At 27.5% G+C, this 230686-nt stretch carries 225 protein-coding genes, 7 tRNA genes, 1 pseudogene and 1 riboswitch (2 of these 234 running past the window's edge); of the genes and pseudogenes, 120 read left to right on the top strand and 113 right to left on the bottom strand.

Annotated features, from left to right (window positions below):
- Positions 1-653 carry the 5' portion of a tryptophan synthase subunit beta gene (trpB, locus tag AFAEC_RS11505; RefSeq protein ID WP_026806580.1) on the bottom strand. The gene continues 550 nt to the left of window position 1, outside the view, so 653 of the gene's 1203 nt are visible here — the first part of the coding sequence; its start codon is at positions 651-653; its stop codon lies beyond the left edge, outside the window.
- A 65-nt stretch (positions 654-718) separates the two neighbouring features.
- Between trpB and AFAEC_RS11500 the strand changes: the two genes are divergently transcribed.
- The 3 genes from AFAEC_RS11500 (at position 719) to AFAEC_RS11490 (ending at position 4555) form a co-directional block, all read left to right on the top strand.
- Positions 719-2011: a saccharopine dehydrogenase C-terminal domain-containing protein gene (locus AFAEC_RS11500; protein WP_026806581.1), complete on the top strand. Its 1293-nt coding sequence runs from the start codon at positions 719-721 to the stop codon at positions 2009-2011.
- Positions 2012-2076: 65 nt separating this feature from the next.
- Positions 2077-3378, top strand: coding sequence for an aminotransferase class V-fold PLP-dependent enzyme (locus AFAEC_RS11495; RefSeq protein ID WP_026806582.1), 1302 nt, complete (start codon positions 2077-2079; stop codon positions 3376-3378).
- Positions 3379-3661: 283 nt separating this feature from the next.
- Positions 3662-4555, top strand: a complete 894-nt coding sequence (locus AFAEC_RS11490) for a metallophosphoesterase (protein ID WP_225442378.1) — start codon at positions 3662-3664, stop codon at positions 4553-4555.
- Between the two features lie 25 nt (positions 4556-4580).
- Here AFAEC_RS11490 and AFAEC_RS11485 read toward each other — a convergent pair whose 3' ends face one another.
- From AFAEC_RS11485 to typA, 31 genes are all read right to left on the bottom strand, one after another.
- Complete coding sequence (locus tag AFAEC_RS11485; protein ID WP_026806584.1) at positions 4581-5021, bottom strand: hemerythrin family protein; 441 nt, start codon at positions 5019-5021, stop codon at positions 4581-4583.
- A gap of 66 nt (positions 5022-5087) precedes the next feature.
- Positions 5088-6113, bottom strand: a complete 1026-nt coding sequence (locus tag AFAEC_RS11480) for a sulfate/molybdate ABC transporter ATP-binding protein (RefSeq protein WP_026806585.1) — start codon at positions 6111-6113, stop codon at positions 5088-5090.
- Positions 6114-6116: 3 nt separating this feature from the next.
- The gene (cysW, locus tag AFAEC_RS11475; RefSeq protein ID WP_026806586.1) at positions 6117-6977 is read right to left on the bottom strand and encodes a sulfate ABC transporter permease subunit CysW; all 861 of its coding nucleotides are present in this window, start codon (positions 6975-6977) and stop codon (positions 6117-6119) included.
- Complete coding sequence (cysT, locus tag AFAEC_RS11470) at positions 6974-7828, bottom strand: sulfate ABC transporter permease subunit CysT (protein WP_026806587.1); 855 nt, start codon at positions 7826-7828, stop codon at positions 6974-6976. Before cysT ends, cysW begins: the two co-directional genes overlap by 4 nt.
- Positions 7829-8009: 181 nt before the next feature.
- Positions 8010-9170: an OmpP1/FadL family transporter gene (locus tag AFAEC_RS11465; protein ID WP_026806588.1), complete on the bottom strand. Its 1161-nt coding sequence runs from the start codon at positions 9168-9170 to the stop codon at positions 8010-8012.
- Positions 9171-9182: 12 nt separating this feature from the next.
- Entirely contained in the window at positions 9183-9611 is a 429-nt protein-coding gene (locus tag AFAEC_RS11460) for a DUF4395 domain-containing protein (RefSeq protein WP_026806589.1), read from the bottom strand.
- 30 nt (positions 9612-9641) lie between these two features.
- Positions 9642-10574, bottom strand: a complete 933-nt coding sequence (gene cysK, locus AFAEC_RS11455) for a cysteine synthase A (protein WP_026806590.1) — start codon at positions 10572-10574, stop codon at positions 9642-9644.
- Between the two features lie 32 nt (positions 10575-10606).
- Positions 10607-11365, bottom strand: a complete 759-nt coding sequence (gene cysE / locus AFAEC_RS11450; protein WP_051487651.1) for a serine O-acetyltransferase — start codon at positions 11363-11365, stop codon at positions 10607-10609.
- Positions 11366-11380: 15 nt separating this feature from the next.
- Complete coding sequence (locus tag AFAEC_RS11445; RefSeq protein ID WP_026806812.1) at positions 11381-12601, bottom strand: EAL domain-containing protein; 1221 nt, start codon at positions 12599-12601, stop codon at positions 11381-11383.
- Between the two features lie 35 nt (positions 12602-12636).
- Positions 12637-13971, bottom strand: a complete 1335-nt coding sequence (locus tag AFAEC_RS11440) for an FAD-dependent oxidoreductase (protein WP_051487652.1) — start codon at positions 13969-13971, stop codon at positions 12637-12639.
- A gap of 2 nt (positions 13972-13973) precedes the next feature.
- Positions 13974-15446 (bottom strand): family 2A encapsulin nanocompartment cargo protein cysteine desulfurase, encoded by a 1473-nt coding sequence (locus AFAEC_RS11435; protein WP_051487655.1) that lies wholly within the window; start codon positions 15444-15446, stop codon positions 13974-13976.
- On the bottom strand, positions 15430-16374 hold the full coding sequence (locus AFAEC_RS11430; RefSeq protein WP_026806813.1) for a family 2A encapsulin nanocompartment shell protein: 945 nt from the start codon (positions 16372-16374) through the stop codon (positions 15430-15432). The genes AFAEC_RS11435 and AFAEC_RS11430 overlap by 17 nt, the downstream gene beginning before the upstream one ends.
- A 32-nt stretch (positions 16375-16406) precedes the next feature.
- The gene (moeB, locus tag AFAEC_RS11425) at positions 16407-17576 is read right to left on the bottom strand and encodes a molybdopterin-synthase adenylyltransferase MoeB (RefSeq protein WP_026806814.1); all 1170 of its coding nucleotides are present in this window, start codon (positions 17574-17576) and stop codon (positions 16407-16409) included.
- Between the two features lie 2 nt (positions 17577-17578).
- Positions 17579-17854, bottom strand: a complete 276-nt coding sequence (locus AFAEC_RS11420; protein ID WP_026806815.1) for a MoaD/ThiS family protein — start codon at positions 17852-17854, stop codon at positions 17579-17581.
- A gap of 1 nt (position 17855) precedes the next feature.
- Positions 17856-18278: a Mov34/MPN/PAD-1 family protein gene (locus tag AFAEC_RS11415; protein ID WP_026806816.1), complete on the bottom strand. Its 423-nt coding sequence runs from the start codon at positions 18276-18278 to the stop codon at positions 17856-17858.
- A complete protein-coding gene (locus tag AFAEC_RS11410; RefSeq protein WP_026806817.1) occupies positions 18275-19186 on the bottom strand; it encodes a PLP-dependent cysteine synthase family protein in 912 nt (303 codons plus the stop codon). Before AFAEC_RS11410 ends, AFAEC_RS11415 begins: the two co-directional genes overlap by 4 nt.
- A gap of 21 nt (positions 19187-19207) precedes the next feature.
- Positions 19208-20281, bottom strand: coding sequence for a sulfate ABC transporter substrate-binding protein (locus AFAEC_RS11405; RefSeq protein WP_026806818.1), 1074 nt, complete (start codon positions 20279-20281; stop codon positions 19208-19210).
- A 311-nt stretch (positions 20282-20592) separates the two neighbouring features.
- Positions 20593-21657, bottom strand: coding sequence for an acyl-CoA dehydrogenase family protein (locus AFAEC_RS11400; RefSeq protein WP_026806819.1), 1065 nt, complete (start codon positions 21655-21657; stop codon positions 20593-20595).
- The gene (locus tag AFAEC_RS11395) at positions 21644-22153 is read right to left on the bottom strand and encodes an OsmC family protein (RefSeq protein ID WP_026806820.1); all 510 of its coding nucleotides are present in this window, start codon (positions 22151-22153) and stop codon (positions 21644-21646) included. The genes AFAEC_RS11400 and AFAEC_RS11395 overlap by 14 nt, the downstream gene beginning before the upstream one ends.
- A gap of 21 nt (positions 22154-22174) precedes the next feature.
- Positions 22175-22846, bottom strand: coding sequence for an ABC transporter ATP-binding protein (locus AFAEC_RS11390; protein WP_051487657.1), 672 nt, complete (start codon positions 22844-22846; stop codon positions 22175-22177).
- A 17-nt stretch (positions 22847-22863) separates the two neighbouring features.
- Entirely contained in the window at positions 22864-23616 is a 753-nt protein-coding gene (locus AFAEC_RS11385; RefSeq protein ID WP_026806821.1) for an ABC transporter permease, read from the bottom strand.
- A gap of 1 nt (position 23617) precedes the next feature.
- Positions 23618-24778, bottom strand: coding sequence for an ABC transporter substrate-binding protein (locus tag AFAEC_RS11380; RefSeq protein ID WP_026806822.1), 1161 nt, complete (start codon positions 24776-24778; stop codon positions 23618-23620).
- Positions 24778-25935 carry an FMNH2-dependent alkanesulfonate monooxygenase gene (gene ssuD / locus AFAEC_RS11375; protein ID WP_026806823.1) on the bottom strand — a complete coding sequence of 386 codons (1158 nt, stop codon included), beginning with the start codon at positions 25933-25935 and terminating at the stop codon, positions 24778-24780. The genes AFAEC_RS11380 and ssuD (AFAEC_RS11375) overlap by 1 nt, the downstream gene beginning before the upstream one ends.
- Positions 25936-26889, bottom strand: coding sequence for a sulfonate ABC transporter substrate-binding protein (locus AFAEC_RS11370; RefSeq protein WP_026806824.1), 954 nt, complete (start codon positions 26887-26889; stop codon positions 25936-25938).
- Positions 26890-26932: 43 nt separating this feature from the next.
- A complete protein-coding gene (locus tag AFAEC_RS11365) occupies positions 26933-27787 on the bottom strand; it encodes an amidohydrolase family protein (RefSeq protein ID WP_026806825.1) in 855 nt (284 codons plus the stop codon).
- A 13-nt stretch (positions 27788-27800) separates the two neighbouring features.
- Positions 27801-28538 (bottom strand): ATP-binding cassette domain-containing protein, encoded by a 738-nt coding sequence (locus AFAEC_RS11360; protein ID WP_026806826.1) that lies wholly within the window; start codon positions 28536-28538, stop codon positions 27801-27803.
- Positions 28535-29320 carry an ABC transporter permease subunit gene (locus AFAEC_RS11355; RefSeq protein ID WP_026806827.1) on the bottom strand — a complete coding sequence of 262 codons (786 nt, stop codon included), beginning with the start codon at positions 29318-29320 and terminating at the stop codon, positions 28535-28537. The genes AFAEC_RS11360 and AFAEC_RS11355 overlap by 4 nt, the downstream gene beginning before the upstream one ends.
- Positions 29304-30449, bottom strand: a complete 1146-nt coding sequence (gene ssuD / locus AFAEC_RS11350; protein ID WP_026806828.1) for an FMNH2-dependent alkanesulfonate monooxygenase — start codon at positions 30447-30449, stop codon at positions 29304-29306. The genes AFAEC_RS11355 and ssuD (AFAEC_RS11350) overlap by 17 nt, the downstream gene beginning before the upstream one ends.
- Positions 30450-31400 carry a sulfonate ABC transporter substrate-binding protein gene (locus AFAEC_RS11345; RefSeq protein WP_051487660.1) on the bottom strand — a complete coding sequence of 317 codons (951 nt, stop codon included), beginning with the start codon at positions 31398-31400 and terminating at the stop codon, positions 30450-30452. It lies immediately after the preceding gene.
- A gap of 263 nt (positions 31401-31663) precedes the next feature.
- Positions 31664-32122, bottom strand: a complete 459-nt coding sequence (locus tag AFAEC_RS11340) for an RrF2 family transcriptional regulator (protein ID WP_026806830.1) — start codon at positions 32120-32122, stop codon at positions 31664-31666.
- A 107-nt stretch (positions 32123-32229) separates the two neighbouring features.
- On the bottom strand, positions 32230-34044 hold the full coding sequence (gene typA / locus AFAEC_RS11335) for a translational GTPase TypA (RefSeq protein ID WP_026806831.1): 1815 nt from the start codon (positions 34042-34044) through the stop codon (positions 32230-32232).
- Positions 34045-34249: 205 nt separating this feature from the next.
- On the opposite strand from typA, the gene AFAEC_RS11330 reads away from it, so the two are divergent.
- Both AFAEC_RS11330 and AFAEC_RS11325 read left to right on the top strand, forming a co-directional pair.
- Positions 34250-34732, top strand: coding sequence for an RNA polymerase sigma factor (locus tag AFAEC_RS11330; RefSeq protein ID WP_026806832.1), 483 nt, complete (start codon positions 34250-34252; stop codon positions 34730-34732).
- The gene (locus AFAEC_RS11325) at positions 34722-35669 is read left to right on the top strand and encodes a FecR family protein (protein ID WP_026806833.1); all 948 of its coding nucleotides are present in this window, start codon (positions 34722-34724) and stop codon (positions 35667-35669) included. Before AFAEC_RS11330 ends, AFAEC_RS11325 begins: the two co-directional genes overlap by 11 nt.
- A gap of 7 nt (positions 35670-35676) precedes the next feature.
- On the opposite strand, the gene AFAEC_RS11320 is transcribed toward AFAEC_RS11325, so the two are convergent.
- Together AFAEC_RS11320 and AFAEC_RS11315 are read right to left on the bottom strand one after the other, a co-directional pair.
- Entirely contained in the window at positions 35677-35967 is a 291-nt protein-coding gene (locus AFAEC_RS11320) for a type II toxin-antitoxin system RelE/ParE family toxin (RefSeq protein WP_026806834.1), read from the bottom strand.
- Entirely contained in the window at positions 35964-36197 is a 234-nt protein-coding gene (locus AFAEC_RS11315) for an addiction module protein (RefSeq protein ID WP_034216764.1), read from the bottom strand. Before AFAEC_RS11315 ends, AFAEC_RS11320 begins: the two co-directional genes overlap by 4 nt.
- Positions 36198-36408: 211 nt before the next feature.
- On the opposite strand from AFAEC_RS11315, the gene AFAEC_RS11310 reads away from it, so the two are divergent.
- From AFAEC_RS11310 to rhuM, 8 genes are all read left to right on the top strand, one after another.
- The gene (locus AFAEC_RS11310; RefSeq protein ID WP_026806836.1) at positions 36409-38769 is read left to right on the top strand and encodes a TonB-dependent receptor; all 2361 of its coding nucleotides are present in this window, start codon (positions 36409-36411) and stop codon (positions 38767-38769) included.
- Between the two features lie 64 nt (positions 38770-38833).
- The gene (locus AFAEC_RS11305; protein ID WP_034216765.1) at positions 38834-39061 is read left to right on the top strand and encodes a hypothetical protein; all 228 of its coding nucleotides are present in this window, start codon (positions 38834-38836) and stop codon (positions 39059-39061) included.
- Entirely contained in the window at positions 39061-39321 is a 261-nt protein-coding gene (locus AFAEC_RS11300) for a type II toxin-antitoxin system RelE family toxin (protein ID WP_026806837.1), read from the top strand. Before AFAEC_RS11305 ends, AFAEC_RS11300 begins: the two co-directional genes overlap by 1 nt.
- A gap of 76 nt (positions 39322-39397) precedes the next feature.
- The gene (locus AFAEC_RS11295) at positions 39398-41005 is read left to right on the top strand and encodes a PepSY-associated TM helix domain-containing protein (RefSeq protein ID WP_026806838.1); all 1608 of its coding nucleotides are present in this window, start codon (positions 39398-39400) and stop codon (positions 41003-41005) included.
- Positions 41002-41280 carry a hypothetical protein gene (locus AFAEC_RS11290; RefSeq protein ID WP_026804831.1) on the top strand — a complete coding sequence of 93 codons (279 nt, stop codon included), beginning with the start codon at positions 41002-41004 and terminating at the stop codon, positions 41278-41280. The genes AFAEC_RS11295 and AFAEC_RS11290 overlap by 4 nt, the downstream gene beginning before the upstream one ends.
- Positions 41277-42116 carry a DUF3325 family protein gene (locus tag AFAEC_RS11285; RefSeq protein WP_026804832.1) on the top strand — a complete coding sequence of 280 codons (840 nt, stop codon included), beginning with the start codon at positions 41277-41279 and terminating at the stop codon, positions 42114-42116. Before AFAEC_RS11290 ends, AFAEC_RS11285 begins: the two co-directional genes overlap by 4 nt.
- On the top strand, positions 42110-42451 hold the full coding sequence (locus tag AFAEC_RS11280; protein WP_026804833.1) for a hypothetical protein: 342 nt from the start codon (positions 42110-42112) through the stop codon (positions 42449-42451). Before AFAEC_RS11285 ends, AFAEC_RS11280 begins: the two co-directional genes overlap by 7 nt.
- Positions 42452-42729: 278 nt before the next feature.
- Positions 42730-43584, top strand: a complete 855-nt coding sequence (gene rhuM, locus AFAEC_RS11275; protein WP_026804834.1) for a RhuM family protein — start codon at positions 42730-42732, stop codon at positions 43582-43584.
- Between the two features lie 81 nt (positions 43585-43665).
- Here rhuM and yedF read toward each other — a convergent pair whose 3' ends face one another.
- The 4 genes and pseudogenes from yedF to AFAEC_RS11255 all read right to left on the bottom strand — a co-directional run bounded on the left by yedF (position 43666) and on the right by AFAEC_RS11255 (position 47374).
- Positions 43666-43905: a sulfurtransferase-like selenium metabolism protein YedF gene (gene yedF / locus AFAEC_RS11270; protein WP_026804835.1), complete on the bottom strand. Its 240-nt coding sequence runs from the start codon at positions 43903-43905 to the stop codon at positions 43666-43668.
- A gap of 10 nt (positions 43906-43915) precedes the next feature.
- Positions 43916-45109 (bottom strand): selenium metabolism membrane protein YedE/FdhT, encoded by a 1194-nt coding sequence (gene yedE, locus AFAEC_RS11265; RefSeq protein WP_026804836.1) that lies wholly within the window; start codon positions 45107-45109, stop codon positions 43916-43918.
- A gap of 179 nt (positions 45110-45288) precedes the next feature.
- Positions 45289-45696, bottom strand: coding sequence for a heme utilization cystosolic carrier protein HutX (gene hutX, locus AFAEC_RS11260; protein WP_051487413.1), 408 nt, complete (start codon positions 45694-45696; stop codon positions 45289-45291).
- 25 nt (positions 45697-45721) lie between these two features.
- Positions 45722-47374, bottom strand: a pseudogene (locus AFAEC_RS11255) (ABC transporter ATP-binding protein).
- Positions 47375-47718: 344 nt separating this feature from the next.
- Here AFAEC_RS11255 and AFAEC_RS11250 point away from each other — a divergent pair.
- The 13 genes from AFAEC_RS11250 (at position 47719) to AFAEC_RS11190 (ending at position 61773) form a co-directional block, all read left to right on the top strand.
- The gene (locus AFAEC_RS11250) at positions 47719-48660 is read left to right on the top strand and encodes a helix-turn-helix domain-containing protein (protein ID WP_026804837.1); all 942 of its coding nucleotides are present in this window, start codon (positions 47719-47721) and stop codon (positions 48658-48660) included.
- Between the two features lie 116 nt (positions 48661-48776).
- The gene (locus AFAEC_RS11245; RefSeq protein WP_051487415.1) at positions 48777-49334 is read left to right on the top strand and encodes a HugZ family pyridoxamine 5'-phosphate oxidase; all 558 of its coding nucleotides are present in this window, start codon (positions 48777-48779) and stop codon (positions 49332-49334) included.
- Positions 49327-50154 (top strand): heme/hemin ABC transporter substrate-binding protein, encoded by an 828-nt coding sequence (locus tag AFAEC_RS11240; protein ID WP_026804838.1) that lies wholly within the window; start codon positions 49327-49329, stop codon positions 50152-50154. The genes AFAEC_RS11245 and AFAEC_RS11240 overlap by 8 nt, the downstream gene beginning before the upstream one ends.
- A gap of 8 nt (positions 50155-50162) precedes the next feature.
- Complete coding sequence (locus AFAEC_RS11235; protein ID WP_152332566.1) at positions 50163-51191, top strand: FecCD family ABC transporter permease; 1029 nt, start codon at positions 50163-50165, stop codon at positions 51189-51191.
- Positions 51192-51203: 12 nt separating this feature from the next.
- Positions 51204-51980, top strand: a complete 777-nt coding sequence (locus tag AFAEC_RS11230) for an ABC transporter ATP-binding protein (RefSeq protein WP_051487420.1) — start codon at positions 51204-51206, stop codon at positions 51978-51980.
- Between the two features lie 114 nt (positions 51981-52094).
- Positions 52095-53975: a TonB-dependent receptor plug domain-containing protein gene (locus tag AFAEC_RS11225; RefSeq protein WP_026804840.1), complete on the top strand. Its 1881-nt coding sequence runs from the start codon at positions 52095-52097 to the stop codon at positions 53973-53975.
- 80 nt (positions 53976-54055) lie between these two features.
- Positions 54056-54973, top strand: a complete 918-nt coding sequence (locus AFAEC_RS11220) for a ChaN family lipoprotein (protein ID WP_026804841.1) — start codon at positions 54056-54058, stop codon at positions 54971-54973.
- 316 nt (positions 54974-55289) lie between these two features.
- Positions 55290-57515 (top strand): sensor domain-containing diguanylate cyclase, encoded by a 2226-nt coding sequence (locus AFAEC_RS11215; protein ID WP_026804842.1) that lies wholly within the window; start codon positions 55290-55292, stop codon positions 57513-57515.
- Between the two features lie 47 nt (positions 57516-57562).
- Positions 57563-58384, top strand: coding sequence for an FAD-dependent thymidylate synthase (locus AFAEC_RS11210; protein WP_026804843.1), 822 nt, complete (start codon positions 57563-57565; stop codon positions 58382-58384).
- Positions 58381-58995, top strand: a complete 615-nt coding sequence (locus tag AFAEC_RS11205; RefSeq protein WP_026804844.1) for a trimeric intracellular cation channel family protein — start codon at positions 58381-58383, stop codon at positions 58993-58995. The genes AFAEC_RS11210 and AFAEC_RS11205 overlap by 4 nt, the downstream gene beginning before the upstream one ends.
- 63 nt (positions 58996-59058) lie before the next feature.
- The gene (locus AFAEC_RS11200; RefSeq protein ID WP_026804845.1) at positions 59059-60099 is read left to right on the top strand and encodes a hypothetical protein; all 1041 of its coding nucleotides are present in this window, start codon (positions 59059-59061) and stop codon (positions 60097-60099) included.
- Between the two features lie 4 nt (positions 60100-60103).
- Positions 60104-61243: a hypothetical protein gene (locus AFAEC_RS11195; RefSeq protein WP_026804846.1), complete on the top strand. Its 1140-nt coding sequence runs from the start codon at positions 60104-60106 to the stop codon at positions 61241-61243.
- Between the two features lie 68 nt (positions 61244-61311).
- Positions 61312-61773: a hypothetical protein gene (locus AFAEC_RS11190; RefSeq protein WP_026804847.1), complete on the top strand. Its 462-nt coding sequence runs from the start codon at positions 61312-61314 to the stop codon at positions 61771-61773.
- Positions 61774-61799: 26 nt separating this feature from the next.
- On the opposite strand, the gene AFAEC_RS11185 is transcribed toward AFAEC_RS11190, so the two are convergent.
- Positions 61800-62708: an RluA family pseudouridine synthase gene (locus tag AFAEC_RS11185; RefSeq protein WP_026804848.1), complete on the bottom strand. Its 909-nt coding sequence runs from the start codon at positions 62706-62708 to the stop codon at positions 61800-61802.
- 110 nt (positions 62709-62818) lie between these two features.
- Between AFAEC_RS11185 and purB the strand changes: the two genes are divergently transcribed.
- The 5 genes from purB to AFAEC_RS11160 are packed head-to-tail and all read left to right on the top strand — an operon-like array spanning position 62819 to position 68992.
- Entirely contained in the window at positions 62819-64147 is a 1329-nt protein-coding gene (gene purB / locus AFAEC_RS11180) for an adenylosuccinate lyase (protein WP_026804849.1), read from the top strand.
- Positions 64148-64168: 21 nt separating this feature from the next.
- Positions 64169-66547, top strand: coding sequence for a ribonucleoside-diphosphate reductase subunit alpha (locus AFAEC_RS11175; protein ID WP_026804850.1), 2379 nt, complete (start codon positions 64169-64171; stop codon positions 66545-66547).
- 30 nt (positions 66548-66577) lie between these two features.
- Positions 66578-67600, top strand: a complete 1023-nt coding sequence (locus AFAEC_RS11170; RefSeq protein WP_026804851.1) for a ribonucleotide-diphosphate reductase subunit beta — start codon at positions 66578-66580, stop codon at positions 67598-67600.
- A 12-nt stretch (positions 67601-67612) separates the two neighbouring features.
- Complete coding sequence (locus AFAEC_RS11165) at positions 67613-68599, top strand: OmpA family protein (RefSeq protein ID WP_051487422.1); 987 nt, start codon at positions 67613-67615, stop codon at positions 68597-68599.
- Positions 68600-68992, top strand: coding sequence for a hypothetical protein (locus AFAEC_RS11160; RefSeq protein ID WP_026804852.1), 393 nt, complete (start codon positions 68600-68602; stop codon positions 68990-68992).
- A gap of 4 nt (positions 68993-68996) precedes the next feature.
- On the opposite strand, the gene AFAEC_RS11155 is transcribed toward AFAEC_RS11160, so the two are convergent.
- The gene (locus AFAEC_RS11155) at positions 68997-69980 is read right to left on the bottom strand and encodes a YhdH/YhfP family quinone oxidoreductase (RefSeq protein ID WP_026804853.1); all 984 of its coding nucleotides are present in this window, start codon (positions 69978-69980) and stop codon (positions 68997-68999) included.
- 110 nt (positions 69981-70090) lie between these two features.
- On the opposite strand from AFAEC_RS11155, the gene AFAEC_RS11150 reads away from it, so the two are divergent.
- The gene (locus AFAEC_RS11150; protein WP_026804854.1) at positions 70091-70429 is read left to right on the top strand and encodes a winged helix-turn-helix transcriptional regulator; all 339 of its coding nucleotides are present in this window, start codon (positions 70091-70093) and stop codon (positions 70427-70429) included.
- 1 nt (position 70430) lies between these two features.
- On the opposite strand, the gene AFAEC_RS11145 is transcribed toward AFAEC_RS11150, so the two are convergent.
- The 11 genes from AFAEC_RS11145 to AFAEC_RS11095 form a co-directional block, all read right to left on the bottom strand.
- On the bottom strand, positions 70431-71327 hold the full coding sequence (locus tag AFAEC_RS11145) for an NAD(P)H-dependent glycerol-3-phosphate dehydrogenase (protein ID WP_026804855.1): 897 nt from the start codon (positions 71325-71327) through the stop codon (positions 70431-70433).
- Positions 71328-72764, bottom strand: coding sequence for an Asp-tRNA(Asn)/Glu-tRNA(Gln) amidotransferase subunit GatB (gatB, locus tag AFAEC_RS11140; protein ID WP_081754484.1), 1437 nt, complete (start codon positions 72762-72764; stop codon positions 71328-71330).
- 11 nt (positions 72765-72775) lie between these two features.
- Positions 72776-73597, bottom strand: a complete 822-nt coding sequence (locus tag AFAEC_RS11135) for a peptidylprolyl isomerase (RefSeq protein WP_026804857.1) — start codon at positions 73595-73597, stop codon at positions 72776-72778.
- A gap of 74 nt (positions 73598-73671) precedes the next feature.
- Entirely contained in the window at positions 73672-76512 is a 2841-nt protein-coding gene (locus AFAEC_RS11130) for an FAD-binding and (Fe-S)-binding domain-containing protein (protein WP_026804858.1), read from the bottom strand.
- A gap of 119 nt (positions 76513-76631) precedes the next feature.
- Complete coding sequence (locus AFAEC_RS11125) at positions 76632-78272, bottom strand: lactate permease LctP family transporter (protein ID WP_026804859.1); 1641 nt, start codon at positions 78270-78272, stop codon at positions 76632-76634.
- A gap of 87 nt (positions 78273-78359) precedes the next feature.
- Positions 78360-79004, bottom strand: coding sequence for a response regulator transcription factor (locus AFAEC_RS11120; protein WP_026804860.1), 645 nt, complete (start codon positions 79002-79004; stop codon positions 78360-78362).
- A gap of 1 nt (position 79005) precedes the next feature.
- Entirely contained in the window at positions 79006-81198 is a 2193-nt protein-coding gene (locus AFAEC_RS11115; protein WP_026804861.1) for a sensor histidine kinase, read from the bottom strand.
- Positions 81199-81222: 24 nt separating this feature from the next.
- Positions 81223-81810 (bottom strand): LutC/YkgG family protein, encoded by a 588-nt coding sequence (locus AFAEC_RS11110; RefSeq protein ID WP_026804862.1) that lies wholly within the window; start codon positions 81808-81810, stop codon positions 81223-81225.
- On the bottom strand, positions 81803-83173 hold the full coding sequence (locus AFAEC_RS11105) for a lactate utilization protein B (RefSeq protein ID WP_026804863.1): 1371 nt from the start codon (positions 83171-83173) through the stop codon (positions 81803-81805). The genes AFAEC_RS11110 and AFAEC_RS11105 overlap by 8 nt, the downstream gene beginning before the upstream one ends.
- Positions 83170-83919: a (Fe-S)-binding protein gene (locus AFAEC_RS11100; protein ID WP_026804864.1), complete on the bottom strand. Its 750-nt coding sequence runs from the start codon at positions 83917-83919 to the stop codon at positions 83170-83172. Before AFAEC_RS11100 ends, AFAEC_RS11105 begins: the two co-directional genes overlap by 4 nt.
- A 64-nt stretch (positions 83920-83983) precedes the next feature.
- Positions 83984-84421, bottom strand: coding sequence for a deoxycytidylate deaminase (locus AFAEC_RS11095; RefSeq protein ID WP_026804865.1), 438 nt, complete (start codon positions 84419-84421; stop codon positions 83984-83986).
- A gap of 150 nt (positions 84422-84571) precedes the next feature.
- On the opposite strand from AFAEC_RS11095, the gene accB reads away from it, so the two are divergent.
- From accB to AFAEC_RS11065, 6 genes are all read left to right on the top strand, one after another.
- A complete protein-coding gene (accB, locus tag AFAEC_RS11090) occupies positions 84572-85051 on the top strand; it encodes an acetyl-CoA carboxylase biotin carboxyl carrier protein (RefSeq protein WP_026804866.1) in 480 nt (159 codons plus the stop codon).
- A gap of 10 nt (positions 85052-85061) precedes the next feature.
- A complete protein-coding gene (locus AFAEC_RS11085; protein ID WP_026804867.1) occupies positions 85062-86414 on the top strand; it encodes an acetyl-CoA carboxylase biotin carboxylase subunit in 1353 nt (450 codons plus the stop codon).
- Positions 86415-86634: 220 nt separating this feature from the next.
- Entirely contained in the window at positions 86635-88167 is a 1533-nt protein-coding gene (locus AFAEC_RS11080; protein WP_026804868.1) for a DEAD/DEAH box helicase, read from the top strand.
- A 357-nt stretch (positions 88168-88524) separates the two neighbouring features.
- Positions 88525-90111 (top strand): inorganic phosphate transporter, encoded by a 1587-nt coding sequence (locus AFAEC_RS11075; RefSeq protein WP_026804869.1) that lies wholly within the window; start codon positions 88525-88527, stop codon positions 90109-90111.
- Between the two features lie 21 nt (positions 90112-90132).
- A complete protein-coding gene (locus AFAEC_RS11070; RefSeq protein WP_081754485.1) occupies positions 90133-91047 on the top strand; it encodes an AEC family transporter in 915 nt (304 codons plus the stop codon).
- Between the two features lie 4 nt (positions 91048-91051).
- Entirely contained in the window at positions 91052-92644 is a 1593-nt protein-coding gene (locus AFAEC_RS11065) for an asparagine synthetase B family protein (RefSeq protein ID WP_051487424.1), read from the top strand.
- A 100-nt stretch (positions 92645-92744) separates the two neighbouring features.
- On the opposite strand, the gene AFAEC_RS11060 is transcribed toward AFAEC_RS11065, so the two are convergent.
- The 8 genes from AFAEC_RS11060 to rsmA all read right to left on the bottom strand — a co-directional run bounded on the left by AFAEC_RS11060 (position 92745) and on the right by rsmA (position 100818).
- A complete protein-coding gene (locus AFAEC_RS11060; protein WP_026804871.1) occupies positions 92745-93125 on the bottom strand; it encodes a hypothetical protein in 381 nt (126 codons plus the stop codon).
- A 90-nt stretch (positions 93126-93215) separates the two neighbouring features.
- Positions 93216-94613, bottom strand: coding sequence for a PhoH family protein (locus AFAEC_RS11055; RefSeq protein ID WP_026804872.1), 1398 nt, complete (start codon positions 94611-94613; stop codon positions 93216-93218).
- A gap of 3 nt (positions 94614-94616) precedes the next feature.
- Positions 94617-95123: a protoporphyrinogen oxidase HemJ gene (gene hemJ / locus AFAEC_RS11050; RefSeq protein ID WP_026804873.1), complete on the bottom strand. Its 507-nt coding sequence runs from the start codon at positions 95121-95123 to the stop codon at positions 94617-94619.
- On the bottom strand, positions 95124-96311 hold the full coding sequence (locus AFAEC_RS11045) for a replication-associated recombination protein A (RefSeq protein WP_026804874.1): 1188 nt from the start codon (positions 96309-96311) through the stop codon (positions 95124-95126).
- Positions 96295-97107 (bottom strand): pseudouridine synthase, encoded by an 813-nt coding sequence (locus AFAEC_RS11040; RefSeq protein ID WP_026804875.1) that lies wholly within the window; start codon positions 97105-97107, stop codon positions 96295-96297. The genes AFAEC_RS11045 and AFAEC_RS11040 overlap by 17 nt, the downstream gene beginning before the upstream one ends.
- The gene (locus tag AFAEC_RS11035) at positions 97104-98066 is read right to left on the bottom strand and encodes a KpsF/GutQ family sugar-phosphate isomerase (protein WP_026804876.1); all 963 of its coding nucleotides are present in this window, start codon (positions 98064-98066) and stop codon (positions 97104-97106) included. The genes AFAEC_RS11040 and AFAEC_RS11035 overlap by 4 nt, the downstream gene beginning before the upstream one ends.
- Positions 98067-98075: 9 nt before the next feature.
- Entirely contained in the window at positions 98076-100037 is a 1962-nt protein-coding gene (locus AFAEC_RS11030) for a ribonuclease J (RefSeq protein ID WP_051487426.1), read from the bottom strand.
- Positions 100021-100818, bottom strand: coding sequence for a 16S rRNA (adenine(1518)-N(6)/adenine(1519)-N(6))-dimethyltransferase RsmA (rsmA, locus tag AFAEC_RS11025; RefSeq protein WP_026804878.1), 798 nt, complete (start codon positions 100816-100818; stop codon positions 100021-100023). The genes AFAEC_RS11030 and rsmA overlap by 17 nt, the downstream gene beginning before the upstream one ends.
- A gap of 70 nt (positions 100819-100888) precedes the next feature.
- Between rsmA and hisF the strand changes: the two genes are divergently transcribed.
- The 13 genes from hisF (at position 100889) to AFAEC_RS10960 (ending at position 113959) form a co-directional block, all read left to right on the top strand.
- Positions 100889-101650, top strand: coding sequence for an imidazole glycerol phosphate synthase subunit HisF (gene hisF / locus AFAEC_RS11020; RefSeq protein WP_026804879.1), 762 nt, complete (start codon positions 100889-100891; stop codon positions 101648-101650).
- A gap of 3 nt (positions 101651-101653) precedes the next feature.
- Positions 101654-102346 carry an SIMPL domain-containing protein gene (locus AFAEC_RS11015; protein WP_026804880.1) on the top strand — a complete coding sequence of 231 codons (693 nt, stop codon included), beginning with the start codon at positions 101654-101656 and terminating at the stop codon, positions 102344-102346.
- On the top strand, positions 102343-102906 hold the full coding sequence (locus AFAEC_RS11010) for a phosphorylase family protein (protein ID WP_026804881.1): 564 nt from the start codon (positions 102343-102345) through the stop codon (positions 102904-102906). The genes AFAEC_RS11015 and AFAEC_RS11010 overlap by 4 nt, the downstream gene beginning before the upstream one ends.
- Entirely contained in the window at positions 102893-103975 is a 1083-nt protein-coding gene (gene rlmN, locus AFAEC_RS11005; RefSeq protein ID WP_081754486.1) for a 23S rRNA (adenine(2503)-C(2))-methyltransferase RlmN, read from the top strand. Before AFAEC_RS11010 ends, rlmN begins: the two co-directional genes overlap by 14 nt.
- Before the next feature lie 90 nt (positions 103976-104065).
- The gene (gene gltX, locus AFAEC_RS11000) at positions 104066-105475 is read left to right on the top strand and encodes a glutamate--tRNA ligase (protein ID WP_026804883.1); all 1410 of its coding nucleotides are present in this window, start codon (positions 104066-104068) and stop codon (positions 105473-105475) included.
- A gap of 52 nt (positions 105476-105527) precedes the next feature.
- On the top strand, positions 105528-105809 hold the full coding sequence (locus AFAEC_RS10995; protein WP_026804884.1) for an RNA recognition motif domain-containing protein: 282 nt from the start codon (positions 105528-105530) through the stop codon (positions 105807-105809).
- A gap of 33 nt (positions 105810-105842) precedes the next feature.
- The gene (locus tag AFAEC_RS10990; RefSeq protein WP_026804885.1) at positions 105843-106502 is read left to right on the top strand and encodes a response regulator transcription factor; all 660 of its coding nucleotides are present in this window, start codon (positions 105843-105845) and stop codon (positions 106500-106502) included.
- Entirely contained in the window at positions 106480-107631 is a 1152-nt protein-coding gene (locus AFAEC_RS10985) for a sensor histidine kinase (protein WP_148294533.1), read from the top strand. Before AFAEC_RS10990 ends, AFAEC_RS10985 begins: the two co-directional genes overlap by 23 nt.
- A 66-nt stretch (positions 107632-107697) precedes the next feature.
- Entirely contained in the window at positions 107698-108081 is a 384-nt protein-coding gene (locus AFAEC_RS10980) for a FixH family protein (RefSeq protein ID WP_026804887.1), read from the top strand.
- Complete coding sequence (locus AFAEC_RS10975; protein WP_026804888.1) at positions 108081-109271, top strand: TolC family protein; 1191 nt, start codon at positions 108081-108083, stop codon at positions 109269-109271. The genes AFAEC_RS10980 and AFAEC_RS10975 overlap by 1 nt, the downstream gene beginning before the upstream one ends.
- The gene (locus AFAEC_RS10970) at positions 109268-110245 is read left to right on the top strand and encodes an efflux RND transporter periplasmic adaptor subunit (protein ID WP_026804889.1); all 978 of its coding nucleotides are present in this window, start codon (positions 109268-109270) and stop codon (positions 110243-110245) included. The genes AFAEC_RS10975 and AFAEC_RS10970 overlap by 4 nt, the downstream gene beginning before the upstream one ends.
- 3 nt (positions 110246-110248) lie before the next feature.
- Positions 110249-113338: an efflux RND transporter permease subunit gene (locus AFAEC_RS10965; RefSeq protein WP_026804890.1), complete on the top strand. Its 3090-nt coding sequence runs from the start codon at positions 110249-110251 to the stop codon at positions 113336-113338.
- 57 nt (positions 113339-113395) lie between these two features.
- Positions 113396-113959 (top strand): YceI family protein, encoded by a 564-nt coding sequence (locus tag AFAEC_RS10960; protein ID WP_026804891.1) that lies wholly within the window; start codon positions 113396-113398, stop codon positions 113957-113959.
- A gap of 86 nt (positions 113960-114045) precedes the next feature.
- Here the strand turns inward: AFAEC_RS10960 and AFAEC_RS10955 are convergent, their stop codons facing one another.
- The 6 genes from AFAEC_RS10955 to AFAEC_RS10930 all read right to left on the bottom strand — a co-directional run bounded on the left by AFAEC_RS10955 (position 114046) and on the right by AFAEC_RS10930 (position 119372).
- Positions 114046-114522, bottom strand: coding sequence for a phosphatidylglycerophosphatase A family protein (locus AFAEC_RS10955; protein WP_026804892.1), 477 nt, complete (start codon positions 114520-114522; stop codon positions 114046-114048).
- On the bottom strand, positions 114522-115412 hold the full coding sequence (locus tag AFAEC_RS10950) for a DNA-binding transcriptional response regulator (RefSeq protein WP_026804893.1): 891 nt from the start codon (positions 115410-115412) through the stop codon (positions 114522-114524). The genes AFAEC_RS10955 and AFAEC_RS10950 overlap by 1 nt, the downstream gene beginning before the upstream one ends.
- Positions 115409-116533 (bottom strand): bifunctional 2-C-methyl-D-erythritol 4-phosphate cytidylyltransferase/2-C-methyl-D-erythritol 2,4-cyclodiphosphate synthase, encoded by a 1125-nt coding sequence (locus AFAEC_RS10945; protein ID WP_026804894.1) that lies wholly within the window; start codon positions 116531-116533, stop codon positions 115409-115411. The genes AFAEC_RS10950 and AFAEC_RS10945 overlap by 4 nt, the downstream gene beginning before the upstream one ends.
- A gap of 57 nt (positions 116534-116590) precedes the next feature.
- A complete protein-coding gene (locus tag AFAEC_RS10940; protein ID WP_026804895.1) occupies positions 116591-117412 on the bottom strand; it encodes an HDOD domain-containing protein in 822 nt (273 codons plus the stop codon).
- Between the two features lie 8 nt (positions 117413-117420).
- Positions 117421-118890 (bottom strand): hypothetical protein, encoded by a 1470-nt coding sequence (locus AFAEC_RS10935; RefSeq protein WP_026804896.1) that lies wholly within the window; start codon positions 118888-118890, stop codon positions 117421-117423.
- Positions 118891-119153: 263 nt separating this feature from the next.
- Positions 119154-119372 carry a hypothetical protein gene (locus tag AFAEC_RS10930; RefSeq protein WP_026804897.1) on the bottom strand — a complete coding sequence of 73 codons (219 nt, stop codon included), beginning with the start codon at positions 119370-119372 and terminating at the stop codon, positions 119154-119156.
- Positions 119373-119549: 177 nt separating this feature from the next.
- Here AFAEC_RS10930 and AFAEC_RS10925 point away from each other — a divergent pair, with 177 nt between their 5' ends.
- The gene (locus tag AFAEC_RS10925; RefSeq protein ID WP_026804898.1) at positions 119550-120725 is read left to right on the top strand and encodes an Mrp/NBP35 family ATP-binding protein; all 1176 of its coding nucleotides are present in this window, start codon (positions 119550-119552) and stop codon (positions 120723-120725) included.
- Between the two features lie 61 nt (positions 120726-120786).
- Here AFAEC_RS10925 and AFAEC_RS10920 read toward each other — a convergent pair whose 3' ends face one another.
- From AFAEC_RS10920 to AFAEC_RS10905, 4 genes are all read right to left on the bottom strand, one after another.
- Positions 120787-121044, bottom strand: a complete 258-nt coding sequence (locus AFAEC_RS10920; RefSeq protein WP_026804899.1) for a hypothetical protein — start codon at positions 121042-121044, stop codon at positions 120787-120789.
- An 89-nt stretch (positions 121045-121133) separates the two neighbouring features.
- Entirely contained in the window at positions 121134-121814 is a 681-nt protein-coding gene (hisIE, locus tag AFAEC_RS10915) for a bifunctional phosphoribosyl-AMP cyclohydrolase/phosphoribosyl-ATP diphosphatase HisIE (RefSeq protein ID WP_026804900.1), read from the bottom strand.
- Positions 121815-121893: 79 nt separating this feature from the next.
- Complete coding sequence (locus tag AFAEC_RS10910) at positions 121894-122976, bottom strand: SPFH domain-containing protein (protein ID WP_026804901.1); 1083 nt, start codon at positions 122974-122976, stop codon at positions 121894-121896.
- 40 nt (positions 122977-123016) lie between these two features.
- Positions 123017-123937 carry a branched-chain amino acid transaminase gene (locus AFAEC_RS10905; RefSeq protein WP_026804902.1) on the bottom strand — a complete coding sequence of 307 codons (921 nt, stop codon included), beginning with the start codon at positions 123935-123937 and terminating at the stop codon, positions 123017-123019.
- Between the two features lie 111 nt (positions 123938-124048).
- Here AFAEC_RS10905 and AFAEC_RS10900 point away from each other — a divergent pair, with 111 nt between their 5' ends.
- The 3 genes from AFAEC_RS10900 to metH are packed head-to-tail and all read left to right on the top strand — an operon-like array spanning position 124049 to position 128775.
- Entirely contained in the window at positions 124049-124642 is a 594-nt protein-coding gene (locus AFAEC_RS10900) for a hypothetical protein (protein WP_026804903.1), read from the top strand.
- 57 nt (positions 124643-124699) lie between these two features.
- Positions 124700-125302: a class I SAM-dependent methyltransferase gene (locus tag AFAEC_RS10895; protein WP_026804904.1), complete on the top strand. Its 603-nt coding sequence runs from the start codon at positions 124700-124702 to the stop codon at positions 125300-125302.
- Positions 125302-128775 carry a methionine synthase gene (gene metH, locus AFAEC_RS10890; RefSeq protein WP_026804905.1) on the top strand — a complete coding sequence of 1158 codons (3474 nt, stop codon included), beginning with the start codon at positions 125302-125304 and terminating at the stop codon, positions 128773-128775. The genes AFAEC_RS10895 and metH overlap by 1 nt, the downstream gene beginning before the upstream one ends.
- A gap of 54 nt (positions 128776-128829) precedes the next feature.
- Here the strand turns inward: metH and purM are convergent, their stop codons facing one another.
- Positions 128830-129825 carry a phosphoribosylformylglycinamidine cyclo-ligase gene (purM, locus tag AFAEC_RS10885; protein ID WP_026804906.1) on the bottom strand — a complete coding sequence of 332 codons (996 nt, stop codon included), beginning with the start codon at positions 129823-129825 and terminating at the stop codon, positions 128830-128832.
- 157 nt (positions 129826-129982) lie between these two features.
- Between purM and coaE the strand changes: the two genes are divergently transcribed.
- Positions 129983-130573, top strand: a complete 591-nt coding sequence (coaE, locus tag AFAEC_RS10880; RefSeq protein WP_026804907.1) for a dephospho-CoA kinase — start codon at positions 129983-129985, stop codon at positions 130571-130573.
- 30 nt (positions 130574-130603) lie between these two features.
- Positions 130604-131401, top strand: a complete 798-nt coding sequence (locus AFAEC_RS10875) for a glucosaminidase domain-containing protein (RefSeq protein ID WP_051487429.1) — start codon at positions 130604-130606, stop codon at positions 131399-131401.
- 33 nt (positions 131402-131434) lie between these two features.
- Here AFAEC_RS10875 and AFAEC_RS10870 read toward each other — a convergent pair whose 3' ends face one another.
- From AFAEC_RS10870 to AFAEC_RS10805, 14 genes are all read right to left on the bottom strand, one after another.
- The gene (locus AFAEC_RS10870; RefSeq protein WP_026804908.1) at positions 131435-132511 is read right to left on the bottom strand and encodes a hypothetical protein; all 1077 of its coding nucleotides are present in this window, start codon (positions 132509-132511) and stop codon (positions 131435-131437) included.
- Between the two features lie 8 nt (positions 132512-132519).
- A complete protein-coding gene (locus AFAEC_RS10865; RefSeq protein ID WP_148294534.1) occupies positions 132520-133584 on the bottom strand; it encodes an SH3 domain-containing protein in 1065 nt (354 codons plus the stop codon).
- Positions 133585-133594: 10 nt separating this feature from the next.
- Complete coding sequence (locus AFAEC_RS10860) at positions 133595-135973, bottom strand: hypothetical protein (protein ID WP_026804910.1); 2379 nt, start codon at positions 135971-135973, stop codon at positions 133595-133597.
- A complete protein-coding gene (locus tag AFAEC_RS10855) occupies positions 135970-136461 on the bottom strand; it encodes a hypothetical protein (protein WP_026804911.1) in 492 nt (163 codons plus the stop codon). The genes AFAEC_RS10860 and AFAEC_RS10855 overlap by 4 nt, the downstream gene beginning before the upstream one ends.
- Positions 136458-137207, bottom strand: a complete 750-nt coding sequence (locus AFAEC_RS10850; RefSeq protein WP_026804912.1) for a hypothetical protein — start codon at positions 137205-137207, stop codon at positions 136458-136460. Before AFAEC_RS10850 ends, AFAEC_RS10855 begins: the two co-directional genes overlap by 4 nt.
- Positions 137195-138892, bottom strand: coding sequence for a GspE/PulE family protein (locus AFAEC_RS10845; RefSeq protein ID WP_026804913.1), 1698 nt, complete (start codon positions 138890-138892; stop codon positions 137195-137197). The genes AFAEC_RS10850 and AFAEC_RS10845 overlap by 13 nt, the downstream gene beginning before the upstream one ends.
- A 10-nt stretch (positions 138893-138902) precedes the next feature.
- Positions 138903-139919: a hypothetical protein gene (locus AFAEC_RS10840; protein WP_026804914.1), complete on the bottom strand. Its 1017-nt coding sequence runs from the start codon at positions 139917-139919 to the stop codon at positions 138903-138905.
- Positions 139920-139922: 3 nt separating this feature from the next.
- Positions 139923-141590 (bottom strand): hypothetical protein, encoded by a 1668-nt coding sequence (locus tag AFAEC_RS10835; protein ID WP_026804915.1) that lies wholly within the window; start codon positions 141588-141590, stop codon positions 139923-139925.
- Positions 141591-141599: 9 nt separating this feature from the next.
- Positions 141600-144392, bottom strand: coding sequence for an RCC1-like domain-containing protein (locus AFAEC_RS10830; RefSeq protein ID WP_027390912.1), 2793 nt, complete (start codon positions 144390-144392; stop codon positions 141600-141602).
- Positions 144393-144506: 114 nt separating this feature from the next.
- Positions 144507-145265, bottom strand: coding sequence for a hypothetical protein (locus tag AFAEC_RS10825; RefSeq protein WP_026804917.1), 759 nt, complete (start codon positions 145263-145265; stop codon positions 144507-144509).
- On the bottom strand, positions 145262-146014 hold the full coding sequence (locus tag AFAEC_RS10820) for a hypothetical protein (RefSeq protein ID WP_026804918.1): 753 nt from the start codon (positions 146012-146014) through the stop codon (positions 145262-145264). Before AFAEC_RS10820 ends, AFAEC_RS10825 begins: the two co-directional genes overlap by 4 nt.
- A complete protein-coding gene (locus tag AFAEC_RS10815; RefSeq protein WP_026804919.1) occupies positions 146011-146739 on the bottom strand; it encodes a hypothetical protein in 729 nt (242 codons plus the stop codon). Before AFAEC_RS10815 ends, AFAEC_RS10820 begins: the two co-directional genes overlap by 4 nt.
- 160 nt (positions 146740-146899) lie before the next feature.
- Positions 146900-147592, bottom strand: a complete 693-nt coding sequence (locus AFAEC_RS10810; protein ID WP_026804920.1) for a hypothetical protein — start codon at positions 147590-147592, stop codon at positions 146900-146902.
- Positions 147593-147816: 224 nt separating this feature from the next.
- A complete protein-coding gene (locus AFAEC_RS10805) occupies positions 147817-148488 on the bottom strand; it encodes a hypothetical protein (RefSeq protein ID WP_026804921.1) in 672 nt (223 codons plus the stop codon).
- Between the two features lie 169 nt (positions 148489-148657).
- Here AFAEC_RS10805 and AFAEC_RS10800 point away from each other — a divergent pair.
- Positions 148658-148734 (top strand) — tRNA-Arg (locus tag AFAEC_RS10800).
- 181 nt (positions 148735-148915) lie between these two features.
- On the opposite strand, the gene mqnP is transcribed toward AFAEC_RS10800, so the two are convergent.
- Positions 148916-149785 carry a menaquinone biosynthesis prenyltransferase MqnP gene (gene mqnP / locus AFAEC_RS10795; protein WP_026804922.1) on the bottom strand — a complete coding sequence of 290 codons (870 nt, stop codon included), beginning with the start codon at positions 149783-149785 and terminating at the stop codon, positions 148916-148918.
- A gap of 77 nt (positions 149786-149862) precedes the next feature.
- Between mqnP and AFAEC_RS10790 the strand changes: the two genes are divergently transcribed.
- The 18 genes from AFAEC_RS10790 to rpsI all read left to right on the top strand — a co-directional run bounded on the left by AFAEC_RS10790 (position 149863) and on the right by rpsI (position 164476).
- The gene (locus tag AFAEC_RS10790) at positions 149863-150054 is read left to right on the top strand and encodes a hypothetical protein (protein WP_026804923.1); all 192 of its coding nucleotides are present in this window, start codon (positions 149863-149865) and stop codon (positions 150052-150054) included.
- Positions 150051-150926, top strand: a complete 876-nt coding sequence (gene miaA / locus AFAEC_RS10785) for a tRNA (adenosine(37)-N6)-dimethylallyltransferase MiaA (protein WP_026804924.1) — start codon at positions 150051-150053, stop codon at positions 150924-150926. Before AFAEC_RS10790 ends, miaA begins: the two co-directional genes overlap by 4 nt.
- Before the next feature lie 79 nt (positions 150927-151005).
- On the top strand, positions 151006-151209 hold the full coding sequence (gene rpmE, locus AFAEC_RS10780) for a 50S ribosomal protein L31 (RefSeq protein ID WP_026804925.1): 204 nt from the start codon (positions 151006-151008) through the stop codon (positions 151207-151209).
- 9 nt (positions 151210-151218) lie between these two features.
- Positions 151219-152040, top strand: coding sequence for a 16S rRNA (cytidine(1402)-2'-O)-methyltransferase (rsmI, locus tag AFAEC_RS10775; protein ID WP_026804926.1), 822 nt, complete (start codon positions 151219-151221; stop codon positions 152038-152040).
- Between the two features lie 14 nt (positions 152041-152054).
- Entirely contained in the window at positions 152055-152744 is a 690-nt protein-coding gene (rlmB, locus tag AFAEC_RS10770; protein ID WP_026804927.1) for a 23S rRNA (guanosine(2251)-2'-O)-methyltransferase RlmB, read from the top strand.
- Between the two features lie 16 nt (positions 152745-152760).
- Complete coding sequence (locus AFAEC_RS10765; RefSeq protein ID WP_172658653.1) at positions 152761-153564, top strand: hypothetical protein; 804 nt, start codon at positions 152761-152763, stop codon at positions 153562-153564.
- 4 nt (positions 153565-153568) lie between these two features.
- Complete coding sequence (locus tag AFAEC_RS10760; protein ID WP_026804929.1) at positions 153569-154777, top strand: LL-diaminopimelate aminotransferase; 1209 nt, start codon at positions 153569-153571, stop codon at positions 154775-154777.
- Positions 154778-154938: 161 nt separating this feature from the next.
- Positions 154939-156201 (top strand): homoserine dehydrogenase, encoded by a 1263-nt coding sequence (locus AFAEC_RS10755; RefSeq protein ID WP_026804930.1) that lies wholly within the window; start codon positions 154939-154941, stop codon positions 156199-156201.
- Positions 156202-156338: 137 nt separating this feature from the next.
- Positions 156339-157394 (top strand): substrate-binding domain-containing protein, encoded by a 1056-nt coding sequence (locus AFAEC_RS10750; protein ID WP_026804931.1) that lies wholly within the window; start codon positions 156339-156341, stop codon positions 157392-157394.
- A 153-nt stretch (positions 157395-157547) separates the two neighbouring features.
- Positions 157548-158477, top strand: coding sequence for a phosphate ABC transporter permease subunit PstC (gene pstC / locus AFAEC_RS10745; protein WP_026804932.1), 930 nt, complete (start codon positions 157548-157550; stop codon positions 158475-158477).
- The gene (gene pstA, locus AFAEC_RS10740) at positions 158474-159661 is read left to right on the top strand and encodes a phosphate ABC transporter permease PstA (RefSeq protein WP_051487431.1); all 1188 of its coding nucleotides are present in this window, start codon (positions 158474-158476) and stop codon (positions 159659-159661) included. Before pstC ends, pstA begins: the two co-directional genes overlap by 4 nt.
- A gap of 10 nt (positions 159662-159671) precedes the next feature.
- Positions 159672-160454 (top strand): phosphate ABC transporter ATP-binding protein PstB, encoded by a 783-nt coding sequence (gene pstB / locus AFAEC_RS10735; RefSeq protein ID WP_026804934.1) that lies wholly within the window; start codon positions 159672-159674, stop codon positions 160452-160454.
- Entirely contained in the window at positions 160454-161122 is a 669-nt protein-coding gene (locus tag AFAEC_RS10730; RefSeq protein ID WP_026804935.1) for a phosphate signaling complex PhoU family protein, read from the top strand. Before pstB ends, AFAEC_RS10730 begins: the two co-directional genes overlap by 1 nt.
- A gap of 25 nt (positions 161123-161147) precedes the next feature.
- Positions 161148-161543 (top strand): phosphate-starvation-inducible PsiE family protein, encoded by a 396-nt coding sequence (locus tag AFAEC_RS10725; RefSeq protein ID WP_026804936.1) that lies wholly within the window; start codon positions 161148-161150, stop codon positions 161541-161543.
- Entirely contained in the window at positions 161533-162207 is a 675-nt protein-coding gene (locus AFAEC_RS10720; RefSeq protein WP_026804937.1) for a response regulator transcription factor, read from the top strand. The genes AFAEC_RS10725 and AFAEC_RS10720 overlap by 11 nt, the downstream gene beginning before the upstream one ends.
- Positions 162201-163586, top strand: a complete 1386-nt coding sequence (locus AFAEC_RS10715) for a sensor histidine kinase (RefSeq protein WP_026804938.1) — start codon at positions 162201-162203, stop codon at positions 163584-163586. The genes AFAEC_RS10720 and AFAEC_RS10715 overlap by 7 nt, the downstream gene beginning before the upstream one ends.
- Before the next feature lie 75 nt (positions 163587-163661).
- Positions 163662-164081 (top strand): 50S ribosomal protein L13, encoded by a 420-nt coding sequence (gene rplM / locus AFAEC_RS10710; protein ID WP_026802970.1) that lies wholly within the window; start codon positions 163662-163664, stop codon positions 164079-164081.
- 5 nt (positions 164082-164086) lie between these two features.
- Positions 164087-164476, top strand: a complete 390-nt coding sequence (gene rpsI, locus AFAEC_RS10705; protein ID WP_026804939.1) for a 30S ribosomal protein S9 — start codon at positions 164087-164089, stop codon at positions 164474-164476.
- 57 nt (positions 164477-164533) lie between these two features.
- Here the strand turns inward: rpsI and tenA are convergent, their stop codons facing one another.
- The 3 genes from tenA to thiD are packed head-to-tail and all read right to left on the bottom strand — an operon-like array spanning position 164534 to position 166865.
- Positions 164534-165208 carry a thiaminase II gene (tenA, locus tag AFAEC_RS10700; protein WP_034215963.1) on the bottom strand — a complete coding sequence of 225 codons (675 nt, stop codon included), beginning with the start codon at positions 165206-165208 and terminating at the stop codon, positions 164534-164536.
- 14 nt (positions 165209-165222) lie between these two features.
- On the bottom strand, positions 165223-166044 hold the full coding sequence (gene thiM / locus AFAEC_RS10695) for a hydroxyethylthiazole kinase (RefSeq protein ID WP_026804941.1): 822 nt from the start codon (positions 166042-166044) through the stop codon (positions 165223-165225).
- Positions 166045-166052: 8 nt separating this feature from the next.
- Positions 166053-166865 (bottom strand): bifunctional hydroxymethylpyrimidine kinase/phosphomethylpyrimidine kinase, encoded by an 813-nt coding sequence (thiD, locus tag AFAEC_RS10690; RefSeq protein WP_034215966.1) that lies wholly within the window; start codon positions 166863-166865, stop codon positions 166053-166055.
- 101 nt (positions 166866-166966) lie between these two features.
- Positions 166967-167064, bottom strand: a riboswitch (TPP riboswitch).
- A 73-nt stretch (positions 167065-167137) separates the two neighbouring features.
- Here thiD and AFAEC_RS10685 point away from each other — a divergent pair.
- From AFAEC_RS10685 to AFAEC_RS10675, 3 genes are read left to right on the top strand one after another with little or no spacing between them, the layout of a single operon-like run.
- Complete coding sequence (locus AFAEC_RS10685; protein WP_026804943.1) at positions 167138-168640, top strand: peptide-binding protein; 1503 nt, start codon at positions 167138-167140, stop codon at positions 168638-168640.
- Between the two features lie 22 nt (positions 168641-168662).
- On the top strand, positions 168663-169304 hold the full coding sequence (locus AFAEC_RS10680; protein ID WP_026804944.1) for an HAD family hydrolase: 642 nt from the start codon (positions 168663-168665) through the stop codon (positions 169302-169304).
- Positions 169301-170335, top strand: coding sequence for an AbrB family transcriptional regulator (locus AFAEC_RS10675; protein WP_051487433.1), 1035 nt, complete (start codon positions 169301-169303; stop codon positions 170333-170335). The genes AFAEC_RS10680 and AFAEC_RS10675 overlap by 4 nt, the downstream gene beginning before the upstream one ends.
- A gap of 35 nt (positions 170336-170370) precedes the next feature.
- On the opposite strand, the gene AFAEC_RS10670 is transcribed toward AFAEC_RS10675, so the two are convergent.
- Genes AFAEC_RS10670 through AFAEC_RS10655 form a run of 4 tightly spaced genes read right to left on the bottom strand, consistent with a single transcriptional unit; the run spans position 170371 to position 173707 of the window.
- Positions 170371-170952, bottom strand: a complete 582-nt coding sequence (locus AFAEC_RS10670; RefSeq protein ID WP_026804946.1) for an ABC-type transport auxiliary lipoprotein family protein — start codon at positions 170950-170952, stop codon at positions 170371-170373.
- Positions 170942-171856: an MlaD family protein gene (locus tag AFAEC_RS10665; RefSeq protein WP_026804947.1), complete on the bottom strand. Its 915-nt coding sequence runs from the start codon at positions 171854-171856 to the stop codon at positions 170942-170944. The genes AFAEC_RS10670 and AFAEC_RS10665 overlap by 11 nt, the downstream gene beginning before the upstream one ends.
- Positions 171856-172593 carry an ABC transporter ATP-binding protein gene (locus tag AFAEC_RS10660; RefSeq protein WP_026804948.1) on the bottom strand — a complete coding sequence of 246 codons (738 nt, stop codon included), beginning with the start codon at positions 172591-172593 and terminating at the stop codon, positions 171856-171858. Before AFAEC_RS10660 ends, AFAEC_RS10665 begins: the two co-directional genes overlap by 1 nt.
- Before the next feature lies 1 nt (position 172594).
- Complete coding sequence (locus AFAEC_RS10655; protein WP_026804949.1) at positions 172595-173707, bottom strand: MlaE family ABC transporter permease; 1113 nt, start codon at positions 173705-173707, stop codon at positions 172595-172597.
- Positions 173708-173839: 132 nt separating this feature from the next.
- Between AFAEC_RS10655 and luxS the strand changes: the two genes are divergently transcribed.
- The 4 genes from luxS to AFAEC_RS10635 are packed head-to-tail and all read left to right on the top strand — an operon-like array spanning position 173840 to position 176401.
- Positions 173840-174355, top strand: a complete 516-nt coding sequence (gene luxS / locus AFAEC_RS10650; protein WP_026804950.1) for an S-ribosylhomocysteine lyase — start codon at positions 173840-173842, stop codon at positions 174353-174355.
- 2 nt (positions 174356-174357) lie between these two features.
- Positions 174358-174798, top strand: coding sequence for a hypothetical protein (locus tag AFAEC_RS10645; RefSeq protein WP_026804951.1), 441 nt, complete (start codon positions 174358-174360; stop codon positions 174796-174798).
- The gene (locus AFAEC_RS10640; protein WP_026804952.1) at positions 174799-175542 is read left to right on the top strand and encodes a tRNA (5-methylaminomethyl-2-thiouridine)(34)-methyltransferase MnmD; all 744 of its coding nucleotides are present in this window, start codon (positions 174799-174801) and stop codon (positions 175540-175542) included.
- A 46-nt stretch (positions 175543-175588) separates the two neighbouring features.
- Positions 175589-176401 (top strand): D-alanyl-D-alanine carboxypeptidase family protein, encoded by an 813-nt coding sequence (locus AFAEC_RS10635; RefSeq protein ID WP_026804953.1) that lies wholly within the window; start codon positions 175589-175591, stop codon positions 176399-176401.
- Positions 176402-176408: 7 nt separating this feature from the next.
- Here the strand turns inward: AFAEC_RS10635 and AFAEC_RS10630 are convergent, their stop codons facing one another.
- From AFAEC_RS10630 to AFAEC_RS10605, 6 genes are all read right to left on the bottom strand, one after another.
- Entirely contained in the window at positions 176409-176903 is a 495-nt protein-coding gene (locus tag AFAEC_RS10630) for a hypothetical protein (RefSeq protein ID WP_026804954.1), read from the bottom strand.
- A gap of 117 nt (positions 176904-177020) precedes the next feature.
- The gene (locus AFAEC_RS10625; protein ID WP_026804955.1) at positions 177021-178115 is read right to left on the bottom strand and encodes a carbamoyl phosphate synthase small subunit; all 1095 of its coding nucleotides are present in this window, start codon (positions 178113-178115) and stop codon (positions 177021-177023) included.
- Positions 178115-178666, bottom strand: a complete 552-nt coding sequence (locus tag AFAEC_RS10620) for a DUF507 family protein (RefSeq protein ID WP_026804956.1) — start codon at positions 178664-178666, stop codon at positions 178115-178117. The genes AFAEC_RS10625 and AFAEC_RS10620 overlap by 1 nt, the downstream gene beginning before the upstream one ends.
- A 2-nt stretch (positions 178667-178668) precedes the next feature.
- On the bottom strand, positions 178669-179919 hold the full coding sequence (locus AFAEC_RS10615) for an adenylosuccinate synthase (protein WP_026804957.1): 1251 nt from the start codon (positions 179917-179919) through the stop codon (positions 178669-178671).
- A gap of 2 nt (positions 179920-179921) precedes the next feature.
- Positions 179922-180767, bottom strand: coding sequence for an ATP phosphoribosyltransferase regulatory subunit (locus AFAEC_RS10610; RefSeq protein ID WP_026804958.1), 846 nt, complete (start codon positions 180765-180767; stop codon positions 179922-179924).
- 6 nt (positions 180768-180773) lie between these two features.
- Positions 180774-181880: a pyridoxal-phosphate-dependent aminotransferase family protein gene (locus AFAEC_RS10605; protein ID WP_034215968.1), complete on the bottom strand. Its 1107-nt coding sequence runs from the start codon at positions 181878-181880 to the stop codon at positions 180774-180776.
- A 128-nt stretch (positions 181881-182008) separates the two neighbouring features.
- Here AFAEC_RS10605 and AFAEC_RS10600 point away from each other — a divergent pair, with 128 nt between their 5' ends.
- The 6 genes from AFAEC_RS10600 (at position 182009) to AFAEC_RS10575 (ending at position 186354) form a co-directional block, all read left to right on the top strand.
- On the top strand, positions 182009-182596 hold the full coding sequence (locus tag AFAEC_RS10600; RefSeq protein WP_051487435.1) for a YceI family protein: 588 nt from the start codon (positions 182009-182011) through the stop codon (positions 182594-182596).
- A 171-nt stretch (positions 182597-182767) separates the two neighbouring features.
- A complete protein-coding gene (locus tag AFAEC_RS10595; protein ID WP_026804960.1) occupies positions 182768-183253 on the top strand; it encodes a MarR family winged helix-turn-helix transcriptional regulator in 486 nt (161 codons plus the stop codon).
- The gene (locus AFAEC_RS10590; protein ID WP_026804961.1) at positions 183250-183801 is read left to right on the top strand and encodes a YceI family protein; all 552 of its coding nucleotides are present in this window, start codon (positions 183250-183252) and stop codon (positions 183799-183801) included. Before AFAEC_RS10595 ends, AFAEC_RS10590 begins: the two co-directional genes overlap by 4 nt.
- A gap of 20 nt (positions 183802-183821) precedes the next feature.
- The gene (locus AFAEC_RS10585) at positions 183822-184583 is read left to right on the top strand and encodes a DODA-type extradiol aromatic ring-opening family dioxygenase (RefSeq protein ID WP_026804962.1); all 762 of its coding nucleotides are present in this window, start codon (positions 183822-183824) and stop codon (positions 184581-184583) included.
- A 14-nt stretch (positions 184584-184597) separates the two neighbouring features.
- Positions 184598-185290, top strand: a complete 693-nt coding sequence (locus AFAEC_RS10580) for a pirin family protein (RefSeq protein WP_026804963.1) — start codon at positions 184598-184600, stop codon at positions 185288-185290.
- Positions 185291-185340: 50 nt separating this feature from the next.
- On the top strand, positions 185341-186354 hold the full coding sequence (locus AFAEC_RS10575) for a glyceraldehyde 3-phosphate dehydrogenase NAD-binding domain-containing protein (RefSeq protein ID WP_026804964.1): 1014 nt from the start codon (positions 185341-185343) through the stop codon (positions 186352-186354).
- Positions 186355-186384: 30 nt separating this feature from the next.
- On the opposite strand, the gene prfA is transcribed toward AFAEC_RS10575, so the two are convergent.
- Both prfA and rpsT read right to left on the bottom strand, forming a co-directional pair.
- Positions 186385-187452, bottom strand: coding sequence for a peptide chain release factor 1 (gene prfA / locus AFAEC_RS10570; RefSeq protein ID WP_026804965.1), 1068 nt, complete (start codon positions 187450-187452; stop codon positions 186385-186387).
- Between the two features lie 15 nt (positions 187453-187467).
- Positions 187468-187728 carry a 30S ribosomal protein S20 gene (gene rpsT / locus AFAEC_RS10565; protein WP_026804966.1) on the bottom strand — a complete coding sequence of 87 codons (261 nt, stop codon included), beginning with the start codon at positions 187726-187728 and terminating at the stop codon, positions 187468-187470.
- Between the two features lie 82 nt (positions 187729-187810).
- Here rpsT and glmM point away from each other — a divergent pair, with 82 nt between their 5' ends.
- From glmM to AFAEC_RS10530, 7 genes are all read left to right on the top strand, one after another.
- On the top strand, positions 187811-189145 hold the full coding sequence (glmM, locus tag AFAEC_RS10560; RefSeq protein ID WP_026804967.1) for a phosphoglucosamine mutase: 1335 nt from the start codon (positions 187811-187813) through the stop codon (positions 189143-189145).
- Complete coding sequence (gene lspA, locus AFAEC_RS10555; RefSeq protein WP_026804968.1) at positions 189142-189612, top strand: signal peptidase II; 471 nt, start codon at positions 189142-189144, stop codon at positions 189610-189612. The genes glmM and lspA overlap by 4 nt, the downstream gene beginning before the upstream one ends.
- A 59-nt stretch (positions 189613-189671) precedes the next feature.
- Entirely contained in the window at positions 189672-190952 is a 1281-nt protein-coding gene (locus AFAEC_RS10550) for a 3-isopropylmalate dehydratase large subunit (protein ID WP_026804969.1), read from the top strand.
- Positions 190953-191018: 66 nt separating this feature from the next.
- Complete coding sequence (gene mobA, locus AFAEC_RS10545) at positions 191019-191603, top strand: molybdenum cofactor guanylyltransferase MobA (protein ID WP_026804970.1); 585 nt, start codon at positions 191019-191021, stop codon at positions 191601-191603.
- 95 nt (positions 191604-191698) lie between these two features.
- Positions 191699-193168: an NAD(P)/FAD-dependent oxidoreductase gene (locus AFAEC_RS10540; RefSeq protein ID WP_026804971.1), complete on the top strand. Its 1470-nt coding sequence runs from the start codon at positions 191699-191701 to the stop codon at positions 193166-193168.
- A 1-nt stretch (position 193169) separates the two neighbouring features.
- Positions 193170-193397 (top strand): hypothetical protein, encoded by a 228-nt coding sequence (locus tag AFAEC_RS10535; RefSeq protein ID WP_026804972.1) that lies wholly within the window; start codon positions 193170-193172, stop codon positions 193395-193397.
- Positions 193398-193494: 97 nt separating this feature from the next.
- The gene (locus AFAEC_RS10530; RefSeq protein WP_225442377.1) at positions 193495-194580 is read left to right on the top strand and encodes a rhodanese-like domain-containing protein; all 1086 of its coding nucleotides are present in this window, start codon (positions 193495-193497) and stop codon (positions 194578-194580) included.
- A 72-nt stretch (positions 194581-194652) separates the two neighbouring features.
- On the opposite strand, the gene rplT is transcribed toward AFAEC_RS10530, so the two are convergent.
- From rplT to thrS, 4 genes are all read right to left on the bottom strand, one after another.
- Positions 194653-195009 carry a 50S ribosomal protein L20 gene (gene rplT, locus AFAEC_RS10525; protein WP_026804974.1) on the bottom strand — a complete coding sequence of 119 codons (357 nt, stop codon included), beginning with the start codon at positions 195007-195009 and terminating at the stop codon, positions 194653-194655.
- Positions 195010-195106: 97 nt separating this feature from the next.
- Entirely contained in the window at positions 195107-195304 is a 198-nt protein-coding gene (rpmI, locus tag AFAEC_RS10520; protein WP_026804975.1) for a 50S ribosomal protein L35, read from the bottom strand.
- A gap of 135 nt (positions 195305-195439) precedes the next feature.
- A complete protein-coding gene (gene infC / locus AFAEC_RS10515) occupies positions 195440-195934 on the bottom strand; it encodes a translation initiation factor IF-3 (protein ID WP_034216003.1) in 495 nt (164 codons plus the stop codon).
- A gap of 29 nt (positions 195935-195963) precedes the next feature.
- Positions 195964-197772 (bottom strand): threonine--tRNA ligase, encoded by a 1809-nt coding sequence (gene thrS, locus AFAEC_RS10510; RefSeq protein WP_026804977.1) that lies wholly within the window; start codon positions 197770-197772, stop codon positions 195964-195966.
- Between the two features lie 111 nt (positions 197773-197883).
- Between thrS and AFAEC_RS10505 the strand changes: the two genes are divergently transcribed.
- Positions 197884-198399, top strand: a complete 516-nt coding sequence (locus AFAEC_RS10505) for a hypothetical protein (protein ID WP_026804978.1) — start codon at positions 197884-197886, stop codon at positions 198397-198399.
- 25 nt (positions 198400-198424) lie between these two features.
- Here AFAEC_RS10505 and AFAEC_RS10500 read toward each other — a convergent pair whose 3' ends face one another.
- Both AFAEC_RS10500 and AFAEC_RS10495 read right to left on the bottom strand, forming a co-directional pair.
- Entirely contained in the window at positions 198425-200026 is a 1602-nt protein-coding gene (locus AFAEC_RS10500; RefSeq protein WP_026804979.1) for a DUF3373 domain-containing protein, read from the bottom strand.
- Positions 200027-200102: 76 nt separating this feature from the next.
- Positions 200103-200423 (bottom strand): cytochrome C, encoded by a 321-nt coding sequence (locus AFAEC_RS10495; RefSeq protein ID WP_081754487.1) that lies wholly within the window; start codon positions 200421-200423, stop codon positions 200103-200105.
- 88 nt (positions 200424-200511) lie between these two features.
- Between AFAEC_RS10495 and AFAEC_RS10490 the strand changes: the two genes are divergently transcribed.
- The 17 genes from AFAEC_RS10490 to AFAEC_RS10410 all read left to right on the top strand — a co-directional run bounded on the left by AFAEC_RS10490 (position 200512) and on the right by AFAEC_RS10410 (position 210011).
- Positions 200512-201840, top strand: coding sequence for an NFACT RNA binding domain-containing protein (locus AFAEC_RS10490; protein ID WP_026804981.1), 1329 nt, complete (start codon positions 200512-200514; stop codon positions 201838-201840).
- Positions 201841-201931: 91 nt separating this feature from the next.
- Positions 201932-202708 carry a complement resistance protein TraT gene (locus AFAEC_RS10485; protein WP_026804982.1) on the top strand — a complete coding sequence of 259 codons (777 nt, stop codon included), beginning with the start codon at positions 201932-201934 and terminating at the stop codon, positions 202706-202708.
- Between the two features lie 123 nt (positions 202709-202831).
- Positions 202832-203590, top strand: coding sequence for a phosphatidate cytidylyltransferase (locus AFAEC_RS10480; RefSeq protein WP_026804983.1), 759 nt, complete (start codon positions 202832-202834; stop codon positions 203588-203590).
- Entirely contained in the window at positions 203587-204654 is a 1068-nt protein-coding gene (dxr, locus tag AFAEC_RS10475; protein ID WP_026804984.1) for a 1-deoxy-D-xylulose-5-phosphate reductoisomerase, read from the top strand. The genes AFAEC_RS10480 and dxr overlap by 4 nt, the downstream gene beginning before the upstream one ends.
- Positions 204644-204940, top strand: a complete 297-nt coding sequence (locus tag AFAEC_RS10470) for a hypothetical protein (RefSeq protein ID WP_026804985.1) — start codon at positions 204644-204646, stop codon at positions 204938-204940. The genes dxr and AFAEC_RS10470 overlap by 11 nt, the downstream gene beginning before the upstream one ends.
- Entirely contained in the window at positions 204927-205490 is a 564-nt protein-coding gene (locus AFAEC_RS10465) for an RBBP9/YdeN family alpha/beta hydrolase (protein ID WP_034215973.1), read from the top strand. The genes AFAEC_RS10470 and AFAEC_RS10465 overlap by 14 nt, the downstream gene beginning before the upstream one ends.
- Complete coding sequence (gene tsaD / locus AFAEC_RS10460; RefSeq protein WP_026804987.1) at positions 205487-206482, top strand: tRNA (adenosine(37)-N6)-threonylcarbamoyltransferase complex transferase subunit TsaD; 996 nt, start codon at positions 205487-205489, stop codon at positions 206480-206482. Before AFAEC_RS10465 ends, tsaD begins: the two co-directional genes overlap by 4 nt.
- A gap of 1 nt (position 206483) precedes the next feature.
- Positions 206484-206828: a translation initiation factor gene (locus tag AFAEC_RS10455; protein WP_026804988.1), complete on the top strand. Its 345-nt coding sequence runs from the start codon at positions 206484-206486 to the stop codon at positions 206826-206828.
- 23 nt (positions 206829-206851) lie between these two features.
- Positions 206852-208237: an NAD(P)H-hydrate dehydratase gene (locus tag AFAEC_RS10450; protein WP_026804989.1), complete on the top strand. Its 1386-nt coding sequence runs from the start codon at positions 206852-206854 to the stop codon at positions 208235-208237.
- Positions 208234-208545, top strand: coding sequence for a divalent-cation tolerance protein CutA (gene cutA / locus AFAEC_RS10445; RefSeq protein ID WP_026804990.1), 312 nt, complete (start codon positions 208234-208236; stop codon positions 208543-208545). Before AFAEC_RS10450 ends, cutA begins: the two co-directional genes overlap by 4 nt.
- Complete coding sequence (locus AFAEC_RS10440; protein ID WP_026804991.1) at positions 208542-209321, top strand: thiazole synthase; 780 nt, start codon at positions 208542-208544, stop codon at positions 209319-209321. Before cutA ends, AFAEC_RS10440 begins: the two co-directional genes overlap by 4 nt.
- A gap of 109 nt (positions 209322-209430) precedes the next feature.
- Positions 209431-209508 (top strand) — tRNA-Pro (locus AFAEC_RS10435).
- Between the two features lie 19 nt (positions 209509-209527).
- Positions 209528-209604, top strand: a tRNA-His gene (locus AFAEC_RS10430).
- A 13-nt stretch (positions 209605-209617) separates the two neighbouring features.
- A tRNA-Arg gene (locus tag AFAEC_RS10425) sits at positions 209618-209694 on the top strand.
- Positions 209695-209699: 5 nt separating this feature from the next.
- Positions 209700-209784: transfer RNA gene (locus tag AFAEC_RS10420), tRNA-Leu, on the top strand.
- Positions 209785-209793: 9 nt separating this feature from the next.
- Positions 209794-209870, top strand: a tRNA-Gly gene (locus AFAEC_RS10415).
- Positions 209871-209934: 64 nt separating this feature from the next.
- A tRNA-Arg gene (locus tag AFAEC_RS10410) sits at positions 209935-210011 on the top strand.
- A gap of 17 nt (positions 210012-210028) precedes the next feature.
- On the opposite strand, the gene AFAEC_RS12325 is transcribed toward AFAEC_RS10410, so the two are convergent.
- The 3 genes from AFAEC_RS12325 to AFAEC_RS10400 all read right to left on the bottom strand — a co-directional run bounded on the left by AFAEC_RS12325 (position 210029) and on the right by AFAEC_RS10400 (position 212385).
- Positions 210029-210157, bottom strand: coding sequence for a hypothetical protein (locus AFAEC_RS12325; protein WP_257119350.1), 129 nt, complete (start codon positions 210155-210157; stop codon positions 210029-210031).
- A 119-nt stretch (positions 210158-210276) separates the two neighbouring features.
- Positions 210277-212118 carry a biotin/lipoyl-containing protein gene (locus tag AFAEC_RS10405; RefSeq protein ID WP_026804992.1) on the bottom strand — a complete coding sequence of 614 codons (1842 nt, stop codon included), beginning with the start codon at positions 212116-212118 and terminating at the stop codon, positions 210277-210279.
- Between the two features lie 3 nt (positions 212119-212121).
- Positions 212122-212385, bottom strand: a complete 264-nt coding sequence (locus AFAEC_RS10400; RefSeq protein ID WP_026804993.1) for an OadG family protein — start codon at positions 212383-212385, stop codon at positions 212122-212124.
- A gap of 141 nt (positions 212386-212526) precedes the next feature.
- On the opposite strand from AFAEC_RS10400, the gene AFAEC_RS10395 reads away from it, so the two are divergent.
- A complete protein-coding gene (locus AFAEC_RS10395; protein WP_026804994.1) occupies positions 212527-213402 on the top strand; it encodes an AraC family transcriptional regulator in 876 nt (291 codons plus the stop codon).
- On the opposite strand, the gene AFAEC_RS10390 is transcribed toward AFAEC_RS10395, so the two are convergent.
- Complete coding sequence (locus AFAEC_RS10390; RefSeq protein ID WP_225442376.1) at positions 213399-214097, bottom strand: hypothetical protein; 699 nt, start codon at positions 214095-214097, stop codon at positions 213399-213401. The two genes, AFAEC_RS10395 and AFAEC_RS10390, sit on opposite strands and share 4 nt — an antisense overlap.
- 32 nt (positions 214098-214129) lie before the next feature.
- Positions 214130-216175 carry a HAMP domain-containing methyl-accepting chemotaxis protein gene (locus tag AFAEC_RS10385; RefSeq protein ID WP_026804996.1) on the bottom strand — a complete coding sequence of 682 codons (2046 nt, stop codon included), beginning with the start codon at positions 216173-216175 and terminating at the stop codon, positions 214130-214132.
- Between the two features lie 98 nt (positions 216176-216273).
- On the opposite strand from AFAEC_RS10385, the gene AFAEC_RS10380 reads away from it, so the two are divergent.
- Positions 216274-219054, top strand: coding sequence for a DEAD/DEAH box helicase (locus AFAEC_RS10380; protein WP_026804997.1), 2781 nt, complete (start codon positions 216274-216276; stop codon positions 219052-219054).
- Here the strand turns inward: AFAEC_RS10380 and AFAEC_RS10375 are convergent.
- The gene (locus AFAEC_RS10375) at positions 219051-221432 is read right to left on the bottom strand and encodes a transporter substrate-binding domain-containing protein (protein ID WP_051489018.1); all 2382 of its coding nucleotides are present in this window, start codon (positions 221430-221432) and stop codon (positions 219051-219053) included. The two genes, AFAEC_RS10380 and AFAEC_RS10375, sit on opposite strands and share 4 nt — an antisense overlap.
- A gap of 15 nt (positions 221433-221447) precedes the next feature.
- The gene (locus tag AFAEC_RS10370; protein ID WP_026804998.1) at positions 221448-222149 is read right to left on the bottom strand and encodes a response regulator transcription factor; all 702 of its coding nucleotides are present in this window, start codon (positions 222147-222149) and stop codon (positions 221448-221450) included.
- Positions 222150-222302: 153 nt separating this feature from the next.
- Here AFAEC_RS10370 and AFAEC_RS10365 point away from each other — a divergent pair, with 153 nt between their 5' ends.
- The 4 genes from AFAEC_RS10365 to AFAEC_RS10350 all read left to right on the top strand — a co-directional run.
- Entirely contained in the window at positions 222303-224096 is a 1794-nt protein-coding gene (locus AFAEC_RS10365; RefSeq protein WP_026804999.1) for a TolC family protein, read from the top strand.
- A 13-nt stretch (positions 224097-224109) separates the two neighbouring features.
- Positions 224110-226269, top strand: a complete 2160-nt coding sequence (locus tag AFAEC_RS10360; protein ID WP_026805000.1) for a type I secretion system permease/ATPase — start codon at positions 224110-224112, stop codon at positions 226267-226269.
- Position 226270: 1 nt separating this feature from the next.
- Complete coding sequence (locus AFAEC_RS10355; RefSeq protein WP_026805001.1) at positions 226271-227794, top strand: HlyD family type I secretion periplasmic adaptor subunit; 1524 nt, start codon at positions 226271-226273, stop codon at positions 227792-227794.
- Positions 227795-227903: 109 nt separating this feature from the next.
- A protein-coding gene (locus tag AFAEC_RS10350) for a Calx-beta domain-containing protein (protein WP_172658652.1) crosses the window boundary here: on the top strand, positions 227904-230686 show its 5' end (the start). 10945 nt of this gene lie beyond the right edge of the window; the window shows 2783 of its 13728 coding nt (coding positions 1-2783); its start codon is at positions 227904-227906; its stop codon lies off the right edge, out of view.

Raw genomic sequence — 230686 nt, 5'->3', positions numbered from 1 at the left:
CCAATTACACTTTGAAAATCTCTTATCATTTTTGGAAAAGGATGAGGACCAACAACTGAACCAATAGCAAACATAGAGTTTTTTGTATCACTTAAATAGCTTTCAAAAGCACTATCAACAGCCTCTTTTAGAGTTTTTAAGCCTTTTGTTACAGGTACTACTTTTGCCCCTAGAATTTTCATTTTAACAACATTTGGGTGCTCTTTTTTTATATCAACTTCACCCATATGTATCTCACATTCCAATCCAAAATATGCAGCAGCAGTTGCAAGTGCAACTCCATGTTGTCCAGCACCTGTTTCTGCTATTAACTTCTTTTTACCCAAATATTTTGCTAAAAGAGCTTCAGCCATACAGTGGTTTAGTTTATGAGCACCAGTATGATTTAAATCTTCTCTTTTTAAATAGATATTTCCATCTACTTTAGTAGATAAATTTTTTGCAAAATATAGAGGAGTTGGTCTTCCTTGGTAATATTTTCTAATAGTTTTTAGCTCATTTAAAAAATTAAAATCTTTTGAAAGTTTATTATATGCCTCATTTATTTCATTAAATGGTTCAACTAATGAAGGTGGAATATATGAGCCACCAAACTTCCCAAAATATCCATTATTATCTGGGAAACTTTCTAAATATGGTTTTTGTTTTTGCATATTAAGTACCTTTGAAATAGAATACAAAAATATTATCATATTTTAAATAATTTTTCGGGGGTTATATGAGAGTTGTATTTTTTGGAGTAGGAGCAGTTTGTAGTGTTATTTCAACACTTTTATGTGAACAAGCTAGTAAAAATTTAAAAAATTGTGTAAATTTTTTATTTGTTGTAAGAGATAAAAAAAAGGCAAAATTGCATTTTTATAAAAATAGTGAACTTTTAGAAAACTCAAAGTTTTTGGAAGTAAAAAATTTTGAAGATATTTTTGAAAATTCACATAAATATAAAAAAGAGTTAAAAGATTATGATATTTTTATAAATAGTTCAACACCATCATATAATTTATCTATTATGAGGCTAGCTTTAGAGTTTAACTCAAATTATGCAGATTTAGCAAGTGATATTTATAAAGAGGAAGTTATAAATAGTTTGAAATTTGAACAACAAAATTTACAAAATGAGTTTAAAAAGAGAGAACTTTTTGCTTTAATAAATCTTGGAATCTCTCCAGGAATTACAAATTTTTTAATAGGAGAAAGAATTGAATCACTCAAAAATCTTCCTTATGAGGTAAAAATTACAAAGCTTGAACTCAATTTACTTGAAGAGATACAATCAAAAAAACTGATTTTTTCGTGGTCACCAAAAGTTGCTATTGATGAACTTGCATTTTCTCCAATATTTTTTAAAAAAAATAGAGTAAAAACCATAGAGCCTTTCTCAAAATCAAAACAGTATAAGTTTCCCTATTTTAGAAATATTATAGATATATATCCAGTTTTTCAAGAGGAGTTAATCTCTTTAAAACAGAGTTTTCCAGAGATTGAAAATATTAAATTAAATATTGGTGGAAATGAACTAGAGTTGATGAAAAGTCTTTATCAATTAAATCTATTTTCAGATAAATATTGCTTTGAAAATGAAGATGAAAAGATTTCAATAAATAGCATAATAAAAAATATTGTTCCAAAAATGAAAAGCCCACAGATTATAGAAGATTATATCAAGAAAAAAACTATAAAATATGCAGAATTTAGTGCAATTGCTGATATTTATTTAGAGATTTCATATCCACAAAAAAAGAAAAAGATTAAAAGTTTAGAGTCTATTGGTTTATCATTTAGTAAATATACAGATCTTATAAAAACTCCATATAGTGGAAGTACTTATGTCTCTTATCCAACAGGAATTGGAGCAGGAATTTTGATATTTTATTCACTTTTAAATAAAGAGTTTTTAAGTGGTGTAATTTTGAGTGAAGAGTTACCAAAAATACTTGGAAATAGTACAAATGATATTATAAAAAGGGAACTTAGTAGCTATAAAATAAATATTTATAGTCAAATTAAATAGTTTTAAATACAAATAAGCTAAAATTATAACTTATATAAATAATTATAATTTTAGAAGAGACTTTTATGCAAAAAGATATTTTTAGACCATTTTTAAATGAAAATATAGATATTTTAAATTTTTTAAGATATAACACAATAGGAAAGAATAAAGAGAGGTATTTTGATTTTACGGCTTCGGGCTTGGCATTTAGACAGATTGAAAATCGTATTCATGAAGTACTTGAAACTTATGCCAATACTCATTCAAAAGAGTCATCAAATGCAAAAACTACAACTTTTTATTATGAAAAAGCAAGAGAAAATTTAGCCAAAAATTTTGAGTTAAATGATGATTTTACAACTCTTCCAAGTGGTTGTGGTTCAACGGCTGCTATAAAACATTTTCAAGAACTTATGGGACTTTATATTCCACCTGCAACAAAAAAAAGATTTAATTTTAAAAAAGACAAGAAAAAAGCACCTTTAATTATAGTTGGACCTTATGAACATCACTCAAATGAACTCTCTTTTAGAGAATCTTTAGGAGATATTAAAAGAGTAAAATTAACTTCGGATGGGCTTATAGATTTAAAACATTTAAAAAGAATTTTACAAAAGAGTAAAAATAGAGAGATTTTTGCCTCTTTTTGTATAGCTTCAAATGTAAGTGGAATAATAACTCCATATAAAAAAATATCAAAACTTTTGCGAAAATATAATGCAATAATATGTTTTGATGCAGCAGCTTCAAGTGCTTATATGAATATTCCTTGCAAATATTATGATGTGATGTTTACCTCTTCTCATAAACTTTTAGGTGGACCATCATCTTGTGGATTATTGATTATAAAAAAATCTTTAATTGATACCTCTTTAGCTCCAACATTTAGTGGTGGTGGAACAGTAAAATATGTAAATAAAAAATCCCAAATTTATGAAGATAGTATAGAGTTAAGAGAAGATGCAGGAACACCTGCAATTATTCAGCTAATAAGAGCATCTTTAGCTTATCAACTTAGAAATGAAGTTGGATTTGATTTTATAAAAAAAAGAAAAGATGAACTTTTAAAATATCTTTTAGCTGAGTTAAGAACTATTCCAAATTTAGTAATTTATGGAAATCAAGAAGTAGAAAATATAGGTATTGTATCTTTTAATATAAAAGGGTTTAATCCATATAATTTATGTGAAAAACTATCAAATCATGGTAACTTTCAAACTAGAGCAGGATGTGCTTGTGCAGGACCTTATGGTCATGATTTATTGGGCTTAAAAAAAGTAGATATGAAAAATAGACCAGGTTGGCTTAGAGTTGGAGTTCATTATATGCAGACAAAAGAGGAGATAAAAGCTTTGGTTGATAGTATAAAAAATAGTTTGATTTAAAATAAATTATTAACAATCTATTTAAAAACTATTAACCAAAAACTTCTATACTTTCTTTATGAGTTTTTTGATTTTCTTCTTGGTTTATTTTATAGCCTTCTCCTTTCAGACCTATATAATAAAACAAAGGTTTATAAATAAACTAGATTTTAATCTTAAAATTAGAAAGTATTTTAGCTTTGCATTATATTTAACATTTTTTGGTGCTTTAATGTACCCTCTTGCTAGATACTTTCCTCTAGTGCCAAATTGGCTCTATTTTCTCCTTTCCCTACCAATTGGGGTGATTTTTTTAACATTTATTATTACAATTATTCATGATATCATCTCAATTGGTTTTAAAAAATCAAAACTATCAACAAAAAGAAGAAACTTTTTAAAAAAGACACTTGATATTGGTACAACTTCATTAATCCTTGCAACAAATTTAAAAGCTATGGATAATGCAAGACATATAGAGATAGAAGTTGTAGATGTAAACATAAAAAAGCTTCAAAAACCTTATAAAATAGTTCAGATAAGTGATATTCATATTGGTGGATTAATTGATAAAGATTTTATAAAAAATTTAGTAGTTAAAGTAAATATTTTAAATGCAGATATTGTCGTAATAACTGGAGATTTAGTTGATACAAAATTGGAGTTTGCAAAAAAAGCTTTAGATGAATTAAAAAATTTAAAATCAACTTTTGGAACTTTTTTTATAGTTGGAAATCATGAGTATTTCCATGGAGTAAAACCAATAATTGACTATGTAAACTCTTTGGGAATTAAAGTTTTGGAAAATGAAAATATCTATATAGGAGAAGTAAATAAAGGGTTTTATTTAGCAGGAGTTTATGATAGATTTGGTTTTAGATATGGCTCTTATACACCAGATATTAATAAAGCTTTAGAAAACTGTGAAAAAAGCCCAGTTGTACTTCTTGCTCATCAACCAAAATATTTAAAAGATTTAGAAGATACAAGTAAAATTGATTTGGTTCTTTGTGGACATACTCATGGAGGACAGATTTTCCCTTTTAATTTTTTAGTAAAACTTGAACAGCCTTATGTGAAAGGTCTTCATCAGCACAATGAATTTACACAAGTGTATGTAAATAAAGGAACTGGATTTTGGGGACCACCAATGAGACTTGGTGCTAGTAGTGAAATTACAGTCTTAAATATAAGTTAATGTGAGACTAAAGTCTCACTTTTTCTTACATCATAGAGCAAGGACTCATTCCTGTGTTAAAAAATCTTGCAGTTACAGTATCCATACTTCTAATATGATTTACTAGCCAATTTATTAAATCATATTCAATATAGTTTTTTAAAGCTTCTATATCTCTATTCTCTTCAAAATCAATCCAAACAGCTTTTATATCTTCGATATTTCTGTCATGTTCACCTTTATGAAAAGGATAGGCAAAAAAACCTCTTTTTTGCATCTCCTCTTCTTCTGTTAAAAAGTGTTTAACTGTATGGTTTATCCACTCTTCATATATAGATTTTAGATTCTCAAAATTTTCATTTGAGTTGTTTTTCTCAAATATTTCAATATTTTCATAAATTTTATTTATTAAATCTACATCTTCAAAGTGAGTATTGTTCATAAATTCAGCATCAACCAAAGGTAGATTATTTTTATCTATTAGCATTTTTTATTCCTAAAATTTTTTGCTATTTTACATAAAACCTATATAAGTTTTATTGATAAAAATCAATTAAATTCCTGCTCCATCCTCAAAACTTCTTAATTTTCTTGCTCGAACTCCTACTATATCATCTTTTTTAAGATTTTTATTATTAAATTCATAGTGTGCCATTTCAATTAAAATAGTTCTCTTCTCATCTTTTAAATCTGTTAATTCTAATTTTACAAAAGACCCAGCTAATTGAATATATTTTATTTTTGCTTTTTTTATTGCTTCATTATCATTTTGTGAAACTATTTCAAGTTCGTGAGGACGAATTAGAAATTTATCTTCACTTCCATCATCTTTTCTTTCATGAAATAGATTTACATTTCCTAAAAAGTTTATTACAAACTCATTTTGAGGATTGTGGAAAACCTCTTCAGGAGTTCCTATTTGCTCTATTTTTCCTCTGTTTATAACAACTATTCTATTTGCAACTTCAAGTGCTTCTTCTTGGTCATGAGTTACTAAAACAGTTGTTATTCCTAACTCTTCTTGAAGCTCTTTTAACCATCTTCTTAAATCTTGTCTTACTTTTGCATCTAATGCACCAAAAGGTTCGTCTAAAAGTAGAACTTTTGGTTCAACTGCTAAAGCCCTTGCAAGTGCTACTCTTTGTCTTTGTCCTCCTGAGAGTTGCCATGGGAAACGAGAAGCAAAACCATCAAGTTGGATAAGTTTTAAAAGTTTTGTAACTTTTTCTTCAATCTCTTTATTAGAAAGTCTTTGTTTTTTTGGTTTTACTTTTAAACCAAAAGCTATATTTTCAAAAACTGTCATATGTCTAAAAAGTGCATAATGTTGAAATACAAAACCTATATCTCTATCTCCTATATCTTTTTTTGCAACATCAACTCCATTAAATAGTATCTCCCCTTTATCACTATTTTCAACTGTTTCAAGCCCTGCTATCATTCTTAGAAGTGTTGTTTTCCCACTTCCTGAAGGTCCTAAAAGGGCTAGTAGTTCTCCTTCAACTATCTCTAAATTTATATTTTCAAGAGCAACAAAGTTGCCAAAATATTTTGTTAAATTCTTTACTTCTATTTTCATTTTCTACTCTTTATCTTCTAATTTTTTAATTTTTCTTTGAACTTTCCACTCTAAAATATATTTTAATACTAAAGTTAAAAGTGCTAATATTGCCAAAAGTGTTGAAACGGCAAAAGCTGCAACAAAGTTATATTCGTTATATAAAATCTCAACTTGAAGCGGCATAGTATTTGTTATTCCTTGAATATGTCCAGAAACAACAGATACTGCTCCAAACTCTCCCATAGCTCTTGCATTACATAAAATTACTCCATAAAGTAATCCCCATTTTATATTTGGTAAAGTAACTTTCCAAAATGTCTGAAATCCACTAGCTCCTAAGAGTAAGGCAGCTTGTTCTTCATCATTACCCATCTCTTGCATTAGAGGGATTAATTCTCTTGCAACAAATGGAAATGTTACAAATATTGTTGCTAAGACAATTCCAGGAACGGCAAAGATAATTTGAACATCATTTGCGATTAACCAAGACCCAAACCAACCTTGAGCACCAAAAAGTAAAATATATACAAATCCTGAAATTACAGGAGATACTGCAAATGGTAAATCTATTAAAGTTATTAAAAAACTTTTACCAAAAAATGAGTATTTTGCTATTGCCCATGAAGCACAAATACCAAAAATTACATTTAGAGGAACAGCAATAATTGCAGTGATAAATGTTAATTTTATAGCACTTAATACATAAGGGTCATCAAAACTTAAAAAATATGCTTCATACCCTTTTCTAAAAGCTTCTGCAAATATTGTAATTAAAGGAACAACAAGCATTATGCTTAGAAATGCTAAAGCTGTAAAAATCAATAGATATTTTACTAATCTTGACTCATTTTGTGAACTTTGTGAATTGCTTATAGTTTTCATATTGCTTCCATTCCTTTTCTTCTTGAACTCCATCTTTGAAGTATATTTATGATTAATAACATTACAAAAGAGATTAATAGCATAACAACTGCGATGGCCGTTGCTCCTGCATAATCATATTGCTCTAGTTTTGTAATAATTAAAAGAGTACTAATCTCTGTTTTCATTGGCATATTTCCAGCGATAAATACTACTGAACCGTACTCTCCTAAAGCTCTTGCAAATGAGAGAGCAAATCCAGTTAAAAGTGCAGGAAAAATAGTTGGAAGTATAACTTTATAAAAAGTTTGCCATCTTGATGCTCCCAAACTAGCACTTGCTTCTTCTTGCTCTGTTTGTATCTCTTCTAGTGCAGGTTGTATAGTTCTTACTACAAAAGGTAGTCCTATAAAAATTAAAGCTATTGTTATACCTATTGGAGTAAAAACCACTTTTATTCCAAGTGGCTCTAAATATTGTCCAAACCAACCTTGACTTGAATATAAAGTTGTAAGTGCTATACCTGAAACTGCTGTTGGAAGAGCAAATGGTAAATCTACTATTGCATCAAAAACTCTTTTTCCAAAAAATGTATATCGTACTAAACACCAAGCAACAATTAATCCAAAGAATGTATTTACTAATGCGGCAATTAAAGAAGTTATAAAAGTTAATTTATAACTAGCAATAACTCTAGTATCAGTTGTAGTTTTTATAAAAGCATCAAAACCCATACTAAAAGCTTCAGAAAATAGTGCTATTAGTGGAATGAGTACAATAATACTTAAATAAAAAACGGTATATCCCATAGTTAAACCAAAACCAGGAATTGGTGATTTTTGTCTTTTTAATATTCCAAAATTTAATCTCATTTAAAACCTTTTATTCAATATACATTTTATTGATGAATATTGAAAATCTATAAAAAAATAGATGATTAAATTAATCATCTATAAAATTGGTGAATTATATCTATTTTAATTTGAATTGTCAAGAAGAGTTAAAAGAAGTGAAAAAGTTTTCAAATATTTCTCACTTATTATTTCCTAAAATTTAGAATTTATATTTAAACCCTAAAGTTGCTGAGTTTTCACTATGTGATACTTTTATAGAACTTCCATTAAGCCCAGTTGTTGTTATACTATTTTTTGGAGCATAAATAAATCCAAAGTCAAATGATAAATTCTTAGATAAGGTTGTTCCCGCTCCGAAAGTGAAATGCTTTTCTTGAGTTGCTGGAAAAAAAATGTAATTAAATGTATTAAGAACTTGTTGAGTAGATGTTATTCCAGCATAATTTGTGATTGGATTTTTTGAATAGTTATATCCAATTCCATACCATGTTCCATTCTCTTCATATTTAATTCCTAAAGAATATACATCTTGGTTATTCCAGCCAAAATCTTTATATCCTGTTGCACTTTGCCACTTTATTTTTTTATAATCTGTTGAAAATGTGAAATTATTTATATCATAAGATAGACCAACTCCATACTCTTCAGGTTGTTCTAATTTATTACTAAATGTTGAAGAAATTAAACCAAAATTTACAAATGGAGCAGAAGCAGTTGATAAGGTATTTTTATACTCTAATTTTATTGAAGATTGATAAGTAGCCCCTATTTTTAAATTTGGTGTTATATTATATGCTGTTCCCAATTTATAACCAAATCCTAAATCATCACTTTTCCCTAAACCATTAGGAGTATTTGTTGGGTCAATATAAGAGATATTTAATTCACCATATTGAATAAGTGGAGATATTCCAAAAGAGAAATCTTCATTTTTATACGCAAGTGTTGGTGCAATTTTTAGTAAAAGCAAATTTGTTCTAGCATCCCATAAAGAAGGATTTTGACTATTCCTAAAATCAACTCCCATTCCAGCTGAACCAAATAAACCTAAACCAAAATATAAATTATTATCTAAACTTTTACTATATGCAAAATGAGGGATAAAATTTTTATCTGCTTTACTTTTTGTTTCATTTGTTTTAATTGTTGGAGTAAAATATGTTACTCCTATATCAAGTTCATCATTCTTTGTTTCACTAATTAAAGCAGGATTTGAGAAAATATTTGATGAACCCAAAAAGTTAGCAATTCCTGTTCCTCCTAATGCTCTTGATTTTGAACCATAGCCTATTAAATTATCACCATTTGTTGCAAATAGTGATAAAGAACTAAATAAACTAAGAGTTATTATTTTTTTCATTTTTTTCCTTATTTAAATCAATTTTTTATAAATATAATAAATTTCACAACCCAAACAAAAGCTAAAAAATGCCTCTAAACTACTACAAATTAATAAAAAAATTATACTTATATATAAGGCAATTTTTAAATCTAAACTATACAAAATAATTGTAATAAACATAAAAAATAGACCAAAAAACATAGCCCATCTTTTTGAACCTGAATCTGTCATTTTTGTTTTTAGTTTAAATATCTTTTTAATGGCTTTTGAAAAATTAAAAACTAAACTATATGTATTATATTTTGATACTCGAATTATAAAATCAATAAATATAAAATATAAAATTAATACATTTGAACTTATTAAAAAAGATAGAACTAAAATAGTTATAATAAAAGCATTTATTCTAACTATTGTTCCATCTATTTGTTTTAACGATATAGGACAAGATTTTGACATTAATTTGTACTTTAATATAATAAAGAGAGCTTACTCTTCAATATAGTCGTATAACCCAGAGCTTAAATATCTTTCACCAGTATCACATAAAATAGTAACAATAGTTTTACCTTTGTTTTCAGGTCTTGAAGCCACAATTTTTGCTGCTAAAGCATTTGCTCCTGAAGATACACCTACAAGTAAACCTTCTGTTTTCGCTAAATTTCTTGAACTCTCTATTGCATCATCATTTGCAATTTTAATAACTTCATCATAAATCTTTGTATTTAATACATCAGGTACAAAACCAGCACCAATACCCTGTATTTTATGAGGACCAGGATTTCCACCACTTAAAACAGGAGATGCTTCAGGCTCAACAGCAATAATCTTTATATTAGGATTTTTTGCTTTTAAAACTTCACCAACACCAGTTAATGTTCCACCAGTTCCAACACCAGCAATAAAGATATCAACTTTATCATCTGTATCTTTTAAGATTTCTAAAGCTGTAGTCTCTTTATGAATTGCTGGGTTTGCTTCATTTTGGAACTGTTGTAAAATAATAGAGTTAGGAGTTCCCTCTTTTAACTCATTCGCTTTTTCAATAGCACCTTTCATACCTTTTTCAGCAGGAGTAAGAACTAATTTAGCACCTAAAGCTTGAAGAAGTCTTCTTCTTTCAATACTCATAGAAGCAGGCATTACAAGGATAAGTTTTAATCCTAAAGCAGCACTAACACTAGCTAATGCAATACCAGTATTACCACTAGTAGGCTCTATTAAAGTTGAATCTTTGTTTATAAGACCATTATTTAGAGCAACTTTTATCATATTTGTACCAATTCTATCTTTTACTGAATGGCTTGGATTCATAAATTCACATTTACCTAAAACTGTTGCACCACTTGTGTGACTTGCATCTTGTAGTTTTATTAGTGGAGTATTCCCTATTAATTCTGTTATATTTTTTGCATATTTCATCTTTTCTTCCTTCTTTTTTAAATTAATTTTTACTAAATTCCAGCACCATCAATTAAATAATCATCTAATAAATCAAAATTAACACTCTTTTTATTTTGACTTTTATTTAATTCATTAAGATTATCTCTACTTATAATTTCTTTATCTTCAAGTAGTTTTTCTAATAATTCAATTCTTTTATTTAAATATTTAAATGCTTCTTTATCAATATCAGGTAAATCACTATGAGTGAATTTCCCAAAACGATCATATCGTTTTATAATTCTTGCAGGAATTCCAACAGCAGTTGAATAATCAGGAATATCATTTATTACAACTGAATTTGCACCAATTTTGCTATTAGAACCAACAGTAATATTACCTAAAACTTTTGCACCACTTCCAATAACACTATTTGATTTAATGGTTGGATGTCTTTTGCCTTTATTTAAACTAACACCTCCAAGAGTAACACCTTGATAAATTAAAACATCATCTTCAATAATTGTAGTTTCGCCAATAACAACACCAATTCCATGGTCAATAAAAACTCTTCTTCCAATAGTTGCTGCTGGATGAATATCAGTATTTGTTAGAAATTGACTAATCCCACTATAAACTCTCGCTAATCTTTTAAAGCCTTTTAAATAGAATTTATTTGCCACTCTATAATTTATTATTGCCCAAACACCAGGGTAATTAAAAAAAATTTCTAATCTTGAATTTAATGCAGGATCATTATTTTTTGGAAGATTAAAATCCTCTTTTATCTGTTCAAATAATTTTATTTTTCCATTTTTACTTATTCCCATTTAAGTAATCCTTACCTATTTTAAATCTTTAACATTTTTTGGTTCATCAAACCAATACCCTTGAAAATAGTCGATATTTAACTCTTTACAACTTTCATAAATCTCTTTTGAAGAGACAAATTCAGCGATAGTTTTCATACCTACTTTTTGTGCAAAAAATACTATTGCTTCAATTACAGCCTTTGCTGTTTTTGATCTATTTATATCTTGAATTATAGAGCCATCAATTTTTATAAAATCTGCTTGGAGTTTTACTAAATATGAAAAATTTGAGTAACCTGTACCAAAATCATCTATTGCAATTTTTACTCCTAAGTTTTTAACTATTTTTATAAAAGAGATTACCTCTTCAAGACTTTCTATCCCTTCACTCTCTGTTATTTCAATAGTTAAAAAATCTCCAATATCAAACTCATATATTTTTTGAATTAAAAAATCAATAACATCTTTCTCTAAAATATCACTAATTGATAGATTTATACTAAACTGAATAGATCTATTTTCAAAAAACTCAAAAGATTTTTGAATTACTTTTTTTGTAATTTCGCTATATAAATTTATCTTTTTTGACCTATCTATAAAAAAATAAGGAGAGACAATTTTTCCTTTTGAGTCTTTCATTCTTACTAAAATCTCATATTTTTTTTCATTCTGATTATTAATTGATTGAGCAAAAATCTCAAATTTATCTTTTTTTATAGCTTGAATAATTTGTGTTTCCCAATATAAATCTTGTTCTATAGTTGAAGAGGTTGGATGACAAATATCGTGTTGCTCGCTATCATAAATAACTAAATTATGTTTTACAACTCTTGTTTGTTTTAGTGCAAATTCTGCACTAAAAAGAAGTTCTGTATAATTTATAGCAACTCCAGCTCTTAAAGGTATATATACTTTATAACCATCAAGTTCAATGGGAGAGTATCCAAAATACCAAATAATAGCTTTTACAGTTTGAATAAATCTATCTTTTGAAATATCACTACTTGAAGTAGCAGCAAAAATATCTCCTCCTAAATAGTAAATATTACTATTTAAAAATTTCTCTACCAATCTCAAAGATATTATTTTTAAAACCTTTTCCCCAAACTCATATCCATAATAGTGGTTTATATTTCCAAATCCATTTATATCAAAGATTGCAACTTTATTGAATTTGTTATCTTTGTTGTCTTTAATAAAAACTTTTCTATTTGGAAGATTTATTCTATTCTCTTCATTCTCTTTATCTATCATTTTAACCCTTATTAAAATAAAGGGTTTAAAACCCTTTACTCAAAAATATTTGAAGTAATACCAGCATACCAAGCTTTTGTTGAATCAAATGTCTCTTTTTCTATATCTTCAAAAAGCTCAGTTTTAACTTTTACTTTTCCATCTGTATCTAAATATGCTTTATGAGTTACATAAATTCCACTATTTTGACTTACTAAAGAGTAACATACATTTTGTGGATATACACTACCCTCTTTTGGGTCTTCTTTATTTAATCTTTTTGCTATTTGTTCACCAAGAATAATTCCACAAGAGTGTGCCATTTGAGCACTTTTTGGGAAAGGATACTCTCCTAGAACATCTCCAACTAAATATACACTATCATCATTTAAACTTCTAAATGTTGGTGTTTTTACTCTTCCCCACCCTTCTGGTGTTAATTCTAAACCACTATTTGCTAAAAGTTTAGAAGCTTTATTGCTAGGAATAATATTTGCATCATCAAAAACTAGACTCTCTTTTGTAGTTTCTGCTTCTTTTAGATTTGTTTTATCATAAAAGATAGTTTTTTTATCTACATCGATTTTTGTAATATTTGCATTTGGAATATACTCTAAATAATCTTTATATAAAGTATTAAATGCTTCTAAAAATCCTTTTGCTTTAGCTGCTGGTTTCTCTCTTGGATCTAATACAACAACTTTTGCATTTATCTTTTTAGATTTAAAATAATCAGCAACTAAAGAGGCTCTTTCGTAAGGAGCAGGTGGACATCTATAGATACCTTTTGGTACTGTTATAACAAAAACTCCACCTTTAAAGTTCTCAATATTTTCTTTTAGAGATAATTGCTCAAATCCACCATTATAACTAGCTGGAAATTTTGAGTAAGCTTTTCTTGCCTCTTTTTCATCTAATCCAAAAGTTGAATAATCATACTCTATTCCTGTTGATATAACTAATAAAGAGTATTCATAGCTTCCATTTAAAGTAGTAACTAATTTTTTATCTCTATTTATTGATACAACTTTATCATTTATAATGTCAAAATCATAGTTTGAAGCAGGTTTTAAAGGTGAAAAAACTAAGTTATTATAATCAACATTTTTAACTCCACCAAACCATAAATTGCTATATGGACAAGATGCAAATATATTCTTTGACTCAAAAACTATAACTTCTGCTTTAGCATTATTTAATTTTATATTTTTTGCAACAGTTAAACCTGCAAATCCTCCACCAATGATGATTACTCTATCACCATTATTTAGTGGTTTTATAATTTTTTCCTCTTTTTTTGGCTCCTCTTTTACTTGAGTTGCTCCAAAAACAGATGTTGCAGTTACTGCTGTAACTAATGTTCCTAATTTTAATAAATCTCTTCTATTCATAATTACCTTCCTAAACTACTATTCTTAAACTCTTTTATAGTTTGTACTAAAAAATCTATCTCTTCTTTTGTATTGTAAAAAGCAATAGATGGTCGAACTGTTGCTTCAACTCCAAATCTTCTTAATATAGGTTGTGCACAATGGTGTCCAAATCTCAAAGCTATACCTTTGCTTGTAAGATACTCTCCCACTTTTGTAGTATCATATCCATCAAGAACAAATGATAAAACACTTGTTTTCTCTTTTGCAGTTCCTATAAATCTAAGCCCTGTAATCTCACCCATTTTAGCTATTGCATACTCTAAAAGTTTATGTTCATAATTGTAAATATTTTCTATTCCAATTTTACTAACATAATCAAGAGCAGCACCCAATCCAACTGCATCTGCAATATTTCCTGTACCTGCTTCGAACTTATTTGGGGCTTCTTGATAAACTGTTTTTTCAAAAGTAACATCAGCTATCATATTTCCACCAGCTTGATATGGTTGCATAATATTTAAAAGCTCTTTTTTAGCATAAATTGCACCAATTCCAGTTGGAGCAAATACTTTATGTCCTGAAAAAATATAAAAATCACAATCAAGCTCTTGAACATCAGTTTTTATATGTGATACTCCTTGCGCTCCATCTATTAGAACTTTCACTCCATATCTATGAGCAATTTCAATTACTTGTTTTATTGGAACTATTGTTCCTAAGGCATTTGATACATGAGTAATAGATACTATTTTTGTTTTAGGAGTTATAAGTCTTTCAAACTCATTTAGTAAAATTTGCCCATCATTATCAACTGGAATAACTTTTAATTTAGCCCCAGTTTGGCTACTTAAAATCTGCCAAGGTACGATATTTGCATGATGTTCTAAATTTGAAACTATTATCTCATCATCTTTTTGTATATGGATTTTTCCAAAACTATGAGCTATTAAATTTATAGCTTCTGTTGCACCTCTTACAAAAATAATATTGTTTTGGCTAGGTGCATTTATAAATTTTGCTACTTTTTTTCTAGCCTCTTCATAAGCATCTGTTGCCCTTGCTGCTAAAGTATGAGCCCCTCTATGAATATTTGAATTTTCATACTCATAAAAGTGGATAATTCTATCAATCACACTTTTTGGTTTTTGTGTAGTTGCTGCATTATCCAACCAAATAAGTGGATAATTGCCATTTACTTTTTGATTTAAAACTGGAAAATCTCTTCTTATCGCTTCTACATCAAATATCTCATAAGAGTTACTATTTTGTGGAACTATTTTTATATTTGAAAAAGTTTCAAAATTTGATACTTCTTTAGTTTCATAAAAATTTGTTTGTATAACTTTTTCATAATCAAAATCTTTGGCAAAATCACTAGCAAAGTCATCTAAATTATTTTTATTAAACTCAGGAAATGCTTGATTTGCCAAAATTTCTATCTGATTTTTGTAAAACTCTTCATCAAAGCTTGGTAAATTATTGTGCGTAATCATAGTAGTTTCCTACATCTACATCTTCTAAAACTGCTATTGCATCTTTTGATAAAATAACTGCTGAACAATATAAAGATAGAAGATATGAACCAACACCGTTGTTATCTATTCCTCTAAATTTTACAGATAAACCTCGTGATTGTTCATTTGGTAGATTATTTTGGAATAATCCAACAACACCTTGTTTTTCAAAACCAGTTCTAACAAGCAAAATATTTGTCTTTCCAGCTTTTGATTTTGGCTCTTTTAATCCATCAACAAATAGTTTATTTGTAGGAATAATAGGCACTCCTCTCCAACTTAAAAATGATGTTCCAAATAGATTTATAGTTACTGGTGGAACTCCTCTTCTTGTAGCTTCTCTTCCAAATGCAGCTATTGCTCTTGGATGTGCTAGGAAAAATGATGGCTCTTTCCAAACTTTTGTTAATAACTCATCTAAATCATCAGGTGTTGGACTTCCAGTTCTGCTTTGAACTCTTTGAGAATCATCAATATTATTTAACAATCCATAATCATCATTGTTAAATAGCTCACTCTCTTGTCTCTCTTTTAAACTTTCAATAGCAAGTTTTAATTGCTCTTGAATTTGTTGGGTTGGAGAACTATATAAATCTGATACTTTTGTATTTACATTTATAATTGTCTGAATAGAGTTTAATTGATACTCTCTTGGATTTTCTTCATAATCCACAAACCCTTCTGGAATTTTATTATGAATTTTTTGTGAACATAAAGTATCAAGTGGAGTATCTCCCTCTTTTACTTTGTTTAGTCTAAAAATCCCACTATCTAAAGATTTCCAATCAAGCAGTCTTGTAACCCATCTTGGAGTTAATGAATCAAAGACTGGTGTTGTTTTTGCAACATCTGCCAAATTATAAGCTGCTTTTGCACTTAAACTTACTATTTTATTTTCCTCTGCCATTTTGTATCCCTTTTTTTTAATTTAATATTTTGTTAATATCTTGCCATTGTGTAATCTATATCGTTTGCCCAAGATGTAATACCACCTTTTAAACTATATATCTCACCTGTATAACCAGCTTCTTTTAATTGTCTGATAACTTCAGCACTTAAAAGTCCTATTTTACAAATTACTACTACTTTTCTTGTCGTATCAAGTTCATCTTTTCTTCTTACTAATTGTCCAAAAGGTATCCCTTTTGAGCCTTCGATTTTTCCTATTTGTAACTCATGAGGTTGTCTAATATCTATTAGTTGAAAAGGTCGTTTTTCGTTTATTAAATTTTTTAAATCTATTGCACTTATCTCTTCAACTTCAACTCTTTCATCTGGGCTTTTTAAACCACAAAACTCTTCATAATCAATAAGTTCAGTTATTGTTGGATTTTTTCCACAAACTGGACAACTCTCATCTTTTCTTATTTTTAGCTCTTTGAACTGCATTTTTAGTGCATCAAAGATTAGAAGTCTTCCACTTAAAACCTCTCCTATTCCTAAGATTAATTTGATTGTCTCATTTGCTTGAATTGTTCCTATAACTCCTGGTAAAACACCAATAACACCACCCTCTGCACAAGATGGAACTAGTCCAACTGGTGGTGGTTCGGGATATAAACATCTATAACAAGCTTTACTATTTGCATTAAAAACGCTTACTTGTCCTTCAAATCTAAAAATAGATCCATAAACAAATGGTTTATTTAAAATCACACAAGAGTCATTTATTAAATATCTTGTTTGAAAATTATCTGTTCCATCTACAACAATATCAAAGTTTTTAATAATCTCTAAAGAGTTTTTACTTGTTAATTTATCATTGTATGAAACAACTTTAACATTTGGGTTTATCCCTTTTATTCTGTCATTTGCTGAAGATATTTTAGGTCGCCCTATATCTTTTGTTGTATGAATAATCTGTCTTTGTAGATTTGATTCATCAACAGTATCAAAATCAATCAAACCAATAGTTCCAACTCCAGCAGCAGCTAGGTATAAAATAACAGGAGCACCAAGCCCACCAGTTCCTACAACTAAAACTTTTGCATTTTTTATTTTTAGTTGCCCTTCAAGTCCCACTTCAGGTAAGATAAGATGTCTACTATATCTACTTATCTCTTCTTGTGAGAGCTTTTCATATTTCTCACTCTTATCATCTTTTGCCATAATTACAAACCACCTGCAATAGATGGAACTAAAATAATTTTGTCATCATCATAAACTTTTGTATCAAGATTATCTAAACCTCTAATATCCTCTTCATTTAGATAGATATTTACAAAACTTCTTAATTTTCCTTCATTTGTAAATAGATGAGTTTTCAAATCTTGATGCTCATCTACTAAATTTCCTACAATATCTTTTATATTTTCGCCTTGTAAAGATATTTCAAATTGCCCATTTGTAAATAGTCTTAAGGCTGTTGGTATATAAACTTTTGCCATTTTAAACTCCTTTTATCTCTTCTTTTTCAAATTTTAATCTATCATTTGATAATACTGAAACAGTATAATCAACCACTTCTTTGTCATAAACTGACACTATTAAATATGTGTAAACTGGAAGAGCATGATCTATATCAAATTGTGATGGAGTTGCACTATGATTTGGATGAGAGTGGTAAAAACCTACTATATCTAAACCATTTTTTATAGCATAAAGTTCTGCTTCTAAAACCTTTTTTGAAGGGATTAGGTATCTATTATGCTTGTTTTCGTCTTCTCTTTCATTTGATATCTCAATAACTTCACTAACACTTTTTTGACCATTTTCAAACTTACCTAAAAGAATTCCACAACACTCATATGGATAATCAATTTTGGCATGTTCATTTATTTTATCCATAAGATTTTTACTAATTTCTATCATAAATCTTCTTCCCACAAGCTATCGCTTAAATATTTAAAACCACTATCACATAGAATTGTTACAACTACACTTCCTTTTGGTAGAGTTTTAGCCAATTTTAATGCTGCATAAACATTTGCTCCTGAAGATATTCCTACAAAAAGCCCCTCTTTTCTTATAAGCTCTAAAGCAGTTCTTCTTGCATCTTCTGTATCAATTTCTATTGTTTCATCAATTAGTGAACTATCATAAATTTCTGGAACTATAGTTGTTGCCATATGCTTCATACCTTCAAGTCCATGAAATGGTGAAGATGGTTGCATAGCAATAGTTTTTATTTGGGGGTTTAACTCTTTTAGCCTTTTTGAAGTACCCACAAAAGTTCCAGAAGTTCCCATTCCTGTAATAAAATGTGTAACTTGTTTTTTACTTTGTTCCCAGATTTCTAAAGCAGTTCCATTATAGTGAGCTTTCCAATTCTCTTCATTGTTATACTGATTTGTATAGTAATAGAGTTCTGGATTCTCTTTTGCTAATTTTTTTGCTTCAATTAATGCCCCATCTGAACTTAAAAGAGGGTCAGTCTCTATAATAGTTGCACCAAAAGCTTTTAAAATCTTTTTTCTCTCAAAATTTGCATTTTTAGGTAAAGTTACAGTAACTTTGTATCCCAAATTTGCACCAAACATTGCATAAGCAATCCCTGTATTTCCACTTGTACTATCTAGTAAAATCTTCTCATCTGTAAGCTTTTTTGATTTTATTGCTTCTAAAATTATTCCCTTAGCCGCTCTATCTTTTACAGAGCCACTAGGGTTTAAATATTCAGCCTTAGCATAGATAGTTACGCCATCTAAATCTTTTGTTAAGTTATTTAGTTTTATTAGTGGCGTATTTCCAACTAGATCTAAAATTGTATTATTTGCCACTTTGTTTCCTTTTAATTTATACTATTTATAAATTAAATCAAATGTTCCACCATCATCAAAGTGTGTTTTTTGTGCATTTGCCCAAGATCCAAAAACATCATCAATTTTAAATAACTCAAGTTTTGGGAAAATCTCTAAATATTTTTTATCTACAAGTTCAGGAAGACTTGGTCTATAATAGTTTTTAGCTGCTATTTCTTGCCCATCTTTTGAATATAGATATTTTAAATACTCTGTTGAAACATTTAAAGTTCCTTTTTGTTTAGCATTTTCATCTACAACAGTTACTGGTGGTTCTGCTAAAATTGAAATAGAAGGAATAATGATTTCAAATTGATCTTTACCAAGTTCATTTATTGCTAAAAATGCTTCATTTTCCCATGCTAAAAGTACATCTCCAATTTTTCTTTGTACAAATGTATTAGTTGCTCCTCTAGCACCAGAATCAAGAACAGGAACATGTTTTAAAAGTTTTGTAACAAACTCTTTTGCTTTTTCATCTGCTTTTTTATAAGCACTAGAGTTAAAATCAATTTTGTCTAAACTTCCTAGCTCTTGTTTTAATCCATAAGTATAAGCAGCTAAATAGTTCCATCTAGCACCACCTGAAGTTTTTGGATTTGGAGTAATAACTTCGACACCATCTTTTATTAAATCATTCCAATCTTTAATACCTTTTGGATTTCCTTTTCTAACTAAAAATACAATAGTTGAAGTATATGGCGATGAGTTAAACTCTAATTTTTTTTGCCAATCTTTTGGAAATAGCTTTGCTTTTTCGCTAATAGCATCAATATCATATGCAAGTGCTAAAGTAACAACATCTGCTTTTAATCCATCAATTACAGCACGAGCTTGTTTTCCAGCACCACCATGAGACTGTTTTATTGTTACATCTTGTCCTGTTTTATCTTTCCAATATTTTGAAAAGTTTTTATTGTACTCCTCATAAAGCTCTCTTGTTGGGTCATAAGAGACATTTAAAATCTCTATAGATTTCTTTGCAGCTTCTGCTTTATAATCATAATTGTCCGCAAAACCTAATGTTGATACTAGTAATGTTGCTAATGCTATATTTTTTAAATTTTTTATCATGTTATTTTTCTCTTTCAATATAAAATACACCTAATGTGTAATAATTAAAGATTTTTAAAAAATCTCACCTATTTTCTTTTGTACTTATTTATTTTACACATGTCGCACATCATTTTTTATCCTTTCAAACTTAGGTGATTTTTTGCATATTTCATCTATCACCTACTAAACTGGTGAAATTATAGTAATAAAAAATATTTTTGTCAATAGTTTTATCAAATATTTTTTAATTTCTCTATGAAATAACGATAAATAGGGCTTTGTCTTTATATGGATTTTTAATTTTATTTCCTCTTTTTTGTTATAAAAATCTACTTTAAAGTAGAGAGTAGTATTTTTAGATGTTTAATTGAAGGTGTTACAACAGCAACAAAATAACTCTCTTTTAGTTTACGAAACGCATTTGATTTTTCAAAATACCCACGACTTCCACCACTACATAATAATGCTTCATTACTAACTTCTTGTGATAATAAAGCTCCCTCTAATCTAGCTTTTAGAATCTCTTTTAACTCTTTTACTTGATTTGTATAAGGCTTAGTAAAATATTTGTCTAAACCAAAGTAAAGCTCTTCTTTTTTCTTTTCAAATAAGCTTACTTTATCTCCAAAAATCGCATTATTTAAATACTCTTTTCTTTTTACTTCTTTTTTAATAATATCTATACAAGCATCAATATTTCCCAATGCCATTGCTAATTGTAAAAGAATAAAACCAGGTCTAATTTTTTCTATAAATTGTTGTCCATTATCACTTATTAAAAATTTTTCTTCTAAAAAATAATCTTTGAAAGTTGTTTTAACTGTAGCAGAACCATTAAGTGCAAAGAAATTATCAATATTTTGTATTGACATAGCTTCATTATTTGTATCCATAAATCCAACTATATAACCATTATCTATTTGAATTAATGCTCCAAAATAGTGACCTTTTTGGACATTTGAAACAAATGGTAATGAACCATTAACTATATATCCACCATCAGTTTTAACTGCTTTTAATTTTACTTCTTCAAAATTAGCAAAAGCTTTCATAGCATTGGAAAGTCCTGTTCCAGCAAGGACTTTCCCATCTATTATATCTTTTAAAAAATTCTCTTTTAAATAACTATTTTCACTATTTATTAAATACCAAATACAAGCACTTTGACACCACATACAAAAAGCAGTATTCAAACATACAGAAGCCACATGAGATTGTAGATTAATTACATACTCAAAATTAAATACTCCATTCTCATCAATTAATTTATAAGCATCTAATTTTGCAAATTCTCTAATTATCTCTTCTGGATAAATACCTTTAATATCAATATCGGAAACTTGTTTTTCTAATTTTGCTAATAAATTATCAAGATTTAAATTATTGTAAGACATATTTAACCTCTACAGGATTTCTCATAGTACCAGTAACAGGAGAGTAATTTAAGACATGCTCAATTAATTCATCTCTTTGTTTATCATCTAAATCAGATTCCAAATCAACCTTAACTCTAATATGAGTAAAACCAATTGTTTTATCCAATAATTCACCAGTTCCCCATACCGCACTAATATCAATATCACCTTCTAGTTTTATTTCAATTTTTGTAAAATTAATTCCTCTATTTACTAAATTAGCTTGTATTCCTACAGCGATACAACTACCCAAAGCAGCAAGTACAGCTTCACTTGGATTTGGAGCAGTATCATCACCTAATAATACAGGTGGTTCATCAATTATATGTGCATCTAAATTTCTTATATAGTTTTCATGTCTATATTTTTCAACAGCAACTGTTCTACATTGAAGTGTTTTTATTGGATTTGTAGTATTTCTACTTTTAACTTGTAACTCTTTTAATCCCTCTAAATCTATTTTTTTATATGCCATTTTTTATTCCTTTTTTTTAATTTATATTATATAAGTCAAAGACTCTTTATTTACAGATTCTAAATATGTTACTCCAAAAGGAGTTTTTTCAAATCTATAAATATCATCAGCTAAAATTTTTGCCTCTTCATAATTGTGAGTTACTATTAATAAAGTTGCTTTGTTTTTTGCACAATATTCATTAATATCTTTACACAATATCCTAGTAGTATCAGGGTCTAAGCTAGAAAAAGGCTCATCCAATAATAGTACTTCTGGAGAGATTGCCAATGTTCTAGCTAGTGAAACTCTTTGTCTTTGACCACCAGACAGTTCAATAGTTTTTTTATTTATATGATCTTCTAAACCAAGCCAAGTAAGTAGTTTTATAATCTCTTCTTTAATAATAGGTTTTTTTAATATTTTAAGACCAATCACAACATTTTGATATACATTTAACCAAGGATAAAGATAAGCATCTTGAAACATATACCCTATTGTTTTTGAGTTATTAAACACTTCACCTGAATTTGGTTGAATAAGTGGTGCTATTAGTTTAAGTAATGTAGATTTTCCACAACCACTTTGACCAATTATTGCACTTTTACTTTGTGCATATAATTCAAAGTTAAGATTATTAATAATGGGTTCTTTAGAATTCTTATATTGATAATAAAGCTTTTTTGAACCTAAAATAACTTGTTTTTCTACCATTTATTTATTCCTTTTATTTAATTCCATTTAAATTTATTATTTAAACTTTGTAAGAAAGAATCTATAGCAAATCCTATTAATCCTATTGCAAGTATCAATGCTGCTAATTTAGAATAATCTAAAGTATCTCTTGCATCATTAATTGCATAACCTAAACCAGAAGTTACCCCTAAATATTCAGCTGGTACAATAATAACCCACGATACTCCTAATGCTAATCTTAATCCTGTTATTAAATCTTGGGCAATTGCTGGAATAATTGCATATCTTAATTGATTAAATAAATTGGCTTGAAAGCTTTTAGCAACATATATCCATCCTATGTCAATTTTTGCCATACCTTGTGTTAGATTGAAGATAATTGGCCATATAGCAGCCATAACTATTAAGAAAATAATTGCTCCATCCCAACTATCATATACTAAAACTGCAATAGGCATCCATGATAAGGGAGAAATCATTCTTAATATTTGAAATGGTAGATAAAATACTTTTTTTATCTTTTCATTACTAGAATAAAGCAACCCTAGAGGTATTCCTATTAATAATGCCAAAAATAGTGCATAAAAAATTCTATAAAAACTTGCAAAAATATGTTCATAAAATGATGTCTCAAAAAGCAATTCCCATAGTGCTTTTATTGCCTTTATTGGTGTAATTTGAGTATATACATAATTGTCATTTACGGCAGTTCCTATCATTACTAATACTTGCCAAATAAATATTAGAGTAACAATTCCGAATAAACTATATTCTATATTTTTTCTCATATTAAAAATTTATCTCTTCTTCTCTTGAAAATTTTGGTGTTTTATGAAACTTATTTATTGCATTTGTAACATATCGATAATCTATAATCTCATTAACTGCTACTTTTGGGTCTATATTATCCAGAAATTTCAAATTACCTTCTACTAGAGTATCTTTCATAGCTTCTATTAGATATTCTGTTGCACTTGGATATGGGTATGGGTCAAAATCTATTCTATTGTTATTCCAGCTATCTTTATTTCTATTAGCACCAATTTGAGCATAAATTGGATTATCATAAAAATTCATTGCTCTATCAATAACATTAAACTCAAATGGTAATAGACCTGATTTCTCTTTAGATAATATTTTAGCTGTCTCTACTCTATTTTCAGAAATAAAGATTTCTGCTTTTACAATTGCATTGATAACTTTTTGACTCCATTCTTGTTGTTCATTTAGTATATCTTCATGCATTGTTACAACACAACAAGGATGATTTTTCCAAACATCACCTGTAAATCTAAGAATTGTAGCATTTGCTTTTAATTCTCCAAAAGCATTAAAAGGTTCAGCCACAATATAACCATCAATTTTTTTAGCAACTAAGGCTAAAGGCATCTCTGAAGGCGGTAATATTTGTAGATTTACTTCATTTGGTTTAAGCGGAATTGCTCTATCTTGGATAATAGGAATTAAACCATTCTCTTTCAATAATTTTTGTAAGATTATATTGTGTACGGAATACCAATATGGTACAGCAAAATTAGTACCACCTAAATCTTTTATACTAGTTGCATTTTTATGATTTCCAACTACAAGAGCTGAACCATTTGTATGAGCCCAAGCAGGAATTTTAACTGGTATATTATTAGCAAATTTCATCCAAATTGGTATAGGTTTAAGTAAGTGTACTACATTGAATTTTTTTGCAGTAAAAGATTCAACTAAAGGAGACCAACCTCTTATTAAAGCAGGTTTTTCAGATTTTAACCCCTCTTCTTTAAATAAACCTATCTCATGAGCTATTAGTAGAGAATTTGCATCTGTAATAGGTAAATAACCTATCCTAACAGTTTCATCAAAATATTTACCATCATCTGCTCTTAAATTCAAACCAGAGTGTAATGCTGCTGTGAGTGAAAATAAAGAGGCTTGTTTTATAAAATCTCTTCTGTCCATTATAGTTCCTTTGAATCTTCAGTTGTTACACTACCAAATGGTCCTGATTGTACAAGTCCTGATAGTTTCTCTTTTGTTTTATTTGGTAATAATGGAAACACAAGTTCAGCAAATCTAAAAGACTCTTCAAGGTGTGGATAACCAGAAAATACAAAAGTATCTATTCCTAAATCTACATACTCTTGTATCCTTTGGGCTACAATTTCAGCACTTCCAACTAAGGCAGTTGCACAACCACCACGAACTAAACCAATTCCTGCCCATAAGTTTGGACTAATCTCAAGCTCTTCTCTTGTTCTTGCTTTTCCACCATTTGTTAAAGCAGTCATTAATCTTTGACCTTCAGAGTCTAGTTTTTGTAAAGCATTTTGGGAAGCATTGATTTTTTCATCATCAAGTTTACTTATTAGTTTTTGGGCTGCTTCCCAAGCTTCTTCTTCACTCTCTCTTACAATTACATGAAGTCTAATTCCAAATTTTAGAGTTCTTCCATACTTTAAAGCTTTCTCTTTTACATCATCAATTTTTGCTTTAACTGCTTTTGGAGTTTCACCCCAAGTTATATATAAATCAACTTTTTGTGCAGCTAATTCATGAGCTTTTTGTGAACTTCCACCAAAAAATAGTGGAGGATGTGGTCTTTGAATAGGTGAATATAGAAGTTTTGAATTTCTTGTTTTATAATGTTTTCCATCAAAATTTACAAGCTCTTTTTCGTAACTAGCTTTTAAAATATCTTTCCACAAATCTATAAATTCAGTTGCTACTTCATATCTCTCATCTGAATCTTGAAATAGTCCATCACCTTCTAGTTCATCTTTATCTCCACCAGCAACTAAATTAAAAGCAACTCTTCCATTTGAAAATCTATCTAGTGTTGAAGATATTCTTGCTGCTAATGCAGGTTGTAAAAGACCTGGTCTAAGTGCAACTAAGAATTTTAAGTTTTGTGTAAAACCTATTAAACTTGAAGCTACAACAAAAGGGTCTTCACAAGATCTTCCAGTTGGAATTAAAACTCCATCATATCCCAAAGTATCAACAGCAATTGCCACTTGTTTTACATAATCAAAATCAGATACTCTTAATTGCTCTTTTGAACCTAAATATCTGTTATCTCCAAATGTAGGTATAAACCAAAATATATCTAGTGCCATTTATTTTCCTTTTTTAGTTTCAGGTATCCAAACAACACTTCTAATATCAAGTTTTTTAGGAATTAGTTTTAAATCATAAAATGTATCTGCAATTTTTTGTTGCTCTTTGATAACCTCATCATTTAAGTAATTTATTCCATAACTACCTCTAGCTAGTGCTTTTTCCAAAGTAGCTAAATCTAAACCAGTTAATGGAGATAAAGCAGCTGCAACTTCATTTGGTTTTGAGATTGCCCAATCATTTACTTTTTTTAACTCATCAAAAATAATAGCAATAACATCAGGTCTTCTAGCAGCATAACTCTCTTCTGATAGATAGAATTGATGGTTATTTACTGTATTTGTTCCATCTTTTACAAGTTTTGCATTTAAAGAGGTTTGTGCTGCTGCATAAAATGGATCCCAAATTACCCAAGCATCAAGACTACCTTTTTCAAAAGCTGCTCTTGCATCTGCTGGAGCTAAAAATATTGTTTCTACATCACTATATTTTAGTCCAGCATTTTCTAAAGCTCTAACTAATAAATAGTGAACATTTGAACCTTTATTTAGAACAACTTTTTTACCTTTTAAATCTGTAACTGTATCTATAGTTGAATTCTTTGGAACGATAATAGCTTCACCTTTTGGAGCAGGTGGCTCATATCCAATATATTTGATTTTAGCGTTTGCTGCTTGTGCAAAAATTGGTGGAGTTTCTCCTACTGTTCCAAAATCTATACTTCCTACATTTAATCCTTCAAGTAGTTGAGGACCTGCTGCAAACTCATTCCAAGTTACTTTTACACCAAGTGGAGCTAATCTTTTTTCTAAATTACCACTAGCTTTTAATAAAATCAAAGTTCCATACTTTTGAAAACCAATTCTTAAAACATCATCTTTTTTATCTGAACTAAACCCTAAAATAGGAATAATTGCTAATAATATTAAAACCTTTTTAACTAAATTTCTCATTTTTTTTCCTTGAAAAATAAAATATACACTAAATGTATGAATATTATATATTTAAAACTCTTTTGGCATTTTTATAAAATAAATTATCCAAAATTTCATCTTTAAAACCTAATTCTAAAAAATCTTCTATTGTTTGTTTCATTGGTCTAAATGGATATGAAGTTCCAAACAATAACTGATCTTTAAAAAAACCATTTGCTGCTTCTACAAAAAGTTTACTTCCTGCTTGAAATAGATACATATCAGGAACTACAAAAACATTTTCATATCTAAATGCAATACCTATCATTTCATTTACATAAGGATAACAACCATGGCAAACTACTATTTTCAAATTTGGAAACTCTCTAGCAACTCTTCCAATAGCTGCTGGATTTGTATGCTCTAAATTTGGGGTTGTTGGACCACTCATTATAAATATTGGAATACCTAAACTTTGACACAAATCATATACAGGTAAAAAATCTTTGTCATCAAAATAGACTGCTGGCTTTCCAAAAGTTGGTTCAACATTTATCCCTTTTAAATCTAAAATATTTGTTACTCTATGTATCTCTTCAAAAGTTTGAGCTATACCTTTTGTTTGTGGATCAACAGATGCAATTCCAATAAGCTCTTTATATGGAGCTGTTATATCTTTTATTACATCATTTGGTATTGATAAATCAGGTGTATCTCTACCTATTACAACAGCATTTGTTATTCCACTATCTCTAATCTCTTTTATATAACCATCTAGGGTAAAAGATTTAGTAAAATGCTCATCATCTTTTGACCCAACTCTTCTATTTAACCATTTTGCTGTTTCATAACCTTTTGTATTTGGAGTTGAACCATAAAATTCCCCCAATAATGCAGGTCTGCTCCTAAAGTCTATAATTTCTTTACTATAACTCAATTTTTCTCCTTTTTTAAATATAGTACATATTACCAAGAACTCTTGATAAAATATTTGCTTCTAATTTAGCAAAATCTTGTGTTCCTCGCTCTCGCGGTCTTGGTAAATCTATTTTTAAATCAAGTGTAATTTTTCCATCTTCTATCAATACAACTCTATCACCTAAAATAACTGCTTCACTAACATCATGTGTTACAAGTAAAACAGTAAATTTATGCTCTTGCCAAATTCTTTCTATTAATGTTTGCATCTCAATTCTTGTTAATGCATCTAAAGCTCCTAAAGGCTCATCGAGAAGCAATAATTTTGGTTTATGAACCAAAGCACGTGCCAGTGCCACTCTTTGTTTTTGACCACCAGATAAATTTGATGGCCACTCATTTGCTCTTGTATCAAGTCCTACCTCTTTTAAAGCATTAAATGCTAAAGTATACGACTCTTTTGGTAAACCTAAAGCTACATTTTCTATTACAGTTTTCCAAGGAAGTAACCTTGAATCTTGAAACATTATTCTTGTGTTGCTATTTACACCTACAACATCTTCATCATTTAAAAGAAGTTTTCCTGAACTTAATTTTTCAAGTCCACCAACCAATCTTAAAAATGTACTTTTACCACAGCCACTTCTTCCTACAATTGATACAAATTCACCAGAATTAACTTTTAAATTAAAATTACTTAATACTACTCTATTTCCAAAGCTTTTTATTAAGTTATCAGTTCTTATTTCTATTCCTGTTAAATCACTCATTTTTGATAACCTTTATGCCATTTTAAATACCTTTTTTCTAAGATAGAAGCTAAAACATCTGAAATTTTTCCTAAAACTGCATATAATAAAATTCCTAATACCATAATATCTGTTTGTAAAAACTCCCTTGCATTCATTGTCATATAACCTATTCCTGCACTTGAAGCTATTGTTTCAGCTACAATTAAATAAAGCCACATAAATCCTAAAGACATTCTAAGTCCAACTAAAATATATGGCATTGCTCCTGGTAAAATAACATTCTTAAATAATCCATAAGGAGTTAAACCATAAACTCTTCCCATCTCTATCAAATCTTTATCAACACTTCTAAGTCCATGAAAAGTGTTTAAATATATTGGAAAGAAAACAGCTAAAGATAGTAAAAAAATTTTACTAAACTCTCCAATACCAAACCATAAAATAACCAATGGAACTAAAGCTAAAAGAGGAATTGTTCTAATCATTTGTATAGTTGAATCAAGTAAATTTTCTGCTAACCTTGATAAACCTGTAATAAATCCTAAAATAAAACCAATACTTCCACCAATAAGTAATCCTAATATGGCTCTTTGTAAACTAATCAAAAAGTGATGAATTAACTCCCCATTTGCTGTAAGAGTAAATCCTGCACTTATAACATCAAGTGGTGCAGGCATAACCCTTGAAGATAACCAACCATTTTGTACTACAATTTGCCAAATAACTAAAATTAAAAAAGGAATTAACCAAACTATAAAATTATCAACCAAACTTTTATATATTTTATCTATGAGTTTCATAATTTAAAACTCCTCCAAATTGTGTTGGTTCTGATAACTTCTTTTTAACTTTATCTGGCAACAGAGGGAAAACTAACTCTGCAAATTTATAAGCTTCTTCAAGATGTGGATAACCAGAAAATACAAAAGTATCAACTCCCATATCAACATATTCATTTATTCTTTCAACTATAATTTCGGGGCTTCCAACAAGTGCAGTTGCACAACCTTCTCTAGCAAGTCCAATCCCAGCCCATAAATTTGGGCTTATTTCTAATTCTTCTCTAGTTCTTGCTTTTCCACCATTTGTTAAAGCTGTCATTCTTTTTTGCCCAATAGACTCTCTTTTTTCTAAAACTTTGTGATGTTGCTCTATTGTTTCATCATCTAGTTTACTTATTAGTTTTTGGGCTACTTCCCAAGCCTCTTCTTGCGTTTCTCTTACAATTACATGAAGTCTAACCCCAAACTTTAGAGTTCTTCCATATTTTGAAGCTCTTTTTTTAAGGTCTTCAATTTTCTCCTTTACATCTTGTGGTCTTTCTCCCCAAGTTATATATAAATCAACTTTTTGTGCTGCTAACTCTCTTGCTTCATTTGATGAACCACCAAAAAATAGTGGTGGATGTGGTCTTTGAATAGGAGGATATAAAAGTTTTGCATTTGTTGTTTTATAATGTTTTCCATCAAAATTTACAAGCTCTTTTTCATAACTTGCTTTTAAAATATCTTTCCATACATCTACAAACTCTGATGCTGCTTCATATCTCTCTTTAGGATTTTGATATAAACCATCACCCTCTAATTCTGTTTGGTCACCACCAGCAACCAAATTTATAGCTACTCTTCCATTTGAAAATCTATCAAGAGTTGCTGTCATTCTAGCAGCTAATGATGGTTGCACTAAACCAGGTCTTAGTGCTACTAAAAACTTTAAGTTTTGTGTAGCATCTATTAAACTTGAAGCAACAACCCAAGGGTCTTCGCACAATCTTCCAGTAGGAATTAAAACTCCATCAAATCCTAAATTATCAGCAGCAACTGCTATTTGTTTTGAGTAATTAAAATCTATTGCTCTTGCACCAGTTTTTCCGCCTATATACTGACTATCTCCAAATGTAGGTATAAACCAAAATATATCTAGTGCCATTTATTTTCCTTTTTTAGTTTCAGGTATCCAAACTACACTTTTAATATCTAATTTCTTTGGAATAAGTTTTAAATCATAAAATGTATCAGCTATTTCTTGTTGATCTTTTATAACTTTAGGAGTTAAATATTGTGTTGTAAATACAGCTCTTTTATGTGCAAGTTCAAGTGCTTCAACATCTAAACCATTTATAGCTGAAAGAGTTTTTGCTGTTTTTAAAGGCTCTTTTGTAAGATATTCATCAACTTTTTTTATCTCATCAAAAACTATATCAATAACCTCTTTATTTTTAATATAACTCTCTTCAACTAAGTAAAACTGATAGTTATTTACTATATTCACACCATCTCTTAAGTTCTTAGCACCTATTTTTAACTCTGCTGCTGCAAAAAATGGATCCCAAATTACCCAAGCATCAACACTTCCTTTTTCAAAAGCTGCTCTTGCATCTGCTGGTGGTAAAAATATTGTTTGAATATCACTATATTTTAAACCAGCTTCTTCCAAAGCTTTTACTAATAGATAATGAACATTTGAACCTTTGTTTAAAGCAACTTTTTTACCTTTTAAATCTGCAACTGTTTTAATAGGTGAATCTTTTTGAACTAAAATTGCTTCAGATTTTGGAAAACCTGTTTTGTAAGCTATATATTTGATTTTTGCATTTGCTGCTTGTGCAAAAATTGGTGGTGTTTCTCCAACTGTTCCTAAATCAATACTTCCTACATTTAATCCTTCAAGTAGTTGAGGACCTGCTGGAAACTCTATCCAAGATACTTTTACTCCAAGTGGTTCTAATTTTTTCTCTAATTCACCAGACTCTTTTAATAAAATAAACCCTGGGTCTGATTTTTGATACCCTATTCTTAATTGCTCAGCTTTTGAAGCTCCAAAACTCAATACTGGAATAATTGTAAGTATTCCTAATAAATTTTTAAATATTTTTCTCATAATTTTCACCTAAATATATAATATACACTAAATGTATAATAATTAAAAGATTTTAAAAAATCTCACCAAATCTTATTAAATTAACTCTTCTTTTTCTAAATATTTACACATATCACACATCATTTTTTATCCTTTCTTTTATGATAAATAATCTATCATCTACTAAATTGGTGAAATTATAATAAGTTTTTTTATATTTGTCAATAATAACTTATATAAGATTTTTAATTTATTTGAAAAAGGCTATTTTAGTGGTTTAAAAACTAAATTCCTAAACCACCAACAAATTCCTCTTTTAAAACATCCTCTTTTGTAACAGGGGCTTGTCCTAGACAAGATGCAATAGTAGTTTTATCTAAAATTTGTGCAGTTAGATTTCTAATATTCAAAAACACTCTTCTAAAGTAGCATTTCCCCTCTTGACTACAAGGCTCATAGCTAGAAACTGAAACACAAGAGATCATAGCAATCATACCTTCAAAATATCGAATAACTTCACCCATTGTTATCTCATTTGCACCTTTTGCTAAAACATATCCACCATATCGTCCAGGGATACTTTTTACCCAACCTGCTCTATTCATCTCAAGCATAATATTTTCTAAAAATCTTCTTGGAACATCAACTTGTTCTGATAACTCTCTTATTGATATTAAATTATCCGCTTCTGCTATTGCAAATAGTGCTCTTAAAGCATAATCTGTCTTTTTTGATACTTTCATTTATTACCTACCTAATTGATAAATTATATTTGATTTTTATTTTTGTGTCAAGATAAAAAAAGGGAAGAAGTAAAAACTCCTTCCCTTTTTTAATAAAACTTGAAATATTATGAGTTTTTCTCTTTCTTAGCTGTTCGTTTTCTAACAGTTGGGTCAAGTTCTCTTTTTCTAACTCTAATAGAAATAGGAGTAACTTCAACTGATTCATCTTCTTCTATCCACTCTAAAGCATTTTCTAAAGACATTATTTTTGGTGGAATAAGTTTGATAGCTTCATCAGCACCACTAGATCTTACATTTGATTGTTGTTTCCCTTTAATAGGATTTACATCTAAATCATTATCTTTTGCATGTTGTCCAACTACCATTCCAATATACACTTTATCTTGAGGTTTTACAAACATAACTCCTCTATCTTGTAGATTAAAAATAGAGTATGCAAGAGCTTCTCCATTTTCCATAGAAACTAAAGCTCCATATTTTCTACTTTCAACTGTTCCAGAATATGGTCTAAATTCTAAGAAAGAGTGATTCATAACACCCTCTCCTCTTGTATCTGTTAAAAACTCTGTTCTAATACCAATAAGTCCTCGTGCAGGAATCTCAAACTCTAATCTTGTAGATCCTTCACCCATAGGAACCATATTTGTCATAACAGCTTTTCTTCTACCTAATTTTTCTATAATTGCTCCACTATATTCATCTGGAGTATCAATTACTAAATGTTCAAATGGTTCCATTTTAACCCCATTCTCTTCTCTAATAATAACTTCAGGTCTTCCAATACAAAACTCAAAACCTTCTCTTCTCATATTTTCAGCTAAGATAGTAATTTGAAGCTCACCTCTTCCGTTTACTTTAAATTTACCCTCACCAATTTGCTCATAATTCATAGCAATATTAGTATTCATCTCTGCTTTTAATCTTTCATCTATTTTATTTGAAGTTACATATTTACCTTCAGTTCCTGCTAATGGAGAATCATTTACTGAAAAAGTAACAGATAATGTAGGCTCTTCTATATGCATAGGATCAAGTGGCATTGGGTTTGCAGGATCGCATAAACTATCTCCAACATCAATAGTTTCAAATCCAGCAACGGCAATAATATCACCAGAACCAGCTGTTTTTATATCAATTCTATCAAGCCCTTTAAAACCAATAAGTTTAGTTACTCTTCCTTTTACTTTTTCACCATCTGCTTTACATAAAAGTACTGTTTCTCCATGGCTAATTGTACCATTGAAAATTCTAGCAATACCTATTTTCCCTATGAAGTTATCATAATCCAAAGTAAATACTTGAAGTTGAAGACCATTTTCATCAGCACCTTGAGGTTTTGGAACTTCTTTTAAGATTGTGTCATAAAGTGGTTTGAAATCCATATTTCCATCAGTTGCATCATATCTTGCATAACCATCTCTTGCTGCTGCATAAATAACTGGGAATTCTAGTTGTTCTTCTGTTGCATCCATTTGTGCAAAAAGGTCAAAAACTTCATCTACAACTCTATCTGGCTCTGCTGCTGGTTTGTCTATTTTATTTACAACAACGATTGGTCTATGCCCTAAAGATAGTGCTTTTTTAACAACAAACTTAGTTTGTGGCATAACTCCTTCTTGTGCATCTACAAGAAGTAAAACAGAGTCAACCATTTTTAAAACCCTCTCAACTTCTCCACCAAAATCGGCGTGTCCTGGAGTGTCGATAATGTTAATTCTTACACCTTCATAATCAATAGCTGTGTTTTTTGAAAGAATTGTAATTCCTCTCTCTTTTTCAATAGCATTGCTATCCATAACTCTTTCATCTACATTTTGGTGAGCTGAAAATGTACCACTTTGTTTTAAAAGTTGATCTACTAGTGTTGTTTTTCCGTGGTCTACGTGTGCAATAACTGCAATATTTCTAATGTCTCTCATCTGTCTTCTTTTTCTTAAAATTTTCGCGGATTATAGCTAAAAAAAACTTAAGTTCTTATAATAGCTTAAAATATGGTTAAATAAATGGTAAATTTATATTAAAATTTATCTTTTGTAAAAAATTAGTAGTTAAAGTAAAAAGTATGTTAAAATTCCAAACTGTACAATTATAATAATTGTTATTAATTTAAATAAAAGATAAAAAATGACCATTTACTACAATGAGATTTTTCAGTTTGTTAAGAAAAATGTATTAGATAGAGAAGTAGCACAAGATATTACTCAAGAAACTTTTACAAGAGCTATAAAAAGTGCAGATAGAAATGTAATAGAAAATGAGAGAGCATTACTTTATAGAATTGCCAAAAATGTTATGTTTGATTTATACAAAGAGAAATATAAAGTTGATAAAATAAGTTTTGAAGAAGATTATCATATAGATGAAAGCGATAATATAGAAGTAACAATGATAGAAGATGAGCAAACAGCATTTTTATTAAAAGAGGTAGAAAATCTTCCTACGAAAAGAAGACAAGCTTTTACTTTACATATTATTGATGGTTATTCAAGAGAAGAAGTCGCAAAAATGATGAATATAACTATAAATGCAGTAGAAAAACATATAAGTAGAGCAAGTAATCAAATAAAAGAGAATTTGGGTAAAAAAGAGAGTGATAATGACAAATAAAGAGACTATTGTAGAAAAAGCAAGATATTATTTGAGCTGTGAACAAGAAGGAAAAGATATATATTCTAGTGAGAGTTTTTTAAATTGGATAACTGTAGAAGATAATAAGAAGATATTTGAAGAAGAGAAAGCTTTTAGACAGATGTTTTCTAAAATTCCAAAAAAAGATAGTATAAAATTATCACAACAAGTTCAAAAAGAGTTAAAAAAAGAGAGGTTTTTAAGTAAAATCAAAAAAGTTTCAACTCTTGCAGCCTGTTTTTTAATAGTTGGTTTTGTCTATATCCTCTATTTTAAAGATGACTATTCTCAAAAAATATATTCACAAAATAGCATAATGCAAAATATTTTAATGCCAGATGATTCAAAAATAACTCTTGATGTAAAAACAAATATAGAAGTTGCCTATACAAAAGAGAAGAGAGAAGTTTTTTTAAAATATGGAAAAGCTATCTTTGAAGTAAGTTCAAATAAAGAGAGACCATTTTATGTACAAAGTAATGATATTTTGATAAAAGTTGTAGGTACAAAGTTTGAAGTAAATCAAAAAAATGATAGAGTAAATATTGCTGTTTTAGATGGAATTGTAGATATAAATTATAAAGATTTTAAAATATCAGAATTAAAAAAAGGCGATATTTTAGAAGTTTATAATAATGGTGAAATAAAAAGTTTGAAAAAATTACCAGTTGAATATATGGCTTCATGGGAAAAAGGTAAATTAATCTTTGATAAAACTCCTTTGGTTGATGTTTTAAATGAATTTCAAAGATATATTGATAAAAAAATTGAACTCCTTGTAACAAAAAAAGATGATTTTCCAATTACAGGAGAGTTTGAGATTGATGATTTTGATAAATTCACCAAACTTTTACCTATGATTTATCCTATAAAAGTTCAATATATTGGGAATAAAAAAGTTGTTTTTAGGAATTAAGAATATATTATTTTCTGCTATTCCAGTAATTTGGTTTTCTATTTAGTTGCATTATAGCTAGAATGATGATTTCATCATTTTTTAAATAGTAAATTATCCCAAAAGGAAATCTATTTGTCAAACATCGTCTTATATCATCATTTAAAATTTGCCAAGCCTTTGGAAAGTCTATAATTCTTTGTATAGTTTTATAGATTTCATTTGCAAAATCTAATCCCAAACCTTGCTTACACTCTTCATAATAATCTATATAAGTGTTTAATTCTGTCTCTGCTTCAAGATGAAAAGAGTATTTCATTTTCCAAATCTATTGGCAATTTTCTTAAAAACTTCATCACCTGAAATGAGTTTTTCACTATTCAACTCTAACTCATTTTTTCTTTTTTTTGCCTCATCTATCCATAAATCATCTATTGATTTACTAGATGGATTAAGACTACTTAGAATTTTATCAACTATTTTTGTTTTCATATCTAATGGCAATAAATCTATCTCTTCAAATAATTGTTTTTGATTTAATGTAAGCATATTATTTCCTTTAAAGATATTTTGATGATTATATCAAATGTATAATTTTAAAATTATAAACAATAAATCTTTCTTTATAATCCCTATAAAATAGCTATTTTTAAATAAATTTCAAAATTTATCCAAATATTTTGTCAGTAATTTTCATTTTTTAAGACTTCCCTTATAGAGATTAATTCTCATATTAATGATTAAAAATAAGGGAGAAAATATGAATTTATCAAGAAAAGTTGTATTTGGCACAACTTTATCTATTTTACTAAGTAGTCAGCTATTGGCTCAAAGTTTTTCTGTTGAAAGTAGTTCTCTTGAAAATGCTATAAAAACTATTTCAAAAGAGTCAAATATGACATATATGGTTGATTCAAGAATTTTATCAGGTAAAAAATCACCAAAAATAGAGAATATTGAAGGTATTGAAAATGCTTTAAAGGAAGTTTTAAAAGGAACTAATCTTGAAGCGATAATCCAAGATAACACTATTATTATAAAAGAGGTATCTTCTGTAAAAGTTTTAAGCAATGGAACTTATGTTTTAGATGATGTATCTGTAAGTGGTAAAAGCAGTAAAAATGGAAGTGTTGAAAGTGGATATTTAGTAGAAGATGTAAAAACCTTAGGAGTTTGGGGTAATTTATCTCTTCAAGATACACCATACTCTATGAGTGTTATGACAGATGATTTTTTACAAAATACAATTACAACAAATATGGCTCAAGTTGCAAAGCAAAATCCACTTATGCAAAATACTGGTGGAAATTCTTATAATGGAGATTTAGGTGCAAATATTAGAGGGTTTGGTATTAATCAAGCTTTAATAGATGGAATATATCTTCCTGGTTCTTTTTATGGAAGTTCACTAAAAGAGGTTGATAGAGTAGAAGTTATAAGTGGGCTTAGTGGATTTTTATATGGTGCAGGAAATGTAGGTGGAACTATAAACTATGCTTTAAAATATCCTAAAAATAAACCATTTACAGAAATTTCTCTTGGAAATAATGGTGGAGAAAACTACTTTACAAGTGTAGATACTTCACAAAATATTACAGATAAATTAAGTATTAGAGTAAATGGTAATTATCAAAATGGTGATACAGAAATTGAGAATAATGAAGTAAAAGAGAAGTTACTAGGTGTATCTTTAGCATATAAACCAACAGATAATCTTGATTTAGGACTATATTATTCTCATAGAGAATATAAAGAGAGTGGATTTACTCAGTGGAGTATTACTGGTAAAATGCCAGATGCAAAAGATTTTGATACTTCAAAAGCTTATGCACCAACATGGAGTTCAAATGAGCAAGATTCAAATAAAGTACAGTTAAAAGCAAATTATAATTTTAGTGATAGTTTAAGACTTAGAACAGCATATATCTATAAAGAAGCAAGTAGATATGAACCTTTACAAATCAATAATTACAATTCTAATAATGCAAAACCTTATAGTAGAACTTTAATGGATTTTGGGAAAGAATATACTTATAATCATGGAGCTTATGCCTATTTAGATGGAGATTTTAATACAGGGTTTGTTCATCACTCTTTAACTTTTGGAGGTTCTTTATCAACAGAACAATACAAAAGAAAACTAGGAATTTGGACTGGTGATGGAGTAACATTTACAGATAAAAATGATTTTATGAATTGGAATTTTACTTCTACAAGACCATATGATGGAACAATAAATCAAAGAAAAAACTTTAATACAAATATTGTTTTAGGAGATAATATTACTTTTTCGGAGCAATGGAGTGCTTTAGTAGGAGTAAATTATGCTTCAGTTGAAAACAAAACTTACAATGCAAATAATACACTTACTCCTTATGGAACACAAATTGCAAGTTATGATGAGAGTGCATTAACTCCTACAATATCTCTTATTTATAAACCAATAGAAAATTTAACAACTTATGCTACATATATGGAAGCACTTGAAAATGGTACTGTTGTAGGAAGTACATATATAAACTCTGGGGAAGTTTTTGACCCACTTAAAAGTAAACAGTATGAAATTGGGGCAAAATATTCTGTAAATGAAAAGTTATTACTTAGTTCTGCAATATTTAGAATAGAAAAACCAAATAATATGGACGAAAATACTCCACTTGGAAAAAAACTAACTCAAAATGGAGAGTTAGTAAGAGAAGGAATTGAAATTTTAGCAACAGGAAAAGTAATAGATAGTTTAACACTTATGGGTGGGGTTACTTATGTTTCACCAAAAGTTGAAAAAGCTACAACTAAAGCAACAGAAGGTAAAGAGGCTACAAATGTAGCAAAGTATCAAGCAAAAATGTATGCAGAGTATAGACTTCCTATTGAGCCAAAAATTTTCTTAAATGGAGGAGTTTTTTATACTGGAACTCAATGGCGAGACAATATAAATACTGAAAAATTACCAGCTTATACACTGTTTGATTTAGGAGCTAGATATGAGACAAAACTAGATGGTTTAGATACTACATTTAGAATTTATGCAACAAATCTAACAGATGAGAAGTATTGGGAGAATACAAGTTATTTAGGCGACCCACGAAGTGTTGCATTTAATGTAACGGTTAAGTTTTAAATAGATAAATTGAAAAATTTGAGATATGATATAATAACAGAAACAAAAATACAAAGGAGTTCTTTTGAAAACTATAACATTAAAAGTTGATGATAGTGTATTTGATAAATTTCAATGGTTAATTAGTCATTTCTCAAAAAATGAAATTTCAATGGTAAACGAGATTGATGTTACAAGATTGGATAAACAAGATTTTGATTATATTTCAAAAGAAGATTTAGACAGTTTAACTAAAACATCAACTATGTATAAAAATGGTGATAAAAAAGATTTTGAAGAGTATAAGTTCTAATGGATTATAGATTAATACTTAAAAAAAGTGTTATTAAATTTGTTGAAAAAAGAAATCTAAAAGATAGAGAGAATATAAACTCTAAACTTAAGATACTTAAAAACAATCCCTATCCAAACTCATTGCTAGATATTAAAAAACTAGCAAACTCTTCTTTTTATAGATTAAGAATTAATAATTATAGATTTATCTATGAGATAATTGATGATGAATTGATAGTTTTGATGATTGATGCAAATAATAGAGGCGATATTTATTAAGTTTTAAATATCTCCAAACTTTCCATTTTTATTTTCTTTATTTACTGTTGAGATTTACTAGAAAGGGTAAATTTTAATGAAAAGTGATTTTAATACAAGTATGAGTTTAACTCATACTTGGGTATCTTTGATAGTAGGCTGGGCAATATTTTTTATACTTGTTACTGGAACTCTATCTTATTTTATGTATGACCTTACAAGGTGGTTAGAGCCAGAGCGACCACTTGAGCTGAGTTTAGTACAACAACCACAAGATAAACAACTAAATACAATATTTGATTTTATGCAAAAAGAAGCCCCTGAAGCTAAAAAGTGGGAGATAAAACTTCCACATAGTAAAAATCAACCAGATAATAGTGCTAGTAGAACAGAAATTGTTGCAAGAAGCTCTTTGGATTATAGTAAAAAATACTATTTTAACCCATTAACTTTAGAAGAGATAAAACCAATAGAAGTTAGACAAACAGAGGGTGGAGAACTTTTTAGAAATCTTCATCATAAATTCTATTATATAGATGAAACTTTAGGGATTATTCTTACTGGATTTTTGGCATTTTTTACTTTGGTTGCTGTTGTAAGTGGAGTGATAATCCATAAAAAAGTGTTTAAAGACTTTTTTACTTTTAGAGCAAATAAAAAACAGCGTTCTTGGATAGATATGCATAATATCACAGGGATTATAACTTTGCCTTTTGTGTTGATGATATTTTATACTGGACTTGTTTATTATAGTCCACACTATGTAACTATTCCTTATAAAATGATAGAAGATAAAAAAGAGCAAAGAAAAGATGAGAAACAAGCTTTACTAGATAATAGTTCTCTTCCTATTATGGAGAAACCAACAGCAAATATAGAAAATATGATAAGAGAAGCTGAAAAAAAATATGGTATTGGAAATATAGCTTATATAGAAGTTGGTAAGAATAATACACAAGGTTTATATATAGAGTTAAAACCACCTTTTGGTAGCGAACTTACTCGTAGTGAATCAGATGATACAGTTATGAGATTTAGTGGAGTAAGTGGAGAAAAACTAGAAATTACAAACGAATATAGCACAGGAACAAAACTTTTTAGAAGTTTGGTTTCACTTCATGAAGCTTGGTTTGCTTCTTACCCATTAAGATGGCTATATTTTATCTGCGGAGTATTAGCTTGTATTATGACAGCAACAGGGATGATACTATATACAGTAAAAAGAAAAGAGAAGTTTGAAAGAGAGAGTGATAAAAAAAGTCTAGTTTTAGAAATAGTTGAAAGATTAAATATTGGTATGATAGTAGGACTTTTAGTAGGAATTTCAGCTTTTTTTATAGCAAATAGAACTCTTAGTGTGAATATGGCAGATAGAGCCGAATGGGAAGTAAATATACTATTTCTAACTTGGGCTTTTATGATTGCTTTTGCCTTTTTTAGACCAATTAAAAAAGCTTGGATTGAAAGTTTATATATAGCTAGTATATCTTTAGCTTTTATTCCAATACTAAACTATTTTACAACTAATAAACATTTAGGAGTTACTTTAAAAGAAGGAGATTTTGTATTAGCCTTTGTTGATATAACTATGCTTTTATTTGCTTTAGTTTTTGCTTTTCTTGGATTTAGACTTAAAAAGAAATGGAGTAGAAAAGATAAAGAAGATAATGAAAATAAAGAAGTTTTAATAGGAGAGAAATTATGAAAAATATGGATATGTTTTTTAGAATATTAGCTTCTACTTTTGGAATGTACTTTTTATCTTCTGCAATTACTACTTTTGTATTGGTTCTTTTAGAGATAAATCCTGAAATTCAAGAGATGGTTGAAGCTATAAAAATAGAGTTTATTTTAGGTATCTTTATAGTTCTTTGGGTTTTTTATACAAAAAATATAGCTAGAGCTTGGTTTTATATGATAGCTCTAACAGTAATATTTTTTGCTTTAAGTTTCTATTTACTTAAAGGAGGTGTTTTATGATGCCTAATGTTTCAATCCTTTGGTATGGTTTAGTAACTATTTTAGCCATAATTGGTTTTTTACTCTTAGCAATAACAAGAAAAAGAGAAGGTGTAGTTTTACTAAATAGAGAATTACAAGAGAAAGAGAAAACTATATTTAAAACCTTAGGTTCTCTTTTTTTAATAATCTCTTTTGTATTTTGTATATATCTTTGGAAATTTAGCTTTGGAATAGTTTTGTACTTTGGAATTTTAACTTTTGCTATTTTGTTTGTGATATTTCCAATATCTTATTTAGCTTATAAAAAAGCTAGAGTTAAAAATATAGTTCCTAAAAGTAAAGAAGAGATAAAAGATAAAGTACCATTTAAAAAACTCTATCTTCTTTTTATGATACTTATTCCTCTTTATGCTATTTATAGTTTAAATAATACTCCACCAAAATCAGTTTTAAGAGATGATGTAATCAAAGATAAAATAGGAGAGTTTGAGTTTGTTTTGGCTGAACACGATAGTGGAGAGTTTGAAATGGCAGATAATGGAATAGCTTTTATGACTTTTAATATTAGATTTTGTGAAGAGTGTGATTTAAAAATAGATGATGTTTTTATAACAATAAATAAACCTTTTATCCAAAATAACTTTGGTATGCCTTTTGGTGGAAATTATTGGGAAAGAATTGCTAGTGTTCAAATACCTTTTTCTTTAGATGAAAAGAGTGAACTATACTTAACTGTTGTAAGTAGAGATAAAAAAGTTTATCAAAAAACTTATAATATAAAAGAGAATTTCCAAACTACTTTTGAAGAGTTTGAAAAATACTCTAAAAATGCTAAATTGGAGATACAATGGTAATAAAATTTAAAAGATATTTTACTTTGATTTTAACTTTCTCTCTTTTTCCAATAATGGCTTTTTCTCATGGTACTACACCAACTGCTTTTTTAGTTTGTAAATATAAAAATGAAAGTATAGTTTGTGTTTCTGGATACTCAAATGGATCTCATGCAAAAGGAAATAAGATAAGCTTGGTAAAAGTAGAGAATAATGAAGTTTTAGAGAAAAAAGTGTTTGATAAAAGCTCTAAAGTTGTTTTTGAGAATATTCCTAAAGATGATTTTTATATCTTGATGCAAAGTGCAAATGGTAAAAGTAGTATTGAAGTTGGTAAAACTGAGATTTTAGAATAGGAATGGAATATATTGGAACTGGGACTCTCTTTTAGAGTACTAAAAGCATAAGTCCCAGTTCTAAAATAAGTTTAAGTATGGGTTTCAAGGTATTTTTCTCATTATGATTAAAATTTCGAATAATAACTAGAAAATCTCTCCTTTTTTATACTTTGAAATCCATACTTAAGTTTATAATAAATCAATAATCATTTAATAATCTTTCATTTTGTAATACTTTTTAATCAAATTCTTTTCTTGTGATATAATTTTTAAAATTATGAAGTTGAGGATTTGATATGGATAATCTTTCAAATATGGTTATGTATAGTGATGGAGAGTTGGAACTTAAAGTTTCAGTAGAAAAAGATAGTATTTGGTTAAGTGCTGATGAAATTGCATATATTTTTAGTGTAAATAGACCAGCTATTGTAAAACATATTGGAAATATTTACAAAGATGAAGAGTTGGAAAAAGATTCAACTTGTTCCATTTTGGAACAGGTTGCAAAAGATGGAAGAATAAGAAAAATAAACTTTTATAATCTTGATGTGATAATTTCTGTTGGATATAGAGTTAATTCTAAAAAAGCTACAAAGTTTAGAAAATGGGCAACTACTATACTCAAAGAATATATCAATAATGGCTATGTAATAAATGGTGAAAAAATCACAAATGAAAGATTTGTAAATCTTGAAAATGATGTAAATGTTTTAAAAAATAAAATATTGAGTATAGAAAGTAAAATTGTAGATAATAGTTTAAAAATAACTCAAGGGATATTTTATGATGGGCAAATATTTGACTCATATAGTTTTATAAATGAATTATTAAAATTAGCACAAAAAGAAGTTATCTTAATAGATAATTATATAGATGATACAGTTTTCACATTGTTTAGTAAGTATTTAAATATAAATTTCACTATCTATACAAACAATATTTCAAAGCAATTAAATTTAGATTTTCAAAAATATAAAACACAATATAAGAATATAGAGTTAAAAACTTTTAAATCTAGCCACGATAGATTTTTGATTATAGATAAAAAAGAGATTTACCATATAGGAGCAAGTTTAAAAGATTTGGGTAAAAAGTGGTTCGCTTTTTCTAAAATTGGTTTGGATATAGATGAAATTTTGAGAAAACTTTAAATCAAAGATTTTATATAAATAAAGGATTAATTTTAAATCTTTGTTATCTTATTTCAAAGAGAGTAAAACTCTCTTTATCTACTATTTTTGAATTATATATCTTATAGTAGGACCATCACTATCTACTAAAAGTAGTTTATATCCATGATTCTTTGCATCAGCTGGAATATTGTTTATACTTTGTGGACAATCACTAATAACTTCTAAAATCTCTCCACTTTTTAACTCTTTCATAGCTTCAAGAGTATTTATTGCTGGATATGGACAAGGTTCTCCTTGCATATCTATTCTATAATCTGGAACTATTTTCTTATTTTCCATAATTTTTCCTTTATCTATTTCTTGATTTTCTTAAATATCTTTTTTCTAAAACTAAAATTAGAATAAAAAATAGTAATAATAAGCCATAATTTGCTATCAATCCACCATAATTTCCAAAGCTTTCAAGGAGATTTATCTTTGGCCAAGAAGTTGCTAATGCTGGGCTTATATCATCCCAAACAAATGCTAAAAGGGTAGCTCCTATAATATTTCCTATACCAACTATCCAAAAATGTACTTGTCCTTCAACAGCTCTATACATCCAACCACATTCACATCCACCAGCAAGAACAATACCAAATCCAAAAAGTAATCCACCGATAACCACATTTGGACCAGTCCAGAATATTTTTGCAGGTTGTCCCATAGTAATAAATGCAAATACACCTAAAGTTGCCACTACCATACCTATAATAATAGCTTTTGCTAATTCACTTCTTCCAGTTGTAAAGATATCTCTAAATGCAGATGTAAAACAGATTTGTGCTTTTGCTATGATAAGTCCAAAAGAAGCACCAAATAGTATAGCCATACCAAGTTTTGCACTATTTGCTACAAATATTAGATATAAAGCCCAAATAATAATAGCTATAAATACAAAAGTACCAAATGTAAAAAACTTTTTAACTTTTTCTTCATTATGTTCAAGTGGTTTTGCACAAGATACTTTTTGCATTTTTATTTTTGATTGGAAAAATGGATGAAGTGCAACTTTTACTCCAAAATATACTCCTACTATCATAAATGCTGTAAATACCCAAGCGTGAAATGAAAACTGTGGAATACCTGTAAAAAAACTTGCTAAGTTACAACCCATACCAAGTCTTGCACCAAATCCTGCGATAATCCCACCTATTAGTGCTTGCCAAACTCTTATATTATTTAAAGGTAATCTAAACTTTACATTATTCCCCCAAAATGCAGCGGCAATACAACCTGCAAACATACCAATAATCATAACACCATCTACTCTTGTGAATATATTCCCTTCTATTTTCATAAGTTTGTAGTAACCCCAAGATGAAACATCTATATTAAATAGTTGTAAAAAGTGTCCACCCCATCTAGTAAACTCTCCTGTAACAGCCCAATAAGTTCCAGTAATTCCAAAATAATATGCACTTAAAATTCCTAAAGCTATAACAGCAGGAATTGGTGACCAGAATCTTGAAAGAGAAGCTTTTAAACTTTGTAAAAATTCCATTTTCTTCCTAACAATAAAAAATAAGATAAAAAAAAGACAGGGCTTGAAAGTAATGTAAAGTATAAATCAAGATGTCTATTTGCACCGCAAACCTAAATAATTTTAAATTGTAGTAAATGAAAGATTAACATAGGCTAAAAAAGGGCAAAAATATTTTACCTTTTTTGCTTTATTTATACTTAAATACTATCTCTTAAATTTTCAAACCTTTTAACTTGTTCTTGTAAAAGTTCCCTATTCTCATCTCTTGTTACAAAGATTTTAAAAATATGCTCCTTATTTACATCATTAAAAACAACACTATGAGATAACATTCCTCTATGCTTTTTAGATACAAAAACAATTTCTTTAATATCACTTACTTTTAAATGCCCAGAGATTGAACTATCTTTTGAATCAAAATTGTAGTAACCATGTCCATAAGTTCCAGTTGGCATATAATCTTTTATTTCAATTACAAAAGATGGTGTGATTTTTATCATTAAAATCTTACCCCAAGTTGAGATATCTTCTATTATCTCATCAAATTTTGATCCATCAACAACTTTTTCTATATCTTCATTTATCTCTTCAATATGTTTTTCCATAATTATCTCCTTAAATTAAAATCTATTAAACTAACTGATTTTTGACAAAATCAAGATAGCAACCTTCCTCTTTTTCCAACTCTTTGTGGTTACCACTTTGAACAATTTTCCCATTATCAAGAACATAAATTTTATTTGCATTTTTTACTGTACTTAATCTATGAGCAATTGTTATAACTGTTTTATCTTTTAAAATCTCTTCTAAATCATTAAATAGTTTTACTTCTGTATGAACATCTAAAGCAGAAGTTGATTCATCAAAAATAACAATTGATGGATTTACAACAATCATTCTAGCTATTGATAATCTTTGCCTTTGACCACCACTAAGTCTTACTCCATTTTTTCCAACAATTGTATCAAGTTTATTTTCCATATCTAATACACTTTGTTTTAGTTGGGCTATTTCTAGGGCTTTATATATAATTTCATCACTTACACTTTCATCTCCCATTGTTATATTAAATCTTAATGTATTGTTGAATAGTATTGGCATTTAAAGAACCAAAAAGAGTTCATTTCTCAAGCTTTTTTTATCTAAATCCTCTATTCTTATATTGTTATATCTAAGTTCACCACTTTTTTTACTATAAAAACCTGCAATTATTTGTGCTAAAGTTGTTTTTCCACTTCCACTAGCCCCTATAAAAGCTACTTTTTCACCAGCTTTTATCTCTAAACTTATATCTTTTAAAAGTTCTCTATTTTCATTATAAGAAAAATAGATATTTTTTAGAGTAATATCAACTCCATTTTTTAGGGTTTCAAAGCTTTTTTGTCCGTTTGGTTCTTTAGTAAGTTGTAAAATCTTATTTATTCTTCTTAGTGCTACTATTGAAGTTTCATAAGAGTATTGCATAGATAATATCTCTTGAACTGGTGTCATAATAAACCAAATATAACCAAACATAGCAAACATCATACCAATAGATAAATCACTATAAGCAACCATAAGTAAACCAGCAGCTCTTAAAATTTCAAATACTATTAAAAATAGTGTAAATGAAAATCTCTCATAAGCTACACTTTTGTAGTTGTAGTTATTTGATGTTATTTGAATGTTTTTTGCTTTAGATATAGCTATATTAGAGAAATATTCTTCTTTATTACTAGCTTTAATTTGACCGAACATATCTAAAGATTCACCGATATTATTTTGAAACTCTGCAATAGCTTGATTCTCTTCTTTTTTTAAAACACCTGTTTTTTTTGCAATCTTTCTAGAAAGAAACATTACTAATGGTTGAATTATTATTATAAGAATCCCTAAAATAGGTTGAATTGTGATAGTTACAATAGCAACAGCAATTAAAGTTAATATAGAAGTTACAAGTTTACTAGCAACAGACATAATAAAATTATCAAGAGTATTTACATCTGTGATTAAATTTGCAGCAATAGAACCACTTCCTAAGCTTTCATACTCATTCATAGAGACATATTTTAAATGAGTAATCAATTTCTCTCTTATTTTAAATGTTACATATTTTGCTATATTTGTAAAAATCTTTGTAGTTATAACTGATAAAATATAGTGGATTAATCTTAAAAAGACTACGGCAATAGTTACAATAAATATATAATAAAAAGCATTTCCACTTCCAAATAAGCTATTTATATTTTCTAAAAAAAAGTTAGGTTTATTTAATAGAACTTCATCTACAAGTGCTGGAAGCATTAAAGGTATGGGAACACTAATCAAAATAGCAATAATTGTTATTAGTTGTCCAAAAATAAGAAGTTTTTTATTTTCTAAAAGCAACTCCCAAATATATCTTAAATCAATTTTTTTCATAAATACTCTTTAATTTTTTGTTGAATTTTATTATAGAGGTAATTTATTCAAAGTAAAGGTAAATCTAATTTTTTGGTAAAAAAAGATAATTTAAACTATTTTAAAGCTAAAAAACAGATTATTCATAAGTATAACTTATATTTTACTATTAAATAAAAAAATTTAAGAATAAGAAAAGTATTTTTCAACTAAAATCTATTTTAATAATTATTATCAAAGAGATAAAAGTGACTAATTTTATAAGATCAAAACTTTATGAAGTCGGAAAAGTTTTAATTAAAGATGAGAAAAGCAAATCTTTTATAAAACAAATTGTAAGTGTCAATAATCAGTATATAAATCTGAAAATTATAAATGCTATGATTGAAGATAATATCTATTTAAATATTGTTGATAATGAGGTAAAACAATCTTATATTCAAAAGCTTCCTAAAAAGAATAAACAGCTTCAAATACGAATAATTCTTCAAGGAAAGCTTGAAAAATTGGATCAAGTTACAAATGAAAAGATAGTATATAATGAAAATGACATAAGTGTTGAATATAAGCAAGATATAGAGGAGTCTTTACTAAATAAACAGGGTGAACATGTAAAATATATTTGTATAACTTTAAATGAAGAGTATTTAAATGAGAATGAGTATTTTACTGATATTTTTAAAGAAAATTTTAGTAAAAAGTTTTATGACCCAAATCTAAAAAAGAAGTTTGATGAACTATTTAGTAGAGAGTATAGTAGTGGTTTTGATAAGATTTATCTTAAAAATAAAACAATGCAAGTTATCCACTATATTCTTGAAGAGTGCCAGAAAAAGGATTCTTTATTAAATAATTTAGATGATGAAGATATAAAAAGAGTTCAAAAAGCAAAAATGATTTTGGATAACTCTTTTCAAGAGAATATTACAATTGCTCTTTTATCAAAGAAGGTAGCTTTAAATCAAACAAAGTTAAAAAAAGGGTTTAAAGAACTTTTTAATACAACAATTTATGAGTATCTAAAAGATTTAAGACTTGAAAAGGCTATAAAATATTTGAAAACAAATAAATACTCGGTAAAAGAGGTTTCTTCAATGGTTGGTTATACAAATCAAGGAAGTTTTTCATACGCTTTTTCAGCTAAATATAGCTGTTTGCCAAAAGATATCAAAAAAAAGTCCAATTTATGAAAAAGTATTTCCAATTTGTGAAAACACAATATTGATATTCATTCTTATATTAAATATAATCTTTATTAGATTTATATATCACAATATAAACATTTTTATTCAAATAAGGATTGATTATGGAAAATGCACCAAAAATTATAAAAAAAGATAAGGCTCAAGAGGAGCTGAATGTTTTTCTAAACAATATTAAAACAGTTATATTATCAACTGTAAGTTCTGATGGAGAGCCTTTTGCTAGTTATTCTCCATTTGTACAAGATGAAAATGGAAATTTTTATGTATTTATAAGTACATCAGTTCAACACTCACATAATATGTATAATACAGGAAAAGCACATCTTCTTTTTATTGAAGATGAAAGTGATACAAAACATATTTATGCAAGAAGAAGATTATACTTTAAAGCAAAAGCAGAGAAGTTTGATGAAAATGATGAAAGAACAGAAAAAATTGCACAACTTTTTGAAAAAAGATTTGATAAACAAGCATCACTTGTTAGAGATATGCCAGCTTCAAGATTTTATAAATTAACTCCTAGTGAAGGAAATTTTGTTATTGGTTTTGGAGCAGCATATAAGCTAGATGAGACAAATAAAAATATCAAGGAGCTTAATACTATGAATGGAAAAGCTCATGGTGAAACTCATGAATTAGGATTAAAAAAAGATGACTAGAGTATTAAAATTATCTTTATCTTTAGCTCTTTTTAGCACTTTTACTTATGCTTCAAAAATTGTAAGTGTAGGTGGAAGTATTACTGAAACTATTGTAGCTTTAGGGCATAGTGATGAGTTAATAGGTGTTGATTTATCAAGTGCTTATCCCAAGGAAGTTACTTCAAAACTTCCAAATGTAGGTTATTGGCTTAGTCTTCCAAAAGAGGGAATTTTATCTTTAAAACCAGAAGTTGCTATTGTAAGTAGTCAAGCCGAACCAAAAAATTTTATAAATGAACTTCCAAATTATGGAATAAAAACATATATTATAAATGATGAACCATCAATAGAATCTACTAAAAAAAAGATTAAGCAAGTTGGAGAAATTTTAGGAGAAGATAAAAAAGCACAAGAGATTATCTCTAGAATTGAAAACAATGTTTCAAAAATGCAAGCAGAGATAAAAGATAAGAAAAAACCAAAAGTATTGTTTCTATTTTCAAGAGGAGAAGGAACAATTATGGCAGCTGGAACACAAACTAAAGCAGGAGTTATGATTGATTTAGCTGGAGGTGAAAATGTAGTTTCTCTTAAAGAGTATATAAAAATATCTCCAGAATCTATTTTACAAATGAATCCAGATGTAATTATAACATCAGAACATATGGGAAATGTAGGAATTGATGAAGCTATTATATCTTCAACAAATGCTGGTAAAAATAAGCAAATTTACTCTATGGATATGCTTTTGATTTCTGGATTTACTGTAAGATTAGATAGTGCTTTACAGGAATTATCTTGTATGTTTAATGATAAGAAATTATCATATTGCAAATAAGTTTAAAAATGTTAGCTTTTAAAAAAACGGTTATTTTAATATTTTTTTGTTTAGTCATTTTATCAGTTGTTTTAAATACAACTATAGGAGCATTTAGTATATCCTTTCAAGATATACTAAATACTATATTAAACTCTCAAGAGAATAAAATCTATTATCAAGTTTTGGTAGATATTAGATTACCACGAATCTTTTTAGCTGTTCTTGTTGGAATTGCTTTTGGAATCTCTGGGGCTTTGATGCAAACACTATTTAAAAACCCATTGGCTGATCCATCTATTATTGGGGTATCTGCTGGAGCTTCAGCAGGAGTTGTTATTTTTATGCTTTTAGGAAGTTTTTTACCAGTAGCAATTAGTAGTGGATTTTTATCTTATCTTTCTCTTCCTTTGAGTGCTTTTTTAGGTGCAAGTTTAACTATTTTTGCTATATATAAATTAGCAACTATTTACAATAAAGTAGCTGTTACAGTTATGCTTTTAGCTGGAATTGCAATAAATGCAATGCTTGGAGCTTTAGTTGGGTTATTTACTTATGTAAGTACAGAAGATGAACTTAAAAGTTTTACCTTTTGGACTATGGGAAGCTTAGCAAATGGTAATACAAAAGTTATTTTTACACTAATTCCTGTGGTAGTTTTCACTTATATATTTGCTATAAGTAAAAAAACAGAGTTAAATCTTATGCTTTTGGGCGAAGATGAAGCTAAAAATTCTGGTGTAAATGCAGAAAGATTAAAAAAACTAATTATCTTTTTTGTATCTTTATCAATTGGTGTTAGTGTAGCTTTTTGTGGAATTATTGGTTTTGTTGGACTTGTTGTTCCCCATATTGCAAGAATATTAGTTGGTTCAAATCATAAATTTTATCTACCTCTTAGTGCTGTTTTAGGTGCATTTATTCTTTTATGGGCTGATTCTATTGCTAGAATAATAATAGCTCCTGCTGAACTCCCAATTGGGATTATTACAGCATTACTTGGAGCACCGTTTTTCTTATGGCTTTTAATAAGAAATAGACAAAGCACAATAAACTAAAGGATATATGAAGTGTATAAAATAAAAGATTTAAACTTTACAATTCAAAAAAAAGAGATATTAAAAAATATAAATTTAGATATAAAAACTAATACTTTTTTATCAATTGTTGGTCCAAATGGTTGTGGTAAATCAACATTGATTAAAAATATAAATAGAAACTTAGATATTCAAGAGGGAAATATAACTTTAGAGGATATAAATATTGAAAGTTATAGTGATAAAGAGTTAGCTCTAAAAAGGTCTGTTTTAAATCAATCTTTTACTTTTCCATATAGTTTTAAAGCTATTGAGATTGTAGAAATGGGGCTTTATGCCTATGAATTAAGCTTAAAGGAAAAAAATGAGATTTTAGATTATGTTGTAAAAAAACTTCATATAGAGCCTTTAAAAGATAAAAACTATCTAGTATTATCTGGAGGTGAAAAACAGAAAATCCAATTTGCAAGAGTTGTTGTTCAACTATATGCAAGTAAGGATAAAAGTAGATATCTTTTTTTAGATGAACCTACTTTAAATTTGGATATTTTTTATCAATACAAAATTTTAGATTTAGCAAAAGAGCTTCAAAAGGATTTGAATATTGGAGTTTGTGCAATTCTTCACGATATAAATCAAGCCTTTTTATATTCAGATGAGATTATTATGATGAAAGAGGGAGAGATAAAATATTTTGGAGCTACAAAAGATATTTTAACTTATGAAAATATCTATGATATTTTTCAAGTTGAAACAGAATTTGTTTACTCTAAAAAGCTTCAAAAAGAGATATTAATTACTACTTCTTAATAAATTTTATAAAAACCCAATTTAAGAAAAATTAATTCCAATCTATATAAAATAATATTGATATTAGTTATCGCTTTTATTATAATCCCATAAAATTATTAAAAAAGGAAAATTATGTATAAGCAAAGTATATTTGCAAGTTTAGCTCTTGCAATACTTTCATCAAATGTAATAGCAGATGAAGTATCACAAAAATTAGACGAGGTAGTTATAACTTCAAAATCAGATAAAAAAATAGAAGATTTATCAAGTTCTGTTACAGTTATAACAGCTGAAGAAATAGCAAAAATGAATGCAACAAATATTAAAGATATTTTGGTTAAACAAGCAGGAATTATTGAAACTGTAAATTCATCACCAATGAATGGAAGAAAGGGAATTTCTATTAGAGGACTAGACCCAAGTTATTCTTTAATTTTAGTTGATGGTAAAAAAATAAATCAATCTGATGCTTATATTGGACATAGTGATTTCCAATACTCTTGGGTTCCTATAAATATGATAGAAAGAATAGAGATTATAAAAGGACCAAAAAGCTCTATTTATGGTTCTCAGGCTATAGGAGGAGTAATTAATATTATTACTAAAAAAGATGTTAAAGAAATCTATGGAGAAATAGATGTTCAAGCTGGTTTTTCTGCTTCTGAGAAAGGTGGAGATGCAGAAAATATAAGTGCTAATATTGGTGGAAATATTTCTGATAAGCTTTTAATATTTGCTGGAGCAAGCAAATTTAATAGAGACTATACTATAGGTTCAGCAACACCAGCATTTGATCATACTTATATAGAAGGAGTAAAAAATGAGAGTGGAAATATTAAACTTCAATATAATTTTGATGATACTCAAAATGTATATGCTTCATATCTTAAAGGAGAAGAGAAAAGAGAGTTAGAACTATATCCTGAACAGTATAAGCTAAAAAGAGATTTATATAATGTGGGTTATACAAAAAGTTTTGAAAATATATCTTTTGATATTGATTATGCCAAAACAAAATTAGATTCAACATATAGAGGTGGTTCATCATCTACAATGAACTATATTACTAAACTTACAAATGATTCTATAAAAGGAGAATCAAAAGTTACTGCTTTAAAAAATAATTATATTGTTATTGGAGCAGAGACTTCAAAAGAGACTCATGATAGAGAATATCCAATGACAGGACAATCAAAATGGGATTATAAAGCTAGAACTAATGCTTACTATCTTCAAGATGAGATAGAATTAGGACAATATTTTATATTGACTCTTGGTGGAAGATATGATGATAATGAAAAATATGGAAGTGAATTTTCTCCAAATATAGGTGCAATTTATAAAATAGATGACCAACAAAGATTAAAAGTAAATTATGGAGAAGGATTTAAAGCTCCGACACTACTTCAAGGTTCAAGCGGATATAGTAGTATGGGTATTTGGGGTAATGATGACTTAAAAGCTGAAACTTCAGAATCTTATGAATTGGCTTATGAGTTTTATGGAAAAGATACTATATTTAAAGCTGCAATATTTAAAACTGATTTAGAAAATATGATTAAATCAGAAAAAGGACATAATGCTATATCGAAATATGTAAATGTTTATAAAGTAGGAACAAAAGGTTTTGAGTTAAGTGCTGATTATGATATTACAGAAAATCATATGTTAAATGCAAACTATACTTATGTTAAAACAGAAGATAAACAAACTGGTAATGATTTGACATATAAACCTGAAAATACATTTAATATTGGATTAACTTCTAAATTTGGTTGGGGAATTTCTTCATATTTAAGTGCAAACTATATAGGAGAACAATATCTTGATTCAGCAAATACAAATAAGGCTGGTGGATATACAATATTTAATGCTCAAATTTCTAAAGAAATAACTAAAGGCTTAGCAGCTAGAATTGGTGTAGATAATATTGGTGATAAAGATTTTGAAGAAGCAGAACCTTATGCTATACAAAGAAGATTTGCTTATGTTGGATTGAATTATAAATTCTAATTAAAAAATTAATAGGGTCTCATATATACTCTTGTGTTTTCTTTATATATGGGACCTTAAACTATAAAAAAGGTAAAAAAATGTTAAAACTTTCAATAGCTTTTATAGCTACAATTTTTATATTTTCTGGCTGTACAAATAAGAATCTAACTATACCAACACATAATTTGGATAAAAAAGAGGGAATTTACTCTATAAAACAAGCAAAAAATATAGATATGCAAGAGCTTGTTAATGAAGTAGAACACTATCCTATTATTTTTGTTGGTGATCATCATAATACAGAAAAAACTCATAAGTTTTTTGAAGATTTTTTAAAAGAGCTTGATAAAAAAGGTTACAAGCTAAATTTAGCAAATGAGTGGTTTACTCCAGAGCATGATAGTTTATTAAAAGATTATACAGATAATAAATTTGATACAAACACTTTAAAAGATAAAAGAGAGTGGGATAAATTTTCAAAATATAAATGGGAATATGTAGCACCACTTTATGAAGCTGTAAAACAAAATGGTGGAAGACTTTATGGTATGAATATATCAAAAGAGGATAGAACAAAAATCTCTTTAAAAGAGTTTGATAAAATGAGCCAAGAAGAGAAAAATTTTTATAATAGTTTGGATTTAGGAGTATCTGCTCATCAACAACTTATCTACCCATATTTAGAACATTGCGATAAGATGCCACAAACAAGTCTAGAGCCTTGCTTGGATAGAATGTATAGAGTACAAGTAACTTGGGATACATATATGGCACAAAATGTAGCAAAAATTGCAAAAGAGGTAATAAAAACTCCAAAAGATAAACTTTTGGTTTTTGCAGGAGCTTTACATATAGAGCAGAAATTAGGAATTCCTTTGAGATTTTCAAGATTGAATAATTTTCCATTTATCTCTATTTCAAATGAGAAAATAGAAAAAGAGAAAGATTTAAAAATAGATACAAATAAAGCAGATTTTGTTTATATATATGAAGTAAATGAAGAGGAAAAAAAGTAAATAATATGTATTAATATATTTGACTTATTTGTTTGTAGAAATATATAAAAAGAGATAATTAATGACCTTTATTTTATTAGTTTTCTCTTTTTCAAGAGCATCTTTAGTTTAATTCTATAATTAAATTAAAAATAGATTTTTTTTGAATAAGAAATAATAAAATATAAAATAAAAATAGTCTATAATATCTTGTTATAAATATTTTTGAAAGATAAAAATAATTTTTAGTCATTATAAATCTTGATTAACGGTATTGACACTAACTTTTAATTTTCTTAGAATGCCCAAAAATTATAAAAAAACAAATAGGTAAACTATGAATACTAAAGATACTTTCAATACAAAAACTTATAATCATAAGTGGTTTTTAGTTTCTGTATTTGTTGTTATTTTTTTGTTTTTAACTCAAGAGATAGTAAATTATCAAAAGTCAATTGAAAATATAGAAAAAGAGATAAATAATCTCACAATTTTACTTACAAAAAAGCTAGAAAATAATTTTGAAAGAGTAGAGAATATTTTAGTTTTAGCTAAAGATACACTTTTAACTTTAGAAGAGAATAAAGATATCTATAAAGATAGCAATTTTGAAGATAAACAAGAAATCATCTTAAATAAACTGAAAATTTTTGCAAATAATTTTGATGGAATTGAAGAGATTGTATTCATAGATAAAGAAGGAGATATTAAAAACTCTTCAAAAAAGATAAATGTTTCACAGCGAGATTATTTTAAGCGATTTAAAAATAATACTAATTTAAATAGAGGTTTTTCAGAGATTATTGTTTCTGGTTTAAGTGGAAATAGAACATTTTTACAAATTATTGCAATAAGAGATAAAAATAAAAATTTTAAAGGAATTTTGGCAGCAATTATAAATATTGACCTTTTAAATAAAACTCTATCCTCTATAAATATTGGTAAAGAGGGTTTTACACTTTTAGGAAATTTGGATTTAACAACTTTATTAGCAAGATATCCCTCAGTAGAAGATGAGTTGTTAAACAAACCTATTTTAGAAAATAGTATAACAGAGTTAATAAAAAATGGAGTTAAGCAAAGATGTATAAAATATACATCTATAGATGGTATTAAAAGATTTACAAGTTTTATCGTAATGGAACAATTCCCTTTTTATGTTCAAGTTTCACTTTCCCAAGATGAGTATATGATAAATTGGAGAAATAGCTTAATTGCAAAGTCTATTTTTCTAATTTTATTTATAGTAGCAAGTGTTATTACATTTATTAGTATGAGAAAAAATTATAAAAATGAGCAGAACTTATTAAAAAAACTTGAAATTGCAAAAAATAGATTTGAAAATATGTTTAGAATCCACTCTTCAATAATGTTATTAATAGACCCACAAAATGGACAAATATTAGATGCAAATCAAAGTGCAGTAGATTTTTATGGTTACTCTTTAGATGAATTAAAAAATATGAATATAAAACAAATTAACCAACTTAGTGCAGAAGAGATAATCAAAAAATATACAGAAGCAGAACATTTAAAAGTGAACTCTTTTATTTTTGAGCATAAGATAAAAAGTGGAGCAGTAAAAGTAGTAGAAGTCTCTTCTTCTCCTATTGAAACAACAAGTGGAATAATCCTTTTTTCAATAATAAAAGATATTACAAAAGAGAAAAAGATAGAAAATAGGCTTAAAGAGTCTTATAAAAATATAGAAAAACTTATAGATTTACAAGATAATATAATTATTTTAACAAATATAAAAGAGATAAAATTTGCAAATCGTAAGTTTTTTGATTTCTTTGGTTTTCTTAATCTTTCAGATTTCAAAAAACATCATAACTGTATTTGTGAATTTTTTATAAAAAATGAAAGTTTTTATTATGTAAAAGATTTTGTAAATAAAGAGACTTGGATTGAAGAGTTAAAATCTCTGGATAGTTCAAAAAGAGTAGTCTCTATGAGAGGAAAAGATTTAAAAGAGTATAAATTCTTTGTTACAGTAAATAGTTTTGAAGATGATGTAAAGATAGTATCTTTTACTGATATTTCAAATACTATAAAAGAAAAAATCAAACTTGAAATAAGAGTAACTAAAGATATACTAACAAATGCTTATAATAGAGAATATTTTGAGAAAAACTACAAAAATTGGATAGAAAAAGCAGAAAAACTTAATCATAAACTAGCAATTGCTATGCTAGATATAGACCATTTTAAATATGTAAATGATTCTTTTGGACATGATGTTGGGGATTTAGTTTTGATTGATTTTGTAAAAGTAATTAAACAAAATTTGCGAAAAGATGATATTTTTATTCGTTGGGGTGGAGAAGAGTTTATTTTGATTTTAAATATAAATCATAAAAGTGATTTGGAAAAAATACTTGAAAATTTAAGGCAAAAAGTAGAAGAAAATAATTTCCCAAAAGTAGGAAAAAGAACTTGTTCTTTTGGTGGAGCTATTTATGAAAAAGGTGAAGATATTTTAAAAACTGTAAAAAGAGCAGATGAATCTATGTATGAAGCAAAAAATAGAGGTAGAAATAAGGTTGTGATAAATTCTTAACAAACTATTTTGTATAATCTTGCTTAATTTTTTACAAAAGGGATAAGATGATAAATTTAATAAATAAAAAAGAGAATATATTTGAAGATAATATTGCTTTTGTAGAGAATTGGGATTTTTCAAAAGCTAATTTAAATGAAGAAAATAGAATTTTAGCTATTACTCAAGTAGCAAGTATTTGTTATCAAAATCCAAAAGCTTTGGGAAGTGAAAGTCTTTATAATAGGCTGATGGCAGAAAGTATGGGACTTCCTAGTTCAAGTTTTGAGTTTGTTCCAGTATTACTTGATTATGAAAATATTAAACATAAAGAGATTTTAGATTTAGAGTATTCAAACTCTAAAAAATTTGGAGAGCTTTTAGATGATAGATATTTACTTACAAATTATAGAGCTTTAGTTTATGATTTTGAAAATGATAAAGATAGATTTAGTTTTGATATAAGAACTATTTTTAATACACAAGAAGAGTGTGATATTATCAAAGATTATTTCAAAGTATTTTTATTTAAAGTAGATTTTCCGACAAGAAGTCAAATGGTAAGACATAGAGTATCTTGGCAAGAGTTAAGTAGAAGATATGTAAGTGCAAAAAGAGTACCTTTTGAGTTCTATGTTAGTGAGAAACTAAAAGAGAATGAAAAAGTACAAGAGCTAATAAAACAGAGTGAAGATTTATATTTTGAATTATTAGAAAATGGTGTGAAACCACAAGAAGCTAGAAGAGTAATTCCACAAATGGGATATACACAAATTTGGGCTGCTTTTATGCCAAAACAGCTTGATAACTATTTTAAACTAAGACTTGATACTCACGCTCAATGGGAGATTAGACAAACAGCCCTTGCAATGCAAGAGCTTCTTAAATGAGTGCATTTGAAATTGCTGATATTATAGGAATAATATCTTTTGCTTTAAGTGGATTTCTAATAGGAGTTCATTGCCGACTTGATATTTTGGGAGTTTTTATATCTGCATTTTTAACTGCTTTTGGTGGTGGAATGATAAGAGATGTTTTAGCAGATAGAACTCCTTATGTTTTTACTTCAAATTTACCACTTTCACTTGTTATTGTTACGGTTTTAATAGCAATACTTTTTAAACTACATAAAATTACAAATTTAGAAGGGAAATGGGCATTTATAATTTCAGATGCTATTGGTTTGGCTTCTTTTGCAATAACAGGTTCTATAATTGCAATAGAGAGTGGTTTTAACTTTTTAAGTGTTTTAGTTTTAGGTTTTATAACTGCTGTTGGAGGAGGAACAATAAGAGATGTTTTGATAAATAGAATGCCTTTTATTTTAGTTTCAGAGTTTTATGCAACAGTTGCACTGATTATTGCTTCTATTGTTTACATTTTAGAGCTGTTTGAATTAAGAAATTTTGTATCACTTATTATAGTTTTTATTTTTGGTGTACTTTTAAGAGTTCTTGCATACTACAAAAAATGGCATTTGCCAACTTTGTTAAAAGAATAATTTTTATTATAATTTAAATATTTTTATATACAATTTTAATAAATAATTAAATAAGGAATTCATATGGAAAATAGTTTAACAGTAGTAGAAAAAGAGCTAGTTGAAAAATCTTTTCAAGAAGTAAAAGATTTTAGAGAGTTAGGTGAAAAAATTACTGCACCAATTGATTCTATTATAGATGAAACAGCAAAAATAATAGAAAATGACCCTATTATGGATGTATCAAAAGTTTTAGAATCTATGAATAAACAGATGAATGTTGTTTATGATGAGATTATTGATAATGATAGTGGAGTAATGAAGTTTTTTAAATCAATCCCTGTTATTGGGAATGTAGCAAAATATCTTGATGAGAAATGGGATGAACAAAGCTTTAATATCCAATCAATAAATGGAAAAATCTCAACAATATTTAGTGGATTTGACCAAGCTTATAACTCTTTAAATACTTCAATAGATATGCAAAACAATTTTTTAGAAGGAATAGAGCAAAATTTAGGAAAAGTTGTTGATTATAAAGAGTATTTAGATATAAAATTACAAGAGTTTAAACAAAACTTACAAGTAAATTCTGATGATGATAAAACAAAACTTTTTGTAAAAAGTATAGAGTTTTTTCAAACTAATTTAGTAGTTTTAATAGGTAATTTAGAGATGGCAAAAAAAAGATTACTTGTAAGATTGGATTCTGCTAGAAAATTATCTTTATCAATGAATGCTTCTAAACCAATATTTAAAACACTTTTATCAACTGCAATTATTGAAATATCTGGACAAAAAGCAATAGATGCTTCAATGGCAACAATAGAAGCTATGAGTAAAACAATAGATAAAATGTCTTCAACTTTAACTGATGAAGCTATAAAAAGTAATAAAAAAGCAGAAGAGTTATCTTCAAAACCAGTTTTATCTTTAAATGTTTTTGTAGAGAATGTTAGTAAATTAAAAACTCACTTTGAAGAGATAGAAGATTATAGAGAGCAAGTTGCTATTGAAGCTAAAAAAGAGCAAGAAAACTTTGATCAAGCTAGAAAAAGTTTAGCAAGTATAAAACTACTTACTAAACAACAAAGTGATGAATTAGAAGATATTTTAAATAAATAAACCTATGTATACAAAAGATTATTTAAACTACGAAACAAAAGAAGAGATAGAAAAAAAGGGATTTAGTATTTATAACTATATCTCTTTAAAAGAGCTACTTCTTACAGTAAATAAGGATTATTTAAAAACTATAACTTTTTTAAATATTCCTTTTATAATTGTTTTTATGGGCGTTGGGTTTTTATCTTATTTTTCAGATAATTATGAATATTTTATATATATGTTTATATCTATTTATAGTTTAATTTTTATTTATTTAATAGGAAAATTATCTTTTAGAACTTATAAATTTTCACAAATTACGAATATTCTTTATACAAAAAAAGGTTTAATAATAGGTAAAGAAATTTTCCATTATGAAACAGATGAAAAACTAAAAAAGCTACTTTTAGATTATGAAAAATTATTTGATGAATATTTATCAAAACCATCAAAATTAAGTCAAAGCATATCTTTTTTAAGAGAAAAATTATCAAATAAATTAAAAGAAAATTACTCTTCTTTAGGAAGAGGTGATGATATAAGAGCTATTATTATTGGTTTCGTATTAATAACTATTTATAATATAAGTGTATTTGTATTCTACTATATAGGTTTTATTTTAGGATTTTTCTTATTTTTTATATTCTCATTTTTTATAAATCTATATTTTAAAATTAATAAATCAATAGAGTTAAGAATAAAAGATGAAATGGCAATAGTTGATAATAAATTAAGAAAATTAGATGAGTTATATGTTATATTAAATCAAAAAATAAATAATTTTCAAGATGGAGAAATCTCAAATCTAGGAAATAAAATAGATAAAGAGCTTAATCTTTTTTATGAGAATATAAATACTATTTTAACTCGTAAAGATACTCTAAGAGATATTATTCAACAATCAATTTATAAAGATTTTATAGATTTTGAATATCTAGCATTTTATATTAAAACACAATTTAATAAACCTTTAAAAGATGTTATAAATCTAATGAATGAGTATAAAATGAAAGTAGATAATCAAATAAGCGAAATAGATGATTATCTAAAAAATAGTAGTGAAAAAGAGAACTATCAAGTTGAACAAAAACTAGTAAATTTGGAAACTATACAAAAAAATATATCTTTATATTTAAATAAATTAAATAAGAGTTTGCAATAAAAACTTATATTTAACTTTTTGTTTACTTTTAAAAGATACAATCCATAAAAATTTTTTAAGGAAAAAATATGTTAAAAAAACTACTTCTAGCTACTTTTTTAGTTTTAGGTTTAAATGCTGCTCCTTTAGCAGTTGATAGTGTTGTTGAAAATATTAAAATTAAAGACCAACATGAAGCTGAAAAGATTATTGATGCAAAAATAAAAACTATTCTTTTTGCTAGTGATAAAAAAACAAGTGATTTATTAAGAGATTATCTTTTACCATTAAGTGAAAAAGAGAATGTTTTAGAGAAAAATTCTGCTGTTTATGTAGCTGATATTTCAGGAATGCCAAGTTTAATATCTAAATTTATTGCTTTACCAAAGATGAAAAAATACCCTTTTTCAGTTCTACTTTTAGATGATACAAATAAAGATAATTTCACAAAAGAAGATGGAAAAATCATTGTTTACTCTTTAGATAATGGAAAAGTTGTAAAAATTGAGAAAATCTCTACAACTGAAGAGTTAGCAAATATTATAAAATAAGCTTAAAGGCAAACTTTTGTTTGCTTTTAACATCTTTCAAATTCATTAAAAATATCTCTATTTTTTGAAAATATTTTATAGATAATATTTTTATATGAAAATTCCAAATAGTTTGCATGAAGCCAAAGTCTTGAAGAGCCACTTAAAGTAAATCTATCATTACTACTTAAAGTTTTATTTAGATAATTTTCTGCATTAATATCATCTATACCATAAATTGGGTCTCCCAAAATTGTATGATTTATAGAGTGAAGATGAACTCTTATTTGATGTTGCCTTCCTGTTAGTGGAATAGCTTCAATAAGTGTTAAATCTCTATTTTGATTATATTTTAAAGGTTTTATAATTGTAATTGACTCTTTCCCACCCTCTTCTTCATTACAAACTTTCATTTTGACACCAATTAAAAGACCTTCTTTATCAAGAGGTTTATTTATAGTTAGCTCTTTTTCTAATTTTCCGCAAACAATAGCAAGATAAGATTTATGATATTTTTTCTCTTGAAACATATCTTTTAGTTCTATTTCACTTTTTTTGTTTTTTCCTACAATTACTAAGCCACTCGTTTCTGCATCAATTCGGTGGATTAAATTTGCATCTTCTCCAAAAAAATATCTTATTTCATCTAAAAGAGAGTATTGTGTATGTTTAGAAATTGGATGAACCATTAAGTTTGTTGGCTTATCAAATATTGCAAAATCATTAAATTCTAAAAGAGGTTTTAATCCCCTACTTTGACCTTCAAAAACTCCAATAAAAATCTCTTCACAATCAATAATATCACTAGGATTAAAAGCACTCATATCATCTCTAAATACTCTTCCTTTACCTATTAACTTTTGGGCTATTTTTGGGCTATAGTTTAAATAATGGGTCAAAAAAATCTGTATTTTTTTATCTTTTATTGCTTGAAATTTCTTAAGTACAAATGGCAAATTATATTCCTACTTTTGTTTGATTTTATATTATTTAGATACAATACAAACTAAATTTTAAAGCTATTTTATAATAAAAAATATAGAAATACGATTATAAGGGAATTTATATGGTTGAAAGATATGCTAGAGAGCAGATGAGCTCAAAATGGACACAAGAAGCAAGATATGCAGCTTGGTTAGAGGTTGAAAAAGCAGCTGTTAAAGCTTGGAATAAATTAGGGCTTATTCCTGATGAAGATTGTGAAAAGATAGTAAAAAATGCAAAGTTTAGTGTTCAAAGAATTGAAGAGATTGAAGCTATTACAAAACACGATTTAATAGCATTTAATACTAGTGTATCTGAATCTTTAGGGGAAGAGTCAAGATGGTTTCATTATGGAATGACAAGTTCAGATGCTGTTGATACAGGTGTTGCCTTACAAATGAGAGACTCTTTAATAATTATTATTGAAGATGTGAAAATGCTTTTAGAGTCTATCAAAAAAAGAGCGAATGAACATAAATATACTTTAATGGTAGGAAGAAGCCATGGAATTCATGGTGAACCAATAACTTTTGGACTTACACTTGCAGTTTGGTATGATGAAGTAAAAAGACATCTTAAAAACCTTGAAGAGACTATGGAGGTAATTGCAGTTGGGCAAATTAGTGGAGCTATGGGGAATTTTGCACATGCACCACTTGAACTTGAAGAGTATGCAATGGCTGAGCTTGGGCTTAAACCAGAACCTTGTAGTAATCAAGTAATTCATAGAGATAGATACGCTAGACTTGCGACTTCTTTAGCCCTTTTAGCTTCTAGTGTAGAAAAATTTGCAGTACAAGTAAGACATCTTCAAAGAACAGAAGTTTATGAAGCAGAGGAGTATTTTGCAGCTGGGCAAAAAGGAAGTTCAGCAATGCCACATAAGAGAAATCCTATTTTAACAGAGAATATTACAGGTTTAGCTAGAATGATAAGAGCCTATTGTATACCAGCTATGGAAAATGTAGCTTTATGGCATGAAAGAGATATAAGTCACTCTTCAACAGAGAGATTTTGGTTGCCAGATGCTTTTATAACAACAGATTTTATGCTTCATAGAATGAATAGTGTAATAGCAAATCTTACAGTTATGCCTGAAAATATGATGAAAAATTTAAATTTAACGGGTGGATTAGTATTTTCTCAAAGAGTTTTATTAGAGTTACCATTAAAAGGTGTTAGTAGAGAAGATGCTTATAGAATAGTTCAAAGAAATGCTATGAGAGTTTGGGAAGAGATACAAAAAGGAAAATCAACAACAAACGAAAAAGGAGAATCTCTTTATCTTCAATATCTTTTATCTGATGAGGAACTTGGAAAATCTTTAAGCCAAGAGCAAATAAGAGAGTGTTTTAATTTTGACTACTATACAAAAAATGTAGATGCAATATTTAATAGAGTTTTTAAATAGTTTAAGGACAAGTAAATGACAATAATGATTCAAAAAAGAAATGGTCGAAGAGAGGTTTTGGACATTACAAAAATCCAAAAAATGACTATTGATGCTACAAAAGGTTTAGAAGGGGTAAGTCAAAGTGAATTAGAACTAGATTCTCATATAAAGTTTATAGATGGTATGAGTTCAAGTGACATTCAAGATGCTTTGATAAAAACAGCAGTTGAAAAAATAGATATAGATGTTCCAAATTGGACATTTGTTGCAGCAAGGCTATTTTTATATGATTTATATCATAGAGTTGGTATTGCAACACATGGAATTAAAGGAGAGCCTTATTGTCATTTAAAATCATATATTGAGTTTGGAATAAATGCAGGAAGATTAATCCCAAATTTGGCAAATGGATATGATTTAGATGATTTAAACTCTTATTTAAAACCGCAAAGAGATTTTTTATTTAATTATTTAGGTGTAAAAACTCTATATGATAGATATTTAATAAAAAATAGTAAAGGTGAACCAATAGAGTTACCACAACAAATGTTTATGGCAATAGCTATGTTTTTAGCTCAAAATGAAGAGAATAAACAAGAAAGAGCAAAAGAGTTTTATGATGTTATCTCTAAATTTGAAGTTATGTTAGCAACTCCAACACTAAGTAATGCTAGAACAAATAGACACCAATTAAGCTCTTGTTATATAGGAAGTAGTCCTGATAATATAGAGGGTATTTTTGATGGTTACAAAGAGATGGCACTTTTAAGTAAATATGGTGGTGGTATAGGTTGGGATTGGAATCAAATAAGAAGTCTTGGTGGAGCTATAGATGGCCATAAAAGTGCTGCTGGTGGAACTATTCCATTTTTAAAAATCACAAATGATATTGCTATTGCTGTTGATCAATTAGGGACAAGAAAAGGGGCAATTGCTGTTTATCTTGAGCCTTGGCATATGGATATAGCTGATTTTATAGATTTAAAGAAAAATTCTGGAGAAGAGCGAAGAAGAGCTCATGATTTATTCCCTGCTTTATGGATAAGTGATCTATTTATGAAAAGAGTTTTAGAAGACTCTTATTGGACACTTTTTGACCCAGTTGAAGTAAAAGATTTAAGTGAATGTTATGGAGATGAGTTTGAAGCAAAATATATAGCTTATGAGCAAAATGAGAGTATAACAAAAGATAGAATGAAAGCAAAAGATTTATGGAAAAAGATTTTGACTTCATATTTTGAAAGTGGAAGCCCATTTTTATGTTTTAAAGATACAGCAAATAGAGTTAATCCAAATTCTCATGTAGGACATATTAGAAGTTCAAATTTATGTACAGAAATTTTCCAAAATACTAATCCAAATCACTATAGAATTAAACTAGAGTTTGAAGATGGAACTATAAAACTTTTTGAAGAAGAGGATTTAGTAGTTGTTGATGGTGGATTTACAAAAAAAGCAAATAAAGTAACAGCACTTGATAGTATTAATGGTAAAAAAATCTTTATAGTTGAAAAAGAGAAAATTGATGGTGATACAGCAGTTTGTAATCTAGCTTCTATAAACTTGTCAAAAATAAATACAAAAGAAGATATTAAAAGAGTAGTTCCAACAGCTATTAGAATGCTTGATAATGTAATTGATTTAAATTTTTACCCACTTAGAAAAGTAAAAGCTACAAATCTAAAAAGTAGAAGTATAGGTCTTGGAGTTATGGGTGAAGCAGAGATGCTTGCAACTTATCAAATATCTTGGGGTTCAAAAGAACATTTCAAGAAAATAGATGAGGTTATGGAAGTAATTTCATATAATGCAATACTTTCAAGCTCAGATTTAGCAACACAAAAGGGTGTTTATCCAACATTTGAAGGTTCAAATTGGAGTAAGGGTATTATGCCACATGATTTTGCACCACAAGCAGTTAATGCTTTGGTTGAAAAAGATCTATTTGATACTTCTTGTGATTGGGAGTTTTTACGAGAAAAAGTGAAAAAAGATGGTATGAGAAATGGTTACTTAATGGCTATTGCTCCAACTTCTTCAATTTCAATTTTAGTTGGAACTACTCAAGCAATTGAACCAGTATATAAAAGAAAGTGGTTTGAAGAGAACTTAAGTGGATTAATTCCTGTTGTTGTTCCAAAATTAAGTCCAGAAACTTGGGGGTATTATACTCCTGCCTTTGAAATAGATCAATTAGATTTAATAAAAGCAGCGGCAATTAGACAAAAATGGATAGATCAAGGTCAAAGTACAAATATTTTTATGAGTTTAGATAAAGCGAGTGGAAAATATCTTCATGAAATTTATACATTAGCTTGGAAACTAGGACTTAAATCAACATACTATTTAAGAAGTCAAAGTCCAGAAGCAAAAAATGATGTAGAAGATAGAAGTATGGAGTGTGCTGGTTGCCAATAACCAAAACACTTTATTTAATAAAGGAAAGAGATGGAAAGAAAGATTATTTATAACCCAGATTCAAAAGAGAGTTTAAATGATAGAAGAGTTTTTGGTGGAGATTCTGATGGAATGATAAACTTTACAAGAATGAAGTATCAATGGGCTTTAAATTTATGGGATATGATGGAAGCCAATACTTGGTTCCCAAGAGAAGTTCAAATGACACAAGATGCAAAAGATTATAAATATTTGACTCCAGCAGAAAAAAGAATGTATGATTTAGTTCTAAGCCAATTGATTTTTATGGATAGCTTACAAACAAACAATTTAATGGATAATATAAATCCTTATATAACTGCACCTGAAATTAATGCTTGTTTAAGTAGACAATCTTATGAAGAGGCAAATCATAGTAAATCTTATGCAGTTATGGTTGAATCAATCTCTGATAATACAGATTTAATCTATGATATGTGGAAAAATGATACAAAATTAAAAGAGAAAAATACTTATATAGCAAGTGTTTATGATAATTTGGCACATGGTGAATTAACAGATGAAAAATTACTTCTTGCTATGTTTGCAAACCAAATTTTAGAAGGTTTATATTTTTATGCAGGATTTGCAGCAATTTATGCTCTTGGAAAATCTGGGAAAATGTTAGGAAGCTCTCAAATGATTAGGTTTATTCAAAGAGATGAAGTTACTCATTTAATACTTTTCCAAAATATGATAAATAGTGTGAGAAAAGAGAGACCAGATCTTTTTACAGAAACTTTAGAAAAAAAAGTGCGAGAGATGTTTAGAAAAGCAGTTGATTTGGAAGCTTCTTGGGGAGCATATATTACTCAAGGACAAATTTTAGGTTTTACAGATGCTATTATTAGACAATATATTGAATATCTTGCAGATAGAAGACTTGAAGCTGTAGGATATAAATCTGAATATAATGTAAAACACCCTATTCCATGGGTAGATGGATATGCAAGTTTTAATGATCAAAGAACTAATTTTTTTGAAGGAAATGTAGTAAACTACTCAAAAGGTAGTATAGATTTTGATGATTTTTAATAGGAGTTTAAAGTGTCTTTATTTAAGAAAATCCTCTATCTTTTAGTAATTTTTCTCATTTTGAATGTAATTACTATTTATAATTTTGATTATTCAAGTACGAATAGTAATAAAGAAAATATTTTTTCATCTATGAATAAGAAGATTAGCTCTTTCTTTTCAAAAGAGTCTAAAAATATACCCTTTAATTTTAGTATAGAAAAGAGTAATGACATTTTAGTATTAAATGGATTATTCCCAAATAATAATGATTTGAAAATAGTTTTAAATAGTTTAGGAATTGATCAAGAAGGGAATTCTATATTATTTGAAGATGGAGTTGTAATTGATTATCCATTTTTAGAAAGAGTTAAACCTTTTATTGATAAATTCAAAGAAGAGTCTATAAATGGTGCTAAAATTATTTATAATAGTGAAGGTTTAAAAGTTATAGCAGATATGAATAGTCAAGAGGCTATACAAGAGTTAGAAAATATTAGTTTAAAAAATAATTTAAATGCTTCTTTAAATATAAAAGCTATAGTAAAAGATCAAGAAACAATAGAGAAACAAATAGAAGAGATAAAAAGTATTGTTGAAAAAGATGTATCTATAAATAAAACGGATATTCCAGAAGCTGTTACAATTATTGATGTTCAAAATAAAATAAATAGTATATTAAAAGAGAATAAAATTACATTTGCAAGAGCAAGTACAAATTTAACACCAGAATCTATAAAAATAGTAGAAGAGATTGCAAATATATTAAAAGGGCATGATTACTATATTGAGGTTGGTGGACATACAGATTCAAAAGGAAATCCTAATTTGAATCAGCAATTATCAGATAAAAGAGCTGCTAGTGTTAAAGATGTTTTAATTAAATTTGGGGTGAATAAAGATTCTATAAAATCATTTGGTTATGGGAATAAATTTCCAATTGCACAAGAAGATGAATTAGGTCTTTCTGAAGAGAATAGAAGAGTAGAGATTTTATTAAAAGAGAAAGGAGTTAAATAGATGTTTGAAATAGCTTTACAAATTGTTTTAAATCTTTTTATAGCTTTGATTATAGGAATATTAATTGGTTATATAATAGGTAAGGGAAGAAGTTCTAAAGAAGAGACTAATAAAGATAAAAAATTAGCTGTTCAGAAGCCAGTAAAAGATAATTTAAAAAAGATTAAGGGTATTGACTCAAAATTTGAATTTGAATTAAATAGAATGGGAATAAATAGCTTTAAACAAATATCTGAATGGACAAATGAAGATTGTGTAACTATTGGAGCTTCAATAAATGCTGAGAACTCTATAGAAGAATTTTCATGGGTAGAGCAAGCAAAAATTTTAGCTTCAGGAGAAGAGACTATATATAGTCAAAAAGTTGAAAATAAAGAGATAAATGTAGCTTAATAGCTTACGCTATTTTTACTACATATCTACCACTAGCTTTTCCATCTAAAAGTTTAGAATAAACATCTTTTATCTCATCTAAAGAGATCTCTTTGATGATATTTTCTAAACAATCTACACTCCAATAACCTGCAAGTTTTTCCCAAGCAGCTTCTTTCTTTTCTAATTTACACTCAACACTATCAATTCCAATAAGTCTAGCACCTCTTAATATAAAAGGGTAAACATTTGTATTTAGAATTGCAGAAGCTGTAAGCCCACAACAAGTTGCTACCCCATCATATTTTAAAGTTTTTAAAGCTTGAGCTAAAATATCTCCACCTACAGTGTCTATAATGGCATCATATTTTGTAGCTAATAAAGGTTTAGAAGAGTTTTGCATAAAATCTTCAAGTAGGATTATTTCATTTGCTCCAAGGCTTTTTAAATAGGTACTTTTATCACTTTTTGTTGTAATAGCAACTACATTAAATCCAAGTTTACTTAAAATTGCAATAGATATTGAACCAACTCCACCTGTTGAACCAGTAACTAAAATAGAGCTATCCTCAGGATTTATGCCATTTTTTAAAAGTTCTTGAATACTTAATGCTGCAGTTAATCCAGCTGTTCCATACGCCATAATCTCTTTATCACTAATAGAATCAGGAGTTTTAATAACCCAAGAAGCTGGAACTTTTACAAATTGAGCATGACCACCATTTGTATTCATTCCTAAATCATATCCTGTAACTATTACTCTTTGCCCTACTTTGAATATTGTTGATTTTGATTCTTCAATAACTCCAACAACATCAACTCCTGTAATATGAGGAAAAACTTTTGTAACTCCTACATGACCAATAGAACTAAGTGCATCTTTATAATTTAAGCTAGAGTAAGTTACTTTTATTAAAACTTCATTATCATCACAAATTGGTTTTAGAAACTCTTTTACATTTGAAATAATTTCATTATTATTATCTTTTTCTACAACAAAAGCTTTCATTTTCTCTCCTTTTAACTTTTTGATTTAAAACTTTAGCTAAAATACTTTAAAAGAGCAAGAACTATCTTTTAAGAAAGGTACTTACTAAAAAGATACTTTTGGAGTAAAATATGATTAAAAAAAAGAGTAAAATTAATATAGATAAAGAGTTTAAATGTCCAGTTGAAACAGCAATTGATGTATTGACAGGAAAATGGAAGATTTTGATAATTTGGTATTTAAAAGATGAAAAAAAAAGATTTAATGAACTACAAAAATTATTACCAAAAGCTACTCAAAAGATGTTAATTCAGAAGTTAAGAGAGTTGGAAATTGATGAGATAGTTCATAGAGAAGTTTATCCTATTGTTCCACCAAAAGTTGAGTATTCATTGACTGAATATGGAAAAAGTTTAAAACCTATTATTAAACAGCTTTATTTGTGGGGAGATAATCATAAAAAAAGATAGTTTAGTTTTTTAGTAAATCTTTTAAACTATCTTGTGGATTTTTACCATCTAAGATGAGTTTTACCTCTTTTGCAATAGGCGTATAAATCTCATATTGCTTTGATAACTTATCTATTGCATTTGCAGTTTTAACTCCTTCAGCTACTTCTCCTAACTCTTTTAAAATAGTATCTAAAGTCTGATTTTTAGCAAGTCCTAGCCCTACTCGGAAGTTTCTACTCATAGTTGAATTTGCAGTTAAAAATAGGTCTCCAGCGCCACTAAGCCCTAAAAAAGTCATCTTTTTTGCTCCAAAATATTTTCCAAATCTTTGCATTTCAACTAAACCTCTAGCTATTAGTGAAGCTTGAGCATTTTTTCCAAGATTTAATCCTTCACAAATTCCACTTGCAATTGCTAAAACATTTTTATAAGCTCCTGCAATTTCAGCACCAATTACATCTGAACTATAATATGTTTTTATAAAATTTGGGAAAAATTTACTAAACTCTTCATAAATATTTTTTGAATAAGAGTTTATAACTAAAGCACAAGGTAGTGCTTTTATAACTTCAGTAGCAAATGAAGGACCAGAGATAAATCCAATATTTTCATTTGGTACAAAATTTGAGTAGATATCATTTAAAAAAGCCCCGCTTGAAGCCTCTATCCCTTTACTTGCAACTAATATTTTTTGATTATTAAATTTAAAATTTTCTTCAAGCCAAACTCTTATTTCTTGAGTTGGAATTGCAATTACCAAATATTCACAAGATAGTGCAAAATCCAAATCAACAAAGTTTTTAATCTCTCTTTTTGTTCTTGAAGTAATATAACACTCTTGTTTTTGGCTTAGGGCAAAATGGAGAGCTTGTCCCCATTTCCCTGCCCCAATAACGGCAATTGCACCTTCTTTCATTTAAGATAATCTCTCTTTTATTAATTCATTTACTCTATTTGGATTCGCACTACCTTTACTTGCTTTCATAGTTTGACCTACAAAAAATGCAAACATTTTCTCTTTCCCAGCTTTATATTCAGCTACTTTATCTTGGTTTGCATTTAAAATTTCATCAATTATTGCTAATAAAGCCCCATCATCACTAACTTGTTTAAGCCCTAATTTTTCAATAGCTTCATCAACATTATTTGAAGAGTTTTCAATTAAATAATCTAAAACCTCTTTTGCTGCTTTTCCAGAGATTGTACTATCTTCAATTCTTTTTACTATTAAAGCTAAAGTTTTTGCACAAATTGGCGATTGCTCTATTGTAACACCTTCTTTAAGTCTTCCTTGAAGTTCAACAGTTAGCCAAGTTACTGCATTCTTTGCACTAACTCCTTCACTCATCATATCATCAAAATAGTTTGCCATTTCTAAGCTAGAAGTGATTACTGAAGCATCATACTCTTTTAATCCATACTCTTTTACAAATCTAGCTTTTTTTTCATCTGGAAGTTCTGGAATTTTTGAATACTCTTTTAACATTTCATCAGAAATAATTAAAGGAAGTAGATCAGGATCTGGGAAATATCTATAATCCGCAGCATCTTCTTTCCCTCTCATAGATCTTGTTTCTCCTGTAGTTGTATCAAAAAGTCTTGTTTCTTGAACAATAGTCTCTTCATAAACTCCATCTTCCCAAGCTTCTATTTGTCTATTTACTTCATAAGTGATAGCTTTTTCGATAAATCTAAATGAGTTCATATTTTTTATTTCACATCTTGTGTAAAATTTAGTATCACCTTTTGGACGAATAGATACATTCACATCACATCTAAAAGAGCCTTCTTGCATATTTGCATCACTAATTCCTATATATCTTACAATTGAGTGAAGTTTTTTTAGATATAAAATAGCCTCTTCAGCACTTCTCATATCAGGTTCAGAAACTATTTCTAAAAGAGGAGTTCCAGCTCTATTTAAATCAACTTGTGAGTGGTTACCACTATGGATATTTTTTCCTGCATCATTTTCAAGGTGTGCTCTAGTTACTCCTATAGTTTTACTTCTTCCATCTGGAAAATCTATTATTAACTCTCCCAATCCAACAACTGGAATCTCTAGTTGAGATATTTGATAACCAGTTGGTAAATCTGGGTAGAAATAGTTTTTTCTATTAAAAATTGATACTTGATTTATTTTTGAATTTAGAGCAGTTCCTAGCATAATTGCTTTATGAACAGCCTCTTTATTTAATACAGGTAAACCACCAGGAAGGGCTAAACAAGTAGGACAAGTATTGCTATTTGCTTCTTCTCCAAAACTTGTAGCACAAGAACAAAATAGTTTACTTTTTGTATTTAATTGTGCATGAACTTCTAAACCAATTACTGTTTCAAACATACTTGACATATTTATAATCCTTATTTTAATACTTTTATATCTGCTGTTAATTTTTGTTTTTCAAAATGCTCTTTTAAAAATGATTGTTCTCTTTGCATCATAATATCATTAAATATTTTTGCTTTTGCTGCTTCAAAAGATTGAGTAGTTGTTCCACTTCTTTTTACAATAAACATTGTTACAAAGTTTTTATCAGCAGTAAAAATTGGTGTAAAAGTGCTATCTTTTGTATTATTTAAGATATATTGAAATTGTGGAGGAAGATTAGAAGCATCTAAATTTAATGAAGATTTTGTAACTTCACCAGAATTTAACATTGGATTTTGAATAACTTGATTTAAGCTATTTTTATTTTTTGAAATGTATTGAATTACCTCAAAGTTTTTTGCACTTGTGTATTTGTTTTTATTTTTTTCATAATACAACTCCATATCTTCATCTGTTGCAACTGCTAATTGCCCTTTTATAATTTGTTGAATTAGTTTTTGTCTAATTACAGCATTTTTTGCTTCATTTTCAAATACTTCATAATTTGGATACTCTTGTTTTACAATAGATTTAAATGTATAAATATCCATACCATTTGAGTTTGCAAGTTTTTCAATATAGTCATTTATTTCAAAAATATCTGCTGTAATATTGTATTTTTCAACTTGTTGATCATAAAGTGCTTTATCTATTAGATAACTAACAGCCTCATTTTTTGAGATTTTATTTACAGAGATTGTTTTTTCAATATCATAAATTGTGATTGGCTCATCATTTACAATAATTGCAATACCATTTTGTGCTGCATATAATAAGCTAGAGCCAATAAATAGTGATAATAGAAGTTTCTTCATAATAGTCCTTTCTTTACATAAAGTAGATATTTTATCAAAAAAAATGTAAATATCAGGTTTGAAAGGAGTAAATATTATGAACTTTTAACTTTTGTAACTTGATTTACTAGATAAAAAATAGAGTTATAATCAAGTCCAGAACTTTCACTTAATCCTATTTCACAAGTTTTACTTGTAGAAAATGCCATTTTAGCATTAGCTGTTTGCTCTTTTAAATATCTTAAAGCTGAACTATTTAATTCTGGAAAATTGAACCCTCTATCTCCTGCAAATCCACAACATTTAACATCTGATGGGATAATTACAGTTGTTGAACATAATTGTGCTAATGTTTTGAATTTATCTTCTAAGTTCATTTTTCTTGAACTACAAGTTGTATGAATAGTTATTGGTTCATCAATAGGAGTAAAATCTAACTCTTTTGTTAAAAACTCCAAAGTAAAATCTATTGGTTCATAAATTGATAATTTATGTGAAAAACTCTCTATCATTTTTTTAGTACAGGGACTTGTATCACATAAAATTGGATACTCTCCAAATTCACTTGCATTTAAAAGAGACTCTTCTAGTTGCAAGGATTTTGTACTAGATGCTTCATTAAACCCTTTTGAACTAAATGGCATACCACAACAAAGATTTGATAAATTATTTGGGAAAATTATTTGATAATTGGCTTTTTGTAATAATTCAACTGTAACATCAAAAAGCTCCTTATCTTCTTTTGATATAGAGTTTAATCCCATAGTTCTATTTAAGCAAGATGGGAAATAAACTACTTTTTTATCTCTTTGTTTTTGTTCAAAGTTTAAGTTTATACTTATAGCTTTTGGCATAGTTATTGACCATTTTGGAACTTTGTTTTTACTTATAGTTCTCAAAGTTTTAGTAAATTTTTGCATGTTAGAAGTGCCTAAAACTTTATGCATAAGATTTGCACTTTTTAGTCCAAATCTGACACCTTTTAATGTTGTACTAAAATTATTTGCTACAAAATTTGCAATACTCTTATCTTTTGAAGTTAATTGTTCAGCTCTTAAATGTTTTGTTAAATTTCCTGTATCTATTTTTACAGGACAGGCAGTTGAACATAAACTACATGTTGCACAAGTTTCTATTCCATCATATTGGTATAAAGCTTTATACTCTTTTGCCTCTTTTGTATTTCCCATATTTTCAAGTCTTGAAATCTCTCTATTTATTACAATTCTTTGTCTTGGAGTTAATGTAAGTTCATTTGATGGACAAGTAGGTTCACAAAAACCACACTCTATACATTTATCAACAATCTCATTAGTAGCTGGAAGAGTTTTTAGGTTTTTCAAATGAGCTTCTTTATCATCATTTATTATAACTCCAGGATTTAATAAACCTTTTGGGTCAAATAGATTTTTTATTTTTTTCATTATATTATAAGCTTCATTTCCCCACTCTATTTCAACAAATGCAGCCATATTTCTTCCTGTTCCATGTTCAGCTTTTAAACTTCCTTGATATTTAATAGCAACTGAATTAACTACTTCATTCATTAAATTATCATATCTTTTTACCTCTTTTGCATCTGAAAAATCTTGAGTAAATACAAAGTGGAAATTTCCTTCTAAAGCATGACCAAAAATGATTGCTTCAGAGTAACCATATTTTTGAAATAGAGCTTGAAGTTCAAGAGTAGCTTCTGCTAGTACTTCAATTGGATAAGCTACATCTTCTATAATTACTGTTGTTCCTATAACTCTTACTGCTCCAACTGCTGGAAAAAGATCTTTTCTAATTTTCCAATAAAGATTATATTCTTGAGCATCTTTCGTAAAATATATCTCTCTTACTACATTAAAATCTTCTAAAATTCTTTCTATTTGAGATATTTGAGTATCTAATTGTTCATTATTTATAGCCCTTGTCTCTATTAAAAGTGCTGTTACCTCATCATTTAAATCTTTTATAAATTTTGGCATTGATGAATCATTTTCAATACTTCTTAAAGCTGCTCTATCCATAAGTTCAACTGCATCAACAACAATTTGTTTAGAATCTCTTGATAATTTTAGTTTTGTTACAGCGTTACAGGCCTCTTTCATATCTTTAAAATAGATTAAAGCACTAGCTTTATCTTTTAAATCTTCGACTGTATAGTAAGTAATCTCTTCGATAAAAGCTAAAGTTCCTTCACTTCCAATAATTAGGTGTTGAAGTATCTCAAACTCATCATCAAAATCTATTAAAGAATTTATTGAGTAACCACAAGTATTCTTTATTTTAAACTTTTTCTCAATTTTTGCTCTTAACTCTTCATTGTTTTTTGTTTGATTAGAAAAGTTCTTTAAATCTTTTAGGAAGTTGGCATGAGTTTTTCTAAATTCATTTTTACTATTTTCATCAGCAGTATCAAGCTTTGTTCCATCTACAAAGATTAGTTTCATAGATTTTAGAGTTTTATATGAGTTTTGAGAAATTCCACAACACATTCCTGAAGCATTGTTTGCAGCAATTCCCCCAATCATAGCTGCATTTATACTAGCTGGGTCTGGACCTATTTTTTTAGAATATCGTGCTAATAGTCCATTTGCTTGAGCACCAGTAAGTGCTGGTTGAAGAGAAATATAACTAGCGTCTGAAGAGATTTTAAATTTTGAAAAGTTTCTTGAAGTTATAACTAAAATAGAATCACTAATTGCTTGTCCTGAAAGAGAGGTACCACCTGCTCTAAATGTAATAGATAAATTCATAATATTTGCTAACTCTATAATATTTTGAACCTCTTTTGCATTATCTGTTTTTATTACTATTTTTGGAATAAGTCTATAAAAAGAGGCATCTGTTCCGTAAGCAAAAGTGTGAAGTTTATCTGTGAAAATTTTGTTTATTGAGATTTTTTTTGATATTTCATCAAAAAATTGTTGATATTTACTTTCTAACATATTTAATTCCCTTAAGATTTATTAAGATATAAATTTTAACTTTACTAAATGATAATAATATGATATTTATAAAGGAGTAATTTTATTTAGGCAAAATGCCTAAATAAAATTAGATATAGTTATGGAATCATCCAAGTAAAAATATATGCTTGAGACATAGTTATAAGTCCCATAATAACAACAAGTATTAAACTATGTTTAACTGTAAATCTAAATAAATCAGACTCTTTCCCAACAATTCCTGTTGAGGCACAAGCAATAGAAATAGATTGAGGTGAAATCATTTTTCCACAAACTCCACCTGTTGTATTTGCTGCAACCATTAGTGTTTCATTCAGTCCTAATTGTTGAGCAGTTTGTTGTTGTAATCCGCAGAAAAGTGCATTTGATGAAGTATCTGAACCAGTTAAAAATACTCCAAGCCATCCTAAAAATGGAGAGAAAAATGGAAATAAGAAACCAGTATTTGCTAATACTAGAGCCATTGTTGAAGACATACCTGAATAGTTCATAACAAATGCAAATCCAAGAACCATACCAATTGATACAATAGCCCATTTAAGTTCAAAAAGAGTTTCACCCATTGTTTTTGTAGTTGTTGATATATTTAATCTAAATATAAACATAGTAATAATTGCTGTTAGAAAAATAGCAGTACCTGTTGCTGAAATAGGATTAAATGTATATACAACATCAAAAGACTTTGGTGTACTAACTATTGGTGGCATTTTGAATATCATATTGTGAATAGTTGAAAATTCAAATTTGAAAATAGTATTCGCTAAAATTTGACCTTTTGCAAAAAAAGCTTTAAACCAACCTGTTGTCCAAATTGTAACCATTATTGAAAGAATAATAAATGGAGACCAAGCTTTAAATACTTGAGCAGTTGAATATGATGATGAAACAACCTCATCTAACTCTACTGTTTTCATAATATTTTTTGGTTTCCAATATCTTAAGAAGATTGTTGTTGCAACAATAGAAACTATTGCTGAAGTAACATCTGGTAATTCTGGACCAATAAAATTTGATGTAAGATATTGAGAAATAGCAAAACTTGCCCCTGCAACTATTGCAGCAGGCCATACCTCTTTAATACCTTTCCAACCATCCATCATAGCAACAAGCCATAAAGGGATAATTAAAGATAGTATTGGTAATTGTCTTCCAGCCATTGCTCCAATTGTAAAAGCATCGATTGAAGTTACTTGTCCAGCAACAATAATTGGAACACCTAAAGCTCCAAAGGCAACAGGAGCAGTATTTGCAATAAGACATAATCCAGCTGCATATAGAGGTTTAAATCCAAGACCTACTAAAATTGCAGCTGTAATAGCAACAGGTGCTCCAAATCCAGCAGCCCCTTCTAAAAAAGCACCAAATGAAAAACCAATTAAAATAACTTGAATTCTCTGATCTTCAGTGATTTTTATAATAGAGTTTCTAATAATCTCAAATTGCCCACTTTTTACTGTTAATTTGTATAAAAATACTGATGCAACAATAATCCAAGCAATTGGCCATAAACCAAATAAGAAACCATAACTAGCTGATGAAAATACCATATTAACTGGCATCTCAAATCCAAAAACTGCTACAATCATCGATAATGCTAATGTAATGATTGCTGCGTAGTGCCCTTTCATTCTAAATAGTGCAAGTGCCAAAAAGAAAAAAACAATAGGAATTAGTGCTACAAGAGCTGATAGAATTAGACTATCCCCTATTGGTGCATATACTTGTTGCCAAGTTTGCATATAAACCTCCTTAAGTAAAATATTAAATGGATATTAATAAAAAGGTATGAAATTTATATGATTTTAGTAATAAACTAAAAAAAGAGATTAAATATTTTTAAAAATATAACCTGTATCAATAACTGTTTGAATAAAATCTTTATCTAAAATTTTTCTTAATCTTAGAATTAGACTTCTAATAGAGTCTAAAGATACAAAATTTCCTTCCCAAACATAATTTTCTATGGTTTCATAGGTGATAACTTGATTTTGTTTAGTAAGAAATAGATTTAGTAAAAGTTTCTCTTTTTTTGTTAATCTTATCTCTTTATCATTTATAATTATTATTGAAGATATAAAATCAAAATATGAGTTCTTATCAAAATATATTTTTTTATCTTTTATATTACATAATTTTTCTATTTTTATCTCTAATTCATCTATAAAAAAAGGCTTTTTTAGATAATCATTACAGCCAAAATCATAAGATTGTTTTATCATATCAAGTTCAACACTAGCACTTATAATTATAACTGGAACAATTTCATAAAGTTCTCTAATCTTTTTTAAGATATTAATACCATCAATATTTGGTACATTAATATCTAATATAAAACAGGAAAACCCTTCTGTTATCTTTTCATAAGCTTCTGCTCCATCAATGAAAGATATCACATTATAATTTTTCATTTTTAATCTTTTTGTGATTGTTTCATTTAGTTTTTGATTATCTTCTAAAAGTAGAATTTTCATTTTAAGCCTCTTTAAATGGAAGATTTATTGTAAAAACAACACAATTTTTATCATTTTTAACATTTATAGTTCCTTTCATCTTATCTTCTATAATTATTTTTGCCATATAAAGACCAAGTCCCATACCATCTTCTTTTGTTGTAAAATAAGGCTCAAAAATAGAGTTTATGATTTTTTCATCAATTGCTCCAGCATCATCAATAATCTCTATTTTATTATAATTTATAGCTCTTTGAATATTTATGTTAATTTCCCCTTTTTTATTTAAAGGTAGTTTCTTTTCAATAATTTTATTTTTTGCATTATTTATAATATTTAATAAAACTTGTTTAAACTCATTTTCATATCCATAAATAAGAAGTTCTTCATCTTTATTTTTATAGTTAAAGTTCATATTTATATTTGAGTAGAAAATCTGTTTTCCTATAATCTCATTTATCTCATTTAATGCTTTTGATATAGAAAAAAGAACTTTTTTTGTTGATGGTTTTAGAAAATTTCTAAAATCATTTAGAGTTTTAGACATATATTTTATTTGAATCATAGAGTCTTTAACAAAATTTTCAACATCATTATCTTTTAGTTCATTTAATAAATATGAGGTTTGAATATCCTGAACAAGTGCTGATAATTCTACTAAAGGTTCATTCCATTGATGAGCAATTGCTGCTATCATATCTCCCATTTCAGCTAATTTACTTTGTTGAATTAAAAACTGTTTTTGTTGAATTCTCTCTGTCATATCATCCATTATACATACAATTCCTCCAATAGTGCCATCTATATTTTTATATGCAGCTTTATTTAAAACTATATGTTTCATTTCGTTTGAAGGAGTATAAAAAGTAAAATCTGAACTATTTGTAGTAAATGTTCTTAATATTTCTTGGTCTATATGAGTATTTTGAACAGCAATTTTCTCTGGAAAGAAATCAAAAGCAGTTTTTCCTATAATCTCATTTTTTGTAGAGTTTACCAAAGAAGCAAATGCAGTATTACAGCCTAAAAATTTACCTTCAATATTTTTATGATAAATAGCATTTGGAATAGTATCAAGAAGAACTTTATCAAACTCTATTCTATTTGAAAGCTCAAGTTCAAGTTTTTCCCTTCTTTGAATATTTATTTTTAGAATAATAACAATAATACTTAATAAAGAGATTGTAATAATTGTAATAATAAAAAAGTTTTTATGTTCTTTATATATTGAACTAGGTTCATTTATAATTATAGGATTTTCGATATATTTTGGAATATTAATATCAAACTTTTTTAACTCATTATAGTTAAAGATATAAAGATTTGGGGATTTTTCAAGAACTGGAATATCTTTTATATCTTTTCCATTTAATACTTCTAAAGCCATTTGAGATACAGTTTGACCTTGTGCAACTGCTGAGGTTAATAATCCTCCCACCATTCCACTATTTAAATAAAAATCCCAAAGACCATAAATTGGCACTTGGCTAACTTCTCTTATCTCTTCAAAACTCTGTTTATATGTAAAATATTTTCCTGTTGTATCTTTAAATAGTAAGACAAATAAAATTGCACTATTACCTTTTTCAAGATTTGATACTTTTACTTTTAAATCATTTATTTCAAGGTTATCTGTATATTCAATATTAAACTTTTTTTTATATTTTTCAATAATTTTTGTTAAATCTTTTTTTACAGCTAATCCTGTAATTGATTTATCATTTATAATTAAAATGTTCTTTAAATTGGGATGTATTTTTGAAATTAGTTCAAAATTCTTTTCAATATCTACAGCTTCGGCAACTCCTGAAATATCTTTAAAGCTTAGTTTTTTTAAACTCTCTTTTGTATAATCATTTATACCACAAAATAAGACAGGGATATCTTTGAATAGATAGTCATAATATTTTGATATAAAATCAAAAGCATTATTATCACTAATTATTATTAAGTCAAATTTTCTATTAGAGAATTGTTCTTTATAAAGTTTTGCAAGATTATCTAGATAGTGTAAATCATCTATTCTTTTTGTATCCATATAAACAGTTGTAAGCTCAATATTTTTATGTTCTGAAAAGTTTTTTTCAATTGCTTTTGAGATATCATCAGTCCAAGCATATCCTTTATGATATGAGTGTATTAATAATACCTCTTTATTTTCACTTGCATTTACAAAGCCAATAAAAAGTATGCTAAATAGTAAAAAGTATCTCATTGTTATTCCTATTTAGCAATTATATTAGGATTTAATAAAAATTACATAACCAGATTTTGGACCATGGGCACCAATAACTAAAGATTGTTCTATATCTGCAGTTTTTGAGGGACCAGAGATAAATACTCCATAACCAGCTTTTTCAAAATTTATTTTTTCATATGCTTCATGCATATTATTTACTATTTCATCTTCATCTATGACAATTACTATATTTTGTGCAATAAAATATAAAGCTCTATGTCTATTATTCTCATTTTTTACCCAAACAGCACCATTTTCAGCAACTGCGAAATTTCCTTTAACTATTGCTAAGTCAATATCTTTTAAATCTTTTTCATTTTGAAAACGGTTTGCATCAAAATTACCTAAAGAGCAAAAATCTACATTTGAAGCAACTATTTTTTCATCTGGATATAACTCTTTTATTGTTTTATTTAACTCTTCTTTTGAAACTCTTAAAGCTTTTCCACCAACACTTTCAATCATTATAGAAAATGTTTCAAATTTATTCTCAAATTTAATTCCAAAATTATCATAAGATGGAAGTTTCACATCTTTTACTAAGTTATTCTTTTTAATAGAATTTAAAATTTTTTCTTTACTAGTCATCTAATTCTCCATCTTTAAACATCTCTTTGAAGCTTTTTTTAGGAAACTTTGGTAAATCTCTTTGTTTTCCCCAAACATTAAATCTATTATAAAGTATAGATTTTGGAAGTTTTGGCACTATAACTCTTGCCATTTTTCCAAGAAAATCAAATAAAACTGGTTTACTCATAAACCAAGCAGTTACTTTCATAGCAGTTTGTTTTTTACTATCTATTAAATTCATCTTTCCTAAATCTTGTCTTAGGCTATAAAGTTGTGAATCTAAATCTATTTTTACTGGGCAAACATTTGAACAAGAACCACATAAAGTACAAGCAAAAGGTAAACTATTATTTGCTTTTGGCTCTTTTACACTTCCTAAAATTGAGCCAATAGGTCCTGGTATTACATACTCATAAGAGTGACCACCACTTCTTCTATAAACAGGGCAAGTATTCATACAAGCACCACATCTAATACAATTTAAAGCCTTTTTATTTTTTGTTGAGCTTAAAAATTGACTTCTTTTGTTATCAACAATGATTATATGCATTTGCCCATTTTCAACACTATTATGAAAATGTGAAGTATATGAAGTAATAGGTTGTCCTGTGGCACTTCGTGCTAGTAGTCTTGTAAATACACTTAAATCTTCAAGTCTTGGAATTATTTTTTCTATTCCCATTGAAGCAATATGAAGTTTTGGAACACTTGCTCCCATATCTGCATTTCCCTCATTTGTACAAACTACAACTCCACCAGTACTTGCAATAGCAAAATTAACTCCAGTAAGTCCTGCATCAGCAGTTAAAAAATCTTCTCTTAAAGCAGCTCTTGCAGCCCTTGTTAGATAAGTTGGATCATAATTTCCTTTTTGTGTTCCTAATTTTTCATGAAATGTATCAGAAACATCGGATTTTTTTAGATGAATTGCAGGAAGAACTATATGAGAAGGAGGTTCATTTCTTAATTGAACAATTCTCTCTCCCAAATCGGTATCTATTACTTCAATTCCACGGTTTTCTAAATAAGGGTTTAAGTGGCACTCTTCAGTTAGCATAGATTTTGATTTTACAAGTTTTTTTACACTATTTTCTTTTAGGATTTTATAAACAATTTCATTATGCTCTTGTGCATCAAAAGCAAAATGTACAGTAATACCTTTTTTTGTTGCATTTTCTTCAAATTCTAAAAGATATTTATCTAAATTTGCCATAGTATGAGTTTTTATTTGGTCTGCATACTCTCTTAAATTTTCCCATTCAGGAATAGATTTACTAGCTTTATCTCTTTTTTCTCTTACAAACCATAATGCCCCATCATGCCAATGCATTCTTTCATCATTTGAAACAAATTTTGCAGCATTTATACTATGGCTACTCATGGTCTAACTCCTGCAAGAATTTCTGTTATATGCATAACTTTGATTGCTGTTTTATCTCTATTTATAATACCTTCCATATGCATTAAACAAGACATATCAGCACCAGTTATTATTTGTGCATTTGAATTAAGATGATCTTTTACTCTATCTTTACCCATTGCAACTGAAATAGCCTCTTCTTGGACACTAAATGTTCCACCAAAACCACAACACTCATCTTCTCTTTTTAAAGTTACTAATTCAATACCATCTACTTTATTTAAAAGATTTTTTAATTTTGAGTTATATGGAATATTTAATTCACTAGCAGTTGCTAGTTTTAGGACTCTATGTCCATGACATGAGTTGTGAAGACCAATTTTATATGCAAATGAGTGTTTAAATTTTATATTTTCAAGTTTTATTACATCATGTAAAAATTCGCAAATTTCATAAATTGAAGCTTTTACTTTATTGTAATCTTTGTCATTATCAAAAAATTCTGCATAATGCTCTTTTACCATAGTTACACATGAAGCACTAGGTGCAACAATATAATCATAATCTTTAAAAGTATTTACAAAATTTTTTGCTAAAGTTTTGATATCTTTTGAACAACCAGAGTTTGCCATAGCTTGTCCACAGCAAGTCTGTTCTAATGGATAGTCTATATCTAAATCTTGATTTTTTAGTAATTTATATGTTGCTTTACAAACATTCGGATATAGTTCATTCATAAAACAGGGAATAAATAGTCCAATTTTCATACTTTTCTCCTTTTTTTAACTAATTTTATAATTAAAATATGAGAAAGTTATGATATTTTTTTATTCAATTTATAATTTGTTCTATCTTAACCCCATTATCTTCTAAAAATTTTGAAATAATAAGAGAGTTTGTATGTTCATAAGCTTTTTCATAAACTATTCTTTTTATTCCACTTGCTATTAAATTTTTTGAACATTCACTACAAGGTTCTAAAGTTACATAAATAGTAGCACCTTCTATTGATATACCTTTTCTAGCTGCCCAAATAATTGCATTCATCTCTGCATGAATTTCATAAGTTTTTGACCATTCGTGATGCTCTTTTGTATATTCTCCATTCCAATATTCGCTACAATTTTTATATCCTGGGGGTGTTCCATTATAACCAGTTGATAAAATTCTTCCATCTTTTACTATTACTGCACCTACTTGTTTTGATACACATTTTGAAGCAAGTGCAATCTCTTTTGCTATATTTATAAAGCTTTTATCATTTAACATAGAGTTATCCTAAATTTTTTTGTATAAGATTATATCAAAAGAGATTTTAATTCATAATCTTAAAAATTGCTTATTTTTTTAAATAAAAATATAAATATTAGAAATATTTTGATATTATGATAGAAATTTTACTAAAAAAAAGGCTAAATTATGGATTTTAAAGATATCAAAGAGTTAATTAGAGTTTTCGATAAAAGTGAACTTAATAAACTAAGAATCAAAGAAGGAGAATTTGAAATCTCTATGCAAAGAGGTTTTGAAGGTGGCGTTACAACTGTTGCTAGCTCTCCTATGGTTCCAGTTTCAGCTCCTATTCAAGTAGCAACTACTCAAGCTACTGTATCTTCTACATCAACAGCTAGTGAAGATAAAACTACACCAACTACAAATGGAATTACAATAAATGCTCCAATGGTTGGAACTTATTACTCTTCTCCATCTCCTGATTCTCCAGCATTTTGTGGAATTGGTGATACTGTTAGAAAAGGTCAAACTTTATGTATTTTAGAAGCTATGAAAATTATGAATGAAGTTGAAGCAGAGTTTGATTGTAAAATTGTTGAAATATTAGTTCAAAATGGTGAACCAGTTGAATATGATATGCCAATTTTTGTAGTTGAAAAAATATAAGTAGTAAAATATGGCAGAAATAAAAAAGATTTTAATAGCAAATAGAGGTGAGATAGTTCAAAGAGCTATTAGAACTATTAAAGAGATGGGAAAAAAATCTGTTGCTATTTATAGTGCAGGAGATAAAAATGCTTCATACTTAAAACATGCAGATGAAGCAGTTTGTATTGGTGGAGCAAAATCAAGTGAATCATACTTAAATATTCCAGCAATTATAACTGCAGCTGAAATGACAGGATGTGATGCAATTTTTCCTGGATATGGATTTTTATCTGAAAATCAAGATTTTGTAGAGATTTGTAAATTGCATAATATCAAATTTATTGGACCAACATCTGAAGTTATGGAGAAAATGGCTGATAAATCAAAAGCAAAAGAGGAGATGGTAAAAGCTGGAGTTCCTGTTGTTCCAGGAAGTAAAGGTGCTGTTCGAACTCTTGAAGATGGTAAAAAAATAGCAAGAGAAATTGGATATCCAATTATGGCAAAAGCTGCTGCTGGTGGCGGTGGAAGAGGAATGAGACTTATTAAAGAGGAGTCAGAATTTGACCATATGTATCTTGCGGCTTCAAGTGAAGCACTTGCAGCATTTGGTGATGGAACTATGTATCTTGAAAGATTTATAAATAATCCAAGACATATAGAAGTTCAAGTTCTTGGAGATAGTCATGGAAATGCTATTCATATTGGCGAAAGAGATTGCTCACTTCAAAGAAGACATCAAAAAGTAATAGAGGAATCTCCTGCAATTTTATTAAATGATGAGACAAGAGCAAAACTTCATGATGTTGCAATAAAAGCTACGAAATATTTGAAATATGAAGGGGCTGGAACTTTTGAATTTTTAGCTGATGATAAACAAAATATCTATTTTATGGAGATGAATACAAGACTTCAAGTTGAACATCCTGTTTCAGAAATGGTTTCAGGTCTTGATATTATTGAATGGATGATTAAAGTAGCAGAAGGTGAAAAGTTACCATCTCAAGATAGTATTAAATTTAGAGGACATGCAATAGAGTGTAGAATTACAGCTGAAGATCCAAATACATTTTTACCATGCCCTGGAAAAATAACTCAATGGATGGTTCCAGGTGGAAGAAATGTAAGAGTTGATTCTCATATTTATGCAAATTATGTAGTACCTCCATATTATGATTCAATGATTGGAAAACTAATTGTTTGGGGAAGAGATAGAGAAAAAGCTATCAATATTATGAAACGAGCTTTAAGTGAATTTGAAGTTGAAGGAATAAAAACAAATATTCCATTTCTTAAAAAAATGATGTTAAATAAAGATTTCATAGAAAATAATTACGATACAAAATACCTTGAAAACTATAAAGGTTTAGATAGTATTTAAATATTTAAGAAAGAAATAATTTCTTTCTTAAAGCAAAACTTAATATAAACTTAGTTATAATCCCCCCGATTTATACACATTTATATGCCTATCTTTTTTAAAATTTAGTAATTTTATACTAAAAACTTACATAATTTTTTATGCTTGATAATACATTCAATAGAAAGGTTTTTTCAATATAAGAGTGTATATTTGAAATATATACTTAGAGGATAAAAAAGTGACTTTTAAAGATTTTAATTTTAAAGAGCTTCTACAAAAAGCGATAGACGAAGCTGGATTTAAAGAGCCAAGTCCAATACAAATTGAAGCAATTCCATATGTGCTAGATGGAAAAGATATTGTTGGTCAAGCACATACAGGAACTGGTAAAACAGCAGCATTTGGTTTACCAATTTTAAATAAATTAGGAAAAAAAGCTGGAGAGGCTTTAGTTATAGTTCCAACTAGAGAGCTTGCAATGCAAGTATCAGATGAAATTTATAGATTTGGAAAACATTTAGGAGTAAATACAGCAACAGTTTATGGTGGACAATCATATACAAGACAGATAAAACTTCTTGAAAATTCAAATGTAATTGTAGCAACTCCAGGAAGACTTCTTGATTTATTAAGAAATGAACAAATAAAAATTAAACCAAATTTTGTAGTTTTAGATGAAGCAGATGAGATGCTTGATATGGGATTTTTAGATGATATTAAAGATATTTTTACATATCTTCCAGAAAATAGACAAACTTTACTTTTCTCAGCAACAATGCCAGTAGCTATTAAAAATTTAGCAAAAACTATTTTAAAAGAGCCAGAATTTGTAACAATTACACAAGCTAATGTAACAAATATAAATATCACTCAAACATTTTATGTAGTTGATGAGAGAGAAAGAGATGATGCACTAATAAGACTTTTTGATTATAAAAATCCAAAAAAATCTATAATTTTTTGTAGAACAAAAAAAGATGTTGATAGATTATCAACTTTTTTAGTATCTCAGGGATTTATGGCAAAAGCACTTCATGGTGATATGGAACAAAAACAAAGAGAAGAGGCTATAAAAGCTTTTAAATCTTCAAAACTTGAAGTTTTAATAGCAACAGATGTAGCTGCAAGAGGACTTGATGTAAATGATGTAACACATGTATTTAACTATCATTTACCTTTTGATGGAGAGTCTTATGTTCATAGAATTGGAAGAACAGGAAGAGCTGGAAAAGATGGGATGGCTATTTCTATAGTAACACCTCATGAATTTAGAACTCTTCAGAGAATTGAAAAAACAATTGGAGCAAAACTTGAATCAAAAATTGTTCCAAATATTTCAACTGTTAAACAAAAGAAAATAGATGAACTTAAACAGACAATATTAGACCAAGAAGTAAAAGACTATGCAATAACTATTGTTGAAGAGTTAAAAGAAGAGTTTGATATTTCTACAATTGCATTTAAATTAGCTTCAATTATTGCTTCTAAAACTTATGTTAAAGGAAATAATAATATTGGAAAAAGTGAAATTGATATCAAAAAACTTTTAGAGATGATTTCTAAAGGGGATAGAGGTGATGATAGAAGTGGCTCTAGAAATCGAAATGGAAGAAGAAACAATTTTAGAAGAGATAAAAGAGGAGCAGATAGAACTGAAAGAAGTAGTAGAGATGATTCTACAGGTTCAAGATCAAGACAAAGACCTTCAAATAGTTCTAAAACTAATACAGATAAACCAGCTAGAGCTCAAAGAGCTAGAAGACAAGATTAATATAGTATTTTCATATTAATAGAGAAACTATAAGTGATAAATTAAGAACGATATCTTTTTTTATTGCTGATTTCTCTTTCTACTATAAATTTAGTTCTATTTTAAAGAAATATTTTCTTTTAAGAGGGCTAATTTTATTATTTTTATAAATCTTATGTAATTATCTTTTCTTTTTAAACTAAATTTTTATAAATATAGAGCTTCTATTATTCTTAATTTCTTATATAAAGTTCTTGATAAATTAGTAACTTCTGGATTATAAATCCTTAGATAAATAAATTATTTTTTATAATATATAAATAAGAGTATTTCCAATATAATATAGTAATCACAATTTAATTACATAAGGATTACATTATGGATATGAAGACCATAAAGACCATAGAAAGTGCCACCGAGAAATCTCTTTCTAGCTTTGCAAAATTAACTCTTTCGTTGCTATTTTTATTAGCAGTTTTTCTTTGGACATACACATCTCACGGAAATATCCCAGATAACACTTTTTTAATTATTGGAGCAATTTTTGGAGCTTATATGGCTTTAAATATTGGTGCAAATGATGTTTCAAATAATGTAGGACCAGCTGTTGGTGCAAAAGCATTAACTTTAACAGGTGCTATTATAATTGCTGCAATATTTGAAAGTGCAGGAGCTATAATTGCTGGTGGAGATGTTGTTAATACTATTAAAAGTGGAATTATAGACCCTTCTGCTATAACAGATGTAAATTCATTTATTTGGGCTATGACAGCTGGACTTCTTGCAGGTGCAGTTTGGCTTAACTTTGCTACTTCTATTGGAGCTCCAGTTTCAACAACTCATGCAATAGTTGGTGGAGTTATGGGGGCTGGAATAGCAGCAGCTGGATTTACTATTTTAAATTGGGGAAGTTTAGGAACTATTGTTAGTTCTTGGGTTATATCTCCACTTTTAGGTGGATTAATAGCTGCTAGTTTTTTATATTTTATAAAAAAACAGATTGTTTATAAAGAGGATATGTTAGAACAAGCTAAAAAATTTGTTCCATTTCTAATAGCTGTTATGACTTGGGCATTTTCAACTTATTTGATTTTAAAAGGTTTAAAACAATTAGTTCATATTGGTTTTATAGGTGCTTCAATAATAAGTTTGGTTTTAGCAATTATTGCATATTTCTTATCTAAAAAAAGTGTTGAAAAGAGTTTCCCATCTCTTTTAAATGATAGAGCAAGTGTAAATAAACTTTTTACTCCTGCACTTATTTTTGGTGCAGCTTTGTTGTCTTTTGCACATGGAGCAAATGATGTTTCAAATGCTATTGGACCATTAGCTGCAATTAATGATGCAATTGTAAATGCAGGTCAAATTGGTGGTGTTGCATCTATTCCTTTTTGGATTATGTTAGTTGGTGCTATTGGTATAGTTATTGGGCTTATTTTATATGGTCCTAGACTTATAAAAACAGTTGGAAATGAGATAACAGAACTTGACCAAATGAGAGCTTTTTCTATTGCTATAGCTACAGCAATTACAGTTATTCTTGCTAGTCAATTGGGGCTTCCTGTTTCTTCTACTCATATTACAATTGGGGGAATTTTTGGTGTTGGATTTTTAAGAGAAGCTTTAGATAAAACTGAAAGAAATTATGTTCAAGATATAAGAGAAAAATTTAAAAAACATAAAAAAGAGCTTGAAAAATCTCAAGCAGATTTGGCAAAACTTGAAGCTGTAAAAGATAAAAATAAACAAATTTATATAAAAATTGTTGAATTATTTAAGAAAATTGATGAAATTGAAGCTCAAGTAAAACAAGAGAAAAAAGATTTTAAACAAGCAAAAGGTGCAAAATATGTAAAAAGAGATGCAGTTAAAAAAATAGTTGCAGCTTGGGTTATTACTGTACCTGCTTCAGCACTTCTTGGAGCTGGGATTTATTATATGATAAAAGGAATTGTAGCAGTTTAAACTGCTACAAAAGGATAAAAAATAGAAGCGATACTCTCTGTACTTCCCATTTATTTTTTTATCTTTTTGGGTTTTATTGCAAAAAAAAGGCTAAAAACCCAAATAGATGAAAAATCATTAGTTCTTCTTTCTTTATATTTTCTCCAACCAATTATGATTTTTTGGGGATTAACAAAAGAACCAATAAATTATGAGTTTATTATATCTCCACTATTTTTTCTTCTTTGTATGGGTGTAACTTTAGTTTTAATGCTTTTATACTCAAAATTTATCTTCTCTTCTAAAACAGATGAAAATATCTTTTTAGCAACAGCTTTGATAGGAAATACTGGAAATCTGGGAATCCCTCTTGGAATTGCACTTTTTGGTGTGGAGTCTGTTCCATATACAAGTATTATAAATATTGCAAATATCTTTTTTATGTACACAATATCTATCTATTTTTTTGCAAGAGAGAGATTTAATTTTAAGGAGTCTATGAAATCTATCTTTAAGATTCCCGTTATTTGGTTTGCACTTTTAGCTTTATGTGTAAATTATTATGAAGTTCCTATTCCAAAAGAGTTTGACTTTGCTTTAGAAATGGGAGCTTATACCTCTTTGACTCTACAATTAATTATTTTTGGAACATATCTTTATAATGTAAAAGTGAAAACTATGCCTTGGAAATTGTCTTTACAAGTAAGTTTTGCAAAACATATTCTTTTACCAATTATTGGAGTTTTGGTTGTAGTGAATTTTACAAATTTAAACTCAATGGTTGCTTCTATTTTGATTATGGAACTTATGATGCCATTAGCAGTAAATAATGTAAATTTTTCTGTAATTTATAATACAAAACCAACAGATGTAGCAGCAACTATTTTGGTTTCAAGTGCTATTTTTGTAGCTCTTTTGCATTTTTATATAGAAATTATTGACTATTTTATAAGGTAAATATTTGAAAAATTTTGATTTAAAAGATTTAACTATTTTTTTTGAAGGTGAAATATATAATAAAAATAGCTTTTTATTTTATGATGAGATTTTGCTTTTAGAAGATTTGTATCTAAAGTTTGGTTTTGAGTTTTTGTCAAAACTTGATGGAGTTTTTGCTTTTTGCATATATGATAAGAGAAAAAATCTATATTTTTGTTCTCGTGATAGATTTGGAAATATTCCTTTTTACTATACTATAAAAGAGAATAAATTTATTTTTTCAACTTCTATTAAAGATATTTTAAAAGAGCTTCCAGTTCTACCAAAGATAAATAAAGTGGCTATTAGTAAATATATGCAATATTTTTCAACTTTTGGTGAAGATACTTTTTATACAGATATTTATAAACTTGAAGAGGCTAGTTTTATTGTTTTTGAAAAGAATAAAGATCTAATCAAAAAACGATATTATAAAATCAATACATATAAAGCTATAAATGATGAAAATAGAGCTTTAAAGGATTTAGAAGAACTTTTATACTCTGCAATAGAAAAACGGCTTATTTCATCTCCTAGTACACTTTTAAGTGGTGGAGTTGATAGTTCAACTATCTCTTCAATTTATACAAAGATATCTGGTAAAAAGATAGATACTTTTAGTATAGGATATAGTGAATATAAAAACTACTGTGAATTAGATTTTGCAAAAATTACTTCAAAACATATAGGTTCAAATCATCATGAAGTGATTATTGATAAAAAAACATATATAGATAATTTTTATAGCTCTTTAGATAATTTTGATGAACCACATGCTGATAGTGCAGCAATTCCACTAAATATTTTATTAAAAAATGTTAAGAATTGTGGAGTAAATAAATTATTATCTGGTGAAGGTGCTGATGAGCTATTTTTAGGATATGATAATTATGCAAAATTTTTGAAATATTATAAATTCCAAGAATCTTTAACCAAAGAGCAAAATGATTTTTTGGAAGAGATAGTTTCTGCTTTACAAAATAATACAAAAGAGAGTGAATATTTAAGAAGAGTTGTAAAAAAGCAAAATATTTATAACTCTTTTGGAGAAGTTTTTAATGATATGCAAAAAAGAAAGCTTTTTACAAAAGTACCAACATTTAAAAGTGAGACACCCAAAAAAGATTTTGTAGATAATATGAGCTATATTGATATAAAACTTTGGGTTGCAAATCCTGTTTTAACAAAGGTTTATGGAGTTTCAACTGCAAACTCTTTACAAATACACACACCATTTTTAGATAATGATATATTAAAATATATTTTTAGTGTAGAAAGTAGTATAAAAGTTGGAGATACAAATAAATATCTTCTTAAAAAGATTGCACAAAAACATATACCAAAAGAGATTATAAATAGAGTTAAAAAAGGTTTTAATTCTCCTTTTAACGAGTGGCTTCAAAGTGAATTTGGCAGTTCTATTTTAGATACAATTTTGGAAGTAAATAGACAGACACAATTTTTTAATGAAAACTATCTAAAACATATTTATTCACTTGCTAGTTCAAATAAGTTTAAACAACATCTATATTCACTTTTTATATTCTCTTTGTGGTATAAAAAAGTTTATATGTAATTTAAAGTTGCAAAGGTTCATCATCATAGAAGTTTATATATTTAGATATTAAAAAGGAAAAATTCTTTTTTAATTCTAATGTTTCACGGGAAACATTTTGTTATTTATTCCAGAAATCTTTTAAAGCTTCACTTTTATCTACTTTATTTTCACTATTTATATCTTTACCAATTTTTTCAATCTCTAAAAGAGCATTTTTATAATCTTCATCACTTATTTCAGATTTTAAATTTACTTTTTTTGTTTTTATAGTTGAGTTAAAATCTTGATCTAATTTTGATATATTCTTTAGAGTCAAATACTCTTCAATGATTTTTTCATATTCTGCAAAATCAAGTAGAATTGCAGATGGTTTTCCATCTCTTAGAATTACTGCTTTTTGAATCTCTTTACTATTTAATTTATCAAAAATAGCTTTATTCTTTCTTACCAAATCAGTTGCTGAAAACATCTCTTTTGAACTATATTGTAGAAGTGACATTATATTCCTTTACAAATTTAATTATGTATTATATCACACTATTTATTTTAATATATCTTATGATTTTGGTTTAAATCTAAGTTAATGAGATTAAAATATAGATTCTGCCCACTCTGTAATTGGACCTCTTAAAACCTTTTCAAGTTTAATTGCAAAAATATTTACGAAGTTATTCTCATTTTTAGTTGATTTTAAAAGAGTTGTTAAGGCATTTGTATATTTATTTACATAGAAATTATCTATTTGTTTATTTGAACCAAGAATTACAACTTTACAGCTACTATCAATTCTTGATAAAACCATTTGCATAGTTTTGTTTGACATATTTTGTGCTTCATCAATTATTATATAACTATTTGATAAAGTTCTTCCACGCATTTCTCCTACCCACATAGTTTCTATTCCATAATTAGATATTAGTTGTTCAACTCTAGCATTTACTTCACTATCTTCAAGAGGTGTATATGGTATTTCTGCTCTTTTGCTTCTTTTTCTTTTATGTTCACTTCTTACAATATAATCCAAACTATCCATCAAAGGATGATTATATATTCTAAATTTCTCTTCAAGTCCTGGTAAGTAACCTACATCTTCCCCTTTATCAAGTGATTCAATTGAGTTTCTAATATATATAATTTTCTGAAAATATTTTTGTTTTACTAGCTTTAAAGCTCCACTTAAAGCTAAAAGAGTTTTTCCACTTCCAGCTTTTGCTTCAACTATTAAAACATTATAAAAGTGATTTATTATTGCATTTGAGAAGAAGAGTTGCTCTTTATTTAGTGGAGTGATTATTTGATTTCTTACCTCTTCTTCATCAAGTAGTTTTATTCTTTTATTTTCAATAGAAGCTAAAACTACTTGATCTGAATACTTTACTTTAAAGCAGTATGAGTACTCATTCTCTTTATGTTCTTTATCAAATTTTATAATCTCTTGATTATCTAAACTCTCTAAATCTTCGAAGTTTATCTCTATATCTTTGATAAAGTTATAATCAAAATCTATGCTCTCCTTACCATGAAGTGCATCTGTTTTTATATCAAGACTTAATGCTCTTGTTCTTGCCATAATATCCATTGATATAAAGATAATTTTATTTTCATAATACTCTTGTATTTCATTTGCTAGTTCAAGGATTTTTCTATCATTTAAAATATTTAGAGATATGTTTTTACTAGATACTAAATACTCATCTTTTGAGATAATATCAACAACTGTGTTATATTGATTTAAAATATTTAGTCTAATAATTTTCTTATCTTGATATTTTGATGAGCTTATAATTTTTGAGTTCTCTAATATTCTTGCGAACTCTCTAGCTTGAAAATTTATCTCTTCAAAGCCACTCTTTTTACTATCTAATTCATCTAAAACAGTCTCTGTAAGAATGATTAGATTTTTCCCTTCATCACTTAATCTAAATATATTTGTTGCATCTTCAAGTAAGATATTTGTATCTAGTAAATAGTATTTTTCAAAGCTCATTCTTTAGCCTTTTTTGTAATTTATAATTTTGTAACAAATAAATGCAAATAGTAGAATTACAATAGCTGTAAATATCCAAGATAAGTTTTTTGTTATCACATAAGTAACTATTAAAATAGCTAAACCTGTTGGTATTTCATTGTACATTCTAAAAAATCTTCCATTTTTTGTACATGTATCTTTTGCTAAAGATTTTCTAAATTTTGTTAAAGATATTGCATAAGTTATAAGTAAAACTAGAGCTACAATCTTTGCTATAAACCAGTTTTGGTTTAGAAGAGCTGGATTTAAAACAATCATAGAAATACCACTTAAAAGTGTTATAGCCATTGCTGGATGTCCTATATAAGCATCCATTTTTAACTCTTGTATTTTTACAACTTCAACAAACTCTTTTTTATCAATATTTTCTGTATGATATACGAAAAGTCTAGGAAGATAAAACAAAACTGCCATCCATGATAAAACTGCAATTATATGCAAACTTAGTATCCAACTATAATATTCCATTTATTTATCCTTTTTTGTAATCTTTTTTACCCATTCATCTAAAGTTTTTTCATATCCAATATTTAAAGATTGATAAAGATTCAAATCCTCTTTTAGATACTCTTGCTCTACATATCCACCAAAATCATGTGGATAAAGATATCCAATATGCTGTGAATCTAAATGTTTTGGTATATCTAAGATTTTACCATCTTTTATAGTTTGTATAGCTTTATTTATTGCTTTATATGCACTATTTGATTTTGGGCTTGAAGCTAAGTATATTGCACACTGCGATAGAATTATTCTTGATTCTGGATAGCCTATTTTATTGCAAGCAAGCATTGTGCTAACTGCAAGATTTAAAGCATTTGGATTTGCATTTCCTATATCTTCACTAGCAAATATAACTAATCTTCTAGTGATAAAATCTACACTTTCACCACCTTCTATTAATCTTGCCATATAATATAAAGCTGCATCAATATTTGAACCTCTTAAAGATTTTATCATAGCACTTGCTAAATCATAGTGTGAACTTGATGAACTAACACCATCTCCTATAACATTTGCTCTTAGCTCTTTTAAAGTATTGATATTTATATCTTTATCTACTTTATATGCAAAGTTTAACAAAGTTAGCATTGCTCTTGCATCTCCAGAGCTAGAATATATCAAGTAATCAATACAATCTTTATCTATATTTATCTCAATATCTTTAAAAACTTTATTTAAAATATTAAGTAGTTCATCATAAGTAAAAGGTAAAAATTCATATAAAAATGATCTTGACCTTATAGCATTTGTTAGAGTAAAGAAAGGGTTTTCTGTACTAGCTCCTATAATAATTGCATCATAATTTTCCATAATTGGAAGTAAAACCTCTTGTTGGTTTTTTGAAAGTCTATGAACTTCATCTATAAAAATTAAAGGCTTCATTAGAGTACCTTTATATTTATCAAAAACTTTTCTTAAATCTTCTACTTTTATAGAGGTTGCATTAAAATAGTAGTAATCTATTCCTAGCTCTTTTGCTATAATTCTTGCCAAAGTAGTTTTACCAGTACCTGGTTTTCCATAAAAAAATAGATGAGGAATATCTTTTTGTTTGATTAGTTTGTAAAGTGATTTATTAGAACCTATAATATGAGATTGACCAACAAAATTGTCTAAAGATGTTGGTCTATATTTGTTAGATAGATCTATCATTTTCATCATTTAAAAAGATTCGTAAATTTTTATACTCCTCTTTTGTTAAAAATCTTGATTTTCCAGTCGGAAGATTGTTTAGACTAACTCCACCATATTCAACTCTTTTTAAATCCATAACATTAAGATTAAAATGGGCGAAGAATCTTCTAAGTTCTCTATTTTTACCCTCACTAATCACAACTTTTAGTTTAGAAAATTTTTCACCATTTGTTTGAATATCATAGGCTAAAAATGGAGCAAAAGTCATAGATTTTATAGCTGTTTTAGCATAAGCACCTTTTCTTGCATCTTCAATAGTAATTCCATTTTGCATAGCTTCTTCAACATTTGGAGTTATAAAACCACTTACTTTAACTTTATAAACTCTTTCAAGATTTGAGTGCATTAAAGCATTTACAACATCAACACTATCACTTAAAAGCAATAATCCCTCACTAGCATAGTCAAGTCGCCCTACACTATTAAAATGCTTATATTTACTCTCTAAACCATCATAAATAGTCTTTCTACCTTGAGGATCACTTTTTGTTACAAGCTCTCCCTTTGGTTTGTTATAAACTATTACTGTGTACATTCTATTTTTATCTTCTTTGACAATTTTCTTACCAATTTCAACTTTATCTGTTGTTTTTACTTTTGTTGCTAAATCTGTAACAACTTTATTATTTACTCTTACAAGTCCATCAGCGATAATTTTATCTGCCTCTCTTCTTGAATAGTTACTATTGTGAGATATAAATTTATTTAGTCTTACTATCTCATATTGTTCTTTTTTATCAAAATCTTTTTTCATTTTATACCTGCTTCAATTAAGTCATGAATATGTAATATTCCAACTAGTTTTTTATCTTTATTTGTAACTATTAATAATTGAATTTTATAATTTTCAATTATTTGAAGAGCATCACTTGCAAGAAGATTTTCATCATCAAAAGTTCTAGGATTTAATGTTGCAATATCTTCAACTTTACAATCAATAGAAAAACTATCTTTCATTAATGCTCTTCTTAAATCTCCATCACTTAAAATTCCAATTACTCTATTTTCTTCATCTTCAATAATAACTGAACCTAATCTTCCTTCACTCATTGTTATAATTGCATCTTTTAGTTTTGTTTCACGTGAAACAATTGGAAGATTATCTTTTCTAAGTAAATCAGAGATTTTTATAAAAAGTTTTTTACCTAAACTTCCACCAGGATGAAAAGAAGCAAAATCCTCTTTTTTAAAATCTCTTTTTTTCATTAGACAAACAGCAAGAGCATCACCCATTGCCATAGTTAAAGTTGTAGAAGAAGTTGGAGCAGTATCAAGTGGACATGCCTCTTTTTGTACACTTATATTCATAAAATAGTCTGAATATTTAGCTAAAGTTGAATTTCCATCTTTTGCCATAGCAATTAGAGGTATATTTAATCTTTTTAGATGTGGTAAAATTTGAATAAGCTCTTCACTCTCTCCACTATATGATATTGCTAAAACAATATCATCTTTTCCAATCATTCCTAAATCTCCATGCATAGCCTCTGTTGGATGAAGAAAGAATGAACTAGTCCCTGTACTTGCAAGTGTTGCTGCAATTTTAGCACCAACAAGTCCAGACTTTCCAACCCCTGTAACAATAAGTTTACCTTTTGATTTTATAATTAGATTTATAATATTCTCAATATCAAAAGAGATAGAGCTTGAAGCTCTCTCTAACTCTTTTGCTTCAGTTAGTAAAACATCTTTTACTATCTCTATATAGTTCATAGATAGTTCCTATTGAACAAATATAGTAGGAACAATCATTGGGTATTTTTTATATTTTCTTACACAATGTTTTCTTACAACTTTTCTTAACTCATCTTCTAAAATTCTACTATTCTTAAATATTCCAGGTTTCGCATTTAAAAGGAAAGTATTTAAAAGTTCTTCTATCTCATTTGTAAAGAATCTATCTTGTTTATCAGATATAAATCCAAATGAAGCAACTTTTGGTTTTCCTGCTAATGTTCTATCATTCTCATTTATTTGAGCAACAATCATAACAATACCCTCTTTTGCCATAGTTTGTCTATCTATAACTACATCATCAGAGATTTTATTATTTAGTTGATTATCTATGTAAACTTTTCCACTTTTTACAGTTTTTACTTTTTTAAGATATTTTGGAGATACTTCAATTTGTTCTCCATCTGCCATTACATAAACATTTCTCTCTAAAACTCCACAGTCTACACCAGTTTCACCATGTTTTAAAGCATGATTATACTCTCCATGAACTGGCAAGAAGAATTTAGGCTTAATTAATCTTAGCATCAGTTTTTGTTCTTCTTGAGCAGCATGTCCAGATACATGAATATCTGCATAATCTTGATATGCAACTTTTGCCCCTGCTTTTAAAAGATGGTTTATAATTTCAGAAACACTTCCTTCATTTCCAGGAATTGCTTTTGAAGATAAGATAATTTGATCTTCAGGTTTAATTTTGATATGTCTATGTTCATGAATTGCCATTCTATATAAAGCACTCATAGATTCGCCTTGACTTCCTGTTGTTACAATTAAAATCTCTTTATCATTATATTTACCAACTTCGTGAGCTTCAATAAATTGATCTCTTGGGAATTTGATATAACCTAAACTCATAGCAATTTCTAAGTTTTTCTCCATAGATCTACCAATAACACAGATTTTTCTTCCATATTTTAAAGCTTTTTCAATTGCTTGAGCAACTCTGTGAATATTTGATGAGAATGTACTCATAATAACTCTTCCTTGAGTTGTTGAAAAAATTCTTTCAAAAGTCGGACCTACTGCTTTTTCTGTTTTCGTAAACCCAGGTGAGTGAGAATTTGTTGAATCAGAAGTTAAAACTAAAACGCCCTCTTCTCCATAATGAGCAAGTCTATGTAAATCTGTTGGAAAACCATCAATTGGAGTATGGTCGATTTTAAAATCTCCTGTATGAATCATAGTTCCAGCAGCCGTCTTAATAGCAATTGCAGATGAGTCAATAATTGAGTGAGTAATATGCATCCACTCTATTTCAAAATCATTTCCTATTTTAATTGGAGTTCTTTTTGAAATTGCTCTAAATAAAGATCTATGTTCTCTCATTTTATGTTCATCAAATTTTGAACCAATCATCTCTAAAGGTAATGATGTTCCATAAATTGGGAATTGCATCTCTTTATATAAATATGGCATTGCACCTATATGATCTTCATGTCCATGAGTGATGATTACTGCTACAATTTTCTCTTTAATATCTCTAAGATATGAGAAATCTGGGATTAAAATATCAACTCCATGCATCTCTCCATCAGGGAAGCTCATACCAACATCTACTATGATTGCTTCATTTTCAGTTTCAACAACCATCATATTTCCACCAATTTCATTTAGCCCACCAAGAGGTGTAATTCTAATTTTGGCATTTGTATTTAAGTTTAATTTATAATGAGGATTTAATCTATCTTTATGAATTTTTTCATTTACAATATAAGCTCTTTTAAGATCATTTGTCCATCCTTCACCATTTGTAGGAATATCTTTATTGATAAATTTTGGTTTGGGTTTTCTTTTTTTGAAAGGAGGTTTTTTATTTGTATTTTGTTCAAAAGAAGTATTATTTTCTTGATTATCTTCTCTAGCCTCTTGGTTTTCTTTAACTTCTCTATTTTGTTTATAGTCTGTTTTATTTTCCTGTTTATTCTCGTCTTTAATTATCTCTTCCATTTTTTACCTTTGTATACATTTGGCTATACAAAGATGCACTAACTTCATGAGGTCGTAGATTGTCGTCTAAATTTAACTCTTTAAAAGTAGTTGAAATTTTAGCTTTATCTAAAATTGAACTTAAATTTTTTGATAGTTTTTTTCGTGGTTGTACAAAACAAGCCTTTAAAAACTTATTAAAATCTTTGTCGAATTTTTTTGATAAATCCTTTTTTATATAAAGAATTGAAGATACAACTTTTGGCATTGGGTCAAATGCCTCTGGTGGAACATCAAAAAGTATTCTTGACTCTTTGGAAATAGTTTCAGTAATTATCCCTAAAGATGAATACTCTTTATCATTTACACAAGCTGTAAATTTTTCTGCTACCTCTTTTTGAACCATTACGATAATGTGTTCACAAAGTCCATCTTCAAAAGCTCTTAATATAATATTTGTTGCAATATAGTATGGTAAGTTTGCTATTAAGTCATATTTACCATTATATAGAGATTTTAGCTCATCCCAAGCTTTTAAAACATCAATATGCTTTAATTCAAATTTTCTGTTTTCTATCTCTGTTGCAAATTTCGACTTTAAAATACCGATTAAATCAGTATCAACCTCATAAGCTGTCACATCTTTGTATTTGACTAAGTTTTTAGTCAAATCACCTAATCCAGGCCCAATTTCTACAATATGATTATTGTTATGGGGCATCGATTCGATGATTTTGTTTAAAATTGAACTATCTTTTAAGAAGTTTTGTCCGAACTCTTTTTTTGCTTTTATTTTTTCCATAAGTTAGGAGTATATCTTTTTTTAACTTACATTTAGGTAATATTTTTAACTAATTTTTAAGGAATTGCAATTGAATAATCTAACAAAAAGAATAATCCCCTGTCTTGATGTAAACAATGGAAGAGTTGTAAAAGGTGTAAATTTTGTAGGACTAAAAGATGCTGGAGATCCTGTTGAAATAGCAAAAAGATATAATGATGAAGGTGCTGATGAACTAACTTTTTTAGATATTAGTGCAAGTGTAGAAAATAGAGGAACTATTGTTGATATTGTAAAAAATGTGGCAAAAGAGGTATTTATTCCACTTACAGTTGGTGGAGGAATACGCTCTTTAGATGATATTTATGCTCTATTAAATGTAGGTTGTGACAAAATTTCAGTAAATTCAAGTGCTGTTAAAACACCAAATTTAATAGATGATGGTGCAAAAAGATTTGGGAGCCAATGTATAGTTGTGGCTATTGATGTAAAAAAAGTAAATGATGGTTCTTACCATGTCTTTGTACAAGGTGGAAGAGTTGATACAGGACTTGATGCTATTTCTTGGGCAAAAGAAGTAGAAAATAGAGGAGCTGGAGAAATATTATTGACTTCAATGGATACTGATGGAGTTAAAAATGGATTTGATTTAGAAATTACACAAAAGATTTCTAAAATTGTAAATATTCCAGTAATTGCAAGTGGAGGAGCAGGTAATATGCAACATTTTAAAGAGGCTTTTGATTGTGGAGCTAGTGCTGCACTTGCTGCTTCGATTTTTCACTTTAAGGAAGTAGATATTATGGATTTAAAAAGATATTTACAAGCTAATAATATAAAGGTAAGGATATAAAAAATGAAAAGAGTATTAATAACTACCCTATTCTTAGGAACTTTTGCATTTTCTTATGAACTAAATTTTAGTAAATCATTTTCAAAAAATGTTAGTGCAGATACTTTAGTAACAAATGTAAATATTTTAGTTGAAAAAAAAGATGAGAAAAGTGTAAATAGTGAGATAGAAAAATTTAATAATTTTCTAAAAAATAGAAAAAATATTACATTAGAAAATACAAATTATAATTTAACTCCAAAATATGAATATATAAATAATAAATCTATTTTTAAAGGGTATAGTGGAGATTTAAGATTTAGTGTAAAATCAGAAATTTCAACAGATATAAATAGCTTTCTAAATGATTTAATGGCTCTTAAAGATAGTATTAAATCAAGTGATTTAATACTAAATATCTCAAATTTATCTTGGGAATTAAGTAATAAATTACAAACTAAAGTTACAGATGAACTTAGATTTGAAACTTTGATTTGGATAGAAGATTATGCAAAAGAACTTTCAAATAAAATCATAAAAAAATGTGAAGTTAAAAATGTAATTATAAATGAAGAGTTTGGATATGCAATGGCAAGAACAAAAATGATGAGTGTATCAATGGATAATGAAAATAGTATTGCTTCAAATGATATTACACCATTAAATACAGACCAAAATATTAAAATAAATACAAACTTTATATTGGATTGTAAGTGATAGTAAGTGCTGGAAATAATGAAATATTTCCTTTTGCCTCAGCTTTAGGTGTTGGACTAATAGAGAGTTCAATAAATCTTACAAAAATTTGCCTTTTTAATAGACCAGAATATATTTTGTTTATTGGGAGTGCTGGGAGCTATGGAAAATATGATATCTTTGATATTGTTGAAGCAAAAAATTCAAGTAATATAGAACTTAGTTTTTTACAAAATTTTGCATATACTCCAATAGATAATGCAATAAGAATAGATACAAATTTAACAAAAAGTGAAGTTGTAGTAAATAGTTCAAACTATATAAGTACAAATAAGAATTTGGCAAAAGAGTTTTTAAACTATGAAATAGATTTAGAGAATATGGAGTTTTTCTCTGTTTTAAGTGTAGCAAGGGAGTTTGAAATACCAGCTTTTGGTATTTTTGTAGTTACAAATTATACAGACCAAAATGCTCATACTGATTTTATAAAAAATCATAAAATTGCTATGGAAAAACTTGTAAATTATTTAGAAGAGAAAAATATAATTAAAATAAAAGAGGCAAATAGTGATAAAATTTGATGAGTCATCGATATATGACTATACACTTGACGAATTAAAAGAGAAATTAAAACCATCATTTAGAGCAAAACAGGTTTATAATTGGCTTTATAAAAAGTATGCAAACTCTTATGATGAGATGAAAAATCTTCCAAAAGAGTTAATAGAAGATTTAAAAACAAACTATCCAATTGATATTTTAAAAGTTGTGAAAAAAGAGCAAAGTAGAGATGGAAGTATAAAATATCTTTTTAAATTAAGAGATAATCATACTATTGAAGCTGTTTTACTTTTGATGAAAGATAAAAAGATTGATGAAGTTGGACAAATAGTTAGAAGTGAAAAATATACTGTTTGTATCTCATCTCAAGTTGGCTGTAAAGTTGGCTGTAGTTTCTGTTTAACGGCAAAAGGTGGGTTTGTAAGAAATCTTACAGTTGGAGAGTATATTGCTCAAATTGTACATATAAAAAAAGATAATGATATCGCTGAAAATAAAGCTTTAAATATTGTATATATGGGAATGGGTGAACCACTTGATAATTTTAATAACTTTGTAAAAGCAGTTGAGATTTTTTCGGAACTAGATGGTTTAGCAATTAGTAGAAGAAGACAAACAGTTTCAACATCTGGAATTGCAAGTAAGATAAAAAAATTAGGTGAAAAAGATTTACAAATCCAATTAGCTATTTCACTTCATGCAGTTGATGATGAACTTAGAAGTGAGCTAATTCCTATGAATAAAGCTTATAATATTGCTTCAATTATACAAGCAGTTAAAGAATTCCCTGTTGATACTAGAAAAAAAGTTATGTTTGAGTATTTAGTAATAAAAGATAAAAATGATTCACTTGATGCTGCTAAAAAACTTGTAAAACTTCTTGATGGAATACAAGCAAAGGTAAATTTGATATATTTTAATCCATATCCTGGAACAACTTATCAAAGACCACTTGAAGATGATATGATGAAATTTAAAGATTTTTTAAATTCTAAAGGTGTTATTTGTACAATTAGAGAATCAAAAGGTTTGGATATAAGTGCTGCATGTGGGCAATTAAAGGAGAAAGAATTAAATGGAAATTCTTGAGATAAGTTTACTAGTTTTTATAGTAGTAGTTGTATTGGTTAGTGGAATAGGATTTTATATTTATAATAAAAAAGATGAGGAGAAATAAAGATGGTTGTAACAAGATTTGCCCCAAGTCCAACGGGATATTTACATATTGGTGGTTTAAGAACTTCATTATATAGCTATTTATGGGCAAGAAAAAATGGTGGAGTTTTTAGACTTAGAATTGAAGATACAGATTTACAAAGAAATAGCCAAGAGGCTTTAAATGCTATTATTGAAGCTTTTAATTGGGTAGGTTTATCTTATGATGGAGAAGTTGAATATCAATCAAAAAGAACAGAAATTTATAAAGAGTATATAAATAAGTTACTTGAAAGTGGTAATGCTTATAAATGTTATATGAGTAAAGATGAACTTGATACTCTAAGAGCAAAACAAGAAGCAGCAAAACAAACACCAAGATATGATGAGACTTGGAGACCAGAAGAGGGAAAAACTCTTCCAGAAATTCCACAAGGAGTTGAACCAGTTATTAGAATAAAAGCTCCAAAAACAGGAGAAATTAGATTTCTTGATGGTGTAAAAGGTGATATGAAATTTGATTCATCTTTTGTAGATGATTTTGTAATTGCAAGAAGTAATGGAATGCCAACATATAATTTTGTTGTAACTATTGATGATATGTTAATGCAAATGACAGATGTAATAAGAGGAGATGACCATTTATCGAATACTCCAAAACAGATAGTTATTTATAATGCCTTAGGCGTAAAGCATCCAAATTTCTATCATGTTCCTATGATAAATAATCCAGAAGGTAAAAAACTATCAAAAAGAGATGGTGCAATGGATGTTATGGAGTATAAAAGACAGGGATATTTACCTGAAGCTTTACTAAATTTTTTAGTAAGACTTGGTTGGTCAAATAAAGATCAAGAGATATTTTCAATGCAAGAGATGTTAGAGCTTTTTGACCCAAAAAATATAAATAAATCAGCATCAGCTTATAATGCAGAGAAACTTTTATGGCTAAATAGTGAATATATAAAAAATGCTTCGAATGAGAGATTAATTGAAGAGTTGAAGTTTTTTGAGTTAGATTTAAGCAATTATTCTAAAAAGAATGAGATTTTAAATCTTTCAAAACAAAGAGCAAATACACTTTTAGAGTTAAAAAAATCAATTCTTGATATAAAAGATGAACCACAAGAGTTTGAAGAAGCTGGAGTTAAAAAGTTTGTAAAAGAGGATACAAATGCTATTTTAAGTGAGTATTTGGTACTTTTAGAAAATAATAGAGATAGTTTTGTATCTGTTATTGAGCTTGAAAATCTTACAAAACCATTTATTGAAGCAAAGGGTTTAAAATTTCCTCAACTATTCCAACCAATAAGAATAGCATTAACAGGTGGAACACAAGCACCATCGGTTTATGACATACTTTTTATCTTAGGATTTGATGAGATAAAATCAAGAATTTTAAAAGCTTTAGAAAAAAATTTTAAAAACTCTTGATTTCAAAAAAATATTAAGGCATAATGTCTCACTTTTTCAAAGGATAAAAAATATGAATATTTACGTAGGTAATTTATCGTACAAAATGAACGATAAAGAGTTAGAAGCAACTTTTGCTAAATTTGGTGCAGTTAAAAGTGCAAAAGTTATTATGGATAAAGAAACAGGAAGATCAAAAGGTTTTGCATTTGTTGAAATGGAAGATTCTGCTGCTGGAAATGCTGCAATTGAAGCTTTAAATGGAAATGCTTGTGAAGGTAGAACTTTAAGAGTTAATGAAGCTAAACCAAAAGAAGATAAACCAAGAGAAAATAGACCAAGAAGAAACTTCTAAGAACTATTAGGGGCAAAGCCCCACTCTTAATATATGAAAATCTTACTTCTTGAAGATGATTTAATACTAAATGAAATTTTAGAAGAACACTTAAAAGAACAAAATTACCAAGTTTTTACAACTTTTTCTTCAGATGAAGCTGAAAAATATCTATATTCCCAAAATTTTGATTTACTACTTTTAGATGTAAATGTACCAAATTTAAATGGCTTTGATTTACTAAAAGAGTTAAGAAAAAATAGCATAAAAACCCCAGCAATATTTATAACTTCTCTAAATATGATAGAAGATATGCAAAAAGGTTTTGATAGTGGATGCGATGATTATATTAGAAAACCTTTTGAGCTAAAAGAGCTAGATTTACGAATCAATAATATAAAAAGGCTTTTTAATATAGATTTAAAAGAGAGTATAGAAATAGCAGATAATATAGTTTTAGATATGAAAAATCAAAGCATTAAAAAAGATGATAAAATCTATAATTTAGCAAAAAAAGAGTTTGAAGTATTGATATATTTGTATAATAATAGAGTAAAAATAGTAAGTATAGATGAGTTAATAAATAATATTTGGAGCTATGAAGATAGCATTGAAGCTAGTACAATTAGAACATATATTAAAAATATTAGAAAAATTCTTGGTGAAGATATTATTTTAAACATAAGAGGAGTTGGCTATAAATTTAACTTCTAGTGAAAAAAAGAGTTTTTTTAGTTTTTTAGCTCTTTATTTAGGTTCTTCATTTATTCTAATGTCAATTTCTCTATTTTTTTACTATCAAAATGAGAAAATATTATATATAGATTTAGTGAAATCAAATATGCAAAATATTGTTTCAAAAGCTTCAAATGAGATAATTGTATCCCATATGACAGATGGTATTTTTGATAAAAATAGATATCTAAATAATCAAGATTATAAAATAGCTTTTTATGATAAGGATAAAAGATTACTATTTGGGAATTTAGAAGAGAATTTTAGTTTTGAACATAATTTTTATTATGATGAAGATAAATTACTTATTCTTGATAGTTCGACAGTTGGTCATTTAGGAGTTTGGTATATAGTATTAAAAGATAATAGTTTAAAAGAGAAGATATCAAAATTAAAGTTTAATATTGTAGCTATATTTTTAATTTTTTACTCAATTATTGCTCTTGTTGGTTGGTATTTAGCAAAGCTATTTCTAAAACCAATAAAAGAGGAAAGAGAGAAACTGAATAATTTTATAAAAGATACAACTCATGAATTAAATACTCCCATAAGTGCTTTAATTATGTCAAGTGATGGTGAAAATCTAACTAAGAAACAGCTTGAAAGAATCAAATTTAGTGCAAAAAGAGTAAGTGAAATTTATAAAGATTTGACCTATATATTTTTAGAAAATATTGAGAAAAAAAGTATTGAAAAGATTGATTTATCAGAAATTATAAAAGATGAAATTTGTCATTTTGAACCTATGTGTGCTAGGAAAAAACTAAATATAAGTTTGGATTTACAAGAATTTAATTATTTGATAAATAAAGATGATTTTATAAGACTTTTTAATAATCTCTTTTCAAATGCAATAAAATACAACAAAATAGATGGAAAGATAGAGATAGTTTTAAAAAATAGAGAGCTTATCATAAAAGATAGTGGTATAGGAATACCTAAAGATAAGATAAAAGATATTTTCAATAGATATTATCGGGCTACAAATCAAAGTGGTGGTTTTGGCTTGGGACTAAATATTGTAAATATGATATGTAAAACTTATAATATAAAAATAGAAGTTGACTCTTTTGAAGATAAAGGAACAACTTTTAAACTAATTTTTTAGAAATTCTCCACACAAACTCCACAAAACTTTAGATAGATTTTCATATATCAACATAAAAGGATGAATATGAGAAATCTATTTAAAGTATTTATAACACTATTTTTAACAGCTACTTTTTTAAATGCAAACTCTTTAAAAGAGAAGTTTGAAGTAGATGGTTATAGTGTTGAACTTACAAGTAAAAGAGATTTAAGTGCTGGTTCAAATGAATTTTTTGCAAAAATTACTAAGGATGGAAAAGAGGTAAATGATGCTCAACTAAGAGCAAAATTCTTTATGCCAGAGATGCCAGGAATGCCTTATATGGAACATGAGGGAGTTGGAAGTCTTGAAGCAAATCAATATAGATTTGTAATAAACTTTTGTATGGATGGAACTTGGCAATATCATCTTAGATTTAAAACAGTAGATGAAAAAGTTCACTCTATTAAAAGTAGTGTAAGTTTCTAATGAAAAGGGTAGTTTTTACTTCAATCTTAGTTTTAAATTCTTTGTTTGCTATTTCGATTGATAATATAGTTTCAAAGAGTTTGGAAAATAACTTTGATATAAAAAGCCTTGAGAACTCAATTTCTATTGCTAATTATCAAATAAAACAAGCAAAAAATTGGCAAAACCCAATGGTCAGTTTCAAGGCAAATTATATCCCACTAAATAAAAACTACCTAAGTGAACAAAAGGAGTATGGTATTGAACTATCTCAAGTTATTCCTATTGGAAAAAAACTTGAACTTGAAGAGAGTATTGCAAAAAAAGATAAATTTATTCAAGAACATACTTTAGAAGATAAAAAGCTAGAGTTTGAATCAAAGATTTATTTATATTCTTATACTCTTTTAATTTTAGAAAATAGATTAAAACTTTTACAAGAGTATCAAAAGAATTTAAATCACTTAGAAGAGCTTTATACAAAGTTATATACATATGATAAAGCATCTTTAAATGAGATATTAAATACACAGATTTCGAAATTTGATTTACAAATACAACTAAATGAGATAAAAACAACTAAAGAGAATTTATATCTAAATTTAGAGATCTTAAGTTATGAAAAGATTGATAAAATCAATGAAAGTTTAGAGTTAAAAAAAATTGATAGAAAAAAAATTGAAGAGAGTTTACAAACTCATCCAAAAATAAAAACTTTACAGACAACTACTCAGAAATATAAAGATACAGCACAACTTGAAGAGGCAAAAAAATTCTCTGAAATAACTTTGGCTTTAGAGTATATGCAAAATAAAGAGCAAGATTATGCAAATGTTACAGTTTCACTTCCTTTACCAATATATAAAACAGAAAATATTAATAAATTAAAAGCGAATTTAAATGCAAATGAGACAAATCATAGAGAAGAGAGTCAAATACATAATTTAAAACTTCAAGCGAATATATATTTAAATAATTTAGAGCAGTATAAAACGAATTATAAGATCATTCAAGAGCAGATAATACCATTAAAACAAAAAGTTCAAAAAAGTTTAGAGGAGTTTATCGGAGTTGATAAAGTAGGTTTTCAAGAGATTTTAACAAATTTAAATGAGCTTATAGATTTTGAATTAAAAGCTAGTGAACAATTAGCAAAATATTTTGAAAATTATAGTGAACTTATATATTACTCAAACAAAGGTGTAAAATGAGAAAGATATTTCTAGGTCTATTTATAGTAGCTTTAACTCTTAATTCAAATCCAATAGATGCTAAACAACTATTTAATATAGAGAGAGTAAAGGTAAAAAAAGAGAGTTTCAATGAATCAAAAGAGTTTTATGGAATCACAAAATTAAATGAGAGTGGAACATTAGATATTGTAAGTAGATTTGATGGATATATTACATATTTAAATGCAAATAAAAATTATATGAATATAAAAAAAGGTGAGGCTCTTTATACAATTTATTCAAGCGATATAGCAACAATTAAAAATGAGATTGAAATAGCAAAAGAGTTAAATCAAAATTTATACCAAAAGGCAAATAGTAAACTAACAAATTTTGATATACAAAATGCAAAGTTTATAAATAATGAAGTAGTAATAAACTCTCCAATTTCTGGAATAATCACACAAAAAAATGTAAATAATAAAAGTTTTGTAGAGAAAGGAAAAACTCTTTTTCAAATCTCTAGTTTAGAAGATATTTGGTTTATAGCCTCTATTTATCAAGAGGATTTAAAATTTATAAAAGCAAATATGAGTGCAAAAATCAAGATAGATGGTTTTGATGAAACAATTTTATCAAAGGTTGATTTTATCTATCCCGTTTTTAATGAGAATAAAACTATTGAGGTAAGGTTTGTATTAGAGAACTCAAAAAATAAAATTTTACCAACAATGTTTGGAAAGGTAAGAATAGAGCAAAGTAGTAAAGAGATTTTGAGTTTACCTTCATCAGCTGTAATAAAAAAAGAGAGTAATTACTATGTCTTTATCCCAAAAGAAAATGGAGAATTTACTCCTAAAAAAATAGAAGCAATAAGAGTCTTGGGTGATAAATATGAGATTATCTCAGGTCTAAATGAAAATGATGAAGTTATAAATAACTCTCTGTTTTTATATGATGCAGATGCTATGACAAATCGATTGTTTGATATAAAATCTAGTGATGAGTGGTAGCAAATGGTTGAAAGAATTATAGATTTTAGTGTAAAAAATCGTTTTATTGTAGTTTTTATCACATTTTTATTAGCCTTTTCTTCTATTTGGGCTATAAAAAATACAAGTCTTGATGCCATTCCTGATTTATCTGCAAATCAAGTAATAATAGAAGTTGAATGGGCAAATCAAAGTGCAAAAACTATTGAAGAGCAAATTTCATATCCACTTATCTCAAATCTTATGAGCCTTCCAAAGATAGATACTATTAGAGCTATGAGTAGCTTTTCATCATCTATGATATATATTATATTTAAAGATGGTGTTGATTTATATGAGGCAAGAAGTAGGATTCTAGAACAACTTTCAACTTTGCAAGGTACATTCCCTTCTTTAGCAAAAGTAAAACTAGGTCCAGATGCTTCAGGAGTTGGTTGGGCTTATGAATATGCTTTAAAGTCAAAAAATAGAAGTCTTGATGAACTTAGAACTCTGCAAGATTACTTTTTTAAGTTTGCCCTTTTAGGAGTTGATGGGGTTAGTGAAGTAGCAACTATAGGTGGATTTGTAAGAAACTATGAGATAACACTAAACCAAGATAAAATTGTAAAGTATGATTTAAGTATAGATGAGATTAAAAATGCTCTTACTATGAACAATAATGATAGTGGAGCTAGAGTTATACTTGAAAATGGTTATGAAAGAATAATAAGTGCAAGAGCTTATTTAAAATCAAAAAAAGATATTGAAAATATTACAATAAAAACTTTAAATAATATCCCATTAAAAATAAAAGATATAGCAACTGTAAATATCACTTCTCTTGATAGAAGAGGAGTTGCAGAGTTAAATGGAGAGGGTGAAACTGTTGGTGGAATAGTTGTTACAAGGTATGGTGTAGATGTTCATAGTGTTATAAAAAATGTTAAAACTAAACTTGAAACTTTAAAAATAGATGATGTAGAAATTGTTGAGGTTTATGATAGAACATCTTTAATTGATGCCGCGATTGATACCTTAAAACGAACACTTATAGAAGAGTCGATTATTGTTATGTTGATAGTTGCCCTATTTTTGTTTCATTTTAGAAGTGCTTTAATTATAATTATAACTCTTCCAATTACAGTTATGATTAGTTTTTTACTTATGAAACTTTTTGGTATTGGTTCAAATATTATGAGTTTAGGTGGAATTGCAATAGCCATAGGAGCAATGGTTGATGCAACTATTGTAATGGTAGAAAATGCACATAAACATCTACAGGGAAAAGAAAATATTACAAAAGATCAAAGAATAGAGATAATTTTATCTTCAGCAAAACAAGTTGGTCGCCCTATTTTCTTTGCCCTACTTTTAGTTGTAGTCTCTTTTTTACCTATTTTTGCTTTAAGTGGTCAAGAGGGCAAACTATTCTCTCCACTTGCTTTTACAAAAACATTTGCAATGCTTGGAGGTGCTATTTTATCAATTACTCTAGTCCCAATTTTAATGATATATTTTATAAAAGGTAAAATTATAAGTGAAGATAAAAATATTTTAAATAGATTTTTTATAAGAATTTATTCCCCTCTTCTAAAATTAAGCTTGAAATTAAAATATTTAGTGGTTACCGTTTTTTTTATAGCTTTAATCTTTGGTTTTTATTTATACTCAAAACAAAAGTGGGAGTTTATGCCAACATTGAATGAAGCAACTTTTATGTATATGCCGGTAACTCCTTATGGAATAGGAGTTGATTTGGCAAAAGAGTTAGCACAAAAAACAAATATGGTTATAAAATCTTTTCCAGAAGTAGAAAACTCTTTTGCTAAAGCTGGAAGAGCTATTACTGCAACAGACCCTGCACCACTTGCAATGTTAGAAACAATCATAACTTTTAAACCACAATATGAGTGGAGAGAAGGAATGACATATAAAAAACTAATTGATGAGATGGATAAAAAACTTCAAGTAAAAGGGCTTATAAATAGTTGGACTTATCCAATTAAAGGGCGAATTGATATGCTCTTGACAGGTATTAGAACACCACTTGGAATAAAATTATATGGAAATAATCTACAAATTTTACAAGAAGAGAGTTCTAAAATAGAGAGTATTCTAAAAAATCATGAAGGAACTATGAGTGTAAGTGCCGATAAGATAAATCAAGGGTATTATTTAAATATAAAAATAGATGAAGAGGCAATAAGTAGATACAGTATAAATAAAAATTCTATTTTAGAGACTCTTGCTCTTGGTGTTGGAGCAGAACAATTAAGTTTATTTTTGGATAATTTAGAAAGATATCCAATAAGTTTAAGATATGAAGCTCATCAAAGAGAAGATATAAAAGCTTTAGAAAATCTTCAAATTAAGACAGATTTAGGATTTAAACCTCTAAAAACCTTTGGAACTTTAAGTTATGAAGAGAGTCCATCAATAATCCAATCTGAAAAAGCATTAAAAGTAGCATATATTTATATAAGTCCCAAAAGTGATTACTCTGTAAAAGAGTATAAAGATAAAGCCAATGAACTTTTACAAGAGATTAAGTTGCCATCTGGTTACTATTTTGAGTGGTCAGGGCAAAGTGAGTTTTTAGAGCATGCTATGGATAAATTAGAGATGATTATTCCAATAGTTTTGATGTTTATTTTTATTTTAATATATTTAGCTTTAAAAAATATGACATATACTTTAATAATATTTTTTACTCTCCCTTTTGCAATAACAGGTGGAATTTTTTATTTAGATTTTTTGGGATTTAATATCTCTATTGCTGTTATTGTAGGATTTCTAGCACTTCTTGGAATTGCTGCTGAAACTTCTATAGTTATGCTTTTATATCTTGATGTTTCACTAAAAGAGTTGAAAAATAGAAATGCTAATTTTTCAATAAATGAGTTAAAAGATGCAATTTATCAAGGAGCTGTTTTAAGACTTCGTCCAAAGCTTATGACACTTTTTGCAATATTTGGAGGCTTAATTCCGATTATGTATATTAGCTCTATTGGAAGTGAAGTTATGCAAAGAGTTGCTGCTCCTATGATTGGAGGAATGATAAGCTCAACATTTTTAACTCTTTTTATAATACCAACTATTTTTTATTTGGTTGTGAAGAGAAAAAATGATTAATTTAGCATTAACTCTATAATTATAATATTAAGAACAAATTAATTTAAAGGGGTAAATATGAATATGATTTCAAAAATTACAAGTGCAATGATTTTAACAGGAGGTTTACTAATGGCAACAGAATATAAAGTAGATAATGCTCACACAAATATTGGTTTCACTGTAAAACATATGATGATTACAAATGTTCATGGAAAATTTACATCTTATGATGCGATAATAGATTTTGATGAAAGCACAAAAACTTTTAAAAAACTTGTTGCAAATATTGATACAAAATCTATTGATACTGGAATAACAGATAGAGATAATCACTTAAGAAGTGATGATTTCTTTGCTAGTGAAAAGTTTCCAAAAATGACTTTTGAAATGACTTCATATAAAGCAGATGGAGATGAAGGAAAAATTAGTGGTAACCTTACAATTAGAGGTATTACAAAACCAGTTACTTTAGATGTTGAGGATATTTCTGTTTTAGGAAGTAAAGTTGGTTTTTCTCTTGAAGGAAAAATCAATAGACAAGATTTTGATTTAAAATGGAACAAAGCTATTGAACTTGGTGGTGTAGCAGTTGCAAATGAAGTAAAAATTAAAGTTGATATTGAAGCAGCAAAAAAATAATATCTAATAAATAGGGGTTAAAAAGCCCCTATTAACTACAAAATAATTAATATTAAATGTTTTTATATCAATAAAAAGTATGTTCATTAAAGAAAGAATTTCTCTATAAGTTGCCAACTTCCTGCTGTACAAATCCCTGCAAAGATTCCTGCAACTACATCATCTCCCATTACTCCTAAACCACCTTTTACATCTCTATCAATTCTTCCAATAATTGAAGGTTTATAGATATCAAAAAGTCTAAAGAAAATAAATGCTAGTGGAGCAGTTATAAAAATATTTTCACTATTTAATCCACAAATTGAAAGAGCTATCCACATACCAGCAAGTTCATCTATTACAATTTCACTACTATCATGGATACCAAGTTCTTTTTCATAAATATCTATTTGTTTAGTAGCTATAACAGTAACTAAAAGTGCCAATAAAAATAGAGTTGAAGTGTGTACAAACTCTAATAAAAAAAGTCCCAAAATAAGAGCTACAAAACTTCCAACAGTCCCAGGTGCTTTTGGGCTAAGTCCACTAAATCCAACAGTTAGGAAAAATCTTCTAAAACTCATTATTTTTTCTTCTCTATTTCAAGTTTTTTTCTCTTTTCCCAAAGAGATTTTCTTGAAATCCCTAATTTTTTTGATAATTCAGTATCTGGATATTTATTTTGATAAGTGGTTACCATAAGTTTTACATAATCATTTATTGACATAATTTGAGTATTATCTAATATTTTTTTATCATTATTAAAAACAATTTTTCTATAAGGGAAATCATCTTCTATTTCAAGGGTCGAAATTACACAATTCTTATCTGCTATTTGTTTGATTAATTGATCTTTTATATTTCTTTTTAGAGTATGAAAATCTGTAAGATAAATTATCGTTTTTTCATTCAAACTTGCTAAGTTTTTTTGCCAAGAATTTGAACTTAAAGAGATAAAAGTTATAGGTAAATCAAGTTTGTTTGATAATTCAAAAACAAGTTTATCAGAGTAACTTTGAGAATTTGTTTCTATTAAAATTGGAAAAGATAAAGGAATAGTAACATCACTTGTATCAATATCATTCATTGTAAAATTAAAATACTCTCTTAATACTGTAAGTTCTCTTCTCATACTTCTACAATCTTTATAGTGATAAATTTTTCGTACTAATTCATCCATTAAAAAAGGTTTCATAATATAATCTTTTGCTCCTAGTTTAATAGGTTCTGTTACTGTTTCATCAGAAATATATGATACTAAAAGTAGAATAATAGAGTTTGAAGCATATTTTTTAATAACGGCTTTATATATTAGTGATGGTAAAGATGTTGAAATTAAAACAGTATCATAATCTTTTGTTAAATTCTCAATATTTATACTCTCTACATAATCACAACTATGTCCATCATCAAGTAATCTTGAAACAATCTTTTGTGCTAAATAAATTTCATTTTCAATTATAAGTATATTCATTTTTCCATCCAATTATAATATTTTAAATTTGCAATAGTTTGTACAGCAACGCCCTCTTCTCTTCCTATAAACCCAAGTTTTTCAGCTGTTGTTGCTTTTATATTTATAAACTGTTTTGAAAGATTTAAAAGTTTTGAAAGATTATTTTTAATCTCTTGCTTATAAGGGTTTATTTTTGGTTTTTGGGCAATTATTGTTAGATCGATATTTACAATCTCATATCCAACGCTATAAACAAAATTAACAATTCTCTCTAAAAGTATTTTCGAGTCAATCCCTTTATAAGTATCGTCTGTGTCAGGAAAAAACTCTCCAATATCTCCTGCACCAATTGCTCCTAAAAGAGCATCAATTAAAGAGTGAATTAAAACATCACCATCACTATGTGCTTTAAAACCGTAATTATAAGGTAATTTTATTCCACCTAAAAACATCTCTTTTTGTTCTTCAAAAGCATGAATATCAAAACCAATTCCAGTAAAGAAATCTTTTGATGGTTCTTTTAAACAAGGTATTTGCCCAATATCATCTATAAATGTTAATTTTTTACTTGAAATATCACCTTTTATATAAAAAATACTTCCATTAATATTTTTTATTGCACTACTTTCATCTGTAAACTCAATATTTGTATCTAAGGCATTAATTAAAACTTTTGTATCTGATAGTTGAGGAGTTTGAATAAGTTTAACTTCGTCTCTATTTATAGTATTTTTTTCAAAAATAACTGTATCATTTATATCTAAAATAGGAACTATACAAGAAGCTTTTTCTTTATTTGTTAAGAGTTCCTCAACAGTAGTTTGTGGAATACAAGCCCTTGCCACATCACTTATCATTACATATTTAGTTTTTACAACTTTTAAAGCATTTTTTATTGATTCTTGTCTAGTGTTTCCACCTTCAATATAGATATAATCATCATTAAAGTTTTGCATATAGTTTAATTCATCTTTATGTGAAACAACAATAGTTTGAAAGAAATTAGAAAAAGAGTTAAGCTTATTTGTAACATTTAACCATAGTGGTTCATTTTTGACTCTTAACCACTGTTTTTTGCATGATTTGTCAAATCTACTTGAATTCCCAGCACATAATACTATTAAAGTAACATCTAGCAATTTTATTCCTTTGAGTAAAAAAGTTACAAAGTTTAGCTAATTGTTACTTAATAGAACTTAAGAATTGCTAAATATAGAAGATTTTATTGATTCTATAGAGTTTAGAAATTTATCAACATCAAAATTATAAAGTACTACTTTATTTAATGCTTTCTCAATACTTTCATCACTAAGTGGATATCTAATATCACATAAGATTTTTATAATTTGAAGAATCTGAGCTTTTGTTTTAAAAGCATTTGGACAATCATTTATATTTGATGTAAATGCTATGGGGAAAATTATATTATGGCTTAAATCCCATTTTTTAAATATGTTTGCAGTAATTCTAGCACATGAGTAACCAATAAAACTCTCTTCTATTAAAGTAATCTCTTTTGTTTCTTCAATCTCTTTTAAAAAATCTTCAGTTCTTTTCTCTTCTTGAATAACTGTAGATATAATAAATTTCCCAACTTCTTGTAAAAATGCTGGAAGAAGAAGTTCCTCTTTTAATTCATTATCTATTTTTTCTACCCAAATATTTACTATATTACTAGCAAGTGAACTAATAAATAAAAAATCATCAATTGTTGCTGCATAAGCTAAAAGGTTTGCTTTTAAAGTTTGTGTAATACTAGAGCCAATTGCAATAGAAACTACAAACTTTGTACCCAAAAGGTTTATAGCTCTACTTAAAGTATCAATTTTTGATCTAAATCCAAACATACTAGAGTTTGCAATTTTTAGAATATTAGCAACAATTAAAGGATCTTTTTGAAGAATACGCATCAATTTTTGTGTATCAATACTATCCTCTTTTTTAAATTCGTTAAGTTCTATTATATGTGTTGGAAGTTCTGGAAGATTATTTAATTCTTTTATTAATTGTTTTTTCATTATATTTCCTAAAATATTAAATCATCATTAAGATAGTAGTTTGCACTACTTTTTTTTGATTCTATGAATAATTTATTTAGTTTATCTTGAATAAAAATCTTACTAAATCTAAAAATTGTATTAAATATCTCTTCATTTGATTTAATATATAAGAATATTGCACTATTTTTTGAATCTATTTTATAAATAAAACTTTCAAGTTCATATTTATTTATAAAATCTTTTGAATTATCTATAAATTCAATTTCTGCTATATAAAAGAATAATTGTTTATTTAAAAGCTCTTTTATAAAATTTATATTTTGTTCTTTTGGTAGATTCTTTTCTAGAAAATTATCAGCAACTATATCTAACTTATTTGAAAGTTTATAAAAGTAGTTTTTAATAAAGTTATTTTCAATCTCATCGGGTAAGATATTAAGATATTTTATAATAGATAAATTTTGATTACTATATCTATTTTCTATTATAGAAAAATTATTAATCAATAAACATATTGTATAAAGTTTCTCTATTTTTTCAGTTTTTATTCTATATTTTGAAAATATTGTTGATATATTTAAATAAATTTTTGTCAATATAGAGTGAAGATGAATATTTGAATTGTTTTGCATAGAGTAATTAGCTATTTTTTCTAATAATAAAAAATCATCATCTTTTAATATATCTTTATTTTTTACTTTTGTTATATATAAATCTAAGATGGCTAATTTAAAAAACTCTTGATAACCATTTTTTATAGGTACAGATTCTGAAAGAAAAGATGCTATATGAGTATATTTAAACTCTTCTACATTCGAAGCAAAATATAAAATTCTATATATAGGTTCAAGGTTCATATTATTAAAGTTTTTGTCATTTAAAAGAAAATCTTCTAAAATATATTTATAATTTTGTTTTTTATCAAAAGATAGATTTGAGTCATAGCTAAAAATAAGAGAGTTTAGTAAATCATTTTTTATAACCTCAATATTCTTAGGAATTAAAGTATTTCCAGTAATTGAAAATCTTTTATAAAATGTTGAGATAATTTTTCTAAAGAAAGGGTTGTTTGTATATGATAAATCATCTAGTGCATCAAGTTTTTTGAGTAATTTTAATATAAAAATAGCTGAATAGTTTTTAAATAATAGAAATTCTGTTTCATAATCAAACTCTTTTTTATAGCCAAAGTTATTATTTCTTGCTAATGTAAAACCATCATCTTGTCTATTAAAATATAATAAAAAATTTATAAAAGTACTATCTAAATCTTTTCGATTAAGTTCTATATTTTCAAGATGAGAGAAAATATATAAATATCTTCCTAAAAGATTATTAATTCTACTTAATTGAATATTGTTTAAAAGAATAGTATATTTTATAACATTAACACTTTCTGTTATAAGTTCCATAATATTATGAATTAGACGATGGTTATTTAAAATATCTATTGAATTAATAATTGATAATTGAAAAAGAGTTTTTAATAAAATCATATATGTATCAAATGTAATATTAAATAGTTTTTCATTATTCTTAAATAGATCTTGTAACCGATTCTCATAAAATCTAAAAAGCCTAGAAATTGCTTCTAAATCATAATGATGATATAGGTCTAAAATATTTTCATTTGAACCAATGGAAGAAATAGAAGTTAAAATATTTATATCTTTTAAAAGATGATTACTATCGTCTATTATTAAATTTGATAGTTTCTTTTCAAGGTAACTATTAATATCTTGTTTTAGTGTGATATTATTTAGAAATAGATTTTGTAAATAATTCCCTCCTTTTGAAGACTTAAAGCATAATTTATAATATATAGATGGTTTCTATCTTTTGGACCAACTAATTCGTTTGCATCTTTTAAGATGTTATATTTTTCAATTATATTTGAAATTTCATAAATATGACTTTTCTCTTCTATTTCTTCTTTTGAGAAGAATGAGAAATTATTTTGTTGATTACTTATTGGCAAATTGTATCCTAAATGTATAAATAGAACTATTATATCCAAATTTTACTTGTATGATAAATAACTATATATTGCTTTAATTATTATTATAATATGATTGTAAAATAACAAAATTTTTATTTAAGACAAAAATTATCCTATTTAAAATATAATTTTAGGAAATTAAAAAAAGGAATTTTTATGAGTATTGAAAGTATCAAAAAAGCACTAGAAAATGTAAAATATCCTGGTTTTTCAAAATCAATTATTGATTTTGGATTTGTAAAAGATATTAAATTAGATAAAGAAGCCTGTAGTATATTATTGGATATTACGTCAACTGCAAAAGAGGTTGAAGATGAGTTAAGAAGAGAGATCCCAAAAGTTTTACCAAATTTAAATGTAACTCTGTTTTTTAATAAACCAAAAGAGGAAGTTCAAAAAAGTAATAGTGTAAGTGGACAAAATATTGTTCCACAAATTAAAAAGATTGTAATGGTAAGTAGTGGTAAAGGTGGAGTTGGGAAATCAACAACAACTGTAAATTTAGCTATTGCAACAGCTATGCAAGGTAAAAAAGTAGGTATTTTAGATGCAGATATTTATGGTCCCAATATTCCAAGAATGATGGGAGTTAATGGGCAAGAGGTTGAAGTTGTAGGAAATAAAGCAAAACCATTAAATGCCTTTGGAGTTGATGTTATGTCAATGGGTGTTTTAATGAAAGAGGGAGAAGCTGTTATTTGGAGAGGTGCCATGATTATGAAGGCAATTCAACAGCTTTTAAGAGATATCTTATGGGAAGAGTTAGATATTTTATTTATTGATATGCCTCCAGGAACTGGTGATGCACAATTAACTCTTGCTCAAAGTGTACCTGTTAGCGCTGGAATAAATGTAACAACTCCACAACATGTAGCTTTAGATGATAGTAGGAGAAGTTTAGATATGTTCCAAAAACTTCATATTCCAACTGCTGGGATTATTGAAAATATGAGTGGGTTTATCTGCCCAAATTGTAATACAGAAAGTGATATTTTTGGAAAAGGAACTTGTGAAGAGTTGGCAAAAGAGTATAATACTCAAGTTTTAGGAAATCTTCCAATTGAACCAGCTATTAGATTAGGTGGAGATAGTGGAAAACCAATAGTTTATTTTGAACCAGAATCAATAACTGCAAAAAGATATATGATGGCTGCTGATAAATTAATCTCTATGTTAGATGCTCAAGATGAAGATGAGGTTTCAAATGAAGCAATTCAACCAATTATGCCAGCTGGTGTAAGTGCTTGTTCTTCTGAAGGGCAAAAAATAAAAGCAGAGTATGAAGCTAAAAAAAGTGCTGGAAGTTGTGGAAGTGGTTGTGGATGTAACTAAATGAAAAAGGGAGAGATAAAATCTCTCCCTTTTTAGTATTCTAATAAAATTTAAATTTTATTTAACCACACTTATAATACTCTTGAAATAACTCTTCAATCTTTTCAGTTACAAGTTCTTCATGCCAATTATGTCTTTTGGCAAACGATTTAATTTCAGTCTCTTTTTGCTCTTCATTACAGAAAAAATATAATTTTTTTACAAAAGGTTTTGGTACAGAGATTGCAATTTTTTGAAAAAAGTTCTCTTTGCATTCAGCAGAACAAAAAACTTTTGATATAGGAATTTTTTTAGAGCAACATTGACAACTATTTGTCATAATAACTCCTTTAATTGTTTTTTAATGTTGGAATTATAACAAGTAAGTATTAAATGCAACTTAGTTGTATAAGAAATTTTAATAATTTTCTAAACTTTTCGTGAATTCTTCTCTTCTATGCCTGAAATTCCAAATCTTCGTGCAAGTTCTTGTTTTACTCTATCAGGATTTATATTAAGGCTGGCAAGTGCTACTAAAACATGGTATGTTATATCAGCTGCTTCATATATTGCTTCTGGCGTATTGTTATCTTTTATAGCAAAACAAAACTCCCCTGCTTCTTCAACTATTTTCTTTAGCATTGAGTTTTGGTTTCCATTTAAAAGTTTTGAGGTATAAGATTTTGTAGAATCTTCATTTTTTCTATCTTGTATTGTATGGTAGAGAGTATCAATTACTCCATAAGCAGTAGATGTATCAATTTTTATATCTTCAATAATTTCATTTGAGTTAAGATTTGTAAAAAAACAAGATTTTCTTCCAGTGTGACAAGCAACACCTTCTTGCGTAACTTTTAATAAAATTGTATCATTATCACAATCTAGTAAAATATCATTTACTTTTTGAGTATGATTTGAACTCTCCCCTTTTTTCCAAATTCTTTGTTTACTTCTACTAAAATAGTGAGCAAATCCTGTTTTAATTGTAAGTTCAAGAGCTTCTTTATTCATATATGCTAGCATTAAAACTTCATTTGTTTCACTCTCTTGAGTAATAACAGGAATTAAATTATCCATTTTTTTCCAATCGATTTTATTTAATTGTTCCATTGATTTGTACCTTTAATTTTAGTAGATTTTGATTTTTATCAGAAAAAAAGGAGATTTTACTCTCCTTTATTAAAATAAACTATTTTTGATTTACTACAGTATCTCTATTTTTATCTTTTGTATCAACCCAAATATTTGGAGTAGCGCCACCAGGAGTTAAGAAAATTTTTGCATCTTTATTCTCTCTTAGAGCTTCATTGAATTTTCCTTGAACTTCAATTTGTTGCATCTGTAAAAGATTTGGTGTTAAAGATTCCGCAATAACTTTATTTGCTTCTGATTGTGCTTTTGCTTCAATTGTAACCGCATCAGCTTTACCTTGAGCTTCTATTCTTTTTGCTTCAGCTTCTCCACTTGCAAGTGCTGCTCTTTTTTCAGCTTCTTGTTTTGCTCTTTGAACTTCGTATCTAACTCTTTCAGCCTCTTGATTTGCTATTTGAACTCTTTCAATTTGCTCTTTGATTTTTTCTGGTAAAACAATCTCTCTTAATTGAACAGATTCAATAGTAACAGAACCTTGAGCTAATTCAGTAACTTGTTCTTTTATTAAAGAATCAAGTTTAGAAGCAACTTCATTTCTTTGCATTGGTAGAACTTCTGCATTATATCCTCCAACAACATTTCTTACAACATTTCTTACAACAGGATTTACAATTTTATCTTCCCATGAAAGTCCCCAAGTAGCAATTGTTTGAGGTGCTCCTTCTGCAATTAATTTATATTGAACTGTTAATTCAATAGAAACAGGTAAACCTCTAGAGTCAAGAACACTAATAGCTCCATTTATTTTAATACTTGGATCAAATCCACTTATCTCTTCAACACTTCTATAGTTTAAAAGTCTAACTTTTGTATCAACAACAATAACTTTTTGAATTCCTGGAATAAAGAAGTGGAATCCTGGATTTAATGGATGTTCGTCATATTTTCCAGTTGTTGATTTGATTCCAACTTGCCCTGATTCAATAATAACAAATGGCTTAAATAAAAACAAAGCCCCAATAATAATTATAACAACATAAAGCATTCCAGCTTTTTTCCCAAAATTTTTGAAAAACTCTGGAGTTTCAAATGGTGGTTGAAAATTCCCACCACCGCCACCATTTGGTTTATTTGTATTATTTTGTTGTCTGTTTTTAAAATAGTCGTTGTCTATTGGCATATTCTTCCTTAATTTTATTTTTTGCTTATGCTACTAAATATTAGTTAATGTATGTTAAATATTTAATATATTTTTCATTTTTACCAGTAACTACATCAAAATATGCAGTTTGTAATTTTTCTGTAACACTTCCTCTACTTCCACAACCAATAACTCTTGCATCAACTTCTCTAATTGGAGTAATTTCAGCAGCAGTTCCAGTAAAGAATGCTTCATCAGCTACATAAATCTCTTCTCTAGTTATTCTTCTTCTAATAACTTCAATTCCAAAATCATTTGCAAGTTCAATAACAGTTGCTTGTGTAATTGACTCTAAAGAGTTATCATTTGGTGGAGAGATAAGTTTTCCATCTTTAACGATAAAGAAACAAGCTCCACTAGCTTCAGCAATATATCCTTGATCATCTCTTAAAAGAGCTTCATCATATCCAGCTTCAACAGCTTCATATTTTGCCATTTGAGAGTTCATATAATTTGCAACAGATTTTGCTTTTCCCATACCTGAAGTATTTGGAGTTCTTGTAAATGAAGAGATTTTAACTCTAACACCTTTTTTAAGCCCCTCTTCTCCTAAATAAGCTCCCCATTCCCATGCTGATATACTTACTTTAACAGGTGCATCTTTGTGGTAAAGTCCCATTACACCATAACCTAAATATACTAAAGGTCTTAAATAAGCTCCATTTGTAAGTTCATTTTTTTGGAGTAATTCAACTTGAGCTTTATTTAACTCTTCAAGTGAAAAAGGAACATTCATTAAAGTCATTTTAGAAGAGTTTAAAAGTCTTTGAGTATGTTCATTTAATTTAAAAATAGCACATTTTCCATCAACAGTTTTATAAGCTTTTGTTCCTTCAATTGCACCATTTCCATAGTGTAAAGTATGGCTTAAAACATGTACTTTTGCATCTTGCCAAGGAGTAAATTCACCATCCATCCAGATATATTTTGATTCAGTCATTTTAATTATTTCCTATAAATAAATTTTTACATAATATTTTATCTAAAACATATTAAAAATAGAGATTAAGAAAAAAAGATGTATTATTAAAATAAATTTATGGAAAAAGTTATGAAGAAAAATATATTTTTAATTTTTTTAATATTGTTTTTTAGTTCTTGTGCAAAAAATCAAAAAATTATTGAAGATCAGAAAATAAAATTTGAAAAAGAAAAAATAGAATTAGTTAAGCAAGAAAAAAAAGATAAGTTAAAAGTTATATTAAATAATATTGTTCTATTAATAAAAACTTCAAATAGTAGTTATTTAAATGATAAATATATAAAACAAGATTTTGGAATTTACCGAGTATTTATAGATGATAAGAGTGAACAATTAAGTTATGAACATAGTAAAACTTTTGAAGAAATAGATAATTATATTCCAAATGAAAATATAAGTTTTGAAAATATAAGTTTTGTTTGTAAAGCAGAAAAAGATTCATCTTATGGTTGGAGTAAAGAAGGAGTTTTTGTAAATGAGAATTTTAAAAATATAGCTTTAAAATTAAATTTAGAAGATAAAATAAGAGATACTCTCAAAGATAGCTATCAAGTAATAATTACAAATAATATTGTATTTTATCTAACATATATTGAGAATGAGTGGTATATTACTTTGATTGATGAAGTTATTTCAGATTGTACTTATGAGAATATTCAATAAAGTTTTAGATATTATATTAATAATAAATTATTAAAAATTATATTATAAGGTAAATAGATGAATCAAAAAGAGTTTTGGAATAATAAGTTTAAAAATGATGATTTTCTTTATGGTTTAAAAGCAAATGAATTTTTAGCTTCAAATATTAATAAATTTGAAAAAAATATGAGAATTTTATGTCTAGGAGAGGGAGAAGGAAGAAATGCAATTTTTTTTGCAAAAGAAGGATTTGATGTAACAGCTATTGATAGTTCAGATGTTGCTTTAGCAAAACTTCAAAAAAGAGCTCAAAATGAAAATTTAAATATAAAAACTTTTTGTATAGATTTGAATAGTTGGCAAAATTCTGAGAAATATGATGTAATATTGATTTCATATCTTCATATGCATAAAGATTATTTAAAAGAGTTATTAAAAAAAATTGAAAATAGTTTAACTATTGGTGGATATTTTATTGGTGAGTTTTTTTCAAAAGAGCAGCTTAATTATAATAGTGGTGGACCAAAAGATATAGACTTTTTATATAATGTAGAAGATTTTAATAATTATTTTATAGATTTTAAGAAAGATATAAAAGAAGAAATTGTTGTTCTTGATGAAGGTGATGGGCATCAAGGATTGGCAAGTGTTATAAGAGTTATAATTAAAAAAGAGAATTAATGTTAGAAAAAATTAAAGATTTAATACAAAATAGAGTTTTAATAATAGATGGAGCTATGGGAACACAGCTTCAATCAAGAGAGATTAAAAGTGAGTTTTGGCAATATGAAGGAAAAGATTTAGAAGGTTGTAATGAACTATTAAATCTTACAGCTCCAGATATTTTGGAAGAGATTTATGAAAATTATGCCAAAGCAGGTGCTAACTTTATAAGTACAAACACTTTTGGTTCTATGCCTTGGGTTTTAGATGAGTATGAAATAGGGCATTTAAGTTATGAATTATCAAAATTAGCTGCTCTTCAAGCTAAAAAAGCAATATCAAAATATGACACAAAAGATGAGCCAAAATTTGTATTAGCTTCTGTTGGACCAGGAACAAAACTACCATCTTTAGGTCATATTACTTATGATGAGATGTATGAGGGCTATAAAATTATGGCACAAGGTTTAGCTGATGGAGGAACAGATGTTTTTTTACTTGAAACTTGTCAAGACCCACTTCAAATAAAAGCAGGGCTTCATGCATTAAATGATGTAGCACCACAAATTCCAATTATGGTATCAGTTACGATTGAGTTAAATGGAACAATGTTAATTGGAACTGATGCACAAACTATTGCAGCTATTTTAAAACCATTTAATATTTTATCTTTAGGGTTTAATTGTGGAACAGGACCACTTCAAGTTCAAAAGCATGTAAAAAGTCTTAGTGAAGTATCAAAATTTCCTATTTCAGTTCATGCAAATGCAGGACTTCCTCAAAATAGGGGTGGCAAAAGTTATTATCCAATGCAAGCAGAAGAGTTTACAACTCTACAAAAAGGGTTTTTAGATATAAATGGTGTTGCATTCTTAGGTGGATGTTGTGGAACAACACCTGAACATATAAAGGCGTTAAGTAGTGCAGTTAAAGGAATAATTCCAAAAAAACCTCAAGGCTTTTTAAAAGCTTCTTTGGCATCACTTTTTAATATTGTTCCATTAAAACAAGAACCAGCACCACTTTTAATTGGTGAAAGAAGTAATGCAACAGGGAGTAAAGCTTTTAGAGAACTTTTAAAAGCAAATGATTATGAAGGAACACTTAGTGTAGCTCAACAACAAGTTCGTGCTGGAGCTCATGTAATAGATGTTTCAGTTGGATTTGCTGGACGAGATGAAACAGGGGATATGGATAAAGTTGTAGCTTTATACTCTCAAAAAATTTCACTTCCTTTAATGCCTGATTCGACTCAAATAAAAGCACTTGAAGCAGCACTAAAACAAATTGGTGGAAGATGTATTATAAACTCTGTAAATTTAGAAGATGGAGAAGAGAAGTTTGATGCTGTTTGCTCCTTGGCTAAAAGATTTGGAGCAGCTTTAGTTTGTCTTGTAATTGATGAAATTGGAATGGCAAAAGATAAGAAGCGAAAACTAGAAGTTGCAGAGAGAATTTTTGATTTATGTGTAAATAGACATGGATTTGACCCAGCCGATTTAGTTTTTGATATGCTTACTTTTACTATTGGTTCAGGTGATGATGAGTATAGAAATGCTGGAATTGATACTATGGAAGCAATAAGAGAGTTTCAGCTTCGTCATCCAGAATCTGGAACAACTTTAGGTTTATCAAATATCTCTTTTGGACTTGATGCAAATACTAGAATCTATTTAAACTCTATTTACTTAGACCATTGTGTAAAAGCAGGGCTTACAAGTGCAATAGTAAATGTAAAGCATATAATTCCATTAAATAAAATAAGCCCTGAAGATAGAAAAGCTTGTGATGATTTGATTTTTAATAATCAAGAAGAGGGTGACCCACTATTTAAGTTTATAGAGCATTTCTCAAATGTAGCAAATCAAGATGAACAAAGTGATGAAGAGTATCAACAGCTTGAACCAATTGATAAGGTAAAAAAACTTTTACTTGATGGAGATAAAGAGCGAATGTTACCCCTTGTATTAGAGCTAAAAGATACAATAGCTCCTGAGGTAATAGTAAATGAGTGGTTAATTGATGGTATGAAGGTAATTGGAGAACTTTTTGGAAGTGGACAAATGCAGCTTCCTTTTGTACTTCAAAGTGCAGAGACTATGAAAGCAACAGTTGATAGTTTAAATCCATTTTTACCAAAACAAGAAAAAACAACTGAAACAACTATGGTTATAGGAACTGTAAAGGGTGATGTTCATGATGTTGGAAAAAATTTAGTTGATATTATTTTAAGTAATAATGGATTTAAGATAATTAATATTGGAATAAAAGCAGATTTAAACTCATTTTTAGAAGCTGCAAAAGAGCATAATGCAGATGCTTTAGGAATGAGTGGGCTTTTAGTAAAAAGTACAGCTGTTATGAAAGAGAATCTTGAAGAGTTACAAAAACTAGGAGTTAAAATCCCTGTACTTCTTGGTGGAGCAGCATTAACGAAAAATTTTGTAGATGAGTATTGTAGAACTATTTATGATGGACCAATTTTTTATTGTCGTGATGCTTTTGATGGTGTTATTGGTATGCAAAGAATTGAAAAAGGTGGAGAGCTTGATACAAAATTAGCAGCTGATTTAATAGAGAAAATTGAAGTTGAGAATAAAGAGGAAGAAGAGGAGGTTATAATACCACCTTATGAAGAGATACAAATGCCAAAAAGAGATTTTGTAGTTCCTCCTTATTGGAATAGGGTGGCTAAAAAAGGTGATGAACTAGATAGAGAACTTATATTTTCTTGGATAAATCATAGGGTTTTATTTAGACAAAGATGGGGATATAAAAGAGGTAAACAGACACCCGAATCATTTATGAAGTATGAAAGAGAAGTTGTTGAACCGGCTTATGAAGCTTTAAAAGAGGAGTTAATAAGTAAAAAAGTTCATGATCCAATAGCTATTTATGAGTATTTTCCTTGTATTTCAAATGATAATAAACTTTATATTTTTGATAAAAAATATCTTTTTAATAATCTTGAAGAAGCAAAAAATGTACCACCTTTAAGTGAAGCTATAAAAGTTATGGAATTCCCACGACAAAGAAGAAAACCTTTTAGATGTATAGCTGATTTTTTTGCAAATGATAGACTTGATGTTGTAGCATTTACACTTGCTTCTACGGGGCTTAAAATAACAGATTATGAAAGAGAGTTTTATAATAAAGGAGAGTTCACAAAATATTACCAAATTCATGGACTTGGAGTTGAATTAGCTGAAGCTTTAGCAGAAGTTTTACATAAACAAATAAGACTTGATTTAAATATAGTTCCAAAAGAGGGGCATAAATTAAGTGATGTTCAAATGAAACAGTACATTGGATGTAGATACTCTCCTGGATATGCTGCTTGTCCAGATTTAAGTCAAAACAGAGATATTTTTGATTTATTAAATCCCGAACAGTTTGGAATAGAACTTAGTGAAACTTTTCAAATGCATCCAGAACAGACAACTTGTGCAATAGTAATTCATAACAAAGAGGCAAATTATTATAATGTATAAAAATATAACTCAAAATGAGTTATATTTTGTTCTTTTTAGTAAAGATTGTAGAGTTTATATAAACTCTACTTTTTTCTCACCAGATTTTAGTTCACCAATTACATAACCATCAGTTGAAGCTAAAATGTCATCTACATTTGCAGGGTTTACAACTAAAATCATTCCAACTCCCATATTAAATGTTCTATACATCTCTTCAATTTCTACATGCTTATTCATAAATTCAAATATTGGTAAAACTTTTATTTTACTTCTGTTTACTACTGCTGTTAGATTTTCTGGTAGTACTCTTGGTAAATTTTCAGTAATTCCACCACCTGTAATATGAGCTAAAGCATTTATTTTTGACTTATTTGCTTTAAACTCTTTTACATAAATTCTTGTTGGTTCTAGTAATACATCTTTTAATGGCTTTCCTTCAAAATCATCTTCTAAACTCATTCCTAACTTTTCTAGTAATAGTTTTCTTACTAATGAAAAACCATTTGAGTGAACTCCAGAGCTAGGTAATGCTATTAAAATATCACCCTCTTTTACCTTTTCTACTCTATCTAATTCATCTTTTTCAGCTATTCCTACACAAAAACCAGCTAAATCAAAATCACCCTCTTTATACATTCCTGGCATTTCAGCAGTCTCTCCACCAATTAATGCACATTCACTTCTAATGCACCCTTGCGCAATTCCCTTTACAACTTGTGTAGCTTCTTCAACTTCAAGTTTTGCAGTTGCATAATAATCTAGGAAAAATAGTGGCTCTCCAAAGTTACAAAGTAGGTCATTTGTACACATAGCAACTAAATCAATACCAACTGTATCAAATTTTTTTGCATCAATTGCAAGTTTTAATTTTGTTCCAACTCCATCTGTTCCTGCTAAAATAACAGGTTTTTTGTAACCACTTGGTAGTTCAAAAGCTCCTGCAAAAGAACCAATTCCACCTAAAACACCTGGTATTAATGTAGATTTTACATAAGGTTTAATATTTTCTACAAAAGCATTTCCAGCATCTATATCAACTCCAGCATCTTTGTAACTAACTGTTGCCATTTTTTACCTTTAAATATTTGTTTTATAATTTTTTTACATTATATCAAATCATTTATAAATATTTTGATGGCTTTTAAACTTACGATATAATCGTATTATCAAGATAAAAATTATCCACTTTAATTTTATATTGCTGTTTTTGTGCTATAATTTTTTGATGAATAACAATTTATTTAAAAATGCAATTGCACTAACAGGTGGAATTTCTACTGGTAAAAGTACAGTTTGCAATCTACTAAAATTACATGGCTTTCTTATAATAGATGCCGATAATATAGCACATAAATTGCTAGATAAGAATGCTTTGACTATAGAGCAGATGTTTGGTAAACAGTATGTGCAAAATGGTAAAGTTTTAAGAAAAGAGTTGGGAAAAATAATTTTTTCCAATGAAGAAAATAAGCTTAAGTTAGAAGAACTTTTACACCCACTTATAAAAGAGGAAATTATAAAAGAGGCACAAATTTGTGAAGAACAAAATAAACCTTATTTTATAGATATTCCACTATTTTTTGAAAAAATGCACTATCCAATTAAAAAATCTATTGTTGTTTATACACCAAAAGATTTACAAGTTGATAGATTACAAAAAAGAGATAATATAAGTGAAGAAGAAGCACTTTTAAAAATAAGTAATCAAATGGACATAGAGAAGAAAAAAGAGTTATCAACATATATTATTGATAATTCAAAAAATTTAAAGCACCTTCAAGATGAAGTAGAAAAATTAATAAAAGGAATAGTATGAAATCAAAAAAAGAGACCATAAAAGGCTAGTATGCAGTTTTTATCAATTTTATTACGAAATTCAAAAAAACTTCTTCTTAGTCTATTTTTATCAGCTAGTGTACAATTTGCCAGTGCAAAAGGTTTACCACAGGAGTTTTACTCTATAAAAGATAAAGATTTAGCGAAAACTTACTTTTTAGAGTATTTATATGAACTTGTTGAACAAGAAAATAGGGCTATATTAAAAGAGCGAGAGTTTGTAATTGATACTTTAAATAATAAATTTTTAGAGCTTCAAAAAGATAGTGAACTTTTAGAAAAATTAGTAGAAATAAAACAAAAATATAAGATAGAAAATCTTTATTCTTTAGAAGAGTATCTTAAAAAAATAGATGTTATTCCACCTTCATTGGCTCTTGCACAAGCTGCAGTTGAGAGTGGCTGGGGTACAAGTAGATTTATAAAAGAAGCAAATAATATTTTTGGACATTGGACTTATGATAAAGAGGTGGGGATTATTCCAAAGAAAAGAGCGTATGGGTCTTCACATTTTATTAGAGTATTTGAATCTTTGGAGGCTTCTATAAAAGCTTATATGCTAAATCTAAATAGAAATATAGCTTATAAATCTTTTCAAGAGCAAAGATATAATCATAAAGAGGGAAAAGGTCAAATTTCTGGTTTAGTTTTATCAAAAACTATGTTAAATTATTCAGGTATTGCAAATAGATATATTGATATTTTAAGTAGTGTAATTTTAGGAAATAATCTTGAAGAGTTTGATTTTAGATATTTTGGGAAAACTGAAGATTTAAATAAAAAAGCTTTAGTAATAGCTGGCTTATAAATATAAGGTTAAATATGAGTTTTTATCTCATATTTAATTTTTTGTATCTAAAGATACACTATATTGCATACCTTCATTCTCTTTTGTTTCAATAAAAAGTTCACCTTGTAGAGCATTTACAAGATTTTTTACCTCAATAATTGTCTTATTTTCACTATTTAACATAAAAAGATTATATACATCACCTACTTCAAATCCATTGTTTTTTATAGTAATATCAAGTTTATTTTTATGAAGGTTAATTAAAATAGAGATAAATTTCTGAACTTTTCCTTTTTTTAGCTCTTTTTTTATAATATCCATACAAGATTGTTCAATTAAGTAAGAGATTATATTTTCAACATAGGCAAGATTTAGATTTATAGCTTTTTTTATATCAATATTTGTATCAAAATCTAAAGTTATCTTATATCTAACATCAGCATAAAAATATTGATCAACTTTTCTTTTATGTAGGTCTAAAAGATGATTGATCGATTTTAAAGAGTTAATCTTCTCTTTTGGTTTCTGGAAATTAAAAACTTCAATTTCAAATTTATTAAGTTCTTCATATTGTAGAGCGTAAGAATCGATAATTTCAAAAATTAAAGAGCTATTTATAAGCTCTTCAATTCCTAATTTATTTATATGTTTGTCAAAAATTGATGTATCAAAATTACCTATAAAGTATTTAAGATTATTTATTCTATTTTTTAAATCTATTATAGTTTTTATATCATTTATATATCTATTTTTTAAATCACTACTAATTATCTGACTTTTTAAAGAGATATTTAAAAGTTCAAAAAAGTTTTTATCATCAATTAAAAATTCATTTAAATCAAGTTTCTCAAATTGGTTATATTTTGCAAGAAGCATTTTTAGCTCCTCTTTTAAAAAGCCTAAACTCTCTTCTAAAATATAGTTTATCTCCATAATTGAAGTTTGAATATCTTCATGATTTTCATTATAAAGTTGTCTATTTAATCTTGTTTTCCCACCATTTTCATTTGAAAAAATATTACTAATACTAAAAAACTTTTCATATTTTTGTTTTAAGATTAGTACTTCATTTTCTAATTTTGATATATTTAAAGAGATTTGTGATTTATAGTTGTTTAAATTCTCCAAAACTTTTCCTAGTTACAATTTGCTTGACTTAAATTTCCATCTGCATTTTGAATCCAATTACTTTGAGAACTAACATTCATAATATCTCCTGAAACTTTTTTATAGATAGTATCAATATTTAACCATTCACCATTTGTATTTTGGATTATAAATTTATCATTTTCTTTTAAAACTCTTAAGATTTTAGAACTATTATTTGGTTCAACTCTAACATTTAGATTTAGTTTATTTACAATATAACAAGGTTTATTAGAGGTAGTTTTAGACTCTTTTACATCTTCAAAAGCTTTTTTTACACTAATAGGCTCTTTTTTCTCAACTTGTTCAACTACTACAGGAGTTGGTGTTGGTTCAACATAATGCTCTACTTTTTTATGGGCTTCTTTTGGAACAACTTTTGTATATCTTGGATCATTTTTATCTCTTTTTTCTAAATTACTAACACTTATTCCATAATTACTCAAAAAGATTGTATATCCTGTTTCTTCATCTAATTTTTTATATAATTCTATACTTTTTGTTCTAGTATTTATATCAATTATTTTAAGTCCTAAAATATTATCACCCTCTACATATCTTCCTTCTATATTTCCACTAAGTTCTGTACTTGTCTTATTTCTTGAAGAGGATTCTGTATCATCTAAAAGTAAAACAGCATAATCTTTACCATTAAAAGTATACATACTTTTTATTTTTAAATCTTTTATTTTTCTAGTTCTTGTAAAATCTGTTGTAATTCTCGCTATCTCATTTTGATGATTGAAGACATTTTTTTCATACTCTTCTTCTGTCATTATAGCTTCATCTTTTCCTTGAGATACTGATTGATTTTGAGGTTTTAAACTTTTTGAATCAGCTTCTTCTTTTTTATTTTTTATCTCTTGGATTTGGTCTTCAAGATAGCTTTTCTCTAAACCAGTAATTGCTTTGAAAAAATCTTTTGATTGTTTATCTAAAACATCTAACTTATCTGTATTTTGTATTTGACTTGTTGTTTGTTCTATTTGTCCCTCTTGTGCAAATAGATTTGTACAAATATAAAGTATAGATATTAATATACTTATTTTTTTCATATTCTCTCCCTTATTTAAATTCAAATTCATAATTAAATCCCCCTATATATGTTGGATATTTCATAAGAAATGCTCCTGTACTACTATTACTTCCTGCAGTAGATGAAACCCATTCCTCAGATGTTATTCCTGTAAGATTACCATTGCTTCCACCTTCAGCCACTAGGAAATCTTTATTTAAATCATATATATTTGTATTAAATACAGGTATCATAAAAGTATTTCCTATTCTATCAATATCTGTAGCCCCACTTCTATAAAAAGATTGAATTCCCCAACAATACATTTGTTTATTTTCATCTATTCCACACATACCATTATCATCATCAATAACTTTTATCTGTTCCCATTTTATCTTTTTTATAGCGTCTTTAAAAATAGTGTCATTCTTATTTACACTTGTAAAATAGTCTCCTTTTAACTCTTTTTTGCCATTTACCCAAACTATTCCTTGGTTTTGTAATAAGTTATTTCCAGATAATTTACTAGAAAAATCAACAGATTTTATCTCTGTATCATCTGCTGCTATATATTCTGAATATGTTTTTATTATATCTTCTACAGCTATAACTTGTATTTTTTTATTTACAGGTTGCCAAATCTTATAATATTTTTCAGCTTCATCTTTTACAACAAAAGCTTGTAATCCACCCTTTATATAATTAAATTTTTTATTAGAAGTTAATGTTGAATTTGTAGTTGTTATTTTAGTAAGACCACATAAATCAAAAGAAATATTTTCCCAAGAGACCTTACAAGTTTTATTATTTGAGTTATTATCTTCTACTCCCCAAATATATATATCCCCAGTTGTTGATAATGCGCCCATTTTTCTATAACCAATTGTTAATAAATATGTAATATCTTGAAAAAAAGCTGTTGGAGTAGTTGAAATTGTTTCTATTAAGTTTTTATTTAAGTTAGTTCTATTCCAATCTGCATTATTACTAACTCCTGCAAAGCCACTATGATCATAACCATATCTATAAATTTGTCCATCTTCACTTAAAACTAACCAGAGTTGATTATTTTGAAATACTTTTTTTGCTTTACGAGTTACCCCGTCGAAATAAGAGCTTTTATAAAGCATCTCACCATTTTGAGAACTATCTATATCTTTTGTAAAACTAGCTCCAAAATCTGTGTAAACTCTATTAGAGCCAGCTCCACAATATAGTTCACCTTTTGTGCTTATTCCACAAGTTCCAGCATAAACTGTACTAAAAAAGTCTACAAATTTTGGTCTATTTGGGGATGAAAAATAGTTTTGTGTATAATACTTACTACCTATATCTTTACAAAGAAGAGATCCATTTCCAGTAGGGTTATCACAATTAGATGATGTATATTTACAATTTATAGTTCCACTTCCAATAGGTGATTTACAAGTAGCTTTATTTGTATTATTATTTGTTTCTTCTATATATATTTCTGTATCATACATTTTTGCTCTAACTGGAACTAAACCAGTGATTACGGGATAAGCATTTGATAATTTATTACCAGAATATCCTAAATTTATACCAGTTATTTTATTTCCATTATTTCCCCAAGTATATATATCTCCATTTACAATCATTCCACCAGCTCTTCTACTAAATTGAATAATTGTTTTTCCTATATCTCTATTTTGTTTATTTACTTTTATTATATTATTTGAACTTATATTTATATGTTCTTCTGCTATTTGGTCTTTTTTATGTAATATGGTCATTCCTATAAATTCTATATCTTTTACTAAATCTTTATAATCACTATTTATGGTACCATCTGTATTAAATAAAGTTACACTTTGATCAAGAAGTAGCTCTTTATCATAAGAAAATTTATAATTTCCATTACTATCATACCAATGTAAAACACCATTATTGTCTAAATAATATTTATTTTTTGGAGTTTTAGTTGAATTATTTGGAATAGTAGTTGTAATATTTGAACTATTTTCATATATGAATTTTTCTTTTGGTGATAAAATAATTTCAATATCACTATTATTTATAGTTAAAGGAGCTTTTGTATTAGTTCTATATTTATTTGAATAGTAATAATCATATAAATTTGATTTAAGTAGAGGATCTGTTGATTTAAAGCCTTCTATCTTGTGAATATCATCTTTTTTATTTGTGGGTGTTGAATTATTAATCATAAGAGAAATTTGTTTACCAAAAGGATTTATTGTATTAAAACCCTTTGGTAAATAATTTGTTGTTTTTAAATCATTTAGATTTGAAGGATTTATACCTTTTTCTAAAATATAATTTTTATAAGCAAGAGCAATTTCTTCTTCTTTTTGTACAAGTTTTTTTATTTTTGTTAGAGTTATTGAATCTATATAATTATTTGCAAATAGATTAAAAACTAGGAGATACAAAATTAAAAAAATTCTCATTTTATATCCCTTGGTCTTGAGATATAGTTTATAAAATATAGATTTTCATCTTGTTCACTTCTAATAGTCTCTCCAAGATAGTTAAAAATCCCTTCACCTACTTTAAAACCATTTTCGCTATTTGCATATAATCTAGCAATGATAATATGTCTATCTATACACTCATTTTTTACATCTATAAGTTTTAATTGATAGTCAAGTAAAGATACCCTATCAAAGATTTCACTAACTCTAATTTTTATTTCATCTTCTTTTATATAACTCTCTTGAATTATTTTTATCTTCTCTTTTAGATTATTTATTTCCTGTTTTAAAGCAGTTGTTTCATCTCTTTTTATTTGTAATTCATTTGTAAGTCGTTCTTTATCTTTATATGAGTGATAATATTCTATAACTGTTGAGGTCATAAAAAATAGTGTATAAGTAATTATTCCTAAAACTATAGTTTTCGAAACTTTTTTTAAAGTGCTATTACTAATACTTATCATTTTAAATCCTCTTTGTATGTGATACACTCTGTTAGTTTATTATATTCCTTTTGTACATCACTTAGAGTTTTTAATTGCCTTGTTTTAAAACTATTTTCAAAATTAAGTTCTTGTTTTAGTGGTTCAAGAGGTTCTATTTGAAGATATTTATCTTTTATTATGCTAAGTCCAAAAAAACTTAACCAAAAACTTCCACCAAGTAAAAGAGCTAAAATAGATAGTTTAGTTGTATGAGATTGTGGAGTATCTAAATCTTTTAAAGAGGCAACTAAATCTTCAATATCTCCTAAAGATTGAGCAATAACTTGTTTCTTTTCATTTTTAATATTTTGTTTTAAAATTATTTCTAAAGCAGCTCTAAATTTTGAATTAATTACATAATAAAATTTATCAAGTTCTCCTCCACTACTTAGCATAGTAATATGTTTAGTAATTAGTATAGATTTAATCATATCATCTGTAATAAAGCTTGGATTTATTTTTGCACTATAAATTGTTTTATGATTAAATAAAATTATAAACTCTTCATCTGCAATATGGATTAAAAATCTATTTTTTTCTAAATATTTCTTTGATAAGAGATTTAAAGAATAAAATTTACTTGTATCTTCTTTCGGTAAATAGGCACTATATCTTTTAAATGCTGAATATGTAAACATATTTTGAGAAGTTTCATACTCTTCATTTACGTAAAAATATTCACTCTCCTCTTTTGAAGCAAAATCAGTAATTGCTAATCGTACCATACTTCTTCCCCTCTTATAATTGCAGTTGCATCTTCATGAGTTATAAATCCTGCATAATATTGTGCCATTGCAGCTTTTTCAACAGTCATATATTCTGCTGGATTTTGGAAATCCCCACCATGACCTAATTTAAATCTTACAACTTCAGCAATAGGGACCCTACCTTTAAATCCAGTATGACTACATTCATCACAACCAACTTTTTTATATCCACCAGTATTATCAGGAACACTACAGAATTTACAAAGTTTTCTAACAAGTCTTTGAGATACAATTCCTCTTAAATTATCTATTATATCCCCTTCATTTATTCCTAGTGAACTTGTCATCCTTGAAACTGTTGCAGGTGCAGAGTTGGTGTGCATTGTTGAAAATACAAGCTGTCCTAAGTTTGAAGCATTTACAAGTTGTTGTGCGGTTTGAGGTTCTCTAGTCTCTCCAATAAGGATAATATTTGAATCTTGCCTTAGGATATCAACAACAGCTTCAGGGTAACCATATTTAAACTCATCACTAGCACTTGCAAACTCTGATAAATCGATTTGGAAAAATGACTCATCAACATACTCAACAGGGTCTTCGATAGTAATAACATATTGTTGCTGTTTTGCTAGTTGTTGAAGTAGGGCATACATTAGATGAGTTTTCCCACTTCCAACTTGTCCTGTTATAAGAATCATTCCATTTGCATATTTTGAAAGATTATTTAATATTTTTATAGTCTCTTCTGGATAGTTAAGTCCAGAAAGATTATGAGAAACTACACCTTTACCACCAATCATCCTCATAACTAAAGAGAAGTTTAACTTTGAGTTGATTAATCCAATTCTAAATTTGATATTCTTTTTTGCATAATCATAGTTGATAACCCCATTTATTGACTCATAATCAGAGTCTTCTTGGTCAGCCATAGTTACTAATCTTCTTTTTATTGTTTTTGCAATGGCTATAGGCATAGTTCCCATATCAACTTTTATACCATCTATTCTAAACCATAAAGAGGCATAACGACTAGTTTTTTGAATATGTATATCAGATGCTCCTAAAAGTATTGCTTGCCCCATCATCTTATCAAAGTATTTATTTATCTCTTCATCATTTTCTGTATCAGCATTGGAATTAAAGATAATCTCTCTATCTTCTCCAAATACTGAAGATAAAACACCCTCTCCAAGAACTACAACTTTTGTAAAATAGAATTTACTTAATACTTCAAAATCTAAATTTACAACATCTCTAATTCCTAAAACTTTATTTTTATTTTTTATATCTTCCAGAGTTATAATATACATATTTGCACAAAGTTCTTGTTTTTTATCATCTAAAAAACTTGAAGTATCTTTATATACTTTAAGAAGCTCTGTATAACTATCAAAATATTCATAACCTAAACTTCTTACAAAACTCTCATATTTTGCTTCGTTTGCTATTAAATCAGAAAATCCACCTTTCAACTTATATTTTGTCTGTATCATAGCCTCAATCATATTTCCTAGATGATTTGTATTATCAGACTCTTTTCCTAATAGTTCATTAAATCTATTTTTATATTTAGTTAAATAAGCTTTATAATCAAAGTCTCTAAAAATCTTTTCTAATGATTCTTTATTAAATTGAAACTTTTTACTATTTTTTAGAAATTTAAAATTTGGCTTTTTTAGATTGATGGAAAATTTACTTAACATTTTAAGCCTCTTATTGATATAAAGTTTTAAATGTAAATGTACTAATAACTAAGTTAATAATATCAGAACCAATAACAACAGTAATTAACATTGCAATTAACCAGAAGAAAAACTTCCACTGTAAAATCATATAATCTATCTGTTTTTCATACATAGTATCACAAGTTTGGTATAAAGCTTTTGTAACTTCAGAAAAACTTGTTTTACTTAGTTCAGATAATTTTATATCAGCAGTAATAAGTGGTGGAAAATTATATTTCTCAAACATTACATAAAGCTTTTTATTTTTATTAATCATAATTGCTAAATCTCTAAAAAATGGTCTAAGTCCCTCTTTAAAATAATCTTTTGATAAAATTAAAGATGTTTTATGAAATGAAATACCAGCACTAAGCATACCATTTAAAATTCTAAACATAAACCTACCATCAGAGTAGGCTTGAGTTTTAAAAACTTTATATAACCACCCTGGCTTATATTTTTCAGTATATAAATATCCAAAAAATATAAATGCTGTAATAATTATAGATATAGCTAATCCAATATATGCAAAATCATAGGTAAAATATTTTGGAATTCCTAAAAATTGTTCAACATCAGGGTTTAATTTTCTTAAAAGTATTAAATCTAGTTGTAAAATATCAAGATATTTTATAAGCCCATAAAATGTTCCAATAATAATAACTAGAGGAACAAAAATAGGATTTATCATCTTTACTATTAGATTTGAGTTTGCTTTTTTAAAAGACAATACAAGTTTTAACCCATCTAATGTATTTGTGCTATTTACAACTAGTGAAAATTGAAAACTATTTAAAAATTTATGTTTAAATAAAATCCCTTCAAGATTTTGTTTTCCTATTTCCATATCTTTAATTGCCGCAAGAAGTCTTTTTTTAAACTTTGTTTCTTTGCTTATTTGTTCGCTATAAAGAATTAAGGCTCTCCTTGTATTTGAACCATTTTCTAATTTTGTTACAAGATAGTCTAATAAAAACTGTTCATATGGATCGGCAAATAGTTGCATATTTTAGAAACCTTTTATCTCTTTTAAAGTAATTACATAAACAATCTCTCGTCTTACATAAGATTTTGAGTCTGTTCCACCTATTGCAAAGCTCTCTATTGGAACTATACCTTGATAATTTTTTGCATCATCATGAACTATGATAGACCCAACAATAGAAGTCTCTCCTAATTTAACCTCTTTTGAGACATTATAACTTTGGTCATTGTATTGAGGAAGTTGAATAGTTGTTCCATCAATACTTACTTCTTTAAATGTAATTAGTTTTTTAATTGTTGGTGCTATATTTAAAAATATTTTATCTCTTGATATTTTTGCCATAGCAGTGATACTTGTTCCCTCTTTTAAAGTATTTACTGTAACATCAGATGTTCTCTCTTTTGTATCCGCATCTCTTGTTGTTTCAATTTTTTCAACATAATCAGTATTATCAGTAATAGCTTGAACAGATGGAATATTATTTTTTAGAACAATCATATTTTTACTATAATTTAGCATTTTCCCAATATCATTTTTAGAATCAGCAAGCATTCTTAGGGTTCTTGTTGGATTTATAGTTTCAAATCCTAAAGCTCCTGTACTTTCAGCTGAAAGTGGTCCTACATTCCAAGAAGTTCCATCTCCAGTTTTTGCAAAATCAGCTCCTAAAATACCAAAAGATCTACTTTTATTTAATAAAACTTCAATTCTTTCAAACTCGATAATAGCCTCTTTTGCAAAACTAGCTTCGTAAGCTTTTGCCAAAGTTCGTACAGCATTTTCTATACTTTTTGTAGATTTTAAAAAAATTAAACCACTTGCTTTATCTATATGATAAGATGAAATTTTATCGGTTGAGATAATATTTTTTAGCATTTTATCTAGTTCTTCATAAAGTACAATTTGAGATTTATTTTCTATTTTACTCTCTCCTCCACTTGTCTCTTGATTTGAAGTTTGGCTAGATGAACTCATATCTAAAAGTGGAATATTAAGTTCAATAACTACATCTTTATATCTACTTATATTTATAGCTTCTTTATCATAATCTATATCTACATATACATCTTTTGATTGTGCTAATGAATTTAGTGCATCTTGCAAATCTCTTGAACTTATTTGCACAATACTATTTTGGAAATCATTTCTATTTTCTATAAAACTTCCAATATTTACCTCATAACCAGACTCTACAGTTATAAGTCTTATTAATTCCTCTACAGTAATTTGCCCTTCAAGGTTAAAAGGAATTGATTTAATTGATCTTTTTTTTCTCTCACTAGAATTTAAGATTTTTACTAAATACATCTGTCCATTTTGTTCAACTGTAAGAGTTTTGTCTAAAACAGCATTTAAGTAGTTGTTTAAATCTTCAAAACTTGATATTTTTATTCTACTTTTTGGAACTAAGATATCACTACTTTTTAAAAAGTATAAGTTTCCATCTATTTGTTCAAGCTCTTTTAATATATCACCTAAAGATTTATCATCTATTACAGAGATATATGCTTTTTGTATATCTATCTCATCTATCAAACTATCAGAGTAGGATTGTTTGATACTGTTATAATCTTTTTTATCTAAAGATTTCTTAGTGCTTTCTATCATCTCATTGTGAAAACTTTTGGGACTACAACCAGAAAACAGTAGAATAGCTGTAGAAATTGTAATTAAATTTTTAAACTCTCTCAAATCTCTTCCTTATTTAAAGTAAAATGGATAATCAAATCCACCAATATATGTTGGGTATTTTAAAAATAAATTACCAGAATCATTGAATTTATCAAATGCCATTTGACTTGTCTTTTCACTTTCTTGAGTAACAAATAACTTATTTATAGTAGATATTTTAGCAACATCATACAAAGAAGTACTTAAAATTGGTACACCTCTTCCAATATTTCCCCAACAATACATTTGTGAAGCACTCCCCATACTTGTCATTGAACAAACAAATATTTTATTTGTTTCTTTTACTTTTATTCGTATATTATCAATTCCCCAGGATTCATTAGAGAGACCTTCATCAAATTTAGACCAATAATTTCCATATAAAGGAGGTTTTTTTTGATAATCACTTTGATTTGTTTCTGTATTATTTCCTTGAAATTCTAAGCTAGTTTTAAATTCTAATTGTAATTGTCCAGCATTATTCAATTTTGATTTTAATTTATATTTGTAAGTTTGATTATAATTATGTCCAGATATTAAAGATATATTATCTTGTAAATATATACCTGTTACATTACTATCTTTCATAAAAGCATGCCCATCCCATATAAAATGATCTTGAGCTAATAGTACCCCATTTGCATATATTTCAAATCTTTCTCCATCCCAACTTCCAATTTCATAAAAATCAAATTCTATTTCAACTTCATGATTTGGATATTGAGAAAAGGTATATGTTTTCGTAACGCTAAATGGACTTTCATCGCTACAAGGATTTCCTGTACAAGGAGAATTTGTTGGGAAACGTCCTAAAAAGGTTGTTGCTGGAACTTTTGTTAAATCACCATTATTAGGAATAGTAGTTATTGTATTTCTACTCCACCCTGTAGTACTCTTATTTTCAAAATCCTCAAATGTTTCAGCTTTTACAGTATCTAATCTATAAATGGAAACATTTGCAAAATTTGCATAATCTTTTCCATTAAATCTATTTGTAATACTATTTAGTTCATTTAAAGCTGTTTTAAAAATTGCTGTATCTGTTGTATCACAATTTGAACTATTAGACTCTTTACAAACTAAAAAATCATTATTTCCTTCTAAAACCATATTTTCATTTACATAAATATAAAGTTCTGTGGAATTGTTATCGTAAATAGAAGCACTTATTGCCGTACTAGGTATTGCTGAAATAGGGACTAAATCTATATTATTTTTTGTTCTATAAAAACTATTATTTACTGCTTTTAAAAGAAAATCTTTACTATTTGTAAAAATACCATCAGGGTTGAATTTTAATGAATTACTTACAATTGTTGGTTCATAATAAACTTTTCCATTTGGTCTTTCTCCCCAAATATAAAAGTAGTTATTACTGTCTATTGCTCCAAAAGTTGCAATATCTCTTAATGCGAATATTTTTTTAAATAAAACATCATTATTTTTTACTTCTTTAGGTGTAGATTGAATTATAAACTTATCATCACTTCCAATTCCTAGTGCTCCATTATAGTTTTTTCCAATAGTATATATTTTCCCATCATCAGATAAAACAGCAATAGTATCTTCTACCATTACAATATCCGTTAGATATATTTCATCTCTTGTTATGGTTAATTCTTCTCCTAAAGAATTCTTTTCAATAGGTCCACCATCTTCAGAAATTTTTATTAATTTGGGTGGGTCATCAGTTTTATCACTTTTCCCCCATCCAAAAAATTTATTTTTACCTAATATTGAAGTTTCATTACTTCCTGTAGAAATATTTTCAAAATATAAGGGTGTTATTTGACCATTACAGTATAGATCTCCTCCAAACTTTTTTTGAGTACCTTCAAAATAGTTGAATATTGGCGAAATTCCACAAACATTTGTACTATTCATAGCCATTTTCTCAAATTTTATTCTATATGGATTGTTATACCATCTTTTATTATTTTGAACAGAATCTTCTATTTGAACTTTTAGCATAACAGGAGTATTTACATAATCAGGTTTTATTGTAGTATCTAATTGCCCGTAGTTCTCAATTCCTACTTTTTTATATCTATTATTTCCCCAACAAAAAATATCACCATTTGCAAGCATACATCCCCCATCTCGTCTTAAAACTAAATCTTTAGCATCAGGAATATATGATAAAATTCTATCTTCTATACTAAGCTGATCATTTATCTGCCCAGTAGTCCTTCCTGTTCCAAGAGGTATCCAAGAACCATTTCCTTCATAGTAATATTCATACCATGAAATACCATCTTTAATATAAGCTTTTTCTCCTATACCTACTCTTATATATTTTAAATCATCTAAATTATCTAGATAAATAGGTGCTGCTTGATAAATTTCAATTGATGAAATTGCTGTTTTGCAATATTTATATATTAAACTTTCACTTTTTAACTCATAGTAGTAATTTCCAATTTCACAATCTTGAGTAGGTAAAAATATTTTATTCTTATTTTCATTTATTATATTTACTATTTCATTTTGGATTTTGCTATATAGAACTTGAGAACCTTTTACTAATTCAGCTTTTGTATTATCTTTGGGAGGAATAGTATTTACTCTAAAAATTTTGTTTATATAAAAATTGTATAAATAGTTAAGTTCACTTGTATAATTTTTATCATCTAAAAAAACACCTTTTATAAAGGCAATATTATTTGAATCAAAAGTTACTACTATATTTTGTTTTGTTATAGGATTATATTTATTAAAATTTGTTCCTAAATAATCACTTGTCATAAGTTTATCCCAATCTAAAGAATTATCACTTTTTTTTGGAATTTTCCCATTTTGCAAAATGTATTTATTTATTGCCAAAGATAAATACTCTTCTTTTTGAATTACACTTTTTAAGTCATTTATTAAAGATATATTTTGGCTAGATGAAAAAGCAAAGCTTATAGAAATTAATATTGAAATTAGAGTTTTGATTTAATCCACCTTAAGAATTTGTAAATTATCTGATAAATCATTAATTAATTTTACATTTTTTGTTTTATCTTTTATGAAAATATAACTACCAATTTTTAGATTTCTTAATTTATCAACATCAGAAGTAATAATACTTTCACTACTTATAGTTATATTTCCATTGTTAAACTCTTTTTTACTATATTCAATCCAATTAGAACTAGAATTATACCATCTAATAGAAGTTTTATCATTATTACAATATTTGCTGACTAAAGTAGCTGAGCAGTTTTTTTCTATTGTAGCACCTGATTTTAATATATTGTAAATTGTGATTGCTTCAGGAGATTTTAGTTTAAATTCAACATAAGATTTTGTTAAATCAATTTTAGCATCATCAGTTAATTGAAAATTTACTGTTGTATAATCTCTATATAAATCTCTATTATAGAGTAAAATTAAATAATCTTCAGAATTTATAAATTCATTTTTTATTATTGCATATTTTATTTGTAAATTTGAAGCATCTTTGAAATCTATATTACTCCCCATTCTATTTTGAATTGAGAAATTACTACCTAAATAATTATTATTTATTAAATTATTTATAGAGGGGATTTGAAATTCAGTTAAAAGATATTTCTCAAAATTTTGTGCTATTTTTTCTTCAATCTCAATTAAATTCTGGACATATAAAGTATTTTGTTTTTGGGCGATTAAATTCTCATTTGCATAAGAATAAATAAATAGAATAAATAAAACTATAACACTTCTAATCATTTTAAAACCTCTATACTAGAGATTGTTTTTAGGTATTTAACTCCATTTTTATCATAAAGTAAAGCACCTTTAGGAATAGAATTAAATATAGATTCTGTTATATGTTTTGAAGTATCATCTGTGATTATAATAGGACCAGTTTTAAATTTATCAATATGATATGCAATTAAGTATTTATCTGGTACAACAACACTATTTTCTAATTTTTTTGTAAGTTTTATATAAATATGATTATTCTCTTTACAGTTTATAGCTGTAGTAAAAACTGTAGTTGGACAGTTCGTAATAGCACCATTATTAGTTTTAATTAAATCATATAAATGTTTTGCAAAAGCATCTTCTAAAATAAAGTTAATTTTATTATTTTTAAAATATGTTTTTGTTCTAAAAGTATTACTTTCATATAGATTTTTTATTTCTGTATCATTTTTTAAAGTATCTAATAAAGCATAAGAAATTTGATTTGAAGAAATTGTAAATGTAGTAAAATAAGAGGTAAAATTTGAAATATCTTCTATAAATTTAACATTAGTTTCTGATAAATAGTTTGTAGAATATAAAGCATTTATATTTTCAGGAATATTATAATTATCTAAAATATATTTTTCGTAAGCTCTTGCTATTGATTCCTCTTTTTGTATAACTTTTTTAATATCTAGTAAAATAGTTTGTCTATCCTCAAAATTATTTAAATTTAAAGCAAAAGTAAAATTTGATAATAAAATAAGAATTACTAAAACCTTTTTCATAATAAACTTTCCAGTTCTTTATACAATCTTGTTTCGATTGAAGACTCATTTTTATAGAGTCGTTCCTTTATCTTTTTCTTAAAAAAATTTAATTGTCTTGTTTTTAATTCAGTATCACTTATAGTTGTCTCATTGTCTTTTAAAAATGTAAAATATAGTTTGTCATAAGGAATTAGTCCTTCTATTGTAGAGTTGATTGCAGTTTGTGTTTTATTTGGAGTAGTTGCATATAAAATATTTTGTGCTAAAACATTTATAATAATATCTATACTCTTTTCAATGTCTTTATCATATTTAACACTATTCTTTTCATCTATTCCAACTTTAATATTATAGATAACCCCATCTTTTTGCATTTGGCTATTGTCTAATAATTTTGCTTTCAAAGCTAAAAGTTTCAATTTCTCATCTTCACTAATTGTTATGTTCCCTTGAGTGTTTATAAGTTCTTTATTTGAAAGATTACTATCTTTTGATCTATCAAGAAGTAAAGCTTTTTCCCAATTTTCACCCTTTGGTAAATGAGCTATAATTTCATCCCTTGTTATATCTTGTGGATTTTTATTATACTGTTTTGCTATTAAAGTTTTTATATCTTTTATTATTTCATAATGTTCTTGTATCTGTTTAGCCTCTTTTATATCACTAATAGATTTCCATAATGCCCCAGTAGAAAATATTATGATAACAACTAAAGCAGATGATATCCAAATATTTCCAAGCATTAAACTCTCCTCACCTTTTTTTGTAGAAAATAAGAACTAAATTCTAGAAATAGAACTTAGTTCTTGTTTTTATTATTTTTGTAAACTGGATTTTAGTCCAATATTTTTATATTTCAAATAAAATATAATATTTAGGCATTCTGCCTAAATATTTATATAATTATTTTATAACTTCATTTGAACCAAAGTCATTAAAGTAGATTATAAATTCACCATCATCATTGTCCGCTGTATCTACATATGTAGTTACATTCTCACCCGCATCATTTTTTGTTGTGGTTGCAGTTCCAACTTTAGGAGTTCTTTTTTCTATTCCAGTACCATTAGAATTTTGAGCAACAGTATTTGCTGCTGTAGTTACATTATCAGTCCCTACTTTTGCACTTCTATGAATCATAGCAATAGATTTTAAATCATTTGCAACTTGAGACTCTAAAAATCCTCCACTTGAACCTAATGAACCATTTTTTGGAAATTTAACAAAAATACCTGGAACCATATCTTTAGTATTTGCAACTAAAAGAACTTGCATTGCTGGATTTCCTTGATCAGTTTGTCCACCAAATGAAATGGCATTATAAGTATTTACATTATTCCCAGTAGCTTTTGTAATTTGCTCATTTACTTGTTCTGGAAAATAACCTAATTTTGCTAAATCTTGTAGAGTTGTACCTACTTTAACATCTCCAGCTCTAGCAGCTAGTTTTAAACCATTTTTAATATTATTAACTTCTGTAATAACACTTGCTTTTTGTGCAATACCTTCGATTTTATCTCCAGTTCCTCCAAATGTTTGGAACATATATATCATAGCTCCAACAACAATGATAATCATCGCTATCAACTGTGGCATTTTTACCCCTTTTAATTTTAAATTTATAGTTTTTAAACTATTATACTCAAACTTTTAGCATAAAATAACTTTTTATTTTCTTAAAAAGTATTAAATAAGTATTGTATTTGATATTAATCAATAAATTATTAGGTAAATATTTTGAGTTTTAGGAATATTAATTTATAGCTGGATTTTAGACCAGCTTCTAAATATTATTTATATATAAATAATTGAAGAATAATTTATTTAAAAACTACACAAGCAAATTTACTATCTTTATTTGTTCCATTTGTTGTAATAATTTGATTTAAAGTAGCTGTTGTAATAGATATAGATGTTGCATTATTTATAAAGCTACCAAAAAGTACTTTTTCACAAATCTCTTTTCCAAAAAAATTTTCACTAAAAGCATCTTTGCTTTTTAAAGTTGAATTAGCACTAAAGTCAACAAAAACTTTATATCCAGTTCCTGCACTTGAGCTTATATTTTTATCAGTCCCTGTACTATCTTTTATTGTATCCCCGCTTACAATAGGAACTATTTGCCAAGTGATATTACTTTTTGGGAATTGTAATTTTGATTGGAAAAATTTAGTTTTATCTGTTTCCTCTCCAGCTAATTTACTATCATTCAAAGTTACACCCAAAATATCATCTTTAGTTATATTCCCTAATAATATTCCATTCTTATAAAGTGTTGCAAAATTTAATTTTGTGTATGATTCATCTATTGTTCCTATATTCATATCTCCACCACTTTGAATATAAGTATTCACAAAACCATCAACTGCAAGAAATTGTGATTTTGCTCTTTCAATTTCTGCTGTTATTGCACTATCATCTGCTTCATATCTTGTCATTAAAATTATAAGTGCAGCTACAATAGCTATTATAGAAGATACTAAATATGGCATTACTTCCCTTTTTATTTTTTACTTATTATACATAAGTTTATTTAATTTTTAAAAATTGTTTAGAAAAATGTCTCCAAATATTTTTTTATCTAAGTTAAATAGATATTGTAATTTATGAAAAAACAAATTTTAAGTCTATTTTTGTTAGAATTTTTTTCTATTTTTCGGTGCGTCTGTAGTTCAACTGGATAGAATACTCGGTTTCGACCCGAGGGGTTGTGGGTTCGACTCCTACCAGGCGTACCATTTACTAATCTCAATCAATCTAAATTCATCTATAAAATCCCGTAAAACCAAGCCTTTTAAATAATCATTAATCTGTATTCATCTATAATAATCTAGTACAATCTAATATAAATTGGGTCGTAATTTGGGTCGTAACTAAAAATTATGGCTTAATTAAAAAGAATTCAAGCAAAAATAACTTTTATACATTATCCAAAACTATTAAAATAAAAAAGATAATTCCTAAATAACCATTTACAGTAAAAAATGCTTTATCTATTTTTCTAAAATCTTTATTTACTAAATAGTGTTCATAAGAGAGCATTAAAGCACTTAAGAATATAGCAAAATAGGCAAAATATGAACCATTTGAGTAAATTACAAATAAAAGCCAAAAAACAATAGTTAAACTATGAAATAGTTTTGAAAAAAGCATTGTTTTTTTAGCTCCAAATATAGAAGGAATAGAATGAAGACCTAATTTCTTATCTACATCTATATCTTGTAATGAGTAGAGTAAATCAAATCCAGCAACCCAAAACATAACACCAACACTTAGTAATATTACCCAAAAAGGAATATTCTCACTAACAGCAACAACTCCAGCAATAGGAGCAAGAGCGAGTGAAATTCCCAAAATAATATGTGCTAAATATGAGAACCTTTTAAAATAAGAGTATGAACCAATTATGATTAAAATAGGAATTGATAAAATCAGAGCTAAATTGTTTACAAAATAAGCCACCAAAATAAAAGCCAAAGCATTTACCAAACAAAAAACAAACATTGATTTTGCAGAAATTCGTCCATCTACATTTGGACGGTTTTTTGTTCTGGGATTTAGACCATCTATATCTCTATCCATAAAGCGATTAAATCCCATAGCAAAATTTCGTGCAGTTACAGCTGCTAATGTTCCTAAAATTAAAAGTTTAAAACCAAACCAAGGAGAGCCATTTACTTGTGTAGAAGATACAACCATAGCAATAAATATAAATGGCAATGCAAAAACAGAGTGTGTAAACGCAACTAACTCACTAAAATCTTTTATTTTTTTTATTAATTTTTCCATAGGCGAGATTTTAACAAATAATGAGTAAATTAATGCTTTTTGGGTTATAATCAAAAAAAATAAATAAAGAGAAATTTATGAAAAACTACATATTTTTACTATTTTTCACTCTTCTTTTTTCAGCTTGTAGTACAAAGGTTGAACAAAGTGTAGATAAGTCAAATTCACAAGATGTTACAGAACTTTTAAAAACATTGATAAAAAAAGAGAAGGAGATAAATAGTTTAAAAGTTGAACTTGATGAGTGTAAAGAGAAAAAGATAAAATGAAAGAGATAGCAATTATAGGTACAACAGCATCTGGTAAAACAGCACTATCTTTAGAAATTGCACAAAAAACTAACTCTATAATTTTATCTTTAGACTCTCTTTGTGTTTATAAAGAGATAGATATTGTAAGTGCAAAACCTACAATAAAAGAAAGAGGAAATATTATCCATTTTGGGATAGATGAAGTTTTTCCAAATGAGACTTTTGATGTAGTTTTGTTTTTAGATTTATATAAAAAGGCAAAGGATTTTGCTATAAAAAATGGAAAAAATTTAATAATTGTTGGTGGAACAGGATTTTATTTAAAAGCTTTGACTGATGGTTTAAGTGGTGGATTAGAAAATAAAATAAAACTTGATATACCTTTAGATGAAGCTTATGATTTACTTTATAGTTTAGATAAAGATTATATGCAAAAAATAGAAGTAAATGATAGATATAGAGTAGAAAAGGCATACTCTATATATAAAGAAAGTGGTTTAACTCCTACACAATTTTTTAAAAATAATCCTAAAAGTCCAATAGCGCCAGATTTAAAAATATTTGAGATTTTGTGGGAGAAAGAAGAACTTGTAAAAAGAGTGGCTTTAAGAACAAAACAGATGATAAATAGTGGACTGATAGATGAGATTATATATTTAGAGAAAAAATATACAAGAAGTCCAAATTGTATGGTAAGTATAGGAATAGTTGAAACATTAGAGTATTTAGATGGAAAATTGGATAAACAAGAGTTAGAAGAAAAAATAGCTTTAAATACTATAAAACTAGCAAAAAGACAAAATACTTTTAATAAAGGTCAATTTGAGAATAGAACTTCAAATATAATTTCTAGCTTAAATTCAGAGATTATTAAGTATTTCTCGATATAATCGCAATTCAAAAGTCTATTAAAGGACTTGCAAAGACTTGCTCTTTTTTTAGATGTTTAAATATAAAAAGGAAAATGGAATGAAAAAAGATATTCATCCAGATTACAAAGTATGTAAAGTTTCTTGTGCATGCGGAAATAGTTTTGAGACAAAATCAAATGTTGAAGCTTTAAGAGTTGATATTTGTTCATCTTGTCACCCATTCTTCACAGGAGAGCAAAAACTTGTTGATGCTGCTGGAAGAGTTGAGAAATTCAAAGCTAAATATAGTATGGCAAAATAACACAAACTTATGTTGTGCTTAGTTCCAACACCAATAGGAAATCTTGAAGATATTTCAAAAAGATCTTTAAAGGCTTTATTGGAAGCGGAACTTATTTTTTGTGAAGATACAAGAGTAACAAAAAAACTTCTAAATCTTTTAGCTGAGAAATATGAGTTAGATTTTTCACAAAAAGAGTTCAAATCTTTTCATTCTCATAATGAACAAGAGATAATAAATAGTTTATCAAAAGATACTTTTACTAAAAATGTTGTTTATTGTAGTGATGCAGGAATGCCTTGTATTAGTGATCCTGGTGCAACTTTGGTTGATTGGTGCATTAAAAATGAAATCTCTTATGATGTAATTCCTGGAGCAAATGCAGTAGTTACAGCTTTTGCCATGAGTGGATTTACGAGTAGTGAATTCACATTTTTTGGATTTTTAGACCATAAGGGTACAAGTAGAGCTTCAAAATTAGATGAGGTTTTAAATAGTAGTCGAGTTGGAATTTTGTATGAATCTCCTCATAGACTTTTAAAACTTCTTGAAGAATTAAATAAAAAAGAGCCAAATAGAACAATATTTTTAGTAAAAGAGATATCAAAACTTCATCAAAAGATTTACAAAAATAGTGCAAAAAGTTTGTATGAAGAGTTGAAAAGTATAGAAATAAAAGGTGAATGGGTTGTGGTGATTGAAGCAAAAGAGAAAATTGGCTTCAACTTAGAATTAGATGATATATTACCTCTTGATATTGCTCCGAAAGTAAAAGCAAAGCTAATAGCAAAGCTCACAGGAACAAGTATAAAAGAGGTTTATCAAGATTTATTGGATAAAATTCAAAATTAATTAAACGGAAAAAAATGATAATATACGGAAAACAAATAGTTCTTTATGTGCTTGAAAAGCACTCAAATCTAATAGAAGAGATTTTTTTATCAAAAGAAGTTGATAGTAAACTTTTTTCAAGATTTGCAAAATTAAATAAAAAAATTCATAGAGTAGATAACCAAAAAGCTCAAGCTTTGGCAAAAGGTGGAAATCATCAAGGTATGCTTTTAAAACTTAGCGATTATAATTATACTCCATTAAAAGAGATGAAAAATATGAATTTTATTGTGGTTTTAGATGGTCTTACAGATGTTGGAAATATCGGAGCAATCGCAAGAACAGCTTACTCATTAGGAGTTCAAGGAATGATTGCTTCAAATATAAAAACTATAAATAATTCTGGAACTATAAGAACAAGTGCGGGAGCATTATTGGATTTACCTTTTTGCCTTCATCCAAGAAGTATAGATTTAGCAAGTGAATTAATAGATGCCGGGTTTACTCTAATTGGTGCAACAATGGATGGAGTTGACCTTAAAAAATATGGGAAAATAGAAAAAACTGATAAAGTTGCCTTATTTTTAGGAAATGAGGGTGAAGGAATTAGTCCAAAAGTTGCAAAAAAACTAGATTTAAAGGTATCAATCAAAATGGAACAAGAGTTTGATTCATTAAATGTAAGTTCAGCAGCGGCAATTTTAATTTATAATTTAAAAAGATAAATAAGAAAGGGATATGATGAAAAAATTACTATTAAGTGCAGTTTTATGTGTAAGTTTAAATGCAGATATAAATCAAGCAGTTTTAGGAATTTTAGGAAGTAGTGATTATAATACTCACAAAAACTTGATAAATCATATCTTTAAAAATGAACAAGATTTCTATACAGATGGAAAATTGGATTATTCAAAAATATCAGAAGAACTTGAAAAAAATAATCTTTTGAAAGTTGTTTCAAATATAAGTTCAGGAACAGAAATAACTTTTAACTTTAATACAAATCCTAAAATATCTTTTAAAAATATGAATGATATTCTAAAGGTAGTTGGAATTCAAAACTATACAACAAAAAGTCAAACAACAATTGATAATCAACTACAATGGAGTATAAAAGTACAAACTGCAGCCGCCATTAACCCTCTTAAAATATCTAATGAACTTAAAAGTGCAAACTGTAGAGTTGTTGATATAAAAAAAGAGGGAAATAAGTTGAGTTATTATATTGACTCAAGCAACGCTTCAATATATAAAGCAGAGAATTTAACTACTCAAAATGAAGTAGTTTTAAAAAGAGCTTCAAAACCTTATTTTATAGAGCTTGGAAGTATGTATAGAGTAAATATTACTTCAAATGCTGGTAATAGTTGGTATCCACTGGTTACCTTTTATGATAAAGGTTTTAATGCTATTGAAGTAGTTGAAAAAGAGAGTTTAGAAAAGAGTTTAAAACTAGTAGTTCCAAATGGTGCTAAGTTTATGAAAATAGATGATTTTTATGCCCTAACAAATATTAAAAATGGGCTTACTGTTACTAAGGAGTAATAAAATGTTTCCAGAAATTGAATTTGAGAGAATGAAAAGGCTTCCAAACTATGTATTTGCAGAAGTAAATGCTATAAAAATGGAAGCTAGAAGAAAAGGTGAAGATATAATAGATTTTTCTATGGGAAATCCTGATGGTCCTACACCAAAACATATAGTTGATAAGTTAAAAGAAGCATCAACTAAACCAAAGAATTATGGTTATAGTGCAAGTATTGGAATATATAAATTAAGACTTGCAATTTGTAATTGGTATAAAAGAAAATATGGAGTTGATTTTTTAGATCCAGATAAACATGCTTGTGCAACAATGGGTTCAAAAGAGGGATATGTACATTTGGTACAAGCAATAGTAAATGTTGGAGATGTTGCTGTTGTTCCTGATCCTACTTATCCTATCCACTCTTATGCTTTTATGTTAAATGGAGCAGCAATACATAAATTTGAATTAGTGTTTGACAATGAGTTTAAAGTAGATGAAGAGCTTTTCTTTAAAAATTTACAAAAAACAATAGATGAATCTATTCCAAAAGTAAAATATGTAGTTGTAAACTTCCCACACAATCCAAGTTGTGCAACTGTAACACCAGAGTTTTATACAAAACTTGTAACGATGGCTAAAAAAGAGAGATTTTATATAATCTCTGATATTGCTTATGCTGATATTACTTTTGATGGATATAAAACTCCTTCAATTTTCCAAGCAGAAGGTGCTTTAGATGTTGCTGTTGAGTGTTTTACTTTAAGTAAATCATACAATATGGCTGGATGGAGAGTTGGATTTATAGTTGGAAATGAAAAACTTGTAGGTGCTTTAAAAAGAATTAAATCTTGGCTTGATTATGGAATGTTTGCTCCTATTCAAATAGCTGCAACTGTTGCTCTTGATGGACCACAAGAGTGTGTTGATGAGATAGTTTCTAAATATGAAAAAAGAAGAGATGTTATGCTTAAATCTTTTGCTGAAGCTGGTTGGGTTATGGATAAACCAAATGCTTCTATGTTTATTTGGGCAAAAATTCCTGAAAAAGCAAGACATTTAGGAAGTTTAGAGTTCTCTAAACAATTATTAAGAGAAGCTCAAGTGGCTGTTAGTCCTGGTATTGGATTTGGACATTATGGGGATCAATATGTAAGAATAGCTCTAATTGAAAATGAAAAAAGAATTAGACAAGCTGCAAAAAATATAAAGAGATATTTAAAAACATTATAATAAATAAGGCTTTGTTCTCAAAGCCCTTTAGAATTTTTCTCACAGAGAGTTCTAAAGAACAAGCTACTTTTTAGAAGATTTTAAATCTTCGCTAAAAAAGTAGACAAATATGAAAAAACAAGGTTCCTTTTAAATGGGAACCATTTAAAAGGATAATTGATATGTTAAAAGTTGGAATTATTGGAGTAGGAACTGTTGGAACTAGTGTTGCAAATATTTTAAGAGATAATAAAAATATTATTACTGCAAGAGCTGGGATTGAGATTGTTCCTACTATTGGAGTGGTTTCAAATTTAAACAAAAAAAGAGATGTAGATATTGAATTAACTACTGATGTATCAAGAGTTCTTGAAGATGAAAGTATTGATATTGTAGTTGAGTTAATGGGTGGAATCGAAAAGCCTTATGAGATAGTAAAAAAAGCTTTAGAAAATGGTAAATCAGTGGTTACTGCAAATAAAGCACTTTTGGCATATCATAGATATGAACTTCAAGAGCTTGCAAGTGATACACCATTTGAGTTTGAAGCAGCAGTTGCTGGAGGAATTCCAATAATAAACGCTTTAAGAGATGGTCTTAGTGCAAATAATATAAAATCGATTCAAGGAATTATGAACGGAACTTGTAACTATATGCTTACAAAGATGATAAATGAAAGTATAGCTTATGATGTAATATTAAAAGAGGCTCAAGATTTAGGATATGCTGAAGCTGATCCTACTTTTGATGTTGGTGGATTTGATACGGCACATAAGTTATTAATTCTTGGTTCTATTGCTTATGGAATTGATGTAAAACCTGAAGAGATTTTAATCGAAGGTATCCAAAATATAAGTAAAACAGATATTGAGTTTGCAAAAGAGTTTGAGTATAACATTAAGCTTCTTGGAATTGCAAAAAAAGTAGAAAATCAAATAGAACTAAGAGTTCATCCTGTATTAATTCCTCAAGAGAAGATGATAGCAAAAGTTGATGGTGTTATGAATGGTATTTCTGTTGTTGGAGATAAAGTTGGAGAGACTATGTATTATGGAGCAGGAGCAGGTGGGGATGCAACTGCTAGTGCAGTTATTGCAAATATAATAGATATAGCTAGAAGAGGAAAAGGTTCTGCTATGCTTGGTTTTGAAAAGCAAATAGGGAAAAGACCAACTTTAATGCCAAAAGATGAAATAAGAACAAAATATTATTTAAGACTTGAAGTTGCCGATAAATCTGGAACTTTAGCAAAAGTTGCTAAAGTTTTTGGGGACAATTCAATATCAATAGAAAATATGATGCAAAAATCTAAGAAAGATGAAAAAGCAAACTTACTTTTAACAACTCACACTTGTATAGAAAAAGATATTTTAAAAGCTATAAATGAACTTGAACACTCTCAAGTAGTTCTTAAAAAACCTGCAATGATAAGAATAGAGGATTAATCTCTCTATTCTTTTTTAATATAAAATATAAATAAAAAAAGATTTACTAACAAATATAAACTTATCAAACTACAAGTAACCAAACTGTAATCAAGCACTATTAAAATTCCAAGGTAAATAAATTTATCGGAGAAAAAATGAATTTAAAAAAATCATATATTGCTTTAATAGCAAGTACATTATTGGTATCATCTTTAAGTGCAAGAGATCAAATTAAAATTGTTGGTTCATCAACAGTTTATCCTTTTTCATCAAGTGTAGCTGAAGAGTTTGGAGCCACAACAAAATTTCCAACTCCTGTTGTTGAATCAACAGGAACAGGTGGAGGAATAAAACTATTTTGTGCTGGAGTTGATATAAACAGTCCAGATATTGTAAATGCTTCAAGAAAAATGAAAGAAAAAGAGTTTGAAACTTGTAAAGAAAATGGTGTAACAGATATTACTGAAGCAATAATAGGATTTGATGGTATTGCTATTGCACAATCATCAAAAGTGAAAAGTTTTAATGTAACAAAAGAGCAGTTAGCTTTAGCAGTTGCAAAAGAGGTTCCTTCAAAAGATGGTAAATCTTTAATAGATAATCCATATAAAAAGTGGTCAGATATTGATTCTAGTCTACCTTCTAGAGAAATTATTGTTTATGGACCACCAAAATCATCAGGAACTAGAGATTCATTTGAAGAGTTAGTTCTTCAAAATGTATTTGAGAAAAAAGCAGTTTATACAGATTTGTTTAAGAAAGATGAAGTTTCAAATAAAAAATATAAAGCATATTCTGAACTTAGAACAGATGGTGTTTATGTAGAATCTGGTGAAAATGATAACCTTATTGTTCAAAAACTTACAAAAAATGAGTCTGCTATTGGTATTTTTGGATACTCTTTTTTAGAAGAAAATAAAGATAAAGTAGTAGCTCTTAGTATTGATGAGATTTTACCAACTGTTGAAACTATTTCAAGTGCTAAATATCCAGTTGCTAGATCTATGTATTTTTATATTAAAAATGAACATTTAAAAGATGTTCCTGCTTTAAGCCAATATACAAAACTTTTTGTATCTGAAAAAATGATTGGTAAAGATGGAATCTTAACAGAAATTGGACTTATCCCTTTAACTGATGAAGTAAGAGCAAAAGCTAGAGAAAAAGTTTTAAATAGTGAAAAATTAAAAGTAGAAGATTTAAAACACTAATCATAAAATAAAAAGAGGAAAATAACCTCTTTTTATTTACTGTCTAATATTTTATTACTAACATAAATATAAATTAATATTTTTAGTATTTGTAATCGAGATGTAATTAAATTTATTTAAACTTTTAAAAATTCAATACAAAGGTCAATTTTGTTGAGTAGTTTTCAATCACAAAAAAAACGAAGAGAAATAAATGAAAAGCTTATAAAATATACACTTATTTTTGCAGCTGGTATCTCTATTTTGACAACTTTTGGAATTTTATTTTCAATTTTATTTGAATCAATAGAGTTTTTTAAGTTACGAAGCTTTTGGTACTTTTTAACTGGTACTACTTGGAGTCCAGGAGTTGCTAATAGCCAATTTGGAGCATTGCCGATATTTGCAGGAACATTTGTAATTACAATTATAGCTTTACTTGTAGCTATTCCAATAGGGCTTGGAAGTGCTATATACATGAGTGAATATGCAAGTCCAAAATTAAGAGACTATTTAAAACCACTTTTAGAAGTTCTTGCTGGTATTCCAACTGTTGTTTATGGTTTCTTTGCAGCTGTTACAGTTGCTCCATTTGTTGTAAAAGTAGCAGCTTTTTTTGGACTTGAAGCAACATTTAATAGTGCTTTAGCATCAGGAATTGTTATGGGAATTATGATTATTCCTTTAGTTTCATCACTTTCAGATGATGTTATAAGAGCTGTTCCTGATAGTCAAAGAAAAGCAGCTTTTGGTCTGGGAATGACTCAAGCAGAAACTATAAGAAATATAGTAATTCCTAGTGCAATGCCAGGAATTATCTCAGCTTCACTTTTAGCACTCTCAAGAGCTTTAGGTGAAACTATGATTGTTGTTATGGCAGCAGGTCTGCGACCAAATTTATCTATAAATCCTCTTGAAGATATGACAACAGTTACAGTTACAATAGTAAATAGTCTTGTTGGAGATTTTGAATTTAATTCACCAGAGACTTTAAGTGCTTTTGCTTTAGGGCTTATGTTATTTATTGTGACTTTGATATTAAATATGATTTCCTTGTCATTAATAAGAAAATTTAAAGAAAAATATAAAGTGAATACATTATGATAAAAAGAAAAAAGAAAAATAAGCAAGATAATCCATTTTATGATCCAACTTTAAAATATAGACATAAAAGTGCGGCAAGATTTAAAAAGTTTACATTAACTTCTTTAATCTTTTCTATAGCATTTTTAGTTTTCTTCCTTTTTGATATGATTGGAAAGGGAATCCCAGCATTTAATATAGCATATATAAAAGTAGATATAACTTTTAATGAAAAAACCTTAGAAGATGCAAGACTTGCTGTTCCTTTAGAGTATAGGAATTTAGTTTCAAGAGCAGCTCTTAGAGATCTTTCAAAGTTAGTAGAGGAAAATCCAACATATATGAATAGTACACAAAATCTTTGGATTTTAGCGTCTAGTCAAGTTGATCAATATCTGAAAAATCATAACCATAATTTAAAAGATAAAGATAAATTTTTAGTTGATGAGTTATATGCAAAGGGTTTAATAGATAAAAAGTTTAACTCAATATTTTTTACAAATGGGGATTCTAAAATTCCTGAATATGCAGGTATTTTTTCAAGTGTAGTTGGCTCTATTTTAACTTTAATGATAACTATGCTTGTAGCATTTCCTATTGGAGTTATGACTGCAATTTATCTTGAAGAGTTCGCAGGAGATAATAAATTTACAAGATTTATTGAAATCAATATAAATAACCTTGCTGCAATACCATCTATATTATTTGGGCTTTTAGGATTAGCAATATTTATAAATCTTTTTGGAGTTCCACGAAGTTCTCCTTTAGTTGGAGGATTAACTCTTGCTCTTATGACTCTTCCAATTATTATTGTTAGTTCAAGAGCAGCATTAAGAGCAGTTCCAGATAGTATTAGACAAGCTGGATATGGTTTAGGATTAAATAAAATTCAAGTAACAAGAGACCATGTATTGCCACTTGCATTTCCAGGGATAATGACAGGTTCAATTATTGGTTTGGCTCAAGCTATGGGAGAGACTGCTCCATTGATTATTATAGGTATGATTGCATTTATTCCAGATGCTCCAACTATGGTTACACAAGCGGCAACAGTTATGCCTGCACAGCTATTTACCTGGGCTGGAATGCCTGAGGGAATGTATATAGAAAAAACAGCCGCAGGAATTTTAGTTTTATTGATAATCTTAATTTCACTAAATGCAATAGCAATAATTTTGCGAAAAAAATTAGAAGTAAAATGGTAAAAGGAAAAAAATGCAAAAAGAACTAAATAATGAAATTAAATCAAAAATAGATGTAAAAAATTTAAATCTATTTTATGGTTCAAATCAAGCTTTATTTGATATAGATGTAAATTTATATCAAAATAAGATTACAGCTTTAATTGGACCATCAGGTTGTGGGAAATCAACATTTCTAAGATGTATCAATAGAATGAATGATTTAATTCCTATTGTAAAAATAGATGGAAAAATCATAATTGATAAAAAAAATATCTATGATAAAGATGTAGATGAGGTTAGTGTTAGAAAAAAAGTTGGAATGGTATTTCAACAACCAAACCCTTTCCCAAAATCAATCTATGATAATGTTGCTTATGCACCATTAAAACATGGGCTGACAAGAAAAGGAAAAGATTGTGATGAATTAGTTGAAACTTCATTAATTAAATCTGGACTTTGGAATGAAGTAAAAGATAAATTACAAAACCCTGGAACTTCACTTTCAGGAGGTCAGCAACAAAGACTTTGTATTGCTAGAACAATTGCAATTAGACCAGAGATTATTTTGATGGATGAACCAACATCTGCACTTGATCCAATTTCAACAGAAAAAATAGAAGCTTTAATGCTTGAATTAAAACAAGATTATACAATTATAACAGTAACTCATAATATGCAACAAGCAGCACGTGTAGCTGATTATACAGCTTTTTTTCATTTAGGAAAACTAATAGAGTACGATATAACAGAGACAATTTTTATTAATCCACACAATAAAAAAACAGAAGATTATATAACAGGGAGATTTGGATAATGTTAAAACCATATGAAGCAAAATTAGTAAAAGTAAAAGAAGAGATTCAAAAAATAGGGCTAGGAGTAGTTGAAGCTTTAGAGATTTGTTTAAAAGCTTTAAATGATAGAAAGATTGAAGATTTAAGTAATGTAGAAATTAGTGAGAAAAAAATTCTTTTAAAATCAAATGAGATAGATAATATTATTGTTGGAACTTTGGCTTTATATTCACCAGAAGCAAAAGATTTAAGAAGATTAGTCTCTTTTTTAAAAATTACAAATGAGTTAGTACGAACAGCTGCGAATACAAAAGATTTTGCAAAGATGTTTAAAAAATCTTATTCAAATGATTTGGATACAGCAATAATTTTAGAATATACTATACCTCTTTTAAAATCAGCTCTTTTATCTTTACAAACGGCAACTTCAATTATTGATGAAAAAGATGAAAAGCAAATAGAAGAGAAGTATCATAGGGTTGTTGTTGAAGAGAGTAAAACAGATGATTTATATTTAATGATAGAGAAAAATATTTTAAAACTAATTACTAAAAAGTTAGATTTATCAAAAGAGTATTTTGATATTTTAAGTAGTTTAAGAAGATTGGAAAAAATTGCTGATAGAGCAGTATCTATTGCTAGATTATTACAATTTGCACAAGTTGGAGGAGATATAGTTCAATCATAAAAATCTTTATGATATACTTTTTACTATGAAAAAAGCTATAAATAAAATCTCAAACTACTTTAGTTCAAACTTTGAAGTTTTAATTGCAGTGGTTATATTCTTTATTATTTTAATTGCTGGGCATGATTTTTATAGAGCAATTATTTTAATGTTAGAGTTTATCGTAATTATGGAAGTTGTAAAGATGATTTCTGATTTTATAAAGAAAGAGACTTTACGACTTAGATATGTTCTTGATATTTTTATCATCTTTTTAATTAGGGAAGTTGTTATTTTATCAGCAAATAAAAATAGAGATTACATTGATATTGTCTTTTTACTATTTGTAATTTTTGTCTTTTTCTTATTTAGAATATTAGCTCTTAAATACTCTCCAAATATAGATAAAAAAGTTGAAGTAATAAAACAAAATGAAGAATAATACAGTTTTAATAATAGAAGATGAAGAGGACTTATTAGAACTTTTAGAGTTTACTCTACAAAAAGAGGGCTATGATACAATAGGTTTTTTATCTATCTCTTCTAAAGTAAAACAGATACTAGATGAAGAAAAAATAGATTTAATCTTAATGGATAGAAACCTTCCAAATATAGAGGGTACAACTTTTATAAAAGAGTTAAGAGCAAGTGGCTATCAAAATCCTGTTATTTATCTTACAGCAAAAGATAAATCAGATGATATTTTAGATGGTTTTGAAGCTTATGCTGATGATTATATTACAAAACCTTTTAATATAAATGAGCTTATTGCTAGAATAAAAGCAGTTATAAAAAGAGCTTCAAAAGAGATAGAAATTTTAAAAGTAAAAGATATTGTATATAATTTTTCAAATAAAAAGTTTTATATTGAAGATAAAGAGATTGAATTAACTCAACTTGAAAATAATTTACTTTTAGAATTTTTAAAAAACCAAAATATTTTATTAAGTAGAGAGTATTTATTGGAACATATTTGGAAAGACTCTTTAGATAAGCAAGAAAAAACTGTAAATGTTGCAATAAAAAGATTAAAAGATAAAATTGACCCAAATGCAGATAAAAATTATATAAAAGCAGTTCGAGGAGAGGGTTATATATTTTGTTAAAGATTCATCAACTCTTTTTACGAACTTATCTTACAATCTTTATTGCAATACTTATAACTTTAACTCTAATTACATATTTTTGGGCAAAAAATCTATATATAAATCAAATTGAAGAAAATCTTATTCAAAATATAGATATTTTATCTGTTGTCCTAGAGGACTCAAAAGATATAAATAGTACTAAAAAATTAGTTAAAGAATTAAGTTCAAAATTAAATTTAAGAATCTCTATAATAGATGAAAATGGAGATGTAATTGCTGAAAGTCATAAAAGTTTAGATGGCATAAAAAATCACTCAAATAGAGTTGAAATTATACAAGCAAAAAATATTGGACTTGGAAAAGATAGAAGAGTCTCTGAAACTTTAGAAAAGGATTTTTTATATATAGCAAAAAAGATTTTCTTAAATAATCAAATTTACTATATAAGAATGGCTGATTATACAAATAAAATTAAAGATAATTTTATGAAATTAACTTTTGAAATTTTTATGTATATCACTTTTTTTCTAATAATAGCTTTTTTATCAACTTATTTTATTAGTATAAAGATTAAAAAAGAGACAGACTCTATTTTATATTTTTTAAAAGATATAACAAAAAAGAAAAAGCCAATTTTTTTAAAATCAAACTATACTTATGAGTTTTATAAAATAGCAAAACTTTTAAATAAAGTATCACAAAAGTTATTAAAAAAAGAGGAAGAAAAAGCAAAACATACAGCAAAACTAACACTTGCCAATAGGCAAAAAGATGATATTATTTCTGCTATTTCTCATGAGTTTAAAAATCCAATAGCAATAATTTCTGGATATAGTCAAACACTTATAGAAGATAAAAATTTATCTCAAGATGTACAACTAAAATTTTTAAGTAAAATAGAATCTAATTCAAATAAACTCTCCTCTATTATTGATAAATTAAGGCTTACTTTAAGACTTCAAGAAAAAAAGCAAGAGTTAGTAAAAACAAAAGTAAATCTTCTATCTTTGATTGAAAATTGTGTTAGTGATTTAAAAATAAAATATAAAACTAGAGAGATGAATATAGAGAAAAATGAAGTTTTTATTGATGCTGATGAGACTTTACTCTCTATTGCTATTTCAAATATTATAGAAAATGCTCTAAAATACTCTAATAAGGATATAGAGATTAAAATAGAAAAAAATTGTTTAAGTATTACAGATTTTGGTATTGGTATTAGCAAAGAGGATTTGGAAAAAATTGATAAAAAATTTTATAGAGCTTCTAGTAATGATTGGAATAACTCTTTGGGGCTTGGGCTTTTTATTGTAAAATCTATTCTAAAATATCACAATTTTGAACTAAAAGTTAATTCTATCGTTAATAGTGGTTCAACTTTTAAAATTTATTATTAATTTATACTTAATTTAAGCTATATAAAAGGATAACTTAAATATTATTCCAACTCATTAAAGAAAGGGAGTTAATAAATGAAATTTACTCAAATGGCAAAAGCCAACGAAATCGAAAGATCTTGGGTTGTAGTAGATGCAGAAGGTAAAGTATTCGGAAGAGTTATTACTGAAGTTGCTACAATTTTAAGAGGTAAAAATAAACCTTGTTTTACACCAAATGTTGATTGTGGAGATTATGTAATTATAATCAATGCAAGTAAAGCTAAATTTACTGGTGCTAAATTAGAAGAGAAAAACTACTATACACACTCAGGTTATTTTGGAAGTACAAAAACTCACAAAATGTCAGATATGATTGAAAAAAACCCTGAAAAACTGTATAAATTAGCTACTAGAGGTATGCTTCCAAAAACTACTCTTGGTAAAGCTATGTTAAAAAAATTAAAAGTATATGCAGGAAGTGAACACCCTCATACTGCTCAAATTAAAGGATAATAGTAATGGCAAAAGTATATGCAACTGGAAGAAGAAAAACAGCAATCGCTAAAGTTTGGTTAGAGAATGGAAATGGACAATTAACTGTAAATGGTCAAACTTTAGATCAATGGCTTGGTGGACATGATTCAATTAAAAAAAGAGTAATGCAACCATTACATGTAGCAAAACAAGAGACATCAGTAAATATCGTTGTTAAAACTTTAGGTGGTGGTTATTCAGCTCAAGCAGATGCTGCAAGACATGGTATCTCAAGAGCTTTAGTTGCTTATGATGAGCAATTTAGAACTATCTTAAAACCACATGGTTTATTAACAAGAGATGCAAGATCTGTTGAAAGAAAAAAATACGGAAAGAAAAAAGCAAGAAAATCTTCACAATTCTCAAAAAGATAATTGGTATTTTTCTTTATTTTCCCCAAAGGAGCGATTTTGTCGCTCCTTTTTTTATATCTATTTTACATAACTCATCTGTTTATTGTAAGCCATTTCCCAAAACATATATTCAAATTCAACACTTGCAATAAAAATTTCTTCTATTTTCTCTTTTTCTTTAGCTGTTTTATTTACTACTAATTCATCAATTGCATCATAAAACCAAAGAAATGAGTTCTCGAAATCTTCTCCTGCATAAGTTTCAATCCAAGATTTGTAGAAGTTATCTTCTAAATTATCTTTATATTGCTCTTTTAATCTGTTTGCATAATCACAATATGTCCAAGCACAAGGGAAAACAGTTGCTAAAGTCTCGACTAAGTCACCTTTTTGTGAAGTTGCAAGCATATTTGCAGTGTATGTTCTATTAAACAAACTAGCTTTTACACTTTTTACCTCTTCTTCACTTATTCCAAACTCTTTCATATACAAATGATGAACTTTCATCTCATCTACTAAAGTAGCCTTTGTAATAGAGCTAAGGTTACTTAACATTTTTTCATCATCAGCTTTTACCATAGCCATTGCAAAAACTTTTGCATACTCTAAAAGATATAAATAATCTTGTAGTAAATAGAATTTAAACTTCTCTTTACATAAAGTACCAGCTCCTAACTCTTGAACAAATGGGTGATTGTATCCATCTTCCCAAACTTTTATAGCTTTTTGTTTTAAACTTCTTGAAAATGACATTTTTAATCCTTTATTTATAATATATTCTCTAAATTTGCTTTTTCTTTTAGAGTTTGTTCATCAAAATTTCCTATTGCATTAAATAACTCTTTATGAAAAGTTCCAAGCCCAAGATTTTGACTCTTATCATAGGCAATTTCTCCAGATATTCCCATAACCAAAAGTGCTAAAACAGTTGCCTCAAATAGTTTTTCTTTATTTGTTCCACAAAAACTAGCAACTAAAGAGGAACACATACAACCTGTTCCAGTAATTTGTGGCAAAAGGTGGCTACCATTTTTTATAGTAACTACTCTTTTACCATCACTTATAACATCAGTTTCTCCAGTAATTGCTACAACTAAATTTAAACTATTTGCTAATGTTTTTGCAATTATTGCTGTATTCTTAATATTTTCAATATCTTCTTTTGAAGCATCAGCACCTTTTGTATTGGAACTTTGATTTAAAATAGATTTTATTTCAGAGATATTTCCTCTAATACAAGATATTTTAGAATCTTTTAAAAGCTCTTCTATAAAATCTTTTCTAAATTTTGAAGCACCAACTCCAACAGGGTCTAAAACTACTGGAACACCAATCTCTTTGGCTCTTTTACTAGCTTTAATCATAGATTTTTTTATATCATCATTTAATGTTCCAATATTTATTAAAAGTGATGATGCAATATTTACAAAATCTTCAACTTCATTCTCATCATCAGCCATAGCAGGACTTGCTCCAACTGCTAAAGTTACATTTGCGCAATCATTTACTGTAACATAGTTTGTAATTTGATGAATTAATGGATTTTTTTCCTTTATACTATTTAAGATATTTACTAAATCATTTATCATAATTCTTCCTATTTAAAAAATTTAAAAAAATGGTTTGTTGGACCATTACCTTTTCCAATATTTGGTGAGTTTATTATTGCTTTATAGATATACTCTTTTGAGTTTTGAATAGCTTCTTTTAGAGGTATTTCTAAAGCTAAGTTTGAAGCAATTGCTGATGAAAAAGTACAACCAGTTCCATGTGTATTTTTTGTATCAACTTTTGGTGATGAAAAGTAGTGAAATTCAACTCCATCATATAAGATATCTGTTGCATCTTCTAAAGTGTAACCACCTTTTATTAAAACACTTTTACAACCCATTTCATATATTTTTATTGCAGCTTCTTTCATCTGCTCTTTTGAAGATATTGTCATATTTGCTAAATGTTGAGCTTCTGCTATATTTGGTGTTAGAACATCTGCAAGGGGGATAATAATTTCTATTAAACTACTCATATTTTTTATATCCATCAATGCATCACCATTTTTTGCATACATTACGGGGTCAATTACAATATTCTTTACATTTTGTTTTTTTAAAAAATCTGCTACTATTTTCATAGTTTCTATATTTGCTAACATTCCAATTTTTATAGCATCAGGAGTAATGTCTTCAAAAACTGCAATAAGTTGTTTTTCTATAATATTTGGATTTATATCTTGAATATCAATAACTCTAAAAGTATTTTCAGCAACAACTGAAGTAACTACGCTCATACCATAATTTCCAAAAGCACTAAAAGTTTTTAGGTCTGCTTGTATTCCTGCTCCACCAATACAATCTGAACCTGCAATTGTTAAAACTTTTTTATTTGCAAATATAATTTCATTTTGTCTCATCATAATTCCTTGTTAAAAAATTTTTATTTTATTGAATATCTTTTATTTTAGGTAAAAAAAAAGGTACTTTCATATTAGAAAGCACCTTTTATATTAAATTTTAATTTTAAAAATTCGCTTCCTACGCTGGTATTAACCATCAGGTTCAAAGGGTCAGGTTTTACCTTCTCAACGCTTTTACGTTCCCCTGCAATAAAAAAATGAATTGTATCACAAATAAAAATTAAAAGCCAATTTATGGGATTTTTTGTAAAAAAACTATAAAATACCTAATGAAATTTTTACTAATCAACCTAATCTTTTTTATATCGTTAAGTGCTTCAACTCTAACTTTATCTATGAGTTCAAGCCCGAGTAGGCTAAATCCAATTTTATCAAATGATAGTGCTAGTAGTGAAATATCTGATTGGCTTTTTAATGGACTTTTTAAATATGATAAAGATGGAAATGTAACTCTTGAATTAGCTTCAAGTTATGAATTTATAAGTCCTACAAAATTAATTGTGAAATTAAAAGATAATGTTTTATGGCATGATAAAGTAAAACTTTCTTCAAAAGATGTGATTTTTACTTATGAACAAATCATAAATCCAAAAGTTTTTAATTCTATAAAATCAAATTTTCAAGAGATTGAGAGCGTAAAAGCAATAGATGATTCAACAGTTGAAATAGTGTATAAAAAACCATATTTTAAAGCTTTGGAAGTTTGGATGGTAGGATTACTTCCATACCATATTTTAAAAGATGAAGAAAATCTTATGACAAGTTCTTTTAATAAAAATCCAATAGGTACAGGTTCATATAAGTTAAAAGAGTTTAAAGTAGGGCAAGATATAGAACTTATTGCAAATGAAGATTACTTTGATGGAAAACCAGAAATTGATAAAATCTTATATAAATTTTTACCAGATTTAAGTACATCTTTTTTGTATTTAAAAGAGAAAAAACTTGATATTGGTACATTAGATCCAATTCAAGTAGATAGACAAATAGATGATAGTTTTAAAAAAGAGTACACAATAATACAAAAACCAGCTTTTACATATAGTTATTTGGGCTTGAATTTAAAAGATGAAAAATTTAAAGATAAAAGAGTTAGGCAAGCTTTATCTTTGGCAATTAATAGACAAGAGTTAGTTGATATTTTGTTTTTTGGATATGGACAAGTTTGTAATGGACCTTTTATGCCAAATTCTTATGCTTACAATAACGAAGTTAATCCTATACTTCAAGATATACAAAAAGCAAAAGAACTTTTAAAAGAAGCTGGATATGATGAAAAGAATCCTTTTACATTTGAAGTAGTAACAAATACAGGGAATGATATAAGAGTCAATGCAGCTCAAATTTTACAATATCAACTTCAAAAAGCTGGTGTTAATATGAAAATAAGAGTTATGGAGTGGCAAGCTTTTTTAAATACAGTTGTTCACCCTAGAAAATTTGAAGCTATACTTCTTGGTTGGTCTATGCCTTTGACTCCTGATGCTTATCCTATTTGGCATAGCTCAAGTGATAAATTAGGTGGATTTAATCTAGTTGGTTATAAAAATGATAAAGTTGATGAGTTAATTGAACAGGGAATTAGTACTATAGATAAAGATGAGTTAAGTACTATTTATAAAGAGGTTTTTAAACTAATAAGTGATGATTTACCATATCTATTTTTATATATTCCAGATGGAATAACTGCTATAAACAAAAAAATAAAAAATGTAGAACCTGCATTTATAGGAATAATGCACAATCAAAAAGATTGGCAAATAGAAGAATAAGGAATAAATTTTGGCAAAAGAGATGATTATATTATTTGATTTAGATGGAACTTTAATAGATTCAACAGATGCAATTACAAGTACATTTTTATATGCTTTTTCTACGCATAGTTTTGATTTTAAGGGAAGTCTTGAAGATATAAAAAAACAAATTGGCTATCCACTTGATATTATGTTTGAAAATTTGGGAGTGTCTAAAAGTGTAGTTTGGGATTTTGTAGATAGTTATAAAATGCGATATAAGGATATTTCAGTAGCACAAACAACTTTACTTGAAAATGCTTTTGAAGCAGTAAATTTAGCTTCAAAATTTGCGAAATTAGGAGTGGTTACTACAAAAACAAGGATTTACTCAACTCCAATTTTAGATAATTTTGATATAGGAAAACATTTTGAAGTAATTATTGGAAGAGAAGATGTTGAGAATCCAAAACCACATGAAGAGCCAATATTAAAAGCTTTACATAGTTTAAATTATGATAAAAATAAAAATGAAGCTTTTATGATAGGAGATACAAAATTGGACTTAATCTCTGCAAAAAATGCTTCTATAAACTCTATTGGTCTTTTATGTGGTTACTCAAATGAAGAAGAGTTAAGTAAATATACTAATATTATAAAAAAAGATTCTCTTGAAGCTGTTAAATATCTAGCTTCTTTATGATAAAGAATATTTCTCAAATGCTATTAGCCCTAATTTTAGGGCTTTGTGGTTCATTGATTTTTATCTTTTTACATCTTCCTCTTCCTTGGCTTTTGGGAAGTATTTTTGCTACATCTATTGTTATTAGATTTGAAAAACTACCAATAAAAAGCCCAAAAGTATTCTCTCCACCAGCAAGGATTTTAATAGGTCTTGCTATTGGAAGTGCTTTTACTCCAGAAATTTTAAAATATATTCCACACTATACTGCAAGTTTATTATTAGTAATTCCTTTTACAATTTTAGTTATATTTTTTGGAACATTCTACTACTATAAAGTTTTAAAATATGATTTAAAAACCTCATATTTAGGCTCTATGCCAGGTGGTGTAATAGAGATGGTTATAATAGGAGAAGAGCTAAAAGCAAATACAGCAAAAATAACTTTAATGCAAAGTTCAAGGCTCTTTTTTGTAGTAGTTTCTTTACCTTTTATAATTCAATATATTTTTCAAATAGATATAAGAGGTAACCAACTACTAACCACTCCTTTGAAAAATATTGATTTCTTTGAGTTTAGCTCTTTATATATTCTTGCAATATTTGCTGCAATATTTGCAAAAAAGTTAAAGCTAACTGCTGCTTTTTTGATGGGACCTATGATTTTAAGTATTATTTTATACTCAACTGGAGTTTATAGTGTGGCTATTCCTGATGAGTTTTTAAAGTTTATTCAGATAGTTTTTGGGGTAATTATTGGATTTACTTTTAAAGGTGTTCCTTTGAAAATAATATATCAAACACTTGTTGCTACTTTGGGGCATTTTATTATTTTAGCTATTTTATCAGCTATTTTTATAGCAATTATCTTTTATACTTTAGATTTTAAGGCTTTGGATATTATGCTAAGTTTTGCTCCAGGTGGACAAACAGAGATAAATTTAATAGCTCTTTTAGTAGGAGCGAATCTTCCTTATATAACTTTACACCATATTGTACGACTTTTTATTGTGATGAATATCGCACCTATTATTGCAAAGAGATTGAAATAATAAATTAGTTTTAAAAGCAATTAGCTATAAATATTTTAAAGTAAAGAAGTTAAATCTTTTAATAAACTATTTATAACTTCATCAAATCCAATGTTTAAAGCTTTTACAAAACCGTATGCACTATTTTCATCACATAAGATTTTTTTATCAAAAGTGTATGATTTAAAAATTTGTCCATTTTTAATTAAAATAAAATTTACTTTTAAAATAGCATAAGATTTATCATTCTCAAAAACTTGATAAAGCTTTATAACTTCTGTCTTCAAACTATATTCATATTCAATTTTTTTATCTTTTAATATAACATTAGAAAATATATTACTTGAAGTAAATGAATCAGTTAATTGATTATAAATCATATTTGAAGGGAGATTTATCCATCTATTTTTTGCATACTCTTCAAACATATATGGCTTTATAGTGTAAAAAATTGATGTTAGATTAAAAGCTTTATTTACATTTGGTTCTTCTATAAAAATTGAACTAAGTTTTGGTTTATTTACTTTTTTTTCAGTTTTAAAATCTATTGAATAGTGATTTATAGATATAGCTTCTTGTTTTAATCCACATCCACTAAATAGAAAAAATATCGTTAAAATTAAAATACTATTTTTCATCTTTTTCTCCTGGACCATATTTTATAGTTTTTTGTTTAAGCAGTAAATCACTTGGACTTTCATTTATATTTTTTATTAAATCTTGAGTTTGATTTAAATTATCTTCCAAACTTTTAAGTACAGAAGAGAGATTATCAAGATTATCTTGAGTTATCTCTTTTATATCAAAAGTTCCTTTATCAAACTCATCTTTCATTTTTGTTGTTAATTCCTTAAAATTATCAGCTGAAGCTTTTACACTACTAAAAGATGAACTTCCCACTACTGTAAAATTCTTTATTTTATTTAATAGTTCATCAATTTTATTTTGGTTTTTTACTAAATATGATGAAAAATCCTCAATATTTGTCATACTTTTTTGACTCTTTTCCAAAAGTAATGAAAAGTTTGCTAAATTATCTTCACTTAATATTTTTCTAAATTGAAGTAGTAAAAGTGTAAGCTCTTTTGTAATATCTTCAGTAGAATCAACCAAAGTATTAAGAGCTGATTTTCTAGAAGGTATTACCTTTGTTCCATACTGATTTTCACTTAAAAGTTTAGAACTATTACTTCCCCCTTTTAACTCAATATATTTAAGCCCTGTAATACCCAAATTCCCTAAAATTGCATAATTATCCTCTTTTATAGGAGTGTTTTTTTGAATTTCTATATCTATTTGTAACTCTTGTGAATTATATGGATTTATTTTAATATTTTTTACAGTTCCTACTTCATATCCCATAAATTTTATTGATGAGCCAATATTTAATCCAGAAATAGATTCTGAAAAATATATAGAGTATTCATCATATTTTTTATTCTCAATTCCATATTTTCCAAGCCAGAATATAGCTATAACTAGACTTGCAAATAAAATAGTTACAAATAAGCCAATTTTAAAAAAATTAATTTTTGTATCCATTATGCCCCCTTTTCATTTGTTAAAAAATCTTTTATAAATCTATCATTTGAAGCCATTGCCTCTTTTATATCTCCATCAAAGATTATCTGTTTTCTAATTATTATAAATCTATCAAGAACAGTTTTTATAGTCTCTAAATCATGAGTTATTATAACAATTGTAATATTTAAACTATTTTTTAAATATAAAAGTAGTTCATTTACCTGTTTTGTACTAGCTGGGTCTAATCCACTTGTAGGTTCATCTAAAAATAGAATTTTTGGTTGTAATGCTAAACTTCTTGCAAGTGCTACTCTTTTTTTCATACCACCACTAAGTTCACTAGGATAAAGTGTTGCTGTATGTTTTGGAAGACCTACAATATCCAAATAGGTATAAGCTATTTTCTCTATCAAATCTTTTGGTAAATTTGTGTACTCTTTTAGCATCACAGCAATATTATCTATAACATTTAAGAATGAGTATAAAGCTCCAAATTGAAAGAGATATGAGAATTGCAATTTTATTTTTTCTATCTCTTTTAAATTTAGGTTTGATATATTCTTACCAAATATCTCTATATCTCCTTTTTGGATTTGATTTAGCATTACAATTTGTTTTACTAAAACAGTTTTTCCAGAACCACTTCCTCCTAAAACTCCAAAAATCTCACCCTCTTTGACATTAAAAGATAGATTTTCATGAACAATATTATCTCCAAAGGCTGTATAAAGATTTGAAACTTTTATAATCTCCATTTTATATCCCCATATTAGTTAATATTACAGAAAAAACAGCATCTATTACAATAACTACAAAAATAGCATTTACTACACTAATTGTTGTATATTTTCCTATACTTGTAGTATTACTTTGTACTTGAAAACCTCTGTAAGAGCCAATTATAGCTATTATAAATCCAAAGAAGATAGCTTTAAAAACACCAATTAAAAGATGTTTTAATGCCACTTCATTATATAACCTATTTATAAACTCTACAAAGCTAACATCTAAACTAGTATAAGCTATTATCATTCCACCTATTATTCCTATAATATCAGCAAGAAATACTAATAGTGGTAAAGATAAGCCTAAGGCAAAAATTCTAGGAAGAGTTAAAAAGAGGATAGGTTCAAAATTCATAGTTCTCATAGCATCTACTTCTTCTGTTATTTTCATAGCTCCAATCTCTGCTGTATAAGAACTTGCACTTCTTCCTGCAATTACAATAGCAGTTACAAGAGGAGCTATCTCTCTAAACATAGTTATACTTATCATCTCAACAATAAAAATATTTGCTCCAAATTTTTCAAGTTGAACAGCTCCTTGATAAGCAATTACTACTCCTACCAAAAAAGAAGTTATAGCAACTATTAAAAGTGCATTTAGTGCTGAAGTTTCAATATATTTTAGCATAGCAGTAAATCTTATTTTTTTTGGATTTTTTAAAGAGTAGATAAAAAAATAGAAAACTTCACCAATAAAAGTTACGAAATATTTTGCTTCTTTATAAATATCATAGCTTTTTTTACCAATATCTATAAAAATTTGGTTTTTATTTTTTATTTCTAAACTTTTTTCTTGATAGTGAGATTTATAAAAATTGTATATTTTCTCAAATTTCTCAAAATTTAAAAAGCTAATATTTTCTTCATTAAAATTCTTTAAAAAAGATATTATATAAATAACTGCACTACTATCACACTCTTTTATATTTTGAAAATCAATAGTCAAATTCGCATTTTTAGGAATTCTCAGATTGTCTATATTTTTTATAATATTTGTTAAAGTATCTTTGTTCCAGATATTTAATAATTTTAAAAAATAGTTGTTTTCATTTTGTTCATATAAAAAATAATCACTATTTTGCATAATTTTTCTTTCACTATAAATAAAATAATTTATATAATATCTAAATTTTGTAAAGTATTTCATTTTATATTCTAAATAGCTTTTGGATATAATCAACAATATTTTATTAATTATATTTTAAAAGGATTTCTTATGCCATTATTAGATAGTTTTAGAGTTGATCATACTATTATGCCAGCACCTGCAGTTAGAGTTGCAAAAATTATGAAAACTCCAAAAGGAGATAATATTACAGTTTTTGATTTAAGGTTTTGTGTACCAAATGAAAAAATGATGAGTGAGAAAGGTACTCATACTTTGGAGCATTTATTTGCAGGATTTATAAGAAATCACTTAAACTCTCCAACAGTTGAGATTATAGATGTTTCTCCTATGGGATGTAGAACAGGATTTTATATGAGTTTAATAGGAACTCCTAGTGAAAAAGAGGTAGCAAGTGCTTGGAAAAAAGCTATGGAAGATGTTTTAAAAGTTGAAAAACAAAGTGATATTCCAGAACTAAATATTTTTCAATGTGGAACATGTGCAATGCACTCACTTGATGAAGCAAAAGATATTGCAAGAGATATTTTAAAATCTGATATTGGTGTAATGTCAAATGAAAAACTATTTTTAAGTGAAGATAAATTAGCAAGTTTAGGAAACTAAACTTGCAAGAAAAACTAGAACTTTTTAAAGGTTTATTTAGTAATTATATAAATATCTCTATTTTACATATAGATAATAATTTAGATTTGATTAATAATACTTTAGAAGAGATAAAAGAGCAAAATCAAGGTAAGATAAAATATATCTCTTTTAGCAATGAAAATAGTGCAAAACTAAGTGTTGCTAGAGTTTTTGAATATGTTGTTTTAAGTAATATTTTATATTATTGTAAAAATCAAGAAGAGATTTTGAAATCACACTATAAAGCTTTAGAAAATTCTGGAAATATAATAATTTTAGAAAAAACTTCAAATGATAATCGATATGAAATTTTGGATATGTTAGAAAATATTGGTTTTCAAGCACCAAATACAATAGAGCTTTTTGATGATGTTTTAATTTTTACTGCAAAAAAAATGCATCATTGGGGATATGGCTTATAGATGCAAGATGATATTTTAGTAACCACACAAGATGGTTCAAATACACTTTTTTCGTTAAAATATAATCAACATTTTCATAATACTGAAGATGGTGGACTAAATGAATCATTAAATAAACATATAATTCCTGCATTTAATTATCATCAAGATAAAAAAGAGTTGAATATTTTAGATATTTGTTTTGGTATTGGTTATAACACTCTTGCTACAATATACTATATTTTAAAAAATGGGTTAGATATAAAATTAAATATCTATTCACCTGAATTAGATTTTGATTTGGTAAAATTTTTGAAAAATTTTTCCTATCCCAAAGAGTTTACTAATTTAAGAAATATTATAAATGAACTATCAATTAATCAAAAATATAGTAGTGAAAAATTAAATATTGAAATTTTTATTGGTGATGCAAGAGAGTATTTAAAAAAAATCCCAAAAGATTTCTTTCATATAGTTTATCAAGATGCTTTTTCAAGTGAAGTAAATTCTGAACTTTGGACAAAAGAGTATTTTGATGAAATTTATAGAATTTCCAAAGTAAATTCAATTCTTACAACTTATGCAATATCTACAAATATAAGACTTTCTTTATACGAAGCAGGATTTACAATATATGAGTTAAAAGCGACAAAAAGAAAAATAACTATTGCTTTTAAACAGCGACAAGAAAATATTGGAAAATATATCGATATGGAATTAAAAAAACTAAGAAACCCAAATGCAAAAGTTTTATATGATAATTAAATAATTTTATTATATAATCACAATATATAACTAATTAAGGTACTAAATGAAATTATTAAAATCAGCTATCTCTTTGCTTATTATTCCTGTTTTTGCTTTTTCATATAATGATAAGCAAATTTTCCAAAAAATTGAAAAAGATTTAGACTCAATCATTGTAAAAGATTTGACTAAAAAAGAGTTAATTTTTCAAAAAGATGCAAATCAACAAGTGCGACCAGCTAGTCTTACAAAAATTATGACTTCTATTTTAGCAATAGAAAGTGGAAAAATGGATAGTGTAGTTACTATTACAAAAGAGATGAAAAATGTTGAACCAACAATTTTAAATTTTAAGGTTGGGGAGAAGTTCTATTTACGAGATTTAGTAAATGCAGCTATGATAAAATCGGCAAATGATGCAGCAAATGCCATAGCAATTTATTTAGGTAATGGAAATAAACAAGTTTTTGTAAATATGATGAATAAAAAGGCAAAGCTTTTGGGAATGAAAAATACAAATTTTGAAAACCCTTGTGGCTTTGATGCTCCAAATCATAAAACAACAGCAAGTGATTTATTAAAACTTACAGAATATGCTATTAAAAATAAAACTTTTAACGATATAGTTAAAAAAGAGAATTATGCTTTTAAAGCAATAAATACGAAAAGAACTTATACAGCACATACAAGTAATAAACTTCTACCAAAAGAGAAATATATGGTAGGTGTAAAAACTGGTTATACAAGTAAAGCAGGACCTTGTTTAATTGCTAGAGCAAAAGATGGTAAAAAAGATATTCTTTTAGTTATGCTTAACTCTCAAAATAGATGGGAAAATACAAAACTAGCTCTGGATACAGTTTTAAATAAGAGATAGATTTAGCCTAAATTTTGGCTAATCTATCTAAAATATATTTTTGTAAATCTCTTTTTGAAACCTCTTCTCTCATTGCATTCTCAAAAATCTCATTTACCTTTGTTGAATACTCTTCATAAGCAAAAAATGGAAAGTGTAAGCTCCAAGCTTTTTTTATAGTTGCTTTTGTCATACTAGTTTTTAATAAATCCATAAAATAATTAAATCCCATAAATATTAGAGCTGTTATTACCATACCACCAACTATTGAGATATGAGAATCTATCTTTGCTAAAGATTTGTGAGTTAAAAGTGAAATGGGAACAATAATAGCTAAAACTAAAGCAATATAAACTATATAAGCTCTTGTAAGTCTTAATCTAAATCCAAGCCTTGAACTATCAACTTCCATTCCATTGTTAAATTGTACAGAAGCTACTAACATATCTTTTAATAAAATAGGTTGTTTTGATGTGTTATAAATATAATTTAGAACTCTATTGAAAAGGTTTTTTTCTTTCATATTTTTCCCTAATATAATTTTGAGATATATTTTATCTTACTTTAATATAATTATTGTTAAAGCTATTTTTTTAAATGATTTTATTTGGAATAAAACCATCAAATGATGGTTTTATATTTATTTTACTAAAGAGGCAAATTCTTTGTAAATTGGTGAGTTTGAAATAGGTGTGAATTCACTACTTAAAATATCTCTGTTTTTATATCTTAAAGCAACTGTATTATTTGTAAATACATTTATATAAGTAGAATCTGCTAACTCTTTAAAATCTTTTATAGCATATTGTGTATTTAAAGAGTACATTTCTACAGTTTTTTCACCTCTTATTGGATGACTACCTGATTTTATAGAGTTTATTTTTTCTAATTTTGCACCACTTGCAAGTGCTAAAAGGTAATGACCTAATCCAATAGCAAAAATAGGAAGATTAGCTAAAAGTAATTTTTTAATATTTTCTACTTCGTTAGTATAAAGATTTGGATTTCCAGCACCACTACTTAATACAACTCCACCTATTTCATTATTATTAAATTTCTCAATAATTTTATCTGCTTTTGTATTATATGGAATAACTTCAACTTCAAGTCCTGATTCAACAAGCTCATTTAAAAATGATTTTTTTACTCCAAAGTCATAAACTACTACTTTTTTATCACTCATATTTGCTTTATTAAACTCTCCAGTTTCACTGTTCCAAGCACCAGATTTATGAATATAACTATCTTTTGTTGAAATTTCTTCTAAAAAGTTAATTTCATCATATTTTTTTGCTTCTTTTAGAAGTTTTGCTAATTCATCTTTTGAAGAGATTTCTGTTGAAGCAATCATCATCATACTTCCTTCATCTCTAGCTATTTTTGTCAAATATCTTGTATCAATATCACAAATTCCTATAATATTTTCAGATTTTAGAAAATCTGCTAAACTCATTTCTGCTCTATAGTTTGAGTAAGCATCATGGTAATTTCTTACAATTACTCCAACAGCATGTGCTTTAGAGCTTTCCATATCTTCTTTATTTGTACCACTATTTCCTATTTCAACAGCCATAAAATTTATAAAAAGACCAGCATTACTAGGGTCTGTAATTATCTCTTGATAACCAAATGTTGCATTGTTATAAACTAATTTTCCTATTGCAGTTTTATTTGCACCAAAAGAGCACCCTTCTAAAAATGTCCCATTTTCTAAATAAATATATACTTTTTGCATTAAATTAATCCTCTTTTTATTAACTCTTCTTCATAAAGCCTATGATACACCAAATCATAGTCCTCCGTCCCTGGAATTAGTTTTCTCTTATAGTTTCTAAGTTTAGCTAAAACCTCACTATCTGCCTTTTCAAATCCTTTAATAAAATCATCCAAAGAACCAAATATTATATTTTTTATTTGGTTATCTGAACAAGTAAAATGTATATAATCCTCCTCCCATAGATAATCTAATATTTTGTGAGCAATATCAGAAAACCTATCTTCATTGTTTAAGATAACTCCAAAGTCATTTGCAAGTCTTTTTTTCGTCATCCAAAAAAGTTGTCTTCTATCTGCATTTAGATACTCAATCTCTTCAGTTTGAGCATCTAAAATTTCTTCTACTTTTTCATCTAAATTATGCTCTTTTTCTATATCTTCATCCAAAATTCTTTCAACTTGTTCTTCGATACTAGCTTTTTCTTTTCTTACTTCAATAAAATCACAAGAGATTAAATCTCTTGTAATTCTTCTTGAAACATATGGTGTATGGTGTAATTTTAATCTCATGATTATCCCCTTATAATTGTATCGTCTCTCTCAGGTGAAGTTGAAATTATTCCAACTTTTACATTTGTAATCTCTTCAATTTTATCTATATATTTTTTTGCATTTTCAGGTAAGTCTTCATATCTTCTTACACCAACTACGCTATCCCATCCAGTTATCTCTTCATAAATAGCTTCTACATTCTCCATATTAGATGGCATATAATCTATTCTTTCTCCATTATACATATAAGCTACACAAACTTTTATTTTATCAAAACCATCTAATACATCTAATTTCATTAAAGCTAATTTATCGCAACCATTTAATCTACTAGCATATCTTACTGCAACAGCATCAAACCAACCACATCTTCTTTTTCTTCCTGTTACTGTTCCAAACTCTTTTCCAACTTCACCCATAGTTTTTCCATAGTCTGTGAAATCTTCACTTGGAAATGGACCATTTCCAACTCTTGTACAATAAGCTTTTACAATCCCTATAACTTCTCCAATATCTTTTGGATTTAAACCAAGACCAGTACAAGCTCCAGCACTAACTGTACTTGAAGATGTTACATAAGGATATGTTCCATGGTCAATATCAAGAAGTGTTCCTTGAGCCCCTTCTAGTAAAACTTTTTTATTATTTTCAAGAGCTTTCCAAACCATATTTGTTGTATTTACTATAAATGAACCTAATTTTGATTTATAGTTTTCTAATTCACTTAAAAGTTCAGATTTTTGAGGAGTTTTTATCTCTAAAACATCAAAAATTGCTCTATTTTGTTCAAAATAGTCTAAAATAGAATCACAAAGTTTTGTTGGATTTAAAAGTTCTCCAGCTCTAAATCCACTTCTACTAGCTTTTTCAGCATAAGTTGGACCTATTCCTTTTCCTGTTGTTCCAATAGCTTTGTCACCTTTTAATCTCTCTTTTGCTTGATCAATTAGAGCATGGAAAGGTAAATTTAGATGAGCTTTATCAGATATATAAAGTCTTCCTTCTAAATTATCAAATTGACTCATCTCTTTAATAATATTAAGAGGAGATACAACAACTCCATTTCCAATAATATTTATAGCTTTTTTATTTAAAATTCCAGAAGGAATTAATTGAAGTGCATATCTTACTCCATCAACCCAAATAGTATGACCAGCATTGTGTCCGCCTTGACTTCTACAAACCATATCATATTTTTGTGCAAGCATATCAACTATTTTACCCTTGCCTTCATCTCCCCATTGAATTCCTACAATTACATCTGCTTTCATCTTCACCCTTCTGTTATTTTTAATAAGTTATCAGTGTATAGTGCAAAACCTAAAGAGCTTATTCCTTCTGCTTCATACATTCCACCGTTGCATATAATTAAATTATCTTTTATTACTCTATAGTATATATCGTTATAGTATTTTAAACTTCCATAATATAAAGGAGCTATTATAATATTTGAATAATTTACCTCTTTTGCTTTTTTAAGAAGTTTTTCTAGCTCAGTTTTTATGCTACTTGGAATAATAGGTATAACGTTTTCTAAACTTTTAATATTACTTACTCTTAAAAGTTTATCTAACCAATCACAATTTAATTTAATTAGTTCTGATATTTCTCCATTTTTTAGTAAGTCAATATTAATATTTAATTCATTACTTACTAATTTTGGGATATTTATATTTGATATTTGTAAAATTGGTTCTATTTTTAAAGCTCTTAAAATATCAGCTGTTAAATTTAAAATATCAGAGATATTTGTATGTTCTATCCATTCACAACCAATTTGATAATCCTCTTTAGATGGATATGAAAAAACTGGTTGTACATAGAACCATTTTCTATGATTTGTTGTTCTTCCTAATCTTTTTGTGATAATTCTTACAACATCTAAAGTTGAATCAGCTCTTAGCGAAACTTGCTCATTATCTTCATCTGAAAATTTAATTAATTTTCTCTCATTTTCGATTGATTGATGTTGAGAATAAGAAAAATTTGGAGTTAAAATCTCTTCAAAACCATTTTTTTCCAAAATTTCACAAACACTATTTTCTAAAACTCTTTTAGCTTTTGCTGTTTTACCAAAATATAGTCTGCTTCCTTTTGGAATTTCGTGTTCAAAAATCATTTTTGATTAATTTCCTTTATAAAATGTTTGTGCAAAAACTCTGTTTGCAGTTCCATCAAATGTTCTAATTCCTAACTCATCTAGTACAAGTTCTGTTGCATTAACTGCCCAAGCAGCTTCAAAATCTTCAATCAATCCCATATGGTTTATTCTAAAAATCTTTCCAGCTAAATGGTCTTGTCCACCAGCAATATCAACATTGTATCTGTTTTTTAGAATTTTTCTAATCTCATTTGATTGTTCTGTATAAACAGTTGTCATAGCATTTGCTGGATTTTTTGGATAAATTTTAAATCCAATAGCTTTTAAAGCTTCTTGTGTAGCTTTTGCTCTTAAAGCAGTTTGTTTATATAAATTTCCAAATCCAATATCTTTAAACTTTTCTAATATTGCACCTAAACCAATAATTAAAGTTGTAGCTGCTGTATAAGCAGTTGTATTTTTCTTTTGGTTTTTTATTTCACTAGCAAGATTGAAGTAGTAACCCGTTGGCTTTTCTTCTATTTTTGTAACTGCTTTTGCAGATAAACCAATCATAGCTAGACCAGGAGGTAGCATAAATGCTTTTTGGCTTCCAGTAATAAGTGCATCTATATTTGTAGTATCAATTTTTTCTACACCCAAAGCAGTTATTCCATCTGCAACTACCATAATCTCTGGATTTAGCTTTTTTACTACACTAGCAATTTGCTCAATATTATGTCTTAATCCACCAGCACTTTCACAAACTTGAATAAAAATAGCATCAATATTTGAATCATTTTTTATAGTATTTTTAATATCTTCAACACTAACAGGAGTATCCCATTCATTTTTTAACTCTACATAATCTATATTAAAAGCTTTGCAGATTTTTCCAAATCTCTCTCCAAATTTTCCAGAGTTAATTGTAAGAGCTTTTTTTCTAGTAAGGTTTGTAACACAAGCTTCCATAGCTCCTGTTCCACTAGAAGCTAGCATTAAAACTTCTGGCATATCATAAAGTTCAAGTAAAAGATTTCTAGTTTTTTCAAAAATAGCTTCAAACTCTTTTGTTCTATGGTGTATTGTAATATCACTCATCGCTTTTCTTGCAAATTCTGGTACAGGAGTTGGACCTGGTGTTAATAACATAATATTTATCCTTAATTAATTTTTTAAATTTCAGTAAAACAGAACATTTTAGCTAAAAAAAGATTATTAAATGGTTAAAAATATGTTTAATTAGTTATAATTACGCGACAATTTTTAAAAGGGACAAAATGAAATTAATAAAATTATCTTTTTCAACACTAGCTCTTTCAACATTTTTATTTGCTAGCAGTTATAAAATTGATTCTAATAGCTCAACAGCTGATTTTTCTATAAAATATTTAAAAACTCAAGAGATAAAAGGGGAGTTTGATAATATAATTGGAGAATTTAGTTTTGATGAGAAGAAATCTCTCTTAACTTCACTAAAAGGAGAGATAGAGCTAGATTCTCTTAGTACATCAAAAGATAATTTAACTACTTTAATATCTGATAAAATATTTGATATAAAAAAGTTTCCAAAGATGAAATTTGTTGCAACAAAAATAGAACAAGATAGAATTTTTGGAGATTTGACTATTAGAGATGTTACAAAAAATATAGAACTTGATTTTGAAAATAGTGGAGAATTTTTTGGAAAAATCTATTTAAAATTAAGTGGAAAAATAAAAAGAAGCTATTTTGATTTAACTTGGGATGAATTACTAGATATTGGAAGTAGTGTAACAGATAATGATATATTTATTGAAATAAATTTAGAAGCAAATAAGGAACAAAAGCTTAATTTTACGAAGATTATTGAAAAAACAAAAAAATAGTCTTGACTTTATTACTAATTAGTACTATAATTTCTTCAGAGTAATTCTACTTAAAAAAACAAGTTGTAAATATTGCTCTTTTTTAAAGTTTTAGATAAATTATAAAATCTATCTAAAGTTTTAAATAGTCTTACAAAATTGATTTATTTATATTAAAAAGGAAATTTCCAAATGAGCTTTGAAGAAAAAAGAGATTCATTAAAAGTAAAATCTTATGGTACAAGAGTAGATAAATCAATGAAAACTGTCGTTAGGTTAGATAGAACTTTTCATTTGGTAAATAATTTAACTGAGAACTATCTATCAAAAAATAATCTGACATTTAATCAATTTAAAGTATTAGAAGTTTTATATCATTTAGGTGATTTAAATATTGGTTCTATTACAAAGCTAACTTCAAGTACACCAGGAAATACTACAGTTGTTATAAAAAATCTAAAAAGAGATAATTTAATAACATCTATAAAAGATCCAAAGGATACTAGAGCTTCAATTTTATCAATTACAGAAGATGGAATAGCTATTATTGAAAAAGTATTTCCAAAACATGCCGAAAATCTTTTTGATTTTATGAAAATCTTAAATGATGAAGAACTTAATACTTTATATAATTTATTAAACAAAATATACAATTCAAATAAAAAGGAAGAATTATGAAAAATTTAAAATTAGGCTTATTATCAATTGCACTTTGCTCAACACTTTTTGCAGGAGAGTATAAAGTTGATACATCACATTCAACTGCAGGATTTACTGTAAAACATATGATGGTTTCAAATGTTGTTGGAAAAATCAAAGATATTAGTGGAACTTTTGAGTATGATGAAAAAGCGAATACTTTACTAAAAGTTGAAGGAGAACTTCTTGTGTCTTCAATTGATACTGCTGATGAAAAAAGAGATGCTCATCTAAAAGCAGATGATATTTTAGATATTGCAAAGTTCCCAAAAATTACTTTTAAATCAACAAAAATTGAAAAAGATGTAGTTTATGGAGATTTAACAATAAAAGGTGTTACAAAAAATATTAAATTAAATCTTGAAAATGGAGGAGCTTTAGGTAAAAAAGCAGGATTTACATTAACTGGAAAAATCAATAGAAGTGAATTTGGTGTAACTTGGAATAAAGTTTTAGAAACAGGTGGAGTTGCTGTTAGTGATGAAGTAAGATTAAATATTGATATTGAAGGAAATTTAGCTAATTAATTTTAGCTAAATTTTAAATAATGAACCCAACACTATTTATTTCACATGGAGCTCCAAATATAGTTCTTAGTGATCTAAATTCTAAAAAGAATATCCAAAATATTAGTAAAACTTTGGATATTCCAAAGTATATTATAATTGTATCTGCTCACTATGTAACTAAAAATTTAAAAGTAATAAATCCAAATGCAAATAGTATAATGTATGATTTTTATGGTTTTGAAGAAGAACTTTATAAAGTAAAGTATGAAATAGCAAGTAATAAAGATTTAACAAATAACTTAATAGAAAAATTAAGAAATGAGAATATTGATATAAGTATAGATGAAAATAGAAATAGTTTTGACCATGGTGTTTGGAGTGTTTTATCTTTGATGTATGAAAAACTTGAAATACCAGTACTACAACTAAGTATTCCTATATCTTATTCACTTTCTGAACTAATAAATCTAGGAGAAAAGTTAAAAATTTTTAAGGAAGAGGCTCTATTTATTTTTAGTGGAGGTATAACTCATAATTTAAGAGATATGAGTTATAACCCAGAGATGAAAACTTATGCAAAAGAGTTTAATGAAAAGATAAAAGATATTATAGAAAATGGTGATAAAGAGAAGCTAATAAATATAGATAAAGATCAGAATTTTTATAAGAATCACCCTTCAACAGAGCATATTTTACCTTTATTTATAGCTTTTGGAAATGCTATAAATAAATGTGGAAAATCATTTAATAGTGAAATATTATATTCAAATATTTCAATGGAGAGTTTTATTTTTGATTAGAAAAAGGAGCAAAAATGATAAAAAAGTTGCCAAAAGAGAGTATGGGAAAATCTAATCTTGGTTGGTTAGAGAGTTGTTTCCATTTTAGTTTTGCAGAGTATAGAAACCCTGAAAATATACATTTTGGAGTTTTAAGAGTTTTAAATGATGATATAGTTCATGCTAAAAGTGGTTTTGATACACATCCTCATGCTAATATGGAGATTATTTCGTATATAGTAAATGGAGAGATAACTCATAAAGACTCTATGGGAAATAGTGAAACTTTAAAAAGAGGAGAAGTTCAATATCTTAGTGCTGGAGATGGTATTTATCATAGTGAAAGAAATGAAGCCAATGAAGATTTAAGACTTCTTCAAATTTGGATTTTTCCACCACAAAAAGGACTCCCAAGACTTTATGGTTCTCATAAATATAAAGCCGAAGATAGAGATAATAAATTTTTAAATATTGTATCTTCTCAAAATGGAACTAGCCCTATAAAAATTTATCAAGATGTAAATATATATGTAAGTGAACTTGACAAGCCTTTAGAGTTTGAGATAAATGAGAATAGACAAGTTTATTTTGTACAAATAGAGGGTAAAGCAAATATAAATGGAATAGTTTTAGAAGATGGTGATGCTATGGAGCTAGTTGATGAAAATAAACTTATTATTAATCCTATTTTAAAAAACCATATTCTATTTATAGAAATGAAGAAATAATCTAGTTTTAACTATACTTTCAAAAAAATTAATAAAAATGAAAGAAGTTTATGAATTTAAAAGTTTTAATAAATGGTGCAGGAAGAATAGGAAAGGCTATTTTAAAACAGCTTTTAGAAAATAAAGATTTTGAAATAGTTGCTATAAATGATATAAATCCATATATAAATAATATTGTTTATTCTATAAATTATGATTCAACTTATGGAAAACTTGAAGATAAATTTAGAATTGTTGAAAATAGCTATATCCAAAACTCTAAATCAAAAATAAAAATCTTAAATTATAGTTCTTTAATGGATATTGATTTAAAAGGTATTGATATTATCATTGATGCAAGTGGTAAAAAAGAGGATATAAAATCTTTAGAAAAACTTCCACTTAAAGCTATATTTTTAACTCATCCAAATAAAGATGCCCATATAAATCTGATTTTAGGTGTAAATGAAAATAAACTGGATATAAATATTCATAAAGTTATTTCTACTAGCTCTTGTAATGCTACTTCTTTACTTCCAGCTTTGAAACTTATAGATGAAAAAAAAGAGATAATTTTTGGAGATATAGTAACTATTCACCCTTTATTAAATCATCAAAGAGTTCTTGATGGTAATTATGTGAAAAGTGATACTAGAGATGTTGATTTAAATTTTGAATTTGGAAGATCATCTACTCAAAATATAATTCCTAGTCATACTACAACTATAAAAGCTTGTTCTTATGTAATAGAAAAGTTTAATAGTGAGCTTATATCTTCAAACTCTTTAAGAGTTCCAACAGATACAGTTGGAGCTATAAATGTAACACTTTTTACAAAACAAGCTTCAACAAAAGATGAAATAAAAAATCTTTTTATAGATTTTGAAAAAAATCAAAAATTTCCAATAGTTTTAAATAATTTTGAAGCCCTTGTTTCAAGTGATTTTAAAAAGGAAAAATATACAACAATAGTTGATCATAGATATTTAGAAGTTAAGAATAATATGATAAAGCTTCTTCTTTGGTATGATAATGAATGGGGATATGCTTCTAAAGTTGTTGAGATTTTAAAATTATTTAGATAGGTAATCTATTTTTCTAAACAAAAAGGCTTTTTATAGCCCATTTGCTTCAATTAGTCTTGATTGATGATCAGCAATAAGAGGATCAATTACTTCATCAAACAAGCCATCCTCTAAAATGTTTTCAAGTCTATAAAGAGTTAAGTTAATTCTGTGATCACTGATTCTGTTTTGTGGAAAATTATATGTTCTTATTCTTCCACTTCTATCTCCAGTTCCAACTTGCTCTTTTCGGTTTGCACCTTCAGCTTCCATCTTTTTTTCCATCTCAATTTCAAAAAGTTTAGCTTTTAGAACTTTCATAGCTCTATCTTTATTTTTGTGTTGAGATTTTTGGTCTTGGTTGGTTACAACAATCCCTGATGGAATATGAGTGATTCTTACAGCAGAATCCGTAGTATTTACAGATTGACCACCATTTCCACTAGCTCTCATAACATCTATTTTTAAATCATTTGGATCAATTTCAACTTCAACATCATCAACTTCAGGCATTACAGCAACTGTAATTGCTGATGTATGAACCCTTCCTTGAGACTCTGTTGCAGGAACTCTTTGAACTCTATGAGTTCCACCTTCAAATTTTAGTTTTGAATAAACATGGTCACCTTTTACTAAGATTACTATCTCTTTGTAACCACCTGCTTCACTATCACTTGAACTCATTATTTCAACTTTCCAGTCATTGTTTTCAGCATATCTAAGGTAACCACGAAATAAATCACCAACAAATAAAGCAGCTTCATCTCCACCAGTTCCAGCTCTTAGTTCCAAATAGATATTTCTATCATCATTTGGATCTTTTGGAATCATAAGAAATTTTATCTCATCTTCTAAAAGTGGTTTTTTTACTTCTAGCTCTTTTAGCTCTTCTTTAGCTAAATCACCAAGTTCAGCATCATCAAGTATAAGTTTGTTCTCTTCTATATCTTCAAGAACTTTTATATACTCTTTTGCTTTATTTACTATTGGTTCTATATTTGATTGCTCTTTTGATAAAGAGGTCATCCTTTTAATATCACTAGTAATATCAGGAGACATTAAAAGATTTGTAATCTCCTCAAATCTAGCAATGAATGGTTGAAGTTTATTTTTTAACATTTAATACTTAATAAATTATATAGCATTAACTTTTAATTGTAATCTACTTACTCTTCTAGAAGCAGTACCTTTTGCTAAAATACCTTTAGATACGCAGTGGTGTAGATATTTGTTTGCAATTTTCATAGCTTCAACAGCTTTTGTTTTATCAGCACTTTCAACTGCACTTAATACATCTTTTGTGATGTTTTTAATTCTTGTTTTGTAAAATCTATTTCTTATAGTTTTTACTAATGTTTGTCTAGCTCTCTTCTCAGAAGATTTGTGATTTGCCATTTTTTTAACCTCTTTGTAAAATTTTAAAGGATAGAATACTATCTAAAATAACTTAAATAGAGTTTAATTTTAGGAAGATTTAATGAAACTATTTGGAACAGACGGTGTTAGAGGAAAGGCTGGAGAATTTTTAGATGTAATTACTGTTGTAAAACTTGCACAGGCTTCAGGTACACATTTTAGAAAACATTCAACAACAAATAAAATTCTTGTAGGAAAAGATACAAGAAGAAGTGGATATATGATAGAAAATGCACTTGTTAGTGGATTAACATCTGTTGGTTATGATGTTATTCAAATTGGTCCTATGCCAACTCCTGCAATTGCATATTTAACTGAAAGTATGAGATGTGATGCTGGAATTATGATAAGTGCTTCTCATAATCCCTTTGAAGATAATGGAATCAAGTTTTTTGATAATCATGGAAATAAATTAAATGTTGATGATGAAAAAGAGATTGAAAAAATTTTTAAAGGTACAGAATCATTAATTGCTTCTCAAGCAACAGGAAGAGATATTGGTTCTTCAAAAAGAATAGATGATGTTATTGGTAGATATATTGTTGTTATCAAATCATCTTTTCCTAAAGACTTAACATTAAGAGGGCTTAGAATTGTACTTGATTGTGCAAATGGAGCAGCATATAAAGTTGCACCTACAATACTTGAAGAGCTTGGAGCAGATGTTATTACAATTAATAATAAACCAAATGGTTTTAATATAAATGATAATTGTGGAGCAATGCATCCTGAAAATGTTGCAAAACTTGTACAAGATTATAGGGCTGATATTGGACTTGCTCTTGATGGAGATGCAGATAGATTGGTTGTTGTTGATGAAAAAGGTAAAATAGTTGATGGAGATAAACTACTTGGAGCTTTAAGTGTATATCTAAAAGGTGAGAATCTTTTAAAAGGTAATGCTTGTGTAGCTACAGTTATGTCAAATAAAGCTTTGGAAGATTATTTAAATTTAAATGGAATAGAACTTTTAAGAAGTGATGTTGGAGATAAATATGTACTTGAAGTTATGAAAGAGAATAATCTAAATTTTGGTGGAGAACAAAGTGGACATATAATTTTTTCTGATGTAGCAAAAACTGGTGATGGTTTAGCTTCAGCTTTACAAGTTTTAGCAATGATCATTAAAAGTAAAAAAAAGGCAAGTGAAGCTTTAAATCCATTTACTTTATATCCTCAACTTTTACATAATATGAAAGTAAATGAGAAAATACCCTTAAAAGAGATAAAAGGTTTAGAAGAGATATTAAAACCAATTAGAGAAAAAGGTATTAGGGATTTGATTAGATATTCTGGAACAGAGAATAAAATTAGACTTTTACTTGAGGGAAAAAATAAAAAAGATGTAGAGAGTTCAATGGCAAGTTTAATTGAATTTTTTAAAAAAGCTTTATGAAAAAAGAGTTGAAAATTGCAACTACAATTTTTGTAGTTATTTTTATAATAGATCAAGTTGTTAAATATGGTTTTGCAAATTTAGCTTGGGATGCAAATGGTAGTATTATGAGTTTAAAACTTGCATATAACTATGGTGTTGCTTTTTCTATGTTTACTTTTTTGGCTGAATATTTAAAATATATTCAACTTTTTATAGTTTTAATAGGAACAATATATTTAATTAAAAACAAAGAGGTATTTTACAAATACTATATTCCAATAGCTCTTTTATATGCTGGAGGATTATCAAATATCTTAGATAGATTTACTTATGGAGCAGTAGTTGATTATTTCTATTGGCACTATATATTTGAGTTTGCAATTTTTAATTTTGCAGATGTGATAATAGATTTAGCTGTTGTTATAATCATAATTATGCAGATAAAAGATAGTAGAAGAGAGAAAAAATTAAAAGATAAAGCTTAAATAAATTTAGCTATAATCTAGGCAAAATTTTTAAAAAAATAAGAAATTTAGGAAAAAATATGGGTCAAACAATTACAGAAAAAATTTTTAGTGAACATGTAGGCAAAAAAGTTTATGCAGGAGAAATTGTAAGAAGTCCAATTGATATGGTAATTGGAAATGATATTACAACACCTATTTCAATTCGTGCATTTGAAGAGGGTGGTTTTGAAAAATTAGCAAATCCAGATGGCTTTGCAATAGTTTTAGATCACTTTATACCTGCAAAAGATATAGCAAGTGCAAATCAAGCAAAAATTTCAAGAGATTTTGCTATGAAACATAATCTTAAAAACTTTTTTGATGAAAAAGATATGGGGATAGAGCATGCACTTTTACCTGAAAAAGGTCTTGTATTACCTGGAGATGTGATAATTGGAGCAGATAGCCATACATGTACCCATGGTGCTTTAGGGGCATTTAGTACAGGAATGGGAAGTACAGATATATCTTTTGGAATGATCACTGGTGGGAATTGGTTTAAAGTACCTGAAACTATAAAAGTAGTTTTTAAAGGGAAACCAGCCTCTTTTGTAACTGGAAAAGATTTAATTTTAGAAATTATTAGAATACTTGGAGTTGATGGAGCTTTATATAAGGCTTTAGAGTTTACAGGAGATACAATAAAATATTTATCAATGGATGATAGATTTAGTCTTTGTAATATGGCTATTGAGGCTGGAGCTAAGAATGGAATTGTAGCTTATGATGAGGTTACAAAAGAGTTTTTAGATAGAGTATCAAAAGAGAATAGCGGACTTAGAGCAGAGCCAAAAATTCATTATAGTGATGAGGATGCTACATATTGTCAAGAGATTGTTATTGATGTAGAAAAACTAGAACCTGTAATTGCATATCCATATTTACCATCAAATGGGCATTCAGTTTCACAAGCAGTTAGCGATAATATAAGAGTTGATCAAGTATTTATAGGTTCATGTACAAATGGAAGATTAAGTGATTTTAAAGTTGCAGCTGAAATATTAAAAGATAAAAAAGTAGCAAGGCATGTAAGACTTATTTTAACTCCTGGAACTCAGAAAATCTTAAGAGAAGCTACAAAACTAGGATATATTGATATTTTAGTTGATGCTGGAGCAGTTGTTTCAAATCCAACATGTGGAGCCTGTTTAGGTGGATATATGGGGATTTTAGGAGATGGTGAAGTATGTATCTCTACAACAAATAGAAACTTTGTTGGAAGAATGGGAAGTAGAAGTTCAAAAATCTATTTAGCAAATAGTGCAGTTGCAGCAGCTAGTGCAATTTCTGGATATATTACAGACCCAAGAAGTTTATAAAAATTATAATAAACCATTTTCTATTTAAAATAGAAAGTGCTAAACTCTTCTTTAAAGAGCTAAGAAATGATAGATAAATTTTCTATACCTTGTATTATTTTAAGTGGTGGAAAAAGTCAAAGAATGGGAGAAGATAAATCTCTTCTTCCTTTTGGTTCCTCAAGCTCTTTAATAGAGTTTCAATATAATAGATTAAAACCATATTTTCAAAATATTTATATTTCTTCAAAATTAGATAAATTTTCTTTTCTACAGGATAAGAAAGAGTTAATTATAGATGAAAACATTGATATTTATTCTCCTATTTTAGCTTTGCAAACTATTATAAAAACTTTAGAAAATGAAAAAGTTTTCATAATTACAGTTGATACTCCATTTATAACTCTTGAAATTATAGAAAAATTAATAAATTCTTCAAATAATTTTGATATAACTATTGCACAAACATCTTTTGGTACTCATAACCTTTGTGGTGTATTTTCTAAAACTACTTTAACTCTGATAGAAGATATGATAAAGAGTGATATTCATAAGATAAACTATTTAATTAAAAACTCAAGAACTCAAAATTTATATTTTGAGAATGAAGAGGAATTTCTAAATTTAAATGATAAAGCAGAGTATAAAAAAGCACTTAAAATTATAAATTAAACTAATAATATTTATAAAACTTGAACTTATTAAAATAAGTGAATTATTATGAGTATTTTGTTACTATCTAAGGTATTTTTTTAAAAGGAATGGCTATGAATAAAAATGAGTTAAAAAAAGCTATCGAAATTGTAAATTCAGAGATAAAAAAAGCAGGGATTTCAAGAAGAGACGCCTTTAAACTAGCTGGTCTAGGTGGAGCTGCATATTTAGCAGGTGGAAGCCAAGCACAAGCTGCAACTATTGCAAAAGCAAGTAGTGAAGCAAAAGGTAAAATAGTAATAGTTGGTGGTGGATTAGCTGGAGTTTCAACAGCAGCTAGACTTATGAGTGCATTGAAAGATGCAGATATTACAATAATTGAACCAAACCCAAAATCTGTTTCATATCAACCAGGAGCTACTCTTGTGGCAAGTGGAGTTTATAAATCAAAAAATGAACTACTATATGAAACAAAAGATTATATGCCAAAAGGTGTTAAATGGATTCAAGATAAAGCAGTTGATTTTAATCCAGAAGCAAATAAATTAATATTATCAAGTAAAGAAGTTATTGATTATGATTATTTAATAGTTGCTGCTGGAATTACTCTTGATTATGGAGTAATTAAAGGATTAGAAGAGGTTGGAGATGCTTATAGTGTAGGAGATGCAAGTAAAATCCTAAAAGCTTTTGGGGATAGTGGAGTAACAACTGTTTATAATATTGATAGTTCTGCCCATATGTGGGAACAGACTCAAAAGTTTATTGAAAAAGCTAAGAAAGATAAGGTAAAGGCAGTTTTTACAGCCCCAAATACTGCTATAAAATGTGGAGGTGCTCCTAAAAAAGTTATGTATCTATTAAATTCAAGATTAAATGAAGCAAAAGCTAGAGCAAATGCAACATTAACATATTATGATGATGGAGGGAAATTATTTGGTGTAAAAGAGTATGCAGATGCTATTGAAAAACAGTTTATTGCAAGAGATATGAAATGGAATTTTAACCATAATTTAATAGCTGTTGATATTTCTAAGAAAATTGCAACTTTTGATAAGCATTGGGAAGAGCAGGGTGAATATGATGAGGAATTAAAAGAGTATGATAAGATTAAAAAGCATTTAAATGTTGAAGTACCTTTTGATTTTTTACATATAACTCCTCCGCAAAAAGCACCTGATGAGATAGGAAATTCAGCTATTGGATCAGCTAAAGGTTGGGTACCAGTTAATAAAGAGACTTTACAACATGTTAAATATAAAAATATCTTCTCAATAGGAGATATTGCAGCCGTTCCTATGGGTAAAACAGGTGGAAGTGTGAGAAAACAGTATAAAGTTTTAGTTGATAATTTAATTTTGGTTATGGAAGGCAAAGAACCAACTGAAAAATATGGGGGATATACAGTTTGTCCTTTAATAACTGATATTGGTAAAGTTATGCTCGCTGAGTTTGATTGGAGTGCAAAACCAACTCCATCTTTTCCTTTGGATCCAGTACAAGAGAGATGGATTTGGTGGTTAATGAAAGTTTATCTACTTAAACCAATGACAATGTATGGAATGTTAAGCGGAAAAGCATAAGATGTTTAAAAAAGAGTTAAAAATATTTTTAGTAATTTTAGTAATTTTATCAATATTAATGCACTATGAAGAGTTTTTAACTCATCCAATTTCACATATTTTAGCACTCCCAAATTCAGGTGCTTATGGTTTAGGAATTTATCATCCATTAATATTTACATTTTTAGTATATATAGTTTTTTTAATACCAAGGGTATTTTTTAAAATCTTAAAAAGGGGAAATAATTAGTAAAATATTTAGTAGTTTAGTTGTAGCATCAATTTTAACTTTTGGAACAGTTTATGCAAATGAGTCAGTAAATTTAACAAAACCAACACCAGCTATTATGGAATTAATAGTTAAAAATAACTTGGAACAAGTTAATTATGATTATGTAAAATCAAAATTAGGGTCTGGAAATAGAGGTGCAACAGAGTCAATTTTGATTGATGCAAGACCAGAAGCAAAATATATAAAGGGTACTATACCATCGAGTTTAAATATTACTGATAGTACATTTGAGACTGGATATAAACAAATTATAGATCTACCAAAAGATAAAGAATTAATAGTTTTTTGTGCTGGATATTCTTGTGAAAAAAGCCCAATTGTTGCAAAAATGCTAAAAGATAAAGGGCATAAGAATGTAAAAATTTATAGTGGAGGAGAGCCTGAATGGGCAACTAAAAACTATTTAGAAGTAGGAATAGCTGTAATAAAAACATATCAAGAGAACAATAGTGCCTTATTAGTTGATGCAAGACCTAGTACAAAATATTTTCAAGAGACAATACCTGGAAGTATCTCTATTCCTGATACAAGTTTAGATAAATTAGTAGGAAGATTTCCAATAAATAAAGATGAAAAAATTGTAACATTTTGTGCAGGGTACTCTTGTGAGAAATCAAATATTGTTGCAGAAAAGTTATATAATTTGGGCTATAAAAATGTATTTGTATATGCAGGAGGATTACCTGCTTGGAAAGAGGCTGGTTTAGGAACAACTTCAAATAGTAAAAAAGTTGAAGATAAACCAAAAGAAGCTAAAAAAGAGTTTAGTTCAAATGGTGTTAAATTAGGAAGTGATGAAGGAACAGTTGATGGAGAATGGTTTAAAGCTTTAATAGTAGAAAATAAAGTTCCAGCAAATATTCAAATTGTAAATGTATTGCCTAAAAAAGATTATGATAAAGGTCATATAGAGGGTTCAATAAATATTCAAGCTGACCAATTTAAACCAGAAGAACTATATGCAAAATTACCAAAAGGTAAAACAGTAGTATTTCATTGTAGTGCAGGTTCAAGATCTCTTGAAGCTTGGACAAACTTGAAAAAAGCAAATTTAGATGTATCTGAGATTTTTTACTTTGATGCAAATATTGTTTGTGAAGGTAATAAGTGTAAAATAGATGTAAATGAGCCTTTAGAATAGGCTTATTTATAAAGGTATAAAAAAAGGGGAAGATTTTAAAATCTTCCCCTTTTTTGATTGTTTGCAAATTTATTATTTAAGTGCTGCTTTAGCAGATGCTACTAAAGATGCAAATGCAGCTGAATCATTCATAGCAAGGTTTGCTAAGATTTTTCTATCAAGTTCAATACCTGATAATCTTAAACCATTTATAAATCTTGAGTAGTTAATATCATTTAATCTACAAGCTGCATTGATTCTAATAATCCATAGTTTTCTAATATCTCTTTTTTTCTGTCTTCTATCTCTATAAGCATATACAAGACTTCTTTCTAATTGCTCTTTAGCTTTTCTAAAATGTTTTCTTCTAGCACTAAAGAATCCTCTAGCTAGTTTTAATACTTTTTTGTGTCTTCTTCTTCTTACAACACCAGTTTTTACTCTTGGCATATTTTTCCTTTCTTTACCATTATTTTTAATAAGGTGTCAGCCTTTGCTGAACTTGTCCATTTATAAATGGAGGGACAAAATTACTAAATTTTAGTAATTACGCTTTACACAACGTTGAAAGAATTCCAGCAACATTTGTACTATGTACAGTTTGTGGTCCTCTTAAATTTCTTTTTCTTTTTTGAGTTTTTTTAGTTAAAATGTGGCTTCTAAAAGCAGAACCTCTTTTGATAGTTCCATTTTTCTTTACTTTAAATCTTTTAACAGCACCTTTAACGCTTTTCATTTTTGGCATAAAGAAATCCTTTCATATAAATTTGCATTTTCATAGTGAAAAAGTTTTGGATTATACTTAAAAAATTATTAATAAAAGTTTAAAGTTTATATTAGCATAAAAGAGGGAAATTCTCTTTTATGTTTTTTGAGTAGATTAATCTTTTTTTGGAGTAACTAGAAGATTTACATATCTTCCTTCTAGTTTTGGTTCTTTATCCATTATTGCAACATCTTCAATCATTGCCCAAACTCTATTTAAAACTTCAACTCCAGCTTCAGGATTTGACATCTCTCTTCCTTTTAGGAAAACTCTAAATTTTACGTGGTTTCCATCTTCTAAAAACTCTATAGCATGTTTTACTTTATAGTTGATATCATTTTCAGCAATTTTTATAGAAAGTTTTATCTCTTTTATAACTATAACTTTTTGATTCTTTTTCGCTTCTTTTTTCTTTTTCTCTTGTTGGTACTTAAATTTACTATAATCCATAATTTTTGCAACTGGTGGATTTGCATCAGGAGCTATTAAAACTAAATCAAGACCAGATTCATCAGCTAAAGCTAAAGCTTGTGCAGTTGGAATAATGCCATAATTATCCCCTGAATCACTTGTACATCTTAGTTCTTTTGCTGTGATATCTTCATTCATGATTACATCTGATTTTTTATTATCTCTACTCAAATTTTACTTCCTTTTAGTATATTTTTTAAATTTTCTATGAATTCATCTTTACTTAAATTCGATTGTTCTCTTTTTCTTCTATCCCTTAAAGCTATCATACTATTTGAAACTTCTTCATCTCCAAGAACTACAATCATTGGCACTCTTTGTTTTTCTGCCATTCTTATTCTTTTGTTTAAACTTTCATTCATATCATAGATTTTAGAGTCAATATCATTTTCAAGCAACTCTTTTTGAAGCTCTTTTGCATAAGCTACATGAGTATCTGCAATTGGTACAAAAATTACTTGTGTTGGAGCAATTGCAAATGGAAATTCTCCAGCACAGTGTTCTGTTAAAATTCCTATAAATCTCTCAAAAGAACCCAAAATTGCTCTATGAATCATAACTGGTTGCTCTTTTTCACCTTTTTCATTAATATATTCAACTTTAAATCTTGAAGGTAAATTCATATCAACTTGAACTGTTCCACATTGCCATTTTCTTCCAATGGCATCGAGAATTTTTATATCAATTTTTGGTCCATAGAATGCTCCACCACCCTCATCAATACCATAAGAGATACTTTTTTCATTAAGGGCATCCATTATCCCTTTTGTTGTTTTTTCCCAAAATATATCATCACCAATAGCTTTTTCAGGTTTTGTAGACACTTCAATCTCATATTTAAAATCAAATAGTTTTAAAAGACTATCAACAAACTCTAAAACTTCAAAGATTACTTCTTTAATTTGATTTTGAGTACAGAAAATATGTGAATCATCTTGAGTAAACTCTCTTACTCTAAATAATCCGTGCATTGCTCCACTCATCTCATGTCTATGAACAACTCCATATTCAAAGAGTTTTTTAGGTAAATCTTTATATGAAACTAAACCATTTTTAAAAATCTGAATATGTCCAACACAGTTCATTGGCTTTATACCATATTCTTGTTCATCAATAGTTGTAAAATACATATTCTCTTTATAATTATCATAGTGCCCAGATATTTTCCACATTTCTGCTTTTAATATTTCTGGACCTCGTACTGGCTCATAACCTCTTATTCTATGAGCTTTATATAAAAGATGTTCTAATTTACTTCTAAGTCTTGAACCATTTGGTAACCATAAAGGAAGACCTGCACCTACATCATCATTAAATGTAAATAGTTCAAGCTCAGTTCCTAGTTTTCTATGGTCTCTTTTTTTTGCTTCTTCAATCATTGTTACATAATCATTTAAAGCTTTTTTATCAAAAAATGAGATTCCATAAATTCTAGTTATCATCTCATTTTTTTCATCTCCACCCAAATATGCTCCAGCAACTCTAGTTAGTTTGAAGCTTCTAATCATTCTAGTATTTGGTAAGTGAGGACCTCTACATAAATCTTTGAAATCACCTTGTTTATAAACAGTGATTACTTCATCTTTGATATTTTTTAAAACAGCTTGTTTTAGCTCATCATTTTTAAACTCTTCATAAAACTCTTCTCTAGTTGTTTCATGTCTAGTAATAGCTAGTTTTCTATCAGCTAACTCTTTCATCTTCTTTTCGATTTTTGGTAAATCTTCATCAGAGATTTTACTATTTATTTTAAAATCGTAGTAAAATCCTTCATTTACGACTGGACCAACAAAGAATTTTGCTTCAGGATATAGTTCTTTTATAGCTTGAGCCATAAGGTGAGCAGTTGAGTGTCTTAAAATCTCTAAAGATTCACTTGAGTCGTCGGCTTTAATTGTATCTCCGCTAATATTTAAAGCCTCTGCAGTTTGAAGGTCATAAATTTGACCATCTTTTAGTACTCCAATAGGTTCCAATAATTTCCTTTTTTCTAAAAAATTTAATAAAATTGCCTTTATTCTATCTCAATACAACTTAAAAATAATAAAAATATAATCAAATTTAACAAAATTTAGTTACAATTTGAAATGGTTATAAATATTTCAAAAATAAAAACAGAAGCTTTATTACTCTTTTGTAAAGATTTAATCTTGTCTTATAAAGATAATAATGATATAAAAGAGTATGGATTAGATAGAGATATTTTAGTTGAATTTAATAATATAGGGCTTACTATATTAAAGGAAATTGAAAAAATAACTTTTTCTCAAGATTATTATATAAGAAATCGTAAAAATTTTAGAATAAAAGCTATTTTAAGCTGTTATGATTTTATAAATAAAGAAGTATCAAAAAATCTTAAATTAAATGAAGAATTTAATCCTTCAATGCTTTATTTCTCATTACTTACTTTATGGTTTAAAGAGTTAAATAAGGAATCGACTTCAAAAGAGTATATCTATTTTATTTTATATCCATATTTTCAAGTTTATGATAAATTTCTTGTAAACATAAAAAATTTGGAGTTTAAAGGTTTAAATATAAAAATGATTGAATTAGCTGAAAAAGTTATTTTTAATTTTGATAAATATAATTTAAGATAAAAAGGTGAAGTAATCACCTTTTTATTTAAAATTTATATCTTACATATGCTCTAAGATCTCTAGCTTCTTTAACTGCACTTCCGTCAGCTTTAGAAATAGGAGTTGGTGTTCCATCATATCCAAAGAAAGAGTTTGAACCTGTATAATCATAATCTATATATACATAGCTTACTCCAAAACTTAAAGCGTCAGTTAATTTCTGAGTTCTATAAACCTCAAAGGCTTGACCACGAGCTGCTATTTTACTTCCAGCATAAGTATCTTCACCATAAGTCATAGATCTCCAATATTTACTCCCTTTATTCCATTCAAATCCAATTTTTGCACTATCTGGTAGAATTGGGCAAGGAGTATTTATACCTAACCAAACAGAATATCCAGTTTCAGAATCAGTTGAACCTAGCATTCCTTTAGAGTTTGGATTTGTTTTACTCATAGCAAATGAAGCAAAAGCTGTAGTATTATCTAAAGTTTCAGAAATACCATCTCCAATACCTTCTGTTTTAAATAAAACTGTTGCTAAATCAATATCTCCAACATCTTCAAATGAAGGTTTTGCCATTTGTAACTCATAAGCTGTATTTGCATTAGAACTATTCATATAATTTCCATAGGCATAATTAAATTTACCTATAGCATCTGCACTATATCCAATCAAATTCCAAGCATGTGAATATTGCATATGAACAGAATATTGTCCATTATCATAAGGTACAACTATTAATCCTAACATATCGATATTATCATTCTTTTCATCATCTTTTGAATATGCTGGTTTAAACATATCAAATCTTGGAGTGGCATTTGTTAAACCTCTTCCTCCACAAACTTTTAACCAAGAACCTGTAAGTCCAGTTAAGCTTTCAGTATCAACTTTAAATGAAAATCCATCAAATTCAACATCAACAGTATGAGAAAGTGGAGAATTTGGTTGTTGGTCATTTCTAATATTTATAGGTAAACCATCAGTTGATGGACGTCTACCAACAGAAACAGACCAAGGAATATCAGAGCCAAGAAGTGTTGCATTTTGATATAACCAATAAGCCTCTTTTACTTTTACACTATTATCAGTTGCATTCTCATTTGTAACCCAATCAAAGTTAGCATAACCAGGATTTGTATTTGATTGAGAGTGGTCTGCTGTATCTCCAAATGCTTTGTTATAAGATAGTTTTCCAAAAAAAGATGAATGGTCATCAGCTTTATATTTAGCACCTAACCAAAGTCTATTTGTTAAAAGAGCATTATTTTTTGATTTTGAGCCATCAACATACTTGTATTGAATATTATCAACTTGTGTTCTAAAATCAACATCCCATTTTATATTATCTTGTGCACTTTGAATTTTTGCAGTTGTTGCTGTTTTTGAAACTGAATCAAGTTTTTTTTCAATATTCTCAATTCTTTTTTCATCAATATTTGTTGTTTGTTGAGTTGGTACTACATCTGTAACTTTCTTTTGGGCTTCAATATTTTTAAGTTCTTGTTCAGCCACTTTTTTTTCTAAAGCTTCAATTTGTGCTTTTAGAATTTGTATTTGATTAAGCATCTCTTTATTATCAGATGCGAAAGAATTTGTTCCAAGTGCAGCAATAACTGATAATGCAATTAAATTTCTTTTCATATTAACTCTTTTAAATATATTTAATTTAGAAAAAAAAGTGGGAGGTCTTAATTAACACCTCCCACTTTAAAACTTTTTAGCAAGAAGGAACATTTCCTGAATCACTTGCAAACTCTATAGAAAAATCTAAAATATGCTCAATTTGAGTATCTTTTATTTCACCTGCTTGAACTTTTGGACAAATTTTCATAATTTCAGCTTCACCTTTTCCATCAGCTTTTATTTGTTTCCACTCTTCTTGAGTATGTTTAACTGCAAATTTTGCTCCATCTAAACCACAAGGCTCTTTTAGTAACTTAATATAGAACTTTTGTCCTTTTACTGCATCTGCCATTAGGGAAGTTGATGCTACTCCTAGAGCTAAAGTTGATGCAACTAAAATTTTAACTAATTTCATAATATTCTCCTGTAAATAAATTTAGATATAATTATACCTTCAAGATATAAAAATCTTCTGAAGAATTATAAAATAAAGTGAATAAATTATGAAATATTTTTTATTAAAAGCTATATGTGAATATCTAAAAGAGAATACCCATATTATCAAGTTTATACGAAGAATTGACAATAATATAATTATAATTGAATTTAATAATAAGAACATTATTTATTTTGATTTAAGCAAGTCTAATTCAAGAATTTTTAAAATAAAAGAGCAATTATCATCAAAAAAAGATTTTAATGCACCATTTGATGTAGTTTTGCAAAAGAAATTTACAAATTCAAAAATAGAGGATATTGAACTCTATAACGATGATAAGATTATAAATATAAAAGTTAGTTCTAGTTCTTCTTATAAAAAAGAGATTTTAATTTTACAGTTAGAATTTACTGGGAAATTCACAAATATTATTATTTTAGATGAAAATAGAGTTATTTTGGAAGCTTTAAGACATATTGATGAGTACTCATCTTTTAGAGTTGTAAAAGTAGGAGTAAAGCTTGAAGAGATACCAAAAAAAGATTTTATTCCAAAAATTGAAGAAATAGATAATATTGAAGAGTATTTATATAAAGTTTATGAAGATATTGAAAAACAAAATTTAGAAAGTATTAAAAATCAGAAAATTACTATTTTAGATAGAAATATAAAAAAAGTTGAAAATATTCTCAAATCTTTACCAAAAAAGGAAGAATTAGAATTTGAAGCAAATAATATTTATACTAAAGCAAACTTAATATTAGCAAATCTTCATAATATAAAACCTTATCAAAAAGAGTTAAAAGTAGAAAATTATGATGGAAAAATTTTAAAAGTAGAGCTTGAAAATATGCAAAATCCTAGTAAATATACGAATGAACTTTTTAAAAAAGCAAAAAGATTTAAACAAAAAGCTTTAAATATAAGTTTGGAAGAGGATAATTTAAAAGATAAATTAGATTTTTCAAAAAGACTTAAAGATAATTTACAAAATGCAAATACAATAGATGAGTGTGAGTTTTTATACCCAAAAAAAGAGAAGAATCAAACAAAAACAAAAAAGGCTCAAAATTATGAGAGCTTCTTTTTTGAAGGGTACAAAATAATGTTAGGCTCTAATGAAAGAGAAAATATATATTTGCTTGAAAATTCAAAAGCTAGTGATTTCTGGTTTCATTTAAAAGATAGACCATCTTGCCATGTTATTGTACAAAATAGTAAAAAAGAGTTACCACTAACTGTAATAGAAAAAGCTGCTACTTTATGTGCAAAATTTAGTGTGGATTTTAGTGGAGCTTATGAAGTTGATTTTACACAAAGAAGAAATGTAAAAATACAGTATGGAGCAAATGTACTTTATAATCCTTATACTACTACAACTATAAAAATATGAATTTAAAAATTAAATAATTATTTTAGTTTAATTAAGAATTTAATTTCTAAATTGTAAAATCAATTTTAAATTTTGTCAAGGAGACTATTTTATGAATAGAATAAAAATTTTAGGTTTAAGTGTTGTTGCTGCAACTATGTTATTTACGGGTTGTGCTACAAGCGAATTACAAACAAATGCAAAAATGACTCAAAGTATTTTTATAAATCCAGTAAAAAAAGAGTTAAGAACAGTTTTCGTATCTAGTAAAAATACAAGTGGACAAAAAATAAATCTTGAAAACTCGATAATTGCTGAACTTCAGGCAAAAGGTTACACAGTTGTAGATGATCCAGAAATTGCAACTTATGTTTTAATGATGAATATACTTTATTGCGATAAAAAACAAGAAAATAATGCTGCTGGTGGAGCATTAGGAGCAGGAGCTATCGGGGCTGGTGTTGCTGGATATAATGGTGGTGGAGCTGGTGGTTCAATAGCTGCTGGTTTAGGTGGAGCACTACTAGGTGGGTTAATAGCAAAAGCAACTGAAGATACAATTTATCAAATGCAAGTTGATATCGTAATTAGAGAAAAAGCTAAAGGTCCTGTTTACTCTTCTAATTCAACAGTTGCTGGACAAGCTAGTGTTAGTGATGGTAAAAAAGCTGGGTTTATCAATAGTTTTGGAGGTTCAGTTAAAGATGTAAATGCAACAGGTCATTTAAATTCAAATATGGCTAGTGCAAATACACAAAATTATGAGTCAGATTTTATTGAACACAAAACTATGATGTTGGCTGAAGCTACAAAAATGAAACTTACATTACAAGAAGCAACACCAATTTTAGAAAAACAGATTTCAAATCAAATAGCTGGGTTATTCTAAAAAAATTAAAATGCACTAAATTTTTTAGTGCATTTCATCCTATTTATCCTTTCAAAACAATAAATCCAATTAAAAGCCAAATTTTAGTAGAATAAAGCAATTTTTATTTTAAGGTCAAGAAATATGTTAGAAATTTTAGGTGGATTATCTACTAGAGTAAAAACAGGAATTATTTTAATAATTGCAATGCTTATTATTGGCTATATAGATTCATATTTTCTATTTTGGCTAGTATTTGGAATTGTGCTAATAGTTGCAGTAAAAGAGGCAAAAGATTTATATAAACTAGAAGATAAAAGTATATATATCTATATTTTGTTACTTTGGGTAGCAGTATATTTTTATCCAATGCCTGTTGATTTAATATTTATTGTTGCTATGGGGTATGCTTCACAACTTGCTTACAAAAGAAAACTTGATAGAAAAATGATTTTGCCACTACTTTATCCAACTGCATCATTTGTATTTTTAATTTCATTATATAGCGAATTTGGAGTAATGGTTCTATTTTGGCTTTTAGTAATAGTTGCAGCTACTGATATAGGGGCTTATTTTGCAGGAAAAACATTTGGAAAAACTCCATTCAGTGAAACTAGCCCAAATAAAACTTTAGAAGGTGTTATTGGTGGTATGACTTTAGCTATTATTTTAGGTACATTGACATCAATAAATGAAATAGGAATTTTAGGGGCTATTATTGTTTCTGCTATTGTTTCACTATCTTCAGTATTTGGAGATTTATATGAAAGCTATTTAAAAAGAGAAGCTGGTGTGAAAGATAGTGGGAATATTTTACCAGGGCATGGTGGAGTTTTAGATAGAGTCGATGGATACCTTTTTGGAGCAATTGTAATGTTGGTACTTTTAAGGATAATTATTTGATACTTCTTGGAAGTACTGGCTCTATAGGAGTAAATACTTTAGAGATTGCAAAAAAATTTGGTTTGAATGTTGAGGTTTTAGTAGCAGGGAAAAATATAAAGTTACTAAATAAACAAATCAAAGAGTTTAATCCTAAAAAGGTAGTTGTCTCTTCAAAAGAAGATGTAAAAAATGTAAATCATACAGATGTCTCTTTTGGAGAAACTGCTATTTTAGAAGCTATAGAAAATAGCTCTTCAGAAATAGTTGTTAATGCACTGGTTGGATTTTTAGGACTTAAACCAACACTAAAAGCTATTGAGTGTGGTAAAAAGCTTGCACTTGCAAATAAAGAGTCTTTAGTTGTTGCTGGAAAATTTATAGACCAAACAAATTTAAGTGCAATAGATAGTGAGCATTTTGGACTTTGGTATCTACTTCAAGATAAAATAGTAGATTCTATGATTTTAACTGCAAGTGGTGGTTCTTTTAGAAATTATCCTCTTGAAGCTTTAAAAAATGTTTCAATAAAAGAAGCATTAAATCACCCAAATTGGAAAATGGGAAATAAAATAACTATCGATAGTGCAACAATGACAAATAAAATGTTTGAGTTAATTGAAGCTGCTTGGCTTTTTGATACGAAAAAACTAGATGCAATAATTGAGCCAAAATCGATAATTCATGCATTAATAAATTTTAAAGATGGAAGTACAACAGCACATATTGCAAATACTTCAATGCAACTTCCTATATCTTATGCAATTTTAGGAAAAGTTGATAGTGAGATTTTAAAACCAGTTGATTTACTAGAAATTTCAAATTTAGAATTTAAAAAAATAGAAGAGAGTAGATATCCTATATGGCAAATTAAAGATGAGATTTTAAATAATCTTGATTTAGGTGTTGTTTTAAATGCAGCAAACGAGGTTGCAGTTTCAAAATTTTTGAGTGGAAAAATAGGATTTTTGGATATTTCAAAATTAAGTTTAGATGCTATAAATAGATTTTCTAATTTAAAAGCTTCAAATATTGATGATATTTTTTTAATAGATAAAGAAGTAAGAGCCTATTATGAGTATTGATTTACTTATTCCTTTTGGTATTTTATTAGCTTTAGTTCTTTATTTAATTTATAATAGAAATAAGTTTGAAAAAGATATTGTAAAAATATATGAAAATAAGTTTGAAGAGTGGAAAATACATTCAAAAACTGATGAAATAATAGAGAATAAAAAAGAGTTAGTGGCACTTGTTTTTAAAAAAGATTATAAATTAAGTATTGAATATTTTGATGAAAATATAGAAGAGAATTTAAAGAGAGCTAAATTTGAAATTTATAAATATGGAAGTAAAGATGAGCAAAAATAGTAGTAAAAGAGTTTTGATTTTACATGGGCTTAGCGGAAGCTCATATCCACATTGGCAAGCCTATTTAGCTATAGATTTAATAAAAGAAGATTTTATAGTATCTTTTCCAGAATTACCAAATAAAAATAGTCCCAATTTAGATGAATGGAAAAGTTTTGTAAAAAAAGAGTTAGAGCATTTTAAACCAAATATTGTAGTTTGCCACTCTTTAGCAAATATATTGTGGTTTCATATTTGTGAAGATTTAGATATAAATCTCGATAAACTAATGTTAGTAGCTCCAGTAAGAAATGAAGAGTTAAAGGAGGCAAAAACTTTTTTCCCTTATCCTGTATCAAAAAATTTAAGAGCAAAAGAGATTATAATGGCTTGTTCGACAAATGATCCATATATGAGCTTAGATGAAGCAATAGCTTTACAAAGCAGATTAAATATTGGTATGAAAATTATGGAAAATGCTGGACATATAAATCCAAGTGCTGGATTTGGAAAGCTTGATTGTGCATTAGATTGGATAAAAAGAGAAGAAGTTTGTGAGGAAAATCTATGATTTTAGCTATTGAATCTTCTTGTGATGATAGTTCTATATCTATTACAAAAATAGATACATTAGAACTTGTTTTTCATAAAAAAATATCTCAAGAGTTAGAGCATAGCTTTTATGGTGGAGTAGTTCCAGAATTAGCAGCAAGATTACATATTGAAGCGTTACCTAAAATACTTGAAGAGTGTAAAGATTATTTAAAAAATTTAAAAGCAGTTGCAGTTACAAATGCTCCTGGATTAAGTGTTACTTTAACTGAGGGTGTTGCTATGGCAAAAGCAATAAGTATTGCTTTAAATATTCCATTAATTGCAGTAAATCATCTAAAAGGGCATATCTATTCACTTTTTATTGAAAAAGAGGCAATTTTTCCTATAACTGTTCTTTTGGTTTCAGGTGGACATACTCAAATAATTGAAGCAAATAGTTTAACTAATATGAATATTCTAGCAAAAACTTTAGATGATAGTTTTGGAGAGAGTTTTGATAAAGTTTCAAAGATGTTAAATCTAGGATATCCAGGTGGTCCAATTGTAGAAAAATATTCAAAAAAAGGGGATTATAATAGATTTGATTTTCCTATTCCTCTTTCTCAAAGTCCAAGAATTGAGTTTAGTTACTCTGGACTTAAAAATGCAGTAAGATTGAAAGTTGAGGAGCTTGAACGCACCAATTTAGATGAACAAGATATAAGTGATATATGTGCTAGTTTTCAAAAAACAGCAGTTGATCATATCTTGCAAAAATTAAAAAAACTATTTAAGCAAAAAACTATAAAAGATTTTGCAATAGTTGGTGGGGCAAGTGCAAATTTATATTTAAGGCAAGAGTTGGAAAATCTTTGCTCTATTTATAATACTACTTTGCATTTAAGTGAATTGAAGTATTGTTCAGATAATGCTGCTATGATTGGAAGAGTTGCAGTCGAACAGTATAAAGAAAATGATTTTATAAGTCTGGAAGATTTAGATATAAAGACAAGATTAAAGGATTACTAAAATGGGAATTGCAGAGAAGTTAGCTTTAGGACTTGGGGCTAAATTAGAAGGTAATATATTTGATACAAAAAAAGATGATAAAAGTAAATTAAAAGATGAAAAAATCATATTGCCAAAAAATCAGCACCAACTTGTTTTTTCTCTTGAAAAAAGAAATGGAAAACCAGTAACAATTATTGGAAAATTCCAAATAGTAGATGAAAAAAGAAAAGAGATTTTAAAACTACTTAAAACAAAACTTGCCTGTGGAGGTTCAATAAAAGATGAAAATATTGAAATACAGGGAGATTTAAAGGATAAAATTAGAATTATTTTAGTGGATAATGGTTGGAAATTTAAAAACTAAAAAATAAAATAGGAGTCGTTCCAGTGAAAAAGATATTTGATGAAGTAAGAAGTTTGGACAAAAGAGCAGTAGAAAATTTTTACTTAACAGAAGATATCTTAATGGAACATGCTTCTATATCTATTCAAAACTACATTATAAAAAAATTTAAAAAAAATAGAACTATCTTAATTGTTTGTGGAAGTGGAAATAATGGTGCAGATGGTATAGCTTTGGCTAGACTTCTTCATAAAAGATTTGAAGTTAGTCTATATTTAGCAAAAAATCCAAAAACTAATATTGGAAAACTCCAAGAGAAAAGAGCAAAAAGTATAGGTATAAATTTTGTAGATGAGATTTTTCAAGCAGATATTATTGTAGATTGTCTATTTGGTACAGGTTTAAATAATGAGTTAGAGCAAAAGGATATTTATTTAATAGATAGATTAAATAACTTTAACTCTTTTAAAATAGCTTGTGATATTCCAAGTGGAATAAACTGTTTTGGACAAGTTTTACAAATAGCTTTTAAAGCTGATATTACAATAACTATGGGAGCTTTAAAAACAGCACTTTTAAGTGATATTGCTAAAGATTTTGTAGGTAAAATAAAAGTTGCTACTTTAGGAGTAGAAAATGAATTTTTTCAAATTCCTACAAATAAATATCTACTTGAAAAATCTGATTTAATTTTGCCATTTAGAGATAAGAAAAATTCTCATAAGGGAATTTTTGGACACTTAAATATAATTTCTGGAGATAAAATAGGTGCTTCAATTATAGCTTCAAATGCTGCTTTTTCTTTTGGAGTAGGTCTTGTAACAATTATTTGTCAAAATGAAAAAGTAGTTCCATACCATATAATGCAAAGTAAAAATATTACCCAAAATTGTACAGCAATAGCTTTGGGTATGGGATTGGGAAAAATTGAAGATAAAGAGCTTGAATATATAATGAAGTTAGATATTCCAAAAGTTTTAGATGCAGATATATTTTATAACTCTTTAATAGCTAAATATTTAGATGAAAATATAGTTTTAACTCCTCATCCAAAAGAGTTTGTGTCTTTACTAAAATTAACAAATATTGCAGATATTAGTGTTGAAGAGTTACAAAATAATAGGTTTTTATATGTGGAGAAGTTTTGTAAAGTTTATCCAAAAATTACACTTTTATTGAAAGGTGCAAATGTTGTTATTTCACAAAATGAAACAATATATATAAATAATTTTGGAAGTTCAAAATTAAGTAAAGCAGGAAGTGGAGATGTTTTAAGTGGACTTATTGCTTCACTTTTGGCTCAAGGGTATAAGCCTTTAGAAGCAACTATTTATGGAAGTTTAGCCCATACACTAGCAGCTAAGAATTATAAGAAAAATAACTACTCTTTAACTCCACAAGATTTGATAAAAGAGATTAAAATATTATGAAAACAGTTATTATTCAAACAACAACTTCCAGTAAAGATGAAGCAAAAAAGATAGCTAAAGTTTTGATAGAAGAGAAATTGGCTGCTTGTGTGCAATTAAAAGAGATAGAGTCTATTTATAGTTGGGATAATAGTTTATGTTGTGATAAGGAAACACTTTTAAATATAAAGACAAAAAAAGAGCTTTTTTGTAAAATTAAAAGTAGAATTTTAGAGCTTCATAGTTATGATGTGCCAGAAATTATCGAATTAGATATTTCAAATATTAGTGAAGATTATTTAAAATTTATAAAGGAAAATACAATATGAGTGATATATTAAAAATAGGAAAATATGAGTTAAATAGTAGATTAATTGTTGGAAGTGGTAAATATAAAGATTTTGCTACAACAAGAGAAGCAACACTTGCAAGTGGAAGTGATTTAATAACTGTTGCAATAAGAAGAGTAAATATTACAAATCCAAATGAAGAGAATTTATTAGATTATTTTAAAGATACAAATATTAAATTTTTACCAAATAGTGCAGGATGTAAGAATGCCCAAGAGACAGTTACAACTTTTAGACTTATGAGAGAAGCGACAGGAATTGATTTAATAAAACTTGAGATTATTGGAGATTTTAGTAAAACTTTATATCCTGATGTAATAGAGACAATAAAAGCTTGTGAAATATTAAAAAAAGATGGTTTTACAGTTATGGCATATACAAGTGATGATTTAATCGTTGCAAAAAGACTTGAAGATGCTGGAGTTGATGCTATTATGCCTTTAGCTGCTCCAATTGGAAGTGGATTGGGTATTCAAAATAGATATAATATAGCATTTATAAAAGATAGCGTAAAAGTTCCAGTTATTGTTGATGCTGGGGTTGGATGTGCAAGTGATGCGGCTATTTGTATGGAATTAGGAGCTGATGGAGTTTTAACAAATACAGCAATTGCTTGTGCAAAAGATCCTATATCTATGGCAATAGCTATGAAACACGCAGTAATTGCTGGAAGGTTAGGATATAAGGCTGGAAGAATAGAGAAAAAACCATTTGCAAGTGCCTCTTCTCCACTTAATGGACTGATTCAATTTTAATGAATTTAAATAAATTTTGATTTTTTTCAGAATTTATTTAAAAAGCCTTGACAAAACAAAAAATATATAATATAATTCCGTCCACTTTTTGAAATACAAGAGTGATTTTCGGGGCGTAGCGCAGTCTGGTTAGCGCACCTGGTTTGGGACCAGGGGGCCGGAGGTTCGAATCCTCTCGCCCCGACCATTTATTTTTTAAACTTATGGTAGGTATAGCTCAGTCGGTTAGAGCATCGGGTTGTGGTTCCGAGGGTCGTGGGTTCGAGCCCCATTATCTACCCCATTATTTTTATTATGCTTCCATAGCTCAGCTGGATAGAGCAACGCCCTTCTAAGGCGTAGGCCGTACGTTCGAATCGTACTGGGAGTACCACTTTAGCGGATGTGGTGAAATTGGTATACACGCCAGACTTAGGATCTGGTGCCTCACGGTGTAAGAGTTCGAGTCTCTTCATCCGCACCATTTTTTTAAGCGGGAGTAGCTCAGTTGGCTAGAGCTTCTGCCTTCCAAGCAGACTGTCGCGAGTTCGAGTCTCGTCTCCCGCTCCACTAAAGCCTTATATAAGAAGATTTACTTTTTATGTAAGGCTTTTTTAATTTCTTTTATTATTGTGCTTCCATAGCTCAGCTGGATAGAGCAACGCCCTTCTAAGGCGTAGGCCGTACGTTCGAATCGTACTGGGAGTACCACTTATTTTGTATTTAAATTATTTAAAAATATTTCCGCCAACACTCATTCCAACACTACCACTACTATTTATATGACCACTTGTAAAACAACCATTTAGTGTGATTATTGTAAATAAAATTAAAAGTATATAGATAAGTTTTTTCATAATAGCTCACTTTGTATTTCTATGTATTTTATAATAATAAAGTTAATTGAGGGTTTAAATAAGGTTTGTATTTATATATGTAGAGTTTAGATAGAGAAAAACCCTATCTAAAATTGTTATTAAGCAATAACTGCTAGAACTTGACCTTCTTCAACTGCTTTTGAAGGCTCTGTTAATATTTTGCTGATTGTCCCAGAAACTGGTGCAAGAATATCTATCTCCATTTTCATAGCTTCTAAGATCATAATTTGTTGATCTTTTTCAACTCTATCTCCTTCTTTTACAAGTATTTTCCATACATTTCCATTTACTGCTGCTGGAACTTCTGTACCATTATAAACTGGTTTTGCAGCTGCTACAGGAGCCGTTTGAACTGGTGCTGGAGTTTGAACTACTGGTTGAGCAACTTGTTGCACAGGTTGTGCTACTTGAATATTTTGAACATCTCCCTCAAAAACCGATACATTAAATCTTTGACCATCTACTACAACTGTATAATTTCCATTTGCCATTTTATTTTCTCCTTTTTGTTTTGTTTCTTTTACTTCATTTGTACAATTCTTTCTTACATTTAAAGGACCATTTCCTTTTAAATATGCAATACCTTTCTCATCACAAGCAGCAGCTATAAATATATTCTCTTCACTTGTTTCTATACCTTCTATCTCTAATCTTTGTTTCCAAACATCAATTCTTTTTTTAGGATCAGCATCTGCTATATCTAAAGGATTTTGAGATGTTGGTTCAAGTTTTAGTTTTTGAGCAGCTAATTCTATAATCTCTTTATCTGGTTCAACTGGAGTTTTACCAAAGTAACCTAAAACCATTCGTCCATATCCTGGAGCTATTTGTTTCCAAGGTCCAAACATAACATTTGCATATGCTTGTTGCCAATAAAATTGTGAAACTGGAGTTACACTTGTACCAAATCCACCTTTTTCTACAACTTCTTGCATTGCTTTAATTACTTCAGGGAATTTGTTTAGTGTTCCATTATCTCTCATCATTTGAGTATTTGCTGTTAAAGCACCTCCAGGCATTGGTGAGAATGGAATAAGTGGAGATACTTGAGTAGCCTCAGGTGGAAGGAAATAATCCTTTAAACAATCAGCTAAAACTTCTTCATATTTTAAGATTTTATTAATCTCTAAACCACCTAAATCATAGTTCATACCTTTTGTTGCGTGAAGCATTGTAAGAATATCAGGTTGAGATGTTCCTCCACTAACTGGGCTTGCAGCTAAATCTATACCATCAGCTCCAGCTTCTAAAGCAGCTAGATAACAAGCAACTGAAACACCAGCTGTTTCATGAGTATGAAGTCTAATATGAGTAGATTCACCTAAAAGTTTTCTTGCCATTTTAATAGTTTCAAAAACTTTATTTGGACTACTTGTACCACTTGCATCTTTAAAGCAAATAGAGTCAAAAGGTAATCCACTATCAAGAATATTTCTTAAAGTCTTTTCATAAAAAGGAACATCATGAGCTCCTGTACAGTTTGGTGGTAAATCCATAAGTGTTACAACAGCTTCATGTTTTAAACCATGATTTTTGATACATTGTGCAGAATATTCAAGATTTTGAACATCATTTAAGGCATCAAAATTTCTAATAGTTGTTGTTCCATGCTTTGCAAAAAGCTTTGCATGAAGGTCTATTAGCTCTCTACTTCCAGTATCAAGCATAACTGTGTTTATACCACGAGCAAGAGTTTGTAAATTTGCATCAGGACCAACAATTTCTCTAAATTTATCCATCATATCAAAAGCATTCTCTTGAAGATAGAAAAATAAAGATTGAAATCTAGCTCCTCCACCAAATTCAAAGTGATTAATTCCAGCCTCTTTTGCAGCTTGTACAGCTGGAAAAAAGTCATTCATTAAAACTCTACCTCCAAAAACAGATTGAAATCCATCTCTAAAAGTAGTATCCATAATATCAATATATTTTTTTGCCATAAATTATGCCTTCTTTGTATGATGCTCAATTGCAGCCATAATAGCAGCTACTTTTCTAGCATCAATTCCATATGTATTAGTTGTTGGTGCTTGAGAAATAACATTATTATAGATTACTTGAGACGTTGTAGGCTCTGGTTTTTTTGGAAAAAATTCAACAAAAGTAACACCTTTTGATTTTAGCAAAAAACCAATAACTAAAAGTATAGTTGATCCTATTCCCATAATTATAAAAAAGCTAAATAGTGCTTGTAGTAGGGCTTCCACATTTCTCCTTTAAGTATTTTTATTAACACTTGTTTTAAAGTACCGTATTTTAGGAAAATTTTATCTTTTCTTCTTCCTTTTTGGTGCTTTATAAATTGTTGCTTAGTGCTAATTTTATCTAAAATTTGGTAAAATTATCCTATGAAAAAAGAGACTTTAGAGAAAAGAACAAAAATAGCAAATGATATTATGTATTATATCTATACTCACATTGATACAAATATTGATATAGAAGAACTTAGTCATGATTTAGGAATTAGTAAATTTCATATGCACCGTATATTTAAAGAGATTTTTGCTCGTAATATTTATGAAAGTATAAAATCAATACGACTTCAAAAAGCATCAAATTTATTGCTTACAAATAAATATTCTACAATTTCAAGTATTGTAAACTCTTGTGGTTATTCATCACAATCTTCTTTTATTAAGATATTTAAAGAGAGATTTGGAATGAGTCCAAAAGAGTGGAAAAATGGTGGGTATAAAGAGTATTCTAATGAGATTATAAAACAGTCAAAATTTGCTATGAAATCAAAAGCTAGTTTTGAAAATATTACACCAACTATTGTAAAAGAAAAAGCAATAGAGAGTTTTTACATAAGAAATAGGGGATATAATAAAAATATTGAAGCAACTTGGCAAAAACTTCAGACTTGGGTTTTAACAAATAGTATAAAATCATATAAAAGAGCTGCTCTTTTTCATGACAACCCAACTATTACTCCACTTGATGAGTGTCAATATATTGCTTGTATAATTGTTGATGATGATAAAAATATTAAAAGTGATAGAATCCCAAAATTTAAAATTTCTGAAGGGGTCTATGCAAAGTTTGATTTAAAAGCAAAAGCTGAAGATTTACTCCCTTTTATTCAATGGGTTTACCATGAGTGGTTACCAAAAAGTGAATATGAAACAACTACAAAACCATCTTATGCAATATATGATAAGTTAGATTTTATAGATGGAGATGATGAGTTTGAGTTTAGTTTTTATGTCTCAATAAATTATTAAACTTTAGATAACCACCTTTTTAAAAACTCATCTCTTGAGTATAACTTTGCTCCTAAATCAAATTTATATTGCATATAAGGGTGTCCTAAATTCCAAAAAGAGAAGTTGTTTTTTTCTAAATAAAATCCTAGTAAAACCATTTGAAGTTTTCCCCAATTACTATAATTTTTCTCTTTTGATGAAAAACCACTAAGTGAAGTGTATGTAGAGTTGATTTTATATCCAATTTCTGCTGCTATTAATTTACTTGAATTTTTATCATATAATTCAATACTTAAAATAGAGAAATCATTTTTTGGATTTTTATATAAATCTAAAATTATCTCCTTATATTTACCACAAAGCCAGTTATCTTTATGATACGATTCTAATTCTTCTAAAACTTTATTAATATCTTTATTTATAAAAAATTCAAAATTATTTTGATTTATTAACTTCTTTATTTTTTTATTAATATGTAAATTACAGAAATCCAAAATAGCATACTCAAATTGAATTTCAGGGAGAAGATAAAACTCTTTTTCAATTATTATAGAAGTAGATATAAAACCAGCTTTTGCTAAAAGAATATAGAACTCTTCAGAGAAATCGGAGCTTACATAATAATTTGTATTTAGATTTTGATAGATTTCTAAAAGAGTTTTTTTATTTGTAATATCTTTTTTTTCAATTAAATATAAAAAATTTTGTTTCAAAATATTTCTTCTAAAATAGAGATTTCTCTATTTTAGAATGCTTCCCATTCATCATCATTTGAAGATGATTTTATCTCTTTTGTTTTTACAACAGGTTTTTCTATCTTTATTTCAGCTTTTTTAGAAGGAGTAGAAATATCATCTTTTTTTAAAGATTTATTACTATTTTTGTACTCATTTTGAAGTTCAGCTTTTCCTATAAACTCATTTTTATTTGCATCTTCAACAACTTTATAAGCAATCTCATTTGCTTTTATTGCAATTTCTTTTGTATTTGCTGCAATAGAAGCATTTTGTTGAGTTTGTTGATCAAGTCCTGTTACTGCATCATTTATTTGAGTAATTCCAGCTTGTTGCTCTTTACTAGCATTTGCTATCTCATTTATCGTTTGAGCTTGTTTATGGATATTCTCTATAAGTTCACTATATCCTTCTATCATTTCAAAGCTGATATTTTTTCCTTCATTTGCCTTTGAAGTTGCATATTCAACTAGAGCTTTAATCTCTTTTGCTGCTTCTGCACTTCTACTTGCTAAGTTTCTTACTTCTTGAGCAACAACAGCAAACCCTTTTCCTGCCTCTCCTGCTGTTGCTGCTTCAACTGCTGCATTTAAGCTTAAGATATTTGTTTGGAATGCTATTTGGTCAATTACACTTATTGCTTCATTTATTCTATTTACTTGAGTATTTATCTCATCCATTGCAGTTGTTGTATGATTTGCTAACTCTTGACCTTTTTTAGCTGAAATAGTAACTTGATCAGAATAGATTGACATTTGAGCAACATTATTTGCATTGCTTACTACTGTACTTGTTATCTCTTCAAGAGCAGCAGCTGTTTCTTCAAGTGAAGCTGCTGCACTATTTGAACTTTTATTTAAGATATCTACATTTTCAAGAAGTTCATTTGAACTATTTTGTAATACTAAACCTACATTTAAAGATTGTTTTAATAAATTAGAGATTACATCTCCCAAATCATTTATAATAATAGCAACTTTTGCATATGGATTTGGAAATCTTGTAGTAAAATCATATTTTTTAAAACTTTCAAGAACAGAGATAAGTGTATTTAAATCTCTAGCTATTGTATGTTCTAAATAGTCTTGAAGTTTATCAAGTAAAACTTTTAGCTCTTTTAAACTAGGATTATCTGAATCTTTTTCTATTTTAGCTACCATATTTCCTTTACTTAGTTCATTTACAAATCTTGTAACATCACTAACAAATTCATTATCTTTTTTTATAGATGCTTCAGTTTTATGAATATTATCATTTATTATTTGTGCCATTTGACCAAATTCATCACTACTTGAAATTTCAATAATAGATGATTTATTTGTTTCTTTATTTATAAATGCAAAAAATCCTGTGATTCCATTTTTAACTTTTTCTAAAGAATTTATAATTAAATTTATTGAGAAAATTGTATAAATTAGACCAATAATTGTAACTACTAAAAAAACAACAATAGTGATAACTACTGACTTATCAGATGTAGCAATAGACTCATTCATCATCTCAAGTGAGAATTTAACAGTTCGATTTTTTTGTTCTGATATCAATTTTCCAAACTCATTTGAGATAGGAATCATATTGTTTAGAGTATTTTTATACTCTAAAAGTAATTTTTTTTGAGTTTCTAAGTCTTCATTTGTTTTTAATTTTTCAATTAAAGCATCAATTTTCACATAAATTTCTCGCCATGATTTATAATTTTTATTAATCTCTTCAGCTGCTTTTTTACCAGCTTCAGTATTTCTTGGAATAGAAGAAAAGATTTCCCAATTTTCATCAATAATTTTCCAACTCTCTTCTCTTTCCTTTGCTATTTTTATAAGAGAATCTTTGATATTTGAATTTTCATCTAAAGATAAAACTTCAAAAGTTTGAGATCTAACCGTCATTCTTTCTGCATTTAAATTTCCTAAGCTTAGTAAAGCAGGAACTCTTTCCTTTCCAACTTTATACATATCACTAGACCAAATTCTAGCATTATTAAAAGCGATAAATCCAATAATTACTAAACCAAAAAGTAAAATACCAGATAAAAGTCTTAATCTATTTTTTACAGACACAATTAACCCCTTTGTATAAAAAATTATAATATTATATGATTAAAACTCTTAAAATTATAATATTTTATAATATATTAAATATAAAAAAGGAATAGCATTTGAATAGTTTAATAATTAATAATGAATCAGATAATTTTCACAATCATCTTACAAAACTTTTATTAAAATCGAAATCATTTATTTTTAATGTTGCTTTTATAAATTTTAGTGGAATTCAGCTCTTGTTAGATGTTTTTTCAAGATTAGAAAATAAAGGAATAGAAGGAAAAATTTTAACTTCAACTTATTTGAATTTTACGCAAATAAAAGCATTAGAAAAATTAAAAGAGTTTTCAAATATAGAATTAAAGATTTATGATTGTAATAGAATAAGTGTTGGATTTCATCCAAAATCTTATATATTTGAGTTTGAGGATTTTTATGAAATTATAGTTGGATCTTCAAATATAACAGCAAGTGCTTTTAAATCAAATATTGAGTGGAATGTGAAAACTATTTCAAAAAAGAATGATGTTTTTTTGAATACTATTTTAAGTGAATTTACTAATTTATGGAAAGAATCGTTTGAAGTAAATAGAGATTTTTTAGATAATTATTCAAAATTTTTAGAGAATCAGAAAAAAGATTTTAGCCCTATTTTTTCTTATAAACAAGATATAAAAACAAATTTTATGCAAGAAAAAGCTTTAGAAGAGTTACAAACTTTAAGGCAAAAGAGTCAAACAAAAGCTTTAATAATTGCAGCAACAGGAAGTGGAAAAACATATTTAAGTGCTTTTGATGTAAAAAATTTTAAAGCTAAAAGAATACTTTTTTTAGTTCATAGAGAAAATATACTTTTAAGTGCAAAGCAGAGTTTTGAGAATATTATTTTAGATAAAACTTTTGGTTTATTTACAGGAAATAATAAAGAGAAAGAGAAAGATTATATTTTTTCAACTATTCAAACTATGAGTTTATATTTTGAAGAGTTTAAAAAAGGGGAGTTTGATTATATAATTATTGATGAAGCTCACCATAGTATAAGTGTAAGTTATAAAAAAGTAATAGATTATTTTAAACCAAAATTTTTATTAGGATTAACTGCAACCTCAAATAGAATGGATGGGAATAGTATATATGAAATTTTTGATGAAAATATAGCTTGTGATATAAGATTAAATGATGCACTTGAACATAATCTTGTTGTACCTTTTCACTATTTTGGAATAAGTGATATTAAATCTATTGATTATAAAAATATAGATTTAAATAAAATAGATGTTTTAGCAAAACTTTTAAGTGTAAATAAAAGAGTTGATTACATAATAGAACAGATGAATTTTTACTCTTTTGCTGGAGTTAAAAGAAAAGCTATAGGGTTTTGTGTTTCAAAGGAGCATGCAAAATATATGAGTGAAGAGTTTAATAAAAGAGGAATTGTTTCAAATTCTCTTTCAAGTGAGGATAGTGTTTTAAAAAGAGAAGAGTTTATAAAAAAACTTGAAGATGAAAAAGATTCTTTAGAAGTGATTTTTACAGTTGATATTTTTAATGAAGGAATAGATATTCCTTCTATTAATACTGTTTTATTTCTTCGTCCTACAAATTCACCCATAGTTTTTATTCAGCAACTTGGACGAGGGCTTCGAAAATATAAAAATAAAGAGTTTTTAACAGTTCTTGATTTTATTGGGAATCATAAAAAAGCATATCTAATAGCTTTAGCATTAGTTGGAAATAAAAAAATAGATAAAGAGAGTATTAAATTATCTTTATTAAATAATTTTGCAGATTTTAAAAATGTATTTATAAGTATGGATGAAATTTCCAAAAATAGAATTTTAGAACAGATAGAAAAAGAAAATTTCAGTAGTTTAAAATATCTAAAAGAACAATATTTTGAATTTAAAGCTTTACTAAATAATAAAATTCCAAAGCTTGTAGATTTTTTACAATTTAATGATGTGATTAATCCTTTAGAATTTATTGATGAAAGTTACTCTTATATAGAATTTTTGGCTAAAGTTGAAAATAAAAGTGAATATAAAGAGTTAGTTTTAAATGAAGAGTTTATAAAAGCTATAAGATTTATTGAAAATTTACTTCCAATAAAGAGAGTTTATGAGTTTGTGATTTTAAAATATCTTTTAGAAAATGATTTTTGTGATGAGAACACGGCTTTTAAAATATTAGATAAATATTTAAACTATGTTGATAAAAACACAATACTTCATAGTTTCTCTTATTTAAATCAAGATTTTTTAGATAAAGCTCAAATAAATAGATATTTAAAGCTTATAAATTTTGAGGAAAATAAAATAGTAAAAACAAAAGAGTTTGAAGAACTTTTAAAAAATTCTAAATATAAAGAGATTTTTGAAGATAGTTTAAATTATGGCATTTATCTTTATGAAGAGGAGTTTGGAAGAGCTGATTTTAAAATCCCATTTTTAAAACTCTATTCAAAATATAATATGTTAAATATTGCACAACTTTGTAATTTTCCAAAAATTCATAGCTCATTTAGGGGGAGTGGATTTCTAAAATATAAAGATGATTTTTTCTTATTTATAAACTTAGAGAAAGAGAAATTTTCTAAATCAGCAAATTATTATAATGCTTTTTTATCAAAATCTATTTTTACTTATCAAAGTAAACCAAGTCATACACAAAAACAAGGTGATGGAGAAAGACTTTGTGAAAATGAGAAATTTGGAGTAAAACTTCATGTTTTTATACGAAAATTTGCTCAGGTAGATAGAAAAACTCAAAATTTTATATATTTAGGATTGGCAAATAGTATTAAATATGAAGGTAATAAACCAATAAGCTTAGAGTTAGAATTAGAAATTCCACTTAAAGATAAGTTATATGATGAGTTTACAAAAGTAGTTTAAAAATTAAAGACATTGTTTTTTATAGGGATTATTATTTTAAATTCGGCACCTTCACATTTTAAGTTATTGTAAATATACTTTTTATTTGAAACAAATATATCTCCATTCATATGTTTTTTTACAATTTCTAAGGACATATAAAGACCTATTCCTGTTCCTTGACTTTTATGTTTTGTAGTAAAATATGGTTCGAAAATCCTATTTATAATATCTTCTTTAATTCCACCAGCATTATCTTTGATTGTCAGATAGATATAATTTTCATCATGAATTAATTCAATAAATACAAACTTTTTATCAATGTTTTTTTCTTTGAAAGCATCAATAGCGTTATTTAAAATATTTAATAAGACTTGTATTAATTCACTTTCAAAGCTATTAATTTCTATTTTCTCTATATTTAAAATGATACTTATATTATGATTATTTATTCTACTACTTAAAAGATGTAGAGTCTTATCTATAGTTTCAGAAATGTCAAATGAATTTTCTTGTTTCTCTTGATTAAAAAAATTTCTAAAATCATCAATTGTAGTGGAGAGATGTTGAGCAGATTGATTTATAAGTTCCATATCTTTTATAAATTCAATATCATCTAAACTGTTTAGCTCTTTTTTTAATTTTATAGAAGTAGCTAATGTTGATATTACTGATAGTGGTTGTCTCCATTGATGAGCAATATTTTCTATCATTTCACCCATAGCAGCCATTTTTGTCTGCTGATTTAGAATATTTTCTTTTTTAATAAGTTCTTTGGTTTTCTCTTCTATTATATTTTCTAAATTTCTATTTATATCATTTAATTTTTTTGTTTTTTCATCAACAATAGATTTTAATTTATTATTTAACTCTTTAATAGTTAAATATCTATATAGAAATGCTAAAGTTAAAAGGGAAAAGATACTTAAAGTAATCCACAAGAATTTATAATTTACAGTCGTTTGAAATTGAACATTTTGCCATTTCTCAATAATTTCATTCAATTCATTTAAAGATATAGATGAAATTGCTTTATTCAGAATAGATTCTAACTCTTTGTAATCATCTCTAAACATAATTTTTAAGGCATACTCAAATCCACTATTTCCTGTAACTTTTAAATCTTTTAAATCATATTTTGCAATATTGTAAAATAAAACAGGTTTTATATCTACATAAGCAAAAGCTAAATTATCTGAGACTAATTTTAAACCCTCTTTTGGATTTTTTACAAGAATAAATTCAATATTTGGGAACTCTTTTTTTAAAATTCTATGTGCTGTAAAATTATTTCCTATAGCTATTTTTTTATCTTTGATTTGGGAAATATGCTCTATGAAATTTTCATCTTTTTTTGTTGCAATTGATATTGGAAATTTTGCATACTCTTTTGAAAAAAGTGCATACTCTTTTCTATCTTCAGTTTCTCCTGCATTAAAAATAAGATCTGTATCTCTATTCTTTAGGCTAGATATTTGGTCATTAAAATTATCAAAGAATATATTTTGTGTTTTTAAATCAAGATTATTTTTTATCAAATCCCAATATAAAGATGAAATACCAGCAGGTTCATTCTTTTCTGACTTGAAGCTAAATGGAAACCAAGCTGATGATATAGATATTTTCATATTCAGATTTTTTATAAATTGTTTTTCAGCTTCATTTAGAGATATTTTATTTTTGAAATTTTCATAAAAGAATTCTTTATTATTATATAACCACTGTTTTTCAGATTGTAATAGTTCAAAAATTGGAATTTTGGAGAAACCATCTTCAAAAATATTTATATTATTTTGATTATTTGATATCAATTTAAAACCATTTATATTTGTATATATATTTTCATTTGTTTTTATAAGATTATACAAGTTATTATTTGCTATATAGAACTCAATAGCTGTTTTGTCTGCATAAAAGAATTCTATATCTTCATGTTTTAAAGCATTTATCATTTCAGAAATTTTTTCAAAATATACTATTTCAGAATTAGGAAATTTTATTTTTAAATCTTCCTGATTCGATCCTTCAATTAGACCAATTTTAGAATTTGGATTTATGGAATTCATATTTTTAGAGAGTGAAAAAAGTGTAGCCTTTGATTCAAAAATATTAAAAGATTGTTTTAATAAGTGTTCAAGATTATTATTCCCTATAAAAAAATCTATATTTCCTTCTCTTAGTGAGTTTATTTTTTCTGACCAAGTGAGATTTTCAACAAATTTAATATTATAGTTATTATATTTAGCCCAAGTTTTAAGTAAATCAATAATTAAACCAGTCTCTTTATCTTTATCTTTATATGAAAATGGTGTAAAATTTGAATCATATGCTACTTTGAAGTTTTTATTATTTGCAAAAATATTTAAAGTGATAAATAAGAATAGAATAATAATTCTCAAAGCCTATCCTAATTTTTAATAATTTAATCTATATCCAACTCCAGATATGTTTAAAATAGACTCTTTACCTATTTTATTTCTAAGTTTATTTAATAAATTCTTAAAAGCAGATTCAGTTGCTTCAAGTTCATCTTCCCAAATATAATTTTTTAATTCTTCAATAGATAAAACTCTATTCGAATGCTTTACTAAATATTCCAGTAAAACTAGCTCTTTTGATGTTAATGTCATTTCTTCATTTTTTTCTTTACAAAAAAGTTTTTTATGAAGAACATTAAATTCTACATTATTTTTAAAACTAATTAAATATCTTGAATTTTCTAGAATTTCATCTACACATTTATAAAGTGCGGAATGAAGAGATTTAAAATCTATAGGTTTTGTGAGATAATCAGTAAGTTTTAGTTTTGTTGCTTCAAGTAAATAATCTTTATCTGTATAAGCACTTAAAATAATAATGGGTATTTTTTTATCAATTTTTCTAAACTCTTTTATAAATTCTATTCCATTCGTATCTGGTAAATTTATATCTGTAATGATTATATCAATTCTATGTTCTTCTAAAAGTATTTTAGCTTCTTCTATATTTGATGCATCAAATATATTTTCACAAAAGAGAGTTAAAGTCTCTTTTATATTTTTTTTTATATTTTCTTCGTCTTCAATATATAAAATATTCAAATTATTTAAAATTTTCAAATGAGTAGTATTTTCCATAATTTTCCTTTTGATAAAAAATTAAGTTATAATATAATAATAAAGCTTAGTATAAATTAATGAATTGGAATATAAAGTTAAACTAAAGTTAAGTTAAAAGTCATTATCATAACAAAAAATATTATTTAAAAGAAACAAAAATTGGAGTATAAAATGAAACGTAAAGTTATAAAACTTATCTGTTTATCAATATTTGCTAGTGCTAGCTTACAAGCAGCAAGCTTAAAAGATAGTATAGAAAAAGTTATTGCAACAAATCCTGAAGTTATTGCTGAAAAGAAGAATCAAGAGGCATTCAAAAAATATATTGATGAAAGAGAAGCAAAATATTTACCAAGAGTTGATATCGATGGAAGGTTAGAAAAAAGCAATTCTGATAAGAAATATAAAGAACAAAGAATAAATAGTACAAATTCTCCAATAAATGGTTCAGATCAAGAAGAAGGTTATAATTTAGGAATTGCTATTAATCAAATGCTTTATGATGGTGATTTAACACCTGCACAAATAAGAGAGGCTAAACATAATGATTTAGCAAATACATATAGAACAGAAAAAAATATTCAAAATATTGTTTACGAAACAGTTAATGCTTATTTAGGCTTAGTTCAATATGATGAAATGTTAAATTTAACAAAATCTATGATCCAAACAAATGAAGATAATCTTCAAATAGCAAAAGAAAAAGAATCAATTAGTGGAGAAGTTTTAGAAACTTATGAAACAGAAGGAAAACTTAACTTTATGAAAGAAAAATATCTTGAAGAAAAAGATTTAAAACATTCAAGAGTTACAACTTTTAAAAGATTTGTAGGAGAAGAGCCATTAGGAAATGAGTGTAGACCAAAAATGGATTTAACAAATATTCCAAATAATCTTCAAGATTTAATTGAAAAAGCTGTTCTAAATAATTATGAAATAAAGGAACAAATAGAGAGAATAAAAGGACAAAGAGAAAAAATTGCACAAGCAGATTCAAAATTTTTACCAAATTTTAGTTTAGAGCTAAAAGCTTTAACAGATAATGATTTGTCTTTAAATAACAATGGAAGAGAAAATCAAGCATTTGGTAGAATAAATTTAGCTTGGAATTTATTTAATGGAGGAGGAGATAAAGCTATTTCTGAACAAGAGACAATATTTTTAGCTGAACAAAAACAAAGGTTAGATGCGATTACAAACAAAATTGTAGAAGAGATTAAAGTAAATTTTGAAAGATTCCAAAAAAATAAAGAGAGAATTAATGTTCTTAAAAATTATGTAGTTTCAAATGAGAATATTGTTGAGGTCTATAAAAGTGAGTTTGAGTCTGGAACTAGAACGTTTGTTGATATTCTAGATGCACAAACAGTTCTTTACGAAGGGAAAAAGAGTTTAATTAATAGAGAATATGAATTGTATAGAAATTACTATGATATTTTAACAACTCTTTCTGCTTTAACAGATACTGTTTTATCTCCAAATAGTGATGGTTGCTCAAATACAATAGCATTAAGTAATTTAGTTGGTGAACCTCAAAATATAATTACTGCAAATGATGAATTAAAAGCTCTTTTAGGAGATAATAATCAACAAGAAACTATGGTTGAAAGACCTATGCATTATTCTCCAGCACCTGTTGCTCCTATAAAAGAAGCTATTAAATCTGAAAATTTTGCAACATTCCAAGAGGTACCAGCTGGATATTATACAATTAATATAACAACAACGGAAGGTATTGATGCAGCAAATGGATTTGTAAGAAGTAGTGGATTAGATAAAACTAATACATATACATATCCATTTGGACCACAAATGGCAAGTGCTAAGGTTATTTATGGTATATTCAAATCAGTAAAAGATGCAAATATTGCAATGGATAATTTACCAGCTTCAGTGAAAGTTAATAAGCCATATGTTGATAATATAGCGAAGCATCAAAAACTTTATGATAAATATCATAAATAAATAGAGGGTATAATTGGAAAATAAAAACTCCGAATTATTAGAGAGTGAAACACTATCTAATTTAAAAGATAGAAGAAAAGTAGATGACCTTTTAGGTTGTCTACTTTTTCTATCTAAATATCATAATAGAGAGACTTCAGCAGAATCTTTAACTTATGGATTACCTATACATAATACATCTATGAATATTTCAATGTTTCATGAAGCAGCTTCAAGAATTGGTTTTACGACAAGAACTGTAAAAAGGGAAACTTTAAAAGATATAACTAAACTAGCATTACCTTCCGTTTTAATATTAAATAAAAATAGAGCTTGTGTTTTATTAAACTATGATTTAAAAAAAGGAATAGCTCAAGTAATTATACCTGGATTAAGTAGTGGTGAAACTCAAATAACAGTAGAAAAACTAGAATCAGAATATACAGGTGAAGTAATTATTATTAAGCCAGAGTATAATTTTAATAATCGTATAGAAAAAGAGATAAAAGTAGAAAATCCAAAAGAGTGGTTTTGGGGAACTTTAAAACGGAATAAAGGTATTTATAAACAAGTAATTGTTGTATCACTTTTTATAAATCTTTTTATTTTAGCAACACCACTTTTTACAATGAATGTTTATGATAGAGTTTTACCAAATAATGCTATAGAGACTTTATGGGCTTTATTTATAGGGATTTCAATTGTTATGCTTTTTGATTTAGTTTTAAAAGTATTAAGATCCTATTTCCTTGGTATTGCAGGTAAAAGAGCAGATACTATAATGTCTAATAAGATATTTAATCATCTTTTAAATATTAGACTTGATGCAAAACCAGCTTCAACAGGACAATTTATAAGTAGATTACAATCTTTTGAAAGCGTAAGAGAATTTTTTACGAGTGCTACAATTGCAGCCATTGTTGATTTACCATTTGTATTTATTTTTATAGCAGTTATATTTTTTATAGGTGGTCCATTAGCTTTTATCTCTATTGCAACAGCAGTTATTTCTATACTCTTATCTTGGTATTTTCAAAAACCTTTAAAAGAGATTATTGAAAAAAGTGTAAAAGAGGATCAGATAAAACAAACAACTTTAATTGAAGCAGTTTCTGGATTAGAAATTATAAAAAGTGTAAAAGCTCAAAATAGAATGAAAACACATTGGGTAAATTCTGTAAATAAAACTACTCATTATTCAGATAAAAGTCATTTCTTATCACAATCTATTACCTATTTTACTGCTTTTTTATCACAATTCTCAAATATTGCTATTGTTGCTGCTGGTGTATATCTAGCAAAAGAAGGAGAAATTACAATGGGAGCTATAGTGGCTTCTATGATATTAAATGGAAGAGTTATTGCTCCTATTGCACAACTTGTTGGTATGATTATCAAGTTTGATAGAGTAATGTTATCTTTAAATAATCTTGATGAAGTTATGAAAATGCCTGTGGAAAAAGAGGATAAACTATATATAAGTAGACCAAATCTAAAAGGAGATATTGAATTAAAAGATGTTCAATTCTCATATAAAGAACAAAATCATCAAACATTAAAAGATATAAATTTGAAAATAAAACAGGGAGAGAAGGTTGCAATTTTAGGAAAAATTGGTTCTGGAAAATCTACTTTATTAAAGTTAATAATGAATTTATATCAGCCGATAAAAGGTTCGGTTTTAATAGATGGTTTAGATACAAGACAAATAGATCCTGTTGATTTAAGACATGCTATGGGAAGTGTTCCGCAAGAGCCTTTTTTATTTATGGGAACAGTAAAAGATAATCTTACTATTGGAGAGCAATATGTTTCAGATGAAGAGATTTTAAGAGTATCAAAAATTGCTGGTCTTGATGAATTTTTAGGAAAACATGAAGCAGGTTATGATTTACTTGTTGGAGAAAGAGGAGATGGTCTTTCAGGTGGAGAAAGACAATCTATTACTTTAGCAAGAGCTTTAATATCTGATCCTGGAATTATAATTCTAGATGAACCAACAAACTCTATGGATAGACAAACAGAAAAAGCATTTATAAATAGACTTCAAAATATAGTTGTCGATAAAACTTTAATAGTTGTAACTCATAAAACTTCACTACTTCAACTTGTAGATAGAGTCATTATTATGGAAAATGGTTCAATTATAGTTGATGGACCAAAAGATGAAGTATTTACAGTAAAAGTGGATTAATATGAAAAATTTAGACAAGCAAGATACTGAAATAATAAATAATAATATTAAGACTGATGAACATTTAACAATTGTTGATAAGAAATCAAAGGGTTCTACACAAAAAGTTGAGAAGAAAGAGACAATTTTTTATAAAATTTTAAATAATATAAAAGCTATTTATGGTTTAGGTGATGATAAATATAATGAAAAAGAGGATTTGGATTTTATTTATACTAATTATTCTCATGCAAATGAAGAAGCTAATTTAGTTAGTAAAGTTATTTTTACAATTGTTGTTGGTATTTTTGCTATATTCTTGATTTGGGCAATTTTTGCAGAAATAGATGAATTAGCAAGGGGTGCTGGAAAAGTTATTCCTACGGATAAAGTACAAACAGTTCAGTCTTTAGATGGGGGAATTATTTCTGAGATATTTATAAAGGAGGGTGATATTGTAAAATTTGATGCTCCTTTAATGAAAATTGATACAACGAGATTTCAAGCAACATTAGAAGAGAGTCGCCAAGAATATTTATCTTTATTAGCACTCAAGGCTAGATTAGAAAAAGAAGCAACAATTAATATTGATGAACCACTGGAAGAGCTCATTTTTGATGAAAAGATTTTACAAGATCCATCAAGATATGATTTGAATGAAAAGATGCTTTATGAAAATCGATATAAAGAATTAAAGTCTTCTATTAGTGTTTTATCAACTCAAGAGAGTCAAAAAATTCAAGAATTAAAAGAGATAGAAAGTACAATTAAAAAGTTAAAAGATAATTTGGGTTTTATTGAAGAGCAAAAAAAGACTATTAAACAATTAGTTGAAAGAAAAATTAAGTCTAATATTGATTTACTAGATATGGAAAAAGAGCATAATCAAACAAAAGGTGATTTACAAACTGCAAATTTATCAATTACTAGATCAAATTTTGCTATTCAAGAGGCTAGAAATAAAATTCAAGAAAAGCTAAATACTTTTAGAAGTGAAGCTTCAAATGAATTACAAAAAACAGTTAGCCAAATAAATAGATTTGAAGCTAAGCTTGTAGGGGACAAAGATAAAGTTGATAAAACAACAATAACTTCTCCAGTAGATGGAATTGTAAAGCAGTTGAATTTTAATACAATAGGAGGAGTTATACAACCAGGAGTTGATTTAATTGAAATTGTTCCGCTAAGCGATGCTTTAGTTGTTGAAGCAAAAATAGATCCAAAAGATATTGCATTTATAAACCCAAGTCAAAAAGCTATTATTAAGATTACAGCTTATGATTTTTCTATATATGGAGGTTTAGAGGGGCATATTATAGAAATTTCTGCTGACTCAATAATAGATAAAGATTCTAAAGAAGGAAAAAGTTACTATAGGGTTTTAGTAAAAACTGATAAAAATTATCTTGAAAGAAAAGGTAAAAAACTCCCAATTATCCCAGGAATGGTTGCTACCGTTGATATTGTAACTGGTAAAAAAACTATTATGGATTTCTTATTAAAACCAATTTTAAAGGTAAAACAAGATTCTCTTCATGAAAGATAATTAAGTAATTTAATTATCTTTTTTATAAATTTGTTTCTATAAAAACTTTTTAGAGACTTTTTTAAAATAAAATATTTCATACAATCCTAAATATTCTGAGGAGATTATTATGAAATTAACGATTAGAGAAGTGAATGGTTCAAGTAAAGTAATTGAATTAAATAAAGATTTAAGTTTTAGTGCTAAAAAAGGGCAACAATTCATTTTCTCAAATGGATTTTCTAGTTATTCTATGAATTTTAAAGATAATCAAAAATCTGTTGAATTTACTTTTAAAATTGATGGTAAGACTGTAAATATTAGTTTAAATGGAATAGTTCCACTTTTAAATTTAAATAAAGATGGAATAATAAATCCAACATTAGTTTTAATTAATAAAAATTTAAATGAACAAAATATTGATAGTATTGTAAATAATAAAGTATTTAGTGGAAGTGAAATTATTGATAACTTAGAAGCTTTAATTTCAAATAAACCTAATAGTCTAGCATTAATTAATGATTTTTCTTCATTAGTTGAGACTTTAGAATCAGCGGCATCAGGAGGAGAAGGAGTAGAAAGAACAAGTGGAGTAAGAGTTGGTTTATCTGATACATTCAATGATTCTTTATTTGGACTTCAAGAGACAGATAGATGGATAAATTTAGAGAGAGCAATTTTTTCACTTCCAATAGATTCAAATCAAGCTATAGCTACAACTATTATAATAGATGTAGAAACATTATATACAATTAAACTAGATGGTTTAAAAGTTATTGATGTTATAGAAGGTGATAAAGCGAAATATAAATTAGGATTATATGATGAAAATGGTAATCCAATTGCTGCACCAGAAGATATAACAGTAACATTTAAATATACATATAAAACAGCCAATCAAGAAGATATTATTGAAGTTAAGAGTGTAACTATTGCTAAAGGTCAAACAGGTGTTGAATTTGAAGTAGAAATAGTAGATGATGTATATAATGAAGAACGAGAAAGTTTTGAAATTTCTATAGACTCGATAAGTACTCAATCTACAGAAGAAATTAAATTTATTAAAGAAAATATTGAAACTACTATTATAGATGAAGTAGAAGCATATGTTCCAAAAGAACCAACAGATCCAAGTAAACCAGTAGATCCAAGTAACCCAGTAGAACCACAAGATCCAAATACAAATACAAGAGATAATGTAAATGTAGATATTATAGGAGTAAAAACAGCTGTTATAGAGGGAGAAAGTTTTGAATATAAGGTAACTTTAACAGATGATAGAGGGTACCCAGTTATTGCAAAAAAAGATATTACATTTGAAATTATATATAAATATGATACAGCAGATGGAAATGATATAGCTGAAGTAAAAACTGTAACAGTAAAAGCAGGTCAAAGTGAAGTTATATTTAAAATAGATACAGTAGATGATAATATAATAGAAGATACAGAGTATTTAGATATAACATTAAATAAAAATGATGTAATAGGATCTGATCAGTTTGAACATTTAACTATAAGAGATAGAGATATAAAGTCTTCTATATTAGATAATGATGAATATACAGTAACAGTAGAACCAGTAGATCCAACAGATCCAACAGTTCCAAATATACCAGGTAACTTTGGAGGGAACACATTAGAGAATGGTAATGTAAAAATACCAGAGGGTAATGATGCACTGTTTAAAACAAAAGTAGAGAACCCAAGCTCAAAAGATGAGATAGTAGAAGTAAAACTAGCTAATGGGACAGCAGATATTAATGATGATTTAGTGTTAAATAATGTTAAGTTCTATGATAAGAATGGTAATGAGTTAGTTTCAGTAAATAAAGGAAATGGAGAGTTTGAAGTAACACTTCCAAAAGGTGAGACAGAGTTCTATACAAAAGTACCAACGTTTGATGATTTAATAGTAGAGGGAGATGAGAACTTTACAATTACAGCAACATTAGATGGTAAAACAGGAACAGGAACAGGGATAATAGTAGATAATGATGAATATACAGTAACAGTAGAACCAGTAGATCCAACAGATCCAACAGTTCCAAATATACCAGGTAACTTTGGAGGGAACACATTAGAGAATGGTAATGTAAAAATACCAGAGGGTAATGATGCACTGTTTAAAACAAAAGTAGAGAACCCAAGCTCAAAAGATGAGATAGTAGAAGTAAAACTAGCTAATGGGACAGCAGATATTAATGATGATTTAGTGTTAAATAATGTTAAGTTCTATGATAAGAATGGTAATGAGTTAGTTTCAGTAAATAAAGGAAATGGAGAGTTTGAAGTAACACTTCCAAAAGGTGAGACAGAGTTCTATACAAAAGTACCAACGTTTGATGATTTAATAGTAGAGGGAGATGAGAACTTTACAATTACAGCAACATTAGATGGTAAAACAGGAACAGGAACAGGGATAATAGTAGATAATGATGAATATACAGTAACAGTAGAACCAGTAGATCCAACAGATCCAACAGTTCCAAATATACCAGGTAACTTTGGAGGGAACACATTAGAGAATGGTAATGTAAAAATACCAGAGGGTAATGATGCACTGTTTAAAACAAAAGTAGAGAACCCAAGCTCAAAAGATGAGATAGTAGAAGTAAAACTAGCTAATGGGACAGCAGATATTAATGATGATTTAGTGTTAAATAATGTTAAGTTCTATGATAAGAATGGTAATGAGTTAGTTTCAGTAAATAAAGGAAATGGAGAGTTTGAAGTAACACTTCCAAAAGGTGAGACAGAGTTCTATACAAAAGTACCAACGTTTGATGATTTAATAGTAGAGGGAGATGAGAACTTTACAATTACAGCAACATTAGATGGTAAAACAGGAACAGGAACAGGGATAATAGTAGATAATGATGAATATACAGTAACAGTAGAACCAGTAGATCC

The organism is Aliarcobacter faecis (genome assembly GCF_013201705.1).
Taxonomy (GTDB): domain Bacteria; phylum Campylobacterota; class Campylobacteria; order Campylobacterales; family Arcobacteraceae; genus Aliarcobacter; species Aliarcobacter faecis.
The sequence above is the reverse complement of the archived record's forward strand: the minus strand, read 5'-3'. Positions and strand labels throughout refer to the sequence as shown.

Bases quoted from the DNA above. Each gene is read 5' to 3' on its own strand.
- AFAEC_RS10685 (WP_026804943.1), top strand. From the start codon at position 167,138: ATGAAATTTTTACTAATCAACCTAATCTTTTTTATATCGTTAAGTGCT.
- ssuD (WP_026806828.1), bottom strand. From the start codon at position 30,449: ATGGCACTAGATATATTTTGGTTTATACCTACATTTGGAGATAGTCAG.
- AFAEC_RS11440 (WP_051487652.1), bottom strand. From the start codon at position 13,971: ATGAATAGAAGAGATTTATTAAAATTAGGAACATTAGTTACAGCAGTA.
- AFAEC_RS10505 (WP_026804978.1), top strand. From the start codon at position 197,884: ATGGTTATAAATATTTCAAAAATAAAAACAGAAGCTTTATTACTCTTT.
- luxS (WP_026804950.1), top strand. From the start codon at position 173,840: ATGCCATTATTAGATAGTTTTAGAGTTGATCATACTATTATGCCAGCA.
- AFAEC_RS11295 (WP_026806838.1), top strand. From the start codon at position 39,398: ATGAAAAGTGATTTTAATACAAGTATGAGTTTAACTCATACTTGGGTA.
- AFAEC_RS10970 (WP_026804889.1), top strand. From the start codon at position 109,268: ATGAGAAAGATATTTCTAGGTCTATTTATAGTAGCTTTAACTCTTAAT.
- AFAEC_RS11330 (WP_026806832.1), top strand. From the start codon at position 34,250: ATGACCATTTACTACAATGAGATTTTTCAGTTTGTTAAGAAAAATGTA.
- purM (WP_026804906.1), bottom strand. From the start codon at position 129,825: ATGGCAACAGTTAGTTACAAAGATGCTGGAGTTGATATAGATGCTGGA.
- AFAEC_RS10925 (WP_026804898.1), top strand. From the start codon at position 119,550: ATGAGTATTGAAAGTATCAAAAAAGCACTAGAAAATGTAAAATATCCT.
- AFAEC_RS10860 (WP_026804910.1), bottom strand. From the start codon at position 135,973: ATGAGAATTTTTTTAATTTTGTATCTCCTAGTTTTTAATCTATTTGCA.
- AFAEC_RS10600 (WP_051487435.1), top strand. From the start codon at position 182,009: ATGAAATTAATAAAATTATCTTTTTCAACACTAGCTCTTTCAACATTT.
- gltX (WP_026804883.1), top strand. From the start codon at position 104,066: ATGGTTGTAACAAGATTTGCCCCAAGTCCAACGGGATATTTACATATT.
- AFAEC_RS10720 (WP_026804937.1), top strand. From the start codon at position 161,533: ATGAAGAATAATACAGTTTTAATAATAGAAGATGAAGAGGACTTATTA.
- AFAEC_RS11115 (WP_026804861.1), bottom strand. From the start codon at position 81,198: ATGAGATACTTTTTACTATTTAGCATACTTTTTATTGGCTTTGTAAAT.
- AFAEC_RS10595 (WP_026804960.1), top strand. From the start codon at position 182,768: ATGAGCTTTGAAGAAAAAAGAGATTCATTAAAAGTAAAATCTTATGGT.
- AFAEC_RS11030 (WP_051487426.1), bottom strand. From the start codon at position 100,037: ATGGAAGAGATAATTAAAGACGAGAATAAACAGGAAAATAAAACAGAC.
- AFAEC_RS10840 (WP_026804914.1), bottom strand. From the start codon at position 139,919: ATGCAACTATTTGCCGATCCATATGAACAGTTTTTATTAGACTATCTT.
- AFAEC_RS10900 (WP_026804903.1), top strand. From the start codon at position 124,049: ATGAAGAAAAATATATTTTTAATTTTTTTAATATTGTTTTTTAGTTCT.
- AFAEC_RS11390 (WP_051487657.1), bottom strand. From the start codon at position 22,846: ATGGTAGAAAAACAAGTTATTTTAGGTTCAAAAAAGCTTTATTATCAA.
- mobA (WP_026804970.1), top strand. From the start codon at position 191,019: ATGATAGATAAATTTTCTATACCTTGTATTATTTTAAGTGGTGGAAAA.
- AFAEC_RS11355 (WP_026806827.1), bottom strand. From the start codon at position 29,320: ATGAAACTCATAGATAAAATATATAAAAGTTTGGTTGATAATTTTATA.
- AFAEC_RS10490 (WP_026804981.1), top strand. From the start codon at position 200,512: ATGAAATATTTTTTATTAAAAGCTATATGTGAATATCTAAAAGAGAAT.
- coaE (WP_026804907.1), top strand. From the start codon at position 129,983: ATGAATAACAATTTATTTAAAAATGCAATTGCACTAACAGGTGGAATT.
- rsmA (WP_026804878.1), bottom strand. From the start codon at position 100,818: ATGGAAAAAATAAAAGCAAAAAAAGAGTTCGGACAAAACTTCTTAAAA.
- AFAEC_RS10960 (WP_026804891.1), top strand. From the start codon at position 113,396: ATGAATATGATTTCAAAAATTACAAGTGCAATGATTTTAACAGGAGGT.
- AFAEC_RS10605 (WP_034215968.1), bottom strand. From the start codon at position 181,880: ATGTTATTAACACCAGGTCCAACTCCTGTACCAGAATTTGCAAGAAAA.
- rsmI (WP_026804926.1), top strand. From the start codon at position 151,219: ATGTTGTGCTTAGTTCCAACACCAATAGGAAATCTTGAAGATATTTCA.
- AFAEC_RS11310 (WP_026806836.1), top strand. From the start codon at position 36,409: ATGAATTTATCAAGAAAAGTTGTATTTGGCACAACTTTATCTATTTTA.
- AFAEC_RS11280 (WP_026804833.1), top strand. From the start codon at position 42,110: ATGGTAATAAAATTTAAAAGATATTTTACTTTGATTTTAACTTTCTCT.
- cysE (WP_051487651.1), bottom strand. From the start codon at position 11,365: ATGGGAATAAGTAAAAATGGAAAAATAAAATTATTTGAACAGATAAAA.
- AFAEC_RS10575 (WP_026804964.1), top strand. From the start codon at position 185,341: ATGAATTTAAAAGTTTTAATAAATGGTGCAGGAAGAATAGGAAAGGCT.
- AFAEC_RS11060 (WP_026804871.1), bottom strand. From the start codon at position 93,125: ATGTCACTTCTACAATATAGTTCAAAAGAGATGTTTTCAGCAACTGAT.
- AFAEC_RS11485 (WP_026806584.1), bottom strand. From the start codon at position 5,021: ATGCTAATAGATAAAAATAATCTACCTTTGGTTGATGCTGAATTTATG.
- yedE (WP_026804836.1), bottom strand. From the start codon at position 45,109: ATGGAATTTTTACAAAGTTTAAAAGCTTCTCTTTCAAGATTCTGGTCA.
- AFAEC_RS11195 (WP_026804846.1), top strand. From the start codon at position 60,104: ATGTATACAAAAGATTATTTAAACTACGAAACAAAAGAAGAGATAGAA.
- AFAEC_RS10805 (WP_026804921.1), bottom strand. From the start codon at position 148,488: ATGCCATATTTAGTATCTTCTATAATAGCTATTGTAGCTGCACTTATA.
- AFAEC_RS10635 (WP_026804953.1), top strand. From the start codon at position 175,589: ATGAAATTATTAAAATCAGCTATCTCTTTGCTTATTATTCCTGTTTTT.
- AFAEC_RS10580 (WP_026804963.1), top strand. From the start codon at position 184,598: ATGATAAAAAAGTTGCCAAAAGAGAGTATGGGAAAATCTAATCTTGGT.
- AFAEC_RS11220 (WP_026804841.1), top strand. From the start codon at position 54,056: ATGTTAAAACTTTCAATAGCTTTTATAGCTACAATTTTTATATTTTCT.
- AFAEC_RS10730 (WP_026804935.1), top strand. From the start codon at position 160,454: ATGTTAAAACCATATGAAGCAAAATTAGTAAAAGTAAAAGAAGAGATT.
- AFAEC_RS10485 (WP_026804982.1), top strand. From the start codon at position 201,932: ATGAATAGAATAAAAATTTTAGGTTTAAGTGTTGTTGCTGCAACTATG.
- typA (WP_026806831.1), bottom strand. From the start codon at position 34,044: ATGAGAGACATTAGAAATATTGCAGTTATTGCACACGTAGACCACGGA.
- rhuM (WP_026804834.1), top strand. From the start codon at position 42,730: ATGGATAATCTTTCAAATATGGTTATGTATAGTGATGGAGAGTTGGAA.
- AFAEC_RS11190 (WP_026804847.1), top strand. From the start codon at position 61,312: ATGTTAAAAAAACTACTTCTAGCTACTTTTTTAGTTTTAGGTTTAAAT.
- AFAEC_RS11100 (WP_026804864.1), bottom strand. From the start codon at position 83,919: ATGAAAATTGGACTATTTATTCCCTGTTTTATGAATGAACTATATCCG.
- AFAEC_RS10495 (WP_081754487.1), bottom strand. From the start codon at position 200,423: ATGAAATTAGTTAAAATTTTAGTTGCATCAACTTTAGCTCTAGGAGTA.
- AFAEC_RS11480 (WP_026806585.1), bottom strand. From the start codon at position 6,113: ATGAAAATAGAAGTAAAGAATTTAACAAAATATTTTGGCAACTTTGTT.
- thiM (WP_026804941.1), bottom strand. From the start codon at position 166,044: ATGATAAATGATTTAGTAAATATCTTAAATAGTATAAAGGAAAAAAAT.
- rplT (WP_026804974.1), bottom strand. From the start codon at position 195,009: ATGCCAAGAGTAAAAACTGGTGTTGTAAGAAGAAGAAGACACAAAAAA.
- AFAEC_RS11155 (WP_026804853.1), bottom strand. From the start codon at position 69,980: ATGAAAGCTTTTGTTGTAGAAAAAGATAATAATAATGAAATTATTTCA.
- AFAEC_RS11055 (WP_026804872.1), bottom strand. From the start codon at position 94,613: ATGAGCTTTGAAAAATACTATTTACTAGATACAAATATCTTACTTGAA.
- AFAEC_RS11285 (WP_026804832.1), top strand. From the start codon at position 41,277: ATGATGCCTAATGTTTCAATCCTTTGGTATGGTTTAGTAACTATTTTA.
- yedF (WP_026804835.1), bottom strand. From the start codon at position 43,905: ATGGAAAATAAGAAAATAGTTCCAGATTATAGAATAGATATGCAAGGA.
- AFAEC_RS11290 (WP_026804831.1), top strand. From the start codon at position 41,002: ATGAAAAATATGGATATGTTTTTTAGAATATTAGCTTCTACTTTTGGA.
- rpsT (WP_026804966.1), bottom strand. From the start codon at position 187,728: ATGGCAAATCACAAATCTTCTGAGAAGAGAGCTAGACAAACATTAGTA.
- AFAEC_RS11325 (WP_026806833.1), top strand. From the start codon at position 34,722: ATGACAAATAAAGAGACTATTGTAGAAAAAGCAAGATATTATTTGAGC.
- AFAEC_RS11135 (WP_026804857.1), bottom strand. From the start codon at position 73,597: ATGAAGAAACTTCTATTATCACTATTTATTGGCTCTAGCTTATTATAT.
- AFAEC_RS10845 (WP_026804913.1), bottom strand. From the start codon at position 138,892: ATGTTAAGTAAATTTTCCATCAATCTAAAAAAGCCAAATTTTAAATTT.
- miaA (WP_026804924.1), top strand. From the start codon at position 150,051: ATGAAAGAGATAGCAATTATAGGTACAACAGCATCTGGTAAAACAGCA.
- AFAEC_RS11435 (WP_051487655.1), bottom strand. From the start codon at position 15,446: ATGATTACGCACAATAATTTACCAAGCTTTGATGAAGAGTTTTACAAA.
- lspA (WP_026804968.1), top strand. From the start codon at position 189,142: ATGAAAAAAGAGTTGAAAATTGCAACTACAATTTTTGTAGTTATTTTT.
- AFAEC_RS11145 (WP_026804855.1), bottom strand. From the start codon at position 71,327: ATGAAAGAAGGTGCAATTGCCGTTATTGGGGCAGGGAAATGGGGACAA.
- AFAEC_RS11320 (WP_026806834.1), bottom strand. From the start codon at position 35,967: ATGAAATACTCTTTTCATCTTGAAGCAGAGACAGAATTAAACACTTAT.
- AFAEC_RS10755 (WP_026804930.1), top strand. From the start codon at position 154,939: ATGTTAAAAGTTGGAATTATTGGAGTAGGAACTGTTGGAACTAGTGTT.
- AFAEC_RS10975 (WP_026804888.1), top strand. From the start codon at position 108,081: ATGAAAAGGGTAGTTTTTACTTCAATCTTAGTTTTAAATTCTTTGTTT.
- AFAEC_RS10920 (WP_026804899.1), bottom strand. From the start codon at position 121,044: ATGACAAATAGTTGTCAATGTTGCTCTAAAAAAATTCCTATATCAAAA.
- AFAEC_RS11315 (WP_034216764.1), bottom strand. From the start codon at position 36,197: ATGCTTACATTAAATCAAAAACAATTATTTGAAGAGATAGATTTATTG.
- AFAEC_RS10470 (WP_026804985.1), top strand. From the start codon at position 204,644: ATGAGTATTGATTTACTTATTCCTTTTGGTATTTTATTAGCTTTAGTT.
- AFAEC_RS10395 (WP_026804994.1), top strand. From the start codon at position 212,527: ATGAAAAAAGAGACTTTAGAGAAAAGAACAAAAATAGCAAATGATATT.
- tsaD (WP_026804987.1), top strand. From the start codon at position 205,487: ATGATTTTAGCTATTGAATCTTCTTGTGATGATAGTTCTATATCTATT.
- AFAEC_RS10815 (WP_026804919.1), bottom strand. From the start codon at position 146,739: ATGCTTGGAAATATTTGGATATCATCTGCTTTAGTTGTTATCATAATA.
- AFAEC_RS10765 (WP_172658653.1), top strand. From the start codon at position 152,761: ATGAAAAAATTACTATTAAGTGCAGTTTTATGTGTAAGTTTAAATGCA.
- AFAEC_RS11495 (WP_026806582.1), top strand. From the start codon at position 2,077: ATGCAAAAAGATATTTTTAGACCATTTTTAAATGAAAATATAGATATT.
- AFAEC_RS10865 (WP_148294534.1), bottom strand. From the start codon at position 133,584: ATGAAAAAAATAAGTATATTAATATCTATACTTTATATTTGTACAAAT.
- cysW (WP_026806586.1), bottom strand. From the start codon at position 6,977: ATGAAAACTATAAGCAATTCACAAAGTTCACAAAATGAGTCAAGATTA.
- rpsI (WP_026804939.1), top strand. From the start codon at position 164,087: ATGGCAAAAGTATATGCAACTGGAAGAAGAAAAACAGCAATCGCTAAA.
- AFAEC_RS11400 (WP_026806819.1), bottom strand. From the start codon at position 21,657: ATGTCTTACAATAATTTAAATCTTGATAATTTATTAGCAAAATTAGAA.
- AFAEC_RS11035 (WP_026804876.1), bottom strand. From the start codon at position 98,066: ATGAACTATATAGAGATAGTAAAAGATGTTTTACTAACTGAAGCAAAA.
- metH (WP_026804905.1), top strand. From the start codon at position 125,302: ATGTTAGAAAAAATTAAAGATTTAATACAAAATAGAGTTTTAATAATA.
- AFAEC_RS10405 (WP_026804992.1), bottom strand. From the start codon at position 212,118: ATGGCAAAAAAATATATTGATATTATGGATACTACTTTTAGAGATGGA.
- AFAEC_RS10660 (WP_026804948.1), bottom strand. From the start codon at position 172,593: ATGGAGATTATAAAAGTTTCAAATCTTTATACAGCCTTTGGAGATAAT.
- AFAEC_RS11415 (WP_026806816.1), bottom strand. From the start codon at position 18,278: ATGATAGAAATTAGTAAAAATCTTATGGATAAAATAAATGAACATGCC.
- AFAEC_RS12325 (WP_257119350.1), bottom strand. From the start codon at position 210,157: ATGAAAAAACTTATCTATATACTTTTAATTTTATTTACAATAATCACA.
- AFAEC_RS11085 (WP_026804867.1), top strand. From the start codon at position 85,062: ATGGCAGAAATAAAAAAGATTTTAATAGCAAATAGAGGTGAGATAGTT.
- cysK (WP_026806590.1), bottom strand. From the start codon at position 10,574: ATGAAATATGCAAAAAATATAACAGAATTAATAGGGAATACTCCACTA.
- AFAEC_RS10965 (WP_026804890.1), top strand. From the start codon at position 110,249: ATGGTTGAAAGAATTATAGATTTTAGTGTAAAAAATCGTTTTATTGTA.
- hisIE (WP_026804900.1), bottom strand. From the start codon at position 121,814: ATGGAACAATTAAATAAAATCGATTGGAAAAAAATGGATAATTTAATT.
- AFAEC_RS10640 (WP_026804952.1), top strand. From the start codon at position 174,799: ATGCAAGATGATATTTTAGTAACCACACAAGATGGTTCAAATACACTT.
- AFAEC_RS10950 (WP_026804893.1), bottom strand. From the start codon at position 115,412: ATGAATATACTTATAATTGAAAATGAAATTTATTTAGCACAAAAGATT.
- AFAEC_RS11240 (WP_026804838.1), top strand. From the start codon at position 49,327: ATGACTAGAGTATTAAAATTATCTTTATCTTTAGCTCTTTTTAGCACT.
- AFAEC_RS11150 (WP_026804854.1), top strand. From the start codon at position 70,091: ATGATTAAAAAAAAGAGTAAAATTAATATAGATAAAGAGTTTAAATGT.
- AFAEC_RS11430 (WP_026806813.1), bottom strand. From the start codon at position 16,374: ATGGCAGAGGAAAATAAAATAGTAAGTTTAAGTGCAAAAGCAGCTTAT.
- purB (WP_026804849.1), top strand. From the start codon at position 62,819: ATGGTTGAAAGATATGCTAGAGAGCAGATGAGCTCAAAATGGACACAA.
- AFAEC_RS10940 (WP_026804895.1), bottom strand. From the start codon at position 117,412: ATGAAAAAACAATTAATAAAAGAATTAAATAATCTTCCAGAACTTCCA.
- cysT (WP_026806587.1), bottom strand. From the start codon at position 7,828: ATGAGATTAAATTTTGGAATATTAAAAAGACAAAAATCACCAATTCCT.
- AFAEC_RS10480 (WP_026804983.1), top strand. From the start codon at position 202,832: ATGTTAGAAATTTTAGGTGGATTATCTACTAGAGTAAAAACAGGAATT.
- AFAEC_RS11460 (WP_026806589.1), bottom strand. From the start codon at position 9,611: ATGTCAAAATCTTGTCCTATATCGTTAAAACAAATAGATGGAACAATA.
- AFAEC_RS10665 (WP_026804947.1), bottom strand. From the start codon at position 171,856: ATGGATACAAAAATTAATTTTTTTAAAATTGGCTTATTTGTAACTATT.
- AFAEC_RS10910 (WP_026804901.1), bottom strand. From the start codon at position 122,976: ATGCCAATAGACAACGACTATTTTAAAAACAGACAACAAAATAATACA.
- AFAEC_RS11130 (WP_026804858.1), bottom strand. From the start codon at position 76,512: ATGTTAGAAAGTAAATATCAACAATTTTTTGATGAAATATCAAAAAAA.
- AFAEC_RS10760 (WP_026804929.1), top strand. From the start codon at position 153,569: ATGTTTCCAGAAATTGAATTTGAGAGAATGAAAAGGCTTCCAAACTAT.
- infC (WP_034216003.1), bottom strand. From the start codon at position 195,934: ATGAATGAAGATATCACAGCAAAAGAACTAAGATGTACAAGTGATTCA.
- AFAEC_RS11465 (WP_026806588.1), bottom strand. From the start codon at position 9,170: ATGAAAAAAATAATAACTCTTAGTTTATTTAGTTCTTTATCACTATTT.
- AFAEC_RS10855 (WP_026804911.1), bottom strand. From the start codon at position 136,461: ATGATAAGTATTAGTAATAGCACTTTAAAAAAAGTTTCGAAAACTATA.
- AFAEC_RS11015 (WP_026804880.1), top strand. From the start codon at position 101,654: ATGAAAAGAGTATTAATAACTACCCTATTCTTAGGAACTTTTGCATTT.
- AFAEC_RS11120 (WP_026804860.1), bottom strand. From the start codon at position 79,004: ATGAAAATTCTACTTTTAGAAGATAATCAAAAACTAAATGAAACAATC.
- AFAEC_RS10675 (WP_051487433.1), top strand. From the start codon at position 169,301: ATGATAAAGAATATTTCTCAAATGCTATTAGCCCTAATTTTAGGGCTT.
- AFAEC_RS11245 (WP_051487415.1), top strand. From the start codon at position 48,777: ATGGAAAATGCACCAAAAATTATAAAAAAAGATAAGGCTCAAGAGGAG.
- AFAEC_RS11215 (WP_026804842.1), top strand. From the start codon at position 55,290: ATGAATACTAAAGATACTTTCAATACAAAAACTTATAATCATAAGTGG.
- AFAEC_RS11380 (WP_026806822.1), bottom strand. From the start codon at position 24,778: ATGGACAGAAGAGATTTTATAAAACAAGCCTCTTTATTTTCACTCACA.
- AFAEC_RS11170 (WP_026804851.1), top strand. From the start codon at position 66,578: ATGGAAAGAAAGATTATTTATAACCCAGATTCAAAAGAGAGTTTAAAT.
- AFAEC_RS10725 (WP_026804936.1), top strand. From the start codon at position 161,148: ATGAAAAAAGCTATAAATAAAATCTCAAACTACTTTAGTTCAAACTTT.
- moeB (WP_026806814.1), bottom strand. From the start codon at position 17,576: ATGGCAAAAGATGATAAGAGTGAGAAATATGAAAAGCTCTCACAAGAA.
- AFAEC_RS10615 (WP_026804957.1), bottom strand. From the start codon at position 179,919: ATGAAAGCAGATGTAATTGTAGGAATTCAATGGGGAGATGAAGGCAAG.
- prfA (WP_026804965.1), bottom strand. From the start codon at position 187,452: ATGTTAAAAAATAAACTTCAACCATTCATTGCTAGATTTGAGGAGATT.
- AFAEC_RS10440 (WP_026804991.1), top strand. From the start codon at position 208,542: ATGAGTGATATATTAAAAATAGGAAAATATGAGTTAAATAGTAGATTA.
- pstA (WP_051487431.1), top strand. From the start codon at position 158,474: ATGATAAAAAGAAAAAAGAAAAATAAGCAAGATAATCCATTTTATGAT.
- AFAEC_RS10535 (WP_026804972.1), top strand. From the start codon at position 193,170: ATGTTTAAAAAAGAGTTAAAAATATTTTTAGTAATTTTAGTAATTTTA.
- AFAEC_RS10550 (WP_026804969.1), top strand. From the start codon at position 189,672: ATGGGTCAAACAATTACAGAAAAAATTTTTAGTGAACATGTAGGCAAA.
- AFAEC_RS10990 (WP_026804885.1), top strand. From the start codon at position 105,843: ATGAAAATCTTACTTCTTGAAGATGATTTAATACTAAATGAAATTTTA.
- AFAEC_RS11385 (WP_026806821.1), bottom strand. From the start codon at position 23,616: ATGAGAAAAAATATAGAATATAGTTTATTCGGAATTGTTACTCTAATA.
- AFAEC_RS10875 (WP_051487429.1), top strand. From the start codon at position 130,604: ATGCAGTTTTTATCAATTTTATTACGAAATTCAAAAAAACTTCTTCTT.
- AFAEC_RS11125 (WP_026804859.1), bottom strand. From the start codon at position 78,272: ATGCAAACTTGGCAACAAGTATATGCACCAATAGGGGATAGTCTAATT.
- AFAEC_RS11235 (WP_152332566.1), top strand. From the start codon at position 50,163: ATGTTAGCTTTTAAAAAAACGGTTATTTTAATATTTTTTTGTTTAGTC.
- AFAEC_RS11405 (WP_026806818.1), bottom strand. From the start codon at position 20,281: ATGATAAAAAATTTAAAAAATATAGCATTAGCAACATTACTAGTATCA.
- AFAEC_RS11340 (WP_026806830.1), bottom strand. From the start codon at position 32,122: ATGAAAGTATCAAAAAAGACAGATTATGCTTTAAGAGCACTATTTGCA.
- AFAEC_RS10540 (WP_026804971.1), top strand. From the start codon at position 191,699: ATGAATAAAAATGAGTTAAAAAAAGCTATCGAAATTGTAAATTCAGAG.
- AFAEC_RS10655 (WP_026804949.1), bottom strand. From the start codon at position 173,707: ATGCAAAATAGTGATTATTTTTTATATGAACAAAATGAAAACAACTAT.
- AFAEC_RS10850 (WP_026804912.1), bottom strand. From the start codon at position 137,207: ATGGTACGATTAGCAATTACTGATTTTGCTTCAAAAGAGGAGAGTGAA.
- AFAEC_RS11075 (WP_026804869.1), top strand. From the start codon at position 88,525: ATGGATATGAAGACCATAAAGACCATAGAAAGTGCCACCGAGAAATCT.
- rpmE (WP_026804925.1), top strand. From the start codon at position 151,006: ATGAAAAAAGATATTCATCCAGATTACAAAGTATGTAAAGTTTCTTGT.
- AFAEC_RS10465 (WP_034215973.1), top strand. From the start codon at position 204,927: ATGAGCAAAAATAGTAGTAAAAGAGTTTTGATTTTACATGGGCTTAGC.
- AFAEC_RS11360 (WP_026806826.1), bottom strand. From the start codon at position 28,538: ATGAGTGATTTAACAGGAATAGAAATAAGAACTGATAACTTAATAAAA.
- AFAEC_RS10810 (WP_026804920.1), bottom strand. From the start codon at position 147,592: ATGCCACAGTTGATAGCGATGATTATCATTGTTGTTGGAGCTATGATA.
- mqnP (WP_026804922.1), bottom strand. From the start codon at position 149,785: ATGGAAAAATTAATAAAAAAAATAAAAGATTTTAGTGAGTTAGTTGCG.
- AFAEC_RS11110 (WP_026804862.1), bottom strand. From the start codon at position 81,810: ATGACTAGTAAAGAAAAAATTTTAAATTCTATTAAAAAGAATAACTTA.
- ssuD (WP_026806823.1), bottom strand. From the start codon at position 25,935: ATGGCACTAGATATATTTTGGTTTATACCTACATTTGGAGATAACAGA.
- AFAEC_RS10820 (WP_026804918.1), bottom strand. From the start codon at position 146,014: ATGAAAAAGGTTTTAGTAATTCTTATTTTATTATCAAATTTTACTTTT.
- AFAEC_RS10670 (WP_026804946.1), bottom strand. From the start codon at position 170,952: ATGAAAAATAGTATTTTAATTTTAACGATATTTTTTCTATTTAGTGGA.
- AFAEC_RS11095 (WP_026804865.1), bottom strand. From the start codon at position 84,421: ATGTTAAATGATAAAAGCTTTATAAATATAGCAAAAGAGATTGCACTT.
- rplM (WP_026802970.1), top strand. From the start codon at position 163,662: ATGAAATTTACTCAAATGGCAAAAGCCAACGAAATCGAAAGATCTTGG.
- AFAEC_RS10625 (WP_026804955.1), bottom strand. From the start codon at position 178,115: ATGCAAAAAGTATATATTTATTTAGAAAATGGGACATTTTTAGAAGGG.
- AFAEC_RS11420 (WP_026806815.1), bottom strand. From the start codon at position 17,854: ATGGCAAAAGTTTATATACCAACAGCCTTAAGACTATTTACAAATGGG.
- AFAEC_RS10585 (WP_026804962.1), top strand. From the start codon at position 183,822: ATGAACCCAACACTATTTATTTCACATGGAGCTCCAAATATAGTTCTT.
- AFAEC_RS10750 (WP_026804931.1), top strand. From the start codon at position 156,339: ATGAATTTAAAAAAATCATATATTGCTTTAATAGCAAGTACATTATTG.
- thiD (WP_034215966.1), bottom strand. From the start codon at position 166,865: ATGAGACAAAATGAAATTATATTTGCAAATAAAAAAGTTTTAACAATT.
- AFAEC_RS10905 (WP_026804902.1), bottom strand. From the start codon at position 123,937: ATGACTGAATCAAAATATATCTGGATGGATGGTGAATTTACTCCTTGG.
- AFAEC_RS10500 (WP_026804979.1), bottom strand. From the start codon at position 200,026: ATGAAAAGAAATTTAATTGCATTATCAGTTATTGCTGCACTTGGAACA.
- AFAEC_RS11205 (WP_026804844.1), top strand. From the start codon at position 58,381: ATGAGTGCATTTGAAATTGCTGATATTATAGGAATAATATCTTTTGCT.
- AFAEC_RS10955 (WP_026804892.1), bottom strand. From the start codon at position 114,522: ATGAGTTTTAGAAGATTTTTCCTAACTGTTGGATTTAGTGGACTTAGC.
- AFAEC_RS11040 (WP_026804875.1), bottom strand. From the start codon at position 97,107: ATGAAAAAAGATTTTGATAAAAAAGAACAATATGAGATAGTAAGACTA.
- rlmB (WP_026804927.1), top strand. From the start codon at position 152,055: ATGATAATATACGGAAAACAAATAGTTCTTTATGTGCTTGAAAAGCAC.
- rpmI (WP_026804975.1), bottom strand. From the start codon at position 195,304: ATGCCAAAAATGAAAAGCGTTAAAGGTGCTGTTAAAAGATTTAAAGTA.
- AFAEC_RS10680 (WP_026804944.1), top strand. From the start codon at position 168,663: ATGATTATATTATTTGATTTAGATGGAACTTTAATAGATTCAACAGAT.
- AFAEC_RS10630 (WP_026804954.1), bottom strand. From the start codon at position 176,903: ATGAAAGAAAAAAACCTTTTCAATAGAGTTCTAAATTATATTTATAAC.
- AFAEC_RS11225 (WP_026804840.1), top strand. From the start codon at position 52,095: ATGTATAAGCAAAGTATATTTGCAAGTTTAGCTCTTGCAATACTTTCA.
- AFAEC_RS11210 (WP_026804843.1), top strand. From the start codon at position 57,563: ATGATAAATTTAATAAATAAAAAAGAGAATATATTTGAAGATAATATT.
- AFAEC_RS10355 (WP_026805001.1), top strand. From the start codon at position 226,271: ATGAAAAATTTAGACAAGCAAGATACTGAAATAATAAATAATAATATT.
- accB (WP_026804866.1), top strand. From the start codon at position 84,572: ATGGATTTTAAAGATATCAAAGAGTTAATTAGAGTTTTCGATAAAAGT.
- hemJ (WP_026804873.1), bottom strand. From the start codon at position 95,123: ATGGAATATTATAGTTGGATACTAAGTTTGCATATAATTGCAGTTTTA.
- AFAEC_RS11300 (WP_026806837.1), top strand. From the start codon at position 39,061: ATGGATTATAGATTAATACTTAAAAAAAGTGTTATTAAATTTGTTGAA.
- AFAEC_RS10895 (WP_026804904.1), top strand. From the start codon at position 124,700: ATGAATCAAAAAGAGTTTTGGAATAATAAGTTTAAAAATGATGATTTT.
- AFAEC_RS10935 (WP_026804896.1), bottom strand. From the start codon at position 118,890: ATGATTTTATTAAAAACTCTTTTTCAATTATCAATTATTAATTCAATA.
- AFAEC_RS10365 (WP_026804999.1), top strand. From the start codon at position 222,303: ATGAAACGTAAAGTTATAAAACTTATCTGTTTATCAATATTTGCTAGT.
- AFAEC_RS10620 (WP_026804956.1), bottom strand. From the start codon at position 178,666: ATGAGATTAAAATTACACCATACACCATATGTTTCAAGAAGAATTACA.
- AFAEC_RS10610 (WP_026804958.1), bottom strand. From the start codon at position 180,767: ATGATTTTTGAACACGAAATTCCAAAAGGAAGCAGACTATATTTTGGT.
- AFAEC_RS11105 (WP_026804863.1), bottom strand. From the start codon at position 83,173: ATGAGTAGCCATAGTATAAATGCTGCAAAATTTGTTTCAAATGATGAA.
- AFAEC_RS10825 (WP_026804917.1), bottom strand. From the start codon at position 145,265: ATGATTAGAAGTGTTATAGTTTTATTTATTCTATTTATTTATTCTTAT.
- AFAEC_RS11500 (WP_026806581.1), top strand. From the start codon at position 719: ATGAGAGTTGTATTTTTTGGAGTAGGAGCAGTTTGTAGTGTTATTTCA.
- AFAEC_RS10530 (WP_225442377.1), top strand. From the start codon at position 193,495: ATGGAATTAATAGTTAAAAATAACTTGGAACAAGTTAATTATGATTAT.
- AFAEC_RS11370 (WP_026806824.1), bottom strand. From the start codon at position 26,889: ATGAGAAATTTAGTTAAAAAGGTTTTAATATTATTAGCAATTATTCCT.
- hutX (WP_051487413.1), bottom strand. From the start codon at position 45,696: ATGGAAAAACATATTGAAGAGATAAATGAAGATATAGAAAAAGTTGTT.
- cutA (WP_026804990.1), top strand. From the start codon at position 208,234: ATGAAAACAGTTATTATTCAAACAACAACTTCCAGTAAAGATGAAGCA.
- AFAEC_RS11445 (WP_026806812.1), bottom strand. From the start codon at position 12,601: ATGATAGATAAAGAGAATGAAGAGAATAGAATAAATCTTCCAAATAGA.
- AFAEC_RS10590 (WP_026804961.1), top strand. From the start codon at position 183,250: ATGAAAAATTTAAAATTAGGCTTATTATCAATTGCACTTTGCTCAACA.
- glmM (WP_026804967.1), top strand. From the start codon at position 187,811: ATGAAACTATTTGGAACAGACGGTGTTAGAGGAAAGGCTGGAGAATTT.
- AFAEC_RS11395 (WP_026806820.1), bottom strand. From the start codon at position 22,153: ATGGCATATAAAAAAATAGATTTAGAGGGATTAAAAGAGTTACAAGTT.
- AFAEC_RS11045 (WP_026804874.1), bottom strand. From the start codon at position 96,311: ATGATAGATCTATCTAACAAATATAGACCAACATCTTTAGACAATTTT.
- AFAEC_RS11200 (WP_026804845.1), top strand. From the start codon at position 59,059: ATGGAAAATAGTTTAACAGTAGTAGAAAAAGAGCTAGTTGAAAAATCT.
- AFAEC_RS10370 (WP_026804998.1), bottom strand. From the start codon at position 222,149: ATGGAAAATACTACTCATTTGAAAATTTTAAATAATTTGAATATTTTA.
- AFAEC_RS10790 (WP_026804923.1), top strand. From the start codon at position 149,863: ATGAAAAACTACATATTTTTACTATTTTTCACTCTTCTTTTTTCAGCT.
- AFAEC_RS11160 (WP_026804852.1), top strand. From the start codon at position 68,600: ATGTTTGAAATAGCTTTACAAATTGTTTTAAATCTTTTTATAGCTTTG.
- tenA (WP_034215963.1), bottom strand. From the start codon at position 165,208: ATGTCATTTTCAAGAAGTTTAAAACAAAAAGCTATAAAAGTTTGGGAA.
- AFAEC_RS11345 (WP_051487660.1), bottom strand. From the start codon at position 31,400: ATGAGAAAAATATTTAAAAATTTATTAGGAATACTTACAATTATTCCA.
- gatB (WP_081754484.1), bottom strand. From the start codon at position 72,764: ATGTCAAGTATGTTTGAAACAGTAATTGGTTTAGAAGTTCATGCACAA.
- AFAEC_RS10995 (WP_026804884.1), top strand. From the start codon at position 105,528: ATGAATATTTACGTAGGTAATTTATCGTACAAAATGAACGATAAAGAG.
- pstB (WP_026804934.1), top strand. From the start codon at position 159,672: ATGCAAAAAGAACTAAATAATGAAATTAAATCAAAAATAGATGTAAAA.
- AFAEC_RS10455 (WP_026804988.1), top strand. From the start codon at position 206,484: ATGGGAATTGCAGAGAAGTTAGCTTTAGGACTTGGGGCTAAATTAGAA.
- AFAEC_RS10980 (WP_026804887.1), top strand. From the start codon at position 107,698: ATGAGAAATCTATTTAAAGTATTTATAACACTATTTTTAACAGCTACT.